This window comes from Pseudomonas sp. Root71, from assembly GCF_001429045.1.
Taxonomy (GTDB): Bacteria; Pseudomonadota; Gammaproteobacteria; order Pseudomonadales; family Pseudomonadaceae; genus Aquipseudomonas; species Aquipseudomonas monachiensis.
Window position 1 is genome coordinate 460977 of sequence record NZ_LMHY01000012.1, and the last position, 219338, is coordinate 680314.

Genomic DNA, 219338 nt, shown 5'->3' on the forward strand with positions numbered 1-219338 from the left:
CCGATGCTGTGCATCTGCTCGCGGCCGAAGACTTTCGGGATCATGTGGTACAGCGCGCCGATGGAGATCATCGCCACCCAGCCCAAGGCACCCGCGTGTACGTGGCCGATGGTCCAGTCGGTGTAGTGGGAGAGGGCGTTGACCGTCTTGATCGCCATCATCGGCCCTTCGAAGGTCGACATGCCGTAGAACGCCAGCGACACCACGAGGAAGCGCAGGACCGGGTCGCTGCGCAACTTATGCCAGGCGCCCGACAGGGTCATCATGCCGTTGATCATCCCGCCCCAGCTCGGCGCCAGCAGGATCAGCGACATCACCATGCCCAGCGACTGCGCCCAGTCCGGCAGCGCGGTGTAGTGCAAGTGGTGGGGGCCTGCCCAGATGTACAGGGTAATCAGCGCCCAGAAGTGCACGATCGACAGGCGATAGGAGTACACCGGACGCTCGGCCTGTTTCGGCACGAAGTAGTACATCATCCCGAGGAAACCGGCGGTGAGGAAAAAGCCTACGGCGTTGTGCCCGTACCACCATTGCACCATCGCGTCGGTGGCACCGGAGTACAGCGAGTAGGACTTGGTGAAGCTGACCGGCAATTCCATGTTGTTGACGATGTGCAGGATCGCCACGGTGATGATGAACGCACCGAAGAACCAGTTACCGACATAGATGTGCTTGGTCTTGCGCTGCATGATCGTGCCGAAGAACACGATGGCGTAGGCGACCCAGACAATGGTGATCAGGATGTCGATCGGCCATTCCAGTTCGGCGTATTCCTTGGAACTGGTGTAGCCCAGCGGCAGGCTGATGGCCGCCAACAGAATCACCAACTGCCAGCCCCAGAAACAGAACGCGGCGATTTTCGGTGCGAACAGCCGGGTCTGGCAGGTACGTTGTACTGAATAAAACGAACTGGCGAACAGTGCGCAGCCGCCGAAGGCGAAGATCACCGCGTTGGTGTGCAGCGGGCGCAAGCGGCCGAAGCTGGTCCACGGCAAATTGAAGTTGAGTTCGGGCCAGACCAACTGGGCAGCGAGAAAAACCCCGAGCCCCATGCCGACGATGCCCCACACCACCGTCATAATGGCGAATTGGCGGACCACCTTGTAGTTGTAGGCGGTACTGATAGAAGTGTTCATGGTTCCCCATCCACGGTTCAGCCGAAGTGAGCGCACTCGCGCAAGGCAGCGCACCCTTCGGCCGGAGTTATAGGCAGACTAAAAGCGAGGCAAGCATGGACAAAGGGCACAATGCCGGTATTGACGGGGATCAATGGGCGCAGTGCGTGCGGGATCATGGATGGTTGTGGAACGCCGCCGCTGGCAAGGCTGCCGCGACGCTGATCCTCGCCCATGGCGCCGGCGCACCGATGGACAGCGACTGGATGAGCGACATGGCTGCACGCCTCGCCGCGCAAGGCCTCAACGTGTTGCGCTTCGAGTTTCCCTATATGGCGCAGCGGCGCCTCGATGGCGGCAAACGCCCGCCGAACCCGGCGCCGAAACTGCTGGAGTGCTGGCGCGGGGTGTATGCCCAGGTGCGACGTCATGTCACTGAGCCGCTGGCCATCGGCGGCAAGTCCATGGGCGGTCGCATGGCCAGTTTGCTGGCTGATGAGTTGGGCGCGGATGCGCTGGTGTGCCTGGGGTATCCGTTTTATGCCGTGGGTAAACCGGAGAAGCCGCGGGTTGAGCATTTGGCCGGACTGAAGACGCGAACCTTGATCGTGCAAGGTGAACGCGATGCGCTGGGCAATCGGGAGGCGGTCGAGGGGTACGCGCTATCACCGGGTATCGAGGTGTTCTGGCTGGTGGCGGGGGATCATGACTTGAAGCCGTTGAAGGCTTCGGGGTTTAGCCATGAGCAGCATTTGGCGGCTGCGGCGGGGAAGGTGGTTTCATTCCTTCAGTGAAAGATGTGGTGTTGCAAATGGCCTCTTCGCGAGCAAGCCCGCTCCCACAGGGTTTTGCACTGTACATAAATTCAAGCCACACCAAATATCACTGTGGGAGCGGGCTTGCTCGCGAAGAGGCCTGTCCAGGCGATATACATTTCAGACTGGCAATAAAAAACCCGGAAGTGTTCACTGTCCGGGTTTTTATCATTCCAGCAGCAATCAGCGGTTAAACCGCTCCACCAACGAATACTGTGTATTGGCAGTCTTGGTCAGCTCTTCACTCAACAACGCCGAGTTCTGTGCCTGTTCCGAGGTCTGGTCTGCCAGTTGCGAAATGTTGCTGATGTTGCGGCTGATCTCTTCGGCCACGGCGCTTTGCTCTTCGGTCGCGGCGGCGATCTGGGTGGTCATGTCGGTGATGTTGGCCACCGCTTCACTGATCCCCACCAGTGCCTGGTCCGCTTCCAGTACCCGCGCCACGCCTTCTTCAGCTTGACGGTGCCCGGCCTCCATGGTTTGCACGGCCGTGCTGGCGGTTTGCTGGAGCTTGGCGATCAGCGCATGAATCTGCCCGGTGGACTCGCTGGTGCGTTGCGCCAGTTGACGGACTTCGTCGGCCACCACCGCAAAACCACGACCCATCTCGCCGGCACGGGCCGCTTCGATGGCGGCGTTCAGCGCCAGCAGGTTGGTCTGGTCGGCGATGCCTTTGATCACATCGACCACGCCGCCGATTTCGTTGCTGTCCTTGGCCAGTTGGGTCACGGTCACGCCGGTTTCACCGACCACCACCGACAGGCGCTGGATGGCTTCGCGGGTTTCCCCGGCGATGTCACGACCGCGACCGGTCAGGCGATTGGCTTCCTGGGTGGCGTCGGCGGTGCGTTGCACGTGGCTGGCGACTTCCTGGGTGGTGGCGGCCATCTGGTTGACCGCGGTGGCCACCTGTTCGGTTTCGACCCGTTGACGTTCCAGGCCGCTGGAGCTGTTGTGCGCCAGGGCGTCGGACTGTCTGGCCTGATCGGTCAGGTGTTCGGCCGTGTCCTGCAGACGCGTCAGGCAGGTTTTCAGGCGTGCTTCCTGGCTCAGGATGGACATTTCCAGGCGCGCCTGGGCGCCGCGACTGTCGGTGTACATCTGTGCGATCAACGGATCGGAGGTGGTTTGCTCGGCCAGGCGCAGCAAACGCTTGAGGCCTCGCTGTTGCCACTGGAGGCCCATCAGACCCAGCGGCACCGAAAGACCGGCAGCCAGGGCAAACCCCCAATGGGAGTTCAGCGATGCACCGATCATGAAGCTCAATTGGCTGACCAGGATGAACGGCAGCCAGTCCTGCAGGATCGGCAGCCATTTATCCGAGGAGGGAATGGCCGACTTGCCCTGGTTGATGCGTTGGTAGAGCGCTTCGGCGCGGCGGATCTGTTCGGCGGTGGGCTTGACCCGTACCGACTCGTAACCGATCACCTGTTTGCCTTCGAAAACCGGTGTCACATAGGCGTTCACCCAGTAATGATCACCGGTCTTGCAGCGATTCTTGACAATGCCCATCCATGGCAAGCCTTGTTTCAGCGTGTCCCACATGTGGGCGAACACCGCGGCCGGGACGTCGGGGTGACGGACCAGATTGTGCGGTGCACGGATCAGTTCCTCTCGGGAAAACCCGCTGATCTCGACGAAAGCGTCGTTACAGTAGGTGATCATGCCCTTGGCATCGGTGGTGGAAATCAACCGTTGCTGAGCCGGGAAGGTCCGCTCGCGTTGTGTAATTGGCTGGTTGTTACGCATGGCTTTTTTAATCCGCAAGGCTTTCAAGTGCTGTATCGGCGAAGCCGGCGGATTGTTGAGCTTATTTTTCGATAATCAGCGATGCGTCGCAAAATGACCCTTGCGTCAGCCGGCGAGCATCGGATAGGTGAACAGGCCGAAATGCAGCAGGTTCAAGCCAAAGTGACTGGCAATGGCGGCGCCCAGCCCGCCGAACCGGTAGGCCAGGCCATAGCCGACCCCGGCCAGCGTTGCCAGCAATACCCACTGCCATCCTGCGCCGATATGGGCCAGGCCGAAGACCAATGACGCCAGCAGCAGGGCGAGAAGTTCACCGTAGGGCCGGTCTTTGAGGTGTCGGCTCAGGCCGCCCTGAATGTAGCCACGGAACAGCGCTTCTTCGACCAGCGTCACTAGCAGCAGATTGTTCACCAACCACAGCCAGGCTTGATCCGGCCATTTCGGCGACCAGGCGATGACCCCCAACAAGAGCGCACCGCCCAATGCCAGCATGGCGCTCAAGGTCAGGGCCAGGGCGGTGGCATACAGCGACAACCGAAGTGAACGGCGACCGACAATCCACGGACAAACCAGTAACAGCCAGAAGCCGATCAGCGGTTTGTCCAGGTTCAGGTGCATGGCGAATGACACGGCATCGTCGGTAAAACGCTGGGGATCGATAACGCGACCGTTATAGAAGCCGGGTAGCCAATGCGTCGCCAATGCCAGGGTCAGGACGATGAACAGGCCGTGGCCGAGGTAGCGGGCAAAAGGGATGTCGCGTTGGCGGACGGCGACACCTGCGACCAGCAACAGGAACACCGAAATTGCCGAGAGCCAGCCGAGATGGCCGTAGGTCAGCGCCAGGCCGTAGCCGAAGGAAAGCAGGGCCAGAAACGTCCATGGCAGGGCAATCATTTGAAGTCCTTAGAGATGAATAGCTTTTGTGGCGAGGGAGCTTGCTCCCGCTGGGCTGCGAAGCGGCCCCAATAACAATCAACCCGGTGTGCAAGATGAAATGCATCTGCAGGGCTGGCGACTGCTTCGCAGTCGAGCGGGAGCAAGCTCCCTCGCCACAGATGGGGGGTGTCCTGAGGGCTGCGATTATAAGCGCAGCCCAAATACAAACACCGCCCGAAGGCGGTGTTTGTGTCGGTCGTCCGTTACGAAGCAATCAACTGCCGCAACACATAATGCAAAATCCCCCCCGACTTGAAGTACTCCACCTCATTGAGCGTATCGATGCGGCACAACACCTCGATCTTCTCGCTGCTGCCGTCTTCGCGGGTGATGACCAGCGTCAGGTTCATCCGTGGTGTCAGCTCGACGCCGGTCAAGCCGAGGATGTCCAGGGTCTCGCTGCCACCCAGGTTCAGGCTCTTGCGGTTCTGATCCAGCTTGAACTGCAACGGCAGCACGCCCATGCCCACCAGGTTGGAGCGGTGAATTCGTTCGAAGCTTTCGGCGACGACCGCTTTCACCCCTAGCAGGTTGGTGCCCTTGGCGGCCCAGTCGCGACTCGAGCCGGTGCCGTATTCCTGGCCGGCGATCACCACCAGTGGTGTACCTGAAGCCTGATAGCGCATGGCGGCGTCGTAGATCGACATTTTTTCGCCGGTGGGAATGTAGCGGGTGTTGCCGCCTTCCTCGCCGCCGAGCATTTCGTTGCGTATGCGGATATTGGCGAAGGTGCCGCGCATCATCACTTCATGGTTGCCACGCCGCGAGCCATAGGAGTTGAAGTCTCGCGGTTCCACGCCTTTGTCGCGCAGGTATTGCCCTGCCGGGCTGTCGACCTTGATGTTGCCAGCCGGGGAGATGTGGTCGGTGGTCACCGAGTCGCCCAGCAGTGCGAGGATCCTGGCGCCGCTGACATCCTTGACCACGGGCGGCGGGCCGCCGATGTCGTCGAAGAACGGCGGATGCTGGATGTAGGTCGAGTCGTCCTGCCAGACATAGGTCGCCGCCTGCGGAACCTTGATCGCCTGCCATTGCGCGTCACCGGCAAACACTTCGGCGTATTCCTTGTGGAACATGGCGGTGTTCACCTGATTCACGGCGTCGGCAATTTCCTTGCTGCTTGGCCAGATGTCCCGCAGGTAAACCGGGTTGCCATCCTTGTCATCGCCTAGCGGCTCGCGGGTGAGGTCGGTGCGCACCGTGCCGGCCAGCGCGTAGGCGACCACCAGCGGCGGGGAGGCCAGCCAGTTGGTTTTCACCAGCGGATGCACCCGGCCTTCGAAGTTGCGATTGCCCGAGAGTACGGAGGCCACGGTGAGGTCGGCTTGCTGGATGGCTTTCTCGATGGGCTCCGACAGCGGCCCGGAGTTGCCGATGCAGGTGGTGCAGCCATAGCCGACCAGGGCAAAGCCCAATTCATCGAGGTATTGGGTCAGGCCGGCCGCCTTATAGTAGTCGGTCACCACTTTCGAGCCGGGGGCCAGCGAGCTCTTCACCCAGGGTTTGCGTTTCAGGCCTTTTTCCACAGCCTTCTTCGCCACCAGCCCGGCCGCCATCATCACGCTGGGGTTGGAGGTGTTGGTGCAGGAGGTGATCGCGGCGATGACTACGGCGCCGTTTTTCAGGCGATAGGTCTGGCCTTCGTAGTCGTAATCCGCTTCGCCGGCCATATCGGCATTGCCGACGGCAACACCGCCACCGCCTTCGCTTTCCAGGCGGCCTTCTTCCTTGCTGGTGGGCTTGAATTGCAGGTCGGTGAAGTCGCTGAATGCTTGCGCGACGTTGGGCAGCGACACCCGGTCCTGTGGACGTTTTGGTCCGGCGAGGCTGGCTTCAACGCTGGCCATGTCCAGCGCCAGGCTGTCGGTGAAGGCGGGTTCCTGGCCGGGCAGGCGCCACAGGCCCTGGGCCTTGCTGTAGGCCTCCACCAGTTGCACCGATTCCAGGGGCCGGCCGGACAGGCGAAGGTATTCCAGCGTAATGTCGTCCACCGGGAAGAAACCGCAGGTGGCGCCGTATTCCGGGGCCATGTTGGCGATGGTCGCGCGGTCGGCCAGGGGCAGGTCGGCAAGGCCATCGCCGTAGAATTCGACGAATTTGCCCACCACGCCTTTCTTGCGCAGCATCTGGGTCACAGTCAGCACCAGGTCGGTGGCGGTGATGCCTTCCTTGAGTCTGCCGGTGAGTTTGAAACCGATGACTTCGGGAATCAGCATCGATACGGGTTGCCCGAGCATCGCCGCTTCCGCCTCGATACCGCCGACGCCCCAGCCAAGCACGCCGAGGCCGTTGATCATGGTGGTGTGGGAATCGGTGCCCACCAGGGTGTCGGGGAAGGCATAGGTGCGGCCGTCCTCGTCCTTGGTCCAGACGGTGCGGGCGAGGTATTCAAGATTCACCTGGTGGCAGATCCCGGTGCCCGGCGGCACTACGCTGAAATTGTCGAAGGCACTCTGGCCCCAGCGCAGGAACGCATAACGTTCGCCATTGCGTTGCATTTCAATGTCGACGTTCTGCTCGAAGGCGCTGCTGCTGGCGAACTTGTCGACCATCACCGAGTGGTCGATCACCAGGTCCACCGGCGACAGCGGGTTGATCCGCTGCGGATTGCCGCCGGCCTTGGCCATCGCCGCACGCATGGCGGCCAGGTCGACCACCGCCGGTACACCGGTGAAGTCCTGCATCAGCACCCGCGCCGGGCGGTACTGGATTTCGCGGTCGGAGCGACGCTCCTTGAGCCACGCGGCCAGTGCCTTGAGGTCGGCGCCGGTGACGGTTTTTTCGTCCTCCCAGCGCAGCAGGTTTTCCAGCAGGACTTTCAACGACATCGGCAGCTTGTCCAGGTCGCCCAGGCTTTTGGCGGCATCGGGCAGGCTGAAGTAGTGGTAGGTCTTGTTGCCGACTTGCAGGGTCTTGAGCGTATTCAGGCTATCGAGGGACGGCATTGCGATCACTCCTTTGAGTCCGCACGGCTACGGACAGAGGGGACGGGCAGAGGACTAAACCTAGTCCTCTTTGCTGCTTAAGGCTAATAACTGGACTCTATCGCTGAGTCCGGGGTTCCGAAGTCGGCTATCATGCGCGGGTTTTCGTGACAGGCTTTGCTTCAACGCAAGCCTGGGCATCGCGCAGTGGCCGAAATTCCTCGCCATTGCCCAGGAGTAAGAATGAACACCCTCTTTATGCATTGCCGGCCGGGCTTCGAAGGCGAAGTCTGTTCCGAGATTTCCGACCTCGCCGCGCGCTTGAACGTGGCCGGATATGCCAAGGCCAAGGCGGCAACTGCCTGCGCCGAGTTTGTCTGCACCGAAGAAGACGGCGCCGAGCGCCTGATGCGCGGGCAGCGTTTCGCCGAGCTGATCTTTCCGCGCCAGTGGGCTCGGGGGATCTTCATCGATCTGCCGGAAACCGACCGCATCAGTGTGATCCTTGCGCATATGGCGGACTTTCCTCTGTGCGGCAGCCTGTGGCTGGAAATGGTCGACACCAACGACGGCAAGGAACTGTCGAACTTCTGCAAGAAATTCGAAGTGCATCTGCGCAAGGCACTGATGGCGGCCGGCAAGCTGGTGGAAGATGCCCACAAACCGCGTTTGCTGTTGACGTTCAAGAGCGGCCGCGAAGTGTTCATGGGCCTGGCGGAGTCGAACAACTCGGCGATGTGGCCGATGGGCATTCCCCGTTTGAAGTTCCCCCGCGAGGCCCCGAGCCGCTCGACGCTGAAGCTGGAAGAGGCCTGGCACCACTTCATCCCGCGTGACCAGTGGGACGAACGCCTGCATGGCGACATGACCGGCGTTGACCTGGGTGCCGCCCCCGGTGGCTGGACCTGGCAACTGGTCAACCGCGGCATGCTGGTGACCGCCATCGACAACGGCCCGATGGCCGAAAGCCTGATGGACACCGGTCTGGTGCAGCACTTGATGGCTGACGGTTTCACCTTCAAGCCCAAGCAACCGGTGGACTGGATGGTCTGCGACATCGTCGAGAAGCCGGCGCGCAACGCTGCGATGCTGGAAGAGTGGATCGGCGACGGCCACTGCCGCGAGGCGGTGGTCAACCTCAAGCTGCCGATGAAACAGCGCTATGCCGAAGTGAAGCGCTTGCTCGAGCGCATTGCCGATGGCTTCAAGGCCCGGGGCATCAAGGTGGAGATCGGCTGCAAGCAGCTGTACCACGACCGCGAGGAAGTGACCTGCCATTTGCGCCGGCTGGATGTGAAGAAGCCGAAAACCCGCTGATCACGCAAGTCCCTGTGGGAGCGAGCTTGCTCGCGATAGCGGTGGGTCAGTTGAAATCAATGTTGACTGACCTGACGCCATCGCGAGCAAGCTCGCTCCCACAGGGTACGGCGTTATGCCATAGATGACGTTACACCCGGCAATGCGCGACAATGCCGGCCAGTTTCAGGAGTGAATCATGAGTGAAATGCTTGATACGCCGGTAGACGGCACCCTCGACGCCACCGGCCTCAACTGCCCCGAGCCGGTGATGATGCTGCACCAGCACATCCGTGACCTGGTGCCCGGCGGCCTGCTCAAAGTAATCGCCACTGACCCCTCGACCCGTCGCGACATTCCCAAGTTCTGCGTGTTTCTCGACCATGAACTGGTGGCGCAGCACGAAGATGAGGGCACCTACCTCTACTGGATTCGCAAGAAGTCTGTTTAACGGTAGCCAAAAAAAGACCTGCAAAAGCAGGTCTTTTTGTTTGTGCAATCAACCCGCCGAGCGGCTGTTACGAATCCGTCGGCGCGCACTGAGCGTCAGGCGGATCGACAGCATCAGCGCCGCACAGCTCAAACCGGCAATCAAGCCTTCCCACAGCCCGCTCGGGCCGCTGGCCGGACCGAACAAGTCGGTCAGTCCCAGCACGTAGCCGACCGGCAGGCCGATGCCCCAATAGGCGAACAAGGTCAGGATCATCGTCACCCGGGTGTCCTGGTATCCACGCAGCGCACCCGCGCAGATCACCTGGATGGCATCGGAAAACTGGTACAGCGCGGCGTACACAATCAACATCGACGCAATCTGGATCACGGCCTTGTCAGGCGTGTAGATCGACGCGATAGGTTCGCGCAGGAGCAGGATCAGGGCCGCCGAGAACGCCGCGAACACCAGTGCCGCGCCGAGCCCGACCTTCGCCGCGAAGCGCGCCTGCCAGGGATTACCGGCTCCCAGTGCCTGGCCGACGCGCACGGTCACCGCCATGCCCAGCGAATAAGGAATCATGAACAGCAACGAGCTGATATTCAGGGCGATTTGATGCCCGGCCACCACGGTGGAGCCAAGGCTGCCGATCAACAGGGCAATGACCGCGAAGATGCTGGACTCGGCGAACACGGCGATACCGATCGGCAGGCCAATGCTGACCAGACGCTTGATCACGGCCCATTTCGGGCGGTCGAAGCGTACCAGCACACGGGTGCGGGCATAGAAGGGGGCCCAGAAGGTCCAGCCGGCCATGCTCAACGCCATGAACCACATCACAATGCCGCTGGCCCAGCCGCACCCGACGCCGCCCAGGGCCGGTGCGCCGAAATGGCCATAGATCAACGTGTAGTTCAACGGGATGTTCAGCAGTAGCCCGCACAAGCCGATGACCATGCTCGGGCGGGTACGGCCCATGCCATCGCTGTAGCAGCGCAGCACGTAATAAAACGCCATGCCCGGCAAGCCGAAGGCGATCCCGTGCAGGTACCCCATGCTCGGCTCGATCAATTGCGGATCGACTTTCATCCAGTGCAGGATTGGCTCGGCGCCGAGCAGCAGGCCACTGCCGATCAACCCGACACACAGTGCCAGCCACAGCGCCTGGCGTACCAGCGGGCCGATTTCGTCAAGTTGCCCGGCGCCAAAGCGTTGCGCGACCTTGGGGGTGGTGGCCAGCAGGACGCCGGACATCAACAGGTAGACCGGAATCCAGATCGAATTGCCCAAGGCCACCGAGGCCAGGTCCCGTGGGCTGACGCGGCCGGCCATCACCGCATCGACGAAGCCCATGGCCGTGGTTGCCAGTTGCGCGATCATGATCGGCAGGGCCAGGCTGAGCAGGCCTTTTAGCTCCAGGCGAACGGGGGTCGTCCGCGCCGGAGCAATGGCGGCGGTATTCTCAATTACAGGATTCAATGGCGAAACGTCCAAAAGGTATTGATGCACAGGCGCGCATTCTACGCGTTGACGCGGCAGTCAGGAAAAGACCCGTGTTACCGATTTGTAATCAAAACCTGTGGGAGCGGGTTTGCTCGCGAAGGGGGAGTGTCAGTCACCATTAATGTTGCCTGGCACACTGCTTTCGCGAGCAAGCCCGCTCCCACAAAGTAACTTGCGCTTCAGACACAAGTGAACAATGCCCGCTGGCCCACCACCCGCATCTACGCCTAAACTGCCGATCCGCCAAAGGAGCCTGCCATGCTGATTGTTGCCGACGAAAATATCCCCCTGCTCGATGCCTTCTTCGAGGGTTTCGGCGAAATCCGCCGGGTACCGGGTCGTGCCATCGACCGCGCCACGGTCGAGCAGGCCGATGTTCTGTTGGTGCGTTCGGTGACCAACGTCAATCGCGCTCTGCTCGAGGGCAGCAAGGTGCGCTTTGTCGGTACGTGCACCATCGGCACCGATCATCTGGACCTGAATTACTTCAAACAGGCCGGCATCACCTGGTCCAGCGCACCGGGCTGCAATGCCCGTGGCGTGGTCGACTATGTGCTCGGCAGCCTGCTGACCCTGGCCGAAATCGAAGGCGTCGACCTGACCCGGCGTACTTACGGGGTGGTTGGTGCTGGCGAAGTGGGTGGGCGGCTGGTCAAGGTCCTGCAAGGCCTGGGCTGGAAAGTGCTGGTGTGCGATCCACCTCGGCAAGCGGCGCAAGGAGGGGATTACGTCAACCTCGAGCAGATCATCGATGAGTGCGACGTCATCAGCCTGCACACGCCATTGACTAAGCAGGGCCAGCAATCGACCTGGCACTTGTTCGATGAACAACGTCTGAATCAGCTCCGGTCCGGCACCTGGCTGATCAACGCCAGTCGCGGGCCGGTGGTCAACAACGCGGCACTGCGCGATGTGCTGCTGGAGCGCGAAGACCTGCAAGCAGTGCTCGATGTCTGGGAAGGCGAGCCTGAGGTCGACGTGGCGCTGGCCGAGCTCTGCGTGCTGGCAACGCCACACATTGCCGGTTACAGCCTCGACGGCAAGCAGCGGGGCACCGCGCAGATTTATCAGGCGTATTGCGATTTCCTCGGGCAACCGGCCCGCGTCAGCCTGGGCGATTTGCTACCGGCACCGTGGCTTTCGCACGTGACCCTCAATGCCCAAAGCGACCCGGCCTGGGCGTTGGCGATGCTGTGCCGTGGCGTGTATGACCCGCGTCGTGACGATGCCGATTTCCGTCGCAGTCTTGTCGGCAGTGTCAGCGAGCAGCGTGCGGCATTCGATGTGTTGCGCAAGCAATACCCGTCGCGCCGCGAGATCGACGGGTTGCAGGTGCGGATCGAGGGGGATGCGCCGCAGTTGCAGCGTATTGTGGCGGCGTTGGGGGCGACACTGGTTTAAAGACCGCATTGGCCTTATCGCGGGCAAGCCCGCTCCCACAGGAGCCGCGTTGGATACAAATGTTGTGTACGACCCGGATCCCCTGTGGGAGCGGGCTTGCTCGCGAAGGGCGCGCCACAGTCCCGGATTGGATAAGCAGGCATAAAAAACCCGGCCAACAATGGGCCGGGTCAAGAAGACGGTGGCTATATCACTTTTGTTCGGCAGGTTTGACCAATCGCTTTTCCAGTTCGCTGCAAGCTTTCTGGATCATTTCTTCAGTGATCGGTACTTCGCGACCCTGCTCGTCAATAATCGAGCAACCCAGAGACTGGTCTGGTTGCGTGCGGATCACTTGAATCTTGTCATCGCTGCTGTGTTGCAAGGACATGGCCTGTCTCCTCATCAGGTTGTTAGCTCACTGTAGAACCGCCAGGTGACCGGGCTATGACAACTCCCTGCGATCTTTCCGGGGGGACAGAACCAGTCCAGCAGAAATGCCTTCGCCTGGCTACCCGAACTTTAGACCAATAGCGTCTAGCCTCTAGTGTTGGTGGACATAATCAACCGGACTCATTGTGATTTGCAGCGAGCCACCCCATTGAGCGGTATAGGCTGACCCTAATGACTGCCTTGTCCAGGATAATTACGATGCTCTCTGCCCGTCACCGCCGTGCCATTCGCCTGGCCAGCCGTTTCATTGCGCCGTATCGCTGGCAGGCCATTGGCGCCTTGCTGGCGTTGATCGCCACCGCCGGCATCACCTTGTCCATGGGGCAGGGCATCCGCCTGCTGGTGGACAAGGGGTTCATGACCCAGTCACCGCACCTGCTCAATCAGTCCATCGGTCTGTTCATGGTACTGGTGGCGGGGTTGGCGATCGGAACCTTTGCACGGTTTTACCTGGTGTCGTGGATCGGCGAGCGCTGCGTCGCCGACATCCGCCGCAACGTGTTCAATCACCTGATTTACCTGCATCCGGGGTTTTACGAAGACAATCGCAGCTCGGAAATCCAGTCCCGCCTGACCGCCGACACCACGCTGCTGCAATCGGTCATCGGCTCTTCGCTGTCGTTGTTCCTGCGCAATCTGTTGATGGTGATCGGCGGGATCATCCTGTTGTTCATCACCAACCCCAAGCTCACCAGCATCGTGGTGGTTGCCTTGCCCCTGGTGATCGCGCCGATCCTGATCTTCGGGCGCCGGGTGCGTAACCTCTCACGCCTGAGCCAGGACCGGATTGCCGATATCGGCAGCTATGTGTCCGAAACCCTGGGCCAGATCAAGACCGTGCAGGCCTACAACCATCAGGCCCAGGACGAGCGCCGGTTTGCCGTGACCGTGGAAGAGGCGTTCAACACCGCACGCAAGCGCATCTTCCAGCGGGCATGGCTGATTACCCTGGTGATCGTGCTGGTATTGGGCGCGGTCGGGGTGATGCTCTGGGTCGGCGGCATGGACGTCATCGCCGGGCGGATTTCCGCCGGCGAGCTGGCGGCGTTCGTGTTCTACAGCCTGATCGTCGGCAGCGCGTTCGGTACCTTGAGCGAAGTGATTGGCGAGTTGCAGCGGGCAGCCGGCGCGGCCGAGCGGATTGCCGAGTTGCTGCGCTCAGAAAACATCATCCTGGCGCCAGTGGCGGGCGCGGTGAAACTGCCCGAGCGTGTCGAAGGCCAGTTGCAACTGCACAATGTGCGTTTTTCCTACCCGTCGCGGCCGCAAAGCTATGCTGTCGACGGCTTGAGCCTGACCGTCAATGCTGGTGAGACGCTGGCGCTGGTCGGGCCATCAGGGGCCGGTAAATCCACGGTGTATGACTTGCTGCTGCGATTTTACGACCCGGCCGAAGGGCGCATCCTGCTCGATGGCGTGCCATTGACTCAACTCGACCCGCTGGACCTGCGCCGCTGTTTCGCCCTGGTGTCGCAAACCCCGGCGCTGTTTTTCGGCAGCATTGAAGAAAACATTCGCTACGGCAATCCACAGGCGACCTTGGCCGAGGTGCAGGAGGCGGCAAAAATCGCTTACGCCCATGACTTTATCGAAGCCATGCCCAACGGTTACCAGACTCATCTGGGGGACGGCGGTCTCGGCTTGTCCGGTGGCCAGCGCCAACGCCTGGCCATCGCCCGCGCGTTGCTGGTGGACGCGCCGATCCTGCTCCTGGACGAAGCCACCAGCGCCCTCGATGCCCAGAGCGAACACCTGATCCAGCAGGCGCTGCCAAGCCTGATGAAAAACCGCACCACCCTGGTGATAGCCCATCGCCTGGCCACGGTGAAAAACGCCGATCGCATCGCAGTGATGGATCAGGGGAAGCTGGTAGCGGTGGGCACGCATCAGGAGCTTATCGCCAGTAATGCGTTGTATGCGCGGTTGGCGGCGTTGCAGTTTAGTGATGGACATGAAGCGGCATGAATGACTACTGATGAATGACGCCCGGTTCGGGCATTATGTCGTCCTCTGTTATGAGCCCGGATGAGGATATGAGCCGTTATCAACCACCGCTGACCTTGACGACGAAAATGTTGTCGCTGATCGCCGATATCAGCGAACAGATCGGTCAGCTTACGGCTATGGACGAACGCCTGCAGACACCTCAGTTACGTCGTGGCAATCGGATTCGAACGATTCAGGCTTCTTTGGCCATCGAAAACAATTCGCTGAGCATCGAGCAGGTGACTGCCGTTCTGGCAGGGCAGCGTGTGCTGGGGTTGCCTCGGGAAATCCAGGAAGTACGAAATGCGTTTGCTGCTTACGAAGCCATGCCTGATTGGCAGCCAAGTAGCCGGACCGATTTACTGCGTGCCCATGAATTACTGATGGGCGGATTGATTGATGAATACGGGCAGTTTCGTCGAACCGGCGTGGGTATCTATCGTGGCGATAAGTTGATCCATATGGCGCCGCCGCCGAGTCGCGTTGTGCACTTGATTGATGACTTGTTGGCGTGGCTTGGTGCCTCGGACTGGCATCCGCTGATTACCAGCTGCGTCTTTCATTATGAATTTGAGTTCATCCATCCCTTCGCTGACGGTAACGGACGTATGGGACGCCTTTGGCAAACCCTGATACTCAGTCAGTGGCGCCCGGTATTATCTTATTTGCCGGTTGAGGCCGTGATTCGGGATCAGCAGGAGGCGTACTACGCGGCATTGTCGGCGGCCGATCTTTTGGCCGAATCAACGCCTTTCGTAGAGTTCATGTTGCGAGCCATGAGCCTTGCACTATCGGAGGCGGTACAGGGTGAGCCAGAAATCGACCCAGTAACCGACCCAGTAAGCGACCCAGTAGAGAAGTTGCTTTCTGCGCTGCATCTTAACGGTCCGCGAAAGATCAGCGAATTGATGGCTGACATCGGATTGGTGCACAAGGCGACCTTTCGGACTAACTATCTCAGGCCTGCATTAGCGGTCGAATGGATAGAGATGACCCATCCTGAGTCGCCAAGTAGTCCAGCACAAAAGTATCGCCTGACCCAGCTTGGAAAACAGGTCTTCGCACGGCTCAAGTCGGCAAAGAAATTCTGAGCAACAAAAAAGCCCGCATCTGTGATGCGGGCTTTTTTTGCGGGTCGATTTGAATCATTGATCGTCGAAATACCGCTCATGCCAGTCCACGATCGGCTGTGGTGAATTGAGCTTCTCGCCATAGATCACCGAATACGACAGCACGTTTTGCACATACTGGCGGGTTTCGTCGAACGGAATGCTTTCCACCCACACGTCGAAACTCAAGTGATCGGCGCCGCGCAGCCATTGGCGCACTCGGCCGGGGCCGGCGTTGTAGGCGGCGGAGGCGAGGACGCGGTTGCCGTTGAACTGGCTGTGCACCTGGCTCAGATACGCGGCGCCGAGCTGGATGTTCTTGTCCGGATCCAGCAGTTGCTGTGGCGAGCTGTAGGGAATGCTGAACTTGCGCGCGGTTTCCTTGGCGGTGGCGGGCATCAGTTGCATCAGGCCCGAGGCGCCGACCCCGGAGCGGGCGTCGTCCATGAACGCACTTTCCTGGCGGGTGATGGCGAACGCCCAGCTCGGATGCAGGCCGCGGTTCTTCGCTTCACGCACCAGCGTATTGCGGTGGGCCATCGGGAAACGGATATCCAGGTCATCCCAATACTGGGCCTGACTGATGGTGCGGATCGCCGGGAAATACCATTTCAGGTCGTAGGCCAGTTTGGCCTGGGCGACCATTTCGTCGCGGCTGAAGTGGCGGCTGACGTGGTACCACTCGCGGCGACCGTCGACAATTTGCCCGCGAGCGTGCAGTTCAAGGGCGCGACGCACGCCGGGAGTGTTGCGCACCTTGTTGATGGTGGCCTGGCTGAGTACCAGCGGTTTGTTGAGCAGCGAGTAGGGCGACTGTGAGCGATCGGCGGCGAGGAAGCCATAGAAGTCGCGTTCGCGGGCCAGGTTTTTATAGAGTGTCTGCGCTTCCGGATTCTGCGGTTGCGCCAGTTCCAGGCTGCGGGCCTGCCAGTAACGCCAGCGGTTGGTGGTGGCCAGGTCCTGGGGCAGGCGGCGGGTCAACTGGTAGGCATCGTCCCAGCGCGCCAGGCGCAGGAGCAGGCGCAGGCGCCATTCGGAAACCGTGTTGTCGCGCAGTTCCGGATCGTATTTGGTCATGACGTCCAGGGCACGACCGTCGAAACGTTTGGCGAGGCTCAGCCCGATTTCCCGGGCGATCGCGACTTTTTCATCCCGGGAGAAATGCATGCTGCTGGCGTAACCGTCGAGCAGGTTCATGGCCCTGTCCGGATCCTGGCGAGCCAGGCGGCGCAGGCCGAGGCTGACCACGTCGGACATGGCTTCATCGGCCGGGGCGAAGCGTGACGGCTGGTTGAGCAGTTCCGGTTTCTGCGCCACGTCCACCAGCAAGCGACCGCGAGGTGCGAGGGTGGTCATGCCATTGACCAGGCTGTTGGCCAGCGGATAGTTGCGCGCCTGGGCGGCGAGTTTCGCGCGTTCCCAGCGTTTTTGCTCGGTCAACTGGCCATCGGCGGCCCACATGCCGAACAGGGCATCGCAGGCTTCGGGCTGGGATTTGCCGGTCAGCCAGAGCTTTTCAGTGTTGGCATAACCTTCGGCCTTGAGGTTGTGGCTGATCTGGTACTGCGCATTCAGGCAGTCCAGTTCGGTGAAGTTCATTTTCGGGTCGTAATACTTGACGAAGGTCGCCCAGTCTCCCCGGTCCGCCAGCCAGCGCAACCAGCGCAGCTTCATCCAGTTGGCCTGGGGCAGGTCGCCGTGTTCGGCGAGGAATTTCTCGATTTCGGCGTTGCTCGCGGTTTTCAGGCGCGCGGTCAGCTCGTCGTACGCCAGGTAGGGTTCCAGCGGATAATCGGCGAGGGCCTGGCTGTAACGGAAATACGGGCCGCTATCGCCCTTGGCCAGGGCGCGCTTGGCTTCATCGTAATACTGGCGTTGGGTGGACAGGTCCACCGCCTGGGCGGATTGAACGGCAGCGGCAGACAGTAAAAAAGCAGATAAAAGATTGAAAAGGCGACTGCGCATGAGACGTCCGGGCAGAGAAAAATCATGACAAGCGCGGGCCAGGCCCGCGCTGAATTGTCTGTAGCTTAGCCTTTTGCCAGCAGCCGGTGAAAGCTTTGCGGGTCTTACCGCATCAGTTCGCAACATTTGTCCTTCAGAGTGCTGCGAGAGTGAAATTGCCGGCCTTCTGAAGCCTCAAGTCAGGTAGAATGCGCGCCCGGTTTTTGGAGAAGCTCATGACCCTGCTCAAATTCAGCGATGTGTCCCTTGCTTTCGGCGCTATGCCGTTGTTGGACAAGGTGTCCTGGCAGATCGCCCGTGGTGAGCGGGTGTGCATCATCGGCCGCAACGGCACTGGCAAGTCCAGCATGATGAAGCTCGTCAAGGGCGACCAGAAGCCCGATGACGGCTCCGTTTGGCGCGCACCCGGGCTCAAGATCGGCGAATTGCCGCAAGAATTGCCGGTGGCCGACGAGCGGACAGTGTTCGACGTAGTGGCCGAAGGCCTGGATGGTGTTGGCGCCTTGCTCGCCGAATATCACCACCTGAGCCAGAATATCGTCACCGACGCCGATCTGGACAAACTGATGCACGTCCAGCACGACCTCGAAGCCCGCGATGGCTGGCGTTTGCAGACCCTCGTCGACAGCACCTTGAGCCGCCTGCAACTGCCGGCCGACAAGACCCTCGCCGAGTTATCCGGCGGCTGGCGTCGTCGCGTCCTGCTGGCCCAGGCCCTGGTGTCCGAGCCGGACCTGCTGCTGCTCGACGAACCGACCAACCACCTGGACATCGGTGCCATCGCCTGGCTTGAAGAAGCGCTGAAGGATTTCCAGGGCGCCGTGCTGTTCATCACGCACGACCGTTCTTTCCTGCAGAACCTGGCAACCCGCATCCTGGAACTGGATCGCGGTGGCCTGATCGACTGGAACGGCGACTACGCCAGCTTCCTGGTGCACAAGGAAGCTGAACTCGCTGCCGAAGCCACTGCCAACGCGCTGTTCGACAAGCGCCTGGCCCAGGAAGAAGTGTGGATTCGCCAGGGCATCAAGGCCCGTCGCACCCGTAACGAAGGTCGTGTCCGTGCACTGAAAGCCTTGCGCGTCGAGCGTAGCGAGCGTCGTGAGCGTACCGGCAAGGCCAACATTCAGCTCGATACCGCCGACAAGTCCGGCAAGCAGGTCATGGTGCTCGAGAATGTGAGCTTCGCTCACCCGGGCGGGCCGTTCCTGATCAAGGACTTCTCCATGGTGCTGCAGCGTGGCGACCGTATCGGCCTGCTTGGCGCCAACGGTACCGGCAAGACCACGTTGCTGAAGTTGATGCTCAGCGGTCTGCAACCGACCAGCGGCAAAGTGGAAGAGGGCACCCGGATCGATGTCGCCTACTTCGACCAGTTGCGCCATCAGCTGGACCTGGAAAAGACCGTGATCGACAACGTGGCCGAAGGTCGCGACTTCATCGATATCGATGGCCAGAGCCGCCACGTGCTGAGCTACCTCGGCGACTTCCTGTTCAGCCCGCAGCGTGCCCGCACGCCGGTCAAGGCGCTGTCCGGTGGTGAGCGTGCCCGTCTGTTGCTGGCCAAGCTGTTCAGCAAGCCGGCGAACCTGCTGGTACTCGACGAACCGACCAACGACCTCGACGTCGAAACCCTCGAATTGCTCGAAGAGGTCTTGCTGACCTTCAACGGCACCGTACTGATGGTCAGCCACGACCGGGCATTCCTCGACAACGTGGTTACCAGCACTCTGGTCTTCGAAGGTGAAGGCAAGGTTCGCGAGTACGTCGGTGGCTATCAGGACTGGCTGCGTCAGGGCGGCTCGCCGCGCCTGTTGGGCGTGACCGAGAGCAAGTCCGGCAAGGCCGACCTGAACTCCGCGGTGGTGAAGGCCGAGCCTGCGCCGGTTGCGGCAGCGGTCGAAGCGCCAGTGGCAAAGAAAAAGCTCAGCTACAAGTTGCAGCGCGAGCTGGAAGCGTTGCCGGGGCAGATCGAAGCCATGGAGCAGCAGATTGCCGCCGTTGAAGCGCAGATGGCGGATGCCGGTTTCTACCAGCGTCCTGCGGCCGAAACGGCAGCGGTGATTGCTCAGTTGGAGCAATTGCAGGCTGAGCTCGACATCATGGTCGAGCGTTGGGCCGAGCTGGATGCCTGATTGATCCTGCAATAAAAAAGCCCGGCGCTCAGTGATGAACGCCGGGCTTTTCATATGCAATGCGATCTGCGGGCTGCCGTAGATCCAATGTGGGAGCAAGCCCGCTCCCACAATGATTTGTGTTGTCAGCTTTTGGTTTGCAGGCGTACAGCAAGCACATCGCAAGGCGCGCCGTGCAGCACGTCATTGGCGGTGGAGCCCAGCAGCAGTGCCAGGCCGTGCCGGCCATGGCTGCCCACCACGATCAGGTCGCAGGTTTGCTCCTTGGCCAGGTGGTGGATCTCCTGGCGTGGCTGGCCGTAGGTCAGGTGGCTGTATTCCCTGGAGAGCTCCGGATATTTCAGGATCAGGCGGTCAAGACGCTCCTTGGCCTGATCGAACTGCTGTTGTTGCAGTTGTGACAGGTCCATCGGCACGTCGCCGCCGAAGGCCATCGCCATCGGCTCGACAATGTGCACCAGCGACAATTTCGCACCGTTGCTCACCGACAGTTCGCGAGCGCGGTGAATCACAGGGTCGCACTCTTCGGTCAGATCTACAGCGACCAGAATATGGTTGTAGGGCATGAGGTGCTCCTCCTGAGGGATGCAATATTGGTAAGTATGGCTGGTTTCAAGCGCATTGGTTCCAAAGTGACACAATGGGCTCATTCAAATTCGGGAGTACAGATATGACGGTCTGGATAGTGGTGTCAATCCTGTTGGTGGTGCTGAGCCCACTGGCATGGTTGCGGCCGTCGCGAGTTCAGAGCGGGCGCATAGCCTTGCGGATGGAGGCCCGGCGCATCGGACTGGCCATGCAATTGGCACCTCAGGAGTGGCCACACTGGCTCAGCCAGGAGCCGCCGAGCCCTTGCGCCCAGTACCATCGTCCGCGGCGCGGCCGTCAGCCGGCGTGCTGGAGTTACTGGCAAAAATCACCGGGTGTCTGGGTCAATCAGTGGCAGGAAATCTGTGAAGATCGTTCGTTGCTCGATCATTTCGAAAAATTGCCAGGCAATGTCTTCAAGGTCGAGGCCGACAAGCAAATAATCGCCTTGTATTGGGGCGAGAAGGGCGAGGCCGAGGTTTTGCAACGGATCGATGCCACCCTCAAGGCGCTGGCCTGACACCGCAGCCAGTAAAAATCATCAGGCAATAAAAAGCCCGACAAAATCATCGGGCGGGTTGGCCAGGCAGGCCGGTAATCGGTGTTGGCTGATCTTACGCTGGGCATTCGCCAAAAGCGTTCACAATTTTCCTCCAGGTTTCGCCAGCGTAGCTTGTTAAACACGGGCTGCAGCGAATTAGGGCGAATTTTCTAACAATTGATTCTATGAATGACCTTGCATGTTTCGGCGTGTTTAAGGTCTTCGCAGTACGGATATGACCGGAAAGTCGCGTTTCAACCCGTGTTTTGGGCGATTGACAATTGTCGGAAATTCCGTGAAGGTGACGTACCCAAATCAAACGGGCGTATGAATTGAGCGTTTGTATTTCAGACCGCTCCTACAGAATCCCGACTATCGCGTTGGCGGGTGTGCCGGGGGAATGGGCGTAGCATTGACGATCAACGTCCCTGCCAAGCCGTTCGCCTGCGTCCGACGTGTACTGTTCAGCTTCCATATCGTGGAGATCAGTTGATGATTTACGAAGGTAAAGCCATCACGGTTAAGGCTCTTGAAAGTGGCATCGTCGAACTGAAGTTCGACCTCAAGGGTGAGTCCGTCAACAAGTTCAACCGTCTAACCCTGAACGAACTGCGTCAGGCCGTAGACACCATCAAGGCAGATGCTTCGATCAAGGGCGTGATCGTCAGCAGTGGCAAGGACGTGTTCATCGTCGGCGCCGACATCACCGAATTTGTCGACAACTTCAAGCTGCCGGATGCAGAACTTGTTGCTGGCAACCTCGAAGCCAACAAGATTTTCAGCGATTTCGAAGACCTCAACGTCCCGACTGTTGTTGCCATCAACGGCATCGCGTTGGGTGGCGGTCTGGAAATGTGCCTGGCGGCGGACTACCGCGTCATGTCCACCAAGGCCAAGATCGGTCTGCCGGAAGTCAAGCTGGGCATCTACCCAGGCTTCGGCGGTACTGTGCGCCTGCCGCGCCTGATCGGTGCCGACAACGCCATCGAGTGGATTGCCGCCGGCAAGGAAAACCGTCCTGAGGACGCGCTGAAAGTCGGCGCCGTCGACGCAGTGGTAGCTCCTGAGCAGCTGCAGAACGCCGCGCTGGAACTGATCAAGCGCGCCATCTCCGGCGAGTTCGACTACAAGGCCAAGCGCCAGCCGAAGCTGGAAAAACTCAAGCTGAACGCCATCGAACAAATGATGGCTTTCGAAACCGCCAAGGGTTTCGTGGCCGGTCAGGCTGGCCCGAACTACCCGGCGCCGGTTGAAGCGATCAAGACCATCCAGAAAGCCGCGAACTTCGGTCGCGACAAGGCGCTGGAAATCGAGGCTGCCGGTTTCGTCAAGCTGGCCAAGACCTCTGCCGCGCAGAGCTTGATCGGCTTGTTCCTGAACGATCAGGAACTGAAGAAAAAGGCCAAGGCCTACGACGAAATCGCCAAGGACGTGAAGCAGGCCGCCGTACTGGGCGCCGGCATCATGGGCGGCGGTATCGCCTATCAGTCGGCTTCCAAAGGCACGCCGATCCTGATGAAGGACATCAACGAGCACGGTATCGAGCAGGGTCTGGCCGAAGCCGCCAAACTGCTGGTTGGCCGCGTTGATAAAGGTCGCATGACCGCCGCGAAAATGGCTGAAGTGCTCAACGGCATTCGTCCTACCCTGTCCTACGGTGATTTCGGTCACGTGGACCTGGTGGTGGAAGCGGTCGTCGAGAACCCCAAGGTCAAGCAAGCGGTACTGGCTGAAGTCGAAGACAAGGTCAAGGAGGACACCATTCTGGCGTCCAACACCTCGACCATTTCCATCACCTTGCTGGCCAAGGCCCTCAAGCGTCCGGAAAACTTCGTCGGCATGCACTTCTTCAACCCGGTGCACATGATGCCGCTGGTGGAAGTGATCCGTGGCGAGAAGTCCAGCGAGTTGGCGGTTGCCACCACCGTTGCCTACGCCAAGAAAATGGGCAAGAACCCGATCGTCGTCAACGACTGCCCGGGCTTCCTGGTCAACCGTGTCCTGTTCCCGTACTTCGGCGGTTTCGCCAAGCTGGTCAGCGCCGGTGTGGACTTCGTCCGTATCGACAAGGTCATGGAAAAATTCGGCTGGCCTATGGGCCCGGCCTACCTGATGGACGTGGTCGGCATCGACACCGGTCACCACGGTCGTGACGTGATGGCTGAAGGCTTCCCGGACCGCATGAAGGACGACCGTCGCTCGGCCGTCGACGTGCTCTACGAAGCCAAGCGCCTGGGCCAGAAGAACGGCAAGGGCTTCTACGCCTACGAGACCGACAAGAAAGGCAAGCAGAAGAAAGTCGCCGATCCCTCGGTACTGGAAGTGCTCAAGCCGATCGTTTACGAACAGCGCGAAGTCACCGACGAAGACATCATCAACTGGATGATGATCCCGCTGTGCCTGGAAACCGTGCGTTGCCTGGAAGACGGCATCGTCGAAACCGCTGCCGAAGCCGACATGGGTCTGGTCTACGGTATCGGTTTCCCTCCATTCCGTGGCGGTGCGCTGCGCTACATCGACTCGATCGGTGTGGCAGAGTTCGTTGCCCTGGCTGACCAGTACGCTGACTTGGGCGCGCTGTACCACCCGACCGCGAAGCTGCGCGAAATGGCCAAGAACGGCCAGAGCTTCTTCGGTTAAGCGCCCCCAACTAGAGTGAGAGTGAACTTATGAGCTTGAATCCTAGAGACGTCGTGATTGTCGACTTCGGTCGTACTCCGATGGGCCGCTCCAAGGGCGGCATGCACCGCAACACCCGCGCCGAAGACATGTCGGCGCACCTGATCAGCAAACTGCTGGAACGTAACGTCAAGGTCGACCCGAACGAAGTGGAAGACGTGATCTGGGGCTGTGTGAACCAGACCCTGGAGCAGGGCTGGAACATCGCGCGCATGGCGTCGCTGATGACCCAGATCCCGCACACCTCGGCCGGCCAGACCGTCAGCCGCCTGTGTGGCTCGTCCATGAGCGCACTGCACACTGCCGCGCAAGCGATCATGACCGGCAACGGTGACGTTTTCGTGGTGGGCGGCGTCGAGCATATGGGTCACGTGAGCATGATGCACGGTGTCGATCCGAACCCGCACATGTCGCTGTACGCGGCGAAAGCCTCGGGCATGATGGGCCTGACCGCGGAAATGCTGGGCAAGATGCACGGCATCACTCGCGAGCAGCAGGATGCTTTCGGCGTGCGCTCCCACCAACTCGCCCACAAGGCGACCGTGGAAGGCAAGTTCAAGGACGAAATCATCCCGATGCAGGGCTACGACGAGAACGGTTTCCTGAAAACCTTCGACTACGACGAAACCATTCGTCCGGAAACCACCCTGGAAAGCCTGGCGGCTCTGAAGCCGGCGTTCAATCCGAAGGGCGGCACCGTGACAGCCGGTACCTCGTCGCAGATCACCGATGGTGCCTCGTGCATGATCGTGATGTCGGCGCAGCGCGCACAGGACCTGGGCATCCAGCCTCTGGCGGTGATTCGTTCGATGGCGGTGGCAGGTGTGGATCCGGCAATCATGGGCTATGGTCCAGTACCGGCCACACAAAAAGCATTGAAGCGCGCGGGTCTGGGTATCTCCGACATCGACTTCTTCGAGCTCAACGAAGCTTTCGCCGCACAGGCCTTGCCAGTGCTGAAAGATCTGAAAGTGCTCGACAAGATGAACGAGAAGGTTAACCTGCACGGCGGCGCGATCGCCCTGGGCCACCCGTTCGGTTGCTCCGGTGCGCGTATCTCCGGCACTTTGCTCAATGTGATGAAGCAGAATGGCGGTACCTTCGGGGTAGCCACCATGTGCATTGGTCTCGGCCAAGGCATCTCCACCGTCTTCGAACGCGTTTAAGCGTCTCGTTGATGGAAGCCGGGGCCAAGTGCCCCGGTTTTTGTTTTTCCGGATTTATTTTTGTTTTTATTTTGAAAAAATTCAGTGAGGGCCAAAGCATGCCGATACAACCTGGGCTCTACCAACATTACAAAGGTCCGCAGTACCGCGTATTCAGTGTTGCGCGGCATTCGGAAACCGAAGAAGAAGTGGTCTTCTATCAAGCCCTGTATGGCGATTACGGCTTTTGGGTGCGTCCCTTGAGCATGTTCCTGGAGTCCGTCGAAGTTGACGGCGAACAGGTGCCACGCTTTGCTTTGGTGCAGGCCGAAGAAAGCCTTTTCAACAAGCCATAAGCTGGGTGCGCGCAAAACCCTGCGCTTGACCTCACCTTGTTGCCACTATATATAGCGGTGCCGCGTCAGGCGCCAACCGCCTTTCACTTCTCGAATTCAGGAATTTTCTGATCCATGGGCAAATCGCTGGTCATTGTGGAATCCCCGGCTAAGGCCAAGACCATCAACAAGTATTTGGGCAACGAATACGTGGTGAAGTCGAGTATCGGCCATATCCGAGACCTGCCCACCAGCGGTTCGGCTAGCGCCAGCAAAGAGCCAGCCGCCAAGCGCGGCAAGGCTGCCGCGGGTGAAGTGCCGGCACTGTCGCCGAAAGAAAAAGCGCGCAAGCAGCTGGTCGCTCGCATGGGGGTCGATCCGGACCATGGCTGGAAAGCCAAGTACGAGATCCTCCCGGGCAAGGAAAAGGTCATCGAAGAGCTGCGCCGGCTCGCCAAGGATGCTGACACCATCTATCTCGCAACCGACTTGGACCGCGAGGGGGAAGCCATTGCCTGGCACCTGCGCGAAGCCATCGGTGGTGACGACACCCGCTACAAGCGCGTGGTGTTCAACGAAATTACCAAGAAGGCGATCCAGGAAGCCTTCTCGAAGCCAGGCGAACTGGATATCGACCGCGTTAACGCCCAGCAGGCGCGTCGTTTCCTCGACCGCGTCGTGGGCTACATGGTTTCGCCGCTGCTGTGGGCCAAGATCGCTCGCGGTCTGTCTGCCGGTCGCGTGCAATCGGTTGCCGTGAAGCTGGTGGTCGAGCGCGAACGTGAAATCCGTGCGTTCATCCCGGAAGAGTACTGGGAAGTCCACGCCGACCTCGGCACCGCCAAAGGCGCGACCGTGCGTTTCGACGTGGCTCGCGAAAAGGGCGAAGCCTTCAAGCCGCTCAACGAAACCCAGGCCATGGCTGCACTGGAGAAGCTCAAGGCTTCCAGCTACAGCATCGTCAAGCGCGAAGACAAACCGACCAGCAGCAAGCCGTCGGCGCCGTTCATCACCTCCACCCTGCAACAGGCCGCGAGTAACCGCCTGGGCTTCGGTGTGAAGAAAACCATGATGATGGCCCAACGTTTGTACGAAGCCGGCTACATCACTTATATGCGTACCGACTCCACCAACCTTTCGGTTGATGCCGTGGCAATGGCGCGTACTTATATTGAAGGCGAGTTCGGCAAGAAGTACCTGCCGGAAACCCCGAACGTCTACAGCAGCAAGGAAGGCGCACAAGAGGCTCACGAAGCGATTCGTCCGTCCGACGCCAATACCGAGCCAAGCAAGCTGTCGGGCATGGAGCGTGACGCTGAGCGCCTCTACGAGCTGATCTGGCGCCAGTTCCTCGCTTGCCAGATGCTGCCGGCGCAATACCTGTCGACCACGGTCACTGTGGGTGCCGGCGACTTCGAGCTGCGCGCCAAGGGCCGCATCCTGAAGTTCGACGGTTACACCCGCGTCATGCCGCAAATCGCCAAGCCAGGCGATGACGACGTACTGCCGGACATGGCCCAGGGCGACGCGATGAAGCTGATCAAGCTTGATCCGACCCAGCACTTCACCAAGCCGCCGGCGCGTTACTCGGAAGCCAGCCTGGTAAAAGAAATGGAAAAACGCGGCATCGGTCGTCCTTCGACCTACGCGGCGATCATTTCGACCATCCAGGACCGCGGCTACGTGGCGCTGCACAACCGTCGTTTCTACTCGGAAAAGATGGGTGACATCGTCACCGAGCGTCTGGCGGAGAGCTTCTCCAACCTGATGGACTACGGTTTCACCGCCGGCATGGAAGAGCATCTCGATGACGTGGCCCAGGGCGAACGCGACTGGAAAAACGTGCTCGACGAGTTCTACGGCGACTTCAAGAAGAAACTCGAAGTAGCCGAAAGCCCGGAACACGGCATGCGCGCCAACCAGCCCGTCATGACTGACATTCCGTGCACCACCTGCGGCCGGCCGATGCAGATCCGTACCGCGTCGACCGGTGTGTTCCTCGGTTGCTCGGGCTACAGCCTGCCGCCGAAAGAGCGCTGCAAGGCCACCGTCAACCTGGTGCCGGGCGACGAAATCGCCGCGGACGACGAGGGTGAGTCGGAGTCGCTGGTGTTGCGTGGCAAGCATCGCTGCCCGATCTGCAGCACGGCGATGGATGCCTACCTGCTCGATGAAAAGCGCAAGCTGCACATCTGCGGTAACAACCCGGATTGCGATGGCTACGAAATCGAAGAGGGCACTTATCGCATCAAGGGCTATGAAGGTCCGAGCCTGGAGTGCGACAAGTGCGGTAGCGAGATGCAGCTCAAGACCGGCCGTTTCGGCAAGTTCTTCGGTTGCACCAATGCTACTTGCAAGAACACCCGCAAGCTGCTGAAGAGCGGTGATGCGGCGCCGCCGAAGATGGATCCGGTGAAGATGCCTGAGCTGAAATGCGAAAAGGTCAACGACACCTACATCCTGCGCGACGGTGCATCCGGTCTGTTCCTGGCCGCCAGCCAGTTCCCGAAAAACCGCGAGACCCGTGCTCCGCTGGTGATGGAAATCATCCCGCACAAGGACGAGATCGATCCGAAGTATCACTTCCTCTGCGAAGCACCGAAGAAAGATCCGGATGGCCTCCCGACTGTGATTCGTTACAGTCGCAAGACCAAGGAGCAGTACGTGCAGACCGAAGTCGACGGTAAGCCGACTGGCTGGAAAGCGTTCTACGACGGCGGCAAGTGGACGGTCGAAGACAAGCGTCCGGCTGCGAAGGCGTAAAGCGTCGCGGCACTGAAAAGGCCGCATGAGAACCCTCGGGTTTTCATGCGGCCTTTTTTGGTGCTCCTGCAAAGAAGGGGGGGCTTGCGGTTGGATCGGCTGATCCTCGACACTGTCCAACCTGCATGAAGCAATTATTTCGTTGTGGAGGCTGCCGTCATGGCCCACGAACTGTATACCCGCACCAATCAGAAGATTTATTTCGCCGGCTTGTCGCTCGAAGCGCTGGCTCGCACTGAAGAGGGGCGGGCGATGAATTCGCTGGCGCTGATCCAGGCCGGACGCGAATCCACGCTGTTTCACCTGTACGGTGCGCTGTTGGGCCTGTGTCACGAAATCGCCGGTTTCTATCGCTTGCCTCAGGCCAATGCTCCCCGTGCAGAGATGTTGCTGACTCGCGAGGTGCTGGACACCATCGCCATTCCGGAAATGGCTGAGCTGGTCGAACTGGCCAATAATCCGGAAACCTGGCTGGCCAAGCTGTTGGCCGCCCATGCTGCATTGTTTCAGCCGCCACGCGCGCCTCACAAGCCGAAAGGGGACGTGACCCAACCTCTGATCCAGGCTGTCAATCTGGATGAAGAGGAGGCACCGCAAGAGCTGAGTCGGGAAGAGCTGGAGAGCTGGCGTCAGAATCTGAAAGGATTGGCGATCCGCTTTCGCGAAGGCCTGAACGAGTGCTGACAGAAACAGTTTTGGGATGGCATCTGGTCAAGATCCCGAGCGAAGCCTGGCCGATGCCTATATAATCCCCGCCTTTCGTGGAGAACAGTCCTTTATGCCAACGTCCTTTCTAGAAATTGTCGAGTTACCAGACGGCCGTATCGAGCTGCGCAGGGCCGAGGACGAGGGTTCTCTGGTTACTTTGGATTTCTCCGAGGACGCCAAGGCATTCCTGCAAGGGCAGCACGTGGAAGTCGCCAAGGCGATGTTGAGCGTGGGTGTTCAGATGGCCGGTCGCCTGGTTGAAGGCGAATTCGACAAGGAAGAGGGGTCGCGGGTTCTTCATTGACCCCCCGTCTGTCGCTTTTCTTGATGTCGTTACTCATCGGCTTCTCTGTCCCTGGAGAAGCCTTGCGCGGTGAAGCGCGCGTCTTGTCTGCCGGTTAACCCAGTCGAATATTCAGGCTCTGAGCGTCCCCGGTGCGGGCGGCGCTGATCAGTTGTTGCCGCGATTGGGAGCTCAACGGGTTGATCCAGCTGACCACCGTGTGGCTGCGACCCAGGCGCAGGGCTTCGCAGGTCAGTTGCTGGGCGCTCTGGGTGCCCCGTGGTTGCAGCAACAGAATGCGCTCGCGGTTGAGGCCGGCATCTCGCAGCCAGGCTTGAGTCAGGCTGGCGGGCGGTGCGATCAGTGTCAGCCAGCGTGCGTCCTGGTCCTGGCTCAATTCCCTGAGGATCGGTGCCAGGAGGCTCAGGCAGTTCCCGGCTGCACCACGCAGTGACAGCTCGCTGAAAACGTCAGGTTCGGCGCTCCAGGGGGACTCGACTACGTCTTTCAGGATCGGCGCCAATGGCTGTGCCATGAACGCTTCGAACAACGGCAGTTGGGTTTGCTGTGGTGATGTCTGTGGGAACTGCATGGTGCCTCCTTTAGCGGCGAATGACGCCGACACTCAAGCCTTCGATCACCAGTTCCTGGTCTTGAAGGTTCACTTCAATAGGGGCGAACTCGGGGTTCTCGGCGATCAGCCAGACTTTGCTGCCGTCACGCTTGAAGCGCTTGACGGTCACTTCGTCGCCGATTCGCGCAACCACGATCTGGCCGTTGCGGGCTTCGCGGGTGGTGTGGACCGCCAGCAGGTCGCCGTCGAAAATGCCGATATCCTTCATGCTCATCCCGTGGACGCGCAGCAGGTAGTCGGCGCGCGGATGGAAGAAGGCGGGATTGATGTTGCAGGATTCTTCGATGTGTTGCTGCGCAAGAATCGGAGCGCCGGCCGCGACCCGGCCAATGATCGGCAGGGTGGAGTCGTCGGCCTTGGCTTCGAAACCGGGGATGCGAATGCCACGGGAGGCGCCAGGCGTCATTTCGATTGCACCCTTGCGAGCCAGTGCCTTGAGGTGTTCTTCCGCCGCATTGGGCGACTTGAAGCCCAGTTCCTGAGCGATTTCCGCACGGGTGGGTGGATACCCGTTGTCTTCCAGGCAGCGCTTGATGAAGGCCAGAATCTCTGCTTGTCGTGGCGTCAGCTTTAGCATATCGATCGCTCTGTTTTTTTATACAGTGACTGGGATTATATACAGTGAGGCGATCTTGGCAATGCTCCTTTTTTCAGTCGCCGCCGGACGGTCAAACAGTCAGTGGATTGAAGCTTCGCCGTTGTGTGGTTAAATGTCTGACCGACCATTCCCGAAACGAACTGCCAGACTTGACAATGCACAGGCTGAAACGTATGTTTCAAACAAGTGTTTGTCAGGCGGAGTAGCCATGGCCCAGTCGGAAACCGTTGAACGCATTCTTGATGCAGCCGAGCAGTTGTTCGCGGAAAAAGGTTTCGCCGAAACCTCGTTGCGTCTGATCACCAGCAAGGCGGGTGTCAACCTGGCGGCGGTGAACTATCACTTCGGTTCGAAGAAGGCGTTGATCCAGGCGGTTTTCTCGCGGTTCCTCGGTCCGTTCTGCATCAGCCTCGATAAAGAGCTGGAGCGGCGTCAGGCCAAGCCTGAAATCAAGCCGACCCTCGAAGAGTTGCTGGAAATCCTCGTCGAGCAGGCGCTGGTGGTGCAGCCGCGCAGCGGCAACGACCTGTCCATCTTCATGCGTTTGCTGGGGCTGGCGTTCAGTCAGAGCCAGGGGCACTTGCGGCGTTATCTGGAAGACATGTACGGCAAGGTGTTCCGCCGCTACATGATGCTGGTCAACGATGCGGCGCCGCGTATCCCACCTATCGAACTGTTCTGGCGTGTGCACTTCATGCTGGGTGCGGCGGCGTTCAGCATGTCCGGTATCAAGGCCTTGCGCGCGATTGCCGAAACCGACTTCGGCGTGAACACCTCGATCGAGCAGGTCATGCGCCTGATGGTGCCGTTCCTGGCTGCCGGCATGCGCGCCGAATCCGGCGTTACCGACGCGGCCATGGCCACTGCCCAGCTGCGTCCGCGTAGCAAATCGACACCGGTTGCCGCCAAGGTTTAACCGCGCACGGGTGGGCGCGGCAGCTGACATCCGCTAAGCTAGCCGCCCATGCCGACTCTCGTTTTGAACCCGTTTCCCATTGATATCGCCGACCTGCCGGGCACAGCGTCTGGCGGCGAATTCGTGTGGGCCGGGTTTTCTGTTATCAAGGAATTTCTATGACTGCTGGCTTGCAAGGCTCGTTGATGGTGGACGTCGCCGGTACCTGGCTGACCGCTGAAGATCGCCAATTGTTGCGCCAGCCCGAAGTGGGTGGCCTGATCATCTTTGCCCGTAACATCGAGCATCCGCGTCAAGTGCGCGAGCTGAGTGCGGCCATTCGCGCCATTCGTCCCGATCTGCTGCTGGCGGTGGATCAAGAGGGCGGCCGCGTGCAGCGCCTGCGCCAGGGTTTCGTGCGCTTGCCCGCCATGCGCGCCATTGCCGACAACCCGAACGCCGAATACCTGGCCGAGCAGTGCGGCTGGATCATGGCGACCGAAGTGTTGGCCGTTGGTCTGGACCTGAGCTTCGCCCCGGTGCTCGACCTGGATTACCAGCGCAGCGCCGTTGTCGGCACTCGCTCGTTCGAAGGTGATCCCGAGCGCGCGGCCTTGCTCGCGGGTGCATTCATCCGCGGTATGAACAGCGCAGGCATGGCGGCTACCGGCAAGCACTTCCCCGGCCACGGCTGGGCTGAAGCGGATTCCCACGTCGCGATCCCCAACGACGAACGTAGCCTCGACGAGATTCGCGCCAATGACCTGGTGCCGTTTGCCAAACTGAGCAAGCAACTGGCCGCGGTCATGCCGGCCCACGTTATTTATCCACAGGTCGATTCCCAGCCCGCCGGTTTCTCCCGACGCTGGTTGCAGGACATCCTGCGTGGCGAACTGCAGTTCGATGGCGTGATTTTCAGTGATGACCTGTCCATGGCGGGCGCTCACGTGGTCGGCGATGCCGCCAGCCGTATCGAAGCGGCGCTGACTGCCGGTTGCGACATGGGCCTGGTGTGCAACGACCGTGCGGCCGCCGAACTGGCCTTGAGCGCTGCGCAACGCCTGAAGGTCAAGCCTTCCGAGCGCATTGCACGGATGCGCGGCCAGTCGTTCGCCAGCACCGAATACCGTCAGGACCCGCGCTGGCTGGCCGCTGTCGGCGCGCTCAAAGAAGCTCAATTGATTGATTAAGGACTGTTCGTTATGACGGTTTACGCGATTATCGGTGGCACTGGCCTGACTCAACTCGAAGGCCTGAGCATTCGCCAGTCACTGGCAGTGGACACGCCTTATGGCGCACCTTCGGCCGAGGTTCAGATCGGCGAGTATGCCGGCAAGGAAGTACTGTTCCTCGCGCGTCACGGCCATCCCCATCGTTTTCCGCCGCATCAGGTCAACTACCGCGCCAACCTCTGGGCGCTGAAGCAGGCCGGTGCCGAAGCCATTCTGGCGGTCAATGCCGTGGGTGGCATCCATGCCGCCATGGGCACCGGGCATTTTTGCGTGCCACATCAGTTGATCGACTACACCAGCGGTCGTGAGCACACCTACTTTGCCGATGACCTGGAGCACGTCACCCATATCGACTTCAGCTATCCCTATAGCGAACCGTTGCGCCAGCAACTGATTGCGGCATTGGCGGTGGAAGGCGTGGGTTACAGCAGTCATGGCGTGTATGCCTGCACTCAAGGGCCGCGACTGGAGACAGTGGCTGAAATCGCCCGACTGGAGCGCGACGGCTGCGACATCGTCGGCATGACAGGTATGCCGGAAGCGGCCCTGGCCCGCGAGCTGGAACTGGATTACGCCTGTCTGGCGCTAGTGGTGAACCCGGCGGCGGGCAAGTCGACGGCGGTGATTACCATGGCCGAGATCGAGCAGGCGTTGCATGACGGCATGGGCAAGGTGAAATCGACGTTGGCGCGGGTGCTCAAGGGCTGAGCCCCACTTGATACCGCGTTGACCCCATCGCGAGCAAGCTCGCTCCCACAGTGTCCGCGTCGAACACAACTTTTGCGGACATCACTGAACCTGTGGGAGCGAGCTTGCTCGCGATGGCGGTCTAAAAAACGCCGAAAGTCTCAACGTTTTTCGAGGTTTTCCGGCAGCGGCGCAAACAGCGCCTCGATATCATCGTTTTGCAGCTTCCAGTCCCCGGCCTTGCGCCCATCCAGCACACCGGCCGCGAGGTCGGATTTTTCCTTTTGCAGGTGCTGAATCTTTTCTTCCACCGTGCCGCGCGCGATCATTTTGTAAACGAACACCGGCTTCTCCTGGCCGATGCGATACGCGCGGTCGGTCGCCTGGTTTTCCGTCGCCGGGTTCCACCACGGGTCGTAATGAATCACCGTGTCCGCCTCGGTCAGGTTCAGGCCAACGCCACCGGCCTTCAGGCTGATCAGAAAAATCTGACGCTTGCCGCTCTGGAATTCCTTCACTGGAGTACGGCGGTCGCGGGTCTGGCCGGTTAGCAGGGCGTAGGCCACGCCGCGTTTGTTCAGTTCGTCTTCGATCAGCGACAGCATTGAAGTGAACTGCGAGAACAGCAGGATTCGTCGACCTTCCTCGAACAATTCCTCGAGCATTTCCATCAGGCTGTCGAGTTTGCCCGACGTGCTGCCACGGCTTGGCGGGGTCGCCTCGTTGACCAGGCGCAAATCGCAACACACCTGACGCAGCTTGAGCAGGGCTTCGAGAATAATGATCTGGCTGCGGGCCACGCCTTTGCGGGTGATCTCGTCGCGGACTTTCTTGTCCATGGCCAGGCGCATGGTTTCGTACACATCACGCTGGGCCTCATTGAGTTCGACCCAGTGAATGATCTCGGTTTTCGGCGGCAACTCGGTCGCCACCTGTTCCTTGGTGCGGCGCAGCAGGAAAGGTTTGATCCGACCGTTGAGGTGCGCAAGCCTGACTTCGCTGGTGCGTTTTTCAATCGGCACGCGGTAATCGCGGTTGAAGCTTTTGACGTCGCCCAGCCAGCCGGGCAGGAGGAAGTGAAACAGTGACCAGAGTTCACCGAGGTGGTTTTCCAGCGGCGTACCGCTCAGGCACAGGCGCTGTCGGGCATTGAGCTCGCGGGCAGCCTGGGCGGCCTTGCTGGTCGGGTTCTTGATGTATTGCGCTTCATCCAGCACCAATATGTGCAAGGGCTGCGCCGCCAGGCGTTCGACATCCTTGGGCAGCAGCGCATAGGTGGTCAGGATCAGATCGTAGTCAACCAGCTTGTCGAAGTGCTTTTTGCGGCCGGCACCGTACAGCGCCAGTACCTTGAGCTGCGGCGTAAAGTGCGCCGCTTCGTCGAGCCAGTTGGGGATCAGGCTGGTCGGCATCACCACCATGCACGGCCGATCCAGGCGGCCGGCGTTTTTCTCGCTCAGCACGTGGGCCAGTGTCTGTAGGGTTTTGCCCAGGCCCATGTCGTCCGCGAGAATTCCACCCACCTCCAACTGCCGCAGTGATTGCATCCAGCTCAAGCCTTCGAGCTGATACGGACGCAGCGTCGCATTCAGGCCTTCCGGGGCGATGGCTGTGTGGTCCTTGATGTCGCGCAGGCGCTGGGCAAAGGTGCGGATCTGTTCGCCACCCTCCCACAGTAGCGGCATGTCTTCCAGCGGGTTCAGGCGCGTGGCATCGGCCTTGCTCAGGCGCAGCGTGGTGTCGCCGGGCTCCTGCAGGTAGAACTCGCCAAGGGTGGCCAGCACCGGTTTCAAGCGGCCGAAGGGCAGGGCGACTTGTAATGGGCCGTGCTCGGAATTCGGGCGATTGGGGATATTCACCAGGATCAGCTCGTCGTCGCGGCGTCGGGCGAGGCGTTCCGGGTTGAGGATTTCGGTGTGGGAGCGCATCAGGTTGAGCAGGATCGGCAACAGGCTCAGGCGTTCGCCGTTGACGATGATCCCCAGTTCCAGGTCGAACCAGTCGCGCTCCGGCGCTTGTTCGACGGTGGCGTACCAATCGTCTACCGCTGTCAGGTCGAACCCGAAGTCCTCGTCGATCTGCAACTCCCAGCCCTGGGCGCGCAACTTCGGCAGTTCATTGAGGGTAAAGGTCAGCCAGGCGCTGTCATTGACCATCTCGAACAGCTCGCCGGCGCTTTCCGGCAAGGCCTTGCTTTGCCGGGTGGCGACTTTGAAGCCGAGGATTCGCAGCTGTTCCCGGTAGGACTGTTCCACGTCCGGGTGGCGTTTTATCCGAAGCGTCTGGGTTTCCTGGCGAATCAGGATGTCGGTGTTTTTCTGCCCGCTGACGTACTCGTCCAGGTAACTGAAAGACAGCGCCGCGCGATGCTGGATGTAACGCTGCATTCGACCGTTGCGCGGTTCGAAGGCGCTAAACTCGATGCTCGCCAGCCATAGGCGCGGTACCGGTTGCACATTGTCCACCAGCACTTGCGGCGGGGCTTTCGGGCTGCGGTTTTCCAGGACGGCCTGGAGCTTTTCCAGGAGTTCGGCGTCTTTGGCGGCAGCGGGGTAGTCGAGGGTTTCCTGCACTTGCAGGAGCACCGCCGCGCAATGTTTGCAGTTGCTGTGGACCGGGCAGGAGCAGGTGGCGTCGACCATCAGCAGCGTGCCTTTGGCTGACTCGCGCAGGCGAATGGTCTGACGGTAAACGTTACCGCCAGAGCCTTCACACGCGGCGGCGATGGTTGCGTCGCCGGCCTCGACGATCCTGACGCGATTCTCCAGCGCGTAACGGCGACCACGCTCCAGGCTCTGTTCCTTGAATCGGCTGACCCAGGACGGTGCGAGGGGTTTGCTCAGGGTCGCGGACATAGGGAATCAGTCCGGAATTTCTTCGGGAGCTGCTCGGGGTGCGGGGGCGGTCAGCGAGGTGATCTTGATCAACAGGCCGAGGTGGCCGTTATCGAGAAAATTCAACTGGCCGTTCTTGGTGTGGCTTTCCTGTTTCAGGCGCTCGCTGGCGGTCACCATGCCATTGGCATCGATCTGGTTGACCCAGAAATCGGCGTCGACGTCGGTAAAACGTCCCAGTTTCATGTTCAGTGTGCCCTCGATCGGGAACTGACCATATTGTTCCTTACCGTCGCTGACCGCCACTTTGCTGGCCGTTTCACCGAGGGGTTGTTGCCAGGCCTTGTGCAGCAACACCGTGTAGTCGGCGCTGCTGGTGAGTTTTTCCACCTCGCCATTGAGGCTTGGCGTGCGCAGGCTGTCGGGGCTGACCGGTTGGGCGCCCGCCGCCCAGTCTTCCGGCGCGGCGCGGCTGACAATCGCCGGCACGGCGTTTTGACGGACCAGAATCATTTCGACCTGATACAGGTCATCGGCAAATGCCGTGGGTGCGACCAGCGTTGGCATCAACAGGGTCAGCAGGGTCAGTGAGCGAAACAGGCGCATGCGGCGTCCTTCAAGCAGTTTTCGGAACGAGGCGCTCGAACAGCGCCTCTACAGTATTAAAGCGCTCTTCCGGGCGCTCCATCGGAACCATGAACTTGAACATCGTGGCGCCTTCGAATTTGTAGCGTTTTGGCTGGCTCTGGATCAGTTTGATCAGGGTCAGCGGGTCGACCGGCGTCTGTGCGGCGAACTCGACGCGACCGCCCTGGGGGCCGCCATCGACTTTCTTGATGCCCAGTTGCTCGGCCTGCAATTTCAATGCAGTGATACGGATCAGGTTCTTGGTCGGTTCCGGCAACAGGCCGAAACGGTCGATCATCTCCACCTGCAAATCCTTGAGGCCGTCCTCGTCGGTGGCCGAGGCAATGCGCTTGTAGAGAATCAGGCGGGCGTGGACATCCGGCAGGTAGTCTTCCGGAATCAACGCCGGTACCCGCAAGTTGACTTCCGGACCGCCGCCGAGCGGTTGATCGAGGTTCGGTTGCTCGCCCTTGCGGATCGACTTCACCGCGCGCTCGAGCATTTCCATGTACAGCGTGAAGCCGACAGCCTGGATCTGCCCGCTCTGGCCGTCGCCGAGCAGTTCGCCGGCGCCACGGATTTCCAGGTCGTTGGTGGCGAGCACGAAGCCCGCGCCGAGGTCCTGGGTGTTGGCAATCGCTTCCAGGCGCTTTTCCGCGTCCGGGGTGATTTGCTGGCGTGGCGGTGTCAACAGGTAGGCATAGGCCTGGTGGTGGCTGCGTCCGACCCGGCCGCGCAACTGGTGCAACTGTGCCAGGCCGAACTTGTCGGCACGCTCGATGATGATGGTGTTGGCGCTTGGTACGTCGATGCCGGTCTCGATGATGGTCGAGGCGATCAGCACGTTGAAGCGCTTGTGGTAGAAGTCGCTCATCACCTGTTCGAGTTCGCGTTCGCGCATCTGCCCGTGGCCGATGCCGATCCGTGCTTCCGGCACCAGTTCGGCGAGGTCGGCGGCGCATTTCTCGATGGTCTTCACGTCGTTGTGCAGGTAGTAGACCTGGCCGCCACGCAGCAACTCACGCAGCAAGGCCTCTTTGACCGTGCTCTTGTTCTGTTCCATGACGAAGGTGCGGACCGACAGGCGGCGGGCCGGCGGCGTGGCGATGATTGACAGGTCGCGCATGCCTGACACCGCCATGTTCAGCGTGCGCGGGATCGGCGTGGCGGTCAGGGTCAGGATGTCGACTTCGCTGCGCAGGGCCTTGAGCTGTTCTTTCTGGCGCACGCCGAAACGGTGTTCCTCGTCGATGATCACCAGGCCAAGGTTTTTGATCTTCACGTCGTCCTGCAGCAGCTTGTGCGTGCCGATGACGATGTCGATCTTGCCTTCGGCCAGGTCCGCGACTGCCGCATTCACTTCCTTGGCCGACTTGAAGCGGCTCATCACTTCCACGGTTACCGGCCAGTCGGCAAAGCGGTCGCGGAAGCTGTTGTAGTGCTGCTGGGCGAGCAGGGTGGTCGGCACCAGGATCGCCACCTGGCGACCGCCGTGCACGGCGATGAACGCGGCGCGCATCGCCACTTCGGTCTTGCCGAAGCCGACGTCGCCACATACCAGGCGATCCATCGGCCTGGGCGCAAGCATGTCTTCGCGCACCGCGTCGATGGTGGTTTGCTGGTCCGGGGTTTCTTCGAACGGGAAGCCGGCGCTGAAGGTGGCGTAGTCGGCCTTCGGGTCGGCGAAAGCGTAGCCTTCGCGGGCGGCGCGGCGGGCATAGATGTCGAGCAACTCGGCGGCGACGTCGCGCACCTGTTCGGCGGCTTTGCGCTTGGCTTTCTGCCAGGTCTCGGAACCGAGGCGGTGCAGTGGGGCCAGGGCATCGTCGCTGCCGGTGTAGCGAGCGATCAGGTGCAGGTTGGCCACCGGTACATAAAGCTTGGCGCCTTCGGCGTATTCCAGGGCGAGGAATTCAGCGGCCTGGCTGTCGATTTCCAGGGTCGCCAGGCCCAGGTAGCGGCCGACGCCGTGGTCGATGTGCACCACCGGCGCACCTTCGCGCAGCTCGGTGAGGTTCTTGATGACGGCATCGTTGTTGGCATCGGCGCGCTTTTCGCGGCGACGGCGCTGCATCACGCGCTGGCCGAACAACGGGCTTTCCGCGACAAGGGCCAGGGCCGGGTCATCGAGCAGCAAGCCTTCGTCGAGCGGGGCGATGGTGATCGCCAGGCGTTCCTTGCCGGCGACAAAGTCCGGCCAGCTGTCGACGGTTTTCGGTCGCAGCTTCAAGCGTTCCAGCAGTTCCAGCAACACTTCGCGGCGACCTGCCGATTCGGCGGTGAACAGCACGCGACCGGGGAACTGGTCGAGGAACTCCGCCAGTGCCGCCAGCGGTTGGGTGGCCTTGGCTTCGATGGCCAGGTTCGGCAGCTCGCGAGCGGGGAAGCGCTCGCGACCGCCACCGCTTTCCACATCCTGTTGACTGGCCACCACGCGCGGCCAGTTCTTCAGGCGCGCGAAGCAGTCTTCCACCGGCAGGAACAGTTCGGCGGGCGGTAATAAAGGACGGGACGGGTCGACGCGGCGTTCTTCATAGCGATTGCGTACGTCGTTCCAGAAGTTTTCCGCGGCCTGTTCGATGCCGGGCAGCGAGAACACTTGGGTGTCCTGGGGCAGGTAATCGAACAGCGTCGAGGTTTCTTCGAAGAACAGCGGCAGGTAGTACTCGATGCCGGCCGGGGTAATCCCGCTGCTCAAATCCTGGAAAATCGGGCAGCGGCGGAAATCGACATCGAAGCGCTCGCGAAAGCGCGCCTTGAAGCGAGTGACCGCTTCTTTTTGCAGCGGGAATTCCTTGGCCGGCAACAGCTTGACCGAATCAACCTTGTCGATCGAGCGCTGGTTCTCCGGGTCGAAGGTGCGCAGGGTTTCGATTTCGTCGTCGAACAGGTCGATGCGATACGGCAGTTTGCTGCCCATCGGGAACAGATCGATCAGCGAGCCGCGAACGGTGAACTCGCCGTGCTCATACACCGTATCGACGTAGCGATAGCCCGTGGCTTCAAGCCGGGTGCGCATTTGCTCGACGTCGAGCTTCTGGCCGATGTCCAGCACCAGGCTGCTGCCGAGCAGGAATTTGGTCGGCGCGAGGCGATGCAGGGCGGTCGTGATCGGCACCACCAGCACGCCATGGCTCAGTTCCGGCAGCCGGTACAGGCTGGCGATGCGCTGGGAAATGATGTCCTGGTGCGGCGAGAACAGGTCGTAGGGCAGGGTTTCCCAGTCCGGAAAGTGCAATACGGGCAAATCCGGGGCGAAGAAACCCAGCTCCTGTTCCAGCCGTTCGGCACTTTGGCTGTCGGCGGTCAGCAGCAGGGTAAAGCGCTTGGCAGCGCTGGCGGCCTCGGCGATGGCCAGGCTCAGGGCGGCACCGGGCAGGTTGCCCCAGTGCTGTTTACCTGCCGCGGCAGGGAGAAGCGGTAGACGCAGAACGGGCACGGAAGGTTGAGCTCCAAGCGTTGCGACAAAGTCGGCAATTGTAGCGGTCAACGATGCCGCCTGTCAGTTGCTGACTGTGTCTAAAGCACGGGTTTGGTGAAATGTAGTGGTAAAGACAAAATCCGGCGCTTTTTTGCCATGAATTATTGAATATGTAGTGGCAAAAACAACGAGTGTTACGGAGGGTTACGGATAACGACGCGCGGCCTCCAAAAAATTGACTGCGCTGAAAGCCCCGGTTTTATTGGGTTTGCGCGGGGCGTAATTTTTTTGAACGACGAATTGTTACGTAAAGCACGACGGGCGCGCATTGCTACCGCTGTCACTCGGCGGCATAATGTAGCCCCTTTTTTCTGCCCCTACATGTGGAAGGTTCCCGTGACTCAGAAGCCCGACCAGTGTCTTGGTGAATGGATCGACCGTGAAGCACTCGCAGAAGCGATGATTCCGCTTATCGGTCAGCTCTACCGCAATAACAACGTGGTGAGCTCGATCTATGGCCGCAGCCTGATCAATCGTTCAGTCATTGCGATTCTCAAAGCTCACCGCTTTGCTCGTCACCGTCAGTCCGACGAAAGCGAGCTGTCCGTCCACGAAACATTCCCGCTGATCAAGGCGATGAGCGAACTCAAGCTCGGCGCCGCTTCGGTGGACCTGGGCAAGCTGGCGGCCAAGTTCAAGGCCGAAGGCAATGGCCGTACTGCCGAGCAGTTCGTCCGTGAAGAACTGGCTGACGTGGTTGGCCAGCAAAACGCATCGGCCCGCAAAGGCACCGACGTTGTCCTCTACGGCTTCGGTCGTATCGGCCGTCTGCTGGCGCGCATCCTGATCGAGAAAACCGGTGGCGGCGACGGCCTGCGCCTGCGCGCCATCGTTGTCCGCAAGGGCGCCGAGAACGACCTGGTCAAGCGTGCCAGCCTGCTGCGCCGCGACTCGGTCCATGGTCCGTTCGATGGCACCATCACCATCGATGAAGCCAACAACACCATCACCGCCAACGGCAACCTGATCCAGGTTATCTACGCCAAGAGCCCGGCCGAAGTCGACTACACCCAGTACGGCATCGAAAACGCCCTGATCGTCGACAACACCGGTGTATGGCGTGACGCTGACGGCCTGGGCCAGCACCTGGCCTGCCCGGGCGCTGCCCGCGTGATCCTCACCGCACCTGGCAAGGGCGCGCTGAAGAATATCGTGCATGGCATCAACCATGGCGAAATCACCCCTGACGACAAGATCATCTCGGCGGCTTCCTGCACCACCAACGCCATCGTGCCGGTGCTAAAGGCAGTCAACGACAAGTACGGCATCGTCAACGGCCACGTCGAAACCGTTCACTCGTTCACCAACGACCAGAACCTGATCGACAACTTCCACAAGGGCAGCCGTCGTGGCCGCGCCGCGCCGCTGAACATGGTTATCACCGAGACCGGTGCCGCCACCGCAGCCGCCAAGGCGCTGCCAGTGCTCAAGGGCAAGCTGACCGGCAACGCGATTCGCGTTCCTACGCCGAACGTGTCGATGGCCATCCTGAACCTGAACCTGGAAAAGGCCACCACTCGCGAAGAGATCAACGAGTACCTGCGCCAGATGGCCATGCACTCGGACCTGCACAAGCAGATCGACTACGTGAGCTCCCAGGAAGTGGTTTCCACCGACTTCGTTGGCTCGCGCCACGCAGGCGTAGTGGACGCTGAAGCGACCATCACCCAGGATAACCGCGTTGTTCTGTACGTCTGGTACGACAACGAGTTCGGTTACAGCTGCCAGGTGGTTCGCGTGATGGAAGACATGGCCGGTGTAAACCCGCCAGCATTCCCGCGCTAAGCCTTTAGCTGCACATGAAACGCCCCGGCCTTGGTCGGGGCGTTTTTGTTTGTGCTGCTTTTGTCTGGTGAGGATGTGTTGTTCGGGCTGGCCTCTTCGTCGGATCGCCGCCCGGACCAAGCCCGCTCCCACAGTTCTATCGCATAATGGCTGGCCCTGGCGGCGTGTCAGGGGATGTTTCGGGGAGCTCGGGAATTGTTGATCAGGTGGCAGGGGGTGGCATTTTTGCTGCTCGGCGCACTATCAGGCTGTGGTAACGGCGACGCCCTCGAAAGCTTTGGCGGCCCGACCATGGGCAGCACTTATTCGATCAAGTATGTACGCCATGCCGGTCTTCCGGCGCCGGACGTGGTCCGCGTCCAGGTTGAGCAGATCCTCGCTGACATTGACCGGCAAATGTCCACGTACCGCAGTGACTCGGACATTGAGCGCTTCAATGCATTGCCGGCCAACCGCTGTCAGGCGATGCCGGCATCGATCCTCGAATTGGTCCGCGTGGGCGAGCAGCTGTCAGTGCAAAGCGACGGTTCCTACGATCTGACGGTGGAGCCGTTGCTCAATCTCTGGGGATTTGGTCCGCAGGCCCGTGGGGAGAAAGTCCCGACCACCGAAGCCCTCGCCGAAGCCCGCAAGCGCGTCGGCCATGAACACTTGCGTATCGAGGGCGACCGGTTGTGCAAGGACGCTGCCGTCGAGGTCGACTTCAACAGCATCGCCGCCGGTTATGCGGTGGACACGATTGCCGCAAGACTCGAGACGATGGGCATCCACGACTACCTCGCCGAGGCTACGGGCGAGCTCAAGGCCTCCGGTAAGAAAGCTGACGGTTCGCCATGGCGCATTGCCCTGGAAGAGCCGCGGGATGACCGGCAGGTGGCCGATCGGGTCATTGTCGTCGACGGCTATGGCCTGTCCACTTCCGGCGACTACCGCAATTATTTCGAGCAGGACGGCCAGCGTTTTTCCCACACCTTCGATGCCCGCACTGGTGCGCCGGTCTCACACACCCTGGCATCGGTCACGGTAATTCATCCTTCCGCGTTGATGGCCGATGGCTTATCGACGCTGTTGCTGATTCTCGGCCCGGAGCGCGGTTGGGACTACGCAGAAAAACACGATATCGGCGCATTTTTTGTGATTCGTGCCGATACAGGTTTCGTCACACGCAGCAGTCACGCTTTTGAGCGCCTCAGTGGCAAAAAAACCGAATGATTTCGGCGATTTGAGCATTGAAAACTGGCGTTGTAGCGCAGGCAAAAGTAGCCTACGACGCGACCAAGGGTTAATGTGCGCGGCGTTGACGCTTCTATAGACTGTGTCCGGGTTCTGCACTGGCCCCAAATTGTTCCTTCATGCCACGCATTGGCGTGATTTAGCCGCAGGTGCCGAGGGTGCCGCGGCCTGTTCTGAGGAGTACGCATGGCTGTCTACAACTACGACGTGGTGGTGTTGGGTTCCGGCCCGGCAGGGGAAGGCGCGGCAATGAACGCCGCCAAGGCAGGGCGCAAGGTGGCGATGGTCGATAGCCGTCGCCAGGTCGGCGGCAACTGCACTCACTTGGGCACCATCCCGTCCAAGGCACTGCGTCACTCGGTGCGGCAGATCATGCAATTCAACACCAACCCGATGTTCCGGGCCATTGGTGAGCCGCGCTGGTTCTCGTTTCCGGACGTGTTGAAAAGCGCCGAGAAAGTCATCTCCAAACAAGTCGCTTCGCGTACCGGCTACTACGCCCGTAACCGCGTCGACGTGTTCTTCGGCACCGGCAGCTTCGCCGACGAGCAAACCATCGAAGTGGTCTGCGCCAACGGCGTGGTCGAGAAGCTGGTGGCCAAGCACATCATCATCGCCACCGGTTCGCGTCCTTATCGCCCGGCGGACATCGATTTCCACCACCCGCGTATCTACGATAGCGACACCATCCTCAGCCTCGGCCACACCCCGCGTAAACTCATCGTTTACGGCGCTGGCGTGATCGGTTGCGAATACGCCTCGATCTTCAGCGGCCTGGGTGTATTGGTCGAACTGGTGGACAACCGTGGCCAGTTGCTGAGCTTCCTCGACTCGGAAATCTCCCAGGCGTTGAGCTATCACTTCAGCAACAACAACATCACGGTTCGCCACAACGAAGACTACGACCGCGTCGAAGGCGTGGACAATGGCGTGATCCTGCATCTGAAGTCCGGCAAGAAGATCAAGGCCGACGCCTTGCTCTGGTGCAACGGCCGTACCGGCAACACCGATCAGCTCGGTCTGGAGAACATCGGCGTCAAGGTCAACAGCCGTGGCCAGATCGAAGTCGACGAGGCGTACCGCACCTGCGTGCCGAACATCTACGGCGCCGGTGATGTGATTGGCTGGCCGAGCCTGGCCAGTGCCGCCCATGACCAGGGTCGTTCGGCCGCCGGCAGCATCGTTGATAACGGTAGCTGGCGCTTTGTGAATGACGTGCCGACCGGCATCTACACCATTCCGGAGATCAGCTCGATCGGCAAGAACGAGCAGGAGCTGACCCAGGCCAAGGTGCCGTACGAAGTGGGCAAGGCGTTCTTCAAGAGCATGGCGCGGGCGCAGATCGCCGGCGAGCCGCAAGGCATGCTGAAGATCCTGTTCCACCGTGAAACCCTGGAAGTGCTGGGCGTTCACTGCTTCGGTTATCAGGCGTCGGAGATCGTGCACATCGGTCAGGCGATCATGAACCAGCCGGGTGAACTGAATACGCTGAAGTACTTCGTCAACACCACGTTCAACTACCCGACCATGGCCGAAGCCTATCGGGTAGCTGCGTACGACGGCCTCAACCGGCTTTTTTGACGGGCTCCGGCCGGTGGCCTGAGCCGGCCGGGGAGACCGATTTCAGCAATTCTCGAGCGTGGCAGTGGCCAAACCGGGAAAGTCTGTAATCAGGCTGTCAACGCCGAAGTCGGCGAGTCTGCGCATCAGCGCGGGCTCGTTGACGGTCCATACCGACACATGCAGCCCCTGACGCTGCGCCTTTTGCAGGCGTTCCGGCGTGCACAGGGTCCAGTTCAGCGCCAGAATCTCACAGCCATAGCTGGCCGCGACCTTCAGCGGGTCGAGCCAGGCATACTCGGCCACCAGCCCGCGGGACACGTCCGGCACCAGTTCCAGCGCAGCCTTGAGCACTTCACGGGAACTCGAAGTGATGGTCACCTTGTCCATCAGGCCATGACGCTGCGCCATTTCACGGATTGCCAGCACGGTGGTCGCGGCACGCATCCTCGATGCGCTTTTGACTTCCAGCTGCCAGTGATCGAAGTCGCATTTCTCGAACAGTTGTTCCAGCGTCGGAATCGGGCACGGCTTGATCCAGCCCGGGCCACCCTTGCGTGCGTCATACGTCACCAGCTCGGCCGCCGTGTGTTCGACGACCTTGCCGCGACGGTCAGTGGTGCGCTTGAGGGTCGGGTCGTGGATGACCATCAGCTCGCCGTCCATGGACAGGTGCAGGTCCAGTTCGCAGCGACGCACGCCGTGCTTGAGACATTCCTGAAAGCTGGTCAGGGTGTTTTCCGGTGCTTCGCCCTTGGCGCCGCGATGGCCGTAGATGAGGGTCACGGTTCTTCCTTAAATTAATTGCCTGATTCTAGTTGGTCGCGGGCCAGGCGTCGTTCCTGGGCCTGCTTCTGCAAGATGTGGCGGGCCAGCAGTTGGCGTTGGGCGTCGGTCAGGTCTTCGAACTCGGTACCGACGTCATAGCCGTCGTCCTTGCGGTCGCAATGGGTGACGCGGGCGCGCAGCAGCAGGCCCAGGGCTTGCGGCATCAGCACCAGTTTGACCGACAGGCGTGCGCCGGCGGCAAGGGGCGATGGATGCTGAAAGTCGATGCCGCCTTCGGAGATGATCACCGGCTGCGGTTCGCCGATCTGCCCGAGCACGGTGATGGCGATCACCTGGCTCAGCAGGTCGATGCGTTTGTTCTGGGATTTGAGGAACGCCGCGAGGTTGCGGTCGCGTTCGCTGATCTGGCGCAACAGGTGTTGCGACTCGAATTCGCTCAGGTGCAGTTCGCTGAGCAAGTTGAAGAGAGGGGAAGCATCCTGCAACACTTCCTGGCCTGTGGCTTCAGAAGCGGACAGGGGCCGAATTTCCAGTGCGATCGTATCCTCGATACGGTAGTATTCGCGGCGATCTTCTTCATCTAATGTCGACATGGCGAACCCATGGTAGCGGCGGTGGTCTGAGTGTAAAGCTGGTTATCGACCCCCGCCACAAGGACGTTCCTTTTCCCTCCGAACAAGCCCCGACATGTTCAGACCTCTCTTCGTATTTATCGGCACGCGTTACACCCGTGCAAAGCGTCGCAATCATTTTGTGTCATTCATTTCCCTGACTTCGATGATCGGGCTCGCCCTTGGCGTGGTCGTGATGATCGTGGTGTTGTCGGTGATGAACGGCTTCGATCATGAAATGCGCACCCGCGTGCTGGGCATGGTGCCCCACGCGACCATCGAGTCCGGCGAGGCCATCAGCGATTGGCAAAGCCTGGCCGCGAAGGTCAAGCAGAACCCGCAGGTGACGGCCGTGGCGCCGTTTACGCAAATGCAGGGTTTGCTGACCAACAACGGCAAGGTCTCGAAGGTCCTGCTCAATGCCATTGACCCGGTGCAAGAGCGCCAAGTGTCGATCATCGATCAATTCATGACCCAGGGAAAACTCGACGACCTGGTGCCGGGTGAGTTCGGCATCGTCATCGGTGACAAGGCCGCGGCCAAGCTCGGGGCCGCGATTGGCGACAAGCTGACCTTCGTCGCGCCGGAAGTCACCGTGACCCCGGCCGGGATGTTCCCGCGCATGAAGCGCTTTACCGTGGTCGGCATCTTCCATGTCGGCGCTGGTGAACTCGATGGCTATCTTGGCGTCACCAACCTGCAGGATCTGGCCCGGCTGCACCGCTGGAAACCGGATCAGGTCCAGGGCCTGCGCCTGAAGTTCGACGACCTGTTCCAGGCACCGCGCACCGCGTGGAGCATCGCCCGCGATCTCGGCGAAGACCGCTTCTACGCCCGCGACTGGACCCGCACCCACGGTAACCTGTACCAGGCAATCCGCATGGAAAAAGCCATGATCGGCCTGTTGCTGCTGCTGATCGTTGCCGTCGCCGCCTTCAACATCATTTCCACGCTGGTGATGGTGGTGAACGACAAGAAGGGCGACATCGCGATCCTGCGCACACTGGGCGCCACGCCGGGCACGATCATGCGCACGTTCATGGTGCAAGGCACCGTCATTGGCGTGGTCGGCACCGCAATCGGCGCCGTGGTCGGGATCTTCGCCGCGCTGAACGTCAGCGCCGCGATCTCGGCCCTAGAAGGCCTGATCGGGCACAAGTTCCTCAACGCCGACGTGTACTTCATCGATTACCTGCCGTCGCAGGTGCAGAGCCAGGATGTGGTGATGGTCTGCTCCGCGGCGTTGGTCCTGAGTTTCCTCGCCACCCTGTATCCAGCCTGGCGTGCCGCGCGCACCCAGCCTGCGGAGGCGCTACGTTATGAGTGAGTCGGGCATGAGTGATAAAGCAATCTTGAGCTGCCGCAGCCTGGGCAAGTCCTACGAGGAAGGCCCGGAATCGGTGGAAGTGTTGGCCGGCCTGCAACTGGAGTTGCACCCGGGAGAGCGTGTGGCGATTGTCGGCAAGTCAGGCTCGGGCAAAAGTACCTTGCTCAACCTGCTGGGCGGCCTCGATACCCCGACCAAGGGCAGCGTCTGGCTCGACGGTGAAGAACTGTCGGCGCTGAGCGAGAAGAAACGCGGCCTGCTGCGCAATCGCGCCCTCGGCTTCGTGTACCAGTTCCACCACCTGCTGCCGGAATTCACCGCCCTGGAGAACGTCTGCATGCCGCTGCTGATCGGCAAGACCGCGATCCCCGAAGCGCGCCAGCGTGCCACGGCATTGCTGGAGCGGGTAGGGCTGGGCCATCGCCTGGAGCACAAACCGGCCGAACTGTCCGGTGGTGAGCGCCAGCGCGTGGCCATCGCTCGCGCCCTGGTGAACAATCCCGGCCTGGTGATGCTCGACGAGCCGACCGGCAACCTCGATTCCCACACCGCCCAGGGGATCCAGGACTTGATGCTGGAGCTCAGCACCTCGATGCGCACAGCGTTCCTGGTGGTGACCCACGACATGAACCTGGCCCGCCAGATGGATCGCGTCCTGCACCTGCAGGAAGGTTGCCTGACTCCCATCTGATTGGCTTAAACCCGATGCCTGAAAAGGCGTCGGGTCATTTATTTCCATACGGTGCCCCAGCGAATGTTCAGACCGTTATCGATCTTTATCGGCACGCGCTATACCCGCGCCAAGCGCCGCAATCGCTTTGTTTCCTTCATCTCGATGACCTCGATGATCGGTCTCGCCCTCGGCGTGCTGGCGATGATCGTGGTGCTGTCGGTGATGAACGGCTTCCAGCGCGAAATGAGCTCGCGCATCCTCGGCATGGTGCCCCACGCCACCATCGTCGGCGTCAATCCGATTGATGACTGGAAGCCCGTGGCGGTGGCCGCGATGAAAAACCCGCAAGTGACGGCGGCGGTGCCGTTCACCGAGATGGAGGGCATGCTGTCCTACAAGGGCACGATGCAGCCGATCCAGGTCAGCGGTGTCGACCCGGCGCTGGAAGGCCAGGTGTCGATCGTTGCCAAGCACATCGTTCAGGGCAGCCTCGAAGCCCTGAAGCCGGGCGAGTTCGGCGTGGTGATCGGTGAGATCACGGCGCGCCGTTTCCGCTTGAATGTCGGTGACAAGATCACCCTGATCGTGCCGGAAGTCAGCAATGCGCCGGGCGGCATCACCCCGCGCATGCAACGGCTGAACGTGGTCGGCGTGTTCAAGGTGGGCGCCGAACTGGACGGCACCATGGCGCTGATCCACATGGCCGATGCCGCGCAGATGCAACACTGGGAGCCGAATCAGGTGCAGAGCGTGCGCCTGGCGGTGAAGGACCTGTATGCCGCGCCGCAAGTCTCGAACGACATCGCCACGGGGCTGGGCGCCGCCTACAAGGCTGACGACTGGACCCACACCCAGGGCAGCCTGTTCAGCGCGATGAAGATGGAAAAAACCATGATCGGCCTGCTGTTGCTGATGATCGTCGCGGTGGCGGCGTTCAACATCATCGCGACCCTGATCATGGTGGTGAACGACAAGGGCGCGGACATCGCGATCCTGCGCACCATCGGCGCCACGCCCCGGCAGATCATGGCGATCTTCGTGGTGCAGGGCACGGTGATCGGCATCGTCGGCACCCTGATTGGCGGTGTGTTGGGCGTGATTGCAGCGCTGAACGTCAGCCAGATCGTGGGCTGGATCGAGCGGGTCAGCGGGCAGCACATCTTCAGTTCCGACGTGTATTTCGTCAGCAACCTGCCGTCGGAGCTGCAAGGCGCGGATGTGGCGTTGATTTGCTCTGCCGGGTTTATCCTGAGCTTTTTGGCGACTGTGTACCCGGCATGGCGGGCGGCGAAGATCGAGCCGGCTCACGCTCTTCGGTATTCGTAATCAGTTACACCGCTTTCGCGGGCAAGCCCGCTCCCACAGTGTCCGATGTCGTTCACGAAATCGTGGTTCAACTCGATTACTGTGGGAGCGGGCTTGCTCCGGGCGGCGTTCCGACGAAGAGGCCGGTACTGCCAGCCTCAATCCCCCCTTGGCAACTCGATCACAAACCGCGTCCACCCATTCTCCGATTCACAACGAATCTGCCCGCCATGGGCGCGGATGATCGACTGGGTAATCGCCAGTCCCAGTCCCGCATGTTCACTGCTGCCTTCGCGGCGCGCAGGATCGGCCCGGTAAAACCGGTCAAACAGGCGCGGCAATAAATCTTTGGAAATCTGTTGGCCCGTGTTTTCAACGGTCAGGCGCAACTGTTTTGGCTGATCGACGATTCGCACCCGAACCTCACCATCGGCCGGCGTAAAGCGCAGTGCGTTGTCCAGCAGGTTCGACAGCGCCCGCCGCAACATGCTGCGGTCACCTTCGATGCGGGCATTGCCGTCACGACTCAGTTTTACCTGCGCGTCTTCGGCCAATGGCGCAAAGAACTCCAGCAACAGATCCGCTTCCTCCGCCAGTTCCAGTGGCTCGCATTTGGGCATTAACAACCCGTGATCGGCTTTCGCCAGGTAGAGCATGTCGTTGACCAACTGCGCCATCCATTGCAGCTCTTCGAGGTTGCTGTGCAGGGCTTCGCGGTAATCCTCGATGGGGCGAGGGCGGGTGAGGGTGACCTGGGTATGGGTCAGCAGGTTCGACAGTGGCGTGCGCAGTTCATGGGCAATGTCGGCGGAAAAGGCCGACAGCCGCTGAAACGAGTCGTCCAGGCGTCCGAGCATGGCGTTGAAGTTGTGGGACATTTCCGCCAGTTCCGGCGGCATGTTTTCCTCAGGCAACCGCGCGTTCAGCGATTGCGCGGAAACACCGCTGGCCACCGCGCTGATCCGACGCAACGGGCGCAAGCCGCTGCGTGCCGCCCAGGCGCCCAGCAGTGCGGTGGCCAGGGCTGACAGGCCGACGGTCAGCCAGATCAGATGCTGCATGCGTTGCAGGAAGTGCTGGTGGTGGGTGATGTCCAGCAGCAACGTCAGTTGCGGTGAGTCGGGTTTGTCGGCGAAAAGCGGCGCATTCAGGACGCGGTAATCCATGCCCTCATGGCTCACCGTCGATAACCCGGGCTGGCGCGGCAGTGCCTGGGGAATGTTGGCCGAGCTGTCATACCAATGCTGGCCGTCGCTGCCGGTGATTCGCAGGGACAGGTCCGCCTGCCGGCTCAGTTCTTCGGCCAGTTTCACCTCGCTGTCACTCGACTGAAGGTCGTGCAGGGCCCGACGCAAGCCAATCAGCTTGCCGTCCAGCAGTTGCTGGTCGAGCTCAACGAAGTGCGCCTCGCTGGCGCGACTGAACAGCACGCCGGCGAACAACGACACCACGGCGGTGCACGCGGCAAACAGCAGCGCCAGGCGGCTGCTCAAGGAGAGGCGGCGCATCAGGCCGGGCGCTCTTCAAGGACATAGCCCATGCCGCGCACGGTATGAATCAGCTTGTTGGGGAATTCATCGTCGATCTTCAGGCGCAGGCGACGGATCGCCACTTCGATGACATTGGTGTCGCTGTCGAAATTCATGTCCCACACCTGGGACGCAATCAGCGACTTGGGCAGGACTTCGCCCTGGCGGCGCAGGAGCATTTCCAGCAGGGCGAACTCCTTGGCGGTCAGGTCGATGCGCTGGCCGCTGCGTTCGACCCGGCGCCGGATCAGGTCCAGGCGCAAGTCGGCCAGTTGCAGGCTGGTTTCCTGCGGCGTGGCGCTGCCGCGGCGCAACAGGCTGCGAACCCTGGCCAGCAGTTCGGAGAAGGCAAACGGCTTGACCAGATAGTCATCGGCGCCCAGTTCGAGGCCGTGAACCCTGTCTTCCACGGCGTCCCGGGCGGTCAGGAAAAGTACCGGCGTGTCCAGGCCGGCGCTGCGCACCGCTTGCAGGATCTGCCAGCCATCACGACCTGGCAGCATCACATCGAGAATCAGCAGGGCATATTCGCCGCTGAGGGCCAATTGCTGGCCAGTGTTGCCGTCGGCCACCAGTTCGGTGTTGAACCCGGCCTCGGCCAGGCCCTGGCGCAGGTAATGGCCGGTTTTCGGTTGGTCTTCGACGATCAGCAGTTTCATGGGCGACTCTTGGCAAGTGGAACGAACGCTTTATACCGTGGGCAGCATTGGCACAGGGCAACCTGACAAAGTTGTAATCTGGCTGTCAGGTTACGGGCAGTGGCAGCAGTTTAGAGTTTTGCCCATGCTGAGCCTTATCTTGTTGGAGTATGACGATGTTTTTACACAAAACCGTGGCGCAAATCCTGTGTTTGCTGGCGCTGAGTTCGCCGGTGTGGGCGGACGCCGGGCATACCTTCGATTTCGGTCAGCCGGCCCCGGCGGCCAAGGCGACCCGCAGCATCGAGGTGGTGATGGAGGACATGTCCTTCACGCCGCGGGCCATCGACATCAAGGCCGGGGAAACCGTGCGCTTCGTGCTGGTCAATAAAGGCCAGTTGTTGCATGAGCTCAACCTGGGGGATGCGGCGATGCACGCCAAACACCAGCAGGAAATGCTGCAGATGCAACAGAGCGGCATGCTGACGCCCACCGGCATGAAAGCAATGGACCACGGCAACATGGCCGGCATGGATCACGGCAAAATGGACCACGGCATGAAGCATGACGACCCCAACAGCGTGCTGGTGGAGCCAGGCAAGACCGCCGAGCTGACCTGGACCTTCAGCAAGGCCACCAGTCTTGAATTTGCCTGCAACATTCCCGGTCATTATCAAGCCGGCATGGTCGGCAAATTGACTGTCAGTCAGTAAGCACTCAAAGGCGGGAGCAAAGGCTGATAGAATCCGCTGATTCTTCAGTCAGGTTTCCGTCATGCATCCCGCAGCCGAACATTCGCCGCTGGGCAAGTCCAGCGAATACATCGCCACCTACACGCCGTCCTTGCTGTTCCCGATCCCGCGCACCGCGAAATGGGCGGAACTGGGCCTGACGGCGCAAACCCTGCCGTACAAAGGCGTGGACTTCTGGAACTGCTTCGAGCTGTCCTGGCTGCTGCCTTCGGGCAAGCCGGTGGTGGCGATCGGCGAATTCAGCATCCCGGCGGATTCGCCGAACATCATCGAGTCGAAGTCGTTCAAGCTGTACCTCAACTCCCTGAACCAGACGCCGTTCGCCGATACCGCGAGCCTTGAGGCGACGCTGGCCAAGGATTTGTCGGCGGCTGCCGGCAAGCCGGTGGGCGTGCGTATTCGCAGCCTCAAGGATGTCGAGAACGAAGGCGTCGTGGCCTTGCCGGGCGTGTGCATCGATGAGCTGGATATCAGCGTCAGCAACTACGAGCATCCACGGCCGGAACTGCTGCGTTGCGATGATTCGCGCATTGTCGAGGAGAGCGTGCACAGCCATTTGCTCAAGTCCAACTGCCCGGTGACCAGCCAGCCGGACTGGGGCAGCGTGGCGGTGGAGTACCGTGGCTCGGCGCTGGATCACGCGAGCCTGCTGGAATACATCGTCAGCTTCCGCCAGCACTCGGACTTCCACGAGCAGTGTGTGGAGCGGATATTCCTCGACCTGCAGCGGTTGCTCAAGCCGGAGAAACTGACGGTGTATGCGCGTTATGTGCGCCGTGGCGGGCTGGATATCAACCCGTATCGCAGCACTGAAGAGGTGCAACTGCCGAACCATCGTCTGGTCCGTCAGTAAAGATCTAATGTGGGAGCGGGCTTGCTCGCGAAAGCGGTGGGTCAGTCAACATCATCGTTGAGTGTGAAGCCGCCTTCGTCGGAGCGCCGCCCGGAGCAAGCCCGCTCCCACAGGGGATTTGTATTGCCAGGCGCAGAAACGAAAAAGCCCTGCTGGCGATAGCAGGGCTTTTTTTATCAGCAGGGTTCAGATCCCCATGTTGGCCAAGGCCTGCCCGATGTTGCGCAAGGTGCCAGCAAGGGTAGGGTGTTCGAGTTCGAAGCGTTCCACGGCCAGGTTGACGCCATCGGCGAGGCTGGAATCCTGGGTTTTGGTTTCGAGCTCAAGCTTCAACTCGATCTGTTGCATCAGTTCGTGTAGCTCGGCGCGTTCGGCTTCAGACAATGGAGGATTCTGTTCCAATTGCTCGCGCAGGGCATTGAGCTGTTCTTGCAGTTCGCGGGCAGGCATGGCGTTCTTCCTTCTTTAATCGATAGGCACTGGCATAGACCATGGCAGCAGGCCAAAGGTCGATGGCTGACCTTTAGATTAATCCACTCGCGCCCAACGTGCATGATCTCGATCAGGGCTTTTCGCCCTTGAGCCGACGCAAGCTGATATCCGCCAGGCAGGTGTCGAGTTCACCGAGATGATCGATCACCGAATGCACGCCCAGGCCGAACAGTTGCATCGTCGCCTTGGCGCGTTTGATGTCGCGTTCCTGCGGGGATAAGGCTTGCCATTGCTCGGGCGCCAGGCCGCACAGCGAGCCGCAAGAGGCCAGGCCGATGGTCCACAACCCGGCATTGAGCCCCGCTTGCAGCAAGCGGGGTTCGCCGCTCACCAGTACGCAGCCGTCGAGTCGCTCGACGTTCAGGGTCATCAAGGCTTGCCAGCAGGCATTCGGGGCGGGCCATGGGTTGTTTGTTGCTGGATGTTGCGAAGGTTTGATCCATTCCGGCAGCGCAGCGGCCAGGGATTGGCTGAGGGCAGGGGGCAGTTCATCGAGCCAGGCGCAGGGGATCTGCTGGCGCTGCAAGCTGCGCAGGCTATCCAGTGCGCCGGGAGTGGCCTCGGCGTGTTCGGCCGAGTGGCTGCCGTGCCTATGCGTGTGCGCGCCGAAATCCACCAGGCAGCCACTGAGGCCGAACAGTACGGCGGTCAGGCTGGGTGCGGTTTGGGGCAAGGCTTCGGCGAGCGGCATGTGGACGTCCCTGAAATAGCCTGAAGGCTAGTGGGCGACGGTGACAGTTCAATGACAAGGATGTGAATCGCTCACACTTGGCACGATTGTGTTTGTGTGGATCTCGTGCAAAGTGCGTTAAACGGCGTTTACGTCTTATACTTGGCAACTTATTGCCTGGGCCAAGTGCCCGAGCCGGTACAAACCAAGGAGTTTTTTTCTATGCGCTGGAGCAATCATCTAGCCAGGATTTGTGTATGCGCCAGTGTGATGCTGGTTCCGTTCGTTGCCCAGGCAGCCACGGAGGATGATCCTTGGGAAAGCGTCAACCGCCCGATTTACAAATTCAACGACGTGATCGACACCTACGCGCTCAAGCCCCTGGCCCAGGGCTACCAGTACGTGGCGCCGCAGTTTGTCGAAGACGGCGTTCACAACTTCTTCCAGAACATCGGTGATGTGCGTAACCTGGCCAACGATATCCTGCAGGCCAAGCCTCGCGCCGCAGGCGTTGATACCGCACGAATCATTTTCAACACCACTTTCGGTTTGCTGGGCGTCATTGATGTCGGCACCAAGATGGGTTTGCAGCGCAATGACGAAGACTTCGGTCAGACGCTGGGTTACTGGGGTGTCGGCAGCGGTCCTTACTTGATGCTGCCGCTGCTGGGGCCAAGCACCCTGCGTGATGCGCCGTCCAAGTACGTCGACAGCTATACCGGTGCTTATCGTTACGTAAACGACGTTCCGGTGCGTAACTCGTTCTACGCGCTGGACATCGTCGATACCCGTGCCAACCTGCTGTCGAGCGAGAAGCTGATCACCGGCGACAAGTACACCTTCATCCGTAATGCGTACTTGCAGAACCGTGAATTCAAGGTCAAGGACGGTCAGGTCGAAGACGATTTCTAATCTCGACCGATAAACTGAAAAAGGCGGCCATCAGGCCGCCTTTTTTGTCTGCGAAGACCGGCATGGGGATGTCATCGCGCTTTTTGCTGTAGTCACGAGGGGTTTGACTCATGGGTTCGAACCTTCCATTGGGTTACGGATTTGCCTGTTCTTATAACTCTCGGTGATTTGACAAATAAAGACGTCAAGCGACCATCGGCGTGAGCTTGAAACGCCCCGCGGATGGGAGTACCGTCTGCGCCTTAGAAGGGCACCTCTGGTGAACATGTGTGTAGGGCAAATGCCCGAAAGCGGTGCGACAGAGAGGCTAGAAAGCGAATCCAGTAGTCAGTGCCGGGCCAAAGTCCCCGCCTGCTACGCCAACCTAATTCTGGCGCCGTTTGCCCACATGCCAAAAACCAGTGCCACGCTGCTGATAATCGATGATGACGAGGTAGTGCGCGCGAGCCTCGCCGCCTATTTGGAAGACAGTGGTTTCAGCGTCTTGCAGGCCAGCAATGGTCAGCAGGGTCTTCAGGTATTCGAGCAAGACAAGCCCGACTTGGTCATCTGCGATCTGCGCATGCCGCAGATGGGCGGACTCGAACTCATTCGCCAGGTGACCGAACGCTCACCGCAAACCCCGGTGATCGTGGTGTCGGGTGCCGGCGTGATGAACGACGCGGTCGAAGCCCTGCGCCTGGGCGCGGCGGACTACCTGATCAAGCCTCTCGAAGATCTGGCTGTGCTCGAGCACTCTGTGCGCCGGGCCTTGGATCGTGCGCGCCTGCTGCTGGAGAACCAGCGCTACCGCGAGAAGCTGGAGAAGGCCAACCGCGAACTCGAAGCCAGCCTGAACCTGCTCCAGGAGGACCAGAACGCCGGTCGCCAGGTGCAGATGAACATGCTGCCGGTCAGCCCCTGGACCATCGACGAGTTCAAGTTTGCTCACCAGATCATCCCGTCGCTGTACCTGTCGGGTGATTTCGTCGATTACTTCCGGGTCGACGAGCGCCGGGTCGCCTTTTACCTGGCGGACGTTTCCGGTCATGGCGCCTCTTCAGCCTTCGTCACCGTGCTGTTGAAGTTCATGACCACGCGCTTGCTGTTCGAGTCCAAGCGCAGCGGCACCTTGCCGGAATTCAAGCCTTCAGAGGTTCTTGGTCATATCAACCGGGGCCTGATCAGTTGTAAGCTGGGTAAACACGTCACAATGGTCGGTGGAGTCATCGACGAGGAGACCGGTTTGTTGACCTATAGCATCGGCGGTCATCTGCCGTTGCCAGTGTTGTACACGCCAGACAGTGTTCGTTATCTGGAAGGGCGTGGCCTGCCGGTGGGCCTCTTCAACGAAGCCACCTACGAAGACCACGTGCTGGAACTGCCACCGACGTTCAGCCTCACGCTGATGTCTGATGGCATTCTGGACCTTTTGCCAGAACCCACACTCAAAGAAAAAGAGGCGGCGTTGCCCCAACGGGTCAAGGCTGCGGGCGGCACCCTGGATGGGTTGCGGCAGGTTTTTGGATTGGCCACGCTAGGGGAGATGCCGGATGATATCGCCCTGTTGGTGTTGAGCAGGAATCTTTGATGAGTACCGGTAGAATCCAGTTCGCCGAGCAGGATGGCACCTTCGTCCTGAAGTTCGTCGGTGAAGTTCGCCTGACCCTGTGTTCGGCGTTGGATGCGACTATTGAGCGGATCTTCAGCGCGTTGAATTTCAACACGATCGTGATCGATCTGACCGAAACCCGCAGCATTGACAGCACCACCCTTGGCCTGCTGGCCAAGCTGTCGATCCTGTCGCGGCAGAAGGTCGGCCTGCTGCCGACCGTCGTCACCACCCACGAAGACATCACGCGTTTGTTGCAGTCCATGGGCTTCGAGCAGGTGTTCAACATCGTTGACAAGCCGGTGCCGTGCCCGGAATGCCTGGACGACCTGCCAGACCAGGATCAGTCCGAAGAAGTGGTGCGGATCAAGGTGCTTGAAGCGCACAAGATCCTCATGGGGCTGAACGACACCAATCGTGAAGCCTTCCATGATCTGGTGAATGCGCTAGAGCGTCACTGATTTCCTGAAGTGATGTGGGTCAGCCTGGCCCACAAAACTCCAATTCCAACTTCAATCTCCTGTGGGAGCGGGCTTGCTCGCGAAAGCGTCAGTCCGTTCACCGCGATGTTGAATGCGAGGCCGCCTTCGCGAGCAAGCCCGCTCCCACATTGGTTTTGCACTGAACGCACGAATCGATTTCAACCCATAATCCCTGTGAGTGCGAGATTGCTCACAAAAAAGGGCGAACCTGTGAAGGTTCGCCCTTTTTGCATTACACCCGCTCAGATCACAGCTTGGCTTGCAACAACGCCTCGAGCTTCTCCTGGTCCCGCGCAAACTGACGAATGCCTTCAGCCAGTTTCTCGGTCGCCATCGCATCTTCGTTGGACAGCCAGCGGAACTGCGATTCGTTGAGGCTCAGGCGCGCTTCACCGGCATGGCCCGGCACCAGTTTGCGCTCCAGCTTGCCGGTATCCGCGGCCAGCTTGTCGATCAGGTCCGGGCTGATGGTCAGGCGGTCGCAGCCGGCCAGTTGCTCGATCTGACCCAGGTTGCGGAAGCTCGCGCCCATGACCACGGTCTTGTAGTCATTGGCCTTGTAGTAGTTGTAGATGCGGGTCACCGACTGCACGCCGGGATCATCGGCGCCGGTGTAGTCGTTGCCGTTGGCTTTCTTGTACCAGTCGTAGATACGGCCCACGAACGGCGAAATCAGGAACACCCCGGCGTCGGCGCAGGCGGCTGCCTGGGCAAAGGAGAACAGCAGGGTCAGGTTGGTCTGGATGCCTTCCTTTTCCAGGATCTCGGCAGCGCGGATGCCTTCCCAGGTGGAGGCGATCTTGATCAGCACGCGGTCGCGGCCAATGCCGGCCTTGTCGTACAGCTCGATCAGGCGATGCGCCCGCTTGAGCATGGCATCGGTGTCGAACGACAGGCGCGCATCCACTTCGGTGGAAATGCGGCCCGGGATCACTTTCAGGATTTCTTGCCCCACGGCCACGCCAAAACGGTCGCTGGCCAGTCCCACATCGCCCTTGCAGTCATGGACGCAGGCGTTCAGCAGCTCGGCATACGCAGGAATGGCCGCGGCCTTGAGCAGCAGGGAAGGGTTAGTGGTGGCATCCACGGGTTTAACGCGAGCGATAGCTTCGAAGTCGCCGGTATCGGCAACCACGGTAGTCATTTGTTTGAGTTGTTCCAGCTTGGAAGTCATGGGCGTGCTCTGTCCTATGGGTCTGATGACATTACCCGAGCGCTGACAGCCACTCAAGGGCGTGTACGTGTATCGACGGCCCCTGCGGCAACAACCGGAATACAGTTGTTTGAAAGGCGGGCCCGGTATTGATCAATACGATGCCGAAACGCGGCACAGGTTCCAGGCAACTGACCGTCAGCACCCCGTGGACGTACCTCCTACTGCGGATTCAGCTGGGTAGAGGCTGCCATTTTTGCTGGTTTCGCTTGACCGTCGGAGGTCAGGAAACCGAAATTTCGCTCTCGGTCATTGCTGCCCGTTTCACTGTTTTTCCACTCGTAAATCGATGTCAGCGGGATGTCGAGCTTCTTGACGTCGGCGATGAAGGTGCTGATTTTGCTGGCCTGCGCTTCGATCCCGCCGTTGGAACTGAGCGAAGGAACGCCCCATTCACTGATGACCCCCGGTAGATGGAAGTTTTGCTGAATAAACGCCTGGGTCTTGCTGATCTGTGCGCCCGACATGCCGTAGGGGTGATAAGAGATCGCACTCAGGCACTGGGGGTATTCACTGACGATTTTTTTCAGCGCCAATGCTGACGTCGTGCCGGCACTCGGTGCCCGGGCGAAGCCAAAGCCGATCAGCGGCGTCGATTGTGGTTGTTCCTGCAGCGACTTGCACAGGGCGCTCATGAACGGAACAAAGGTCGTGTCGAGATTTCGGGTTGGCCAGTACTTCGCCAGGTCCGGTTCGTTCCATATTTCAATCGCGACGAGCTGTGCGCCGTATGACTGCTCCAGCCCTTTCACCGAACTGGCGAACGATTCGCCGGCAGCGACGAGTTCGCTGGTGTTGTCGGGCGCGGAGGTCAGCGCCTTGGTCGAGCGTACGGTCATCAGTACCGGCAGGTCGGCGGACTTGGCCGCGGCGAAGGCATCGCTGATCTGCTTTTGATACGCAGCGCCGCCCAGGCTGTTGGTCCACACGCCAAAGCGCACGAATCCGAAGCCAGCGGCCTTGATTTGCTCGGCGTCGGTGGGGGAGAAGGTCTGGATCTTCACCTGGACACCGATGGTTTTGTTGGCGGCAAGCAGGGGGAACAAGTCGCTGGCGTCAACCTGGCTGGCTGCACCCAGCATTAACAGGGTTGAAGCGGTGAGCCGTTTGAGACGTGCTGATTTCATGCCTGCACTCCTGGCGGGTAATGACATTTTCCAATGATTGATTCGTTACTTTCATTTGGATGCTCGCGAGGGTGCCAAGTGCGCGAATGTTATTTTTTGTCAGGTAGTTAGTTCCGGAAAATCACAGTTATTTTTGGTCCGGTAATTCTGGTTGGGTGGCTTTTGGGGGCTGTGGTACTTAATGCACTTGTATTAACAGGGCGAATCTATTTCTCAGTGCCGCAAGGTCTTTTGGGTTCACTAAGCCCACTCGAAATGTTGGCATATTGATATTACACGGGAAAGTAACCTTGTTCAGAAAGATTCTTGTCGTCTGCGTGGGCAATATCTGCCGAAGTCCGACAGCAGAAACTTTGCTGCGTAACGCGCTGGCCCCTTCAGCGATCTCGGTCACCTCGGCGGGCCTTGCCGCACGGGTTGGCGAGGCCATGGAACCGTCGGCCCTCCAGGTTCTGGAAGACCACGGGCACAACGCCCAAGGGTTTAAGGCGCGGCAAATTACACCGGACATCGTCAATGAATCAGACCTGATTCTGGTCATGGAAAAAGAGCATGTAAAACAAGTACTGAAGATTGCCTCTCATGCCAGGGGCAAAGTGTTTCTGCTCGGCAAGTGGCAGAGCGAGCGAGAAATACAGGATCCGTATCGTCAAGGAAAGGCCGCTTTTATTCATGCCCATGCATTGATTGAAGATGCTGTTAGCTCATGGGCGCAGCGCCTCGGACATTGATGAATATTCTTCAGATCAGTGAATGGTAAGAACAGACTTATGCAGTTACCGTCAGTAATCGGCACCCGTGACAACGATCAAGACAGCATTGATCTTCTCGGCATATTTGGCAGTTTGGTCGACCAGAAATGGTTGATCGGCGCGCTCACCGGTGCCTTCATGGCGACCGGCGTTGCCTATGCGGTTTTGGCGACTCCCGTGTACCTGGCGAACGCGCTGGTGCAGGTCGAGCCGAAGAAGAACGACATGCTCGGGTTCTCCGATCTCAACAGCATGCTCGGCGGGCAATCGCCGTCGGTGACCGAAATCGGCATCATCAAGTCCCGCGCGGTGATCGGCAAAACGGTCGATGATCTTCGCCTTGATATCGACGTCACCCCCAACACCTTCCCGGTCATTGGCGGCTTCCTCGCCCGACGTTATCGCGGCGAGACCGAGTTCAGTGTCGCGGCGCCGCGCTTGGGCCTGAACAGCTACGCCTGGGGCGGTGAGCGTCTGGAGATCAACCGGCTCAATCTGCCGAAAGAACTGCTGGGCAAGAAGCTCACGCTGGTCGCTGGCGAGCAGCATCGATTCCAGTTGTTCAATGAAAACGACAACTTGCTGGCCGAAGGCGTCGCAGGCGAAGCGTTCAAACAGGACGATGTAGAGGGGTTGATCGCTCAACTCTCGGCAAACCCTGGCACCCGTTTCGAAGTGGTGCGCAATCCACGGATCGTGACCATCCAGAGTTACCAGGATGCGCTGGATATTTCCGAGCAAGGCAAGGAGTCGGGGATCATCCGTTTGGCCCTGGCCAGCAGCGACGCGGCCGAGGCGGTGAAAATCCTCAATAAAATCGCTTCGTTGTATGTGCAGCAGAACGTGCAACGCACGTCGGCGGAAGCGGCGCAGAGCCTGGAGTTCCTGCAAGGCCAACTGCCGCAGGTCAAACGCGACCTGGCCAAGGCCAGCGATGCACTCAATGGTTATCAAACCCGTGGCAAGACGGTCAACATTTCCCTCGAAACCCAATCGGTGCTGGAACAGGTCGTCAGTCTGGACACCCGTATCTCCGAACTGAAAATGCAACAGGCGGAGATGGATCGCAAGTTCACCAAACAGCATCCGGCGTACCGCGCGCTGATGACCCAGATCGGCGAATTGACCCAGCAGCAGAAGGCGCTGGAGGGCAAGGCCCAGGACCTGCCTGCCACGCAACAGGAACTGCTGAACCTGACCCGCGACGTGGAAGTGGCGTCGCAGATCTACACGCAACTGCTGAATAAATCCCAGGAGCTGGACATCGTCCGGGCGGGGGCCGTGGGCAACGTGCGATTGGTCGACCCCGCAGATGTCGACCTGACCAGCCCGGTCAAACCGAAAAAAGCCTTGATCGTGCTGATTGCAACCTTCCTCGGCGCCTTTTTCGGCGTTGCGCTGGTGTTGCTGCGCAAGTCCCTGAGCCGGGGCCTGGAAGGTCCGGAGGCCATCGAGCAACTCGGTTTGCCGGTGTACGCGTCGATTCCCTATAGCGCCTTGCAACAGGAAGAGGACAGCAAAAAAGGTCGCGCCCGGGACGGCGCGGACAAGCCGGCGTACCTGTTGGCCCTGCGTAACCCGACGGACCTGTCCATCGAGTCGATCCGCAGTCTGCGCACCTGTCTGCACTTTGCCGGGCTGGATTCGACCAACAACCGGATCATGATTTCCGGCCCGAGCCCGCAGGTCGGCAAAACCTTCGTTTCTTCCAACCTCGCGGCAGTCATGGCGCAGAGCGGACAGCGGGTGGTGCTGATCGATGCCGACATGCGCAAAGGCCATCTGCACAAGACGCTGAACACACCGATCACCAATGGCTTGTCGGACCTGTTGGTCAAGCGCTGCAGCATCGAGCAGGCGATCAATAAAGTCGAAGTCGACAACCTGCATTTCATCAGTCGTGGGCAGGTCCCGCCCAATCCTTCAGAACTGCTGATGCACGTCAATTTTCGTGAGCTGCTGGCGCAACTCAGTGAGCTGTATGACGTGGTGATCATCGACACGCCACCGCTGCTGGCGGTGACGGATGCGGCGATTGTCGGTCGTGACGCGGGGATCAGCCTGATTGTCACGCGCTTCGGGGTGAACCCGGCCAAAGAGATCGAACTGACGATTCGTCGATTCGCCCAGAACGGCATCGAGTTGAAGGGCGCGGTGTTCAACGGCGTCGAGAAGCGTGCGGCCAGTTACTACGGTAACGGTAGCTACGGCTATTACAACTACGAATACGCGTCCGACAAATCCTGAGTGTCAGCGATTGTCCTTTCATGTTTGAAGTGGGTGAGTTGTGAAAAAAATACTGCACGTGGCAGAGACGATCAAAGGTGGCGTCGCGACGGTGATCCGCACGATTTCGGCTTCGCCCGAAGGCGACGCGGCAAGCTATGAGCTGGTCTATCTGGTCCCGCAGGATCAGGAAAAGGAACTGCACGGGATTGCCGGGCAACAGATCCGCACCTTCGCCCGGACCGGACGCAATGTGCCGTCGTTGCTGCGCTTCGCCTGGCGACTGACCCAGGTGATGCTCAAGGAAAAACCCGATGTCGTGCATTTGCATAGCACCTTCTCCGGCGTCATCGGGCGTTGTGTGTGCGTGCTGTTGCGACCTTGGCGCAAGCCGAAGATCGTCTATTGCCCCCATGCCTTTTCGTTCCTGATGGAAAGCTCGCCGACCAAGCAGAAAGCCTACGCGTGGATCGAGCGGGTATTGCAGAAGGTCACCGACGTGATCATCTGCGTCAGCCAGTACGAGCTCGACAAGGCCGCGCGGTTCGGCATTGAGCGCAAGCGCATGAAGCTGATCTACAACGGCATTCATCACAAGGATGAAGCGCCGAAAGCCAGCAACCCCGAGCCGATTCATCTGCTCTTTGTCGGCCGCCTCGATTATCAGAAAGGCTTCGACGTGTTGCTCAAGGCTTTCGCCAAAGTCCAGCGCAGTGATCTGAAACTGACGGTGGTTGGCAGCGCCGTGAACGAGGATTCGGTCGAGTGTCCGCCGATGGAAGGGGTTGAATACCTGCCGTGGGTGACACCGAGCGAAGTCCAGGCGCTGTACCGCAAAGCCGATGCGCTGATCGTCCCGAGCCGCTGGGAAGGCTTTGCCATGGTGCCGCTCGAAGGCATGGCCATGGGCTTGCCGGTGATTGCCAGCAACTGTACGTCACTGCCCGAACTGGTCACCAACGAGGTGTCCGGCTACGTCTTCCCCAGCGGCGACCACCAGGCGCTGGCCGATGTACTGAAGAAAATCCAGAAGCCGCGGTTGCTCGACCTTGGCAGCGAAGGGCGCAGCATCGTCCGCGAGCGCTTCAGCGCCGCGTTGATGATCCGCCAGACCTATGACCTGTATCGCGCCCCCACTTTTTAAGTAGAACTCAAGCTTATGAACGTAACGATTTTGCATGGCTACAGTGCGTCCAACTCCGGTGACGGTCTGCTCGTGGATCTGGCCATTGCCCTGGTGCAGCGAAACTTTGGTGACGACACTTCGATCAGTGTCGTGGCCTCCGATCCAGAGTCCTTCAGCTACTTGCCGCACCCGCGTTTTGACGCGCCGGTGATGGCGGCCAAGGGGTTGGGGCGGGTCAAGCAGGCGGTGTTCCTCAACCAGTCCTACGCCGGTCTCGCTGACCTGTTGAAGAAAACCGATTTGATCGTCGGCGTCGGTGGCGGCTACATGCGTTCCAAAAGTGCCTTTGAGCACATCAAGTTGAAACTGGGCCACGCCAAGCAACTGGAAACGGCGATCCTCAGCAAAGTGCCGTCGGTGTACCTGCCGCAAAGCATCGGGCCGTTCCACGGCGAGAGCAGCAAGATCGTCGAGCACTACGCCAGCGCCGATGCGGTGTTCGTGCGTGACAACAGGTCGTCGGCGATTTTCGATGCCTGTGAAAATGTCTACCGCGCACCGGATCTGGCGGTCCAGTCATTGGCCAGCAAGATCCTCATGCAGCCCAAGTTCACCCGTTGCGCGTCATCGCCGGCAACGGTGTGCGTGGTGCTGCGCAAGCCGCCGGAGTGGAGCAAGGAAAAGAAGGTCGCCTACGTGGCCAACTTGAAGTTGCTGCTGCAACGCTTGAAGAACAAAAGCAAAGTGGTTTGCGCGGTCCAGAGCGCCGTTCGCGGCAACGATGACGGTGCGTTCTATCGCGAGTTGGGCATTACCGAAGACCTGCTGCCTTTGAAGGCCACGCTGGCCAAGTATCAGCCGGACCTGGTGATTTCCGTGCGCCTGCACGGCGCCATCGAGTCGCTGCTGTCCGGCGTCCCGGCGTACCACATCAGCTATGAGCGCAAAGGCTTCGGCGCCTATCAGGACATGGGCGTGGAAGACTGGGTGATCAACGGCGGCGACATCAATGTCGACACCATCATCGATACGGTCTACGCGCCGAACGCACTGTCCGGTTTCGGCAAGCGCCTGACCGACACCTGCCGCGAGATCGAGGCAAAAACCGTGGCCATGGACGACATCATCAAAGGTATCGTTCGATGATATTTCGGCTACTGCTTCGCGGCGGGGCATTGGGCGCGAAGTTTTTGCTGGTGCTGGCGATCACCCATTTCCTCGGTTATGAGGCGCTGGGCTTTTACGGCGTGGTGGTCGCCGCCTCGTTGATTGCGTCGAAGTTCTACAGTGTCGGCTTCAGTTCGGAAATCAATCGGCTGATCAGCGTCGGTGGCAGTTCGCGACGGGTCGTCGACAAGGTCCTGCTGCTGTACCTGGCCGTGGGGCTGTTGTTGTCGGTGGTGACGGTGTTGGTGTATTCGCTGTTCCAGGCAGTCGAGGCAACGACCGCGCTGATCCTCTGCGTGACCCTGGTTCTGCTCACTGAACACCTGTCGTTCGAAATCAACTCCTTCGTGTTTTCCGCGCAGAAAGCCACGGCCGGTGCGCTGCTGTTTTTCATCAAGACCGGCCTCTGGGCGCTGTTGGCGGTGGGCGGGATGATGCTCGGCTGGGTGTCCGGGATCGCCAGTGTGCTGTGGCTGTGGGTTGTGGCCAACGTGCTGGTGATCGTCGCCGGTTACCTGATTGTGGTGAACGTGCACAAGGGCCGGGTGAGCGGGACGCTGGCCACGGCAACCGTGTGGAAGGCCGGGTTGCCGTTCTATCTCGGCACAGGCTTGATCGCGTTGAGTCAGTACGCCGAGCGCTTTCTGATTATCGACATCGAACCCTACGCCAGCCTCGGTAAATACGTGTACGCCTGGTCGGCGGCCAATACCTTGCAGGCGCTGTCCTATGCGGTGGTGGCGGTGGTCGGCATTCCGGTGCTCGCCAAGCGCTTTCAGGCTGATCAACAGCCGTTCACTGTCCGGCAATTGTTCGTCAACAAATGGGTCATGCGCTCGCTGGTGGTATCCGCCGCGGTGGCGGTGCTGATTTATCTGTTCTTCAACGTTGTGCTTGATTACGTCGCCACGAGTGTTCCTCGTCCGGACAACGCAATCCTCGGCGTGTTGATTTTTTCCTTCGCCCTGCGTGCGATTGGCGACATCGTCTGGGGTGGTTTGATTGCCTCGAAGAACAGTCGCGTGTCGCTGGCCAGCGCGGCGATTTGCCTGTTGGTTTCGGTGCCGGTCAGCTACCTGCTGATCAAGCACTATTCGATTTATGGCGCTGCCTGGGGCAACGTCTTTGCGATCATCGTGCAACTCGGCGTGATTGCCGTGTTGACCCGTGTGACTCGGCCGAAAGGGGCTCTGGCATGGGGTTGAAGCTGCCGTGCATCGAGTTTCGCGGCAAGAAACTCGATTCCTCTATTTCGTTCCTGATCCTGTTCACCGGGTTGTTTCTGTCGGTGGCCATGCCGCTGCTGATTCCTCGCGATCCTGGCCCGGATGCCATGACCTTGTGGTCGTCCTACGCGCGGGCCGACAACTGCAATTTCTGGAACCCGTTCTCGCCGGATCGCTCTTCCTATGAGTGTTCGGCGTTTCTGCTGCGGCCCACGGGGATCAATCTGACCAATGCCTGGGCCTATGGCATGTTCTGCAATTTTTTCCTCACGGCGATCCCGGTGGTGGTCTTCCGGCGCATGCCGCTGGCGATCTTCGGCACGCTGTGTCTGTGGGGCATCGTTCGTTCGTTCTTCCTTGAGAACCTGACCAAGGAAATCATTGTGTCGGTGGCGGTGTTGAGCATTTTGCTCAGCTCCTTGACGCGCAAATATCGCGGCGGATTTTTCTTCTCGGCAGTGATCTACGGCGTGTTGATCCGCCCCTACTGGATTCTGTTTTCACTGTCCTGGGTCGGCGTCTGCGTGATGAAGAAGTATGTCTCGCGCTTCACTTTCTTCCTGATGCTGTTCCTGTTCTACCTGGCGGTCGCCATGGCGATCCAGGTGGCGCTTGGGTTTCCGGTGTCGTCGATTCGCGCCAGTAACAACGAACTGCGCACCGCGGGTGAGGAGGGGTCCAAGTCGTTGATCGTCTCGTGGCTCAGCGGCAGCGACTTTGTCTCGCAGGCACTGGACTCGATGATCATCTTCTTCCGGCTGTCGTTCCCGGTGGAGCTGATTCTGCTGTCCGGGCCGGGCCAGGTGATCTTCGTGGCGTTGATGATCATGACCGCGTTGCTGCTGTTCAAAGTCATCACCTCGACCGATTACAAAGGTGCGCCGATCCAGACCAAACCCAAGGAACTGATCGCGATTCCGCTGGCATTTTTGCTGGTTCAAGGCCTGTTCGAACCGGACTTCGGCTCCTTCGCCCGGCACTTCTCGATGGTGGTGCCGGTGTTGTTCGTCGGCCTGGGATTGATGTTGCGGGCGAACAAGCCGGTGCAAGTTGAATCAAGAATTCTGAATTGAGGCAGGTGCTTTATGTCGAGCAAGAAAAAGTCCCTGGAGATCGAAACCCTGCGCGGCCTGGCGTGCCTGCTGCTGGTGCTCTATCACGTCATCGGCCCGTTGGGTGGCGGCTTGAAGATAGACCTGGGCTCGCCGTTCCGGGTGATCGCCGACTCGATGGTGTATGTGCGCATGCCGCTGTTCACCTTCATTTCCGGCTATATCTACTCCATCTACAAAATCCGCGGCAATGACTTTTCCGCGTTCTTCAGCGGCAAGGTGCGACGCTTGATCGTGCCGCTGTTCTGCGTGGGTGTGCCGTTCTCGGTGTTGCAGGCGGTGGGGCCGGGTGTGAACAAGGACGTCGGTGTGATCGACGCGTTGTTGTCGTTCTGGGTGCCCGTCAACCACTTCTGGTTCCTGCAGGCGGTGTTCATCATTTTCATGTTCGTCGGCCTGCTGGAGTGGCGTGGTTTGCTGCGTTCGGCAACGCGCTTGTATCTGCTGTTTGCCTTTGCGGCGGTGTTGTTTGTGCTGCCGCCGTTCAAGCTCGATGCGTTTGGCATTAATGGCGCGATCTACCTGCTACCGTTTTTCGTGGCGGGGATGATTGGCCAGGAAAACGTCGATGCGTTGAAGCAACGGTTCAAGGTGATCGGGCCGTTGGTGTTTGTGTTGATCTCGCTGACACTGCTGTACGTGGCGGCGGTGGATCGCGAGTTGATCGTCGACCGCCGCAGCCTGATCGGTTTGACCGTGGGTTGTGTTTCCTGCATTGCGTTGCTGTCCAGTGACATGCGCTCGAAGTGGCTGACCTGGCTCGGCGGGTATTCCTACGCGATCTTCCTGTTCCATGTGTTGTTTGCCGCCACTTCGCGGTTTGTCCTGGGGCGTTTGGGCGTGAAGGACGAAAGCCTTCTGGTGCTCGGTGGCCTGGCGTGTGGCTTGCTGGGGCCGGTGGTTCTATCGATGGTTTTCAGTCGATTCAACGTCACCTCCGTGCTGTTCCTGGGTGAGCGCGCGGCGGCTAAAAAACCGCCGGCAAACGCCACCCCGGTGCCCCAGACTTGAGGTTTGTCCGAGTGAAGGAAGCGATGCATGTTGGCAGTTGATGAGGTCCAGCCTGTTGCGGCGTCAGTGGTCGAAGTCGGCGACGCTCGCGAACGGTTTGGCCAGTGGCGCGAAGGCAAGGGCGGGAAAGTCCTGTCCATCTCGGTGATCGGCGACAGCTACAGCGCCGGGCAGGATTTCTATCTGAACAAACTGGTGCAGCGGCTGGCCGGGGAGGCGGGTTTCGCGGGCCCCGGCTATGTCGGTTTCAACCACGGCGCGGCACTTGGCGGCACGCACTTCAAATACAGCCGCAGCAGCGAAAAATACTTCGGCGGTGACTGGCAGGTGTCCGCCCTTGGCCAGGCCAGCCCCGACAGTCGTACCCTTGCCGGAGGGCCTGGCGCCTGGCTGGAGATCGATGCCAGCCCGACACCGGCCATCAACACGGCTGTCACCCAAGCGAAATTGCTTTACCTCGGCAATGGCGAACCCAATGAGGTTCGCTACCGCTGGGCACCGTCGCAATCCTGGCAGCCCTTGACGCTCGCAGGCTCAGGGGTACAGGAAGTGCCACTGCCAGGCATGTCGGCAGCGAAAGACTGGTCGTTCCGGCTGGAAGTGGTGAAAGGCGCGCCAACGCTCTTCGGCCTGTGGATGAGCAACGACCAGGGCGGCGTGCGGGTATCCAAACTGGCGGCGTCCGGCGCGGCGTCCGCTGACTTCTACCACGGCGATGGCCGTTGGCAGGCGCAGTGGAAGACGGTGGTGTCGAAGATTCCCGCCGACCTCTACCTGATTATGCTGGGTGGTAACGACCAGGGTTTTGGCGTGAAGCCCGAGCAGTACCTGAAGAACGTTCAGGGTTTGGTGGGGATGGTTCGCGAGATTCAACCGGCGGCGAGCATCAACCTGATCCTGCGTCAGGACACGACGCGTTCCAGTGCCTACCCGATGTCGGCCTATGCGCAAGTCCTGGAACCCTGGGCGCGCAAGGAACATCTTGGTTACGCCAATCTGCAGTGCGCATTCGGCACTGACTTCAAGCGCTATGCCGCCACCATGATCGGCCCGGACAAGATTCATCCGGTTCCGGCCACGGGCGGGCGAGTGATTGCTGATTATTTCTATCGTCTGATCGTCGGTGACAATACCGGGAGATCAGCACAGGACACCTGCGACGCGGCACTGTAGGAGCGAGCTTGCTCGCGATGGCGTTGTGTCAGGCGATGTGGATGCTGGATGTGCCGGCCTCATCGCGAGCARGCTCGCTCCCACAGGTTTAATGGCTATRCGCAAAATCTGCGAACTACCCGAATCATTGTGGGAGCGAGCTTGCTCGCGATGGYGGTGTGTCAGGCGATGTGGATGCTGGATGTGCCGGCCTCATCGCGAGCAAGCTCGCTCCCACAGGTTYAATGGCTATACGCAAAATCTGCGAACTACCCAAATCACTGTGGGAGCGAGCTTGCTCGCGATGGTGGKGTGTCAGGCGAAGTAGATGCTGGATGTGCCGGCCTCATCGCGAGCAAGCTCGCTCCCACAGGTTCAATGGCTATACGCAAAATCTGCGAACTACCCGAATCATCGTGGGAGCGAGCTTGCTCGCGATGGCGKTGTGTCAGGCGATGTGGATGCTGGATGTGCYGGCCTCTTCGCGAGCAAGCTCGCTCTTACAGGACAGCCGATTCGAAGTGCTCCAGATGACTGAGCAGCTCTGCGGTTTTTAGCGGCATCAGCTGCGTAGCGCACCGGGTCTCCACGTTGATGATGATGGCTGGGTCGTTGCAGCAAATGCGCACCCGGAATCGCCAGTCGCTGAAAATCACTTTCAGCCCATCGCGGTCATCGATTTCCAGCGCCTGCCCGCGGTAAAGCCTTTTCAGGTGAGCGAGCAGGGGATAGGGGTCGCGCATTGGCCGGCGGATGTCTCCGGAAGAGGGAAACATACCGATCCGTTCCACCAGCAGAGTGGGGCCGAGCCAGGACTGGTTGGCGCTCGGCAACCGCTGATGTCGCGATAACGAGGACATCACTCCGAGGTTGCCCACCTCCATTTCAATGTATGCCGAGAGCTTTTTAATGTTCATGGTTGGCCTGCCTGAATGAAGAGTGGGCGTCGGGTGCTGGAGCCGTCTTAGCGGCCCTTGAGATACAGGTTTTCGTAGCAGAAGTTGGTCGCCTGCAGGTAACCCTCGGCGTCGCCGCAATCGAAGCGCAAACCCTTGAACTTGTAGGCCAGCACGCAGCCGTTCTGCGCCTGTTTCATCAGCGCGTCGGTGATCTGGATCTCGCCGCCCTTACCCGGTTCGGTGTCGGCGATCAGGTCGAAGATATCCGGCGTCAGAATGTAGCGGCCGATGATCGCCAGGTTCGACGGGGCGTCCTGCGGGGCCGGTTTTTCCACCATGTTGTTGACCCGGTAGATCCCGTCGGAGATCGGCTCGCCGGCTATCACGCCGTACTTGTGGGTCTGGTCGCGGGGGACTTCCTGGATGGCCACGATCGAGCAGCGGAATTTCTTGTAGAGCTCGATCATTTGCGTGAGGACGCCATCACCTTCCAGGTTCAGGCACAGGTCATCGGCCAGTACCACGGCGAAGGGTTCGTCGCCGATCAACGGACGGCCGCTGAGAATCGCGTGGCCCAGGCCCTTCATTTCCACCTGGCGGGTGTAGGAGAAGGTACAGGTGTCGATGAGCTCGCGGGTTCCGGCCAGGAACTTCTCTTTCTCGGTGCCGCGAATCTGGTGCTCCAACTCGTAGCTGATGTCGAAGTGGTCTTCCAGCGCGCGCTTGCCCCGCCCGGTGACGATCGCCATGTGTTGCAGGCCGGCGTCCCGTGCCTCTTCGACGGCGTACTCGATCAACGGCTTGTTGACGATCGGCAGCATTTCCTTGGGCATGGCCTTGGTCGCGGGCAAGAAACGAGTGCCATAGCCGGCAGCGGGGAACAAACATTTACGAATCATAAAAGTATCCTGGACAGTCATGGAACACAGCCAACGGGTGCGCGCAACAACGAGTGATTGCAAGTTTCAATGTTTATTGAAGGCTTACTTTAATACCTGAGTCTGGCCACTAGTGGCAAATAGCAATGTGCGGATAACACGACAATGTTATGAGATGTCGGGTTGATAGTTGTTGGTTATTTTTAGTCGGTATCTGTTGATAGTGGTGCGTGCGTCGGAATGCTAATAAGTATTCCGCAATACAGTTTGGCCTGAAAAAATATTTATTGCCAGTCGTTGAACTAATTTTGTTTTGGGTTGTTGTCGCTCTTATTTGTGTGGTTCAGCACACAGCTTTAACAAGAGGGGCTTGACACGCAACTTCGCACTTTTCCCACTATGGACCGCGCTATGAAAATTCTGGTAACGGGTGGAGCTGGATATATCGGTTCGCACACCACGCTCGCACTGCTTGAGGCAGGCTATGAAGTTGTTGTGCTGGATAATCTTTGCAACAGCAGCGACGCGGCATTGCACGCGGTGGAAGCCATTTGCGGCAAGAGTGCGCTGATGATTCAGGGTGATGTGTGCGATCGGGCCTTGCTGGACCGGATTTTCCAGCAGCATGCCATCGATGCCGTCCTGCACTTTGCCGGTCTCAAGGCCGTGGGCGAGAGCGTGCGCAAGCCCCTTGAGTATTACGAGACCAACGTCAGCGGCAGCATCACGCTGTGTCAGGCGATGGCGGCTGCCGGGGTGTTTCGCCTGGTGTTCAGTTCGTCGGCCACGGTATACGGCGAGCCGGAGCAGATGCCGATCCGCGAGGATTTCCCCACGGGCATCCCGACCAATCCCTACGGTCAATCCAAGCTGATCGTCGAGAATGTGCTGCGCGACCTGGCCTTGGCCGAGCCGCGCTGGAGCATCGCGCTGTTGCGTTACTTCAACCCGATCGGGGCGCATGACAGCGGCCATCTGGGCGAAGACCCGAGTGGCATTCCGAATAACCTGGTGCCCTACATCAGCCAGGTGGCGGTTGGCAGCCTGCGGGAGTTATCGATCTTCGGCAACGATTACCCCACGGTCGACGGTACCGGGGTGCGGGACTACATCCACGTCGTGGACCTGGCGGACGGCCATCTAAAGGCCTTGCAGTCCATCGCCGGGCGTACCGGCATTCATACCTGGAACCTCGGCACGGGCGATGGCTACAGCGTGTTGCAAGTGCTGCGGGCGTTCGAGCAGGCGTGCGGTCAGCCGGTGCCCTATCGAATGATGCCGCGTCGCTCGGGTGATATCGCCGAGAGCTGGGCCGACCCTTCCAAGGCGGAGAAAGAGCTGGGCTGGAAGGCCACGCGCAACTTGCAGGACATGGTCACGGATACCTGGCGCTGGCAATCGAATCATCCCAAAGGCTATCTGGGATGATGGCGTTTTAGCCAAATGTTATTTCCGGTCAGGTTGTTAGATATCGTCGGGAAAATACACTGGTCATGCCTTTTGCAAGTCCGTAGATATAAACCTGCCGTTCGACTTTTATCAGTTGGGTAAGACTGTGAAAGAACAACGGATCTTGTCCGCATTTTTCGCGGACTTGAACTCTACCACCTCTAACGCACTACCCGATTTCGATCGGGTTGAATGTTAGAAAGGAGTTGATATGAAGAAAGTGATGGCAATTGCCCTGTTGACGATGTTGAGCAACTGGGCGTCCGCGGTAGAAGCGCCGCTTACAACTGCGACCAATGTATTGGGTAACGTGGCGGCGACTCAAGCCACTGCAGCCAGTACAGCAATGGTCGCCAGTGCTGTAGCGGCGTCCAACAGTGGTGGAAGTGCAAACGGCGGTACGACGGGTACGACAGGTACCACGGGTACAACCGGCACGCACAACTAACTGAAACATCTGTTGGTGCAGTACAAGGTCGCCCGATGCAAATCGGGTGACTTTGTTTTTAGATTCGCCCTTGAATAGCGTAGTGCCATTATGACTCGTAGTTTTTCTCTTTTAATGTTGGCAAGCATCGCTTTACAAGGTTGCATGTTTTCCCCCGGCCAATACCTGAGCACCAGTGATATCACGCGCCAGGGCGCCAGCGAGAGCAGCCGGGTCGAGCTCATTCCGATCACGCCCAAGCTCATCGCCATGAACAGGGCCACGCAAAAGCGTGAGTCCGTGCCGACGGAACTGTTGGCGGCCCCGGCCGAGTACCGCATCGGCAGTAACGATGTCCTGTACATCACGGTCTGGGATCATCCGGAGCTGACCGCACCCTCCGGCGCGCAACAGCAGATCGATGCCAACGGTCGCCTGGTGCGTGCCGATGGCACGCTCTACTACCCGTTTATCAAAGAAGTCCAGGCGGCCGGCAAAACCGTCCAGCAACTGCGATCGGACATCGAAGCCAGGCTGTCGGCCTTCATCGCCGAACCGCAAGTGGATGTCGCCGTGTTGCGCTTTTCCAGTCAGAAAGTCGTGGTGACGGGCGCCGTTTCGAAAGCCGGTCCACAAGCGATTTCCACCAATCCGCTGAGTGTGGTCGAGGCCCTCGGTTCTGCCGGTATCGATACGACGAGTGCCGACTTGTCCGGCCTGTTGCTGACGCGAAACGGGCGGGTCTACACGCTCAATCTCGACACGCTCAACCAGCCGGACTCCGAGTTGCAGAACGTTTACCTCAAGGGTGGCGATCAGTTGTATCTGCCGTACAACGACAAAAAGCGCATCTACGTCATGGGCGAGGTCAACCAGCCCCGCGCACTGAGCTTCAAGACCGCCACCATGAACCTGTCCGATGTGCTGGGCTCGGTCGGCGGATTGAGTCAGACCACCTCCAACGGTAACGCCGTGTACGTGATCAGAGGTGTTGAAAACCTCGATGTGGAGCCGGCGAAGGTCTACCAGTTGCAAGCCCAATCACCGACCGCCATGGCGCTGGCCACGCACTTTGAAGTACGTCCCCAGGACGTTGTCTACGTAGGTCCTGCCAACGTGACTCGCTGGAATCGCTTCGTCAGCCAATTGGTGCCGTCGGCAGCGATTGTCGGTACGGGCGCATCCGCGGCGAAGAACATGAGTGAAGTCAGCAGCAACAGCAATTAAGGCCGGGTCCGATCGTGAGAACGTTGAATGTTGGCGTCTGCTTGATAGCGGCCTTGATGTTGTGTGGCTGTAACCCGCTGATGGTCGCTTCGGTGACCAACCTCAAGTCGGCGGTGTCGGGGCCGGATGAGCTGGACGTGACGGCGGCCCAGGTGGCGGATGTGCGCTATCCCCAGCTCAAGCTGACCACGCCGTCCGGTTCCGGCGTGCTGGCGCTGGTGCGTGAGCGCGACGACCTGCAATTCTGGGTCGCGTCCGGCAAACAGGTTCTGCTCATGCGCGATGGCCTGGCGGTGCGCAGCATCGGCCTGGGCCTGGACGGCGATCTGGACGGGACGCGCCTGGCTGACGTCTCGCCCTTCAAGCAAGGCCTCCATCAAGTACCCGATGGCTACACCAGCCAGCGCTGGATCGATCTCTACCAGGGCCAGGAAGTCGGGGTGACCTTGAACAGTCGCTTCTCCCGCAAATCCATGGAAACCCTGGAAATCCTCAACAAGGAATACGCCGTGCTACGTGTCGATGAGCAGATTGACGCGCCGGCCATCGGCCTGCGTGCGACCAATCGTTACTGGGTCGATCCCGTTGACGGTTTCATTGTGCAGAGTGAGCAGCAACTGACCTCGCAGTTGCGGGTCAAGATCGTGCAACTGACCCCAGACCGCAGGCATGCCCGGTGAAGCGGGTCAGGGCTCTATCGGCGTGCCTGCTGTTGATCACCGGCATCAGCCATGCAGCGGTCACCGTCACCGGTGACGTTGCCAACCCGGGGGCGGTCGAGCTGCCGGCGGGCGGGAGATTGCTGGACGTGATCAGCATGGCACAACCCAATGTCGAGAGTTACTGGTTGGCGGCCGTACTGCTGCGTAAATCCCTGGTCGAGCAACAGACCCGACTCAAGGTCGGGGTGCTGTTCGATCTGGACGTGTTGCAGCGCATGGCCATGCTTTTCGACAGGCCGAGCCGGGCTGCCCTGGCGGTGCGGTTGGCCGAGCAAGTCAGGCGCATGCCGGTCACCGGACGCCAGGTGGCTGTCCTGGACCCGGTCGCCGTGGAAGTCGGGTTTGCCCGCAACATTCGCCTGGACGACGGCGACCGCCTCATCTACCCGTTGCGGGTCGACGAAGTCGAGGTGCTCGGCGCTGTCGCCGAGTCGTGTCGGTTGCCCTATCAAGCGCTGCAAGAGGCCCGCGATTACCTGCGGGGTTGCACGCCGCTGGTCGATGCGGACGCCGATTACCTGTGGTTGATCCAGCCCAATGGCGTCACCCGGCGCGTCGGCATTGCCCACTGGAATCGCGAGAGCGGGCAGATACCGGCCGCCGGCAGCAAGATTCTGGTCCCGGTCAAAAACGATGACCTTGATCCGCCTATCCCTGAACTGAATCAGCAGTTGGCCGAATTTATTGCCACGCAGCTGGCTGAGGTGGTTCGTTGAATTTACGTTTTGCAGCCGTATTGTTATTGCCGTGTGGTCTGGCTCATGCAGAACCACGCATTACCCAGAATGATTTCGGTGGCGCGGGCTTGTTGCAAACGCCGACGGCGCGCATGGCGCCGGCCGGTGAGTTGAGCCTGAATGCCAACCGCACCGACCCCTACAGCCGTTACAGCGTTTCACTTCAGCCACTTGAGTGGCTGGAAGGCTCGTTTCGCTACACCGCGATCACTAACCGCCCTTACGGCCCCGAATCGTTGAGCGGCAACCAGAGCTATAAGGACAAGGCGGTCGACCTCAAGGCCCGCCTGTGGGAAGAAACCCATTGGGCGCCCGAAGTGGCCTTGGGCTTCCGGGACATCGGTGGTACAGGCCTGTTCTCCAGTGAATTCGTGGTGGCCAACAAGCGCTACGACAATTTTGATTTCAGCGCCGGCATTGCCTGGGGTTACCTGGGCAACCGTGGCGACTTCGAAAACCCGCTGGGCTACGTCAGTGATCGCTTCAAGACCCGGCCCGACAGCGAGGGCACCGGTGATGTCAACGCCGGGGCCTATTTTCGCGGCAGCCCATCCTTTTTCGGCGGCGTGAGCTACCAGACACCCTGGGATCGGCTCAGTCTTAAACTCGAATACGAAGGCAACGATTACAAGCACGAGCCGAAGGACAACCAGATCAAGCAGGACTCGCCGATCAACCTCGGCGCGGTGTTCAAAGTAACTGACTCGATCGACCTCAGCGCAGCCTGGGAACGCGGCAATACGGCTATGTTCGGCGTCACCTTTCACACCAACTTCGCCAGCCGCAAGGCGCCGGCGAAGACGTTCGATCCGCCGGCTGAACCCTTGCCAGCGAAGGCGCCGAGCACCGGGATGGATCAGGTCAACTGGGCCGATGTGTCCCGGCGCCTGCAGCAAAATGCCGGGTACAAGGTCGAGCGTATCAGCCAGCGCGATTCCGAGTTGATCGTGTATGGCGAGCAGCAGCGTTACTTCCATTCGGCCAAGGCCGTCGGCCGCGCGAGCCGGATCCTGGACAACAGCGTCAACGACGATATCGACTGGTTCACCGTGGTGAACAAGCGCTACGACCTGGCGCTTGAAGAAACCAGCGTGCCTCGGCAAACCTTCCGCGAAGTGATCAACAACGAAGAGCCGTTGCAAGCCCTGCATCGCACCACCGAAATCAATCCGGCGATGCCGCACAACGAGAAAACCCTCTACACCGAAGCGATGCAGCCATTCGCTTATGGCGTCGGGCTGGGCTTCAAGCAGAATGTCGGCGGCCCCGATGGCTTGCTCTATCAGTTCAGCGCCGACGCGGACGCCGAGTACCGCTTCAACCGCAACACCTGGTGGAGTGGTTTGCTCAGTGCCAACCTGATCAACAACTTCGACAAGTTCACCTATGACGCACCCAGCGGCTTGCCCCGCGTGCGCACGGACTTGCGCCAGTACATGACCACGTCGGATGTCACCATGCCGTTGTTCCAGGTCAGCCATGCCGAGCAGTTGGACAAAGACCTGTATGGCATGGTGTACGGTGGCTACCTGGAGTCGATGTTTGCCGGCGTCGGGGGCGAGGTGCTGTTCCGTCCGACCGGCGAGCGCTGGTCGGTGGGCGCGGACCTGAACTACGTGCGCCAGCGCGAGTTCGACCAGGGTTTTGGCTTGCGTGATTACTCGGTGTTGACCGGCCACATCACCGGCTACACCGACTTGCCCTACGATACGCTGGCAGCCGTCAGCGTCGGGCGTTACCTGGCTGGCGACTGGGGCGGCACGCTGGATATCTCGCGAGAGTTTTCCAACGGCGTACGCTTTGGTGCCTGGGCAACCATCACCACCGCAACCGGTGCTGAATATGGCGAAGGTAGTTTCGACAAAGGCATCTACCTGTCCATTCCGTTCGACGAACTGATGAGCATGTCGACCATGCGCCGTGCCAACCTCGTCTGGTCGCCACTGACCCGGGACGGCGGTGCACGGCTCAATCGCAGCTACCAGTTGCACTCCATGACCGACAGCCGCGACGACGACATGTTCTACCGCAACTTCGAGAAGATCACTGAGTAACCTGTAGGAGCGAGCAGGCTCGCGATGGCGTCGGTACGTTCAGCATTGATGTTGACTGATCCGGCGCCATCGCGGGCAAGCCACGCTCCCACAGTGGTCATTTGGCGAGCCGAAGACCCAGACAACCCCCAATCCCCTGTGGGAGCGGGCTTGCTCGCGAAGRCGTCRGCACAYTCAGCATKGATGTTGACTGATGCCCCGCCATCGCGGGCAAGCCACGCTCCCACAGTGGTCATTTGGCGAGCCGAAGACCCAGACAGCCCCCAATCCCCTGTGGGAGCGAGCTTGCTCGCGATGGTGTCAGTACATTCAGCATTGATGTTGACTGACCCGACGCTTTCGCGGGCTTGCTCGCGAAGGCGTCAGTACATCCAGCATTGATGTTGACTGATACCCCGCTATCGCGAGCAGGCTTGCTCCTACACTGGTCTTTTGGTGATCCATAAATCCGGGCAGTCCAAAATCACAGCCACAAAAAAGGGGACTTGCGTCCCCTTGCGGTGTTGCCTTGTGCAGCCCTAAACCTTCAGTAGATGTCCTTCGACAACAAGGTGAACGGCGTTTTCACCAGAATCTTCAGGTCCAGCCACAACGACCAGTTGTTGATGTACTTGAGGTCGATCTCGACACGCTTCTGCATCTTGTCGATGGTGTCGGTCTCGCCGCGGCAACCGTTGATCTGCGCCAGGCCGGTGATGCCCGGTTTGATTCGATGGCGCGCCATGTAGGCGAGAATCTTCCCGGAGTAGTAGTTGTTGTGCGCGACGGCGTGAGGGCGCGGGCCGACCAGCGCCATTTGCCCTTGCAGCACGTTGAACAGTTGCGGCAATTCGTCCAGCGAAGTGCGACGGATGAAGCGTCCGACGGCGGTGATACGCGAGTCGTTGCGGCTGGCCTGTTTGACCTCATGGTCATCGTGCACACGCATGGAGCGGAACTTCCAGACCTGAATCACTTTGCCGTTCCAGCCATGGCGGTCCTGCTTGAAGAATACCGGGCCAGGGGAGTTGAGCTTCACGGCCAGGGCGATGACCAGCAACACCGGGCTCAGCAGGATAATGGCCAACAGGGCCACGCTTTTCTCCACCAGGCTTTTACTCAGCGCGGCGGTGGGCCGGCTGGTCAGCGGACTTTCGTTCAAGTAGATCGCCGGCAGGCCGTCCACGACTTTCACCGAGTGATTGAGCAGCGTCAGGCTGTTCAAGTCCGGCACCCAGACCACGTCAACGTTGGCATCCAGCAAATCGACGTACATGGCTTCGATTTTTGCCGCTTCCGACAGGGGCAGGGTGATGTACAAACGACGGATGTCATGGGTCTTGATCAGTTCCAGCAGGTCTTCCTGGGCGCCGACGATGCTGGGTGCGCCCGGCTCCAGTGAGGGAGGGGCGCCGTTGCTGACCAGGCCCACCAACGGCAGGTTTTCGAGGTCGCTCAGCTTGTTCGCCAATCCCAGCGCCAGTTCACCGGTGCCGACGATCAGGGTTTTATGCTCGCTTTTGCGTGACCGCTGGTAGAACTTCGAGAACGCATGCAGCGGCGCGTACAGCAACGCCTGGCCGAGGAAACCGTACACCGCCCAACCCAGGATGACTTGTCGGGAAAATAGCTCATCGGCCTTGCAGATAAACGCGATGCACGCCAGCGCGGCCATCGTCATGGACCAGCCCATGAACAGGCGTCCCAGCCCTGACAGATAATTGTCTCTTTTGCGGTACACACCGCTGAACGTATAAGCCGGAACCGAGGCCAGTACGGCGAGCGTTGCGCACATCCGGTAATAGAACTCGACCGTTCCAGTGTGCCGCTCGGCAAGTATGAACAACAGGGAAACTACAAAGCCCTGTGCCAGCGCCCATTGCCCCCAAAAGGTAAGTCCCTTGAGGCCGGTGTTTCGATTGATACTAAGAGTAAGATCCATACAATATCCCCAAAAGACGTCCATTCAGGTTTCGACAGTTGAAATCCGAGTTGTTAAACAGACTTGTTATTGTTGTTATAGCGAGTGTCCTGAGGTAACAACGTCGATATGCCGAACTGTCGTCAGTCAATAGACTAAGTTATTGGCGGAGATGCTGTCTGACGAGTTCTAACAAGGTGGCAAAGTGCCAACTATCAGGGTTTTAGAAAAAGCCGAGCGTTAGAAAAGGTCGAATGGAAGAGGGTGAATAATTAGAGTGGTCTTTGGTATTGTAGGAGGGGAGGGGATGAGGGCGGTCTGACTAGCGCGGAGGTTGAAACCAAACAGAGTGCTTTTTTATTATTGTAGTCGCACTGTTTCTGTTTGTTTTATTCGCTAAGGGTGGAGGTGTTTACGCCACGACTTCCTGGATCAGGCAATAGCCACGATTTCTTACTGCGCGAAACAGTCGTTCACCGTTACTGGCCATTTTGAATTTGTCTTGCAGCCGACTCAGGCACATTTCCAGGCCACGATATTGTTCTGGCTCCCTGCCGATGCTGAGGATCAGTTCGTCTCGACTGACGACACGCTCTTCATGGTGCAGCATTTTCTTTACCAGCGCGGCTTCCAATCCGGTCAGGCTGATCTCGACGCCCTCTTTTACCAAGGCGCTTTGATCCTTGTCGAGTTGCCAGGCTTCGCTGTAAGGAGTGTCGCCCTCAATGGTTTGCGCAATATCGTTGGCTGCCCCGGTCGTTGCCGGCATGCTGTGGAATGGATTCGTCGATTGCGCTGCCAGCCATTCGGATTCCAGGGTCGCCAGTAGTCGCTGTGTATCATGTTCGATACTGCGCGCTACGTTTTTCCTTGAAACGCTTGGGTAGCTGAACTCCATCAGCACAGGTGCGGAAGAGGGTGAAGCAACGCCTTCAATAAACATTTGTGCCTGGGAGGTGCCAAACGAGTTGAAGCGCTCACTGGACAGGATGGTCTCAAGTTCACGCTGCGACGTTGTGCTGTGGGTCACGACGACAAAGTATTTCCTTGGGAGGGTTGTACTAGTTTCCATGTCTCTCTCCTGAAGTACACACCAAATTTGGCTAAAAGATGATCGGCAGGGGAGCAATGACTCCCTGGGAAGTAGTCGAAAGGCAGGGTCTGGGCCCAAATTTGGCCCTCGATGGGTTCCACTCGATCTGCTGCTATAGAATAAACTTTTATTGTTATGGTTAGATGTTGCCACGGTCATGGAATCGATAAGTGCCTTTGGTATGAAATACAAGAAACGCTGAAGCCGAGGTCTTTGTATGGTTGATAAAGTTGATGCTAAAGCGCCATCTTTTCGGTGTGTCAGAGAGTTGAAATCAGTCCCCTCATCAACCGGTACCCATGCCCGCGGATGCTCTGGATAGCGTTTGTGCCATAGGTGTCCTTGATTTTTCCACGAAGGCGACTGATCGATTTTTCCAGCGCCCTGGGGTCATAAAAGTTGCTGTTGAGCCCCATGATGTTGGCAATTTCATCGTGACTTAGTATGTGGTTACTGGTTTGCGCAAAGGCTTCCAGGATCTTCATTTCCGCAAAGGAGATGTCCAGCTTCTTGCTGGTGCCCAGTAGGCAAATACGGGTAGGGTCCAATATCAAATTGATATCTCTTTGCCATTCTTCACTGCTGAAGAACTCGGCGAGCAACTCAGAGCTTTCATCGGAAAGGGTATTGAACTTGATGCAGTAGTCGGCCCCCGCAAGATAGTACTTGATCTTGTTGTAGGTGCCTCGGCCCGTGATGACCGCGCAAATGATGGGTTTCAAGTTGCCGTTGCGCAGGTTTTCCACTAGCGCGAGGCTTTCCTCGAGGGCCTGGGGGCTGTCGATGATGATGAAGATGGCGCGATACGAACCAGAGCGTTCATTCTTCTTGAATGAACTAGTGTAGGAATTGGCCTCTAGTGCCATATCGGTCCGCACATGCCTTGCGACTAGCGCTCTAAAATGTTCAGCCACGCCACGGGTACGACCCAGAGTGAGAACTCCGGGTTCATCGTTTGTCTGGCGCTGGCTTCTAGTCGCTAAGTTCCCTGTAAGCATCATGCATTGACTCGAATAGGTGCTGACATCGGGATGTTAAAGCACCGGTTCTCATCTGTGACTGACAATTGGTAACATTTACGCGAATTTTAGACGTGGCTCCCGAGTTTTTTAACAATACTTAAGCTTTTCAAGCTTTTAGTTGATTTTCTCGGCGAACTGAACTAGTGGAGTATCGTCGTTAGATGGTGGCAATATGGAATTGTGCCACTATTTTGAAACGATGGCGATTAATTTTTTATGTCCTTTTGCCACTGTTTGGCCCACTACGTGCCACCATTCATGCCAAGGTGCTGAATCCACTAAGAAACACAAATAGTGTGAGAGCGATCACACTTTATTGAGTGGCGAGACTTTTTTCCACTAAATACCTAAATATATTTCCAGGGTGTTCGTACTCGGACGATTATTAACATGGCTTGAGTGTGCCTTTTAATAAGACATATTCTCCCTCGCTACATCAGATAATGGGTGTGGATGTGTCGAATGTTTTGCTTGAGCTACTCAATATCTGAGTGCAGTTGACGGATCGTTCCCAAAGAACGGTCTGACGGAGGATTGATGGATTTCTGGACCCTTTTCAAAGTGTTGATCCTGGGCGCGGTAGAGGGCCTGACTGAGTTTTTGCCGATCTCCAGTACGGGCCACCAGATTATTGTTGCGGACTTGCTGGAATTTGGCGGTGAACGCGCCATGGCGTTCAATATCATTATTCAGCTGGGCGCAATCCTTGCCGTTGTCTGGGAGTTTCGCCGCAAGATTACAGAGATCGTCAAAGGACTGCCGACCCAACGCAATGCACAACGATTCACTCTGAACTTGCTGATCGGTTTTCTTCCGGCCGTGGTTCTGGGTGTCCTGTTCGCCGACCAGATTCATCATTACCTGTTCAACCCGATCACCGTGGCAGTCGCCTTGGTTGTGGGCGGCATTGTCATGTTGTGGGCGGAGCAGAGAGACCACGTGGTGCACATCGACCATGTCGACGATATGCGCTGGTCGGATGCGCTGAAGGTAGGCTTCGCGCAATGCCTGGCGATGATCCCGGGCACTTCCCGCTCCGGATCGACCATTATCGGCGGCTTGCTGTTTGGCCTGTCGCGCAAGGCCGCCACCGAGTACTCGTTCTTCCTGGCAATGCCCACCATGGTCGGTGCGGCAGTGTATTCAGGCTACAAGTACCGGGAGTTGTTCCAGGCCGGCGACCTGCCGGTTTTCGCCCTGGGCTTCGTCACAGCGTTCTTCTTCGCCATGATCGCCGTACGCGGCCTGCTCAAGTTCATTGCGAACCACAGCTATGCCGCCTTCGCGTGGTACCGGATCGTTTTCGGACTGTTGATCCTGGCAACCTGGGCATTCGGTTGGGTGAACTGGACGGCAGCGGCCGCCAACTGACAGGCGAGCCAGGCGGATCAAACCGCCTGGCTGAAATGGCGAGAACAACCGGGCATTAACGCCCTTCAAGCAACCCGGCAGCTTGATCCAGCAGGGCCAGGGGCTCCTTGGCCTTGTGGATATCCACCGACAACAACTGCCGAAACTTGCGCGCCCCCGGGAACCCGGTCCCCAGCCCCAGCACATGGCGAGTGATGTGGTGCATCGAACCGCCGGCGTCGATGTGTGCAGCGATATACGGCCGCAACTGCGCCAGTGCTTCGGCACGGGTGATCACCGGCGCCGTGCTGCCGAACAGCTGCTGGTCCACCTCGGCCATCACATAAGGGTTGTGATACGCCTCGCGGCCCAACATCACACCGTCGAACGTCTGCAGATGCTCGTGGCAGGCCTCCAGCGTCTTGATCCCGCCGTTGAGGATAATCTCCAGCTCGGGAAAATCCGCCTTCAACCGCGCCGCCACGTCATAACGCAGGGGCGGAATGTCACGGTTCTCCTTCGGCGACAACCCCTCCAGAATCGCAATCCGCGCGTGCACGGTAAAACTGGTGCACCCGGCATCCCGCACCGTGCCAACGAAATCACACAGCTGCTCGTAACTGTCCCGGCCGTTGATCCCGATACGGTGCTTGACCGTCACCGGAATCGACACCGCATCCCGCATCGCCTTCACACAATCGGCCACCAGTTGCGGATGCCCCATCAGGCACGCGCCGATCATATTGTTCTGCACCCGATCACTCGGGCAGCCGACATTCAGGTTCACCTCATCGTAACCATGCTCCTGCGCCATGCGCGCACACGCGGCCAGGTCCAGGGGAACACTGCCACCGAGCTGCAGGGCCAGCGGGTGCTCGGCTTCGTTGTGCCGCAGGAAACGCTCGTGATCGCCATTGAGCAGGGCACCGGTGGTGACCATTTCGGTGTAGAGCAGGGCGTTTTTCGACAGCAGGCGCAGGAAGAAGCGGCAGTGGCGGTCGGTCCAGTCCATCATAGGCGCGACGGAGAAACGGCGGGAGAGTGGGGCGGGTGTGGCGGTGGCTGCGGACATGGGGGATCTGGAATCGGTGAGGCTGGGAGGTGGGGAGTTTATCAGGAATGGGCTGATGGGGCTTGGGCATGCCTCAGGACGATTGAGCAGGTGCTGGGTATTGCGTTGAAAACATCACGAAAAAGTAGGAGATTTCCCTCAAGCCGCGTCCCCATTGCCCATATTGCCCTCCCTCTGATCGCCCAGTTAACCTCCCTCCGTCGCTGCAAATTCAGCGATAAGGGTGTGGAAGCCCTTCACAAGATCTAGGCGCACAGGCGCCACCTGAATTTAGGCAGGCGCTTTTTTCATGTCTGCTGTTAAATTATGGCGGCTGTGCGCGGGGCACTTTCGGGTGCGCCGGGTTCCTAGATCCCCGGTCTTCCACACCTGCGCACAGCTGCCACCCCATCATGTGGAAGTGATGCCGGCAGTTCCCTTATTCAATTCTAGGAACGACAGCAATGAAAAAAATCACGCCTGATCTGCGTATACTCGCAGAAGTTGACAGTAATAGTATATTTCCGTTTGTGGGGAAATCAGAAGGGAAGTCACTTCACGCCAACTCCTTGTCTCGCGCGATCACTCAGCTTTAAGAGCGTAATACAAATAAATTTGAAGGGCCGTTTACTTTGCGAGATTTGCGGCAAGCTTGAAAAATTTTAATGGGGGTTGCCGGACTAAGCAAAGAGCTAAGGGATAGAGTTCAGGGGCATGCTTTTAGTGATGTGTCATCAAAACATTATGAGCGTTATGATTACTTCAAGGAAGAAAGGTTGGGGTTGTTTCGGTGGTAAGTTTGGTTGGATAAACATGTAACTTTGCTTGCGTTGTGAAGGGGCGGCAGGAAGGCGATAACTAATTATACCCCTCCTGCCATTGTTTGAAGAACTAGCTTTGTTGAACTGATGTATCTAGTTAAATTGCATACGCTGTGGTGTCTCTTAGAGATTAAAAAGACACCGGGTGATATGTTTTTGTTGAAGCCGTAGAGTACTCTTAATACGTCTTTGAACTCAGCTCTAGCAGAGGGGCTATTATGTGCAAGCGCATTTCTTACCTTTCGCATCTCATCTATTATCTGTCCGTGGGCTTGGGCGTTGATAATAAAGGACTCGTTAGCGGGAATCACGTTGTCAACGCTCTCGCGGATGAATTTTGCTTTAGTCCACTTGAGGTTATCTTTGAATCTAGCTCGGTTGTGAGTTAGGAATAAGTTTCTTGAATCTTGAGTTCTCCCGGCGCGGATAGTTAAATTTGCGCCAGCACCATTTAAATAGAGCCCTCCCGCCGCAATTTTATATGCGATTTCGGCTACGGTATCTTCAAAAATTGAAAATAGCCGTAGCATTATCATTTCGCCAATAAAGTGCTGATATTTGGCCTCGAGCTTCTCGCAGTCGATCTGGTGCGCAAGCAATTTATCTATCTGTTGCGCTGAATTCTGAATAGTAATACTCAGATTCGGCAATGCCATTTAAAAGAAGCTCTTTATATAGTCGTGACGAATTCGTCGTTGCGTAATCCGCTGTGTTGTTGATGAACAGGCTTCTTTGAAAATATCATCCGCAGGTGATCTGTTTTCCTCCGAATGGAACCTCTCATCAATATCATCAATAATAGTTGAAAGTCTCTTTTGGGAAATTCTCGGAATTTCGTGAAGCACCAAGACGAGAGAGAAAAATATAGGTTGTCTATTAAATATAGTGTCGGTGATTTTTTCGGGGTTCAAGGCGCCAATTAAATCAAAAACTCGATCGAGTTTGGTTGCTATTTCATCCCTGTCGTCAAATTCCTCGTCATATTCTGTATACATATTGTTGAGCGATGTAGGGCTGTAGTCTGAAAGTCCATTCATGAGATTGTAAACTAGATCAGAAATGAACAAAACTTCTGACATGCGAGAAATATCAGTAGCTGAAAATATCTCGTATTGCCTCCAGAACGGTGTTCTTGATGATGCCTGAGCCAAACAGAACTGTTTCATTTCTCCGCTATAAGCAGCATTTCTTTTTTCTTGAGGGTTAAGCGTTTTGCTGATTGAATTAATTCGGCCAAAAATATCAATTACATCCGCGTCGGTGGCTCCTAGTAAATAGCCAACCGGAATAGATGTAAGTAAAAGTGTTTGTTGTTCCTCTCGCTTTAATTGAGAGTAAAGAAGCTTTCTGTTGTAGTTGGGGTGTCGGGCGGTGAACTCGTTTTTGCAATAACTTAAAATGGCTCGTGTTCTCTGCTGGCCATCAACTATTTCTTTAATGCTTTTCGAGTTTTCGAGATCTAGATAGTGTCTGACATATATAGCAGGAATTGGCTTCTGCTCGAGAAGTGTGTTGACCAAATATGACTTTTGCGGAGTGCTCCAAACAGAGCGTCTTTGGTACCAAGGAGTCAAATTTAACTCCCCTCGGCTCTCGAGGTTGATGATGTCCTGAATAATTAGGGCTTGGTAGTCAACTCTATCCATTTCGAATTACTCAACGTTCAATGTTTTAATTGTCGCATTTATGCCGGCTTAGACATCCATTAGTCAAGCACATAGGGATCTGGTAACCATTTTGGCCGTCATGCAGCACTGCAGTCCCCACGAAAAATAGAAGCCGGTCCTACCCCCTCTGCAAAGATGAAACACGCCTGGACCATCACGCCCCCGGGCGCGCCAGTTTCACAATCACCCCCAGCGAACCCGTACATGGTTTGGTGACTTTCGACATTGGCTACAACGACAGCCCACTCCAGCGGCATTTTCTGGGCTATGTGGAGCGTTGCACTGCCGCCAACAGCCAACAGCAAGTCCTGCTCTGCCGAGAGTTGTCCGCCGCACTGGAAATCCCCATGCCGCTGAACCTGCGTCATGTGGACTTGCACGCCGTCCTGGCCGCGATCAGTGAGCGCAATGGCCTGCGTTTTCGGGTGCCTGATCAAGCCTACGCACACACCAAAACCGCGTTTTTCTTCAACCTGGCCAACGGCGTGCAAGCGATCGATAGCCTGGGCAAAGTGTTTTCGATTCCTGATTTTATGTGGCAGCAGCAGGGTGACGGCGAAATCTACGTGGGCAGTTGGACCGACAGCTTTTGGGGACAGCGCCAGCCGCTGCAACTGCTTCGCGAGCTCTTTGACAGCTACAACAGCAACCAGAGCGCCGTGATTGCCGCACTGCCTAGGATTCGTCCTGGTGCGCCGATTAACTAGGGCGAACGCATTACCGCCGTGACCCTCACAGAAAGCCAGATGAGCATCAAATGGAAGACGTAATTCGCCGTGTGGTTGACCGCCAGTATCCCGAACTGACCGGTGGCTATCACCTGCCGCGCTTTGCCCGGGTGGTGGCCATCCCCGACCCACCCACAAACGCGGGGCTGTGTGACGACTTCCGCCCACGTTTCGCCGCAGACCTTGAGGTTCTGGGGCCGGACGGCGAGCCCGATACGGCATTGCCACTGCTCCAGGGCGTGCCGCTGCCGTTGCCGATGGGTGGCGAGTCCATGGGGATCTACGGTCTTCCCGATGAAGGCACGATGGTCGTGGTGTCGTCTGCCTGCGGCCTAACGCACAAACCCTTTGTCCTAGCCATCCTGCCCTAGGGCTTGAGTCTGCCCAACCTGCCCAAAGGCGATCAGGTCTGGCAGCACAGCGAAGCGGTACAGCAGCGCATCGACGCGGATGGTAACTGGCTGCGCCAGACCGCTGGCCAGATCCATGATCAGGCCAGCGAGCGCCGTGTGGAGGCGCTGGAGAACACTGAGCACCACCAGCACCACCAGCACCACCAGCGCCACAGCGTGACTGTGGATGACCACAGCCTCGAGTCAGTGGGTGGCATCAAAAAGATCGAGGCCCTGGGCTCGCTCAAGCTGCTCTCAGGCGGCTCCGCCAGCCTGGCGGCCGTGGACGACCTGCATCAGGCCACCGGGCGCGACTTGAATCTGGTGATCGGGCAGAAGCTCAATGCTTCGGTGGGACGTGATATGGAAGAGCGCATCACCGGCTTACGACGCAGTGTCGCGGAAAAGGCCTGGATGGGGTCGGAGGGGATGAACGCGTTGCAGATTCTGTGCGACTTGCTCGACTTGGTGACGGCGATGACATGCAACTGGCCGGCCATACTCATGTCCCCGGACCGGCGCCGAGTCCGAGCGACGCGGGGGCCTTCACCGATAATGCGGCACAGGCCAGCGCGCTGGTCGGTCAGTTAAAACCCATCACTTTGTAGGAGGGAAGTTGCAAGACCTTCTGTCTGAGCGCTTGACGAGTGATCCAGCCCTCAAAGAGATTTGATGGGCTTTTTGTTTTTTCGTTTCGTATCTGAATTTTCATCGAATGCGACCAAGTTATCATTTGATAGCGATATCCAAGCCGTGATCTAACATTAACTGCGCTACTGCTTCTCGTCCACCTTCCATTGATTCCAGTTGTCGCACTACACTACTTATCTCGTTGCTGTACTTTATCTGATCATTGTGCGAAGCAGCCCTAATTAATTCGTTAGCTTGCTTGTAAGTGGGTTTGATATCTTGCATGGCGCGCCTCAGAGTGCGGCCATATAAGTTGGCGTCAGCAAAATTTTTCGAAGTTGAATATATGGTTATAAATCGATTAATGACTGCCGGAGGACTGGCATACCAATCAGCCTTATCTAACTCCTCAAATGTAGCAAGCATGATTCTTTTTTCTGCTGCCGAAAGTAGCTCGGCAGGGAGTGGCTCTATTAAATAAAACCAATCTAAGTCGGCGAATAATTTTGCTGGTGCGTTTTTTATAAATGTCAAAATTCGCAACTGTTCCGCTTTTGGCAGCACACTCCATAAGTTCAGCTTTTCGAGGCGTACCACGCTTACAACAGCGCCACACATTTCCTCCTCTGTGCGCATTCGCTCGATGATCTGCTTTACGGTATCTGGAAAAAATTTCTCCCATAAATTAGGTTGGATGATTTTAATTGCCGACATTGCAAGCACGCACTTATTGAATTTTGCCGCAGCTTCATCAGTTCCAAAAGCTGCTTTTATCAAGACCTTCAATAGATTGTTGTAAAGCGACTCTCGAGACCGTTTTAATGGGCCGGCCTCGAATAATGTGACGACGTCTTCGAGATTGTTTGGGAAGAATTTAGAGTCTAAATCATTTAAAACTCGCGCCAATGCCACCTTACCTTGAGATGCAGGCTTGGACAGTATCGAACTTACGGCGTTAAATATATGTAGCCTTGCTAACTCCGCGGAGGCAGAAAATACTTGATTGTCTGAAACCTGGGAAGGATGAGCGCACCTGTTGCGATCCTCTACCAAACGCACAATATCCATATATTCAATATGAGAAATGAACTCAAATTTATCCTTTGCCATTAAAGGAAGCTCTTTCTCAAAGGTCAAAGCCCCCGGAAGATTGTGGGTCTTTTGGATGGTCTCAAATCTTGTAATTTCAACTTGGGCTTCTTTATCCCCCGCAGCAGCCAGCTCTCTTATTTTGTCCACTAAATCGAAGGCAACTGCAATCCAGCAGGCTACAACTGACGAGCGGTATGCTCCTGCTTTGTAGCACAGTACGGCTTCTTCGATATATTGGCGGGATCGAGGGTCATCGCAGCTTAAAATTAATTCATCTAGGTCGTTAAGCATTTTATTCCTTATTGATCTTACTTGATTGGATTGTTATTTTTCACATTCTTCTTTGCGCCATCCAAATGGGGTGGTTTAGCGGAGCGCAATTTGACAGTCGGTGCGTTTCATTTGGAAGTGTGATCGGCAAAGCGCAGTCCATTACTGTTTGTTGCGATAGACAGCAATCAGCTAGGAGCGGACGCAGGGTACTCGAGCTTATTACACCAAATGGCGTATTCGGATCCCGACATCCGTATAGTGACTGGCAGCTATCAACGGGGTGTGAATCTTTCCTCAAGCTGTTGGGTAGATTGGCGCATAACGGCTTCGTCTGAGTTTCGTAAAACTTTATAGAAGAAATCTGGGATTAACCAGTCTGATTTACGTTTAACGAATAATTGATCTTGAATAGACTCTACCGAACGACGCAAAGAATCCTCACTTGGATTTGTTTCTGTATTAGCGATTGACTGCTCGATACAGTCTAATAATCGCTGAGCCTGCTCAATAGAGGCTTTGTTTTCCTTTAGAGTGTTATAGCCATAGTCTAGCATTGGTCCAAGCAGTGCTGTCAGGTTGGTAAGTATCGCCGATATTGAAAGATCGAAGTACAGACATAGGGTTAGCGCACCTGTCAGAATAGCTATGCCCCCAATTATGATCACATAGTTAATTTTTTCTCTGAGGTTAGCGTCCCAATACAGCGAGGAGTTCTGACATATTAGAACTTGAAGATAATGCGGGATGAGGTCGGATTTTATGGCATACCAATCAAGAAGTTTAGCATTCGTGTGTTTTTGTAAGTACCATTCGCCGTGTCTGACAATGTCTTCAATCCGAGGGGCGGGGCCAGTCAGCGTAGTATTCCAGTCTAGTCTGAATAAACCTCTATCAAAAAGCTCCTGGATTTTTGCTGCTTTTTCCCTATTGGCGTCAATTCTGTTTCCTATTATGAGTTTGTCGATAGTAAGAACAACTATTGACACAATCGCTAACCAGTTAGAATGGTCTACTTGCGTGAAGCTGAATTGCTTGGCGAGCGCTTCACTGTTTAGTCCGATGGATAAAAATGTCAGTGTCGTCATCATGACGACATTCAGCATTATATATCCATTATTGTATTTTTTAGCTATTGAGTATAGGCGTCGGAACGAGGCAAGTTTTTGAATGTAGATGTGCTCATTTTGCTCTGTTCTAATGCTCATCGTTTCACCCATACGCCGGGAATTCTAAGCCGAATATTTCGCGCCAATTGTTGATTGAAGACTTACAATCTTTGTTTGTTTCGAATTGGCGTGCTTCCAGTGATTTCAAATAGTCTTGATTGGCTCTCGCACTTATGCTTGTCTTTTGCTCAAACGTTAACGTATTTAAATCACCTTGGAGTCCCTTGGGATCAGGAACTACTTGGTAAACAGCTGAAGAAATATGGCTGAAAAGATTTGGTAGGGAAAGATCTACAAAGCGAGAGCAGTCTGTGCGGTATTTGTAGTAGTTGAGAATAATGTTCTCTAATAGGTAGGAGCCCATTGTGTGCATGGTTGCACGATTATTCCAGTATTTAATAATCCTAATGATATTTAGTACGTTTCCGCTATTTTGCTGATTGATAGCGGCCGTTCTGTCTTTATCAATCCGTGGGTCAGCTTTCTTCCAGTCTCCTGTTCCATTCGGAATCAGATAGAAGCTTTTGCCGAAATATTCTACGGTTCTAAAGCACGGTGCAATATCAAAGGACCAATCTTTATTTATAAGATTTAAGAGGATAACCTCTTGCCTTCTATTGACCTCTGCGTTTCGGTACTGATATATGTTTTCTAGGCTCTTCTTAAACTTATTAAGTATTTTTATCGAGCTTATCGTTTCATTATCATCTTTCGTGTAGTGATAGAGATTGCTATCTGTATTCTCAAGCGTCAACGTAATGTTGTTGGGGTCGTAATCATTGTAGGTCGCACCCTGAGCCATCAAGCAAAAAAACATATCCACGTCATCTAGTGGTCTTTTTTTCGTGCGTCGGGAAAACGACCCGTAGTTTATGTCGGCTTCGGTGTAGAGCGCTGGGAAATAGTCGACTGACGTTTGGAGCCCTTGAATGCGTGTACGTAGGTTGTCCCTGTCCTGACGTGCTGCCTTAGTATCCTCTGGATCTAGATTAACCGTTTCCTTCAGGAATTCATCGAAAGCAGAGATTACAGTGGTAGCCATATCACTTCCCTAATTGAGCGAGACCCTTACCCGGATTGGATCATAGATCCCGTTTTCTGGCCATCACTGTGCCAGTCGTTGACAGGATTTCAGGCTCGTGGTCGGTCAGGCCGAATGCCAACGGGTGGCTAGTCCGTGCAATTACCTCGGAAATCAAAGAAACCGACAGCCCCTTAGAACTCTCAAACACAACCGCCAGAGCACGGAACCGTAGGGGAAAAAATTGTTCGCAGTCGCTGAGGGCCCACTACAACCTCCTGAGAATGGGTCAGAAGGTGTAAACCTTATTCAGGACGGGACAGGGTCAACATAAAGGGGGGAGGGCGGTGCTGGCCAGAAGCGTGACATGCAAATTCTTGGTAACTGTCACGAAACCGTCACCAGTCTCGCCTGACGCTACCTCGATACCGCTGGAGGCCTTGAAAATAGTGGAGCGGGTGAAGGGAGTCGAACCCTCATTATCAGCTTAGGAAACTGGTAACGGGGTGATTCAATTGAGGGGGCGGATTTCTGTTGGGCGTTCACCCTGTTTCTTTTCGAACCTACAATTCGCCGATCATGCTCTTGAACCTTGCACGATGTTCTTTGCGTGAGGCCAGTTCACTCACAAGGAACGCCAAGCATTCACTCGTTGCCTTGGCTTTCTTCAAGCATTCCTCTTCCGGAAGGTTATGCACTCCTTCGCTCAAAACCTGGTAAAGCTTGCCCAACGGATTGAGTCCATCCGGCTTGAGATGCCCTGGAAGCGCAAGGTTGGCGATTTTGATCTTTTCGCTCATAGGCGACTCTTCCCGCAGAGACTGAATTGCAATGAAGTTTTCGTCATCTCCCCCGGAAGATTTCAAGTCTTCCAGCAGCAGATCCAGTAAGCGGTAGATGTTATTTTCCACTATCCGCCTAAAGTATGCGAAGGCAGCGATACCGTACTCATGACTTAGGCAGATTACTGCTTTCTCATAGTTGTCGCGGTCACCCTTCAAGAATCTTTGCAGCGTTTTGTCTCGGGGTATATCCCCTCTGGGTAGTTGACCGTACTTCTGAATCGTTATCGTGCGATCGTCGACAATCTGCTCAACCATATAGATTCTGATCGATTTTCTGCATGAGACGCAGCTGAAAGAAAAACTGTGCTTCCCAGTACTCAAATACTGAGGGATCAGCATTGCTGCCGCCGCTTTATCAGCACCAGTGTCGCGTAGAGCATTATTATGGAATGGACGTGTCTGATCGCAAACTTCACAAAATGAGTCGATCTCTTCGATGCGTAGATTTTTGCGCGGTGTCAGCGGCAGCTTGAAGCGCCTTTGGGAATAAAGCGGAGCCGTCTCAAGGAAGGATTTGATACCGGCATCTGTGAGGTTGGGGAGTCCATCTGTACTCATTGAATCATCCACGCAAGGTTGGGAGGAGAGATAACTCTGGCTAGATGACCCTGATGGTCATGGCACCGGATCATAGCAGCGTCAGTGCCCGTAATCGGAGCACAATTTAGCCGCTTAAGATTCGGCACGTCGAAGGAAGGTATGTTTGGATCGGGGGGAGAAAGGAGAGATGTGATTGGTACGTAAATGGTACAAGGCGTTGAGCACGATCCTACGAGCCTTTGTTTACCAGAGCTTCATGGGTGGTAGCTCCAATATCGGCGCGACGCTGAAACGGCGGGAGAGCGAGGCAGGTGTGACGGTGGTTACGGACATGGGGGATCTGGAATCGGTGAGGTGGGGAGGTGGGGAGGTGGGGAGGCTGGGAGGTGGGGAGTTTATCAGGAATGGGCTTGTGGGGCGCGAACGGGTCCCAGGACGATTTAACGGGCGTTGCGTTGCCGACATTTCGACTGTTCCTGAACCGGAGCTGTCGCAGCGCTAAGTTTCATCATGCCTGGCCATTAACCTGCATAGGATCCAGGCCAAAGCACTTCAATCTGCTTCCACACCCACAGGAACCTGCAAAATGATCGCAAACCTGATCAAAGTCTCGCTGATCGCGGGCGTCGTGCTGTTGAGCGCCTGTTCGAGTGTGAGTACCGACGACCGTTTTCCGGATGACTCGCAGTCGTCTAACGGTTTCGGTCCAGGGCCGACCCACAACCCCAACCAACTGAATTTACATGGCAGTGCGCTCGGCAACAGCTTCGGCGAGTACAGTTCGGGGTTGTTGCGCGACGATTGACCGGTGGCGCAACGGTGGAGTGATTTCCACCGTTGCGCTTCGGGTGAGACTCAGACGAACCTCAAGCCTTCAAAAGGATTCCAGCCTTGCGAACCTTTTACCTGTTTCAGGTAGTAGGCGTAGTTGGCGCTCAATCCGTACATAAGTGCAAAGGCGACGTTCATGCCGGTGTCAAGGGCCTTGGGCGCTTCTTCATAACCCAGCAGGGTGAAAATCAATGCCAGGGCAAAGGAAAGGGCAACGATGATCGCGATGATTGCCAGGTTCTTTTTCCACAGCCCAAGTACGAAGAAATAGATCGGCCCGAAAAAAAACGCGATGAAGTTCAGGTTGATCAGGATGCGCTTGCGCGCTGGCAACTGTTTGAAAGCCGTTTTGAATTCGGGGCTTTTGGGGCTGCCGTGTTGATCAAAAAAAGCGAAACGTTCTTGCCATTTCGGGCTGGCGTTGTAGGTTTGCAATTCATCCGTGCTGCTCATTGTCTGTCCTTTTTTGAGGGGGCTGCTCGGTCGAGGCATCGACCGAGTTTTCGTTCGGTGCGTGTCAACGCGTCTTGCATATGACCGGCTTGCTACCGGTGCGATAGTAGTTTTAATCATGTAACGATATTTAACAAGCCATGAGGTAGAGCCTTGGCGGGCTGTTGGCGCGTCACGGCTTGCGGGACAGTCGATCAGGCGGCGGTCTCCATTTCAGTGGCGGGCACGCCGTTATTTACCCCCAGGCACCGCCAGCCACTGGCGCAGGATCTTCTGGTAGTTGCCTGTTGCCTTGGCCAGGTGCAGCCACTGATCGACGTACAGCTTCCAGGTGATGTCGTCGCGGGGCAGCAGGTAGGCTTTTTCGCCGTATTGCATGTAGTGCGTGGGGTTGACCGCGCACAGGCCCGGCTTGAGCTTCTGCTGGTACAGCGCCTCCGAGGCGTCGGTGATCATCACGTCGGCTTTTTTATCCAGCAATTCCTGAAAGATGCTCACGTTGTCGCGCAGTTGCAATTGCGCCTTGGGCAGGTAGGCGTGGACGAAGGCTTCGTTGGTGCCGCCGGCGGGTTCGACCAGGCGAACCGAGGGTTGGTTGATCTGTTCGACGGTCTGGTACAGCGCCTGGTCTTCGCAGCGCACCAGGGGGATTTTGCCGTCGACGTCGAGGATGCTGCTGAAGAAGGCTTTTTTCTGCCGTTCCAGGGTGACCGAGATGCCGCCCATGGCGATGTCGCACTTGCCGGCGAGCATGTCGGGCATCAGGGTTTTCCAGGTGGTGGGCACCCACTCGACCTTGACGCCAAGGCTGTCGGCCAGGGCGCGGGCCATGGCGATGTCGATGCCGGAATATTCGCCGTCCTCGGCTTTGAGGGTGTAGGGCTTGTAGTCGCCGGTGGTGCAGACGCGCAGTTGTCCCTGTTGCATGACGCTGTCCAGGTGCGAAGGTTCTGCCAGGGCGCCAAGGGAGAGTGCGAGCAAGCCGCCGAGCATCATTGCTCTTTTGATGTTTTTCATTGTTATCGGGCTTTTGTGCTGGAGTGGTATTGAAGCGGGGAGTGTAGTGAAGTTTTCATGGGTGTGAAAAATCCGGTTCGGGAAGATGTCGTTTTTTAGTTAACCCATCGGACTACGCTCGCACGCGAAAAAACCACACACACAGCGGGCCTCCACTGCGCAAAAAAAATACTTCTTGTAACTACCGTTGTAGGAAATGGGTTGTTGGTTATTGCGAAAATTCCTATTCGTTCATTTGGCTATGCCAGTGTATTGCTTTCAGCACGCACTCCACCGTCTTATTCGTCGTCGTCCAATCTTCTCTTTGCTCAGCACTTCTGCCGAGAGGGAAGGCAACTCAAACCGATGACGATAAGGAAGTGGCAAATGAATGCACCTGTGCACCCCTTGTATACCAACGAAGTTTCTCCTGAATTTCTCCGCAGTCTTGACGCCCCAAATTTCACTGAAGAGCGACTTGCGCACTTTTGCGACGAAGCTTTGGCAGTTGTTCGCCAGGGGCAGGCATACATGGAAGCTCATCCCGCTCAGGCCATTTACCGAATCGCGACTGAGGGCAGTCAAACCCGCGATGGCGGGGTGATCAAGCAGGGAGTTGCTCACCTGGAGTTCACATTAGAGAGCGGCCAGAAAGTACGGGCGGCACAGAAAGGCGACTACGTCGTGTACGCCGATGGGCGTACGGCGCAGATCGTCACGGGCGCGGGACAAGGAAATAGCGATGTGGCGCTGGTCGGCAGTCGTCTTTGCAATGGAGACGAGATCATCAACACCTTGCAAGGCGGTTGTTTGTTGGTGGGACGTGAAGGTGTAGCGATGGCCGAGGATTTTCTGCCCTCCATCAAGCAGGAAGAACATCAATGAACGAGGGACATTTCATTGGTCTGGATGACAAGACTACCTGTGGTGGCAAAGTCCTGGATGGTCATACCGGCGTCATGATGTTCGGTATCGCCCATGCCCGCGAAGGTGATCGAGTCAGCTGTGGCAAGGATGGCAAGACTTACAAGATCGTGGGTGGCATTTCGTACATGATCAGTCATGGCAAAGCCTTGGCGGGCACGCTGGACAGTCATAGCGATTGCCCCTGCAAAGCCCGGCTGATCCCTTCGATGGTCACGGCGACCTATCGCAGCGCCAATTCTGCACCGCGAACGGGCAGGAGCGTTGTGCAACCCGTTTCCAGTGCGGCAACCAGTCAACCGGCCGCGCCACGCCAGCCTGGTTTCGCCCCTTCGAACCCTCCAGCGCCTGCGATATTCGCCCGCGCGGAACCTCAAGAACCGGGCTTCTATGTGGTGCCCAAAAGCATGACCCGCGAGGCCATGGAGGCCACACTGTTCGCCACACCCGATGCCGTCGTGATGCGCAAGTTTCGAGCGCTCAATCCTGAGCGAGGCGATATCAAGGCCGGTTCGCTGATCGTGCTCGGCGACCCGAACAACCACTCCTGCACCTATCAGGAAGCGCAACTGATGCAGGCCGCGCAGCAGGTCAAGTTGGCCCTCGATCCCCTGACGCCGGACGAAGCCGAATTCATGTTCCGCCACGGTGCTGAAATCGCCAGTTTTACCGGCCGTACCTCGACCTGGCTTGGCGTCAGCGCGGTGGTGATGGAAAAACACCTGACCCGATTGCGCGACACCCTGCAAGCCATGGAGCGCCTGCATCAGGACAGCTATCGTCAGCATGGCCACCTGCGGTCGCCGCAGTTCTTCGCCGAGCGCCAGCGGCTGCTCGCCCAACTCGATGCTCATCTGCTGAACTCCACTCGCCTGCGTGGCCAGACTACCTTGGGCGATCACCCGAAGCTGAAGACGGCGCTCGGCATTTCCAGTCGCAGCCTGGTGCACCATTGGGACAAGGCCGGGGCGCCGGGGCAGATACCAGGGTATTCCACTCATGTGAATGCAATCAGTCGGGCTGCCAAGTACATGAGCACCGGTGGTTACATCGGGATTGGCATTGGCGGAGTTTCGTCGTTGCTGGCTATTCAGGAGGTTTGTGTTGGTGACTCTGGAACTGCGTGCGAGAAGGTCAGGTTTACGGAGGGAGGAAAGTTTGTTGGGTCCACCTTTGGTGGCGTTGCGGGTGCAGAGATAGGTAAATATGTCAGTGGACCTATCTGTCTGGCACTTGGAGTATCTACCGGAGTTGGAGGAGTTGTCTGCGTCGCGACCTTGATAGGTGCTGGAGCATGGGTGGGTACGACTTATATGGGGGATGGAGGTGAGTTAATGGGTGAAATTTTATACGAGAAAACCCATCCATGATGGGAAAGGGTTTTTGGATGTCTTGGCTAGCTTTTTGGCTTCTAGCCGGTCCGATCTTGCTGGCCATTGCGAGCACTGCATACAGTCTGTACCTCAGATGGCGTTACCTTGATGCCATGCTGGAGGCCTTAAAAAATAGTCGTTATGTCCACACCTGGGGGCCAGGTTTGCGGCAGCAGGGGTGGTTTGGGGGCCTCTTGCTAATAGCAAAAATCGCCGGGATGGTGACTATGCCAAGGGTTTCAATCCGCATTGGCGAGCTGGACCCCGAGGATATTAAAAACTTTCCCCCACATCTAAAGCGTCTTTTGAAAATCAAAGCGGTAATGCTGGTAGGCATTGCTGTTTGGGGATTCATTGCGTATGGGCTGATGAAGTTGGAGTGATATTTGGGGCTATCACCTCAAGCTTAAAACAGCCCTCGGCATTTCCCGTCATAGCCAAATGGACCTCTGTGACAAGGCCGGGACACTGGGCAAGATAAGTTAAAGCAGGACTGCGAAATTCGAACGGCACCGGAAGGTGCCGTTTTTTCACCGCTATGAAAAATCAACGCCCCCTAAAGATGGCTCACTCCATTTCCGGACTCAACGTCCCCAACCACGCCACCAACCCCACAATCAAAAACGCCGCGGCCATTTCCACTACCACACTGCGCCGAAGCGCATGGGCTGCCACGCGATACTGGCCCTCCCGCAACGACCGCTCCAGCAAGGGGCCAAGATGAAAGCGGTTTAGCGCCGCCAACGCCAGCATCCCGGCAAACAACAGCACTTTGATCGCCAGCAGAACTCCGTACTGGCTGAGTAAAACCTCATCGAGTTTCGGCCCGACGATGAACAGGTAGTTCACCACGCCCGTGACGGTGATGATCAGAACGACCAGCGCGCCGACAAGCTCAAATCGCCTGACTGCGCGAGCCAACAAGCGTATGTGTGCTTCGGTTTGCAGGGCCCGGGGTTGCGCCATCAACGCAAACGCCAGCAGCGCACCGAGCCAGGCGCCGGCGGCCAACAGGTGCAGGATGTCCGTTGTAAAGTGCCAGAAACGGCGGCTGCCTTCGTCCATGGCACCATGCCCGCTCCAGGCCAGGCTGGCGAGGGCGATGCCGCCGGCCGTGGCAGCGATCACCAGGCTGATGCCGGGGGCGCGAGGGTTGAGCATCAACGCCAAACCCGCGACTGCTAACGCAATCATCCGCACGGCCCAGGCCAACCCCATGTCTGTCTCGGACAGCATCATTTCGAGGTGAGGGCGCAACTCGGTGACGTCTGATTCGCCGCTCATGGCGCGGACCATCAGCACCATGCCGGCGACGGACAGCAGTGCGCCGAGCCCGACTGTTGCCGTCGACAATCGGTGGAAGGGAAGCACTGTCCCGGATAGCCGTTCCTGTCCCTTGAGGCTGTAGAGCCCGAACAGCGCCACGCCAAACAACAGCATCAAATCCACATACAACACAAACCGCAGCACGACGTTGGCCGAGTCGCTCATCGATCATTTCACTTTGAAGGTGACGTTGCCGGTGATCGGGTGGGTGTCCGACGACACCGCACGCCATTCGACCTTGTAGGTGCCGGCAGCCAGGGGGGCTGTCGGGGTGATGAACATGGTTTTTGGATCGCTGCCGCCGCTGACCTTGGCCTTGACCGGCATCGGGGCGTGGGCCATGCCGGCCATTTCGGTCATCAGCAGTTTGGCGCCGGAAAACTGGGTGACGAGGTTTTCCGAAAAGTGCAGTTCGATCTTCTCGGGTGGCGCACCTTCCGCGCCATCCGCTGGGGTGGAGGCGAGCAGTTTGGGGTGTGCCTGAGCGAGGGTGCTCATGAGCAGGCCGCTGAGCAACGCGATAACGACGGCGGTGGGTTTGATGATGCGCATGCAAGGTCCTTTACCGCTTGAAGCGGTTGTTGTTGATTTTAGGTGAGTCTGTTCAGAACCACATCCGAATACCGAGCACCAGGCGGGTTTCGCTGCGGTCCTCGTCTTCGTCGTTGGCGTAGTCGGCGGTGTTGCCGTAGGTGCGGTTCCAGGTCACGCCGAGGTAGGGCGCGAATTCCCGGCGGATTTCGTAGCGCAGGCGCAAACCCGCCTCGGTGTTGGACAGCCCCGAGCCGATGCCCCGTTGTGGATCGTTTTTGCCGTAGGCGTTGAGTTCGACGGTCGGCTGCAGGATCAGCCGATTGGTCAGCAGGATGTCGTAGTCGCCTTCCAGCCGCACGGCGCTCTGGCCGCCTTCGCCGATGAAGGCCGTGGCTTCGGCCTCGAAGTTGTACAGCGCCATGCCCTGCACGCCGAACGCGGCCCAGGTTTGCGGGGCGCCGGGTTTGAAGTCCTGGCGCACGCCGCTGACGACGTCCCACCACGGGGAAATGGCGTGGCCCCACAGGGCCTGGATTTCCGCGTCCTCGGTCACGCCGTTGGTGCGTTCGCCTTCGGAGCGCAGCCACAGGCGATCAATGTCGCCGCCGACCCAACCGGACAAATCCCAGGCCAGGGTGCTGCCGTCATCGGCGTCCTGCCATTCCAGTTTGTCGGCGAGGAAGAATGAATTGAGCGTGCTGTCATGTACGTGGTGGCCGGCGGGATCGGCATACACCGCCGCGCGATCGGCGTCGGTCAGCACCGGGATTGGCGTACGGCTTTCGCTGGGGGCGGCGGGCTGCATCTGGCCCTCGTCCATGGTTTGCATCTGATTGTCGTCCATGCCCTGCATCTGGCTGTGGTTCATCAGGCTGTGATCCATGCCTTGCATGTCATCGCTGGCGGCCATCGCCGTCGAGGTCGCGAGGGCCAAAAAAAACGGGGTGAATCGAATCATGGGGTGCACCTCATTCTTCCACGCGAACTTCACGGAACATGCCCATTTCCATGTGGTACAGGAGATGGCAGTGGTAGGCCCAGCGGCCGAGCGCATCGGCAGTGACCCGATAGGTGCGCCGGGAGCCCGGTGGCATGTCGATGGTGTGTTTGCGCACCATGAACTGGCCGTTCTCGTCTTCGAGGTCGCTCCACATGCCGTGCAGGTGGATGGGGTGCATCATCATTGTGTCGTTGACCAGCACGATCCGCAGCCGCTCGCCGTATTTGAGGCGCAGGGGCTCTGCATCGGAGAACTTCACACCGTTGAACGACCAGGCGAATTTTTCCATGTGGCCGGTCAGGTGCAGCTCTATGGTGCGGCCGGGCTCGCGGCCGTCCGGGTCTTCGAAGGTGCTGCGCAGGTCGGAGTAGGTGAGCACGCGGCGCCCGTTGTTGCGCAGGCCCATGCCGGGATCGTCGAGTTTCGGTGAGGTGGACATGGCTTGCATGTCCACCAGCGGGTTGTCGGTTTCCGAGGCCGGGTGGGACTGCATGCCGGGCATGTTGCTGTGATCCATGCCTGCCATGCTGCCGTGGTCCATGCCGCCCATGCCCATGTCCTCCATGGTCACCAGGGGGCGCGGATCCAGTGGCGGCAGTGGCGCAACCTGTCCCGCTTTCAGCGCCAGGGTGCCCCGTGCGTAGCCGGTGCGATCCATTGCCTGGGCGAACAGGGTGTAGGCCGCTTCGGTCGGCTCGACGATAACGTCGAAGGTTTCCGCCACGGCAATGCGAAACTCGTCGACGCTCACCGGTTTGACGTGCAGGCCATCGGCGGCGACCACGGTCATTTTCAGGCCGGGGATGCGCACGTCGAAGTAGCTCATGGCCGAGCCGTTGATGAAGCGCAGCCGCAGCTTTTCCCCCGGGCGGAACACCCCGGTCCAGTTCGAATCCGGCGCCTGGCCGTTCAACAGGTAGGTGTAAGTGGCGCCGCCGACGTCCGCCAGGTCGGTGGGGTTCATCTTCATCTCGGCCCACATCTTGCGGTCGGCGACGGTCGGCCCCCAGCCTTTTTCGCTGACGTCGTGGATGAAGTCGCCCACGGTGCGTTTGTTGAAGTTGTAGTAATCGGACTGTTTTTTCAGGGTCTTCATCAGGCCGACCGGGTCTTCATCGGTCCAGTCGCTGAGCATTACCACGTAGTCGCGGTCGTACTGGAACGGCTCCGGGTCCTTGGCGTCGATCACCAGCGGGCCGTAGACCCCGGATTGTTCCTGAACCCCCGAATGGCTGTGATACCAGTAGGTGCCGTTCTGGCGCACGGTGAACTGGTAGACGTACATGCCGCCCGGCTCGATGCCCTTGAAGCTCAGCCCCGGCACGCCGTCCATGTTCGCCGGCAGCAAGATGCCGTGCCAGTGAATGGAGGTGTTGTCCTTGAGTCTGTTGCGCACCCGCAGCGTCACCGTATCGCCTTCACGCCAGCGCAACAGCGGGCCGGGGATGCCGCCGTTGATGGTCATCGCGGTGCGCGGGCTGCCGGTGAAGTTGACCGGGGATTCACCGATGAACAGCTCGAAATCATTACCGGCCAGCACCTGGGGTTCGCCGGGGCTGCTGATCGCCCAGACCGGCGTGCGCCATAACCCGAGGCCGCCGAAGAGCCCGCCGATGGCCAGGCCTTTGACGAAGGTGCGTCTTGAAGTGTGGGAGTGCATGCCGTGTGTTCCGCCCGTCAGCCTGTTGAACTTGTCGACTAGTCTAGCGGGCGGTGCTTTCAGCAGGCTGAGGCGAAGATTACAGTTTTGACAGGTTGGGCGTCGTTTTCTGGCTTGAAGTGGACTTTTCCCTCGAGGCCACGGTGTCGCCGCCGCAGTTGATGTAGGACGACGACTTCAGCCAGCGTTGGTCCGGGTAGTAGGAAAACAGCAACTGCCCGTCCTTCATCGAATCAATCAGCCGGTGGGCAATCGCCGGTCTGACGGCGGGGCAACCCAGGCTGCGGCCGATACGGCCATTGGCGCGGGCCAGCACCGGGCTGACATAGGGCGCGCCGTGAATGACGATGGCCCGGTCAAAGGCGTTGTCGTTGAAGCCGGGCTCCAGGCCTTCCATGCGCAACGAGTAACCGTTCTGGCCGAGGTAGCTTTGCTGGGTGCGGAACAGGCCGAGGCTGGTGGCGTGGCTTTCGTTGCGGTTGGAAAACAGCGTGGCCATGTTTTCACCGCTGTTGCGACCATGGGCGACGAGTTCGTGAAACAGCAACTTGCGCCGCTTAAGATCGAAGACCCACAGGCGTTGTTCGGTCGAGGGCAGGGAGTAATCGATCACCGCCAGTCGTTGGGCGGGGGCGACACCCTGGGCGCGGCTGCATTGGGTGGCGCGAACGGCCAGGGCAATCACTTTGGCGTCGGCGCCGGGTGCTGCTTTGACCAGCGCGTTTTCAAGCGAATCGGCGTAGGCTGACGTTACTGAAAGGCACGTCAGTAAAATGGCAAATAAAAGGCCAAAGCGGTTTAGCGCCATAGTCGGGTCTCATCATGATAATTTCGAGTCTAGCAGCGAGTGGAAAGCTAGCCGTTTGAAACGGAGGATTAAGGATTATCCATGGTGCAATTAACAAGGTCATTCGTCATAAGCCGCATATTTTTTATGGGCTTTCTGATCAGCGGTGCGGCGTTTGGGCAAACTTCGCCGATTGAGCCGGTATCTGCGCCGAGCAGCACAATCGATGCCGCGGCGCCCGACGACGCGGTCGGCCAAGCGATTCAGGCGACGCTCGAACCGCTGCGCTCGGCCTTTCCGCCGTTGCTCACCTCCAGGCGCCATCAGCGTGTGGATGTCAGCCGGGTGGTGCTGGATTTCTATATGCATCGCAACTATCGCGCCGCGTGGACGGACGATCGTGACGTGGCGCAATTGCTCAAGAGCCTCGAAGACACCCGGATCGACGGCCTGAACCCATCGGATTTCCGCATAGCCGAACTGGCCCAGGCCCATGAATCGCTGGTGGCGGCCATGCCATCCACGGCGCAACGGGCGATGTTCGACATGGCGGCGACCCGCACCTTCATCACCGCGCTGCTGCAGCTGCGACGGGGCAAGGTCGATCCGTCGCGGCTGGACATTCACTGGAATTTCGAACCTGCCGGCGGCGATGCCCACGAAGACATGAACAATCTGTTTGCCGCCCTCGATGCCCACGACGTGGCGCGTGCATTCGCCGATGCACCGCCTCAGGAAGAGATTTACCGCAATTTGCGTGAAGGCCTGGCCCGGTTGCGTCAGGTCCAGGATGCGGGCGGCTGGCCGAAAGTCACCGAAGGTCAATCGCTCAAGCCCGGTATGGACGGGGTGGCGGTCTCACAACTGCGCGCGCGCCTGGTGGCGGGCGGTTACCTGGACCCGCACCTGTCGAAAAAAGCCGGCTACGACGATAAGGTCATTGCCGCGGTGAAGAAATATCAGGCCGAGCAATACCTGGGGGCCGATGGCGTGGCGGGGGCGGCGACGCTGGCGGCACTGAACGTGCCGGTCGCGGCGCGGATCGATCAGGTGCGGGTCAACATGGAGCGCGCCCGGTGGCTGTTGTACAAGCTTCAGGGCACCTTCGTGATCGTCGATATCGCCGGCTACAAGGTGGCGATGTACCGCGACGGTCTGCCGATCTGGCGTTCGCGGGTGCAAGTCGGTAAACCGGTGCGCAGTACGCCGGTATTCCAGGCCGAAATCACCTACATCACGTTCAACCCGACCTGGACCGTGCCGCCGACCATTCTCAAGCAGGACGTGATTCCAAAAGTCCAGAACGATCCGGGCTATCTGGCGGCCAACCGGATTCGCGTGCTTGATCGCGAAGGCAATGTGCTCGATCCGTCGAGTGTCGACTGGAGCAACCCGCGGGGCATCCACCTGCGTCAGGATGCTGGCCCCGACAGTTCGCTGGGGCAGGTGGTCATCCGTTTCCCCAACGACTATGCGATTTACCTGCATGACACGCCGCACCGCGAACTGTTTGCCAAAACGGTCCGGGCCACCAGTTCAGGCTGCATCCGCGTGGAAAACCCGCTGCAACTGGTCGAGTTGTTGTTCAACGACCCGGTGCGCTGGAACAGCGCCGGCATCCAGAAGCAATTGGCCAATGGCCGGACCGAGAACGTCCTGCTGCCGGTGAAAGTGCCAGTGTTGTTGGCTTACTGGACCGTGGACTTGAGCAATGACGGGCGGGTGACGTTCAAGCCCGACATTTATGATTACGATGCCAGGGTGCTGCAGGGCCTGAGTCAGCCTACGAAGTTGCCGGCCCTGGACTTGCGTCGTGCAGAGATACCGCTGGTGGTGACGGGGCAGAACCAACAGTAACGAATAACACCGGGCATTGTGGGAGCGGGCTTGCTCGCGAAAGCGGTGTGTCAGCGCGCCCTGAGGCGATTGACACGACGCCTTCGCGAGCAAGCCCGCTCCCACAGGATTTGCGGTGGGTGCCCTTTTTACAGCGCCAACCCTTGTTGCACCACCACAAGCAGATCGGTTTCAGTCAGCGCCACCGCATCTGCCTGCGCGGTGGCTTGCTCGATCGTTTGTAGCCACCAGTGTGTTTCACCGTGTTCATCCACGGTGCGCAACAGGGCGAGTTCATTGCCTGCGGTGTGGATTTCGACCCGCCCCTCGCCATCGGTGGTGAAGCGTGCAACCGGGTCAAAGGTAATGCTGTGCTCGTTGCCGGTGATCACCAACTGGTCGATGGCGTAGTCGTAAGCGTCGCCACCGGGGTGACTCTCGAACACGTGGGTGGGGTTGCGCCGCAGGACCAGGCCCGCTTCGGTCAAGGGCAGCAGCCAGGTTTCTATCCGCTGATACAGTTCGTAGACCAGGCCCGGCCAGCCATCGATCGCCTGATCCGCGCTGGTCAGCCGTGTCTGTTTCAATTTTGCAGCGAGCTCGTCTGCTTTGTTCATGTCGATTCCCTGTATTGAGGTCTGTCTAATCGTAGCTCGTTGATGCGCAGGCAGTGTTTGCCCTGGGTCATGTTCGCAGCTCAGGCAGGGCAGGCGTGATACCGCTGGGCAAGTGGCCACCCATTTGTCCTGGATAACCCCGTAAACTACGCCCCACGAAGACTGAGGGCTTCGGGTTGTTGCCCACGCCTTGCCCCCGACAGGATGAATTTTTGCCCACGCGCTTTAACGACCTGGACCACACCCCTGGCATCGCATTGAAACGCATACCGCTGCGCAAGGCCGCGGTATTGTTCATTGCGACGGTGTGCCTGTGCCTGTGCGGTTTGCTCTACCTGCAACTGGAACAGTCCCGTCGCCACGACCTGAGCCTTGCGCAAGTGGCGTCTTCGAACCTGACGCGGGCCATGGCGCAGCAAGCCGAAGATACCTTCATGAAGGCCGACCTGGTGCTGACCAGCCTGGTGGACTGGATTCAGGTCGATGGTTTCGGCCCGGACCAGCGGCCACGCTTGCAGCAGACCTTCGCCCGGCGGGTGCTGGCGCTGGATCAATTGCACGGCATCCTGCTGTTCGACCAGAAGGGCCAGTGGGTGGTGACCTCGTTTGAAAACCTGCCCCGGGGGCCCGGCGTCGCCGATCGCGAGTACTTCAAGTATCACCAGCAGAACGTATCGTCGGTGGCGCATATCGGCCCGGCCATCCGCAGTCGGGAAAACGGCGAGTGGATCATTCCGGTTTCCAGGCGGGTCAACGACAGGAACGGGCACTTCCAGGGTGTATTGCTGGCCGGCATCAAGATGTCGTACTTCGACCAGTTCTTCAAAAGCTTCAGCCTCGACGACAACGGCTCGATGTTTCTCGGCCTGACCGATGGCACGTTGTTGGCGCGCCGGCCTTTTGTAGAGGCGCAGATCGGCGTTTCGCTGGCCCAGAGCGAGATCTTCCAGAAGTTCCTGCCGCTGGCTACCTCCGGCAATGCGATGTTCGCGTCCACCATTGATGGTGTGACGCGCATGTACGGTTACCGACAGCTGGAGGGCTATCCGCTGGTGGTCGCTGCTGCGTCGTCCACGGAGTCTATTCTCGCGGGCTGGTACGACACGGCGTTTCGCTCCAGTCTCATCGTTGCCGTGGTGCTGCTGGGTGTGGGGCTGTTCGGGTGGGTGTTCCTGCATCAGGTGCGTGTTGGCGAGCGGGTCGAGTCGGATTTGCGCAGGGCCCAGCAAGCGCTGGAACTGATCGCCACCCACGACAGCCTGACCGGGCTGGCCAACCGCCGACTGTTCGAGCGGGCACTGGACGTCGAGTTTGGGCGCGGTGCCCGGCAGGCCAGCCCGTTGAGCCTGATCATGCTCGATATCGATTACTTCAAGCGTTACAACGACACCTACGGCCACGTGGTGGGGGATCACTGCCTGGCCGAAGTGGCGCGCGCGCTGAAAAGTTGCTGCCAGCGCAAGGCCGATCTGGCGGTGCGTTACGGCGGCGAAGAGTTTGCGGTGCTGCTGCCGGACACCGACATCCATGGCGCCATGACGATTGCCGAGCATATTCGCCGCAGCGTCATCGACAGGCACATCAGTCACACCGGCTCGCCCAACGGCTACGTGACGGTCAGCCTCGGTTGCTATTCGTTTGTGCCGTCGGGGCGTGACAGCATGGATGTGTTTGTCGAGCGGGCGGATGCGGCGCTGTATCAGGCCAAGCATTCGGGGCGAAACCGCGTGGCAACCTTGTCGATGGCCGGTGGTGTCGAGGCGTTGATGCGCTCCGACCGCTGAAGTGCCGTTGCTGCCGATGGTCTGTCTCCCGGGCCAGGCTCGATTGATCGTATAGAGTTCGGTTAGCGCTGCCGAACCCGCCGGCGGTCAAGCCGATGCAAGCCTCGGGCGACCAAGACCCTCAACGACTGCAGGTCATTGGCGGCTTTGGCCTGTCCAGCTACCCGTTCCGCCGCCAGCTCCGCCGGTTCCGCCACCGGGCGCACCGGTGCCACCGCCCGCGCCACTGCCCGGACCATTGACGCCGGTAGTGCCGCTTGAGGAGCTGGGGCCACGACTGCTGCTGTTGCCCGAGGGGGCACTGGGGCGGTTGTTGTCTGGCAGCAGGGTTGAATTGCGGGTTGCGCCGGGTGCCGTACCGGGCGTGCCAGGGCTATCGCCGGACGCCGCAAAGGTGGCCAGGGACGTTGCCGACAAGCATCCGGCCAAGAGCAACGAAGTCATTCTGATGTTCATCATGGTCGTCTCCCGGAGTGAGTCGTTACCTGATGTTGGTGTGACGGGGCACGCGGTTGGTGCTGACCGGATGACGAGCGGCTGTCTCAGCGCCGGCCATCATCTTCCAGCTTACGCTCAAGGGTCTACGCCCCCGAGATTGGTGACGCAACCTCCGAAACGTGCTGCTGTCACACGTCAGGCATCTCGCCCTCAGGAGTGTCCATTCATGAAGAAACTGCGGATTGCCACGTTCAACGTCAATGGCCTGCGCGCACGGTTGCCGAATCTGCTGGCCTGGCTTGAGCGGGAAAAACCGGACATCGCCTGCCTGCAGGAGTTGAAGGCGGTGGACAGCGCATTCCCGGCGGCTGAACTTGAGGCGGCCGGCTACGGCGCCATCTGGCAGGGGCAGGCGTCCTGGAACGGCGTGGCGATCCTGGCGCGGGATGCGCAGCCGCTGGAAAGCCGACGCGGATTGCCCGGCGATGACAGCGACAACCACAGTCGTTATCTGGAAGCCGCTGTCCACGGGGTTCTGGTGGGTTGCCTGTATCTGCCCAACGGCAACCCGCAACCGGGGCCGAAATTCGAGTACAAGCTGGCGTGGTTCGAACGGCTTATCCGTCATGCGCAGACACTTCAAGGCAGCGAACATCCGGTGGTGCTGGCGGGCGACTACAACGTGGTGCCCACCGACCTGGACATCTACAACCCGCGCTCCTGGCTCAAGGACGCCTTGCTGCAACCGGAAAGTCGCGAGTGCTACCAGCGGTTGCTGGACCAGGGCTGGACCGATTCGTTGCGGCACTTGCATCCGCAGGACCGGCTCTACACGTTCTGGGATTATTTTCGCCAGCATTGGCAGAAAAACTCGGGGCTGCGCATTGATCATCTGCTGCTCAACCCGGCCCTGAGTCCGTATCTGCAAGACGCCGGGGTGGATGCGTGGGTGCGCAACGAGCCCCATGCCAGCGACCACGCGCCGACCTGGATTCAATTGGGCTCGCACAAGCGGCGTTGAGTTTTTTCATGCCGGGTGATTGGCTAAATCAATTGTCGGCGACAGTGCTTGATCCCGTATACATAGCGGCCACTGGCGGAACAATCCGCCGCTTGCGTGCAAAAGGATTGAACGATGAGCGAGCCACGCCTGACCGACCTTGTCTTGTATCTGCGACGCCTGGGCTTCGATGCACCTCCGGCACCGACCCTGGAAACCTTGCGCCAACTGCAATTGCGCCATACCGGCGTTTTCCCGTTTGAAAACCTCACCACGTTATCCGGCGAACCGGTGCTGATCGACTTGCCGTCCATCGAGCAGAAGGTCTTGCACGATGGTCGTGGCGGGTACTGCTACGAACTCAACAACCTGTTCCTGGCCTTGCTTCAGGATTTGGGTTTCGACGCCCGTGCCATCAGCGGCCGGGTGGTGATGGGCCAGCCGGAGGGTGCCTGGACGGCCCGGACCCATCGCCTGAGCCTGGTCATCATCAATGACGTGCGCTACATCACCGACGTCGGCTTCGGCGGCATGGTGCCGACCGCGCCCCTGCTGCTTGATACTCGCGCCGAACAACCCACCCCACACGAGTCGTATCGCATCGACCTGCACGTCGATGGTTTTACCCTGCGCGCCAACGTCGCGGGCGAATGGCGAGCGATGTACATCTTCGACCTGCAACGCCAGGAAGACATCGATTTCGCTGTGGGCAACTGGTACGTCTCGACCCACCCCGAGTCGACTTTCGTCAAGCAGTTGATGGTGGCGCGCACCGGGGAGGGATGGCGGCGCACGCTCAACAACGGCAGCTTCGCGATTCACCGGATTGGCCATGACAGCGAGCGGCGGGAGGTGACGGATGTTCAGGAACTGATTGGCCTGCTGGGCAGCGAGTTCGGCATTCGCGTACCGGAACAGGCGCAATTGGCGCGGACGCTGGAACGATTGATCACTGCACCCCGGTAGCTGGCTGATCCTGGATATCACCAAGGGCTGATCCGATTGATCGGCCCTTGGTGTTTCAGGGCCGGACTCCCGGCTCCATCACCCGCTGGATTTCGCGCAAGGCCTCTGCCAGTTTCTGCTCCAGGCCCTTGAGTTCGGCAGGGGTCAGGGGTTGCTTCAGGTGCGCGCGCTTGCCTTCGTTGAGCAAGGCTCGGCGCAAGGTATTGTTAATCGCCGTCTGGTAGCCGTACCCCTCGTTTTCCGCCAGAGCCCGGGCGGCTTCGATGACAGCGTCATCGAGCATGATGGTTATGCGGGTCTTGCCTTTGGCGGGCACCACGGCCCCGCGCCTGGCGTTGCTGAAATCGTATTCGTCTTTCATCGGTCATGCCTCCAGGTACTGGCGGCGCTCGCTTTTGGTGGCGACGCGCGCGGAAATGATTCGAACGAAATCCGGATCGCGGTGGGTATACACGACAACCAGCAAACGGCCTTTGGCATCCAGCCCCAGGGTGATCCAGCGTTGTTCATCATGGTGGTTGTCCTCGATGGTCAGCGCTCGTTCGTCATGGAATACCGGTTCAGTCTCTGCGAGGCTGATGCCTTGGTGCTTGAGTTTGTTGGCTGCGTTCTTTGCCTTGTGGAACTGAATTTCGAATGGCTTCATTATGCATACTTTATATGTATATAGAAGGGGCAGACCTTACCGATGGTCGCCAGGAATTCAAAAGACTAGTCAGCACCCGGTGGTGGGCGGCGAGGGATGTATTTCGAGGTTTTTGGCGGGGCCGGGAAGGTGGGGATCGGGCGGAAATGGACAAGTATCCATTTTGTGACCGACAAGTTGTATACAACTCTATAGACATTTGTCCTATGTCTTGCATACAGTGTGCGCATAACAAAAACCAGGGAACCCCCTACCATGAAAACGCCCCATGTTTCACACCAACGGCCCGAGGACGAAAACCTAGGGATCGGCGCGAATATGGCTTATGGCCTGCAACATGTTCTGACCATGTATGGCGGTATCGTCGCTGTGCCATTGATCATCGGCCAGGCGGCCGGGCTCTCGCCAGCGGACATCGGTTTGTTGATTGCTGCTTCATTGTTTGCGGGGGGGTTGGCAACGCTGCTGCAAACCCTGGGTCTACCGTTTTTTGGTTGTCAATTGCCGCTGGTGCAGGGCGTATCTTTCTCTGGCGTCGCGACCATGGTGGCGATTGTCAGCAGTGGTGGGGAGGGCGGGTTTCAATCGGTGCTGGGGGCGGTGATAGCGGCGTCCCTGATCGGGTTACTGATAACCCCGGTGTTCTCGCGTATCACCAAGTTCTTCCCGCCGCTGGTGACCGGCATCGTGATTACCACCATCGGCCTGACGCTGATGCCGGTAGCCGCGCGCTGGGCAATGGGCGGCAACAGCCATGCGCCGGACTTCGGCAGCATGGCGAACATCGGTCTGGCGGCGGTAACGCTGGTGCTGGTGCTGTTGCTGAGCAAAATCGGTAGCGCGACCATCTCCCGCCTGTCGATTCTGCTGGCCATGGTCGTCGGCACGGTGATCGCGGTGTTCCTCGGTATGGCGGATTTCTCCTCCGTGACCCAGGGCCCGATGTTCGGCTTCCCGACGCCGTTCCACTTCGGCATGCCGACCTTCCACTTCGCTGCGATCCTGTCGATGTGCATCGTGGTGATGGTGACGCTGGTGGAGACCTCGGCGGACATTCTTGCCGTCGGCGAAATCATCGGCACCAAGGTTGACTCCAAGCGCCTGGGCAACGGCCTGCGCGCCGACATGCTGTCGAGCATGTTCGCGCCGATCTTCGGTTCCTTCACCCAGAGCGCCTTCGCCCAGAACGTCGGCCTGGTGGCGGTCACCGGCATCAAGAGCCGCTACGTGGTGGCCACTGGCGGTCTGTTCCTGGTGCTCCTCGGCCTGCTGCCGTTCATGGGCCGGGTCATCGCCGCCGTACCGACCTCCGTACTGGGTGGCGCCGGCATCGTGCTGTTCGGCACCGTCGCGGCCAGCGGCATTCGCACCTTGTCCAAGGTCGACTACCGCAACAACGTCAACCTGATCATCGTTGCCACCTCGATCGGCTTCGGCATGATCCCGATCGCGGCACCGAGCTTCTACGATCAATTCCCGAGCTGGTTCGCAACCATTTTCCATTCGGGCATCAGTTCGTCGGCGATCATGGCCATCGTGCTGAACCTGACCTTCAACCACCTCACCGCCGGTAACTCCGACCAGCAATCGGTGTTTGCGGCCGGTACCGAGCGAGTGCTGCGTTATCAGGATCTGGCGGCGTTGCGTGAAGGGGACTACTTCAGCGACGGTAAACTGCACGATTGCGACGGCAAGGAGATTCCGGTGGTTGAGGTGGACCACGAGCATGGCGAGCCACGGGCGGCGCACGTGAAAAGCAGTGAGCATGTCTGACGCTCACTGCGACTGAAAAGGGCCGATCTGTCGAATAGACAGATCGGCTTTTTGCTGTCGGTTTGTGACTATAAAACTAATCGGTCACAAGTTGTCAGTCTTTGATAGGGTGAGTAAGCTGTACTCATGAATCAGCCATCAAAATCTTCCTCTTCGCCTAGCCTCCGTGGCCCGGCCGATCACGACATTCGAGACCAGATTGTCGCAGCGGCCAATGAACATTTCAGTCAGTACGGCTACGGCAAAACCACGGTTTCCGACCTGGCTAAGGCCATCGGGTTTTCAAAGGCCTACATCTACAAATTTTTTGATTCCAAGCAGGCGATCGGTGAAGCCATCTGCGCAAATTGTCTGGCAGAAATCGTCGCGGCTGTGGAGCAGGCAATCAATGTAGAAGACCTGTCGCCGACGGAGCGCTTTCGACGCTTGGTCAAGACGGTGATCGCCACAGGTGTGAATCTGTTCTTCAACGACCGAAAACTGTATGACATTGCAGCGTTCGCGGCGTCGGAAAGCTGGCCCAGTACGCAGGCTTATGACGCACAGATCAAACGCTTCGTGGCGCAAATCGTGCGAGAGGGGCGAGAGATTGGCGAATTTGAACGCAAGACTCCGCTGGATGAGACAGTAGAAGCGATACATCTCGCGCTGCGACCATTCGTCAACCCTTTACTGCTGCAGTACAACCTCGATTTCGTCGAGGAGGCGCCCACGCTCACCTCCAATCTCATCTTGCGTAGCCTCATGCCTTGACCTTCGGCTAAAGGTTTGCGGCATACCCGGGTAAGCACCAGATCATCAAAACGGCTTTTAACTTTGCCCTTCTTCCCATCCATCGAAGGGCATTTTATTTATCTTTTTTGTGATTATTTATTGAGTTGGTCACTTCGCTCCTATCAGGTCATCGTGTCGCAACAGGCTGGGCTTCAGGAGGTTGCCAGCCACCACCTAGCGACTTGAATGCCGCAACCGCCGCTCGTGCCGATTCCGTTCGTGCTTGAGCTCGGGCATCAGAAGCCTGCAGCAACGTCTCGTCAGCGTGCAGAACATCGATCAGGCTGGCCGTGCCTTTCTCATAGGCAATGAACGACGATTGGCGAGCCTGTGTCAGAGACGCCTCTCCAACAGTGAGGGTGGTTGCTTGAGCTTCCCGATTCACCAGTGAGGAGAGCGCGTTCTCGACATCCTCGGTGGCACGCAGTACGGACTGACGGTAAGCGGCCAGGGTTTCGGTCTCCTGTCCCTTGGCTTGGTCGATTTGGGCGTTTATGCGACCGAAGTCGAAGAGTCTCCAGCGCAGTCCCAATACGCCCGCCGACTGGCTGGCGCCGCCGGTAAAAAGGTTGCCTGCGGAGACAGCCGTGGCACTACCCAGCAATGCGCCAAGGGAGAATTTCGGGTAGTACTCAGCAATCGCCTCTCCGATGCGTGCGTTTGAGGCTGCAAGATGGCGCTCAGCCACAATGAGATCTGGCCTGCGGCGCAGCAAATCGGCCGGCGTTCCCATTGCCTTTATCTGCGGCGCTACCGGAATGCTCCCCGCACTTGCCAATTGCGTGCGGTGAGTGCCTGGCGGCGTGCCGAGCATGACATCCAGCGCATTCATCGCAGCATCCAGTCCGGTCTGCAGGGCCGGCACTGTTGCTTGGACCTGCGATAGCGCCCCCTCGGTCTGGCGAACCTGATAGTTGGCGGCGAGCCCCTTGCTGTAGAGCAATTGGACTTTCTCTAACAAATCCTGCTGCGTTTTGACTTGCCTATTCGCAATGTCCAGCCGGGTCTGCAGTCCGCGGATAGTGATGTAGATATCAGCGGTCTGCGCGGCGATGGCCAATCTTGTGGCAGCGACGCCCGCCTGGGAAGCCTGGTACTCGGCAAGAGCAGCCTCGTGTCCGCGGCGCAATCCGCCAAAGACATCTGCCTCCCAGCTGGCATCGAGGTTGGCCTCGTAGGAACTTGCGTACCGATCATTGCCAGGTGTTGAGTTCAACACCTGGCCGAGCGGCGTCTCGATTGACTGGTAGGAACGCGCGGCCTGTGCGCTGATGTTCCCTGAGGGGAGTAAAGCGGCATTTGCAGCACCTAGTCCGGCCCGCGCCTGTGTGACTCGCGCCGATGCCTGCGCCAGGTCCAGATTCTGCTCAAGCGCCTTGGAGATGAAGTCGGTGAGCACTGGATCACCAAAGCCTTCCCACCAGGCTACAAGGCTGGCCGGCGTCGCTCCACGCCGCTGCTCGACAGAAGACTGACCCAAGTAACGATCCGAAAGCGGAGCGTCTGGACGATGGTAGTCCGGACCGACCGCGCAACCTGCCAATAAGCCGGCGCTGACCAAAAGAGCGATGGGGCGGAGGGGGGGCATTGAGATTCCTTCAATAGAGGATATTTGTGACCATAGTACGCAATAGTCACAACCTGTCAATTGAGGTGATTTGAGCGAATTTTGGGTTTTCTCGTTGGTAGCGCCGTTTATGTGTTGAGCTTGAGACGCTGAATGTTTCATGGTTTGTGACCATTGACACTTATGGTCACTAGACTGAGAATGGGGCACTCGTCCTATTTTCAAGTAAGGGAACCTATGCGCCGGCTTCGACCTTTCCCTATTGCCGCTTGCTTGTTGCCTCTCGTCCTGACGGCATGCGGCGACTCATCCACCGTTGAAGATCCACGCACGCATGCTCCTCTGGTCAGGTCCGCAGCGGTTCAGGGTTCCTCCGGCGCCTCACGTTCTTTCACGGGGGTCGTGGCTGCCCGCGTCCAGGGCGATCTGGGTTTTCGGGTATCAGGCAAGGTGCTTGAGCGTCTGGTTGACACCGGTCAGACCGTTAAACGTGGTCAGCCACTCATGCGCCTTGACCCAATCGACCTGGGATTGCAGGCGCGAGCACAGCAAGAGTCAGTCATGGCTGCTCGGGCCCGAGCCAAACAGACAGCAGATGACGAGGCGCGATACCGCAGTCTGGTTGCCGCAGGCGCTATTTCTGCATCGGCCTACGACCAGATCAAAGCCGCGGCGGATACCGCAAAGGCGCAGCTTAGCGCCGCCCAAGCGCAGGCTGATGTAGCCCGTAATGCTTCTGGTTATGCGGTGCTGTTTGCGGATTCCGACGGCGTTGTGGTGGAGACGCTCGCCGAGCCCGGACAAGTTGTCGGCCCGGGGCAGCCCGTGGTTCGATTGGCGCGGGCAGGGCAGCGCGAAGCGATCGTGCACCTGCCCGAGACGTTGCGCCCCGCAGCAGGATCCACCGCGCAGGCGACGCTTTATGGCAATGCCACGGATGCTGTTACAGCGAAGCTGAGATTGCTTTCTGATTCGGCCGACCGAATGACACGTACCTTCGAGGCGCGGTATGTGCTTGAGGGCGCGCTGGCCAATGCACCGATAGGTTCGACCGTCACGCTTCGGATCGCTGAAGGCGCCACGCAAGGGCAGGGGCTGCAAGTACCGATCGCTGCTGTCTATGACCCAGGCCAAGGCACTGGCGTGTGGGTCATCGCCGGTACACCGGCGAAGGTGGCCTGGCGACCTGTACAAATCCTGGGTTTGAGCGACGATACCGTGCGAGTCGCGGGCGACCTTAAAGTCGGCGAGCAGATCGTAGCGTTAGGTGCACATCTGTTGCGCGAAGGTGAAGAGGTGAGATTGCCTCAACAGGATGACGAAAAAGTTGCCGGGGGTCGTCCATGAGCGAGGGGCGCTTCAATCTTTCCGCGATCGCCGTTCGTGAGCGCTCTGTCACGGTGTTTCTGATCTTCCTGATTGCCGTTGCGGGCATCCTGGCGTTCTTTCAACTGGGGCGTGCGGAAGATCCTCCGTTTACGGTCAAGCAGTTGACGGTCATTACCGCGTGGCCGGGCGCCACGGCGCAGGAGATGCAGGATCAGGTAGCAGAGCCACTTGAAAAACGCCTGCAAGAACTGAAATGGTACGACCGCACGGAAACCTACACCCGTCCTGGCCTGGCCTTCACGATGGTGTCACTGCTCGATAGTACGCCGCCCTCGCAAGTGCAGGAGGAGTTCTATCAGGCGCGTAAAAAACTCGACGACGAGGCCAGAAAGCTGCCGGCGGGTGTCATCGGGCCAATGGTCAACGACGAGTTTTCGGACGTGACATTTGCGCTTTTCGCCCTGAAAGCCAAAGGCGAGCCGCAGCGACTGTTGGTGCGAGATGCAGAGTCGTTGCGCCAACAACTGTTGCATGTGCCCGGCGTGAAGAAGGTCAACATTATTGGGGAGCAGCCCGAACGTATCTTTGTTTCCTTTTCGCATGATCGGTTGGCCACCTTGGGTGTCTCTCCTCAGGACATCTTTGCCGCGCTGAATAATCAAAACGTGCTCACGCCCGCCGGTTCGATCGAAACCAATGGGCCGCAGGTCTTCCTCCGGCTGGATGGCGCCTTCGATAAGGTGCAAAAGATTCGTGACACGCCCATTGCGGTTCAGGGGCGCACGCTCAAGCTCGCCGACGTGGCGACGATCGAGCGTGGGTATGAAGATCCGGCAACCTTTCTCGTACGCAATAATGGTGAAGAAGCCTTGTTGCTGGGGATCGTGATGCGTGAGGGCTGGAACGGCCTTGACCTCGGCAGGGCGTTGGACGCGGAGACGGTCAAGATAAATGAAGGCATGCCGCTGGGCATGACGCTCTCCAAGGTCACCGATCAATCTGTAAATATCGATTCGGCCGTCGGCGAGTTCATGGTCAAGTTTTTCGTCGCGCTGCTTGTGGTGATGCTTGTCTGCTTTCTCAGTATGGGCTGGCGTGTAGGCGTTGTGGTCGCCGCGGCTGTGCCGTTGACGTTGGCCGTGGTGTTTGTGGTGATGGCGGCCACGGGAAAGAACTTTGATCGAATTACCCTCGGTTCGTTGATTCTGGCGCTCGGACTGCTGGTGGACGACGCCATTATCGCTATCGAAATGATGGTGGTGAAAATGGAAGAGGGCTACGACCGCATCAAAGCTTCCGCGTACGCCTGGAGTCATACGGCCGCGCCGATGCTTTCCGGTACGCTAGTGACGGCTATCGGCTTTATGCCCAACGGCTTCGCGCAATCGACAGCCGGCGAGTACACCAGCAACATGTTCTGGATCGTGGGCATTGCCCTGATTGCCTCCTGGGTGGTTGCGGTCGCTTTTACCCCATACCTGGGGGTGAAGATGTTGCCGAACATCAAGAAAGTCGAGGGTGGTCACGCGGCCATCTACAACACCCCTAACTACAACCGCTTCCGCCGTGTTTTGACGCGAGTCATCGCTCGCAAATGGCTGGTGGCCGGCACTGTCATCGCTTCGTTTGTCGTGGCGATCCTCGGCATGAGCCTGGTCAAGAAGCAGTTCTTCCCGACCTCGGACCGTCCCGAGGTATTGATTGAAGTGCAAATGCCTTATGGAGCCTCCATTGAGCAGACCAGCGCGACCACGGCCAAGATAGAGACCTGGCTACAAAAGCAGGATGAGGCAAAGATCGTCACGGCCTATATCGGGCAAGGCGCGCCGCGCTTCTATCTGGCGATGGCGCCGGAACTCCCTGATCCGTCGTTCGCCAAGATCGTGGTGCTGACGGACAGCCAGGAGGAGCGCGAGACCCTCAAGTTCCGAATCCGCGAAGCGGCGGCTGAGGGACTTGTCCCAGAAGCGCGTGTCAGGGTGACTCAGCTTGTTTTCGGGCCGTACTCGCCATTCCCTGTTGCCTACCGGGTGATGGGACCTGATCCATCAAAGTTGCGCGAGATTGCGGGCCAGGTACAGGACGTGTTGCAGTCGAGCCCGATGATGAGAACCGTCAACACCGATTGGGGACCGCTGGCGCCGACGCTGCATTTTGCTCTGGATCAGGATCGCCTGGAGGCGGTGGGGTTGACGTCAAATTCAGTCGCGCAGCAATTGCAGTTCCTGCTGGCCGGAGTACCGATCACCGCGGTTCGTGAGGACATTCGTTCGGTGCAGGTGGTTGGTCGCGCAGCGGGTGATATCCGGCTCGATCCCGCCAGGATAGAAGGCTTTACGCTGGTGGGTGCGGCGGGGCAGCGGATTCCGTTGTCTCAGGTGGGAGCGGTCGATGTGCGTATGGAAGATCCGATCCTGCGGCGTCGTGACCGCACGCCGACCATCACTGTGCGTGGCGACATTGCCGAAGGCTTGCAGCCGCCAGACGTCTCGGGCGTGATCATGAAGGAGCTGCAGCCGGTCATCGACAAGCTGCCTGGCGGATATCGGATTGAACAGGCGGGTGCAATCGAGGAGTCGGGCAAGGCCGGTAAAGCGATGTTGCCGTTATTCCCGATCATGATTGCCATGACGCTGCTGATCATCATTGTCCAGGTGCGTTCGATCTCGGCGATGATCATGGTGTTCCTCACCTCGCCACTGGGATTGATTGGCGTGGTGCCGACACTGCTGATCTTCCAGCAACCGTTTGGGATCAACGCTCTGGTCGGCCTGATCGCCCTTTCGGGCATTTTGATGCGCAATACGCTGATTCTGATTGGGCAAATCCATCACAACGCGCAAGAAGGGCTGGACCCGTTTCACGCAGTGGTCGAAGCCACGGTACAGCGTGCCCGCCCGGTACTGCTGACAGCGCTGGCGGCCATCCTGGCATTCATTCCGCTGACACACTCCGTCTTCTGGGGGACGCTGGCCTACACGCTGATCGGAGGTACGTTCGTCGGAACCATCATGACACTGGTGTTCCTGCCAGCGATGTACGCCATCTGGTTCAAGATCCGTCCAGACAATACGGGTCAAACGGAGGCAGCGAATAAGCAGGCAAGCCTGGTGGACAGGACGCCACCCCGTCCTCTCGCCACTCACCTGAGCACCAAGCTCTACCCTTAAAACGGGTGGTACCCACCGGGATCCCACAGAACGCCAAAACGAAAAAACCCGCCTGAGAAGGCGGGTTTTTCGGTGGTTTCAGAAATTTTGGAAGCTTTCTCTGGAACCTTGTCTGGCTCCACGACCTGGACTCGAATAGATAAGTAAGTATTTGTTTTATAATAAAATTATTCTTGTTTCTAAAGTATATATCCCTACGATTATCCTAATCTAGCCCGTATTTTATTGGCATTCTTTCGATACCCCATTAGCACACGGCAGCAGTAAGTCTAGAGGTGGCGTACGCAGGCAATTCTGTGCTGGATCAGGAAAACACATCCAAGTGACTGCTTTTGACCGATTGTGTTGAAAAAGTCGACCCGGCCCGGCTATCCATGCATTAAGAGGTGAAAGCGCCTTTTTTCACGCAGCTACGTCAAATCTGAGTCCTGAACGTTCTGTATAAAACACAAATTTCAATCTCAGACGCATACTTTACTGCTGTGGAAACAGAAGCCAACTTTTTCAACACAATCGGCCGATAGCTGTCTTTCGCCAATGGCCACAACCCAGAGTGTATAAAAATATCAGATTGGGTTTTCAATATCGACGCTAGGAGACCGTGCTAACGTTTCGTATTAAATGCGTAACGATACATTAGCATTAATACGCTGGATGAAAGGCCCGAGAATGACGAAGACACACGTTCCCCACCGGGATAAAAATTTCGTGAAACTTGGCTGAGCTGTAAACATGAAGCCACGGTTGACAACGAAATATACGAGAGGTGCTGAAATGGGAGTGCGTCGAAGTCCGTCATTATTTTCCTCTCAAGACAATTTAGATAGAGAATCGAAAGTGCTTTTCTGTTGGTGATGAAACAATAGTTGTCTCTTCTTGAAGTGGGTGGATTAAATGCATGCGGCTTTAGTTATTAGTTACTCTGTGAGTAGAGCCTGGTTGTTGATTTTTGAATTTCTAGAGCGATGTAGTGCGTAATAAATACCGCCAGCGACACTGAAGCCGGCAAGCCATGAGAGATCTATACCACTCATTGCCATAGCGATCGGCCCTTGCATTGACTCGATAGTTCCAACTTGGAAAAGCCAAGCCGCAACGACGCCAAATGCCAACGAAATAATTCCCCGCCAGTTGACATCCCCATAATGACTTGTGGAGTGATGACAATAGAGAGAGTTGACATCAATATCTCCACGGCGAAGCATGAAAAAATCGACAAGTGTTATTCCTGCCCATGGGCTAATCCACACAACGAAGAAAATCATCATGTTTTCAAACGCATGGACAAGCTCTCCGGACTGAACGAACAGGTAGAGAATGAACAAGGCCACGATGCCAGAGATAATTGAGACAATCCAACGTGGCACACGCATATCGAGAGAAAGCGTTGCTAGCGCTGCGGAGTAAATGACAACGATGTTGGTAGCGATTGGGCCGTGAAGCAGAACCAGCAGAACTGGAAGAGCCATCACGCCAAACACTGCGATGATCAGTTGGGCGGGGTCAGAACCACCACCAGCAGAGGCAATTGCAGCCCCTAGGAATGCCAGCCATACCGTTGGCACGAACATGCCCAGAAAAGTTGAGCGGAAGACCTGACGGTCAGTGAGCTTGGTCTGCGTAAAACGAGTGTAGTCCGATGCATACACCAACCACGAGATACCCCATCCAATCCCGATAGCCGTCATGAGGCTGCTCATCGCTGAGAGTTTGCTGATTCCTTGGATTGTCGACTGTTGCCAGCGTACGTCTACGTGCGTAAAGGCTAATGCGGTCATCACCACCATGATTAGCAGGATGAAAGGCATCGAGTAGCGCTCGAAGTATTTGATGGCGTTGAACCCCCAAGCCGCGATTCCTACTTGGATGAACATGACTACTAGAGCAATACCAAATTTCAACTCCATTCCACCTCTGATATCCATGCGTTCAAGAGCAGCAACCGCCAGATCCAATACAATCCAAGTATTCATCGCAACCCAGCCCATCGGCATGAGCACTTGCATGACCGTCGGGAGATATGCTCCTCGACGACCAAATGCGAGACGAGAAAGAACCATCTGTGGCACACCAGTACGATGCCCCATTATGCACATTGCTCCAAACAGCGCACTTCCCAAAAGATTGCCAAGTAAAATCACAACTAAAGTTTCAACTAGACTAAGACCTGACTGAATCCCAATAGCACCCAGAATCCAGTTAATGGGTGCAACGTTCGCTCCAGCCCATATCCAGAATTGATCCAGTTGACTCGAAGTTCGATATTTGTCAGGAACTTTCTCAATTCCCGAGGCGTCATAATGCGACTTAGCAGTTGTACTAAACTCAGTGGCACGATTTGCTGACATTTTTATTTTCCTCGCTGGTCGGCAATAACGAATCGCTCAGGGGCTATTTTAAGTGAGAAGCGGAAGGTAGCGGTATTGAGTAGTTCTCAAGATTGGTTGAGAAAAAATAGACCATATAAAAATAGTCAATGGCCTGAATTGTTTTAAATACGGTAGATTGAAGCGTGCTGGACATGACTGATGTCGCAATGCCATTCACGAGTCGAAGTCGTGAGCCTCATATCACTGATGATTTTCTGTGTGAAAATCGGATGCCGAAATAAAGCTGCAGGTTCAGTGAAGGCAGGCAGAAAAAATTGATGGCCAGTTTTAACCAAGGAATCACAACCAGGCTTCGGTCAATAACAGCTACTTCTATTTCGGAATTACGCTATTGCGCCGCGGGACGATGGTCCAAGATGTTAAACCTTGAACTGGTTTACCAAACTAAATTGATGACTTGCCAACGCATCAAGTTGGCTGCTGACATTGGCAGACTCCAATGCTTGCTCGGCTAGACTTTCCGTAACGCCCCGGATTGCGGAAACATTGCGACTAACCTCTTCCGCGACTGCACTCTGCTCTTCAGCTGCGCTAGCAATCTGCAAGTTCATATCGCTAATTATGGTGACTGCATCGTTGATGCTGCCTAGCGCTGACAATGCCAGTTGAATTTGCTTAGCACTGTCGAGAGCTTTGGTCTGGCTTGAGTGCATCGTTGTCACTACTCCTTGCGTCGCGTTCTGGATACGCTCAATGACGCTACCGATTTCTCCCACAGAATCTTGAGTTCGCTTGGCCAAGCTTCTGACTTCATCGGCAACCACTGCAAATCCACGTCCACTTTCCCCGGCTCTTGCGGCCTCGATAGCTGCGTTCAATGCAAGTAAATTGGTTTGTTCGGCAACGCTACGGATGACCTCCAACACCGAACCGATTTCTTCGCTGTTCTTCGCGAGTTCCTCAACCTCTCGAACGGCCTTGCTTACCTCTTGAACGAGGCTATCGATTTCATGCGTACTTCGCTCAAATATCGCAACACCCTCCTTGACTGATTGGCCTGCCCCCCGCATTGCACTAGCTGCGTTTGACGCGCTAAAAGCGACTTCGTGCGCTGTCGCGCTCATTTCATTTGCAGCGGTAGCGACCTGATCAATCTCCCGAAATTGTGCCTGCATACCACCACTGGTGAGCTGAGATATTTCAGAGGACTTAGTCACCGTAAATCGGGCATCAACAACGCTCCGCTTGATCTGCGAGATGGTGGGTTGCAGTTTGTCTAGAAAGCGATTGAACCAGTCGGCTAACTCGCCAAGTTCATCTCGCTTTGAGTACTTCAGACGCTGCGTAAGATCGCCGTCGCCGCTCGCGATGTCCTTCAGCATTGCCGCCACAACACTAATCGGCCGAGAGACGCCAGACGCCACCACCCACATCATGAGTAGACCCATACCTGCGACCAGCAAAGCAACGGATACGGATTGGCGTGTACTGGCGCTTAAGGAGTCGTCGAGCGTCTTTTGCAGTTTTAGCGCGTCGGCCAGGACGACTTTCTTGGGCAGGCTAATAATGATTCTCCACGCCGGCGTACCTTCGACAGGAGCGAATGTATGCAAAGCGGATATCTGATCGCCTGTATCGGCCACTTCGGGTGTCACCGCTTTCATAAGTTCTGCAATCATGGTTGCTTCAAGGCCTGTTGCCTCTTTGATGTTTTTACCGACCATTGTTGGGTTGGTTCCAACCCCGGCAAGAACTCCACTGCCAGAGACAATCAGAACATTGCCGGCACCATCAAACAAATCACGTTGGGATGCTTGCGCTTCGCTTTGAATGGAGTCCAGGGTGATGTCGATGCCAACAGTGCCGATGACTTTCTGATCCACGACCAGTGGATAGGTGATGGTGGTTAGGAGCAACAAACGACCGCCTACCGTGTCCGAGTAAGGCTGTAACAAACACTCTTTCCCGCTGCTCCTAGAACAGAGGTACCAGTTGTTGTACGGAGTTCCGTCGGCACCTACAGAGGCATCGCTAAAATAACTTTCAGGAAATGCTGTATTCTGGCCCTTCCCATCGGGGCGACTCCAATAACTCGATACCCTTCCGGCCTCGTTCGAACCGTGTGCCATATCGTCTCTGAACTTTGAGTCGGTGGGGTCTAATGCGTTAGGATCAAATGCCATCCAGACGCCAAGGACGTCTGTGTTGCGGTCAAATACTTTCTTAAGTGCTTCATTGAGGTCCTCTCTCAAGGCTGCGGGCTGTAAACCGCGACGCAGTCCCTGAGCGCGGATATTTAGTAGCTGATCCGCCAGTGCACTGACAACAGCACGACTCGCATAAAACTTGTTCTGTAACTTGGCCGCCTTCTCGCTTGCGTTACTTTTAAGAATGTCTTTGACTTTTTTGGCAATCATCTGCTCGCTCTCGGTACTCACTTGTCTAGTGCTGGAGTTGGCTTGATAAATATTCACACTCACAACAAGCGCAACAACTACAAACAGACAAAATCCTGTCATAGAAACTACTTTGAGTCGAAAAGATACGTTGTTAAACATGTTAGTCGCCCATGACAAATTATAGTTGTCCGCACTGGGAATTAATAAAACCCAATAACTATCCGAAAGCACATCTGGGTATGCCAAAAAGCGTCAAAAAGGATGTTCGATGTCGTTTATTTTATTCAGAGCCTTTAATTACTTGACTACAGAAAGTGCTGGCATACCTCGACACAGATCCGCCTCTTGTCTCAACCAATCGATAAATACCGCGAGACTTTGCTTGCGACCAGGAGAGGAAACCTCAACCAATCGGTATGCAAAGCCAGGCATGCGCGGACCTTCAATCTGACGCATACGCCCGGATCGGATCTCGTCCTCAATGAGCACGTCACTGCATAACAATGGGCCTAGGCCACGCTCAGCGGCGTGGAGCGCGAGAGTCTCCTCGCTGTACCAGGAAATGCGGAAATCCGTACCCTGACGATAATTAACTCGCGCCAGCCATGCAGACCAGGCAGGCGCTTCCAAATCCTGGTTCTTCCACTTATAGGCAAGCAGTGGGCGGTTTCTAAAATCATCAATGGTTGGACATCTGTCCGCAGGACAAAGACTTTGATCCGCGACTGCAATGTAAAAGTCCTCCAATATTACCGAACCCCGATCACAGTCTTCGACTGGGCCGTATCGAATAGCAAGGTCGATACTTTCACAGCGCAAGTCGACTGCTTTTTCTGAGCCATGGATGTGCACGACGATGTTTGGATAGAGCTGATTGAATCGAGCCAAACGAGGCATCAGCCAGCGCTCGGCAAATGCGCGGGTGGTGGAGAGCTGAATAGCATCGCCGTCTTTCGGAGCGCTGATTATCGAGAAGGCATGCGCGATCTGATCAAAGCCATCACGCAGGAACGGGTAAATCGTCCTCCCTACCGGAGTAAGCTCCACGTTCCGCCCCGTCCTTTCAAACAGCTTGTGCCCGATGCACGATTCGAGCTGACGAACCTGATGGCTCACAGCGGTAACGGTTACACAAAGCTCAGCTGCCGCAGCAGTGAAGCTTTGGTGCCGGGCCGCGGATTCAAATGCTCGTACCGAATTGAGGGGGGGTAATTTACGCATGGCTAGACTCCCGACGATCGAACGTCAATCAAACTGTCGATAGCCTAAACCTCTGGCGCTTGCCTGGCCTGTATTTCTATTGCTCATGTGAACGACAGACGACCGCGTAATGCACGTCAGCGGGCATCATCCCGTTGACTGCGGTGATGTCCTGAGGGCACGCAGATAACACAATGATCAAATCCATTTCAGCTCGCAGTGCCACGTATTGCCCCGGTTTACTCACAGGCTCAGCAAACTTAATTTGGCCATTGGCAGATAAGGGAACGTTCATGAAAAGGTTCAGTGGGCTAGGGGGGGCCTCTGCGACCAGACCGAGAGCATCCAGTGCGAGGAACAGATTCTCGTTGCAACTATCGTGATGGCCAACAACTCCGAGCTGCTGGTAGCGAGCGTGATCGCAGGCTGCAATCAAGGTGTCATGCACTCCAGGAGTGGTGTCTTCAACGATGGTGAGAATGGGACGACGATTGTTGGTGATCAGGGTGTCGCCAACTTGAGGGTTGACCTTCAGCCACGAAGCGCGGCAATGCTCCATCGACATCGCCTCGTGAAGGTCATTAGGGTTGAAAGCCCAAGTGTCGACGACCTGCTTACCGTGTGTATTGATCACCTTAATTATTTGCCCCTTTTCGAGCTTGATCGCTGTACCACGACGAGCAGGAAGGCACACGAGTTCATCGTGCTGGACTGCCGAGATTGCGTTCATTCTGATTCTCCTAATTCGTCAATGTGCCAACGATCCTGCACTGAGAAGCCTAGGAAATCACAGCGCAACACCTAAATACAATAATAAAACTTAGCCTCTGTATAAGAGGATTTTATAGGTGTAAGTAGGCGAGCTCGATAGCTTGCCTGTCCGCGTAAGTTCACTGATAACCATAAAACATCAGAGAAGTAGGGGGGTGTGAAGTCAAAGGAGGGGCGTATGGCCTCACTCTATAAATTAAATTTATAACTAACCTAAATTATATTATTGGATTTTAGTGTTGCCCCATGATCACCTGTACGTAAGCAATTCCAACTCGAGTGCGCGACGAAACGCTCGCGCTACATGCTGCAGTGCGCGGATTGGGATTGCTGTTGTGTAGGAAATTTTTGTTTGCTGAGGAATAGCGCATCGACCGCATGTGCAGAATCGAGGGACCGTACTTGCGAGGTTTACTCGTGAAAATCGAGCGCCTCGCTCCCACCCAAAAGCGTGGTGTCTAGCGCTTCATCGACTGGCTCAAACATGAGGTACTTGAGCAAAATCGTCACGCCCTTTGACGCCCGATTCAAAAATAACAATCACCGAGCCTGACTCGACGATTTGATTTCTTCTACGGAGCTGTTCTCGGCATTCGTACCGTACTGCTGAGCTGGACCATAAAAAACTGTGCGTCGACGGCTTTGTCGTAGGCGTAACACTCCCTCTTTGCACAGAATCAGAGTCTCGAAAAATGAATCTTTCACAATTGATTGGTTACGACCGTAATGGCACGGTCCGCGAACTGGACACCAACCTCGACAAGGGTACCCTGACGACTCGTGATGTAACATTCTCGGCGCTGGGCTTCAACGCTCCGGGCTGGATCGCGGCGTCCTCCATGTCGATTCTGTACTCGATCTCCGGTCACCACGCACCGCTGGCGATCCTTATTGCGTATTTCTTCCCAATGTTGGTCATGGCACTGTGCATGGTTGCGCTCACTCGGCAGGCGCCGTCGGCGGGCGGAATTTTCACGTTCGCCAGCCGATTTTTGCACCCCCACATAGGCAGTGTATTGGGCTGGGCGTACGCCGTGGCCTGCATGGCAGTGACACCGATGTGCGCGATCATCGGCACTGAATATATCCAGGCGCTATTCCCTTCGCTCACAGGCGCGCTGGCGGCTAAATGCATCGGCACAGCACTGGTGGTGGTGTTCTTGGGAATCTCCTGCAAAGGCGTCGGCCTGACTGCCAAAGTCGCGAGTGTGCTTTTGGTATTCGAGATTGCTGTCGTCGCCGGGCTGGGCGTGCTCGGGCTGGTGAATCCACAAGTGCCAGACCTTTCAGTGTTGTCGATGTATTCGCTGGAAGACGCGGGTGGTTGGTCGGTGATCGGTCCCGGCGTGTTGTTCGGGGTGTGGATGCTGGCCAACTTCGACTCGGCTATTAACTACATCGAAGAAGCGCGGATTCCTGTGCGCACGGTTCAGCGTTCACTGTTGCTGGTGCTGACAGCGGCTTTCGTGATCTACAGCCTAGCCGCGATTGGCTGGCAGTTCGCGGTGCCGGTAGAGAAGTTGGCAGCTATCGTCGAGGACGGCAATGGCGGCCCTATCGCTGCCGTAGCAAATGTTTATCTTCCGCCGTCTATGGCCTGGATTGCATTGTTCGTGGTTATTACGTCGGCGTGTGCCGGACTGCAGATATCCTCCAGTGCTGCCGCGCGGACGTTGTACCGCATGAGCGAGGAGGGTCGTTTACCTACCGCGTTGAGCTCGGTGAATGTGGCGAAGTCTCCATGGCTGGCCAACGTGATCGTCTCGCTGGTTGCCATCGGTTTATTGTGGTGGAAGCCACTGGACAAAATCGTCTGGTATTACGACGTGGTCACAATCACTTTGGTGATGTCTTACATGGCCGCGATTGCGGCGTTCATTGCGATGACCTGGAAACGGCAAGGCGGCTGGGTGTCGTTCTTTCTTAGTGTGCCGGCGGTGCTGGCGATACTGATGCTCGGTTACATCGGCTATACCGCTGGCGCCAACCCGGTTTCACCCGAGGATCAATACACCGCTTGGTATCTTGGAGCGCTGACGTTGGCCTCTGGGGTGTTTTTGATCCTGATTCAGGCGCGTCCTTTCCAGCGGCGATTCCCGGTCAAATCCTGAGTGCTGGAACCGGCTCGGCATCGTGGTTGTGATGCCGAGCCGGGGTGATCAGAGCGCGCGTTCGATGGCGCAGCAGATGTCTAGCAAGCGATCGTCTTTCCCGGTAATGCTGGAGAACAGGATGGAGGTCGGCAGGTCTGATTCATTGACGCCCGAAGGCATCGCGACGCCAGGCATGTCCAGCAGACTGCCGACCATGGTGATTGCCAGCGTGTCCAGATTGAGTTGAGCGAACAACGCGTCGTCAGCTTCCAGCGGTGCCAAGGCAGGCGCCACATGGAGTACCGTAGGCAGTACCAGAATGGAATCACCCAGTTCCTCGGCCATGTCTGCGATCAACTGCTGACGAACAACGCGTAGCTGAACTTCTTTTTCGACGGTTAGGTCCCGTGCCTTCAACAGGCGGGTTCTGATCTGGCGATCCATGCGCTCTGCATCAGGCCCTTCAACCACGGCAATTAATAGCTTCCAGGCCTCGATCGCCCCGAGCCAGCCCACCGACGAAATCAGCTCCCGAGCACGCTCGACGGCGCGCACCGGGCGCCTTTCTATTTGAGCTCCGCATTGGTGCAGGATGTCCATGACGCGCTCGAGATTGCGTGCTACTGCAGGTTGGAGTCGAGGGTCCTGCAAGACTTTGGTGTCGACGATGAAGCGAACTTCGCTCAGGTCGACAGCGCTGGCGGGAGAGTCTGAGAGGCCACGCATTGCATTGTCCAGCAACCTGCAATCTTCCACTGTTTGGGCGATGGGGCCGAGGCTGTCGAGAGTCACGGCCAGCGGATGGACACCGCTCATGTCATGGCGACTGGTGGATGTCTTAAAACCGACTAGCCCATTGAACGCGGCCGGCACACGAATTGACCCGGCTGTGTCCGTGGCCAGGGCCGCAGTCACAATCCCTCGCTGGACCGCGATGGCCGATCCCGATGATGAACCACCTGGCGCTCGAGGATCACAGTTCGCGAACAGTGCTGTGGGCGTACCATAGTACGGATTTAGCCCGAGTCCAGAGTAGGCAAATTCGCTGAGGTTAGTCTTGCCAATGAACACCACGCCAAGGGCTCGAAGTTTTTCTATTACAGCAGCGTCCCGTGTGGCTGGCGCGATTGCGCTTCGGGTGGTGGAACCTGCGGTGGTCACGGTGCCTTCGATGTCGAACAGATCCTTGATTGCCAGCGGCAACCCGTCGAGCGGACTCAAGGGTTGCCCATGCTGGCGTCGAACATCGGAGTCATGGGCCATTGCCAATGCCGATTCTTCGAGCAGCGAGATGAATACTGAGTCGGCCTCCCGCGCTTGGATAAAGGCGGCTTGCACCAACTGAGTCGCGCTGATGCTTCCGTCGTGCAGTTTTTTCAGGGTCTCTACGACCGTATCCATCCTGTTCTCAGAATTATTCATGGCAATGCACCAACTCACCCACCAGTTGTTGAATTGCCTCGAACGCTTCGGCAATCGAGACTTCGTGACGCGCGTCGTTAAACTCCTGAAAGTCGATGGTGATGACGTGGGTCTGTTCGACGCCAAGATAATGAGCGCATGTTTGAATATGCGTTTCCAGATGATTCATTTTTTCGCGGATGCCGCCCGCGCCGAAGCCGAATTCACCCCGTGAACTCAAAATTACCAAGGTTTTGCCGCTCATGATCGGCTCCAGCGGGAAGTCGCCGCGCGCCAGGTCGAATGTGAACGTCTTGCCGATTCGGATCACTTGATCGAACCAGGCTTTCAATGCGGCAGGCATTCCATAGTTGTACATGGGGCTACCAATGACAATCACATCGGCACGATCAATCTCATCGATCAACTCGTCGGACAGATGGATCCGTTCACGTTGCACGACGGTGAGATCTTCTTCTGGAGTGAAAACAGCGCCGATCCAGTCTTCGGTCATGAAGGGCGGAGGGTTGGCTCCGATATCGCGCACAATCACTTGGGCGTTCGGATCGGCCTCAATCCACGCATGGATAAATGCTCTGGATAGCTTTCGGCTTAGGGATCGTTCGCCCCGGGCGCTGGCATCGATGTGTAGAAGATGGGTCATGGCACATTCCTCAATGGACGGCAGGTACTTTCCCTACCGTAGAAGCGAAGTGGGCCATGACCCCGGGAGGTATCACATTCGATTTTTTTTTTGCATGAGTGCAATTTATCTCAAGTCACGGATCTGCTTATTAGGTCGCCCTGAAGAAAAAGATTTTCTCAACCCTGCTTGAGAATTACTCGATTTCGCTTAGTTTGCCCAGCCGCTTAAATACCTCTGTTCCCATCCGACATTGAGGTAACCCATGTCCACCCTACTACAGAACAACGTGCTCAACGCACTGACCGACGGCGCTGAGGTCGACCCGTTTCTGGGCAACGTCGTGGAGATAGCAATCGTCACGGCTGACCATAAACGTACCATGGACGGACTCCTTAAACTCGGTATCGGGCCTTGGCGCGTTTATACCTTCAGCCCTAAAAACACCGAGAATCAGACCTATCACGGACAGCCTGCGGAGTTTGTTCTTACGGTCTGTTTTGCCCAAAGCGGCAACATGGTGTGGGAATTGATGGAGCCGGTCTCGGGCCCAACCATCTTCGCCGACTTCCTGGAAAAGCATGGAGAGGGCATTCAGCACGTTGCCTATGACTGCAACAACATCCCGTTCGAGGATCGAATCGCTGAACTGGAGCGTCGTGGCTTCAAATGCGTGCAGTCTGGTTCCTGGTTGGGTCGTAACCACTTTGCTTTCTTTGGCACTGAAGCGGACACAACCACCGTTTTCGAAACCTATGCCTTCCCCGATGACTGGGTATACCCAGAGCCGGACGAGTGGTACCCCGCGCGCGGCTGATATCCATTTCCGGTGTGCCTGGCAGGCGCACCGGAATTGCCTCTGATGCTTCTGGAGATTTCACCATGAACAACGTGCGCATGGACAACATGAGCTGGATTGAATACGAAAGTCGGGTCAAGGCTGGTGCGGTTGTCTTTCTGCCCTGCGGCGCTACCGAGCAACATGGTCCGCATCTGCCACTTGGCACGGATGCTTTGCTGGCCAGCGCGATCAGTGAGGACGTTGCCCTTGCTATAAATGGCATCGTCGCTCCCGCGCTGTCCTACGGTTATAAATCGCAGCCCAAGTGTGGCGGCGGGCAGCATTTCTGCGGTACCACTAGTGTCGACGGGGCGACGCTGACGGCTATAGTTCGCGATGCCGTCAAAGAGTTTCATCGCCATGGCGTCAAACGATTGGTCTTGGTGATCGGCCATTACGAGAACCAGTGGTTCGTCACCGAAGGCATTGAGCTGGCGCTGCGCGACATTGGGTCCGACACCGGATTGGAAGTCATGCGCCTGGAGCACTGGGAGTTCGTCAACGCATCGACTCTGGCAACGATATTCCCCAATGGCTTCCCAGGTATTGCCCTTGAACATGCCGCCGTCATCGAAACCTCGATGATGCTGCACTATCACCCGGATATGGTGGCGCTGCATAAAATCCCGGAACACGGACCTGCAGAATTCCCCGTCTACGATATTTACCCGACGCGGATTGAGTGGGTTCCAGAAAGTGGTGTTCTGTCATCGGCTAAGGGCTCGACGGCTCAGAAGGGGAAGCTACTTGTAGATGATGTGGTGGAAGGGATTTCGAGAGCGGTTCGGTATGAGTTCTTACTGCCGGAGGCATCTTGAGAAATCGTTGTCCTCCGCGGCCAATGCGCGAGACATTAGCAAGAGGTTGAGATGCGTATACGTCAGCTTGAGTGCTTCAGAACTCTGATGATTCACGGCACAATGACCCGAGCGGCAGAGCTGCTCAGAGTATCTCAGCCGGCTATAAGCACCACTATCGCGACCCTGGAACACGAAACGGGTTTGTCATTATTTGTCCGAAAAGGGGGGCGACTGCACCCGACACCGGAAGCTCGCCTGTTTTTTGTCGAAACTGAGAGAGCATTGGAGGCGGTAGAAAGAACAACGCGCATCGCAAAGGAAATTCGGACGGGCAAACGAGGACATTTGGCTATCGCCGCTTATGCCAGTGTCTCCATTAACGTACTGCCGCGCTTGATCGCCAACTTCGCAAAAGAGCGTCCTGGCCTTCAGATAAAAATCATCACGCGCAATTCCCAGACGATACGCGAACTTATGTCCACGCAGCAATTTGATCTCGCCATTGCCGAACTGCCACTCGACTATCCGTCATCAAACATGGAGGTGATTTCATACGAATGCCAATGCATGATGCCGATGGATCATCCACTGTCCAAACTGGACGTCATTACACCCACCGACCTTGACGGTGTACCCTTTATATCGCTTTTTAAAGGTGACCCGATTTATCAGCAAATGGCCACTGCCTTTTCCGACTATGAGGCAGCTTGGAATGTAGTAGCTGAAACCGAGTTTTTCTCAACGGCCTGTGAGCTGGTGTGCTGCGGGATGGGGGTGGGCATCATCGACCCTGTCGTGAGCCTCCCGTTCACAAAGAATTTGGTGACGAAACCTTTCTTTCCGGCCATCAAGTACCAAATTGCGTTATTACTTCCAATCCAGGAAGAACCATCCCAGGTCGCTCTGGAGTTCATTACGGTGCTCAAGGAGATGCTCCGCGCGCCGTAACTTCCTTACCTTGAATGCTTACGAGTTTTCCATCGGATAGTGCTTGTAGGAATGCGTGCCTACAGCATTCACAAGTGCAGGATGACAGTTGCGTATGGACAATACCTTGGGGCAGATTGGAGCGATTAGTAACAGTGACCGAACGGCAGCTTTTGGCCAAAAGTGTGTAAAAAGCTTCACCAAATTGAAGTGTGCGAGTCTATGTTAAATCTGAAATTCATCGGTACGTCAGCACATGTGGGTTTCGAGTAGATGCGCGATTTCCAGTCCGTTTTTGAGTACCTGTCGCGCTCAAAAACGTTTTTACACAACCTCGGCCGGTTGTTGACCTTCGCCTGACGGTTGAACTGCCAGGCCTTTCCTAGACGATGAGCAAGTAAGTGCACGGTCAGCAGATAGTAGTAGCGCGTCGATTCAGCGTGCTGGTACACATGGTGATTTAGGAACCATGTGAGATGCTTTTTCTGCCAAGTCCATGGATTGTCGCGTTGCCAGCGTTCAGCGATTGCTGTTTGGATAGCCTTCGCCTGACGAAGATGGCGTTGGCGTGTGGCATGCGCTCCGGTCAGGAAGCCCGCTAGGAAAAGCTCCATATCGAATGCCCTGCTCATGCTCGACCACCAATGTAAGCCGACACTACGTCGATACGGCCGTGTCCGAGTTCATAGCTGATTTGCACTCGGGCCTCTTGATCGAGGCGTCGGTCGAGTTGCTGGCAATGGCCGCCATTGATAGGCGCGGGATGCTGGGTGATTTGCTCATAGCGTTCGCATGCAAAGGCCGCCCGTAATTCATGAAAGCCTTTGAGGTTGTGCATATGGAGGAGGTCTCGAATGGGACGGACGCTGCCCTGTATGAAATCCAGGTAGCTTTCGTGCGGGGCTAACAGGTTGTGGCTACCGTCAGGCGAGACCTTTTCGGCAAACCTCAGTGCGTCACGAATATGATCATTTACCGTAATCCAACGAGGTGCTGACGCGCCTGAACGGCCACCTTTGGTGCCATCCTGGATGTTGATCTTCCCGTATTGTTCGGACTCACGCTTCAGGCGCGGAAGGTCGGCCAAAATCGCCTCGCGTAAGCGCATACCGGTGGCTCGCGCTAACTGAGCGATGGCCGCGGCGCGTGCCTGCTGGTTTTCGCAAAGCACCTCTACGACCCGCTTCACCTGTTCGCGGTCTTGGCCTTGCGGCACAGAACGACGAACACTGGTGCGCCGCACTCCCAGCGCCTTGCTCGGACTCACGACTTTTACATACTGATCACCGCGAAGCGCGGCCAGGGTCCGGTTCACGCTGGACAATCGGTTTTGCGCAGTGGAGATGGCGAGTTCACCTTGTTCAACTTGCTGACGCAGATGTCCGGCGTAGTCCAGCAAGGTCTGCCAATTAATCTGCCGCGCATCGTTAAACCCCGGCCCTTCCTCCGACCGGCACCAGCGTACAAACGCCTGCCAGCGATCACTGTGCGCCTTGACCGTGCCGAAATGCCCGCTGCCAAATAGATCTTTCAGCGCTTGCGGCCCGGCATAACTCAATTGCCGACCATAGCCAAAATTGCGCCCGTCACGTTTACCTACCAGTGCCATGATCGAACTCCTCTCGAAGCCAAAACTATTGAAACCGTCCCCACGTCATCCCGCCAAGAATGTTCAGTGTTATCAGGGATCAAGGCCCCTGCGACCTGTGAGGGTTGTCCTCTAACGCAGGACTGGCGGCTCCTTACGACCGGGAGCTTGGGCATCTCATGATCTGGCCTCCTGAACACTTCCGAGGAAGTGGGCGGGTGGAGGCTGCACTGGCTGACGAGACCTGCGCCGCGAGATCCTGAGTCGGGTGAAGGCAGTGAAGCGATGACCGGGGCATACCTGACTGTCAGTCAGGTGCAGTCCATTCCGTGGGCTGCGGCACCATCATCTGCATCGCTGTTGCGGGTAACTTCGGTGTTTGTCACGCCAATTGTCACGAGGGGAAATGCCGCAAAGCCTTGTACGAGTTGGGCTGCAGCAGTGGTAGGAGCGCCCGTCTCTTTCCGGAAGAAAGAGACGGGCGCAGGTTGGCGCAAGGAAATGGCCAAGCGGATAGGTTGCTGCAGAGCAGCTATGAAAGGGAATGAATTGCCGCAGTGGGTACGCTGGTAAAAGTAGGCATCCATCACATCGCTGTGACTGTGCGAGCCGCCGGACGCTAATCGCACTTTGGGAGAACCACCACGGTGTGGCGTAGCCTTAAAGGTTCTGGCTACCTGGGTTGCTGTCAACGACAGCGCTTTGCCCGAACTTTTCTACGCCTGTGAAGAGTTCGGGTCAATGCTCGAATTTTTGGGAGTTCTGCGGCTGTGGATGAAATTATCCACTAATGGAAAACCGTGGTTTTCCACAGATAGTTGCGTTGGCTTTAGATTTTTTAAGTGAGGTCCATGCAAGCAGGGCGGCTTTGCAGCCCTGCTTGCATGGACCCGCGTGGACAAGCGGATCACTGAGATATGAGGACCGAGCGCTTACTCAGTGCGCCACGTTTTGCTTTTAGGCGAGTGACATTCGCACCCGTCTGATTGGCGAATTCGCGTGGGCTGACATGCTTCTGCTGATTAGCCTCAAGGTAGCGACTCCACCAGTTCATGATCAGCCTGCGCTCCTCGATGAACTCGGCCTTGTGGATGTAAGCGGCGCGGACGCTGTTGCGTTCCTTGTGGCTCATCTGCCGCTCGATGGCTGTATCCATCCACAAGCCTGACTCGATTAGTGCGCTGCAGGCCATGGAACGAAACCCATGCCCACAGATCTCGGATTTGGTGTCGTACCCCATCTTCCGAAGCGCGCTGTTCACCGTGTTTTCGGACATTGGTTTCCAAGATTTGGTATCGCCTGCGAACACCAAATCAAATTTGCCTGTGATTGCGTGGATCTGCTCGAGTAGGGCGATCGCTTGCGGCGATAAGGGTACAAGATGGATATCGCCTGCGATCTTCGTACCCCTTGTGGAAAAGGGTACGCCTTCCAACGCTGGTCGCGTGTCGGGTATTTCCCAGACGCAACGTTTGAGGTCGAACTCGCTCCAGCGCGCGAAGCGCAGCTCGCTGGAGCGTACAAACACGTGCAGCGACAGCAAGACCGTCAGCCGGGTAAGTGCGCGGCCTTTATAGGTGTCGATCCGTTCCTGCAATTCAGGCAAGCGCGATAAGGATAAGGCGGGGCGGTGGACGACCCGCGAGGCTTTGATCGAGCCTACGAGGTCGTAAGCAGGGTTTACGGTGATAAGCCGGAGGCGCTTTGCCTCGCGCATGATGCTCTGCAGGTAGTTTTGTACCCTTAAAGCAACGTCTATCGTTCCGCGCTTCTTGATCACGTCCAAGGGCCGCATAAGGTCGTGGGTGTCGAGGTCGACAATGGCGCGAGCGCCGATCAGCGGGAAGAGGTGAGTTTTGAGGCGACTCATCACTGTCTTGGAATAGTCCGGTGCCCACTTGGCTGACATTTCCGTGTGCCAGCCGAGGGCAACGCTTTCAAAGGTGCGGCCTTTGATCAGAGCGTCCGTCTTGGCTTGGTTCTTGGCTCCTATAGGGTCAATGCCATCCGCCAGCATTCGCTTGACCTCCAAGCGCTTGCGGCGCGCATCCGCGAGGCCAACGATGGGATAGTTGCCGAATGAGGTCAGTCCTTCCCGGCCATCAGGTTTGACGTATCTGAGACGCCAGCCTTTTCGGCCATTGAGTTGGACTAGAAGGTAAAGGCCGTCGCCGTCGAAAAGCTTGTAGGCGCGGTCTGTGGGCTTGGCCGAACGGCAAGCGGCGTCGGAGAGTGGAGCAGTAGTACGCGACATAAGGGTACTCCCTTTTATCGAACTGACCTTTATCCCAAACTCTACCCTTAAAATGGCTGGTATCCACCGGAATCCGACAGAACGCCAAAACGAAAAAACCCGCCAGAAGGCGGGTTTTTCGGGGGTTTCAGAGATTTTAAAAGCCTTCTCTGGAACCTTGTCTGGCTCCACGACCTGGACTCGAACCAGGGACCCAGTGATTAACAGTCACTTGCTCTACCAACTGAGCTATCGCGGAATGGCGCGTATCTTACTGATTCAAAAAGAGAAGTCAAGCATCGAATAACAATTGGCGCGAATCAGCGGGATGGGCGGTGGTTTGGTGGCGATTGACGGTTACCAGGATGGCCCCAGAGGTCTACCATGGCCACCCGGAAGTGGTGACACGCGCTGCCGGCCATTCGCCGAAAAGGTACGCGCCATGAATCATTTGACCCTCACACCTCGATACCACGGGGTGCGCCGATGAGCATCTCTCAGATCAGCCTGCCCAAAGGTGTCGGCCCCCACGCCGAAAAGTTGTTCGACGCCATCATCCAGGCCGGCACCGCTGAAGCATTGAACCGCGCTGGCGGCAAGGCCGAAGGCTTTGTCCTGGGCCTGGAAAGCACCAAAGCGATCAAGAGCCAGGTTGCGGAATCGCTGTATGTCGCCTACGACGACGCTGCCACCCAGCGTGCGACCGAGCTGGCTTAACCGCCGAAAGTAATCGTGGCAAGCATCAGCTTGGCGTAGAGCGCCGTGGCCCCCAATTGCACCAGCCACAGGGCCAGGCCGCCGAGAAACACACCGGCGGCCACTTGCATCACCAGGTTGTTGCCGCGTTTGGTCGGGACGCGGGGGGTGAAGTGATCCAGGTCATCCAGATCATCGCGGTCGGCGCGCAGGTCATCGTTTTTCATTTGAGTTCTCGGGAATGCTTCGTACACAAATCCTGTGGGAGCGGGCTTGCTCGCGAAAGCGGTGGGTCAGGTTGTACAAGTATTGAATGTACTGCCGTCTTCGCGAGCAAGCCCGCTCCCACATTTTGACTTGTGTGGAGTTTAGAGGGCTGCGTCGTTGCGTTGAGAATTATCTGAAGCAAATAAAAAAACGGGAAGCCACATGGCTTCCCGTTTTTCATTTCAAGGCGTAATCAGATGACCTGGACGATAGCGTCCGTCACAACCTTGATGTTGCTCTGGTTCAGCGCGGCCACGCAAATGCGGCCGGTGTCCAGGGCGTAGATGCCGAACTCGTTGCGCAGGCGGTGAACTTGCTCAACCGTCAGGCCGGAGTAGGAGAACATGCCGCACTGGCGACCGACGAAGCTGAAATCACGCTGAGGCGCTTTTTGTGCCAGCAGGTCGACCATCTGGGTGCGCATGCCACGAATGCGCAGGCGCATCTCGGCCAGCTCGGCTTCCCACTGGGCGCGCAGTTCCGGGCTGTTCAGTACTGCAGCGACAACGCTGGCACCGTGGGTCGGCGGGTTGGAGTAGTTGGTGCGGATCACACGTTTGACTTGCGACAACACGCGCGCGCTTTCTTCTTTCGATTCGCTGACGATCGACAGGGCCCCAACGCGCTCGCCGTACAGCGAGAACGACTTGGAGAACGAGCTGGAAGCGAAGAAAGTCAGGCCCGATTCAGCAAACAGGCGCACGGCGGCGGCGTCTTCGTCGATGCCATCGCCAAAGCCCTGGTAGGCCATGTCGAGGAACGGCACGTGGCCTTTGGCTTTAACGACTTCCAGGACGTTCTTCCAGTCCGCCGGGCTCAGGTCCACGCCGGTCGGGTTGTGGCAGCAGGCGTGCAGCACAATGATCGAGCCGTTTGGCAGCGCGTTCAGGTCTTCCAGCATGCCGGTACGGTTCACGTCGTGGGTCGCGGCGTCGTAGTAACGGTAGTTCTGCACCGGGAAACCGGCGGTTTCGAACAGGGCGCGGTGGTTTTCCCAGCTCGGGTCGCTGATCGCCACGACGGCGTTCGGCAACAGTTGCTTGAGGAAGTCGGCGCCGATTTTCAGTGCGCCAGTACCACCAACGGCCTGGGTGGTGATGACGCGGCCAGCGGCGATCAGCGGCGAGTCATTGCCGAACAGCAATTTCTGCACAGCCTGGTCGTAGGCAGCGATGCCGTCGATTGGCAGGTAGCCACGGGAAACGTGTTGAGCGGCGCGAATGGTTTCGGCTTCGACAACGGCGCGCAGGAGTGGAATTCGCCCCTCCTCGTTGCAGTAAACACCGACTCCCAGGTTGACTTTGTTGGTCCGGGTATCGGCGTTGAATGCTTCGTTGAGGCCCAGGATTGGATCGCGTGGTGCCATTTCGACAGCGGAGAACAGGCTCATTATTGCGGCGGCTCTGAATGGAGTGTGGAGGGACGTGTCGCGCTCCAGCCGAATGCACTAGAGCGGTGCACAAACGGGGAGCTAGTATAGAGGCCATCGGCGATGGCTGGCGACAGGCGAATCAACATTTCGGGTAAGTTTTTCCTATTATTTCTCGACCGGTAGTCGAATGGCGTCGGCAAAGGTTTTGCGCGATGTAGGACGTTTGCCTTGAAAGCGCTGGCAATCGGCTCCACATTGAGCACAATCCAGTTTTTTTCGGGCGACATCGGTCGTTTGCGGTCTTTCTCGTTCGTGCCGGTTTTACCGGCAAGAGTGATCCAGAGGTATTTCATGTCTGAATTCCAGCTAGTCACCCGTTTCGAGCCCGCCGGCGATCAGCCGGAAGCCATCCGACTGATGGTCGAGGGCATCGAGGCCGGGTTGGCGCACCAGACGCTGCTCGGTGTGACCGGCTCGGGCAAGACCTTCAGCATCGCCAACGTGATCGCCCAGGTGCAGCGTCCGACCCTGGTGCTGGCGCCGAACAAGACCCTGGCGGCGCAGTTATACGGGGAGTTCAAGGCGTTCTTCCCGAACAACGCGGTGGAATATTTCGTTTCCTACTACGACTACTACCAGCCGGAAGCCTACGTGCCGTCCTCGGACACCTTCATCGAGAAGGATGCGTCGATCAACGACCACATCGAGCAGATGCGTCTGTCGGCGACCAAGGCGTTGCTTGAGCGCAAGGACGCGATCATCGTCACCACGGTGTCCTGCATCTACGGTCTGGGCAGTCCGGAAACCTATTTGAAGATGGTGTTGCACGTGGATCGCGGTGACCGGCTCGATCAGCGCGAACTGCTGCGACGCCTGGCCGACCTGCAGTACACCCGCAACGACATGGATTTTGCCCGTGCGACCTTCCGTGTGCGCGGCGATGTGATCGATATCCACCCGGCGGAATCCGATTTCGAAGCGATCCGCATCGAATTGTTTGACGATGAAGTGGAAAGCCTGTCGGCGTTCGACCCGCTGACCGGCGAAGTGATTCGCAAACTGCCGCGCTTCACCTTCTACCCGAAGAGCCACTACGTAACGCCCCGGGAAACCCTGATGGGCGCGGTCGAAGGCATCAAGGTCGAGTTGCAGGAGCGTCTGGAATACCTGCGCTCCAACAACAAACTGGTGGAAGCCCAGCGTCTGGAGCAGCGCACCCGTTTCGACCTGGAGATGATCCTCGAACTGGGTTACTGCAACGGCATCGAAAACTACTCGCGCTATCTGTCCGGCCGCGAAGCCGGCGCGGCGCCACCGACGCTTTACGATTACCTGCCGGCCGATGCCTTGCTGGTGATCGACGAGTCCCACGTCAGCGTGCCGCAGGTCGGTGCGATGTACAAAGGCGACCGTTCGCGTAAAGAGACCCTGGTGGAATACGGTTTCCGCCTGCCGTCGGCGCTGGACAACCGGCCGATGCGTTTCGATGAGTGGGAACGCATCAGCCCACAGACGATTTTCGTCTCGGCGACCCCGGGCAACTACGAAGCCGAACACGCTGGCCGCGTCATTGACATGGTGGTGCGCCCGACCGGGCTGGTGGACCCACAAATCGAGATTCGCCCGGCACTGACCCAGGTCGACGACTTGCTGTCGGAAATCAGCAAGCGCGTCGCTCTGGAAGAGCGGGTGCTCGTCACCACGCTGACCAAGCGCATGGCCGAGGATTTGACCGATTACCTGGCCGACCACGGCGTGCGCGTGCGTTACCTGCACTCGGACATCGACACCGTGGAACGGGTCGAGATCATCCGCGATTTGCGCCTTGGCACCTTCGATGTGCTGGTGGGCATCAACCTGCTGCGCGAAGGCCTGGACATGCCGGAAGTCTCGCTGGTGGCGATCCTCGATGCCGACAAGGAAGGCTTCCTGCGTTCCGAGCGCTCGCTGATCCAGACCATCGGCCGGGCGGCGCGTAACCTCAACGGTCGGGCGATTCTGTATGCCGACCGGATCACCGGCTCCATGGAGCGCGCGATCGGCGAAACCGAGCGCCGTCGCGACAAGCAGATCGCCTTCAACCTGGCCAATGGCATCACCCCCAAAGGCGTGTTCAAGGACGTCGCCGACATCATGGAAGGCGCCACCGTACCCGGTTCACGTAGCAAGAAGCGCAAGGGCATGGCCAAGGCTGCCGAGGAAAACGCCCGGTACGAGGCCGAATTGCGCTCGCCGGGCGAGATCGCCAAGCGTATCAAGGCCCTGGAAGAGAAGATGTACCAACTCGCCCGCGACCTGGAATTCGAAGCGGCGGCGCAGATGCGCGACGAGATTGCCAAGTTGCGCGAAAGACTTCTGACGGTCTGACACAAATTCTGTAGGAGCTGCCGAAGGCTGCGATCTTTTGATCTTGTTTTGAAAGGAGCAATCTAAAGATCGCAGCCTTCGGCAGCTCCTACGGTAATTTGCGGTGAGTCAATGAGCCTCACCCGCCTTCAACCCTTCCGGCAATTTCCTGGTCAGCAACACCGCCACCATGCTGATCCCCAACGCAATCCCGACAAAGTGAAACGCATCGTTATAGGCCATGATCGACGCCTGTTGGTGGGCGATCTCGCTGAGTTTGCCCAGGGCTGCCGTTTCGTTACCCAGCCGGTCAGCCAGCGAGGCAATCCGTTCAGCCACCTGCGGATTGCCCGGCACGATGGATTCACGCAGGTAGTCAAAGTAAACCTTGGTCCGCGCATCCAGCAGGGTGGCGAGCAGGGCGATGCCGATGGCGCCGCCGAGGTTGCGCAGGATGTTGAACAGGCTCGAGGCCGACCCCGCGTCTTGCGGAAGAATGTACGCCGTGGCGATCAACGAAATGGTGACCATGATCAGCGGCTGCCCCAGGGCACGGATGATCTGGATCTGATTGAACTGCGGCCCGGCAAAGTCCGGGTTCAGCACGCCCGAAGAGAAGCTCGCCAGACCGAATAGCCCGAAGCCCAGGGTGCACAGCCATTTCGGCGAGACGTATTTCATCAACTTGGGCACCAGCGGGATCAGGAACAGCTGCGGCACGCCCATCCACATGATCACTTCACCGATCTGCAGGGCGTTGTAGTTCTGGATCTGCGCCAGATAAAGCGGCAACAGGTAGATCGAGCCGTACAGCCCGACCCCCATCCCGACACTGGAAATGCTCGATAAGCCAAAGTTGCGATTGCGCAGGATGCCGAGGTTGATCAGCGGATTGGGTTTGGAGGTCTGCACGATCACAAAACTGATCAGGCTGACCAGTGCGATGCTGCCCAGGGTTACGATCAGGCTCGATTCCAGCCAGTCCTTGCGATGGCCTTCTTCCAGGAACACCTGCAAGCAACCGAGCCCGACGCCGAGGGTGAGAATGCCGGCGTAGTCGGTGCTTTTGAGCAATTCCCAGTGGGCTTCTTTTTTCTCCAGGCCGTACATCAGGCCGGCGATCATGATCAGGCCGGGCGGGATGTTGATGTAGAAGATGTATTCCCAGCCCCAGTTTTCCGTCAGCCAGCCGCCGAGGGTCGGGCCGATGGAGGGCGCGAATGTGGCGGTCATGGCGAACATGGCCATGCCTTTGGCGCGGTGGTGTTCCGGGAGCTTGATCAGGGTCAGGGTGAACGCCAGCGGAATCAGCGCGCCACCGGTAAAGCCTTGCAGGGCGCGGAACACGATCATGCTTTCCAGGCTCCACGCCATGGAGCAGAGCAGGGATGCGACCAGGAACCCGAGGGACACCCACACCGCCAGGCGTCGCGCCGACAGCAACTGCACGAGCCAGGCGGTGAGCGGGATCATGATGATTTCCGCCACCAGGTACGAGGTGGAAATCCACGAACCTTCTTCCAGGGTCGCCGACAGTGCACCCTGGATGTCCTTGAGCGAGGAATTGGTGATCTGGATGTCCAGCACCGCCATGAACGCACCGAGCATCACGCTCATCACTGCAATCCAGTCCCGCCGGGTCGGTTCGCCGACCGGGCGGATCAGTTGATCACCGGCCATCGTCAGGGGCGTCTTTGTGGCTCACTTTGGGGGTGACTTCTTCAGGGGTGTCCTTGATGTTCACCTTGGCGGTGACCGACATGCCTGGGCGGATCTTGCCGCGCAGCGGATTGTCCGCGGCGAAGGTCAGTTTTACCGGAATCCGTTGGACGACTTTGGTGAAGTTGCCCGTGGCATTGTCCGGTGGCAACAGGCTGAACTGCGCACCCGAGGCGGCGAACAGGCTGTCGACCCGGGCTTTGATCGGGGTGTCGCTGTAGGCGTCGAAGGTCAGTTCGGCTTCCTGGCCGGGTTGCATGTGGCCAATCTGGGTTTCCTTGAAGTTGGCCTGAATCCAGATGTCTTCGTCCGGCACGATCGACAACAGGTAAGCGCCGGCCTGCACGTATTGGCCTTCGCGGGCTGCACGCTGGCCGATCAGGCCGCTGATGGGCGCGTGGATTTCGCTGCGGGTCAGGTTCAGTTCGGCCTGGGCCAGGTCGGTTCTGGCGTTGGCGATCTGCGCGTCGAGGCGTTTGATTTCCGCATTCAGGGCATTGACCTGCTGGCGCTGGCCTTGCGCGTCGGCCTGGGCCTTGGCCACTTGCGAGCGGGCGATGTGGTTGTCGGCGGAGAGGGTGGTCACCCGTTCTTCCGAAATAAAGCCTGGTTTGCGCAAGGTCTCGGCGCGGGTCAGGTCGATTTGCGAGCGACCCAGGCTGGCCTGGCTGGATGCGACTTGCGCTTCGCTGGCGGCAATCAGGCTGGCCTGCTGGGTCAGTTTACTCTGGGCTTGCAGGCGCTCGGCCTCGCGGGTGGCCAGGGCGGCATTGGCGCGGTCGACCGCGAGGCGGAAGTCGTCGCCTTCGAGTTTGACCAGCAACTGGCCTTTCTCGACATGCTGGTTGTCCTGCACCAGCACCTTATCGATACGCGCGCCCAATTGGCTCGACACGCGGGTGATCTCGCCCTGGACATAAGCGTTGTCGGTGCTTTCATAAAAGCGCCCCTTGAACAGCCAATGGGCAAACAGGCCCCCGGCAATCAACAGGACAATCAGCAGGAACGAGAAGAGGCGACGCTTGAGTTGGGCAGGCATGGGGCAAACTGTAGTCGAGAAATTGTAAGAGAAGTTATCAGCAGGCAAATCTGGCATACAGCCGATAAGCGGTAAATGCCATCGGCTGATATTCGGCCATTCACCTCCCTATACGGGCGTTACAGACGCAACCTTGGCTTAAATGCCCTGTTCACTGGAGCCGGGCGGGTGTCGCCTGTTACCATTCGCGCCTTGTTTGAACTTCGCTTTTATTCTTTTCGAGACATGCCATGACCACCGTCCGCACTCGCATCGCGCCATCGCCTACCGGGGATCCCCACGTAGGTACCGCCTACATCGCCTTGTTCAACTATTGCTTTGCCAAGCAACACGGCGGTGAGTTCATCCTGCGGATCGAAGACACTGACCAGTTGCGTTCGACCCGCGAGTCCGAACAGCAGATTTTCGACGCCTTGCGCTGGCTGGGCATCGACTGGAGCGAAGGCCCGGATGTCGGCGGCCCGCACGGTCCGTACCGTCAAAGCGAGCGCGGCGACATTTACCAGAAGTATTGCCAGCAGCTTGTAGAGCTCGGTCATGCTTTCCCGTGCTTCTGCACCGCCGAAGAGCTGGACCAGATGCGCGCCGAGCAGATGGCTCGCGGTGAAACCCCGCGTTACGACGGCCGCGCGCTGCTGCTGTCCAAGGAAGAAGTCGACCGTCGCCTGGCCGCTGGCGAGCCCCACGTTATCCGCATGAAAGTACCGAGCGAAGGCGTCTGCGTGGTGCCGGACATGCTGCGTGGCGACGTTGAAATCCCGTGGGACCGCATGGACATGCAAGTCCTGATGAAGACCGACGGCTTGCCGACGTACTTCCTGGCCAACGTGGTCGACGACCACCTGATGGGCATCACCCACGTATTGCGTGGCGAAGAGTGGCTGCCATCGGCACCGAAGCTGATCCTGCTGTACGAGTACTTCGGCTGGGAACAACCGGAGCTGTGCTACATGCCGCTGCTGCGTAACCCGGACAAGAGCAAGCTGTCCAAGCGCAAGAACCCGACCTCGGTGACCTTCTACGAGCGCATGGGCTTCATGCCTGAAGCGATGCTCAACTACCTGGGCCGCATGGGTTGGTCGATGCCGGACGAGCGCGAGAAGTTCTCGTTGCAGGAAATGGTCGACAACTTCGACCTCAAGCGTGTGTCCCTCGGCGGGCCGATCTTCGATATCGAGAAACTGTCGTGGCTCAACGGCCAGTGGCTGCGTGACCTGCCGGTGGAAGAGTTCGCCGCGCGCGTGCAGAAGTGGGCGTTCAATTCCGAATACATGATGAAGATCGCACCGCACGTGCAGGGCCGGGTCGAAACCTTCAGCCAGGTGGCACCGCTGGCCGGGTTCTTCTTTGCCGGTGGCGTGAACCCCGATGCCAAGCTGTTCGAATCCAAGAAACTGTCGGGCGATCAGGTTCGTCAGTTGATGCAGTTGATCCTGTGGAAGCTCGAAAGCCTGCGTCAGTGGGAGAAGGACAGCATCACCGCGACCATTCAGGCGGTGGTCGAGTCCCTGGAGCTGAAGCTGCGTGATGCCATGCCGCTGATGTTCGCTGCGATCACCGGCCAGGCCAGCTCTGTGTCGGTGCTCGATGCGATGGAAATCCTCGGGCCGGACCTGACCCGTTTCCGTCTGCGCCAGGCCATTGACCTGCTGGGCGGCGTGTCGAAGAAAGAAAACAAGGAATGGGAAAAGCTGCTGGGCGCCATCGCCTAAGCGCATTTGACCTTGTGCAGGAGCTGCCGAAGGCTGTGATCTTTTGATCTTGCTTTCTGGTTGCTCCGAAAAGATCGCAGGCTTCGCCAGCTCCTACGGGCCTGCGCTCTTTCCCCAAACCCCGGATTTCCGGGGGGAGGGCGGTAAGTGGTTGTTATGTCGGCAAAAAATTTTAAATTTTTTGAAAAATAAGTTTGACAGGCTTTCGATACGCCCTTAAGATTCGCCCCGTCCTCAGCGATGACATCAACGATGAGGGGCTATAGCTCAGCTGGGAGAGCGCTTGCATGGCATGCAAGAGGTCGACGGTTCGATCCCGTCTAGCTCCACCAATTTACACTTCGAGGCCTGGCCACACCGGCCTTGAAGCGATCAACACTCAGCGTTGATCAGTTGTATAGAAGGGTTTGCGTCCCCTTCGTCTAGTGGCCTAGGACACCGCCCTTTCACGGCGGTAACAGGGGTTCGAGTCCCCTAGGGGACGCCAGTTTTACAGAAGCGATGTTGCAAGATGTCGCTCCGCCGCGAGGCGAAAAATCCGGGGCTATAGCTCAGCTGGGAGAGCGCCTGCATGGCATGCAGGAGGTCAGCGGTTCGATCCCGCTTAGCTCCACCAATTTTACAGTTCAAGGTCTGGCCACACCGGCCTTGAATCGATCAGCACTCAGCACTGATCAGTTGTATAGAAGGGTTTGTGTCCCCTTCGTCTAGTGGCCTAGGACACCGCCCTTTCACGGCGGTAACAGGGGTTCGAGTCCCCTAGGGGACGCCACGATTACCCGCTCTGCGGGATTTTATAAGGGTCATTCAATTATTGAATGGCCCTTTTGTTTGTCTGGCGTTTGGCCAAATTCCTCCTTTTCCCAAAAAAACTGTTCTTCAGACCAGCGGTCACACCCATGACTTGCTAAAATTTATTATGAGAATAATATTTCAATCGTAATATTCGGAGGCAACGATGAACGATAAAAAAGCTCAAACCCGCGAGCGCATCCTCAAGGCTGCCAGCGCAGCGCTGATTCAGCGCGGCCCGGCCGAGCCAAGCGTGGGCGAAGTGATGGGCGCGGCGGGCCTGACGGTCGGCGGCTTCTACGCCCACTTCGAAAGCAAGGACGCGATGATGCTCGAGGCGTTCAGGCAATTGCTCGGTCACCGCCGTGACCTGATTGCCGACATGGACTCGGAGTTGACGGGTGAAGAGCGCCGGGCGCTGGTGGCGGCGTTTTATTTGTCGCGCAAGCACCGTGATTCCTCCGAATCGGCCTGTCCGATCCCGGCATCGGTCGGCGAACTGGGGCGGTTGCCGGAAGCGTTTCGTGTTGCGCTCAATGAGCATGTGGAGCTGATGGTCGCGCAGTTGGCGGCCAGCCCCGAAGAAACCGAAAAAGCCCTGGCCGACATGGCCTTGATGGTGGGTGGGCTGGCTCTGGCGCGAGCGCTGGGGCCGGGAGAGTTGTCCGATCGATTACTGCGCGCCGCCAAATCGGCAGTGCGCTGACCTGAAGGCTGCGGCCTGAGGAGAATGCGATGAGCGCGTTAAAGTGGGTTCGTGGCGTTAATGGCACCTTGGGCTGGTTTGCCCCGAAACTGGTCGCAAGCAAAATGCGACAGGCGTTCATGACGCCACGGGATCTGCCGCTGCGTGACTGGGAGCTGCCACTGTTGGCCAGGTCCGAGCGAATCACCCTGCGTTTCGGTCTCTCGGCCTTGCGCTGGGGCCAGGGCCCGGCAGTCTTGCTGATGCATGGTTGGGAAGGGCGGCCCACGCAGTTTGCCAGCCTCATCACCGCGCTGGTCGATGCCGGTTACTCGGTCGTGGCTCTCGATGGTCCGGCCCACGGTCGCTCGCCGGGCAGCGAAGCGAATGTGGTGCTGTTCGCCCGCGCCATGCTTGAAGCGGCCGCCGAACTGCCCCCCCTGCAAGCGGTCATCGGCCACTCCATGGGCGGCGCCAGTGCGATGCTCGCGGTCCAGTTGGGCTTGCGCACCGAAACCCTGGTCACCATTGCCGCTCCGGCGCGGATTCTCGGCGTGTTGCGTGGCTTTGCCCGCTATGTCGGGCTGCCACCGAAGGCCCGCTCGGCGTTCATTCGCCAGGTCGAGCAAGACGTTGGCATGCGAGCCGCGATGCTGGATGTCGCGCACTATCAACTCGACATGCCTGGCCTGATTGTCCACGCCGAAGACGACAACTTCGTCCTGGTGAAGGAATCCCAGCTGATTCACGAAGCCTGGTTCGACAGTCGCTTGTTGCGTTTGAAGGACGGTGGTCATCAGCGAGTGTTGGCTGACCCGCAGGTGATTGATGGCGTGTTATCACTGCTGGCCGGGCGCAGTCTGCAATCGCGCCAATCCGCCTGAGCTTCCGTTACACTGCCCCGGTCGAAATTATCTGACCAGGGAGTCGGGCATGGGCTGGGATCGGGAAACGCCGTTCATCATTGATCTGCAAGTGAGCGCCGAGGACATTGACGGGTTGGGGCATGCGAACAACGCGGTCTACGTGACCTGGCTCGAGCGCTGTGCCTGGCGCCACTCCCAGCGCCTTGGCCTGGACCTGGTCGAATACCGGCGGCTGGACCGGGCCATGGCGGTGGTGCGACACGAGATCGATTACCTGGCGGCAGCCTATGAGGACGATGAGTTGCAATTGGCGACCTGGATCGTCGATTGGGATCAGCGCCTGAAAATGACCCGGCACTTCCAGTTGATCCGCCCCAGCGACAACACCACGTTATTGCGCGCGCAGACCACGTTTGTCTGCATCGAACTGTCCACCGGCAAGCCCAAGCGCATGCCGACTGAATTCATCGAGGGCTATGGCCCGGCGATCCGGGCGCAGGAGTTGGTACAACCCTGACTTTCTGTGGGAGCGGCGGTGCGGCGGTCCGACTTGCTCGCTCCCACAATGGATCTGCGATGTTCTGCAGATTTTCTCTGAACCCAGTAAACTGCCGCACGTTTTTCCTCGAGTGTGTTTTTCATGCAAATTGCTTTGGCGCCCATGGAGGGGTTGGTCGACGACATCCTGCGCGATGTGCTGACCCGCGTGGGTGGTATTGACTGGTGCGTGACCGAGTTCATTCGGGTCAACGACCAGTTGCTCACACCTGCCTATTTCCACAAGTTCGGCCCGGAGTTGCTCAACGGTGCCCGGACGGCCTCCGGTGTGCCGCTGCGTGTGCAACTGCTCGGTTCCGACCCCGTGTGCCTGGCGGAAAATGCCGCGCTGGCCTGCGAGCTGGGTTCCGAAGTGATCGACCTGAACTTCGGTTGCCCGGCCAAGACCGTCAACAAATCCCGTGGTGGCGCGGTATTGCTCAAGGAGCCCGAGCTGCTCAACAAGATCGTCGAGCACGTCCGTCGTGCCGTCCCCGCGCACATTCCAGTCACCGCCAAGATGCGCCTGGGCTTCGACAGCCCGGACGGTTCGCTGGTATGTGCCACGGCCCTGGCCGAAGGCGGCGCCGAACACATCGTGGTGCATGCGCGGACCAAGGTCGACGGCTACAAGCCGCCAGCACACTGGGAATGGATTCCGCGGGTGCAGGACGTGGTCAAGGTGCCGGTGTTCGCCAACGGTGACATCTGGAGCGTCGAAGACTGGCGGCGCTGCCGCGAGATCAGCGGCGTGGAAGACATCATGCTCGGTCGCGGCCTGGTTTCGCGTCCGGATCTCGCCCGGCAGATCGCCGCGGCGCGGGCCGGTGAGGAGGTGGTCGAGATGACCTGGGCCGAGCTGCTGCCGCTGATCCAGGACTTCTGGCTGCAAGCCAAGGCGCAGATGACGCCACGCCAGTCGCCGGGTCGCCTGAAGCAATGGCTGGCGATGCTGACCCGCAATTATCCCGAGGCGGTGGAACTGTTCACCGTGCTGCGTCGTGAGACCGAGCTGGATAACGTCTCGCGTTTGCTGGGGCTGCCAGTGGCAGAGGCGGCCTGAAACTTTTTACAAAAAAAGCAGAAAATAATCTCTTGAAATGCAATCGGCGATCCCTATCTAAGGATTACGCGATGCCGAATTCGGGTCGCGGAGACAAAAAACCTTGCTGATTGTTTTCAGGAGATTTGCATCATGGCTACTACATTATCCCTGGCCCCACTGTTCCGTTCCTCGGTAGGTTTCGACCGTTTCAACGACCTGTTCGAGACCGCCCTGCGCAACGAACCAGGCAGCAGCTATCCACCCTATAACGTGGAGAAACATGGCGACGATCAATACCGCATCGTCATTGCCGCAGCCGGTTTCCAGGAAGAAGATCTGGAACTCGAAGTCGAGAAGGGTGTGCTGACCATCAGTGGCGGTAAACGCGACGCGAATGAAGACGTCACTTATCTGTATCAGGGCATTGCGCAACGTGCCTTCAAACTGTCATTCCGTCTGGCGGACCACATCGAGATCAAGGCTGCCGGCCTGAGCAACGGTCTGTTGAGCATCGACCTGCTGCGGGTGATTCCGGAAGAGGCGAAAGCCAAGCGCATCCCGATCAACGGCACGCAGAAGAAGGCTCTGCAACACTGAGTCAGAGCAAGAAGAAGGGCGCCATTGGCGCCCTTTTTTGTGCACGTCACTTCAGCAGTTTTTGAAACTCCTCCACCGGCAACGGCTGGCTGTGCAAGTACCCCTGATAGAAATGGCACTCCAGCCCCTGCAGGAACTCAAGCTGCTCCGCTGTTTCCACCCCTTCGGCAATTACCTTCAAATCCAGGCTGCGGGCCATGGCGACGATGGCGCGGATGATCTCGGCGTCGTTCGGGTCGCTGGTGGCGTCGCGGATAAACGACTTGTCGATTTTAAGGGTATCGACCGGCAAGCGCTTGAGGTAGGTCAGTGAGGAGTAGCCGGTGCCGAAGTCGTCCATGGCGAAGCTCACGCCGAGTTTTTTCAGGCGACGCATTTTGTTGATGGTGTCTTCCAGGTTCTGGATCACGATGCCTTCGGTGATTTCCAGCTTCAACAGGGAGCAGGGCAGGCCGTAGCTGGCCAGGCTTTGTTCAATTCGTTCAACGAAGTCGTTCTGGCGGAACTGGCGCGGGCTGATGTTCACGCACAGGCTGAATTTGTACGGATTCACCAGACCGTTGTCGATCAATTGCTTGAAGGCCTGGCAGGCTTCGTCGAGGATCCAGTTGCCGACTTCCAGAATCAGCCCGCTGTCTTCCAGCACCTTGATGAACTCGTTGGGTGACTGCGCGCCGAGCTCTGGATGACTCCAGCGCACCAGCGCCTCGGCACCGACGATGCGGTCGCCCCGGGCGTCGACCTGGGGTTGGTAATGCACGCGAAACTCGCCCCGGGAAAGCGCCAGGCGCAGGTCGGTTTCCATGCGCAGGCGTTCGCTCGCGGCCTTCTGCATGGTGTTGTGGTACATCTGCGCGGTATTGCGCCCCGAGTCCTTGGCGCGATAGAGCGCGATGTCGGCGCGCTTGAGCAGGTCGGTCGGAGTCGAGCCGTGATCGGGGATCAGGGCAATGCCGATGCTGGGCGTCACTTGCAGGCGCTGGCCGTCGAGGAACATCGGCTCGGACAGCAGCTCGCGGATGGTGTCGGCCACTTCGCGAACCTGATCGCTGACCTCGCTGCGCGAGCCTTCGAGGCCGCTGAGCAGGACCACGAATTCGTCACCGCCCAGGCGCGCAACGGTGTCCTCCATGCGCACGCTGGCCTCCAGGCGCGCGGTGATGATTTTCAGCACCGTATCGCCCACCGGGTGCCCGAGGGAGTCGTTGATGTGCTTGAAATGGTCGAGGTCGAGGAACATCAGTGCGCCGCGCAGGTTATGGCGTTTGAGCAGGGCGATCTGCTGGCTCAGGCGGTCCATCAGCAAGGCGCGGTTGGGCAGGTTGGTCAGTGGGTCGTGGTAGGCCAGGTGGCGGATCTGCGCTTCGGCGTTTTTCAACAGGCTGACGTCACGCGCGGTCAGCAGCAGGCAGGCGGTTTCGTTGAGGGTGATCGGTTCCACCGAGACTTCGACGGTGAGCAGTTCGCCGCGCTTGTTGCGCCCGAGCATTTCCTGGTGATGAACCCGGCCCTTGATCTGCAATTCGGCCAGTAGCGCCGAGCGTTGTTTTTCTTCGGCCCAGATCCCGACCTGATACACCGTGCGGCCCACCACTTCCTCGGCGCGGTAGCCGGTCAGGCGGCAGAAGCCGTCGTTGACCTCCAGATAGCGCCCGGTGTCGCGCTCGGTGATGGTGATGGCGTCGGGGCTGGAGTGGAAGGCCTTGGCGAATTTCTCTTCACTGGCCTTGAGCGCCGCTTCCGAGCGCTGTTGCTGGGTGATGTCGCGCAGCGTGGTGACGATGCAGGGCTGGTCGCCGACGCTGATCTGGCGGCTGGAAATCACGCAAGTCAGGGCCTGTCCGTCCTTGTGCTGGACCAGAATGGCCACGTTGTTCAGGCCTTGTTCGCGGATCACTTGTTCGATCCGTCGCAGGCTTTTCGCCGAAGCGTCCCACAGGCCGATTTCGTCGGCGCTGCGGCCGATCACATCGGCGGTGCTCCAGCCGAAGGTCTGGGTGAAGCTGGAGTTGATCTCAATGAACTGGCCGGAGTCCTGGCGGGTGACGCAGATCGGATCGGGGCTGACCTGGAACAGCGTGGCGAATTTTTCTTCGGAGGCCACCAGCCGTTGTTCACGCTCCACTTGGTCGGTGATGTCGAGCAATGTGCCGGCCATGCGCACCGGCACGCCGCTGTCATCACGGTAGAGGCGGGCACGGCTTTCCAGGTAGCGCGAACTGCCGTCGGGCAATTGCACGCGGTAGGTCAATTGATAGTTGCCGGCCGGGCCTTCACGCAGGCTACGGTAAGCGTCGCGCATGGTGTCGCGTTCTTCGCCGGGCACGCCTTCGAAGAACTCGTCGAAGGACTCGTGGAAAGGTTTGGCGTCCAGACCGTGCAGTTGGGCGGCCCGTGCCGATCCGTAGAGCATGCCGCTGGGAATGTGCCAGTCCCAGGTGCCCAGTTGCGCCGAGTCCAGGGCCAGGTCGAGGCGTTCCTGGCTGTCCTTGAGGGCTTGTTCGGCGACTTTGCGTTCGGTGGTGTCAAGGAAAGTGCTCAGTAGATAGGGCTGGCCTTCGAGCTCGACCTTTTGCGCACTGAGGATGCCGTCGTGGATCTGGCCATTGCTGGCGCGAAACTGCACTTCCATGCTGACCAGGTCGCCTTTGGCTTTGGTGGCCTTGACCAGTTCGTCCCGTTGCTCGGGGTGTACCCACAGGCCCAGCTCCAGGGTGGTGCGGCCGATTGCATTCTGTACCGGCCAGCCGAACAGGCTTTCGAAATACTGGTTGGCTTCGGTGATCAGGCCGTCTTCCTGGCGGGTCAGCAGGACCATGTTCGGGCACAGGTGGAACAGGGTGGCGAAGCGTTTTTCCGAGCTGCTCAACGCCTGTTCGCGCTGGCGCTGGTGGGTAATCTCGCGGATCACACCGATCATCCGTGGCCGGCCGTGCTTGTCGGGCAAGAGGCTGCCGCTGATTTCCAGCCAGTGCAGGCTGCCATCGGGCCAGCGGATGCGGTGGTGCATCATTTGCTCCAGCGGCGCGCCAGCGATGACCGCGTGGAACGCGCGAACGGTTTTCGCGCGATCTTCCGGGGGCAGCAGGTCGAGGTATTCCAGATCCGCTGGCAACGGTTTGCGGGGGTCGAAGCCAAACAACGCCTGCGTACCCCGGGACCAGCTGATCTGCCCGCGCTCGATATCCCAATACCAGGCACCCAGGCGCGCGCCGTTGAGCGCGGCCAACAGTTGCGAGGCACTTTCCCAGCTCTGTTCGGAGTTTTTCGGGTCAAGTGCCTGTATACGCGGCATAGGCGGAATACGATCAACAGATTTGGGCATTGGCAAGCCTTAGGCTGAATGGGCGTTTGGCACGGGAATTCGCGGCTCTATAGGAGTAGCACAACTTAGCCTTGAGTCCCTGGCGGATCGAGTTGAGCATCCAGCAGCGCCATGAAGGCCCGCGCGGCGTTCGACAGTGTCCTTTCCGTGTGCAGGATATAGCCTAGCTGGCGAGTGAGTTGTATGCCCGGCAAAGGTATGCGCGCCACCTGCTCATCGAGCATGGTGCGCGGCAAAACGCTCCAGGCCAGGCCGATCGAGACCATCATCTTGATGGTTTCCAGGTAATTGGTACTCATGGCGATGTTGGGCGTCAGGCCCTGGGCTTCAAACAGCCGCTGCACAATGTGGTGGGTGAAGGTGTTGCCGCCGGGGAAGACCGCCGGGTGTCGGGCGATGTCCGCCAGGCTGACCTTGCCGTTATTGAGCAACGAATGCTCCGGGGCAACCACGAAATCCAGCGGGTCGTCCCACACCGGGGTGGCCTGGACCAGTGCATGGGGTTCCGGTGCCAGGGTAATGACCGCCAGTTCGGCGCGGCCATGGAGAATTTCCTCGTAGGCCACTTCCGAATCGAGGAACTGAATATCCAGCGCCACCTGTGGGTAGCGTCGGGTGAACTCCCTTAATAAGGGCGGCAAACGGTGCAGGCCGATGTGGTGACTGGTGGCCAGGGTCAGACGGCCGGTCACTTCGCCCGTGAGGTTGGTCAGGGCACGGCGCGTATCATCGAGAACATTGAGAATCTGGTAGGCCCGCGGCAGCAGGGCGCGCCCGGCCTCGGTCAGGCTCACTTCACGCCCCAAACGATCGAACAGGCGCACCTTCAATTGCTGCTCCAGCCCGGCGATGCGTTTGCTGATCGCAGGCTGGGTCAGGTGCAGTCGTTCGCCGGCGCCGGAGAAGCTTCCGGTCTCGGCGATGGCAATAAAAGCATTGAGGTTGGCCAGGTCCATGGTTGTATTCCACTTGGTTATCCAAAGCATAAAAAATATGAATTTGAGTTATTTAATGTAACCCCATAGGATCAGCCTCACAAGCCAAAGGGTTATTGAGCACTTCAAGACCCGGGGCATAGAAACAAGCTGATGAGGAACCGTCTGATGGCCGGCAAAACGCTCTACGACAAGCTCTGGGATTCGCATTTGGTCAAGCAGCGCGACGATGGCTCCGCGCTGATCTACATCGATCGTCACATCATCCACGAAGTGACCTCGCCGCAAGCCTTCGAAGGCCTGCGTCTGGCCGGGCGCAAGCCATGGCGCATCGATGCCAACATCGCGACCCCGGACCACAACGTACCGACCACGCCGGAGCGCAAGGGCGGCATCGACGCCATCGTTGACCAGGTCTCGCGCCTGCAAGTCCAGACCCTCGACGACAACTGCGATGAATACGGCATCGTCGAGTTCAAGATGAACGACGTTCGCCAGGGCATCGTCCACGTCATCGGCCCGGAGCAGGGCGCGACCTTGCCGGGCATGACCGTGGTCTGCGGCGACTCCCACACCTCGACCCACGGCGCGTTCGGCGCCCTGGCTCACGGTATCGGCACCTCCGAGGTCGAGCATGTGCTCGCCACCCAGTGCCTGGTCGCCAAGAAAATGAAGAACATGCGGGTAGTGGTCGAAGGCCAATTGCCGTTCGGCGTGACCGCCAAGGACATCGTGCTCGCCGTGATCGGCAAGATCGGCACCGCCGGCGGTAACGGCCACGCCATCGAATTCGCCGGCAGCGCGATTCGCGACCTGTCCGTTGAAGGCCGCATGACCATCTGCAACATGTCCATCGAAGCCGGCGCTCGCGTAGGCCTGGTGGCTGCGGACGAAAAGACCGTGGCTTACGTCAAGGGCCGTCCATTTGCTCCGAAAGGCGCGGAATGGGAACTGGCCGTTGAAGCCTGGAAAGACTTGGTGTCCGATGCCGATGCGGTGTTCGACACCGTCGTTGAGCTCGATGCGACCCAGATCAAGCCGCAAGTCAGCTGGGGCACTTCGCCTGAGATGGTGTTGGCGGTGGACCAGAACGTGCCGGATCCTGCGAAGGAAATGGACCTGGTCAAGCGCGGTTCCATCGAGCGCGCCTTGAAGTACATGGGTTTGACCGCCAACCAGGCGATCACCGACATTCAGCTCGACCGCGTGTTCATCGGTTCGTGCACCAACTCGCGGATCGAAGACCTGCGTGCCGCGGCGGTGATCGCCAAGGGCCGCAAAGTGGCCTCGACCATCAAGCAGGCCATCGTCGTGCCGGGCTCGGGTCTGGTCAAAGCCCAGGCGGAGTCGGAAGGCCTGGACAAGATTTTCCTCGAAGCCGGTTTCGAATGGCGCGAGCCGGGTTGCTCGATGTGCCTGGCGATGAACCCGGACCGTTTGGAGTCCGGCGAGCATTGCGCCTCGACCTCCAACCGTAACTTCGAAGGCCGTCAGGGCGCCGGTGGTCGTACCCACCTCGTCAGCCCGGCCATGGCCGCGGCCGCCGCTGTGAACGGTCGTTTCATCGACGTCCGTGAATTGATCTAAAGGAGCGCAGCATGAAAGCTTTTACCCAGCACACTGGTCTTGTCGCGCCTTTGGATCGTGCCAACGTCGACACCGACCAGATCATCCCGAAGCAGTTCTTGAAGTCGATCAAGCGCACGGGCTTCGGCCCGAACCTGTTCGATGAATGGCGCTACCTGGATGTGGGCCAGCCTTACCAGGACAACTCCAAGCGTCCGCTGAACAAGGACTTCGTCCTCAACGCCGAACGTTACCAGGGCGCCAGCGTGTTGCTGGCCCGTGAGAACTTCGGTTGCGGCTCCAGCCGCGAGCACGCGCCGTGGGCGCTGGAAGAGTACGGTTTCCGCAGCATCATCGCGCCGAGCTATGCCGACATCTTCTTCAACAACAGCTTCAAGAACGGCTTGCTGCCGATCATCTTGAGCGATGCCGAAGTCGATGAACTGTTCCAGCAGGTCGAGGCCAATCCGGGCTACCAGTTGCAGGTCGACCTGCAAGCCCAGACCGTGACCCGCCCTGACGGCAAGGTGTTGAGCTTCGAAATCGATGCGTTCCGCAAACACTGCCTGCTCAACGGCCTGGACGATATCGGCCTGACCTTGCAGGACGGCGATGCGATTGCGACGTTTGAAGCCAGGCATCGTGCGAGCCAGCCTTGGTTGTTTCGCGACGCTTGATTTTGCGTAAGGCGTAATGACGCCATCGCGAGCAAGCTCGCTCCCACACTGGATTGCGGCGTTCACAAAACCTGTGGGAGCGGGCTTGCTCGCGAAGACGGTAGCTCAGACGACATAAGGCTAAACCCCAAAAAGGAAGTCCCCATGACCAGCACCGCCCAGCACAGCCAGGTAGTCCAGAAGCAATTCGGTGAACAGGCTTCGGCCTACCTGAGCAGCGCCGTACACGCTCAAGGCACCGAGTTCGCGCTGCTACAGGCCGAACTGGCGGGGCGGGGCGATGCCCGGGTCCTGGACCTTGGGTGTGGTGCCGGTCACGTGAGTTTTCACGTAGCCTCATTGGTGAAAGAAGTGGTGGCCTACGACCTGTCCCGGCAGATGCTCGACGTGGTGACCGCTGCCGCTGTCGACCGTGGCTTGAGCAACGTGACCACGGTCAATGGTGCCGCTGAGCGCCTGCCGTTTGCCGATGGCGAATTCGATTTCGTCTTCAGCCGCTATTCGGCGCACCATTGGAGTGATCTGGGCGTGGCCCTGCGTGAGGTGCGTCGAGTCCTGAAGTCGGGCGGCGTGGCGGCGTTCGTCGACGTGTTGTCACCGGGTAGCCCACTGTTCGACACTTACCTGCAAAGCGTCGAAGTGCTGCGCGACACCAGTCATGTGCGCGATTATTCCGCCGGCGAGTGGTTGCGTCAGGTCAGCGAGGCGGGGCTGCACACCCGCAGTACCACTCGTCAGCGCCTGCGCCTGGAGTACAACAGCTGGGTCGAGCGCATGCGCACGCCTGAAGTGATGCGCGCGGCGATCCGCGAGTTGCAGCAGTCGATGGGCAATGAAGTGCGCGAATATTTCGAGATTGAGGCCGATGGTTCGTTCAGTACCGATGTACTGGTGCTGATGGCTGAACGATAGAATTTTTCCGGGTGCGTCCATGGGCGCACCGACTGATGACATGAGGAAAGCATGAGCAAGCAGATTCTGATTCTCCCAGGTGACGGTATTGGCCCGGAAATCATGGCCGAAGCGGTCAAGGTGCTGGAATTGGCCAGCGACAAGTTCGCCCTGGGTTTCGAGCTCAGTCATGACGTGATCGGCGGCGCAGCCATCGACAAGCATGGCGTGCCCTTGGCCGACGAAACCCTGGAACGTGCCCGCGCGGCTGACGCCGTATTGCTGGGCGCCGTTGGCGGTCCGAAATGGGATGCGATCGAGCGTGACATCCGCCCTGAGCGCGGCCTGCTGAAGATCCGTGCGCAACTGGGCCTGTTCGGCAACCTGCGTCCGGCGATCCTGTACCCGCAACTGGCCGAGGCTTCCAGCCTGAAGCCGGAAATCGTTTCCGGGCTGGACATCCTGATCGTTCGCGAATTGACCGGCGGCATCTACTTCGGTGCGCCACGCGGTACCCGTACCCTGGAAAACGGCGAGCGTCAGTCCTATGACACCCTGCCGTACAGCGAAAGCGAAATCCGCCGCATCGCCCGTGTCGGTTTCGACATGGCCATGGTCCGTGGCAAGAAGCTGTGCTCGGTGGACAAGGCCAACGTACTGGCCTCCAGCCAACTGTGGCGTGAAGTGGTCGAACAAGTGGCCAAGGATTATCCTGAAGTCGAACTGAGCCACATGTACGTCGACAACGCCGCGATGCAGCTGGTGCGCGCACCGAAGCAGTTCGACGTGATCGTCACCGACAACATGTTTGGCGACATCCTGTCCGACCAGGCCTCGATGCTCACCGGTTCCATCGGCATGCTGCCGTCGGCGTCCCTGGACACCAACAACAAGGGCATGTACGAGCCGTGCCACGGTTCGGCGCCGGACATCGCGGGCAAGGGCATTGCCAACCCGTTGGCGACCATTTTGTCGGTGTCGATGATGTTGCGTTACAGCTTCAACCAGCAGGCCGCGGCCGATGCCATCGAGAAAGCCGTCAGCCTGGTGCTGGATCAGGGCTTGCGCACCGGTGACATCTGGTCGGCCGGTTGCACTAAAGTCGGTACGCAGGAAATGGGTGACGCAGTAGTCGCCGCGCTGCGGAATCTGTAATCTCTCGGGCCCGCTGCCAAATTCAAGACAAGGTAGCGGTCCACATTTCAAGAAGGTGTAGTTGCGATGAAACGTGTAGGTCTGATCGGTTGGCGCGGCATGGTCGGTTCCGTGCTCATGCAGCGGATGCTGGAAGAGCAGGATTTCGATCTTATCGAGCCGGTGTTTTTCACCACTTCCAATGTCGGTGGCCAAGGCCCGTCCGTGGGCAAGGACATTGCTCCGCTCAAGGACGCTTACAGCATTGAAGAGCTGAAAACCCTCGACGTGATTCTGACCTGCCAGGGTGGCGACTACACCAGCGAAGTCTTCCCCAAGCTGCGTGAAGCCGGCTGGCAGGGTTACTGGATCGATGCCGCTTCCAGCCTGCGCATGCAGGATGACGCGGTGATCGTTCTGGATCCGGTGAACCGCAAGGTCATCGACCAGCAGCTGGATGCGGGCACCAAGAACTACATCGGCGGCAACTGCACCGTCAGCCTGATGCTGATGGGCCTTGGTGGCCTGTTCGAGGCTGGCCTGGTGGAGTGGATGAGCGCCATGACCTATCAGGCGGCATCCGGTGCCGGCGCGCAGAACATGCGTGAACTGATCAAGCAAATGGGCGCGACCCACGCCGCTGTTGCCGATCAACTGGCCGATCCGGCCAGCGCGATCCTCGACATCGACCGTCGTGTGGCTGAAGCCATGCGCAGTGACGCGTACCCGACTGAAAACTTCGGTGTACCGCTGGCCGGCAGCCTGATCCCATGGATCGACAAGGAACTGCCGAACGGTCAGAGCCGCGAAGAGTGGAAGGCCCAGGCCGAGACCAACAAGATCCTCGGTCGCTTCAAGAGCCCGATCCCGGTCGATGGCATCTGCGTGCGCATCGGCGCCATGCGCTGCCACAGCCAGGCGCTGACCATCAAGTTGAACAAAGACGTACCGATCGCTGATATCGAAGGACTGATCAGCCAGCACAACCCTTGGGTCAAGCTGGTGCCGAACAGCCGCGAAACCAGCATTCAGGAGCTGAGCCCGAACAAGGTCACCGGCACCCTGAACATCCCGGTTGGCCGTCTGCGCAAGCTGAACATGGGTTCGCAATTTGTCGGCGCGTTCACCGTCGGCGACCAGTTGCTGTGGGGCGCGGCCGAACCGCTGCGCCGCATGCTGCGGATCCTGCTCGAGCGTTGATCGTTTGATGCAATGAAAGAACCCGCGCCTTGAAAGAGGTGCGGGTTTTTTTATTGGCCGTTAAAAGATCGCAGCCTTCGGCAGCTCCTACAGGTGCTCGCATTCCTTTGTAGGAGCTGCCGAAGGCTGCGATCTTTTGTTCTAAATTGCCGAACCGCCAACCACCCGGTAAAGTGCCGCTCCCCCCGTTTCGCCAGAGGTAAAACCCATGAGCCAGACCATTGATATTGCCGTGATCGGCGCCACCGGTACTGTCGGCGAAACACTCGTGCAGATTCTCGAAGAGCGCGATTTCCCGATCGGCACCCTGCACCTGTTGGCCAGCAGCGAATCGGCCGGCAGTTCGGTACCGTTTCGCGGCAAGAACGTGCGGGTACGGGAAGTCGATGAGTTCGACTTCAGCAAGGTGCAATTAGCATTCTTTGCCGCCGGCCCGGCGGTTTCGTTGAGTTTCGCTTCCCGCGCCAGCGATGCCGGTTGCTCGGTGATCGATCTCTCCGGTGCCTTGCCGGCCGAAAAGGCGCCGCAGGTCGTGCCAGAGGCCAACGCCCAGGTGTTGGCCGGTTTGAAAAAGCCCTTTCAGGTCAGCAGCCCAAGCCCGTCGGCCACCACGCTGGCAGTGGTGCTCGCGCCACTGATGGATTTGCTCGATTTGCAGCGCATCAGCCTGACCGCGAGCCTTGCGGTATCGGCCCAGGGCCGTGAAGCCGTGAGCGAGCTCGCCCGGCAGACCGCTGAACTGCTGAATGTGCGGCCGCTGGAGCCGAAATTCTTTGATCGGCAGATGGCCTTCAACCTGTTGGCCCAGGTCGGCAAGCCGGATGAGCAAGGTCATACGTTGCTGGAAAAACGCCTGGTACGTGAGCTGCGTCAGGTCATGGCGCGGCCTTCATTGAAGATTTCCGTCACTTGCATTCAAGCCCCGGTGTTTTTTGGCGATAGCTATAGCGTGACCCTGCAGTCCGCGAGTGAAATCGACCTGGGGAAAGTCAATGCGGCCCTGGAAGATGCGCCCGGCATCGAGCTGGTGGAAGCCGGTGATTACCCGACCCCGGTGGGCGATGCAGTAGGGCAGGATGTGGTCTACGTTGGTCGGGTTCGTCATGGTATTGACGACACGTCGGAACTTAATCTGTGGCTGACGTCAGATAACGTACGCAAAGGCGCGGCGCTCAACGCTGTGCAACTGGCCGAGTTGTTGATTAAAGACCTGCTGTAAAAGATACTTTGCAACAATTTGTCGAATGATTCCTCGCGAGCCTATGCTTGCCGGAGTACTGAAGGCAGAGCCACTCTGCGGGGCTTTGCCGGGCATCAATGAAATGATCGCGCGCGACGACCCTCGCCGTTGCGCGCAATGCCTTACGGCAGCGACTATCAATACCTTCTCGCTGGCCGAGGAATGTTCAAACTAAGGATGAGCTAATGGTTCAAGTTCGCAAACTGGTGTTAGCAATAGCGGCCGCCTCGGCGCTGTCCTCCGGTATGGCGCATGCCCTCGGGCTCGGGGAGTTGACCCTGAAATCGACGCTCAACCAGCCGTTGGTGGCAGAAATCGAGCTGCTCGATGTCAAGGATCTCACCGCTGCCGAAGTGGTGCCGAGCCTGGCTTCACCAGAGGATTTCGCCAAGGCCGGTGTCGACCGCCAGGCATTTCTCAACGACTTGACCTTCACCCCGGTGCTCAACGCCAGCGGCAAAAGCATCCTGCGCGTGACCTCCAGCAAGCCTCTGTCCGAACCCATGGTGAAGTTCCTGGTTCAGGTCATGTGGCCGAACGGCCGTTTGCTGCGCGACTACAGTGTGCTGCTCGATCCGTCCAAGTTCTCGCCGCAAACCGCTGAAGCGGCTGCGCAGCCGACGTCAACGGTTGCTGCGCCCGTCACCGGTGCGACCAAGCCGTCGCAATACACCACCACGCCGCGCGATACCCTGTGGGAAATCGCCGCGAAGGCGCGTAATGGCGGTTCGATCCAGCAAACCATGCTGGCCATCCAGGCGTTGAACCCGGATGCCTTTATCGACGGCAACATCAACCGCCTGAAAACCGGCCAGGTGCTGCGCATGCCGGACCAGGCACAGAGCACGGGCCTGCCGCAAGCCAAGGCCATTGCTGAAGTGGCCGCGCAGAACAAGGCCTGGCGCCAGGGCCGCCGCTATGTGGCGAAACCCGGGGCAGGGCAGCAACAGCTCGACGCTACCAATCGCGCTCGCACCGAGGGTGCTCCCGCGCAGTCGGCCACCGACAAGCTGAGCCTGGTGTCTGCAGAATCCGGCAAGAACCCTGGTAAAGGGGCGGCGGGAGATGCCAAGGCCCTCAGCAACAAGCTGGCGGTGACCCAGGAAAGCCTCGACACCAGTCGTCGTGATAACGCCGAACTGAAAAGCCGCATGGCCGACCTGCAAAGCCAGGTGGACAAGCTGCAACGCTTGATCGAGCTGAAGAACAATCAATTGGCCAAGTTGCAAACCGAGGGTGCTGCGACTGCACCAGCGGCTGCGACCGCGCCGGCAATGTCGGCCGAGCTGGCTGCCAACCCGGCCACGGCACCTGCTCCGGCTGAAACTGCACCGGTTGCGCCTGCGCCCGAGGCAACTCCGGCGCCGACCGAGAAGCCTGTCGAGGCGGCACCGGCGGCATCCGACGATCAGAAATTCAATGAATTGCTGACCAATCCGGTGCTGCTGGGCCTGGTCGGTGGCGGTGCGGTGATTCTGCTACTCCTGCTGCTGTTGCTGGCGCGTCGCCGCAAAGCCCAGCAAGAAGCTGAAAAACATCTGCGCATGGCCCGTGCCCTGGCCGAAGAACAGCCGTTCTCGGCCGATCTCGACTTGCCGGAAAGTAGCTTCGATGGCCTGGAAGTTCCACCGCCGAGCGTGAAGCTGGCGACTGCTCCGACGCCAGCTCCCACGCCCGCGCCGGTGGTTGCACCGGTGGTGATGACCACGCCGATCGCCGCGCCACTGGTGGCGCCGGCTGCCGAACGTTCCAGCGACGTGCTGGGCCAGGCTCAGTCGCACATCAATGCCGGTCGCCTGAACCAGGCTGCCGCGTTGCTGGAGGACGGTGTCAAGCAAGAGCCCAAGCGCAGCGACTTGCGCCTGAAGCTGATGGAAGTCTATGGCCAGCAAGGCGACCGCGATGCGTTCGTCGGCCAGGAGCGTCAGTTGGTGGCCAATGGCGACAACTTCGCCCAGGTTGAAAAGCTCAAAAACCGCTTCCCGGCCATGGTGCTGGTGGCTGCCGGTGGCATCGCTGCAGCCGCCGTTGCTGCGGAGCTGGACGCGCAATACGTCAAGGACCTGTTGCTTGATGAGCCGCAAGCACCGGCGTCAGAGCCAGAGCCAACACCGTTCGAAGATGACCTCGACAGCGCCTTCGACCTGAGCCTGGATGATCTGGACGCGATTACACCTGTGACGCCTGTGCCTGCACCGGAGCCTGAGGTGGCAGCACCAGCGGACCTGGACGAGTTCCCGCTGGACGACGATCTGAGTTTTGAGTCGGTGTTGCAGCAGCAGACTGAAATCAAGGAAAACCTCGACGATCTGTCGGACTTCGACCTCGACCTGGATCTCGGTGCGCAACCGTCGCCGGCGATGCTGGCAGAAGACGATTTCCTGCTGGATCTGGATGAGGGTGTGAAGGATTTTCCGGTTGCCGAAACCCCGGCTGTTCCTGAGGTCGCGCTGGATGACCTGGAATTGCCGGCCGATTTCGATCTGTCGCTGGCCGACGAACTGGACGAACTGGGCACGCCGGATGCGTTCGCGGCAGAGCTGGATGTTGTCAACGCCGAGCTTGAGAGCCTGTCCAGCAGCATCGGCGAGCCGACCTTTACCGAAGCGGATGCCGCACTGGATAGCGATGATGACTTCGACTTCCTCTCGGGCACTGACGAAGCCGCTACCAAGCTCGATCTGGCTCAGGCCTATATCGACATGGGCGACAGTGACGGTGCTCGCGACATCCTCAATGAGGTAGTAAGCGAAGGCAGTGCCGAGCAGAAGAGTGAAGCCGAGGAAATGCTTTCGCGCCTGGCTTGAGTGATCGGCAGGTTGTAAAAAAAGCGGCAGCCCATTGAGGCTGCCGTTTTTGTTTGACCGATGAGTTGATGTCGTTTGCTGTGGCGCCTTCGCGGGCAAGCCCCACAGGTTTTGTGAACGCCACAGAACCCTGTGGGAGCGGGCTTGCCCGCGAAGGCGCCGGAACAGTCAATGGAGATCCCTCTGGCATCCCCGCCCGGCGGCCTTATAATGCCCACCTTTGGTACATCATCAGGCTGTCCCTCCTTGGCAAATATAGATAACCCGGCCGCCGAAATGGCAGCCGACGGCTTTTTCCGGATCGCGCTGGGCGTCGAATACAAAGGCTCGCGCTACCGCGGCTGGCAACGCCAGGCGTCCGGGGTGCTTACCGTGCAGGAAACCCTCGAAAACGCCTTGTCCAAAGTCGCCGACTCACCCGTTTCGCTGATGTGCGCCGGGCGTACCGACGCCGGGGTGCATGCCTGCGGGCAGGTGGTGCATTTTGACACCCGGGTCGAGCGTTCGATGAAGGCCTGGACCATGGGCGCCAACATCAACCTGCCCCACGATGTCAGTGTCAGTTGGGCCAAGGTCATGCCGGCGCACTTCCATGCGCGGTTCAAGGCCATTGCCCGGCGTTATCGCTACGTGATCTACAACGATCAGATTCGCCCGGCGCACCTGAACGAAGAAGTGACCTGGAACCACCGTCCGCTGGACGTCGAACGCATGGCGGAGGCCGCCCAGTACCTGCTCGGCACCCATGATTTCAGTGCTTTTCGCGCCGGTCAGTGCCAGGCCAAGTCGCCGATCAAGGAGTTGCATCACCTGCGCGTCACCCGTCACGGCAAGATGATCGTGCTGGATATTCGCGCCAGCGCGTTCCTGCATCACATGGTGCGCAACATTGCCGGCGTGCTGATGACCATTGGCGCTGGAGAACGCCCCGTGGAGTGGATGAAAGAGGTGCTGGAGAGCCGGATTCGACGGACCGGTGGCGTGACCGCGCATCCATTCGGTTTGTATCTGGTGCAGGTCGAGTACCGTGACGAGTTCGAGTTGCCCGAGCGTTACATTGGTCCACACTTTCTGACCGGCTTCTCGGAACTTGGCGGCTGACGCCCTCGAATGCTTTTGTTACCATCCGGGACTTTCCCGGATTTGTCTTGGAGTTGTGTCGACATGTCAGCCGTTCGCAGCAAGATCTGTGGGATTACCCGCATAGAGGATGCGCTGGCAGCCGTCGAGGCCGGGGCGGACGCCATCGGATTCGTGTTCTACGCCAAAAGCCCCCGTGCGGTGACGTTCCAGCAGGCGCGCTCGATCATCAAGGCGCTACCGCCGTTCGTGACCACCGTGGGCTTGTTCGTCAATGCAAGCCGGTGCGAATTGGGCGAGCTGCTCGATGCGGTGCCCCTGGACCTGCTGCAATTTCACGGCGATGAAAGCGTGGCCGAGTGCGAAGGCTGGCACCGCCCGTACATCAAGGCGCTGCGGGTCAAGGCGGGTGATGACATCGCCGCGGCCTGCGATGCTTATGCCAGTGCCAGCGGAATTCTGCTCGACACCTATGTCGAAGGCGTTCCCGGAGGAACCGGCGAGGCATTTGACTGGTCATTGATACCGCAAGGCTTGAGCAAGCCGATCATTCTGGCGGGTGGTCTGACGCCGGATAACGTCGCCGAAGCGATTGCGCGCGTGCGGCCTTATGCCGTGGATGTCAGCGGCGGGGTAGAGGCGAGCAAGGGCATCAAGGATCACGCAAAGATCCAGGCATTTATCAAAGCGGTACGCGGTAGCACCTGTTGATGTGACGGCTGGCAGACTGCCGCCGTCCACTGCACTGTACAAAGCGGATGCACTGCACACAGCAGGCAGATCCGAGGGTTTTTGGTTGCACGCAGGTCATGTTTCGCGCTGACCGTGGCAGTCCATCGACCCTCTTCGCACACATGAATTTAGCGCTAGGGCATACACGGGGCCGCGAACCAGAGCGTTCGGGCCGCCGGTACTGGAGAAAGAAAGCATGAGCAACTGGTTAGTAGACAAACTGATCCCTTCGATCATGCGTTCCGAGGTCAAGAAGAGCTCGGTGCCTGAAGGTCTTTGGCACAAATGCCCGTCTTGCGAGGCTGTGCTGTATCGTCCGGAGCTGGAAAAGACCCTGGACGTTTGCCCCAAGTGCAACCATCACATGCGTATCGGCGCCCGTGCCCGTATCGACATCTTCCTCGATGTTGAAGGCCGTGCCGAGCTGGGTGCGGACCTTGAGCCGGTTGACCGTCTGAAATTCCGCGACGGCAAGAAATACAAGGACCGCCTGACCGCTGCACAAAAGCAGACCGGCGAAAAAGATGCGCTGGTTTCCATGAGCGGTACTTTGCTGGGCATGCCGGTGGTGGTTTCGGCGTTCGAGTTTTCCTTCATGGGCGGTTCGATGGGCGCCATCGTCGGCGAGCGTTTCGTGCGCGCCGCCAACTACGCCCTGGAAAAACGTTGCCCGATGATCTGCTTCGCCGCTTCCGGCGGTGCGCGGATGCAGGAAGCGCTGATTTCCCTGATGCAGATGGCCAAGACCTCCGCGGTGCTGGCTCGTCTTCGCGAAGAAGGCATCCCGTTCATCTCCGTGTTGACCGATCCGGTCTACGGCGGCGTTTCCGCCAGTCTGGCGATGCTGGGCGACGTGATTGTCGGCGAGCCGAAGGCATTGATCGGTTTTGCCGGTCCGCGCGTGATCGAGCAGACCGTGCGTGAAAAACTGCCGGAAGGCTTCCAGCGCAGCGAGTTCCTGCTGGAGCACGGCGCCATCGACATGATCATCGACCGTCAGGAACTGCGTCCGCGCCTGGGCAACCTGCTGGCGCAAATGATGGGCCTGCCGACGCCGAAGTTCGTGGCTACACCCATCGAGCCGATCGTGGTTCCACCGGTACCTGCCAACCTATGACCCAACGTACCCTTGGCGAATGGCTCGCCTACCTTGAACAGTTGCACCCTTCGGCCATCGACATGGGCCTGGAGCGGTCGCAGCAGGTAGCGTCCCGCATGGGATTGGGCAAGCCGGCGCCTCGGGTGATCACGGTCACCGGGACCAACGGCAAGGGTTCCACCTGTGCGTTCGTGGCGTCCTTGCTGCGGGCCCAGGGCTTGAAAGTGGGGGTCTACAACTCCCCGCACCTGCTGCGGTACAACGAGCGGGTAACGGTCAATGGCATCGAAGCCACGGACACCGAGCTGTGCGAAGCCTTTGCCGCGGTAGAGGCCGGGCGCGGCGACACTTCCCTGACCTACTTCGAAATGGGCACCCTGGCGGCATTCTGGCTATTCCAACGCTCCGGGCTCGATGCAGTGGTGCTGGAAGTCGGACTGGGCGGTCGTCTGGACACGGTCAACGTGGTGGATGCCGACATGGCGCTGGTCACCAGTATCGGCGTCGATCATGCGGATTACCTGGGTGATACCCGGGAGTCCGTGGCCTTCGAGAAGGCCGGTATTTTCCGTCAGGGCGCGCCTGCGCTCTGCGGCGATCTGAATCCTCCACAACCTCTGCTGGACAAGGCGCGCGAGCTCAATTGCCCGTTTTTCCTGCGGGGGCGCGATTTTGACCTCGGTGTGACCGATCACAACTGGCAGTGGCGCGGTGTCGATGGGCAAGGGCGCGCGGTTGAACTGCGCGACCTGCCACTGCTCGATCTGCCGATGGAAAACGCTGCGCTGGCGTTGCAGGCGTTCCTGCTGCTCGGCTTGCCTTGGGTGGATGCGCAGATTATCGAGGCGCTGCGGGCAACGAAGGTGGTCGGTCGTCTGGATCGCCGTGAGTTCGAGTGGCAAGGCAAGCGCTTGAATCTATTGCTGGATGTGGGGCATAACCCCCATGCGGCGGAGTATCTGGCTCGTCGCCTGGCCAGTCGCCCGCCGGTCGGCAAGCGTCTGGCGGTGTTCGGGCTGCTGGCGGACAAAGACCTGGGTGGTGTTGTCGGCGAATTGAGTGCTAGTGTCCAGCACTGGGCCGTTGCACCGCTGGATTCGCCTCGGGCGCGTCCGGTTGCGGATCTGCACGCCGCGCTGCAAGGTCTTGGTGCGTCGGTCACGTCATACGGCAGCGTCGCGGCCGCCCTGGAAGGGCAGTGCGCGCAGGCCACGAACGACGACGAAATCCTGTTGTTCGGATCATTTTATTGTGTCGCCGAGGCCCTTGAATGGCTGGCCCGGCGCTCCACGGAGGAAGCGGCAAATGGCATTGCTGGATAAGGCATACAAACAGCGCATGGTTGGCGCCCTGGTGTTGGTCGCGCTGGCGGTGATTTTTCTGCCGATGCTGTTTTCCCGCCAGGACGAACAACGCCAGGTGACGGTCGAAGCGCCTGCGGCTCCGCAGGCGCCGGCGATGCCCCAGGTGCAGGTCGAGCCCGTGGTGGTGCCTGAGCCGCAATCTTTACCTCAGGAGCCCGTGCCGAGCGATGACGAAATCGCCCAGCAGGAATCGGCGGTGCCAGCTGTTCCGGTCGCTCCAGCGCCAGCAGCGCCAGCAGCGCCAGCAGCGCCAGCAGCGCCAGCAGCCAAGCCGGCTGTGCCCGCGCCGGTCCCGGCATTGGCGGCCAAGCCTGCAACAGCGCCGGCCCAGCCGATCACCGCGGCACCGGGCAAGCCGGACACCACGCAAAGCCGTATCGATGCCAATGGCTTGTCCGTCAGTTGGTCGGTGCAACTGGCCAGCCTGTCGAACCGTGAAAGCGCAGAGAAACTTCAGAAAACCCTGCGCAGCCAGGGCTACAACGCCTACATCCGTACCGCCGACGGCAAAAACCGGGTGTTTGTCGGGCCGTTGATCGAACGCGCTGAAGCCGATCGGCTGCGTGACTTGCTGAACCGCCAGCAGAACCTCAAGGGGTTTGTGGTGCGCTTTCAGCCGGAACGTGGCTAAAACTATCGCCTCGATATGAAATGCACTGACAATCGCAGCTTACCGATAAGCATGGGCTCTGCTAAAATGCGCCGCCTTATCCGTCTGTAGGCTGCACTGTGCCATTTACCTGGGTTGACTGGGCGATCGTAGCAATCGTCGCCATCTCCGCATTGATCAGTCTGAGCCGCGGCTTCGTCAAAGAAGCTCTGTCGCTGCTGACCTGGATCATCGCAGGAGTCGTAGCCTGGATGTTCGGTGGCTCACTGTCCGAGTACCTCGGCGGGTACATTCAAACGCCATCGGCACGTATAATCACGGGCTGTGCCATCATGTTTGTCGCCACTTTAATCGTAGGCGCAATGATCAATTATCTTATCGGCGAACTGGTTCGCGTCACCGGGCTCTCCGGGACCGACCGATTCCTCGGCATGGCCTTCGGCGCCGCGCGTGGCGGGTTGCTGGTGGTCATCGCCGTCGGGCTGTTGAGCCTGGGGCCGGTACAGCAGGACGGGTGGTGGAAAGAGTCACAGCTCGTGCCAAAATTTCTATTGGTTGCAGACTGGTCCAAAAACCTGATCCTCGGGTGGAGCAGTCAGTGGCTTGCCAGCGGAATCAGCGTACCCGCTGATATTCCGTTCAAGGAGCAACTCTTGCCGACGGCCAAAACGCCTCAGTGAGTAGTGCTCAGTTCAGATCCATTAAGTAGGGGTTGCGTCGCATGTGTGGCATCGTCGGTATCGTCGGTAAGTCGAACGTCAATCAGGCGCTGTATGACGCGCTAACCGTCCTCCAGCACCGCGGCCAGGACGCTGCCGGTATCGTGACCAGCCATGATGGCCGGTTATTCCTGCGCAAGGACAACGGCCTGGTGCGTGACGTGTTCCAGCAACGTCACATGCAGCGCCTGGTCGGTCACATGGGCATTGGCCATGTGCGTTATCCAACCGCGGGCAGCTCGACTTCGGCTGAAGCTCAACCGTTTTACGTCAACTCGCCTTACGGCATCACCCTGGCGCACAACGGTAACCTGACCAACGTTGAACAACTGGCCAAGGAGATTTACGAATCTGACCTGCGCCACGTCAACACCAGTTCCGATTCGGAAGTGCTGCTCAACGTGTTCGCGCACGAACTGGCCCAGCGCGGCAAGTTGCAGCCGACCGAAGAGGACGTATTCGCCGCCGTCACCGACGTGCACAACCGTTGCGTCGGTGGTTATGCCGTTGTAGCGATGATCACCGGCTACGGCATCGTCGGCTTCCGCGACCCGCACGGCATCCGCCCGATCGTGTTCGGCCAGCGTCACACCGACGAAGGCGTCGAGTACATGATCGCCTCGGAAAGCGTTTCCCTGGACGTGCTGGGCTTCACCCTGATTCGCGACCTGGCACCGGGCGAAGCGGTCTACATCACTGAAGAGGGCAAGCTGTACACCCGTCAGTGCGCGACCAACCCGTCCCTGACGCCGTGCATCTTCGAGCACGTCTACCTGGCACGTCCGGACTCGATCATCGACGGCGTATCGGTCTACAAGGCCCGCCTGCGCATGGGTGAGAAACTGGCCGAGAAGATCCAGCGCGAGCGTCCGGATCACGACATCGACGTGGTCATCCCGATTCCGGACACCAGCCGCACCGCCGCGCTGGAGCTGGCGAACCACCTGGGCGTGAAGTTCCGCGAAGGCTTTGTGAAGAACCGCTACATCGGCCGGACCTTCATCATGCCGGGCCAGGCCGCACGGAAAAAATCCGTACGCCAGAAGCTCAACGCCATCGAGCTGGAATTCCGCGGCAAGAACGTGATGCTGGTGGATGACTCCATCGTTCGCGGCACCACGTGCAAGCAGATCATCCAGATGGCCCGCGAAGCTGGCGCCAAGAACGTCTACTTCTGCTCCGCGGCACCAGCGGTTCGCTACCCGAACGTCTACGGCATCGACATGCCGAGCGCTCACGAGCTGATCGCCCACAACCGTACGACCCAGGACGTGGCTGACCTGATTGGCGCTGATTGGCTGATCTATCAGGACCTGCCTGACTTGATCGAAGCGGTCGGTGGCGGCAAGATCAAGATCGACAAGTTCGATTGCGCGGTGTTCGACGGCCAGTACGTCACCGGCGACGTCGACGAGGCTTACCTGAACAAGATCGAGCAGGCACGCAACGATGCCTCCAAGGTCAAGACGCAGGCAGTCAGTGCGATCATCGATCTGTACAACAACTGAGTTTCTACCGGCCCTGAGGGGCCGGTTTTGTATCTGGCAAAAAATACTTTCATCTATCAAGAGCAGGGCAAGGAGTGACAGCATGAGTCAGGAATGGGATGCCGGTCGGCTGGACAGCGACCTCGAAGGTGTAGCGTTCGATACCCTGGCCGTACGCGCCGGTCAGCACCGCACGCCGGAAGGCGAACACGGTGATCCGATGTTCTTCACTTCCAGCTACGTGTTCCGTACCGCTGCCGACGCCGCTGCGCGTTTCGCTGGCGAAGTGCCGGGCAACGTTTATTCGCGTTATACCAACCCGACCGTACGCGCCTTCGAAGAGCGCATTGCCGCGCTGGAAAGCGCCGAGCAGGCCGTGGCCACCGCCACCGGTATGGCCGCGATCATGGCCGTGGTGATGAGCCTGTGCAGCGCTGGTGATCATGTACTGGTGTCGCGCAGCGTATTCGGCTCGACCATCAGCCTGTTCGAGAAGTACTTCAAGCGTTTCGGTATCGAAGTCGATTACGTGGCCCTGGCGGACTTGTCCGGTTGGGATGCGGCGATCAAGGCCAATACCAAATTGCTGTTCGTCGAGTCGCCGTCCAATCCGCTGGCCGAATTGGTCGACATCGCCGAGCTGTCGAAAATCGCCCACGCCAAAGGCGCGATGCTGGTAGTCGACAATTGCTTCTGCACTCCGGCGTTGCAGCAGCCGCTGAAAATGGGCGCGGACATCGTCGTGCACTCGGCCACCAAGTTCATCGATGGCCAAGGCCGTTGCATGGGGGGCGTGGTTGCCGGTCGCAGCGATCAGATGAAAGAAGTGGTGGGCTTCCTGCGTACCGCCGGGCCGACCCTGAGCCCGTTCAACGCCTGGATCTTCCTCAAGGGCCTGGAAACCCTGAACCTGCGGATGAAGGCGCATTGCGCCAACGCCCAGCAACTGGCCGAGTGGCTGGAGCAGCAGGACGGCATCGAGAAAGTCCATTACGCCGGCCTCAAAAGCCATCCGCAGCACGAACTGGCGCTGCGCCAGCAGAAGGGTTTCGGTGCGGTCGTCAGTTTTGAAGTGAAGGGCGGCAAAGAGGGCGCCTGGCGCTTTATCGATGCCACGCGCCTGATTTCGATCACCGCCAACCTGGGTGACAGCAAAACCACCATCACCCATCCGAGCACCACTTCCCATGGTCGCCTGGCGCCTCAGGAGCGTGAAGCGGCGGGCATTCGTGACAGCCTGATCCGCGTTGCGGTCGGCCTGGAAGACGTGGCGGACCTGCAAGCCGATCTGGCGCGCGGCCTGGCTGCGTTGTGATCGAGTTGTCTACACCGACCACTGGCTCAAATGGCCGCGTAGCGCTGGTGACCGGAGCTGCGCGGGGTATTGGCCTGGGGATCTCGGCCTGGCTGATCAGCGAAGGCTGGCAAGTCGTGCTGACGGACCTGGACCGCGAGCGCGGTTCGAAAGTGGCGAAAGTGCTGGGCGACAACGCCTGGTTCATCGCCATGGATGTCTCGAATGAAGGGCAAGTCGCGCTGGGCGTGGCCGAGGTGCTCGGCCAGTTCGGGCGACTGGATGCGCTGGTATGCAACGCGGCGGTTGCCGATCCGCACAACATCACCCTGGAAAGCCTCGATCTGTCTCACTGGAATCGGGTGTTGGCGGTGAACCTCAGTGGGCCGATGTTGCTGGCCAAGCACTGTGCGCCGTACCTGCGCGCTCACAGCGGCGCCATCGTCAATCTGGCTTCGACCCGCGCCGGACAGTCGGAACCCGACACAGAGGCCTATGCGGCGAGCAAGGGCGGTCTGTTGGCCCTGACGCATGCGTTGGCCATCAGCCTTGGTCCGGAGATCCGGGTCAATGCGGTCAGCCCTGGCTGGATCGACGCGCGCGATCCTTCGGTACGGCGTGCCGAACCGTTGAGCGAAGCCGATCATGCCCAGCATCCGGCGGGCAGGGTGGGCACGGTTGAGGATGTGGCGGCGATGGTGGCCTGGTTGTTGTCGAGAAACGCCGGGTTTGTCACCGGCCAGGAATTCGTGGTCGATGGCGGCATGACCAAGAAGATGATTTACAGCGAGTGATACTGGCGTTGATGTATCGCCCTCATCGCGAGCAGGCTCCGGGCGGCGTTCCGACGATAGCGGACTGATGGTTGCCGACATTGGCCGGAATGAAATGATTTTGTCTTTTTCAGAAAAACTTCAATCCTGCTATTGACTTAGGTTCGCTACCTGCGTAAATTTCGCGGCCTCGGAGATGCAAACGGGTGATTAGCTCAGCTGGGAGAGCGTCTGCCTTACAAGCAGAATGTCGGCGGTTCGATCCCGTCATCACCCACCACTTCCGAGATACTTGCGAAAGCAAGAGGTAGGCTGAAATGCCTCCACCGACGCGCAGCGGTAGTTCAGTCGGTTAGAATACCGGCCTGTCACGCCGGGGGTCGCGGGTTCGAGTCCCGTCCGCTGCGCCATATTTTCCGAGTCAGGCATGTTCTGATTCGAGATTGAAAAGCTACTGAGTTTTCAATCAGACCGAGTTACTTGGGCGCAAGTCCAAAGCGATACGCAGCGGTAGTTCAGTCGGTTAGAATACCGGCCTGTCACGCCGGGGGTCGCGGGTTCGAGTCCCGTCCGCTGCGCCATATCTGCCCCGAGGCCCACTGAACGCCTTGGAGCTACGAAGAAACCATTGGTTACTTCGAGTCGATAGCAAAGACCCTGGTCGAAAGACCGGGGTTTTTTGTTTCTGCGATTTGGCTTTTTCTCCTTCCTCATGACCCTCACGGTTTCGCATCCGCCGACCACGCGCGGATGGCCAGTGAATTCCGTTGTCTCTTGAAAACTCCCCTCAATAATCCACAGCCTCGATAAACCGGCGCCGCGCGGCCGATATCTCGGCCTGTCATCAAATTATTCAAGTATTTACCGGGTGCGATTTGCACAAAGGACTTGGTTTGAGTTATCAACACTAATTAGAATGAGTCGCATTTATAATATTTCTTCGCGCAGGGTTCCTTTAGATGAGTGATGCAGCGTTGCCGCCGGAGCAAACCTTCCACGACCTGTACCGCGATCACCGGAGCTGGCTCGAAGGATGGTTGAGACGACGCATGGGCAACGGCAGCGACGCTGCGGATCTGAGCCAGGACACCTTCGTTCGTTTGCTCGCCAGCTCTCAGCGCATCGCCGACCTGCAAGAGCCTCGCGCCTACCTGGCGACAGTCGGCAAGCGGCTGCTGGCCAACTTCTACAAGCGCCGCAGCCTGGAGCAAGCCTATCTCGATGCATTGGCGTTGCTGCCCGAGGACTGCGTGCCGTCCCCCGAGCAACGCTGGATCCTGCTGGAAACCCTGCAGGCCCTGGACGAATTGCTCGATGGATTGCCGGGCCCGGTACGCCGAGCGTTTCTCTTGAGTCAGCTGGAAGGCCTGGGCTATCAAGAGATTGCCGAGCGCCTGCAAGTATCGGAACGCACGATCAAGCGCTACATGGCTCAAGCCTACGAACATTGCCTGCTGGTGGACATGTGAACGGTTCGGCACCTTCGGCCCAGGCCCGGCAAGTCGTGCGGGCCGCCGCGCAGTGGCTGGCCCTCATGGAATCCGGCTGCGCCAATGAGCAGGATCGGGCGCAGTTGCAGAGCTGGCGCGATAGCCATTCCAGTCACGAGCAGGCCTGGCAGAAAGCGCAACTCTTGCGCCAACGCTTTGCCGACCTGCCACCGGCCCTTGCCATGGCCAGTCTGGGCCGGCCACAAGCCAGTCGACGTACGGTGCTCAAGCGCGCTGTCGGGGCGGTGGCTTTGCTGCCGACTGCCTGGCTGATCAGTCGACAGTTGCCTCTGGATGCCTGGAGTGCCGACCTGCGGACCGCCACCGGGGAAAGCAAAAAGGTCCGGTTGGCCGACGGCAGCTCTGTGCAACTGAACACTGCCAGTGCCGTCGATATCGACCTCAAGCACAGGCGCCTGACCCTCGTGGAAGGTGAAATGGCACTGAATGTGCCCGGGATCTCGCCGCTGACGATTCTCACGCACTTCGGGCAAGTGGTCGTCAGTCAGGGCGAGGTGTGTGTTCGTCAGGGGCAGACGGGCTGCAAGGTGCAAGTGCTCAAAGGCACGGTGCAGTTGCAGCCTCTGCACGGACCGGTCTTTTCGTTGCGCGGTGGCCAGCAAGTCAGCCTTCAAGCGGCGGGTGTCGGTGCCGTGGAGCCATTTGACGTGCTGGCCCCGGGCTGGCGTGAGGGTGTGCTGATGGCGCAGAACCAGCCCTTGGGGGATTTTCTGCGCGAACTCGGCACCTATCGTCTGGGCGTGTTGCGTTGGGAGCCCGAGCTGGAATCGCTGCGCATCACCGGCAGTTTTCGCCTTGAAGACACCGATCGCATTCTGGCTCTGCTCGCGGCCAGCCTGCCGCTGGAAGTGCATTCGCGTACGCGTTACTGGGTAACGCTGGTGCAGCGCAAAAATAGTGTTTAAAGCGTGTCCCCTTTTTTCGCCTCGCTTGTCATTCAAGGTAAGCGAAACGAAATCAGAGAGATTCACAATGCCCGCAGTGATGTCTTGCAGTATGCGTCCGGCGCCATCCAGGTTGCGCCCGTTGTTGCACTTGAGTCTGTTGTTGAGCCTGAGTGCCTGTCCGTTGTTCATCTCTGCCGGTTGGGCCGAAGACGCGCCGCGCCGCAGCTATCAGGTGCCAGCCGGTAGTCTCGACGCTGCGCTGACCCGTTTCGCCGGGCTGGCCGGGGTCAATCTGTCAGTGGACCCGGCACTGGTGAGCGGGCGAACCAGCCCCGGTCTTTCCGGTGACTTCGCGGTGGAGGAGGGCTTCGCCCAACTGCTGCAGGGTTCCGGTCTGCAACTGCTTCCAGTGGGCGAACAGGCGTACATGCTGACCCCGGTGCCAACAGGAAGCAGCCTGCAATTGGGCGCTACTTCTATTTACGCGACGGCAGACACGGCGCACGGTGATCCATATGCCGGCGGGCAGGTCGCACGCCGTGGGTCGCAAGGCTTGCTGGGCTCGAAAGATTTCATGGAGACGCCGTTCAGCGAGACCACCTACACCAGTGAGTTGGTGAAAAACCTTCAGGCGCGTACCTTGGGCGACCTCGTGGCCAGCGATCCCTCGGTTCGCGCCACCAACCCGGCGGGTGGGCGGTATGAGCAGTTCACCATTCGTGGAATGAGCCTGTTCAACAGTGATGTCTCCTACAACGGTCTCTACGGCATCCTGCCGACTTACTCCATTGACATGGAGATGGCTGACCGCGTCGACATCCTCAAAGGCCCGAGCCAGCTGATCAATGGCATCTCGCCACGGGGCAGCGTGGGTGGCGGGATCAACGTGGTGCCCAAGCGCGCAACCGACGTGCCCATTACGTCGTTTACCGGCAACTATGCTTCCGACAGCCAGGTCGGCGGGGCCGTGGACATCGGTCGGCGCTTTGGTGAGGGAGACATGTTCGGTGTTCGTTTCAACGGCGTGAAGCAGTCCGGCGACACCGAATGGGATCACCAGAGCGTTGACCGCGAGATGGCTGTGCTGGGCCTGGATTTTCGCGGTGAACGCCTGCGGCTCTCGACGGACATCGGACATAACGAGCGGGACACCGATGCCCCGCAGGAACGCGTGCAGGTGGGCGCCAACGCACAGGTTCCGCACGCCAGCGATGTTCGCCACAACTATGCGCAGCCGTGGAGCAAGGCGCGGACCAAGGACACCTTCGGTACGGTGACCGGCGAGTACGATGTCAGCGATTCTGTCATGGTGTACGCCGGCGCGGGCGCGCGTAAAAGTAATCATGACTTCCTCCGGCACGCCGTAGCGGTCACCAACGACGCGGGTAATTTCAGCGTTCTGCCACGTGACTTCACCCGTGACGAAAATGTCCGGACGGCCAACGCCGGGGTGCGCAACTGGTTCCATACCGGTCCGGTGAGCCATGAAATCAACCTGGCTTCCAGCTATTTCTACATGGACTTCGAAAACGGCGGCGCCCGTTATGCCGCTGCCCCGAGCAACATCTACAACCCGGTGCAAACACCGACGCCTGTCACTCCCACGCGCCTTGATTCCGAGGTGTATACCGAGAACCGTTCCAGCAGCGTGGCGTTGTCCGACACATTGGGTTTCTTCGATGACCGAGTGCTGCTGACCATCGGCGCCCGCTGGCAGCGAGTGCAGGTTGACGACTGGGCGGATAATGTCAAAGGCGATACGGGCTACGATGAAGAAAAGGTTTCGCCCTCGGGCGGCATCCTGTTCAAGGCCACCGACAAGCTCTCGTTGTATGCCAACTACATGGAAGGCCTCAGCCAGGGCAAGATCGCGCCGTCAACCTCGGTGAACGAGGACGAGATCTTCCCGCCGTTCATCAGTCGGCAGGTCGAGGTCGGTGCCAAATATGATGCGGGTGCGTTCGCCATTACCACCGCAGTATTCCGGATCAAGCAGCCAGCTTATGAAACCAACGCCACGACGCGGGTTTTCGGCCCGAACGGCAAACGCGAAAACACCGGTGTGGAAGTCAGTGTGTTCGGTGAGCCGCTCAACGGTTTCCGCCTGCTCGGCGGCGTGATGTACATCGACAGCGAGTTGACCAACACCACCAATGGTACCTTTGACGGCAACCGCGCTCCTGCCACGCCGGAGTACAACGTCAACCTGGGGGCCGAGTGGGACGTGCCAAGTGTACAAGGCCTGACCCTGATCAGCCGCGGCATGTATTCCAGCTCTCAGTATCTGGACCAGTCCAATAACAAGGAAATCGACGCCTGGACGCGTTTCGACGTGGGCGCTCGCTACGCCTTCAAGGTCGAGGAAAAGAACATCACCCTGCGGGCCAATGTCGAGAACGTGGCTGACAAGCGCTACTGGAGTTCCGCCGGGGCCTCGGATGACAGCGAGCCAGGATTGACGCTCGCGACGCCACGAACCTACCTCCTTTCGGCAACCGTCGACTTCTGAATCGATTCAACCGTGCGTTGCGCCACAGGGAAGGGCGCCGCCGAGTTGTGTCATGCATCGATTGCAGAGGACCAGAGCATGCCCAGTCTCACTAACCCACTCAAGAACGAACAGGTCAAAACGCCCTCCAGGCGCACGCTGCTGCGCCTGTCCCTGGGCGTGCTTGCACTGAGGTTTACCCCATCGGCGTGGGCTCTGGCCGACGCCGCGCCGCTGCGGGTGATCACCCTGTTTCAGGGCGCCACCGACAGCGCCGTGGCGTTGGGCATCACACCCTGCGGCATCGTCGATTCCTGGAGTGAAAAGCCCACCTATCGCTATCTGCGCTCGGCGCTGGAGCCGGTGCCCCATGTCGGCCTGGAAACCCAGCCGAGCCTTGAGGACATCGCGCTGCTCAAGCCGGACGTGATCATCGCCTCGCGCTTTCGCCATGAGCGCATCGCACCCTTGCTCAAGCAGATCGCCCCGGTGGTGATGCTGGAGGAGGTGTTCGAATTCAAGAAGACCCTGGCACTGATGGGCCTGGCCTTGCATCGCCAGCAGCGGGCCGACGAAGTGTTGGCCCGCTGGCAGCTGCGCACGGCACAACTGCGCCAGCAACTGCAGCACAAGTTTGCCGGGCGCTGGCCGCCGACGGTGTCGATTCTGGATGTCCGCGAAGACCATATCCGCAGTTATTTGCCGGCCAGTTTTCCAGGTTCGGTAGTCACTGAGCTGGGGTTGGGGTGGAGTCAGGCCAGTCGGGCGGCGAGCGGGGTATCGATCAAACTCACCAGCAAGGAAAGTCTGGCGGTGGTCAATGCCGACATTTTCTTTGTCTTCTTGCGCGCGGAGAAACCGGCAGTGCAGCGAAACTATGACAGCCTGGTGCAGCATCCGCTGTGGCAGCAAATGCGTGCGCCGCAGCAGGGGCAGGTGTGGCGGGTCGACGGCGTGGCCTGGAGCCTGTCGGGCGGAATGCTCGGGGCGAACCTGATGCTCGATGATGTGGCGCGGCTGGTCACGGCGGATGCGGCCTGATGAGCAATGGTTTGAAACTGTGCTGTGCCGGGGTCGTGTTGCTCCTCAGCAGTGTGCTGAGCCTGGCAGTCGGAGCGACCTGGATTCCGCTTTCGCAAATTGCCGCTGCCTTCGTGCATCCCGACCCGCTCAGCGTCAGCCATGTACTGGTGACCACCACACGCCTGTCGCGCACCTTGATGGCGATGGCCGTGGGCGCGAGCCTGGCAGTGGCGGGGGCCTTGATGCAGGCGCTGACGCGCAATCCGCTGGCGTCCCCCGGCTTGTTCGGGATCAATGCCGGCGCGACTTTTTTTATCATCCTGTGTTCCTCGCTGTTTTCCCTGTCATCCCCGGATGCCTGGCTGTGGTGCGCGTTCATCGGCGCGGCCGTGGCCGGCAGCCTGGTGTGGCTGATCGGCAACATGGGGCAGGGCAGTCTCAGTCCGTTGCGCATCGTGCTGGCGGGGGCGGCGATGGCCGCGTTGTTCTCCGCATTCAGCCAGGCGTTGCTGGTGGCCAATCAGGATGGCCTGGACACGGTGCTGTTCTGGCTGGCGGGCTCGTTGACCGAGCGTAGCCTGTCGGTCGCCGCGCCAATGCTGATCTGTGGCGTACTCGGGCTGTTCGGCGCGATGTTGTTGGCGGGGCAGGTTAACGTACTTAACGCAGGCGAGGAGATCGCCACCGGCCTGGGTCAGCGAACCGGATTGATCCGGCTGCTGATGAGCGTGCTGGTGATCTGTCTGGCGGGCAGTGCCGTGGCATTGGCCGGCAGCATCGGGTTTATCGGCTTGCTGGTGCCGCACATGGTGCGCAAGGGCTTGTCCATCGATCATCGCTGGTCGCTGCCGGGGTGCGCGCTGCTTGGGGCGATAGTCCTGCTACTGGCGGATACCTTGTCGCGGGTGTTGATCCTGCCGCAGGAGGTGCCGGTGGGCGTGATGACGGCGTTGTTCGGCGCACCGTTTTTCATTCTGCTGGCCCGGCGTGGAGGCCGTTATGGATAAGGTCCTGACCTGGCGCCGTAGCGGGTTTTCCCGGCGGATCAATGTCGCCACGTTGTGGCGGTTGCTGGCGGCGTTGATGGTCACGGCGCTGATCATGCTCGGCTCACTGTCATTGGGCAAAGTCATGCTGTCGCCGTTGGAGGTTCTGCGGATTCTGCTGTCGAGCCAGGACCCCAGCCTGACGTTCATCGTCGAGCAACTGCGCTTTCCGCGCGTGCTGCTGGCGGCGTTGGTAGGGGCGGCGTTGTCGGTGTCGGGGCTGATTCTGCAAAGCATCATCCGCAACCCGCTGGCGTCGCCCGACCTGCTGGGTATCACCAGTGGTGCCAGTGCGGCGGCGGTGTTGTATCTGTCGTTTTTCTCCGTCGCACTGGGCCAACAGTATCTGCCGCTGGCGGCGATGTCCGGCGCGGGGCTGGCGGCATTGGCGATCTATCTGCTGGCCTGGAAACAGGGGGCTTCACCGCTGCGCCTGGTGTTGATCGGGGTCGGTATCAGCGCGATGTTGACCGCCGCGACCACCTTCATTCTGGTCTTCAGTCCGCTGACTACGACCCTGTCGGCTTATGTCTGGCTGACCGGCAGCGTGTACGGCGCCAGTTGGCCGGAACCGCTGGCGCTGGGTCGCTGGTTGTTGGGTATTTGCCCGCTGCTGGTGCTGCTGGCCCGGCAGGTGATGGTGCAACAACTGGATGACCAACTGGCCCAAGGCATTGGCGTTCGCGTGCAGTGGTTGCGCGCCGGTTTGTTGCTGGTGAGCGTGGCATTGGCCGGTGCGGCGATTGCCTGGGGCGGGGCAATAGCCTTTGTCGGGCTGATTGCACCGCACATTGCCAAGCGTCTGGTGGCCCCGGGGTTCGGCGGTCAGGCGGTGATGGCTGCGCTGGTCGGGGCGAACCTCGTGGTGCTGGCCGACCTCGCCGGGCGTGTGCTGTTTTTGCCGCTGGATCTGCCGGCCGGGATTTTTGTCGCCGTGCTGGGTACACCCTTTTTTCTCTATTTGTTGATCAAACAGCGTCATTGAGGAATTCAACGTATGACGTCGATTGCAAGTCGCGGCCTGACCCTGAGTTATCAGCGCCAGGTGATTATTGACGCGCTGGACATGCAACTGCCCCAGGGCAGGATTTCGGTACTGATTGGCAGCAACGGCTGCGGCAAAAGCACCTTGCTCAAATCCTTCGCCCGACTGCTCAAGCCGCAGCAGGGCTCGGTGATTCTCAACGGTGTGGATATCCAGCAAAAGTCCACGGCCGCCGTGGCCCGGGAGCTGGCCATTTTGCCTCAGACCCCCAGCGCGCCGGAGGGCATCACCGTTCGGCAGTTGGTGGCGCTGGGACGTTATCCATATCAGAGCTGGATGCAACAGTGGTCGGCGCAAGACGAAGCCATGGTCAACCGCGCGCTGGCGCAAACCAGTCTGCAGGCCCTGGCGGACCGACCGGTGGACGCGTTATCCGGCGGCCAGCGTCAGCGTGCATGGATCGCCATGACCCTGGCCCAGGACACTGGCATCGTGCTGCTTGATGAACCCACCACCTTTCTCGACCTGGCGCATCAGATCGAAGTGCTGGACCTGTTGCGCGACCTTAACCGGCTCGAAAACAAAACCATCATCATGGTGCTGCACGACCTCAACCTGGCCTGTCGTTACGCCGACCACATGGTTGCGGTGCACAACCGGACAGCCTTTGCCCAGGGGCGGCCCGACGAGGTGTTGACCGAGACCCTGGTCAAGACCGTGTTCGACCTCAATTGCCGGATCATTCCCGATCCGTTCTTCGGGACACCGTTGTGCATTCCGTTTGGCCGGGAGTTGCCGCAATGAATCTGGCCTGTCATTTCACTGCGTCGGAGTGGGCGCTGTTGTCCGGTGGCTTGCGGCTCAAGGACCGCGACGAGCGCGACCCGTTGCGTTCGCTGATGGCCCGGGACTTGTTGCAGGAAGACGTGTGCGAGCAACTGCTGGATGCGCTGGGCCCGGTGATCGGCTCGCCAACCCGGGCGATCACGGCCTCGCTGCTGGGCAAGCGCTTGTCGTTTCTGGCGACTGGCGCCTGTTTGTATGCGATGTCGGTGTATGACAAAGGCCTTTTACTGACACCTGACAACACGGTGATCGAATACGGTCACGATGAGGGGCTGTGGACGTCTTCAATGCCGGTGCATCACGGTCAGCCGCTGACCTATGGCCTCAATGAGCGCGAGGCCTGGCGGGAAGCCTTGGTGCGGGGACTGTTCGCCGGACTGCTGAAACCGCTGTGGCAAACCTTCAATCGTGTCACCGGTGTTTCCCGGCGCATCCTCTGGGAAAACACCGCCGTGCGAGTTTATTCGCTGTATGAAAAACGCATGGTGAAAATCGAGGCCCCGTCAATTCGCGAGCGCTGTGAAGCGGATTTCAATTGGCTGCTGACACAAGCCGAGCCTGCGTTGTTCGGTCTGGATTACAACCCGCTGAGCCATTTCCGCCGACCGCCGACGCTGGTGGACGACGGGCAGCGCAGCATTCGCTTTCGCCGAACCTGTTGCTTTTATTACCTGGCCACCGACCCCGCAGACTACTGTTCGACCTGCCCGTTGCTACGTCCGGGGAAATGCCGATGAGTGACCGGATCGACCCTCGCCAGCAAAGAAATAGCCGCTGTTCAACGACCGACGCGATCATGATGCTGTCGGAAACTGCATTGCGCGACTATCTTGAAATGGGCTTGGTGATGGCGCTGGATGTCTAGATGAAGCCCTTCGGGTTGTTGTTGCGCAGGGGCGAGCACATCAGCCGGGAGTTGGGGTTGTTCATCGATCTGCTGCGTCGAAAAGTCGCGGTTTTTTGATTCCTTGGTCAGTTTTTGGTTTTCCGCGAAGGCATAAGCCTATAAACTTAACCTTTCGGTCAGCTTTGCACTGTCAACAACAGCCCTTTGCATCGTCGAAAAGGGCTTCTGTAAGACTCGAGATTTCCAGAACATAACCAGAAGGGTGGACCCCATAACCGCCCAGAGGATGATCCATGTCCAACCGTGATATATCCCGGCGCTCGTTCCTTCAGGGCGGGCTGGTAGCGGGTGTGAGCGTGACGCTCACGCCGTTGAGCAGCCAGGCGCTGGCCGCCTTGATGGAGAACAGCGTGACCGTGCCGTCCGAGCAGTGGCTTGGCAACAACGGCAAGGCGCGCGCCCGTAACGATGCCTTGTCCAAGGTCTGCGGCAGCAAAGTCTTTGCCCGCGACATCCGCGCCAAGGACATGCCGGGTTGGCCGCAGCAGCAAGGCCACGCCATGCTGCTCAAAACCATCAAGGCCGACTACATCTTTGCAGGCATCGACCTGTCGTGGCTCGGTGCCGATTTGCAACCGGACCGCATCGTCACCGCCGAAGACCTGGTCAAGGACGGAATCGTGTTCCCTGAGGAGCACGCCCCGGATCCGCTGTTGCCGGCCGGCAAGGTGCCGATGTTTATCGGGCACCCGGTGGCGATCCTGATCTGGAACGATTTCGAGCGCTTCCGTCAGGCCAAGAACCAACTCAAATTCAATGACAAGGCAATCCGCTACGGCGAGAAAGCGCCGTTCTACGAAGGCGATCCTTACGGCAGCTTCCGCTACGTGCGCGTCGGCGGTGCGACCTCGGCGGACGAAGACGAGTTCGCCAGCCTCAAGGATTCGATCCTGTTCCCGATGCTGAAAAACCGTCGTCCGGTGTGGAACTCCCAGCCGAACCTGCACGGCAACCTGACCGAGCGCGGGTTGTTCTACGCCGACCGCATGAAGCAGCAGATCGATACGCCGCCGGACAACTGGCTGGTATTCGACGAGCGCTACAAGACCCCGTCGATCGAACCGGCCGCCCTGGAGCCGGACAACGGCAACGGCTGGTACGACCCGGCGACCAAGACCCTGCATTTCGTGGTGGCGACACAGTGCCCGCTGGAAACCGCGACCGAGACCGCGAAGATGATCGCGCCGTCGCGTTTCGGCCTGGCCAACCTGAACATGCACCCGGGTTACACCGTCGGTTATGGCTCCAAAGACCACAACATTTTCGTCTACTACGCAGCGCTGGCGGCGTTGTACGGCGCCGGTGTGCCGGTACGCCTGGCCAACGACCGCTACGAGCAGTTCCAGAGCGGCATCAAGCGTCACCCGTTCGACATCCGCTACCAATTGGCGGTGGACAAGAACGACCACAGCTTCAAGATTTTTCGCTCCGAGATGAGCGTCGACGGTGGCGGGCGGATCAACTACAGCCCATCGGTGGCGGCGGTGGGCGCCACGGCGGCACAGTCGATCTACTACATGCCGCAGAACGATCTGCAGGTCACGGCCTATCACTCCCGCGCCGTTGAAGCCGGGTCGATGCGTGGCTACGGCACCCTGCAGAGCATGGCGGCGACCGAGATGATGGTCGACGAAATCGCCGGTCGCCTCGGTGTCGATGCCATCGAGTTGCGCCGCAAGAACGCACTGCGCTCGGGTATGAAGAACACCCAGGGCGCGATCCCGGCCGGTGCCTTGCGCCTGCACGAGATTCTCGACAAGGCGGCGGTCCACGACACCTGGAAAAACCGCGACGCGATCAAGAAGCAACGCGAAGCCGCCGATCCGGACAACTGGTACGGGGTGGGTTTCGCCATCTGCCAGAAGGACTTCGGTACCGGTTCCGAAGCGCCGATGGCCAGCATTGAATTCACTGCCGAAGGTCGCATCAGCCTGCGCCACATCGGTATCGAAATCGGTACTGGCATGTCCACCTCCCAGGCCATGGTCGTGGCCGATTTCCTCGGTATTGCGGCGCACGAAGTGAAGACCGGCGAAACCGAATGGAAAGAGTTGCAGCTGGTCAGTGGCGGCAACCCGTACATCATGAGCCAGGCCGAGCAGGACAATTTCCTGCGCAACCCACGTTGGGTCGGCAAGGTGGCTTCGGCTTCGTCGGCGACCAACTCGGCGTACTACTTCAGTCACGCCACCCGTGAAGCGGCGCGCGTGCTGTTCAACCACGGTTTGTGGCCAGCGGCGATGGAGATCTGGCGCCAAGGCCCTTACGGCGGCCAGGCCAACCCTTACGTGGTGCGCCGCGAAGACGCCCATTGGGTCGACGGCAAGCTCACGGCCAACGGCATGGAGCCACTGCCATTCGCCATGCTCGCCAAGCGCGTTCACGAACGCGGCCTGGTGAGCGGCGCCACCGTGCACGGTTTCAACCGCTGGAGCTGGGCCGAGGCCGAGTTCAGCATCGACGGCGTGCGTGAGCGCTTGCCGCTCGACGGCCTGGCCGTGAAGTACGGCGACGGTGCACCGAAGGCGAAGAAGGCGCAGATGAGCAGCGCCGGTTTCCATCTGCTGGATCGGCAGGGTATCGCCTACCCGGCAACCCAGTTGAACAACGCGGCGGTGACTTACTACAGCCCGGTCGCGACGTTGGTGGAAGTGAAGGTCAACAAGGGTTCGAACGAAGTGTCGGTACTCAACCATCACTCGTGGGTCGAGTGCGGTCGGGTGTTGGTCGAAGAACTGGTCAGGGGCCAGCTCGAAGGCGGGATCGCCATGGGCATCGGCCACGCGCTGATGGAAGAGATGCCGTTGTACGAAGGCGGGCCGGGGGAGGGGGACTGGAACTTCAACCGTTACCGCCTGCCAATGGCGCGTCACGTTGCGGTGTGGAAACAGACGGCGGACATCCTGCCGCCGCTGTCGCCGAGCGACCCGTCCAAGGGCATCGCCGAGGTGGTGATGATCCCGGTGGTCGGCGCCATCGGTAACGCCGTGGCCCATGCCATCGGTAAACGTGTCCGCGACCTGCCTATCACTTCTGCACGCATCAAGGAGGCCCTCAATGGCTAACCGTCCGCTTCAACTGACCCTCAACGGTCAATCCGTCGGCCCGGTGGACATCCCTGATGACCTGCCGATGATCGACTACCTGCACGAATACAAGAACCTCACCGGTTCGCGCCTGGGCTGCGGCCAGGGCATCTGCCACGCCTGCGTGGTGATCGTCGACAACCCGGACGGCACCAGTGAAGAAGTGCGCACCTGCATCACCGGCGCACACTATTTCGAAGGCAAGAAAGTGCGGACCATCGAAGGCCATGCGACCCGCGACGAGCAGGGCAAGGTCACCGAGCTGAACCCGATCCAGCAGCGCTTCGTCGATGAATTCGCCTTCCAGTGCAGCTACTGCGCGCCGGGCTTCGTCAATGCCGCGACCGTGCTGGTGGAGAAGCTGCAGCGTCAGCCCATCGTCAAAAGCCAACTGGAAAAAGTCATCGAGGACAGCCTCGGTCATCACATCTGCCGTTGCACCGGGTACGTGCGCTACTACAGCGCCACCCGCAACGTGCTGACCGATCTCGGCCTGGTCAAGGAGGGTTAAGCATGAAGCTTCTACTTAGCCGCCTGGCGTTGGCGGTTGGTCTGGCTGCGCCTGTGGTGGCAGCTCACGCGGATGATGCGCAGGTCAAGCAAGGCGAGTACCTCGCCCGCGCCGCCGACTGCATGGCGTGCCACACCGCACCGGGTGGTGCGCCCTATGCGGGCGGCCTGCCGATCGTGTCGCCGTTCGGCACGATCTACGGCACCAACATCACCCCGAGCAAAGAGCACGGCATTGGCTTGTACAGCGATGACGAGTTCTTCGCCGCGCTGACCGAAGGCAAGCGCCGCGATGGCGCGAACCTGTATCCGGCGATGCCCTACACCTCGTATCACCTGATGCCCCGTGCAGATTCCGACGCGATTCATGCCTACCTGAAAACCGTCGAGCCGATCGAGCGTGCCGCGCCAGTCACCAGCCTGAGCTTCCCGTTCAACGTGCGCCCGGGCCTGATGGGCTGGAACATGATGTACGGCAAGGACGTGAAGCTGGAGCCTGCCGAAGGCAAGAGCGAAGCCTGGAAGCGCGGCCAGTACATGGTCGACGTGCTGGGTCACTGTGGCGAGTGCCATACCCCACGCGGCCTGCCCGGTGCGATGCAGATGGACAAACGCATGACCGGCGGCATTCTCAATGGTTATCTGGCGCCGAGCCTGCTGGCCACTGACCTGGCGGCCCGTGGCTGGAATCATCAGGACCTGAGCTCGTTCCTCAAGCACGGCATGAGCGCCCAGGGCACGATGTTCAACGAGATGTTCCCGGTGTTCCACAACAGCACCCAGGGTCTCAGCGATCCGGACCTGGCGGCGATGGCGACCTTCCTGCTCGGCGATCAGCCACCGGCGGCGAAGGTGCTCACCGAAGTGCCGTTGGACAAGCTGAGCCCGAGTGCCCAGCGTGGCCGTCAGGAATATTTGAATGTCTGCGCCGGTTGCCATGCGCCGGGCGGTGAGGGCAAGCCGCACATCGCCGTGGCCATGCGCGGCAACACCACGCTGCGCCTGGAAGATCCGCGTAATCTGGTACGGGTGATCGACGACGGTATTGGTGAGCAAAAGTTCTCCGGTTTCGAACACATGCAACCGATGCCGGGGTTCGCCGCGAAATTGAGCGACGAACAGCTCACGGACCTGCTGAACTACCTGCGACAAGGCTGGGGCGGTCAGCCGAATGATCTGGCTGTAAACGACGTGCAGAAGTTGCGGGCCGATGCGCCGCCGCTCGAGCACAAGGCCCACTGATATGCAGCATCTGGATCTGCAAGTGGTGCGCCGGGCGCTGGAGTGGTCGGCGGCCGGTCAGCGCATCTGGCTGTGTACGGTGCTGGCCACTTACGGCTCGGCACCGCGCGCACCGGGTTCGCTGCTGGCGGTAAACACGCAGGGGCACTGGATTGGCTCGCTGTCCGGTGGCTGTGTCGAGGAAGACTTTCTCGAGCGAGTCGCCGAGGGCGCGTTTCTGGAGCCGGTCAGCGTTGTTCGTTATGGCGAAGGCGACGACCCACGCTCGCGCGTCAGCCTGCCCTGTGGCGGGGTGCTGGATGTGCTGGTCGAGAAGCTTGAGGCCGATTGCGAGGTGCAAGCGCATCTGCGGGAGCTGGAGTCGGCGCTGTTGGGCCGGCGTCGGTTGATCCGCGAAGTCGATCTGCAAAGCGGTGCGCGCAGTCTGTTCGATGATCGTGAACAGGGTGTGCGTATCGAGCGTGAAATCGACCGGGTGCGCGTGCGCGTCGGCGCAGCCCAGCGCTTGCTGCTGGCGGGGTATTCCAGTGTCGCCCAGGCCTGTGCGGAGTTTGCCGTGGGGCTTGGGTTCGAGGTGATTCTATGTGACCCGCGGGACGAAGTGCTTGAAGGCGTCGTGCTGGAAAACGTGGAGATTCGTCGCCAACTGCCTTCGATGTTCATTGCCGACGGCGGGTGCCACAGCGACACGGCGGTGGTGGCGTTGACCCACGATCCACGTATCGATGACCTGGCGATGATGGAGGCCGTTCGCACCGAGGCGTTTTACATCGGTGTGATGGGCTCCATGCAGACTTCGCAAAAGCGCTTCGAGCGGTTGCGGCGTATTGGTGGGCTGGGGGATGCCGAGTTGGGGCGGATTCATGCGCCAATCGGCTTGAACCTGGGCAGCAAGACCCCAGCGGAGATTGCCTTGGCGGTGCTGGCTGACATCCTGCGGATTCGCAGCGGTATCCCACGGGATCGGCTTTAAGATCAGAAGATCGCAGCCTGCGGCAGCTCCTACGCAGAACGCATTCCCATGTAGGAGCTGCCGCAGGCTGCGATCTTTCGATGTTGATCTAAACAAAAGGCCCGCATCGCAGCGGGCCTTTTGTTTTAGCAGTCAGTACCCGAATCTATCCCGCAATCCGTAATACCACGCACCCAATGCCGCAAACGGTGTGCGCAGCAACTGGCCGCCCGGGAACGGGTAATGGGGCAGGTCGGCAAACGCATCAAAACGTTCTGCCTGGCCGCGTAATGCTTCGGCCAGCACTTTGCCCGCCAAATGCGTGTAGGTCACGCCATGACCGCTGCAACCCTGGGAATAGTAAATGTTGTCGCCCAGCCGTCCGACCTGAGGCAGGCGCGACAACGTCAGCAGGAAATTGCCCGTCCACGCGTAATCGATCTTCACGTCCTTGAGTTGCGGGAAGGCCTTGAGCATCTTCGGCCGGATGATCGCTTCGATGTTCGCCGGATCCCGTGCGCCATACACCACGCCACCACCGAAAATCAGACGCTTGTCGCCACTGAGGCGGTAGTAGTCGAGCAAGTAATTGCAATCTTCGACACAGTAATCCTGAGGCAGCAGGGTCTTCGCCAGTTCTTCACCCAGGGGCTCGGTGGTAATCACCTGCGTGCCGCAAGGCATCGACTTGGCGGCCAGTTCCGGCACCAGGTTGCCCAGATAAGCGTTACCGGCGACGATGATGAATTTCGCCCGGACCTTACCCTGCGGCGTGTGCACTACCGGATTCACGCCGCGCTCGATGCGCACCGCCGGCGACTGCTCGTAAATCGTCCCGCCCAGGGACTCGACCGCGGCCGCTTCACCCAGCGCCAGGTTAAGCGGATGGATGTGGCCGCCACTCATGTCGAGCATCCCGCCGACGTACTGATCACAGGCGACCACCTCGCGGATGCGACGTTGATCCATCAACTCGAGCTGGGTGTGCCCGAAACGCTCCCACAGGCGCTTCTGGGATTCGAGATGACCCATTTGCTTGGAGGTCATCGCGGCGAACACGCCACCGTCCTTCAAGTCGCACTGAATGTCGTACCTGGCGACCCGTTCACGAATGATTCGCCCACCCTCGAACGCCATCTGGCCCAGCAACTGGGCCTGCTTGGGACCGACCGTGCGTTCGATGACATCGATATCGCGGCTATAGCTGTTAACGATCTGGCCGCCATTACGCCCGGACGCCCCGAAACCTACCCTGGCGGCTTCGAGCACCGTGACCTTGAAACCGTTCTCCAGCAGAAACAAGGCAGAGGATAGCCCTGTGTAACCGGCGCCAATCACACAGACATCGGTCTCCACGTCATCCTGCAACGCCGGGCGCGGCGGAACCGCATTGGCCGATGCGGCGTAGTAGGACTCGGGGTAGGGAGTGTTAGCCATCCGGCAGCCTCTGTTTAATATATTTTACGAGTGCGTTGATCCTACCCGAGTTGAAAATCCCCCGCCAGCCACCCGGAAAATCTTCTTTGTAGCGGCAAAATTAAATATTTTGCATATTCATAGGGTTAGCGCGAAAAAAGGTGTTGACACCCCTCCGGAATTCCGTAGAATGCCGCCTCACAGCAGGCACGTAGCTCAGTTGGTTAGAGCACCACCTTGACATGGTGGGGGTCGTTGGTTCGAGTCCAATCGCGCCTACCAAACAAAATCCGCTCTGCTGGGCGGTCTGGAAGGGCTCACCGAAAGGTGGGCCCTTTTTTGTTGTCCAAAGAATCGTTACCGATCTTTGGGGAAGCGGACTGTGGAGTTATGTCTAGTTCATGGATTTTCAATCCACAAGTCATTGCGTGTTTTTGCTGAACATTGCATTCGGCTGGCAATCACTTCGCGGTATTTGAAAGATGAGATGCCCGGATCAGAAAAGTAGTGCCGGGCCATCAAGGCGCGACGATTGCTGAGCGGATGCCGGATGATTGCCGGGTAAACCGTTCAGATCGTCGCCAGCCTCAGTAGGTGTCAGAGGGCAAAGGTAGCTGCAAGGCCATGGTGGCCTTCCTGGGCTCCCGCGATCAGGTGCAGTGGGATGTTCTGTTGTACTTCAATGGACGGTACTTCGAAGCTCCCTACGATCTGGAGGTGGCGCTCGCTCAGTTCGGTCGACTTTCCTGCTTGTTCCTTGGCCATTCTCGCGTGGTTCATTGCGATTTCGTTGAGCGTTGACACGTTACATCTCCCGGTGACTGACCAAGCGTATCGCTGGCGTCCTTAAGCATTGATTGAATGGCTGCGGCGTCAGAATCCTGTCATTGCGGCGCTGCTACGGGCGATCTTAGCAAGCCTCAAGCCATGGATAGGGGCGAATTCCTCGTTGTGTTCTGGCAGGCGACGAATGGCAGGTGACTGTGAATGATGGTCCGGATTTTTTGTCATTCAGGCGTAAACTGGCAATGCGACCTTATCAAAAGGAGCCGCCTATGAACGCCGATCAAATGAGCAAGCAGGCACCTGTGGACACGGCTGTCTGGGATCGATATTTCTGCGCTGCATTGATTGCCGAAAGCAATCTGACTGCCCCGATTGTGGGCGAGGCTACTCATGAGGACAGGCAGAACCTGTTGATCGAGAGGGCCAGGGTCCTCGCGGATAAAATGATGCAAAACCGAAGATAATCAGAGCCCAGCCGTCGCGCTGGGCTCTTTGCATGCGGGCTTATGCACCGATGCTGACGCTGTGCGCGTTGCGGTTCAGGCGATCAACTCTACCTTGCCGCTCGCCAGGCGATAGATGCCGCCCACGATCTTCAGCGCGCCTTTGCTCTGCGCATCAGTCAGCAATGGCGAGGCCTGTTTCAGGCTGTTGACCGAATTCTTGACGTTTTGCGCGGTGGCGTTTTCCATCAGGTTCCCGGGCTGCTTGAGTACTGCCTCGACTGCTGACTTGAGTGCGTCAGTCAGTTTCGGGATATGGCCGGGGAAAATCGTCTGGTCCTTGACCGCCTTGATACCGGCCTCGATGGCGCCGCAGCTCTCATGCCCGAGTACGAGAATCAGCGGGGCGCCCAGTACGGCAACGCCGTATTCAAGACTGGCCAGGCCTTCCGGCGTAACGAAGTTGCCCGCGACGCGGATGGAGAAAAGATCGCCGCGCGCAGTGTCGAACGCATATTCCGGGGCGATCCTCGAGTCGGAGCAGCTCAGCACGGCCACGAATGGATTCTGGCCGGACACCAGGGCCTCTCGCTCTGCCTTGAAGTCGTGGGTTGTGGAAGTGCCGCCTACATATCGTGCATTGCCCTCCATCAGTCTTTTCAACGCCATGTCGGGACTGATTACGTTTTGTGGTTTGGGTGGGGCTGTCGCTTTTTCGGCTGCCAGGATGATCTTGCCGGGCAGTGTGCCGGTCAGCAGCAGGGCGCCTGCGCTCAATCCGGCAAATTGAAGAAAACGACGACGGCCTGTTGTGTTTGAAGCAGAGCTTGAATCACATGATTCACACATGATTTTGTTTACTCAGTTCAACGCGGTGGGAGTGAGTTGCTGTTGGGGCGGGTACCGTCGCGGACGCTCAATACCAGCGCAGTGGAGTCTAGTTGGTCTGTCGTATTGTGCTCCGGGCATTGTCCCTGGATGCCGTGCACGCAGCCATTTCATGGGCTACTACTGACAGGCTCATACAACTTCGACCTGGCAGGGGTTTCTCTATGCTGACTCACTGGTTTCTGGCGGCGGTTCATCTTCTGGCATTTGCCTTGGGATTCTGGGCGGTGCTGGTTCGAGGCACGGCTTTTCGGCGCTTGGCCGATGGGGCTGCGGAGGTGCGCAGTGTTCTGATGGCGGACAATATCTGGGGTATTTCAGCTGTCGTTTTATTGATCAGTGGCGGGATGCGAGCGTTTGGCGGGTACGAGAAGGGCACGGACTATTACCTGCATCAGCCGTTGTTTCATCTGAAGATGTCGCTGTTCGTCCTGATCTTGCTACTGGAAATCGCGCCTATGGTGACACTGATCAAGTGGCGGATAGCGCTTGCCCGTAAAGTGTCGATCGATACCGGCCGTGCGAAGCTGTTTGCACGGATCAGTCATATAGAGGCGCTGCTGGTGCTGCTGATGGTGGTAGCGGCGACGGGCATGGCGCGAGGCGTGATGCTTGGTTGACCGCGCAGTGAACGCATCCTTCCCTGGGGCAAACCAGAAAAGTCTGACAGCAATAGAGTAAAACTTGCCGCTAGTATCGACCCCTGGGGTTTGAGTGGGGCGAATGAGCAGGGCGATGGGGTGCTGAATCTTTAGCCAGCCGTGATTCCGGACTGAACGGGCTGGCTACTGACTGCAACAGGATTCAGGATTGCGGCTTTTCCGGGGCGGTCAGGCCGGCCTGAATGCGCTGGTAAATTTCTTCACGATGCACTGCAACGTCCTTCGGAGCGTTGATGCCGATCCTGACTTGCTGGCCGCTTACGCCGAGGATGGTGATCGTAATGTCATCACCTATGTTTATGCTTTCACCGACTTTGCGGGTGAGTATCAGCATGGTCTTCTCCTTGATTGCTTTGTGGGGCACCTGATTCGGACAGTGCAGAGGTCGGTGTTATGTATAGATTAGTGCGAAGTCTCGCGGTTTGGGTGCCTCTTTCTGACGCGCAGATGCGGCATTAATTCCCAAGGCGTAACTATACAGAGGCCGCAACCATCATTCTCGTTGTTTTAAGCCCATTTTGCGGCACTCGCGAAGTATTCATGGGTGTTAAAATCGCCGCTTTATGCATTTGGAGGGAAGCGTCGTGCGCAAAATGGTTTTGGTCATCGCGATATTGGCATTGGCGGGATGTGGCGAGGGCAGCACTGTGGATGCGCCGAAGCCCAAGCCAGCCATGGCGGCCGTACCCGCGCCGGTATCCGGCCCCCAATGGGATCTTGAGGTGCGAGGTGAAACCCCTCAGGCGGTCAGCGATTTGAGTGGCTGGCTGATCGAGCACAGTTTCATGTCCAGCGTCGTCAAGGAGAATGGCAATACCCGAGTCCTGATGGGGCCGTTCAATTCGAAAGCCGAGGCTGAAGCCAAGCAGGATGAAGTCCGCGCGGCGCTTACTCGCGCGAAGAAGCAGAACATCGAATTGCTGGTGCTTGAGCGTCCGGTCGCTCAATAACGTTCTGTACCGCAGGCGTTGAAGAAACAAAAAAGGCCTCGGGTGTTTAACCTCGAGGCCTTTGTCGTTTCAGGTGTCCCGTTCCGGATTCAACCGCAGGCCTTCATGTCTACCGGGCCGACGAACTCGTTGCCGCGCCCCATGACGCACCCCACGCTCTGGTTGCGTTGGCGTTCCCAGGCCTGTACCGGATAGGTCTTGTCCCAGGCTTCGTACAGTTGCCGATCCTGTTTCGACAGGCGCAAGCCGTACTGCTTGCTCATGTAGAAGTAGGTCCGGGCGATCATGCCGCGAATGGAAGGGCGGGGCATGACTTTCTTGGCCTTGAAGTCGACCTGGGTCAGGCATGAACCATATTGCCCCGACTGCTCGGGCAGCCAGCCAAAGCTGAAGTTGCTGCGATCGCCATTGACCTCGCCAATGCTGGGCACCAGGTTGTGCAAGTCAGCCTCGGCCTTCTGGTAAACCGGGTCGTAGCGGGTGCAGTTCTTGCGACCGCCCGCTTGCCAGCACTGGCGTTGATGACCGATTTGCCAGGCCGGAACAATATGCTCCCACTCGATGCGGGATGCGCGTTTGGCATTTTTACGCGGCACGTAACCGCAGGCGGCAAGGTTCACCCGGTTACCGGTGTACTTGCAGCCACAGTAAAACTCGGTGGACTTGGGCGCGTAGAGCTTCCAGGCGACCTTTTTCGCTTCGGTGAAGGTGCGCGGCGCGTCGGCTTGCGCACCCATGACAACAAACAGAAACAGCAAGGCAAACCAGCGGACACTCATCGACTCAATCTTCCTTCGGCACAACCCAGAAGATCTGCACGCCGCCATCGTCGCGATAGGCGAGGGTGACGTTGTCGTTCTCGTCGATTTCTTCCAGCAAGCGTTCCCATTCATCCACCGGTTCGTCAGGCAGGCGGAAGATCAATGCTGCCCTGGCCTTTTGTGCGGTGGGAGAGTTGATGATTTTCTGAACGCGCAGGCCCATGCGTACATAGGCGTCAGGAGAGGTAGAGGTGGTGTCCACGGAATTATCCTTATTAAGCTGTACGTACATACAGTATTTAACTGTAGGCCATTTCGCAACTGCTTAAAAACCAAGAAAATCCTCTGACAGCGATTTGTTCCGTTTGGCGTAAGGCGAAGGGAGTTTTTTTGTAAGATCCAGCGGCAGCCACTCGCCAAAACTGGCGAATGGCGCACGGGGTGCCCGACCGGATCCGGTCGGGCGAGGGCAAATCAGTATTCCCAGAACATCCGTTGCAGTTCTTTGCTGTCGTTGGTCTTGGTCAGTGCGACCATCGCCAGGATCCGGGCCTTCTGCGGGTTCAGGTCGTGGGCAACGACCCAGTCGTATTTATCGTCAGGCTGTTCGGCGTTGCGCAATACAAAGCCACCGGCGTTGACATGGGAGGAACGAATGATCTGCACGCCGTCCTTGCGCAGGGCTTGCAGGGTAGGGACTACCCGCGAGGATACCGAGCCATTGCCGGTGCCAGCGTGGATGATGGCTTTGGCGCCCGATTGAGCCAGGGCCTTGTAGGCGGTATCGCTGACGTTGCCGTAGGAATAGGCGATCTCGACGTCAGGCAGGCTCTTGATGTTCTTGATGTCGAACTCGGAATCCATGGTGTGGCGCTTGGCTGGCAAGCGGAACCAGTAGGATTTGCCTTCGACCACCATGCCCAGCGGACCCCAGGCGCTTTTAAACGCTTCGGTCTTGATGTTGATCATTTTGCTGACGTCGCGACCCGACTGGATTTCATCGTTCATGGTCACCAGCACGCCTTTGCCCCGCGCGTCTTTGCTGCTGGCCACGGCCACCGCGTTGTACAGGTTCAGCATGCCATCGGCGGACATCGCGGTACCTGGGCGCATGGAGCCCACGACGATGATCGGCTTCTCGGTTTTTTCCACCAGGTTCAGGAAGTACGCCGTTTCTTCAAGGGTGTCGGTGCCGTGGGTGATCACGATGCCATCGACGTCTTTGCTGTCGGCCAGTTCGGCTACGCGACGACCCAGTTGCAGCAGGTTTTCGTTGGTGATGCTTTCGGAGGCGATTTGCATGACCTGTTCGCCGCGAACGTTAGCCAGTTGGCTCAGTTCTGGGACGCCGGCGATCAACTGTTCAATGCCGACTTTCGCCGCTTGATAGGTCGCGCTGTTGGCGGCGCTGGCGCCCGCACCGGCAATGGTGCCGCCCGTGGCCAGGATTACCACGTTGGCCAGTTTCTGTTGGGTTTCGGCTTCTTTGGCCTGAAGGGCAGTGGGCAGAAGCAGCAGGAGGGCCAAGGCGCCCGGAACAAAGGTCTTAAGTGCAGATGTCATTATTTTTCTCTTCTAGTTGTGAGACGGTGCAGATGCAAGTTCATCTAGATACGCCCCAGACGAACCTGAACGCTGGGGGTGTGAGGGAAAAGCAGGATCTGTACCAGTAATACTCAGAATCGAAAAAACACGCTTAAGTTAATGATTTGTAATGGTATTGCTGTTTGTGTCAGGTGTGGTTTTGAGTCTGGATGTTCGGATTGCCGAACATATGCAGATTTTGCGTTCGGCTCTCCGAAACGGATTGCAGTTCTGTTTAAGATTTCAACGCGTCAAATCATCAGTGACCATTAAAGAAACAGCCGCGTCGGTCGATGCTCCTTCAAGGGATCTTTTTCTTCAGGAGTTCACATGTCGTTATCTGTTGGCATTCCCAATGCCGCCGGCATCACCATCGGTGGCAAATCGGCCACTACCCTTCGTGCCTTGAGCGACGCGACAGCTGATGCGGCTGCTCAAGCGCTGGGTGCAAAAAAAAGCGACGGCAATCAGGTCAAGACGGGCCCGGTTGGTCTGGGGGAGAGTGCCGGCGCACAGGCCGAATCGCAAACCAGCGATAACACCAGCGTGGCGGTGAAGGTCTTGCTCAAACGCCTCAAGGAATTGCAGCAGCAATTGCGTGAGCAACAACAGCAGCTGGCGCAAGCCCAGGCGGCGTCCTATCCGAGTCCGGAAGCCAAGACCACCGCGGTAGCGGCCATTCAGGGGCAGGTTGCCGACACCAACGGCGCCATCCTGCAAGTGAGTGCGAGCCTGATCAAGGAGCTGGCCAAGGGTTCCGGCACGGGATCGGTGGTCAACACCACGGCATGAGTTGAATGCCGTTTTTTCGCCACGCATCTCTGAAAGCATTTTTCAGGTCGTTGACAAAATCCGGCAGGGTTCGCATAGTTTGGTTCACGCAAACGTTTGCGCGGCTCCAATGATGGCTTTTCATCGCGGTGGGCCGTGAAGCTTACGCCAGCGCAAGCGTTGCTCACAATAATCATAAGATCGGAGTGAACCCATGAAGCTGCCATTCGCTGGACGTCTTCTCGCTGTCGCTATGCTGGCTGCCGCATCCGCTGCATTGCCTGTCTCTTCGGCTTTTGCTGAAACCGCTGAAAAGCCGAAAGTCGCACTGGTCATGAAATCCCTGGCCAACGAATTCTTCCTGACAATGGAAGATGGCGCCAAGGCGTACCAGAAAGATCACTCCGGCGAATTCGAGCTCATCTCCAACGGCATCAAGGATGAAACCGACACCGCAGGCCAGACGCGCATCGTCGAGCAGATGATCCTGGCCAGGGTCAATGCACTGGTGATTGCACCGGCAGACTCCAAGGCCATGGTCCCGGTGATCAAGAAAGCCATCGATGCCGGTATCACCGTGATCAACATCGACAACCAACTGGACCCCGCCGTCGTCAAAAGCAAAAACATCAATGTTCCGTTCGTAGGCCCGGACAACCGCAAGGGCGCACGGCTGGTGGGGGATTACCTGGCCAAACAGCTCAAGGCCGGTGACGAAGTCGGCATCATCGAGGGTGTGTCCACGACCACCAATGCCCAGCAGCGGACCGCGGGTTTCAAAGATGCGATGGAGGCGGCGCAGATCAAGGTCGTGTCCCTGCAATCCGGTGACTGGGAAATCGACAAGGGCAACAAGGTCGCCGCGTCGATTCTCAGCGAATACCCGCAAACCAAGGCCCTGTTGGCCGGCAACGACAGCATGGCGGTCGGCGCGGTATCCGCCGTGCGCGCCGCGGGCAAGGCCGGCAAGGTGCAAGTGGTCGGCTACGACAACATCAATGCCATCCAGCCAATGCTCAAGGACGGTCGCGTGCTGGCCACCGCGGACCAGTTCGCGGCCAGACAGGCGGTGTTCGGCATCGAGACTGCATTGAAGATTCTCAAGGGCGAGAAGGTCGAAGGCGGCGCCAATGGCGTGATCGAAACGCCGGTAGAGCTGGTCACCAAGTAACCTTCTGGCGACGCAACGGCGCTCGTCCAGCCGGACGGGCGCATGGAGAGTTTTTATGTCAGTTTGCGCTCCGGACGCTGTCCTCTCGGTCAGCGGTATCGGCAAGACCTACGCCCAGCCGGTTCTTACCGGCATCGACCTGACGCTCATGCGCGGGGAAGTGCTGGCGTTGACCGGCGAGAACGGTGCAGGCAAAAGCACGCTTTCGAAGATTATTGGCGGGCTGGTCACGCCGACCACCGGCCAGATGCGGTTTCAGGGGCAGGACTATCGTCCGGGTAGCCGGGCTCAGGCTGAAGCGCTGGGTATCCGCATGGTCATGCAGGAACTCAATCTGCTGCCGACCTTGTCGGTGGCGGAAAACCTGTTTCTCGACAACCTGCCCAGCAAAGGCGGCTGGATCAGTCGCAAGCAGTTGCGCAAGGCGGCCATCGAGGCCATGGCTCATGTCGGGCTCGACGCCATTGACCCGGACACCCTGGTCGGCGAACTGGGCATCGGCCATCAGCAAATGGTCGAGATCGCCCGCAACCTGATTGGCGATTGTCATGTGCTGATTCTCGATGAGCCGACGGCAATGCTCACTGCCCGCGAAGTCGAAATGCTGTTCGAGCAGATCACCCGCCTGCAGGCGCGCGGCGTATCGATCATCTATATCTCCCATCGCCTTGAAGAGCTGGCGCGGGTCGCGCAGCGCATTGCCGTGCTGCGCGACGGCAACCTGGTCTGTGTCGAGCCGATGGCCAACTACAACAGCGAGCAACTGGTTACCTTGATGGTTGGTCGCGAGCTCGGCGAACACATCGATATGGGGGCGCGCAAGATCGGCGCTCCGATGTTGACGGTCAAGGGCCTGAGCCGTGCCGACAAGGTTCGCGGCGTGTCGTTCGAAGTCCGTGCCGGAGAGATTTTCGGGATATCCGGTTTGATTGGCGCAGGGCGCACCGAGTTGCTGCGTCTGATCTTTGGTGCTGATATCGCCGACAGCGGCACGGTTGCCCTGGGGGCGCCGGCGCAGGTCATCAATGTGCGTTCGCCAGTGGATGCGGTCGGGCATGGCATCGCGTTGATCACCGAAGATCGCAAGGGCGAAGGCCTTTTGTTGACGCAATCGATCGGCGCCAATATCGCCTTGGGCAACATGCCCGGCATCTCCTGCGCGGGCGTTGTCGACAACGATGGCGAGAACGCCCTGGCCCAGCGTCAGATCGACGCCATGCGCATTCGCAGTTCCGGTCCGGCACAGTTGGTGTCCGAGTTGTCCGGCGGCAATCAGCAGAAGGTCGTCATCGGCCGTTGGCTGGAGCGCGATTGCTCGGTGCTGCTGTTCGACGAGCCGACCCGCGGCATCGACGTCGGCGCCAAGTTCGATATCTATAACCTGCTCGGCGAGTTGACTCGCCAAGGCAAGGCGCTGGTGGTGGTCTCCAGCGACTTGCGCGAGCTGATGCTGATCTGCGACCGGATCGGCGTGCTGTCGGCCGGGCGCCTGATCGATACCTTCGATCGCGACAGCTGGACCCAGGATGAATTGCTCGCCGCTGCTTTCGCCGGCTACCAAAAACGTGATGCGCAGCTCGTTGAAGCCGCGCCTAGGGATCTTCCATGAATACCGTTTCTTCCGCCGGCAAACGCAGTGGCAACTTCTACGGCCTGGGCACCTATCTGGGCCTGGCGGGTGCCTTGTTGGCGATGATCGTGCTGTTCTCGGTGCTGAGCAGTCATTTTCTGTCCTACGATACTTTCAGCACCCTGGCCAACCAGATTCCGGACCTGATGGTGCTGGCGGTCGGCATGACCTTTGTGTTGATCATCGGTGGCATCGACCTGTCGGTTGGCTCGGTGCTGGCGCTGGCGGCCTCGACCGTGAGCGTGGCGATTCTCGGCTGGGGCTGGGGCGTGCTGCCGGCGGCGCTGCTGGGCATGGCCGTCGCGGCGCTCGCCGGTACCGTCACCGGCTCGATCACGGTGGCGTGGCGGATTCCGTCGTTCATCGTGTCCCTGGGCGTGCTGGAAATGGCTCGCGGGGTGGCGTACCAGATGACCGGTTCGCGTACGGCCTACATCGGCGATGCGTTCGCCTGGTTGTCCAATCCGATCGCCTTCGGCATTTCGCCGTCGTTCATCATTGCGTTGCTGATCATTTTCGTCGCCCAGGCCGTATTGACCCGCACGGTGTTCGGTCGTTACCTGATCGGGATCGGTACCAACGAAGAGGCCGTACGGCTGGCGGGGATCAACCCCAAGCCATACAAGATCCTGGTCTTCAGCCTGATGGGGTTGCTGGCCGGTATTGCCGCGTTGTTCCAGATTTCTCGCCTGGAAGCCGCCGACCCGAATGCCGGCTCCGGTCTTGAGTTGCAGGTGATCGCGGCCGTCGTGATCGGCGGGACCAGCCTGATGGGCGGGCGCGGTTCGGTGATCAGCACGTTTTTTGGCGTCCTGATCATTTCCGTGCTGGCCGCGGGGCTGGCGCAGATCGGGGCAACCGAGCCGACCAAGCGCATCATTACCGGTGCGGTGATCGTGGTGGCGGTGGTGCTGGATACTTATCGCAGTCAACGCGCAAGCCGGCGGACCTGAGTCATGGCGACTATCAAAGATGTGGCAGCCCTTGCCGGCATTTCCTACACCACGGTTTCCCATGTGGTGAACAAGACCCGCCCGGTCAGTGAAGAAGTCCGGATCAAGGTCGAGGCGGCAATCCAGACCCTCGACTACGTCCCCAGCGCCGTGGCCCGTTCGCTCAAGGCCAAGACCACGGCGACCATCGGCCTGTTGGTGCCCAACAGCCTGAACCCGTATTTCGCCGAACTGGCCCGGGGTATCGAGGATTACTGCGAGCGAAACGGTTACTGCGTCATCCTGTGCAACTCCGACGACAATCCGGACAAGCAGCGCAGCTACCTGCGCGTGCTGCTGGAAAAACGCATCGACGGCCTGATTGTCGCCTCGGCCGGTGGCGACAGTGGCCTGGTACAAGGCCTGAAAGGCGTCCGCACGCCCATGGTGATCGTCGACCGCGGACTGGACGGTGTCGATGCGGACCTGGTGCGTATCGATCATGAATACGGCGCCTATCTGGCGACCCGACATCTGCTGGAGTTGGGGCACCGGGATATCGCCACCATCAGCGGGCCGGAAAACACCAGCGTGGCGCAGATGCGACTGGCGGGTTATCGCCGGGCCTTGAAGGAGGCGGGCATCGAAGTCTCGTCCGGGCGCATGCTGGAAAGCGATTTCACCAGCACCGGCGGCTACAGCGCCGCCGCGATTCTGCTGGAAAGCAATCCGCCTAGCGCCATTTTTGCCGCCAACGACATGATCGGCATCGGCGTGCTGCGGGCCGCCGCCGAGCGCAATATTCGCGTGCCGAGCGAGTTGTCGGTGATCGGCTTCGACGATATCCAGATGAGTCGCTATGTCTACCCGTCGTTGACCACGGTCGGGCAATCGATCCTGCAGCTCGGCGAAATGGCTGCCGAAGTGCTTTTACGGCGGATCGCCACGCCGGGCCTGGCGACCGATCAGCGGATCGTGACGCCGAGTATCGTCATACGTGAATCGACGGCGCCGCTGGCTGGCGTGTTTGCCCAGTGCCGTTGAAAACAGAAAGTCGTTGAAACAAAAAGCCATTGAAAACAGAAAGCCGCTGAACCCACAGCGCCGCCGAAACAGAATCGATGAGTAGCAATGTATGCCAGCAAAAGTAGTGGTGATAGGCAGTTTGAACATGGACCTGGTGACCCGGGCGCCACGCTTGCCCAAGGGCGGTGAAACGCTGATTGGGCAGTCGTTTACCACCGTCTCCGGCGGCAAGGGCGCCAATCAGGCCGTGGCTGCGGCGCGGCTGGGGGGGCAGGTGTCGATGATCGGCTGCGTGGGCAATGACGCTTATGGTGAGGTGCTGCGCGGGGCGCTGTTGGCCGAGCAGATCGATTGCCAGGCGGTGAGCATCGTTGATGGTTCCAGTGGGGTGGCGTTGATAGTGGTCGACGACAGCAGTCAGAACACCATCGTGATCGTCCCCGGCGCCAACGGGGCATTGACCTCTGAAGCCATCGACCGTTTTGATTCGGTGATACAGGCGGCGGACGTGCTCATCTGTCAGCTGGAAGTGCCCGATGCTTCCGTTGGCCATGCGCTCAAGCGCGGTCGCGAACTGGGCAAGACAGTCATCCTCAACCCGGCACCGGTCAGCCGCCCGCTGCCGTCGGACTGGTACGCGTCCATCGATTACCTGATTCCAAACGAAAGCGAAGCGTCGGCACTGAGCGGTGTGTCGGTGGACTCCCTCGAAACTGCGCAAGCCGCGGCGACCCGCCTGATTGCCCTGGGCGCCGGCAAAGTGATCATCACCCTCGGTGCGCAAGGTTCGCTGTTTGCCGATGGCCATCGCTTCGAACATTTCCCCGCGCCCGTAGTAAAGGCTGTCGATACCACGGCGGCCGGCGACACGTTTGTCGGCGGTTTCGCTGCGGCACTGGCCGCGGGTCAAGATGAGGCGCAGGCGATCCGCTTCGGACAGGTGGCCGCGGCGCTGTCGGTCACCCGTGCTGGCGCGCAACCTTCGATTCCCGTCTTGAGCGATGTACAGGCGTTTAAAACCCCATGAAAAAGACACCTCTGCTCAACATTGCGCTATCGCGGCTGATCGCTTCATTGGGGCATGGCGACCTGGTCGTCATCGGTGATGCCGGGCTGCCGGTTCCACCGGGCGTTGAATTGATCGACCTGGCCCTGACCCATGGCATTCCGGATTTTGTCAGTACCTTGAAGGTGGTGCTCAGTGAGATGCAGGTCGAAAGCCATGTGCTGGCTGAGGAAATCCTGGATAAAAAGCCGTCGGCCCTGGTCGCGCTGCAAGAGCTGGACGGCGAAGGTGCGTTGGGGCGGCGCGAGTTGCTCACTCATGAACAATTCAAGGTACTGAGCCGACAAGCCAGGGCGATTGTTCGTACAGGCGAATGCCAGCCGTACTGCAACATTGTGCTGGTCGCCGGGGTTACGTTTTGACGGGCTGTACGCGTTTTGATGTCCCTGGCACAAGGCGTGCGCCCCGTATCGCTATGCTCAGAAACTGCACCCACTGCTCCGGAGCCTGCTGCTTTTGACCTTGAAGACCGCAACCAACGCCCACGCGGCCCCAAAGATCGACCTGATCATCGACACCGATCCGGGGGCTGACGACGTCGTTGCCCTGTTGTTCGCCCTGGCATCGCCGCAAGAGCTGAATGTCCGGGCATTGACCACCGTTGCCGGCAACGTTCGCCTGGACAAGACCTCGCGCAATGCTCGACTGGCCCGCGAGTGGGCGGGGCGCGAAGAGGTTCCGGTCTATGCGGGGGCGCCGAAACCCCTGGTGCGCACACCCATCTATGCCGAGGATATTCATGGCAAGGAAGGGTTGTCGGGCATTGCCGTGTATGAGCCCGGCAAAGGCCTGGCCAAGGGCAGTGCCATCCCTTATCTGATCGATACCCTTAAATCTGCCGAGCCTCACAGCATTACCATCGCCATGCTTGGCCCGCAGACCAACCTGGCCCTGGCGTTGATCCAGGAGCCGGGTATCGTTCAGGGCATCAAGGAAGTGGTGGTCATGGGCGGCGCGCATTTCAACGGCGGCAACATCACGCCGGTGGCCGAGTTCAACCTGTTCGCCGATCCGCAAGCGGCCGAAGTGGTGCTCAACAGTGGTGTGAAGCTGACCTACCTGCCGCTGGATGTGACCCACAAGATCCTTACCAGCGAAGCGCGCCTGAATCAGATTGCCGCGCTGAACAACAACGCCAGTCGTCTGGTGGGCAGTATTCTCAATGAGTACATCAAGGGCGACATGGAGCACTATGGCCTTCCGGGCGGCCCGGTGCATGACGCCACGGTTGTCGCTTACCTGCTCAAGCCGCAATTGTTCAGCGGTCGTTCGGTCAACGTGGTGATCGACAGCCGCGAAGGACCGACCTTTGGACAAACCATCGTCGACTGGTATGACGGCTTGAAAGCGCCAAAGAATGCCTTCTGGGTCGAAAGCGGCGATGCCCAGGGCTTCTTCGATCTGCTGACCGAGCGCCTGGCCCGCCTGAAGTAAGCATCATCTGCCGCAGGCGCTTGCCTGCGGGTTTCACTCCCTCGCGCTAACCGCTCAGGTCTTTTGGTCCGACAGGTGTTTCTCGAAAATCTGCTCGATGAACGATTGGGCGGCTTCGGTTCCAAGGTCCCTGACCAGAAGGTCGATACCGATAATGGCGAGCTCTTCCGTGCTGCTTGGGCTGTAGGAGCTGTGGCCGTCTTGCCACTTGGCCTTGATGTCAGCGTCGATGCTTACGGTGGTCATGATGGCGCTCGTGAAGTCGGGGAAGTCTGAGTGCCGAGTTAACCATTTTGCGGGGCTTTTGACACGCCGACTTAGGTATGAAAGGAGGGCTATGCGACACTTGGCCTTTGTCGAATATTCAAGGAGCACGCTGTGCAGATCGATTTGAACTCCCCGGATGGCCTGACCCTCGAGGCGGTGCGTCAGTTGCTGGCCGGCGCCAGTGACGATGAGCACACCCAGTTGCGGGTCACCAAGGGAGGCATCGCCTACATCTCCTCGGGTGTCGTGGGCGGTACCGATATCGACGGCTTGTTGTTCCGGCTCGAAACCTGGGCCAAGGGCTCAGGTTATGTCGGGCGGGTCGCGGCCAGCGATGAAGTCTGGGTCATGCAAATCTTCAATGCCTTGAAAGAGAACTGGCCCAATCCTCCTTACGACTACATCGACGTCTATTGAGCGTCGTTCATATTCAGTCACGATTCAGTGGTTAAGGGCAGGGCGACGCTCAGGCAGAATCGCGGCTCGTCCGGATCATGGGCAGGGTGCTCCCTGTGAAACCAAACGCCAGTCTGGTTGTCGCACGATCTCAGCTTAATCATTGAATAAGGAGGCTTCATGCCTTGGAAGCTCGCGTCATTGGGTACTTTGTTGGCCGTTGCCACACTGGCCGGTTGCAGCACTCCCTCTACGGAGTCGGCAACAACGGATGTTGCGACAACTGACACGGGTCACAGTCGCTGTGAGGCAAAGGCTGCCGAGTTCACTATCGGTAAACAGGCATCGCCGCAGTTGCTTGAGCAGGCGCGTACCCGCGCAGGGGCGCAAAGTGCACGGTTCCTGCTGCCAACCGATATGGTGACGCTGGAGTACCGCTCCGATCGCCTGAACCTGAACACCGATGCCAGCCGGGTAGTGACGCGCGTCAACTGCGGCTGATCGTTCGGCTTTTGTTTCAGCCATAAAAAACCCCGTCACATGGACGGGGTTTTTTTAGTGCGCCTGGAAATTACTCTGGGCGAACTTGAGCAGCTTGCATACCCTTTTGGCCTTTCTCAGCCACGAAGGAAACAGTCTGGCCTTCTTTCAGGCTTTTGAAACCGTCGCTTTCGATAGCTTTGAAGTGTACGAACAGGTCGTCACCGCCACCTTGAGGAGTGATGAAGCCGAAGCCTTTTTCATCGTTGAACCATTTAACGGTGCCGGTTTGGCGATTAGACATGGTGTATCTCCAAGAAACATATATTTTCAGTAGTACTGTGCTGCTCAGGCCAACTGGGCACACCCGGGTATCATAGTCGAAATGTTCGCTTTGGGAGCCCCCCGGGCGAGCTGTTTGCCTTGCTGTCGAGCGGTCTTTGGTGCTTCCTATCGCTGGAGGCCCCGTTTTAAAAGGCTTTCAGCCGAAAGAAAAGACGAAAAAAAAGCTGTAAAACCTTCAAAAAATCTCAGTCAAAGTGACATTCGGTCTGTTTTTTCGGTCAGTGCAGGTGAAAAAATCAATGCCAGACGCTTATTTCTTCGCCCCGGTATCGACCCTGCAAGTGGCGATTTTCTGCATCGCCTGATTTGCCAGTTCTTGACTTGCCTTGCCGTCCATCAATGCCTGAAGGTCTTTGGCAGGATAGGATTTGAGCTGGTCGGCGCCGCAACCACAGACGGCTTTTGCCTTCGCATCACCGATCTTTTGTGCCGCTGCAGGGACGCATTGCGCCATGTATTTCTCGCGCTCACCCTTTGGCCAATCGGCGTGGGCGGCCAATGGCAGCAGCAGAACGATGGGGGCAACTACGGCGAACAAACGGTTCAGACGCATGCTGGGATGCTCCTTGTGGGTCAATGACGTGTTATCTGAGGGGCGAAGCGGTGTTCAAGTTCAGCACTCTGGCATAAAAATGCCCGATTTGCCCCCGTACAAAGTCTGTGTGCATCGACGACCGTTCATCTGTGCTAGCATGCCTCGCTCGGGCGTTTGCAGGCTCCGGCGGACCTTCAGTCCCGGTAGCGGCAGATGCACGATTAACCCTGATTTGAATCCCAGTCACTCTGGTTCGGTTTTCCGGTTGGCCGCAAGGCTCCTGCCGCTGTAAGGCAGGCGTTCGTCATTGAATGGCCTGGACCGGATCTTGTACTGGCTCATCCCAACCCACGTGACCTTTGGTAGGGGTCACCACTAGGAGAGGAGGCGCCATGCCAACTATTACTCTTCCCGACGGCAGTCAACGTTCATTCGATCACCCGGTTTCCGTAGCCGAGGTCGCCGCATCCATTGGTGCAGGCCTGGCCAAGGCCACCGTTGCCGGCAAGGTCGATGGCAAGCTGGTCGACGCCAGCGACATCATCGACAGCGATGCGTCGCTGCAAATCATCACGCCAAAGGATGAAGAGGGGCTGGAGATCATTCGCCACTCTTGCGCCCACCTGGTTGGCCACGCGGTCAAGCAGTTGTACCCGAGCGCCAGGATGGTCATCGGTCCGGTCATCGATGAAGGTTTCTATTACGACATCGCCTTCGAGCGTCCTTTCACTCCGGACGACCTGGCGGCCATCGAACAGCGCATGCAGCAGCTGATCGAGAAAGATTACGACGTGATCAAGAAAGTCACTCCGCGCGCCGAAGTGATCGAAGTGTTCAAGGCCCGTGGCGAAGACTACAAGTTGCGCCTGGTCGAAGACATGCCGAACGAGCAGGCCATGGGCCTGTACTATCACGAAGAATACGTCGACATGTGCCGCGGTCCGCACGTGCCGAACACCCGCTTCCTTAAATCCTTCAAGCTGACCAAGCTGTCCGGCGCCTACTGGCGCGGCGATGCCAAGAACGAGCAATTGCAGCGCGTCTACGGCACCGCATGGGCGGACAAGAAGCAACTGGCGGCTTACATCCAGCGCATTGAAGAAGCCGAAAAGCGCGATCACCGCAAGATCGGCAAGCGCCTGGGCCTGTTCCACACCCAGGAAGAGTCGCCGGGCATGGTGTTCTGGCACCCGAACGGCTGGACTTTGTACCAGGTGCTAGAGCAGTACATGCGCAAGGTTCAGCGCGATAACGGCTACCTCGAAATCAAGACGCCGCAAGTCGTTGACCGCAGCCTGTGGGAGAAATCCGGGCACTGGGCCAACTACGCCGACAACATGTTCACCACCCAGTCGGAAAACCGCGACTACGCGATCAAGCCAATGAACTGCCCTTGCCACGTGCAGGTGTTCAACCAGGGCCTGAAGAGCTACCGCGAGTTGCCGATGCGCCTGGCCGAATTTGGTGCATGCCATCGCAACGAGCCGTCGGGTGCCTTGCACGGCATCATGCGCGTGCGCGCGTTCACTCAGGACGACGCCCACATCTTCTGCACCGAAGAGCAGATGCAGGCCGAGTCCGCTGCGTTTATCAAGCTGACCATGGACGTCTACGCCGATTTCGGCTTTAAAGATGTCGAAATGAAGCTGTCCACTCGTCCGGAAAAACGCGTCGGTTCCGACGAACTTTGGGATCGCGCCGAAGCTGCACTGGCCGCAGCCCTTGATAGCGCGGGCCTGCCGTACGATCTGCAGCCGGGCGAGGGTGCGTTCTACGGTCCGAAGATCGAGTTCTCGCTGAAAGATTGCCTCGGTCGCGTCTGGCAATGTGGTACCCTGCAGCTCGATTTTAACCTGCCTGTCCGTCTGGGAGCCGAATACGTCTCCGAAGACAACAGCCGCAAGCACCCGGTCATGTTGCACCGGGCGATCCTGGGGTCCTTCGAACGCTTCGTCGGAATCCTGATCGAGCACTACGAGGGTGCATTCCCTGCGTGGCTGGCGCCGACCCAGGCAGTGGTGATGAATATCACTGATAAACAGGCCGATTTTGCCGCTGAAGTTGAAAAAACCCTCAACGAAAGCGGATTTCGTGCCAAGTCTGACTTGAGAAATGAAAAGATCGGCTTTAAAATCCGCGAGCATACTTTGCTCAAGGTTCCTTATCTCTTGGTTATCGGAGATCGGGAAGTCGAGATGCAGACTGTCGCTGTGCGTACTCGTGAAGGTGCTGACCTGGGCTCGATGCCCGTCGCCCAGTTCGCTGAGTTTCTCGCGCAAGCGGTTTCCCGGCGTGGTCGCCCAGATTCGGAGTAATTATTATTAAGCGTGAAATGAGACAAGATAAACGAGCTGCACCGAAAGCCCCGATCAACGAGAATATCTCGGCACGCGAGGTTCGGTTAATTGGGGCTGAAGGTGAACAGCTTGGGATTGTGTCAATTGAAGACGCGCTTCTTAAGGCTGAAGAGGCCAAGCTGGATCTGGTGGAAATTTCCGCCGATGCAGTACCCCCTGTTTGCAAACTGATGGACTACGGCAAGTCGATCTTCGAAAAGAAGAAGCAGATTGCTGCGGCCAAGAAAAACCAGAAGCAGATTCAGGTTAAAGAAATCAAGTTTCGTCCAGGGACGGAGGAAGGGGATTACCAGGTAAAACTGCGCAACCTGGTACGTTTCCTGAGTGATGGGGACAGGGCCAAGGTATCCTTGCGATTCCGCGGCCGTGAGATGGCCCACCAGGAGCTGGGGATGGAACTCCTCAAGCGAGTTGAAGGTGACTTGCTCGAGTACGGTTCGGTCGAACAGCATCCTAAGATGGAAGGACGCCAGCTGATCATGGTCATCGCCCCGAAAAAGAAGAAGTAATCAACAGGGCACGGCAGGCCTTCTGATTATGTTTATCAACTGAATGCGGAGTATCCGAACATGCCAAAAATGAAGACCAAAAGTGGTGCTGCTAAGCGGTTTCTGAAAACTGCTAACGGTATCAAGCACAAGCACGCTTTCAAGAGCCACATCCTGACCAAAATGTCGACCAAGCGTAAGCGTCAACTGCGCGGTAGCAGCTTGCTGCATCCGTCTGACGTGGCAAAAGTCGAGCGCATGCTGCGCCTTCGTTAATTTTAGTCAAGAATAGAGGAAGTAACTCATGGCTCGTGTAAAGCGTGGCGTCATTGCCCGTAAGCGTCACAAAAAAATTCTGAAACTTGCTAAAGGCTACTACGGCGCACGCTCCCGCGTATTCCGTGTTGCCAAGCAAGCGGTAATCAAGGCAGGCCAATACGCCTACCGTGACCGTCGTCAGAAAAAACGTCAGTTCCGCGCTCTGTGGATCGCTCGTATCAACGCTGGTGCTCGTATCAACGGTCTGTCCTACAGCCGTTTCATTGCCGGCCTGAAAAAAGCGTCCATCGAGATCGACCGTAAGGTTCTGGCTGATCTGGCAGTGAACGAAAAAGCGGCGTTTGCTGCGATTGTCGAGAAAGCTAAAGCCACCTTGGCTTAAGTACCCCCGACAGTCACCCGGCCTCGCATCTGTGGGGCCAGGTGTTAAACGTCATAAATAGGGGAAGAGCCTTCAAGCTCTTCCCCTATTTTGTATCTGGAGTCTGTACATGGAAAACCTGGATGCGCTCGTCTCTCAAGCTCTAGAGGCTGTGCAAAGCGCTGAAGATATCAATGCCCTGGAGCAAATCCGGGTTCACTACCTTGGCAAGAAGGGTGAATTGACTCAGGTGATGAAGACCCTGGGGAATTTGCCGGCAGAAGAGCGTCCGCAGGTCGGTGCGCTGATCAACGTTGCCAAGGAGCGTGTCACAGAGGTCCTTAATGCGCGCAAGGCATTGTTTGAAGAAGCCGATCTGGCTGCCAAACTCTCTGCCGAGTCCATTGACGTGACCCTGCCTGGCCGTGGTCAGACCTCCGGTGGTCTGCATCCGGTTACCCGCACTCTGGAACGCGTCGAACAGTTCTTCACCCGTATTGGCTACGGCATCGCCGAAGGCCCTGAGGTCGAAGACGACTATCACAACTTCGAAGCGCTCAACATCCCAGGCCACCACCCGGCCCGGTCGATGCATGACACCTTCTATTTCAATGCGAACATGTTGTTGCGCACCCATACCTCGCCGGTACAGGTCCGCACCATGGAGTCGAAACAGCCGCCGATCCGCATCGTCTGCCCAGGCCGTGTATACCGCAGCGACTCCGATATCACCCACTCGCCGATGTTCCACCAGGTCGAAGGCCTGCTGATCGATCGTGACATCAATTTCGCCGACCTCAAAGGCACCATCGAAGAGTTCCTGCGGGTGTTCTTCGAAAAGGAACTGGCGGTACGTTTCCGTCCTTCGTACTTCCCGTTCACCGAGCCATCCGCTGAAGTCGACATGGAATGCGTGATGTGCAGCGGTAAAGGCTGTCGCGTCTGCAAGCAGACCGGTTGGTTGGAAGTGATGGGCTGCGGCATGGTTCACCCGAACGTGCTGCGCATGTCCGGGATCGACCCGGAAGAGTTCTCGGGCTTTGCCTTCGGCATGGGCGTTGAGCGTCTGGCCATGCTGCGTTACGGCGTGAACGACTTGCGTCTGTTCTTCGACAACGACTTGCGGTTCCTCGCGCAATTTCGCTAGTCGTAACGAATTCTTAGGAGAGCAGGATGAAATTCAGTGAACAATGGCTGCGTGGCTGGGTTAGCCCGCAGGTAAGTCGCGACGAGCTGGTTGCTCGTCTGTCGATGGCCGGTCTTGAGGTCGATAGCGTTACGCCGGCCGCCGGTGTTTTCAGTGGCGTGGTCGTTGGCGAGGTGCTGAGCACCGAGCAGCACCCGGACGCCGACAAGCTGCGTGTGTGCCAGGTCAGCAACGGTTCGGAAACCTTCCAGGTTGTTTGCGGTGCGCCAAATGTGCGCCCGGGCCTGAAGATTCCTTTCGCCATGATCGGCGCCGAGCTGCCGGGCGACTTCAAGATCAAGAAGGCCAAGCTGCGTGGCGTTGAGTCCAACGGCATGCTGTGCTCGCAATCCGAGCTGCAGGTCGGTGAAGGCAATGACGGCTTGATGGAGCTGCCGGCCGATGCGCCGGTGGGCGAGGATTTCCGCGTTTATCTGGACCTGGAAGACGCCAGCATCGAGGTCGATCTGACCCCGAACCGTGGCGACTGCCTGTCCCTGGCCGGTCTGGCCCGTGAAGTGGGTGCACTGTACGCCGCTCCTGTGGTCCGTCCGGTGGTGGCCTCGATTCCTGCCGCCCACGACGAAGTGCGTTCGGTAGAAGTGCTGGCGCCCGCCGCGTGCCCGCGCTACCTCGGTCGTGTGATTCGTAATGTCGACCTGTCCAGGCCTACGCCGCTGTGGATGGTTGAGCGCCTGCGTCGTGCAGATGTGCGCAGCATCGACGCTGCCGTCGACATCACCAACTACGTGATGCTGGAACTGGGTCAGCCGCTGCACGCTTTCGATCTCGCCGAAATCAACGGTGGCATCCGTGTGCGCATGGCCGAAGAGGGCGAGAAGCTGGTACTGCTCGACGGTCAGGAAGTCAGCCTGCGTAGCGATACGCTGGTGATTGCCGACCACTCCCGCGCACTGGCAATCGCCGGTGTCATGGGTGGCGAGCACAGCGGTGTCTCCGCGACCACCCGCGATGTGTTCCTGGAAAGCGCTTTCTTCGACCAGATCGCCGTAGCAGGCAAGGCCCGTTCCTATGGCCTGCACACTGACGCATCCCATCGCTATGAGCGCGGCGTTGACTGGCAGCTGGCCCGCGAAGCCATGGAGCGCGCGACCGGCTTGCTGCTCGATATCACCGGTGGTGAAGCGGGTCCGATCATCGAGACCGTCAGCGAACAGCACCTGCCGAAAATTGCTCCGATCACCCTGCGTGCCCAGCGCATTACCCAGATGCTGGGTATGGAAATGGACTCGGCTGAAGTGGAGCGTCTGCTCAATGCCTTGGGCCTGACCATTACTGCCGACGGGGCAGGGCAGTGGCGTGTAGAAGTGCCAAGCCATCGCTTCGATATCAGCCTGGAAGTCGACCTGATTGAAGAACTGGCACGCCTGTACGGCTACAACCGTTTGCCGGTTCGTTACCCGCAAGCGCGTCTGGCGCCGCAAGCCAAGGCAGAAGCCCGTAGCGACCTGCCTGAGCTGCGCCGACTGCTGGTTGCCCGTGGGTATCAGGAAGCAATTACCTACAGCTTCATCGATCCGAAACAGTTCGAACTGTTTAATCCGGGTGTGGAGCCGTTGCTGCTGGCGAACCCGATCTCCAATGACATGGCCGCCATGCGTTCGTCGCTGTGGCCGGGTCTGGTCAAGGCGCTTCAGCACAACCTGAACCGTCAGCAGGATCGCGTGCGTCTGTTCGAAAGCGGCCTGCGTTTCGTTGGTCAGCTTGAAGGTTTGAAGCAAGAGCCGATGTTGGCAGGCGTTGTTTGCGGTAGTCGTCTGCCGGAAGGCTGGGCGCAAGGTCGCGATACCGTCGACTTCTTCGACGTCAAGGCTGACGTGGAAGCGGTGCTGGGCTTCGCCGGTGCCCTGGATGCGTTCACTTTCGTACCGGGCAAGCACCCGGCGCTGCACCCGGGTCAAACCGCGCGCATCGAGCGTGACGGTCGTCTGGTCGGCTTCATTGGCGCGATCCACCCTGAATTGTCGAAAACCCTCGGTCTCGACCGTCCAGTCTTCGTCTTCGAGCTGGTTCTGGCGGAAGTGGCGTCGGGCAAAATGCCTAAATTCCACGAGTTATCGCGCTTTCCTGAAGTGCGTCGTGACCTTGCACTGATTGCGCACAAAGACGTTGCAGCCACGGCTGTACTGGACGTAATCCGTGAAAATGCAGGCGAATGGCTGACAGACCTCAGGCTATTTGACGTGTATCAGGGTAAAGGCATTGATCCTGATAGAAAAAGCCTTGCAGTCGGCTTGACCTGGCAGCATCCATCGCGCACTCTTAATGACGATGAGGTGAATACCGCAACGCAAAACATCCTCACCTCGCTCGAACAAAGGTTGAACGCCACGTTAAGGAAGTGACGTATGGGGGCTCTGACGAAAGCTGAGATGGCGGAACGTCTGTATGAAGAGCTGGGCCTGAACAAACGGGAGGCCAAGGAATTGGTCGAACTGTTTTTTGAAGAAATCAGGCACGCTCTCGAAGACAACGAACAAGTCAAATTGTCCGGTTTCGGCAATTTCGACCTTCGGGACAAACGCCAGCGGCCTGGCCGCAATCCGAAAACGGGGGAAGAAATCCCGATCACGGCTCGCCGTGTGGTCACCTTTCGTCCAGGGCAGAAGTTGAAGGCCCGAGTTGAGGCTTATGCTGGAACCAAGTCATAACGACGAGCTCCCCGTCATCCCGGGCAAACGCTACTTCACCATTGGTGAAGTCAGCGAGCTGTGTGCGGTCAAACCGCACGTGCTGCGCTACTGGGAGCAGGAGTTTCCTCAACTCAACCCTGTCAAACGCCGCGGAAACCGCCGGTATTATCAGCGCCAGGACGTGCTGATGATCCGGCAGATCCGCGCGCTTCTTTACGATCAGGGGTTCACCATCGGCGGAGCGCGCTTGCGTTTGTCCGGTGATGAAGCCAAAGACGACACCACCCAATACAAGCAAATGATCCGCCAGATGATCGCCGAGCTCGAAGATGTTCTGGTGGTGCTCAAGAAATAAATTCTCGCTTTTAAATACTTCCAGTTTTCAAAAGCTTGCGATATATTCTTGAGCGTTCCTCGAGGAGAGGGACGAGTTTCACGCCTAGTCGGGGCGTAGCGCAGTCCGGTAGCGCACTAGCATGGGGTGCTAGGGGTCGAGTGTTCGAATCACTCCGTCCCGACCATTTATTTTTAAAGAAATCCAGTCACTTAGCGGTGACTGGATTTTTTTATGATTTATTGTTTTTTCGCGGAGCTGATTTTTGCCCCACTTTTTGCCCCACTGAGGATTTCGATTATCCGCTGGTCGAGAGGGAGGGGAATAAACGTAGAGTGCTCCAACGCGGGGTGTTCAAGAGCATCGGGTTGCGAGGCGTGCACGATTGCATCGTTAATAGGGAGGAACGTTTTCCTCTTCGGGTATGAACCTCCACGTATCCGCCACATATCTCCAAGCAGAGCCCGTAAGAGACTGGCTCTAAATCTCTACCGCGGGTGGCAGTGAGCGCTCTTTCAGGTGGCTGAAGGCATAACGGGTACGCAGGGCAGGGTCATAGGCGGGGAACGGCACGATTGCCCCTGCGCTGATTTCCTGCTTAAAAGTACCTTCGCAGCGAGGATTTCTTGTGCCCGAGCTGGTTGCACGCCTCAGACCATCTTTCCACCAGACAATACGCTCGAATAGTCAAAGATTGGATGGCAGCCATTGGCCTTGATCCAACCATGTACGGTACTCACACGCTTCGGAGAACCAAGGCTTCTTTGATCTATCGCAGGGCAAAGAACCTGAGGTCCGTCCAACTCTTACTAGGTCATACGAAGCTTGAAAGCACTGTTAGGTACCTGGGAGTCGAGGTCGATGATGCCTTGGAAATGGCGGAGCAGACGGAAGTCTGACCATTCATTGTGACGGTCGTGCTAGACCGTTGCTACTCGTCCCACTATCGGTCAAATGTGCCTATAAAATCAGAGACCGATTCAGATCAGAGGGCAGCCTTAGACTGCACTGAGTGATCTAAGACTGGCGTATCCTCATAATGGAATCTGTGATGGCTTGAGCATTTGTGTCCAGCGTTTCCATGGCCGATATCGCATTAGCGGCAACACTGCCAACCCCATTTTCTAAAAGCCACTTGGTTATTTCTTCTATTGCTGCACCTAGAGCGTGTTGATTGTGGAGGAGCAATGTCAGAGCGTCAGCCGTCGCGATCTTGCAGTCTGAGCTATCTGGCATGACGGTCATCCTTGAGAAATGTTGCCGGAAGCCTAGCTCATCTCACGCTGGCTGAGACTGGTGGCTAATTACCTAGTTCTATCTAGCTGTTTGCATTCAACATTCACCTGAATTGCGCTTGCTCACGCTCCTGATTTTTGACCGGCAGAGGACGACCTAAAGCTGACTGTGGCGACAGGCAGAAACAGCCAAATGCGGTCGTTCTACGAACCAATCAAAGCAGCCAGTAATTTTCGACGTCTATCTCCATGTTAATGGGAATTCTACTCACCTAGTAATCCCATCCAACGGAACACCTGCTGTGTCCGCTCAAAATCTGGCGTCAGGCCCTTTTCATGAGAAGTGCCTGACTGAATTGCGTGATAGCAAACAGACAGTACTCTTCAGTAAGATCCATTAATAAGCAAGTCAACGGTGGGTTGCTTGAAAATGATGACGATGAATCAGAAGAGAAGAAATGAAGCTCATCACGACAGCCATAGACTTAGAAACAAACCTCCAACGGCTTATCAAGAGCTACTCAAATATCTCCATTGGGGTCGCGTGGGCTTCAGCCTCAACGAAGCCCTACGAGCTTCTCTTGAAGCATAAGGACAAGATTCGGGTTGGAGTGATCGGAACCCACTTCTACCAGACCCACCCTGACGTGCTGGACAACTTCCTCCAGTCCAACACCGTCAAGTTCGTACTGCAACCCAAGGGCGTATTTCATCCAAAGGTGTATCTCTTCTGGAGCAACCATCAGTGGGAAGCCATCATTGGTAGCGCCAACTTCACCGCCGGTGCCCTACATGAGAACACCGAGCTTTGCACTCTTCTTTCCCACGAGGATGGCAATCACCTCAAGGACCTGAAAGCCCTTATAGAAGGCTATTCCGAGCGAGCCAAATCCATCACATCAATCGAAGCTGCTAACTACCGGAGAATCTGGAAGGCCAAGCAACCTGAGCTTCGCAAGCTGATGGATCACTACGGCGATAGGCCACCGACCAAATCAGCTATCGAGTCCGAAGTGATGGGTATGGACTGGCCAACGTTCCTGGCTGAACTTAAGAAGGACAAGTTACATGGCTTCGATGACCGCTTGGATCTCTTGGACAAGATCCAAAAGGTTTTTGCAAGCGTGCCTCACTTCAAGGACGTTGATGCTCAAACTCGGCGTGCGATTGCAGGGATCCCAAACAAGGTAATGGAGCATGCTGCCTGGTTTGGCTCCATGAAGGGTGCGGGTGTATTCAAGAACGTAGTCATTGAAAGCCCTGAGTTTCTATCGACTGCTCTAGACCAGATACCTTCCGCTGGTACTGTCACCAAGGATCAGTACCAGCGCTTCATTGCCGAGTACTTGAAAGCCTTCCCAAATGGACGCGACGGCATAGGCACGGCAACCAGGTTGCTCAGCATGAGGCGACCAGACCAGTTCCTTTGTGTTGATAGTGCGAACCTCAGAAAGCTGGCCAAAGACGTTGGTATGACCAATTCCACACAGCTTGACTACGACCGCTACTGGGAAGAAGTCGTTGAGAGAATCATGAATGCACCGTGGTGGAAGTCAGCACCACCGAGGTCAGGCAAAGAGCTCAAAGCCTGGAAGGCAAGAGCAGCCATGCTGGACGCTATCTTTTACGAACCAAAGTAAATATTGAGGTCGACGACGCCTTCAAGATGATCAAGCGGACTGACTAGAGTAGCAACGGTTGCGTCCGCAGCCGTCGCTCTCTGCACCGTCCGCTATATCGGGTCGATTTCAGCCCCTAGCGACAGGCAGTAATCGGCCAGAAGCTTTAGCCGGATTCGCGCAAGCGTCCGGCGAACACACCTTAGGGCCGGGGAGATCTCTTCGTAGTGCCCTGTGACCGTTTTGAACGTCTGCCGAGCGCTGGAGCACAATTGCTCCTTCCCACGACGTTCCCTGGCAAGCTTCAGCTCTCTCTGAGCTTCCGTGCCTCACTTTCATTATTCTTGCTTCAACCATGTCAGTTCACCGTAAGCGGCCAGCGAACACACCTTGCACAGATCAGGCAGGCATCCACTGATGGGGCAGCAGTTGCTCGATCTCGCTCGCCCGCTGCGTCGGCAACCGCANTTCCCCATGTGAGAGTAGGTCATCGTCAAGATTAAATTCCGAAACCCCAATTGCGAAAGCAGTTGGGGTTTTGTTTTTGTCCGCAGGAAAGTTCGCACGCAGCTGTTCAGGGTCACCTGTGCGAAATATCGTAAGCGGCCAGCGAACACACCTTGCACAGATCAGGCAGGCATCCACTGATGGGGCAGCAGTTGCTCGATCTCGCTCGCCCGCTGCGTCGGCAACCGCAACAGCACATCCTTAAGATAGGCATACGGATCATGTCCATTGATGCGCGCCGACTGGATCAGGCTCATGATCGCCGCCGCCCGCTTGCCGCTGCGCAGCGACCCAGCAAACAACCAGTTCGACCGCCCAAGCGCCCACGGCCGGATCAAGTTCTCGATCTGGTTGTTGTCGATGGGTACAGCACCATCTTCCAGGTAGCGCGTCAGCGCTACCCAGCGTTTAAGGCTGTAATCCAGGGCCTTGGCTGTGGCCGAACCCTCGGGCACAAGTTCGCGTTGGGCCAACATCCACTCATGCAGTTTTTCAGCGATGGGCACCGCTGTTTCCTGGCGTAATCGCCAGCGGTCTTCGTCGCTCATTTCCCTGGCGTGTCGCTCGACTTCGTACAGCCCGCCAATCGAGTGAAGCGCCTGCTCCGCCAACTGACTTTTATTAGCCGCGTGCAGGTCGAAGAACTTGCGGCGCGCATGGGCCATGCAGCCGATTTCGGTGATGCCCAGCTCGAAGCTGGCCTTGTAGCCGGCGAAGTCATCGCAGATCAGCTTACCGTTCCACGCGCCCAGGAAGTTACGCGCATGTTCGCCGGCACGGCTGGGGCTGAAGTCATAGACCACGGCCTTGAGTGCCGAGAATGGCGTACTGCTGTAGGCCCAGACGTAAGCGCGGTGGGTTTTCTTTTCTCCTGGAGCCAGCATTTGTACCGGCGTTTCATCGGCGTGGACTACGCGCTGGGCCAGCACTGCTTCGCGTAGCGCATCGACCAGCGGCTGAAGCTGGACACCGGTTTGACCCACCCACTGCGCCAGTGTCGAGCGCGGGATGGCCAGGCCGGCACGGCCGAAGATCTTTTCCTGTCGATAGAGCGGTAGGTGATCGGCGAACTTGGCAACCATCACGTGCGCCAGCAGGCCGGCGGTGGGGATGCCCTTGTCGATCACCTGTGGTGGCACCGGCGCCTGGATCAGCGTTTCGCACTGCCGGCAGGCCCATTTCCCACGCACATGCTGTTCGACGGTGAACACGCCCGGCGTGTAGTCCAGCTTCTCGCTGACGTCTTCACCGATGCGCTGAAGCTGGCAGCCACAAGCGCACTGGGTGTTGTCCGGCTCGTGATGGATCACGGTGCGCGGGAACTGCGGCGGCAAAGGCGCACGCTTGGGTTGCTGGCGTGGTTCTGCCTGGGCGGGTGCTGGATGAAGGGCTTTTAACTCGGCCTCGATGGCTTCAAGGTCGGTATTGAGCAGGTCATCGAGCAAGCTGCCTTGCGCCGGGCTGATCTGCTCGCTGCGCTTGGCGAACTTGTGGCGTTTGAGGATGGCGATCTCGTGAGTGAGCTGCTCGATGATCGTTTCATCGCGATGGATCTTTCTGCTCTGGGCGTCGACCTTGGACATCAACTGCGCAGCCAGTGTGCGCAGTTGTTCGGGGGTCATTTGGTCGAGATCGGGCAAGGAAGTCATGCCGTGGATTTTACCAAAGCGGCCCTCCTGTCACAGCTAAAAGCCAGGTTTTATAGCAATGTAATTGCGCCACCTGCACCGACTCGTTGCCAGGGCAATCCAAGTACCAGCGCCTGAAGTTGTTCGGAGTCGAGTTGAACCTCCGCCCCACGATGGATGCCCGGCCAATGAAACTTGCCCTGGTTCAAGCGCCGCGCCGCCAGCCAAATACCGACGCCGTCATGCACCAGCACCTTCATGCGGTTGGCCCGGCGGTTGGCAAAGAGGTAGGCACAGTGCGGCTTCGCCGCACCGAACACGGCAACCACCCGGGCCAGTGCCGTGTCGGTGCCGGCGCGCATGTCCATGGGCTGGGTGGCGAGCCAGATGGAGTCGATGCGAATCATTGGGCCAGGCCACGAATAAAACACGCGCAGCCGTCCGGATCTGACGCTGGCCATTTTATGGTGATGGATTTATCGCCCAAAGGCAGCGAGATGATCACCGTCTCTTCGGTTGCGCGCTTGGGTGCGGCTTGTACCGGGACGAAGGCCGGCAGAGTTGCGGGTGATTTATCCCGGTAAATCGGTAGCCACTTGCGGATAACGTTGGCGTTGATGCCGTGATGGATGGCTACGCTGGAAATCGTTGCTCCAGGTTGCAGGCATTCCTGGACGACTTGGGCTTTGAACGGCTTGGGGTAAGAGCTTCGTTGGCGCATGAAAATCCTGGCGATAAGGGCGATCGCGTCCGCTTAAAAATACGCGGACACCATCGCCCTTAATGCTGGAGTTCGGTAGGTGACTTGGCCGGACGCTTACAAACCGTGGTCCGCCCCTTATTGGCGGGCGGTAATTTGCTACCTGCGCCCCCTGTATTCCGGAGGACGCGTTTCAGCCTATTGCGATTCGCCGCCAGAGG

At 58.6% G+C, this 219338-nt stretch carries 191 protein-coding genes, 10 tRNA genes and 6 pseudogenes (1 of these 207 only partly in view); 130 read left to right on the forward strand and 77 right to left on the reverse strand.

The window, feature by feature from the left end; all coding sequences use genetic code 11:
- Window positions 1-1136: the 5' portion of a cytochrome-c oxidase, cbb3-type subunit I gene (gene ccoN, locus ASD95_RS12150; RefSeq protein WP_056721973.1), read on the reverse strand. The gene continues 289 nt to the left of window position 1, outside the view; only the first 1136 of its 1425 coding nucleotides appear in the window; the start codon lies at window positions 1134-1136; the stop codon falls past the left edge of the window.
- A gap of 95 nt (window positions 1137-1231) precedes the next feature.
- On the opposite strand from ccoN, the gene ASD95_RS12155 reads away from it, so the two are divergent.
- Window positions 1232-1909 (forward strand): alpha/beta family hydrolase, encoded by a 678-nt coding sequence (locus ASD95_RS12155; RefSeq protein WP_056721975.1) that lies wholly within the window; start codon window positions 1232-1234, stop codon window positions 1907-1909.
- Between the two features lie 204 nt (window positions 1910-2113).
- Here ASD95_RS12155 and ASD95_RS12160 read toward each other — a convergent pair whose 3' ends face one another.
- From ASD95_RS12160 to acnA, 3 genes are all read right to left on the reverse strand, one after another.
- On the reverse strand, window positions 2114-3679 hold the full coding sequence (locus tag ASD95_RS12160; protein ID WP_056721976.1) for a methyl-accepting chemotaxis protein: 1566 nt from the start codon (window positions 3677-3679) through the stop codon (window positions 2114-2116).
- Between the two features lie 105 nt (window positions 3680-3784).
- The gene (locus ASD95_RS12165; protein ID WP_056721979.1) at window positions 3785-4576 is read right to left on the reverse strand and encodes a CPBP family intramembrane glutamic endopeptidase; all 792 of its coding nucleotides are present in this window, start codon (window positions 4574-4576) and stop codon (window positions 3785-3787) included.
- A 245-nt stretch (window positions 4577-4821) separates the two neighbouring features.
- On the reverse strand, window positions 4822-7563 hold the full coding sequence (gene acnA, locus ASD95_RS12170) for an aconitate hydratase AcnA (RefSeq protein ID WP_056721981.1): 2742 nt from the start codon (window positions 7561-7563) through the stop codon (window positions 4822-4824).
- 222 nt (window positions 7564-7785) lie between these two features.
- Between acnA and rlmM the strand changes: the two genes are divergently transcribed.
- Window positions 7786-8859, forward strand: a complete 1074-nt coding sequence (gene rlmM / locus ASD95_RS12175; RefSeq protein WP_056721982.1) for a 23S rRNA (cytidine(2498)-2'-O)-methyltransferase RlmM — start codon at window positions 7786-7788, stop codon at window positions 8857-8859.
- 178 nt (window positions 8860-9037) lie between these two features.
- Window positions 9038-9289: a sulfurtransferase TusA gene (gene tusA, locus ASD95_RS12180; RefSeq protein ID WP_056721984.1), complete on the forward strand. Its 252-nt coding sequence runs from the start codon at window positions 9038-9040 to the stop codon at window positions 9287-9289.
- 48 nt (window positions 9290-9337) lie between these two features.
- On the opposite strand, the gene ASD95_RS12185 is transcribed toward tusA, so the two are convergent.
- Window positions 9338-10747, reverse strand: coding sequence for an MATE family efflux transporter (locus ASD95_RS12185; protein WP_056722306.1), 1410 nt, complete (start codon window positions 10745-10747; stop codon window positions 9338-9340).
- Between the two features lie 282 nt (window positions 10748-11029).
- Between ASD95_RS12185 and pdxB the strand changes: the two genes are divergently transcribed.
- On the forward strand, window positions 11030-12172 hold the full coding sequence (gene pdxB / locus ASD95_RS12190; RefSeq protein WP_056721986.1) for a 4-phosphoerythronate dehydrogenase PdxB: 1143 nt from the start codon (window positions 11030-11032) through the stop codon (window positions 12170-12172).
- 190 nt (window positions 12173-12362) lie between these two features.
- On the opposite strand, the gene ASD95_RS12195 is transcribed toward pdxB, so the two are convergent.
- Window positions 12363-12542 carry a PA1571 family protein gene (locus ASD95_RS12195; RefSeq protein ID WP_046041374.1) on the reverse strand — a complete coding sequence of 60 codons (180 nt, stop codon included), beginning with the start codon at window positions 12540-12542 and terminating at the stop codon, window positions 12363-12365.
- 260 nt (window positions 12543-12802) lie between these two features.
- On the opposite strand from ASD95_RS12195, the gene ASD95_RS12200 reads away from it, so the two are divergent.
- Both ASD95_RS12200 and ASD95_RS12205 read left to right on the forward strand, forming a co-directional pair.
- Window positions 12803-14569: an ABC transporter transmembrane domain-containing protein gene (locus ASD95_RS12200; protein ID WP_056721988.1), complete on the forward strand. Its 1767-nt coding sequence runs from the start codon at window positions 12803-12805 to the stop codon at window positions 14567-14569.
- Window positions 14570-14637: 68 nt separating this feature from the next.
- Window positions 14638-15681, forward strand: coding sequence for a Fic family protein (locus ASD95_RS12205; RefSeq protein ID WP_056722307.1), 1044 nt, complete (start codon window positions 14638-14640; stop codon window positions 15679-15681).
- Window positions 15682-15735: 54 nt separating this feature from the next.
- Here the strand turns inward: ASD95_RS12205 and ASD95_RS12210 are convergent, their stop codons facing one another.
- Complete coding sequence (locus ASD95_RS12210; protein WP_056721990.1) at window positions 15736-17664, reverse strand: transglycosylase SLT domain-containing protein; 1929 nt, start codon at window positions 17662-17664, stop codon at window positions 15736-15738.
- Window positions 17665-17879: 215 nt separating this feature from the next.
- On the opposite strand from ASD95_RS12210, the gene ASD95_RS12215 reads away from it, so the two are divergent.
- Entirely contained in the window at window positions 17880-19799 is a 1920-nt protein-coding gene (locus ASD95_RS12215; RefSeq protein ID WP_056721991.1) for an ATP-binding cassette domain-containing protein, read from the forward strand.
- A 125-nt stretch (window positions 19800-19924) separates the two neighbouring features.
- Here ASD95_RS12215 and ASD95_RS12220 read toward each other — a convergent pair whose 3' ends face one another.
- The gene (locus ASD95_RS12220) at window positions 19925-20365 is read right to left on the reverse strand and encodes a universal stress protein (RefSeq protein WP_007974054.1); all 441 of its coding nucleotides are present in this window, start codon (window positions 20363-20365) and stop codon (window positions 19925-19927) included.
- 104 nt (window positions 20366-20469) lie between these two features.
- Between ASD95_RS12220 and ASD95_RS12225 the strand changes: the two genes are divergently transcribed.
- The 7 genes from ASD95_RS12225 to ASD95_RS12255 all read left to right on the forward strand — a co-directional run bounded on the left by ASD95_RS12225 (window position 20470) and on the right by ASD95_RS12255 (window position 28862).
- Window positions 20470-20907, forward strand: a complete 438-nt coding sequence (locus tag ASD95_RS12225) for a hypothetical protein (RefSeq protein ID WP_056721993.1) — start codon at window positions 20470-20472, stop codon at window positions 20905-20907.
- Window positions 20908-21420: 513 nt separating this feature from the next.
- Entirely contained in the window at window positions 21421-23568 is a 2148-nt protein-coding gene (gene fadB, locus ASD95_RS12230; protein WP_056721995.1) for a fatty acid oxidation complex subunit alpha FadB, read from the forward strand.
- A gap of 29 nt (window positions 23569-23597) precedes the next feature.
- Window positions 23598-24773, forward strand: coding sequence for an acetyl-CoA C-acyltransferase FadA (gene fadA, locus ASD95_RS12235; RefSeq protein WP_008023006.1), 1176 nt, complete (start codon window positions 23598-23600; stop codon window positions 24771-24773).
- Between the two features lie 98 nt (window positions 24774-24871).
- Window positions 24872-25108 (forward strand): DUF1653 domain-containing protein, encoded by a 237-nt coding sequence (locus ASD95_RS12240; RefSeq protein ID WP_008050054.1) that lies wholly within the window; start codon window positions 24872-24874, stop codon window positions 25106-25108.
- 114 nt (window positions 25109-25222) lie between these two features.
- A complete protein-coding gene (topA, locus tag ASD95_RS12245; RefSeq protein WP_046041393.1) occupies window positions 25223-27850 on the forward strand; it encodes a type I DNA topoisomerase in 2628 nt (875 codons plus the stop codon).
- Window positions 27851-28009: 159 nt separating this feature from the next.
- Window positions 28010-28534 carry a DUF6586 family protein gene (locus tag ASD95_RS12250; protein WP_056721996.1) on the forward strand — a complete coding sequence of 175 codons (525 nt, stop codon included), beginning with the start codon at window positions 28010-28012 and terminating at the stop codon, window positions 28532-28534.
- A 94-nt stretch (window positions 28535-28628) separates the two neighbouring features.
- Entirely contained in the window at window positions 28629-28862 is a 234-nt protein-coding gene (locus tag ASD95_RS12255; protein WP_046041430.1) for a hypothetical protein, read from the forward strand.
- Between the two features lie 94 nt (window positions 28863-28956).
- On the opposite strand, the gene sulA is transcribed toward ASD95_RS12255, so the two are convergent.
- Together sulA and lexA are read right to left on the reverse strand one after the other, a co-directional pair.
- On the reverse strand, window positions 28957-29433 hold the full coding sequence (gene sulA / locus ASD95_RS12260) for an SOS-induced cell division inhibitor SulA (RefSeq protein ID WP_056721998.1): 477 nt from the start codon (window positions 29431-29433) through the stop codon (window positions 28957-28959).
- Window positions 29434-29443: 10 nt separating this feature from the next.
- Window positions 29444-30052, reverse strand: a complete 609-nt coding sequence (gene lexA, locus ASD95_RS12265; RefSeq protein ID WP_007995278.1) for a transcriptional repressor LexA — start codon at window positions 30050-30052, stop codon at window positions 29444-29446.
- Between the two features lie 229 nt (window positions 30053-30281).
- On the opposite strand from lexA, the gene ASD95_RS12270 reads away from it, so the two are divergent.
- The 3 genes from ASD95_RS12270 (at window position 30282) to ASD95_RS12280 (ending at window position 32908) form a co-directional block, all read left to right on the forward strand.
- On the forward strand, window positions 30282-30989 hold the full coding sequence (locus ASD95_RS12270; RefSeq protein ID WP_056722000.1) for a TetR/AcrR family transcriptional regulator: 708 nt from the start codon (window positions 30282-30284) through the stop codon (window positions 30987-30989).
- 158 nt (window positions 30990-31147) lie between these two features.
- Window positions 31148-32158 (forward strand): beta-N-acetylhexosaminidase, encoded by a 1011-nt coding sequence (nagZ, locus tag ASD95_RS12275; protein WP_056722002.1) that lies wholly within the window; start codon window positions 31148-31150, stop codon window positions 32156-32158.
- A gap of 12 nt (window positions 32159-32170) precedes the next feature.
- The gene (locus ASD95_RS12280) at window positions 32171-32908 is read left to right on the forward strand and encodes an S-methyl-5'-thioinosine phosphorylase (RefSeq protein WP_056722004.1); all 738 of its coding nucleotides are present in this window, start codon (window positions 32171-32173) and stop codon (window positions 32906-32908) included.
- A gap of 140 nt (window positions 32909-33048) precedes the next feature.
- Here the strand turns inward: ASD95_RS12280 and ASD95_RS12285 are convergent, their stop codons facing one another.
- From ASD95_RS12285 to mfd, 3 genes are read right to left on the reverse strand one after another with little or no spacing between them, the layout of a single operon-like run.
- Entirely contained in the window at window positions 33049-35742 is a 2694-nt protein-coding gene (locus ASD95_RS12285; protein ID WP_056722006.1) for a DEAD/DEAH box helicase, read from the reverse strand.
- A 6-nt stretch (window positions 35743-35748) separates the two neighbouring features.
- Window positions 35749-36327: a CsiV family protein gene (locus ASD95_RS12290; protein ID WP_056722008.1), complete on the reverse strand. Its 579-nt coding sequence runs from the start codon at window positions 36325-36327 to the stop codon at window positions 35749-35751.
- Between the two features lie 10 nt (window positions 36328-36337).
- Window positions 36338-39787: a transcription-repair coupling factor gene (mfd, locus tag ASD95_RS12295; RefSeq protein WP_056722009.1), complete on the reverse strand. Its 3450-nt coding sequence runs from the start codon at window positions 39785-39787 to the stop codon at window positions 36338-36340.
- A 363-nt stretch (window positions 39788-40150) separates the two neighbouring features.
- Between mfd and ASD95_RS12300 the strand changes: the two genes are divergently transcribed.
- From ASD95_RS12300 to sthA, 3 genes are all read left to right on the forward strand, one after another.
- A complete protein-coding gene (locus ASD95_RS12300; RefSeq protein ID WP_056722011.1) occupies window positions 40151-41614 on the forward strand; it encodes a glyceraldehyde-3-phosphate dehydrogenase in 1464 nt (487 codons plus the stop codon).
- A 174-nt stretch (window positions 41615-41788) separates the two neighbouring features.
- Window positions 41789-42826 carry an FAD:protein FMN transferase gene (locus tag ASD95_RS12305; protein WP_056722013.1) on the forward strand — a complete coding sequence of 346 codons (1038 nt, stop codon included), beginning with the start codon at window positions 41789-41791 and terminating at the stop codon, window positions 42824-42826.
- A 207-nt stretch (window positions 42827-43033) separates the two neighbouring features.
- Entirely contained in the window at window positions 43034-44428 is a 1395-nt protein-coding gene (gene sthA / locus ASD95_RS12310; protein WP_007984277.1) for a Si-specific NAD(P)(+) transhydrogenase, read from the forward strand.
- Between the two features lie 42 nt (window positions 44429-44470).
- On the opposite strand, the gene ASD95_RS12315 is transcribed toward sthA, so the two are convergent.
- The gene (locus ASD95_RS12315) at window positions 44471-45193 is read right to left on the reverse strand and encodes a glycerophosphodiester phosphodiesterase (RefSeq protein WP_056722015.1); all 723 of its coding nucleotides are present in this window, start codon (window positions 45191-45193) and stop codon (window positions 44471-44473) included.
- A 14-nt stretch (window positions 45194-45207) separates the two neighbouring features.
- Entirely contained in the window at window positions 45208-45789 is a 582-nt protein-coding gene (locus tag ASD95_RS12320; protein WP_056722018.1) for a PilZ domain-containing protein, read from the reverse strand.
- A 94-nt stretch (window positions 45790-45883) separates the two neighbouring features.
- Between ASD95_RS12320 and ASD95_RS12325 the strand changes: the two genes are divergently transcribed.
- The 3 genes from ASD95_RS12325 to ASD95_RS12335 all read left to right on the forward strand — a co-directional run bounded on the left by ASD95_RS12325 (window position 45884) and on the right by ASD95_RS12335 (window position 49133).
- A complete protein-coding gene (locus ASD95_RS12325; RefSeq protein ID WP_056722020.1) occupies window positions 45884-47134 on the forward strand; it encodes a lipoprotein-releasing ABC transporter permease subunit in 1251 nt (416 codons plus the stop codon).
- A 7-nt stretch (window positions 47135-47141) separates the two neighbouring features.
- Window positions 47142-47825 carry a lipoprotein-releasing ABC transporter ATP-binding protein LolD gene (gene lolD, locus ASD95_RS12330; RefSeq protein ID WP_173677889.1) on the forward strand — a complete coding sequence of 228 codons (684 nt, stop codon included), beginning with the start codon at window positions 47142-47144 and terminating at the stop codon, window positions 47823-47825.
- Between the two features lie 63 nt (window positions 47826-47888).
- The gene (locus tag ASD95_RS12335; RefSeq protein WP_056722021.1) at window positions 47889-49133 is read left to right on the forward strand and encodes a lipoprotein-releasing ABC transporter permease subunit; all 1245 of its coding nucleotides are present in this window, start codon (window positions 47889-47891) and stop codon (window positions 49131-49133) included.
- A 137-nt stretch (window positions 49134-49270) separates the two neighbouring features.
- Here ASD95_RS12335 and ASD95_RS12340 read toward each other — a convergent pair whose 3' ends face one another.
- A complete protein-coding gene (locus tag ASD95_RS12340; RefSeq protein ID WP_056722023.1) occupies window positions 49271-50620 on the reverse strand; it encodes a heavy metal sensor histidine kinase in 1350 nt (449 codons plus the stop codon).
- The gene (locus ASD95_RS12345; protein WP_007995297.1) at window positions 50620-51300 is read right to left on the reverse strand and encodes a heavy metal response regulator transcription factor; all 681 of its coding nucleotides are present in this window, start codon (window positions 51298-51300) and stop codon (window positions 50620-50622) included. The genes ASD95_RS12340 and ASD95_RS12345 overlap by 1 nt, the downstream gene beginning before the upstream one ends.
- A 155-nt stretch (window positions 51301-51455) precedes the next feature.
- Here ASD95_RS12345 and copI point away from each other — a divergent pair, with 155 nt between their 5' ends.
- Both copI and queF read left to right on the forward strand, forming a co-directional pair.
- Window positions 51456-51992, forward strand: coding sequence for a copper-resistant cuproprotein CopI (gene copI / locus ASD95_RS12350; protein ID WP_056722025.1), 537 nt, complete (start codon window positions 51456-51458; stop codon window positions 51990-51992).
- A gap of 61 nt (window positions 51993-52053) precedes the next feature.
- Window positions 52054-52884, forward strand: a complete 831-nt coding sequence (queF, locus tag ASD95_RS12355; RefSeq protein WP_056722027.1) for an NADPH-dependent 7-cyano-7-deazaguanine reductase QueF — start codon at window positions 52054-52056, stop codon at window positions 52882-52884.
- A gap of 186 nt (window positions 52885-53070) precedes the next feature.
- On the opposite strand, the gene ASD95_RS12360 is transcribed toward queF, so the two are convergent.
- Together ASD95_RS12360 and ASD95_RS12365 are read right to left on the reverse strand one after the other, a co-directional pair.
- Entirely contained in the window at window positions 53071-53334 is a 264-nt protein-coding gene (locus ASD95_RS12360; protein ID WP_008053327.1) for a DUF4404 family protein, read from the reverse strand.
- A 112-nt stretch (window positions 53335-53446) separates the two neighbouring features.
- On the reverse strand, window positions 53447-54067 hold the full coding sequence (locus ASD95_RS12365; protein ID WP_056722029.1) for a hypothetical protein: 621 nt from the start codon (window positions 54065-54067) through the stop codon (window positions 53447-53449).
- Between the two features lie 201 nt (window positions 54068-54268).
- Here ASD95_RS12365 and ASD95_RS12370 point away from each other — a divergent pair, with 201 nt between their 5' ends.
- The 3 genes from ASD95_RS12370 to rssC all read left to right on the forward strand — a co-directional run bounded on the left by ASD95_RS12370 (window position 54269) and on the right by rssC (window position 57010).
- Entirely contained in the window at window positions 54269-54958 is a 690-nt protein-coding gene (locus ASD95_RS12370) for an MlaA family lipoprotein (RefSeq protein WP_056722030.1), read from the forward strand.
- 388 nt (window positions 54959-55346) lie between these two features.
- Window positions 55347-56528 (forward strand): two-component system response regulator RssB, encoded by a 1182-nt coding sequence (gene rssB / locus ASD95_RS12375; protein ID WP_056722032.1) that lies wholly within the window; start codon window positions 55347-55349, stop codon window positions 56526-56528.
- On the forward strand, window positions 56528-57010 hold the full coding sequence (gene rssC / locus ASD95_RS12380) for an anti-sigma factor antagonist RssC (protein WP_046038063.1): 483 nt from the start codon (window positions 56528-56530) through the stop codon (window positions 57008-57010). The genes rssB and rssC overlap by 1 nt, the downstream gene beginning before the upstream one ends.
- 268 nt (window positions 57011-57278) lie before the next feature.
- Here the strand turns inward: rssC and tal are convergent, their stop codons facing one another.
- Window positions 57279-58205: a transaldolase gene (gene tal / locus ASD95_RS12385; protein WP_056722034.1), complete on the reverse strand. Its 927-nt coding sequence runs from the start codon at window positions 58203-58205 to the stop codon at window positions 57279-57281.
- 200 nt (window positions 58206-58405) lie between these two features.
- Complete coding sequence (locus ASD95_RS12390) at window positions 58406-59371, reverse strand: hypothetical protein (protein ID WP_056722035.1); 966 nt, start codon at window positions 59369-59371, stop codon at window positions 58406-58408.
- Between the two features lie 290 nt (window positions 59372-59661).
- Here ASD95_RS12390 and ASD95_RS12395 point away from each other — a divergent pair, with 290 nt between their 5' ends.
- From ASD95_RS12395 to ASD95_RS12430, 8 genes are read left to right on the forward strand one after another with little or no spacing between them, the layout of a single operon-like run.
- Window positions 59662-60102 carry a low molecular weight protein-tyrosine-phosphatase gene (locus ASD95_RS12395; protein ID WP_056722037.1) on the forward strand — a complete coding sequence of 147 codons (441 nt, stop codon included), beginning with the start codon at window positions 59662-59664 and terminating at the stop codon, window positions 60100-60102.
- A gap of 39 nt (window positions 60103-60141) precedes the next feature.
- A complete protein-coding gene (locus tag ASD95_RS12400) occupies window positions 60142-62370 on the forward strand; it encodes a polysaccharide biosynthesis tyrosine autokinase (RefSeq protein ID WP_056722039.1) in 2229 nt (742 codons plus the stop codon).
- Between the two features lie 40 nt (window positions 62371-62410).
- Window positions 62411-63493 carry a glycosyltransferase gene (locus ASD95_RS12405; protein WP_056722040.1) on the forward strand — a complete coding sequence of 361 codons (1083 nt, stop codon included), beginning with the start codon at window positions 62411-62413 and terminating at the stop codon, window positions 63491-63493.
- A 15-nt stretch (window positions 63494-63508) separates the two neighbouring features.
- Window positions 63509-64621 (forward strand): polysaccharide pyruvyl transferase family protein, encoded by a 1113-nt coding sequence (locus ASD95_RS12410; RefSeq protein ID WP_008053317.1) that lies wholly within the window; start codon window positions 63509-63511, stop codon window positions 64619-64621.
- Window positions 64618-65847, forward strand: a complete 1230-nt coding sequence (locus ASD95_RS12415) for a polysaccharide biosynthesis C-terminal domain-containing protein (protein WP_056722042.1) — start codon at window positions 64618-64620, stop codon at window positions 65845-65847. The genes ASD95_RS12410 and ASD95_RS12415 overlap by 4 nt, the downstream gene beginning before the upstream one ends.
- Complete coding sequence (locus tag ASD95_RS12420) at window positions 65838-66941, forward strand: hypothetical protein (protein WP_056722044.1); 1104 nt, start codon at window positions 65838-65840, stop codon at window positions 66939-66941. The genes ASD95_RS12415 and ASD95_RS12420 overlap by 10 nt, the downstream gene beginning before the upstream one ends.
- A gap of 12 nt (window positions 66942-66953) precedes the next feature.
- Complete coding sequence (locus ASD95_RS12425; RefSeq protein WP_056722046.1) at window positions 66954-67991, forward strand: acyltransferase family protein; 1038 nt, start codon at window positions 66954-66956, stop codon at window positions 67989-67991.
- A 27-nt stretch (window positions 67992-68018) separates the two neighbouring features.
- Complete coding sequence (locus ASD95_RS12430) at window positions 68019-69164, forward strand: SGNH/GDSL hydrolase family protein (RefSeq protein WP_056722048.1); 1146 nt, start codon at window positions 68019-68021, stop codon at window positions 69162-69164.
- Window positions 69165-69643: 479 nt separating this feature from the next.
- Here ASD95_RS12430 and ASD95_RS12435 read toward each other — a convergent pair whose 3' ends face one another.
- Both ASD95_RS12435 and galU read right to left on the reverse strand, forming a co-directional pair.
- On the reverse strand, window positions 69644-70060 hold the full coding sequence (locus ASD95_RS12435; RefSeq protein ID WP_056722050.1) for a hypothetical protein: 417 nt from the start codon (window positions 70058-70060) through the stop codon (window positions 69644-69646).
- Window positions 70061-70107: 47 nt separating this feature from the next.
- Window positions 70108-70941, reverse strand: a complete 834-nt coding sequence (gene galU, locus ASD95_RS12440) for a UTP--glucose-1-phosphate uridylyltransferase GalU (protein ID WP_008053311.1) — start codon at window positions 70939-70941, stop codon at window positions 70108-70110.
- 390 nt (window positions 70942-71331) lie between these two features.
- On the opposite strand from galU, the gene galE reads away from it, so the two are divergent.
- The 6 genes from galE (at window position 71332) to ASD95_RS12470 (ending at window position 77536) form a co-directional block, all read left to right on the forward strand.
- On the forward strand, window positions 71332-72348 hold the full coding sequence (gene galE / locus ASD95_RS12445) for a UDP-glucose 4-epimerase GalE (RefSeq protein WP_056722052.1): 1017 nt from the start codon (window positions 71332-71334) through the stop codon (window positions 72346-72348).
- A gap of 232 nt (window positions 72349-72580) precedes the next feature.
- Window positions 72581-72817 carry a hypothetical protein gene (locus ASD95_RS12450; RefSeq protein ID WP_046038091.1) on the forward strand — a complete coding sequence of 79 codons (237 nt, stop codon included), beginning with the start codon at window positions 72581-72583 and terminating at the stop codon, window positions 72815-72817.
- Window positions 72818-72961: 144 nt separating this feature from the next.
- Window positions 72962-74023 (forward strand): polysaccharide biosynthesis/export family protein, encoded by a 1062-nt coding sequence (locus ASD95_RS12455; RefSeq protein ID WP_056722054.1) that lies wholly within the window; start codon window positions 72962-72964, stop codon window positions 74021-74023.
- A 14-nt stretch (window positions 74024-74037) separates the two neighbouring features.
- The gene (locus ASD95_RS12460) at window positions 74038-74703 is read left to right on the forward strand and encodes a YjbF family lipoprotein (RefSeq protein ID WP_082562893.1); all 666 of its coding nucleotides are present in this window, start codon (window positions 74038-74040) and stop codon (window positions 74701-74703) included.
- Window positions 74700-75461, forward strand: coding sequence for a capsule biosynthesis GfcC family protein (locus ASD95_RS12465; protein WP_056722057.1), 762 nt, complete (start codon window positions 74700-74702; stop codon window positions 75459-75461). The genes ASD95_RS12460 and ASD95_RS12465 overlap by 4 nt, the downstream gene beginning before the upstream one ends.
- Window positions 75458-77536, forward strand: coding sequence for a YjbH domain-containing protein (locus ASD95_RS12470; protein WP_056722059.1), 2079 nt, complete (start codon window positions 75458-75460; stop codon window positions 77534-77536). The genes ASD95_RS12465 and ASD95_RS12470 overlap by 4 nt, the downstream gene beginning before the upstream one ends.
- Window positions 77537-78062: 526 nt before the next feature.
- Here the strand turns inward: ASD95_RS12470 and ASD95_RS12475 are convergent.
- From ASD95_RS12475 to ASD95_RS12485, 3 genes are all read right to left on the reverse strand, one after another.
- A complete protein-coding gene (locus ASD95_RS12475) occupies window positions 78063-79457 on the reverse strand; it encodes an undecaprenyl-phosphate glucose phosphotransferase (RefSeq protein WP_056722061.1) in 1395 nt (464 codons plus the stop codon).
- A 391-nt stretch (window positions 79458-79848) separates the two neighbouring features.
- Window positions 79849-80508 (reverse strand): winged helix-turn-helix domain-containing protein, encoded by a 660-nt coding sequence (locus ASD95_RS12480; RefSeq protein ID WP_056722063.1) that lies wholly within the window; start codon window positions 80506-80508, stop codon window positions 79849-79851.
- 281 nt (window positions 80509-80789) lie between these two features.
- Entirely contained in the window at window positions 80790-81530 is a 741-nt protein-coding gene (locus tag ASD95_RS12485) for a winged helix-turn-helix domain-containing protein (protein ID WP_056722065.1), read from the reverse strand.
- A gap of 558 nt (window positions 81531-82088) precedes the next feature.
- Here ASD95_RS12485 and ASD95_RS12490 point away from each other — a divergent pair.
- On the forward strand, window positions 82089-82922 hold the full coding sequence (locus ASD95_RS12490; protein WP_056722067.1) for an undecaprenyl-diphosphate phosphatase: 834 nt from the start codon (window positions 82089-82091) through the stop codon (window positions 82920-82922).
- 55 nt (window positions 82923-82977) lie between these two features.
- Here the strand turns inward: ASD95_RS12490 and dusA are convergent, their stop codons facing one another.
- The 3 genes from dusA to ASD95_RS12505 form a co-directional block, all read right to left on the reverse strand.
- The gene (gene dusA / locus ASD95_RS12495; protein ID WP_082562894.1) at window positions 82978-83973 is read right to left on the reverse strand and encodes a tRNA dihydrouridine(20/20a) synthase DusA; all 996 of its coding nucleotides are present in this window, start codon (window positions 83971-83973) and stop codon (window positions 82978-82980) included.
- 841 nt (window positions 83974-84814) lie between these two features.
- Window positions 84815-85429: a hypothetical protein gene (locus ASD95_RS12500; protein WP_056722073.1), complete on the reverse strand. Its 615-nt coding sequence runs from the start codon at window positions 85427-85429 to the stop codon at window positions 84815-84817.
- The gene (locus tag ASD95_RS12505; protein ID WP_056722075.1) at window positions 85430-86419 is read right to left on the reverse strand and encodes a DUF262 domain-containing protein; all 990 of its coding nucleotides are present in this window, start codon (window positions 86417-86419) and stop codon (window positions 85430-85432) included. It abuts the gene before it with no gap.
- A 143-nt stretch (window positions 86420-86562) separates the two neighbouring features.
- Between ASD95_RS12505 and ASD95_RS12510 the strand changes: the two are divergent.
- Together ASD95_RS12510 and ASD95_RS12515 are read left to right on the forward strand one after the other, a co-directional pair.
- Window positions 86563-87210, forward strand: a pseudogene (locus ASD95_RS12510) (hypothetical protein); the annotation flags it as partial.
- Window positions 87198-88168, forward strand: a pseudogene (locus tag ASD95_RS12515) (hypothetical protein). The pseudogenes ASD95_RS12510 and ASD95_RS12515, both read left to right, overlap by 13 nt.
- Before the next feature lie 121 nt (window positions 88169-88289).
- Here ASD95_RS12515 and ASD95_RS12520 read toward each other — a convergent pair.
- The 4 genes from ASD95_RS12520 to ASD95_RS12535 form a co-directional block, all read right to left on the reverse strand.
- Window positions 88290-89573: a hypothetical protein gene (locus ASD95_RS12520; protein WP_056722077.1), complete on the reverse strand. Its 1284-nt coding sequence runs from the start codon at window positions 89571-89573 to the stop codon at window positions 88290-88292.
- 254 nt (window positions 89574-89827) lie between these two features.
- The gene (locus ASD95_RS12525; protein ID WP_056722079.1) at window positions 89828-90772 is read right to left on the reverse strand and encodes an S-4TM family putative pore-forming effector; all 945 of its coding nucleotides are present in this window, start codon (window positions 90770-90772) and stop codon (window positions 89828-89830) included.
- A complete protein-coding gene (locus ASD95_RS12530; protein ID WP_056722081.1) occupies window positions 90765-91763 on the reverse strand; it encodes an SMODS domain-containing nucleotidyltransferase in 999 nt (332 codons plus the stop codon). Before ASD95_RS12530 ends, ASD95_RS12525 begins: the two co-directional genes overlap by 8 nt.
- A 542-nt stretch (window positions 91764-92305) precedes the next feature.
- Window positions 92306-93145: a hypothetical protein gene (locus tag ASD95_RS12535; RefSeq protein WP_056722083.1), complete on the reverse strand. Its 840-nt coding sequence runs from the start codon at window positions 93143-93145 to the stop codon at window positions 92306-92308.
- Between the two features lie 568 nt (window positions 93146-93713).
- Here ASD95_RS12535 and ASD95_RS12545 point away from each other — a divergent pair.
- A complete protein-coding gene (locus ASD95_RS12545) occupies window positions 93714-93932 on the forward strand; it encodes a hypothetical protein (RefSeq protein ID WP_056722087.1) in 219 nt (72 codons plus the stop codon).
- 50 nt (window positions 93933-93982) lie between these two features.
- Here the strand turns inward: ASD95_RS12545 and ASD95_RS12550 are convergent, their stop codons facing one another.
- Together ASD95_RS12550 and ASD95_RS12555 are read right to left on the reverse strand one after the other, a co-directional pair.
- Window positions 93983-94411 (reverse strand): DUF2628 domain-containing protein, encoded by a 429-nt coding sequence (locus tag ASD95_RS12550; protein WP_056722089.1) that lies wholly within the window; start codon window positions 94409-94411, stop codon window positions 93983-93985.
- Between the two features lie 231 nt (window positions 94412-94642).
- A complete protein-coding gene (locus tag ASD95_RS12555) occupies window positions 94643-95404 on the reverse strand; it encodes a transporter substrate-binding domain-containing protein (protein ID WP_409079159.1) in 762 nt (253 codons plus the stop codon).
- A 390-nt stretch (window positions 95405-95794) separates the two neighbouring features.
- On the opposite strand from ASD95_RS12555, the gene ASD95_RS12560 reads away from it, so the two are divergent.
- The 3 genes from ASD95_RS12560 to ASD95_RS12570 are packed head-to-tail and all read left to right on the forward strand — an operon-like array spanning window position 95795 to window position 98087.
- Complete coding sequence (locus ASD95_RS12560) at window positions 95795-96292, forward strand: hypothetical protein (protein WP_056722093.1); 498 nt, start codon at window positions 95795-95797, stop codon at window positions 96290-96292.
- Window positions 96289-97701 carry a PAAR domain-containing protein gene (locus ASD95_RS12565; protein ID WP_056722095.1) on the forward strand — a complete coding sequence of 471 codons (1413 nt, stop codon included), beginning with the start codon at window positions 96289-96291 and terminating at the stop codon, window positions 97699-97701. The genes ASD95_RS12560 and ASD95_RS12565 overlap by 4 nt, the downstream gene beginning before the upstream one ends.
- A 17-nt stretch (window positions 97702-97718) precedes the next feature.
- Window positions 97719-98087 (forward strand): hypothetical protein, encoded by a 369-nt coding sequence (locus ASD95_RS12570; RefSeq protein WP_223542390.1) that lies wholly within the window; start codon window positions 97719-97721, stop codon window positions 98085-98087.
- Window positions 98088-98271: 184 nt separating this feature from the next.
- On the opposite strand, the gene copD is transcribed toward ASD95_RS12570, so the two are convergent.
- The 5 genes from copD to ASD95_RS12595 all read right to left on the reverse strand — a co-directional run bounded on the left by copD (window position 98272) and on the right by ASD95_RS12595 (window position 103032).
- Window positions 98272-99195 carry a copper homeostasis membrane protein CopD gene (copD, locus tag ASD95_RS12575; protein WP_056722099.1) on the reverse strand — a complete coding sequence of 308 codons (924 nt, stop codon included), beginning with the start codon at window positions 99193-99195 and terminating at the stop codon, window positions 98272-98274.
- Window positions 99196-99198: 3 nt separating this feature from the next.
- Window positions 99199-99582, reverse strand: a complete 384-nt coding sequence (copC, locus tag ASD95_RS12580; protein WP_056722101.1) for a copper homeostasis periplasmic binding protein CopC — start codon at window positions 99580-99582, stop codon at window positions 99199-99201.
- A 52-nt stretch (window positions 99583-99634) separates the two neighbouring features.
- Complete coding sequence (locus ASD95_RS12585; RefSeq protein ID WP_056722103.1) at window positions 99635-100522, reverse strand: copper resistance protein B; 888 nt, start codon at window positions 100520-100522, stop codon at window positions 99635-99637.
- Between the two features lie 10 nt (window positions 100523-100532).
- Entirely contained in the window at window positions 100533-102224 is a 1692-nt protein-coding gene (locus tag ASD95_RS12590) for a copper resistance system multicopper oxidase (protein WP_056722104.1), read from the reverse strand.
- A 79-nt stretch (window positions 102225-102303) separates the two neighbouring features.
- Complete coding sequence (locus ASD95_RS12595; protein WP_056722106.1) at window positions 102304-103032, reverse strand: murein L,D-transpeptidase catalytic domain family protein; 729 nt, start codon at window positions 103030-103032, stop codon at window positions 102304-102306.
- Between the two features lie 81 nt (window positions 103033-103113).
- Between ASD95_RS12595 and ASD95_RS12600 the strand changes: the two genes are divergently transcribed.
- Window positions 103114-104868: a L,D-transpeptidase family protein gene (locus ASD95_RS12600; protein WP_056722108.1), complete on the forward strand. Its 1755-nt coding sequence runs from the start codon at window positions 103114-103116 to the stop codon at window positions 104866-104868.
- Between the two features lie 128 nt (window positions 104869-104996).
- Here the strand turns inward: ASD95_RS12600 and ASD95_RS12605 are convergent, their stop codons facing one another.
- Window positions 104997-105464: a hypothetical protein gene (locus ASD95_RS12605; protein ID WP_056722110.1), complete on the reverse strand. Its 468-nt coding sequence runs from the start codon at window positions 105462-105464 to the stop codon at window positions 104997-104999.
- Between the two features lie 212 nt (window positions 105465-105676).
- Between ASD95_RS12605 and ASD95_RS12610 the strand changes: the two genes are divergently transcribed.
- Window positions 105677-107248 carry a diguanylate cyclase gene (locus ASD95_RS12610; protein WP_056722112.1) on the forward strand — a complete coding sequence of 524 codons (1572 nt, stop codon included), beginning with the start codon at window positions 105677-105679 and terminating at the stop codon, window positions 107246-107248.
- Window positions 107249-107383: 135 nt separating this feature from the next.
- On the opposite strand, the gene ASD95_RS28615 is transcribed toward ASD95_RS12610, so the two are convergent.
- Window positions 107384-107707: a hypothetical protein gene (locus ASD95_RS28615; protein WP_082562895.1), complete on the reverse strand. Its 324-nt coding sequence runs from the start codon at window positions 107705-107707 to the stop codon at window positions 107384-107386.
- A 205-nt stretch (window positions 107708-107912) separates the two neighbouring features.
- Here ASD95_RS28615 and ASD95_RS12615 point away from each other — a divergent pair, with 205 nt between their 5' ends.
- Together ASD95_RS12615 and ASD95_RS12620 are read left to right on the forward strand one after the other, a co-directional pair.
- Window positions 107913-108707 carry an exodeoxyribonuclease III gene (locus ASD95_RS12615; RefSeq protein ID WP_056722114.1) on the forward strand — a complete coding sequence of 265 codons (795 nt, stop codon included), beginning with the start codon at window positions 107913-107915 and terminating at the stop codon, window positions 108705-108707.
- Between the two features lie 114 nt (window positions 108708-108821).
- A complete protein-coding gene (locus tag ASD95_RS12620) occupies window positions 108822-109652 on the forward strand; it encodes an arylamine N-acetyltransferase family protein (protein ID WP_056722116.1) in 831 nt (276 codons plus the stop codon).
- Between the two features lie 55 nt (window positions 109653-109707).
- On the opposite strand, the gene ASD95_RS12625 is transcribed toward ASD95_RS12620, so the two are convergent.
- Both ASD95_RS12625 and ASD95_RS12630 read right to left on the reverse strand, forming a co-directional pair.
- A complete protein-coding gene (locus ASD95_RS12625) occupies window positions 109708-110013 on the reverse strand; it encodes a BrnA antitoxin family protein (RefSeq protein WP_056722118.1) in 306 nt (101 codons plus the stop codon).
- Between the two features lie 3 nt (window positions 110014-110016).
- Entirely contained in the window at window positions 110017-110298 is a 282-nt protein-coding gene (locus ASD95_RS12630; protein ID WP_056722121.1) for a BrnT family toxin, read from the reverse strand.
- A gap of 255 nt (window positions 110299-110553) precedes the next feature.
- Between ASD95_RS12630 and ASD95_RS12635 the strand changes: the two genes are divergently transcribed.
- Both ASD95_RS12635 and ASD95_RS12640 read left to right on the forward strand, forming a co-directional pair.
- Window positions 110554-112071, forward strand: a complete 1518-nt coding sequence (locus ASD95_RS12635) for a nucleobase:cation symporter-2 family protein (protein ID WP_056722123.1) — start codon at window positions 110554-110556, stop codon at window positions 112069-112071.
- A 126-nt stretch (window positions 112072-112197) separates the two neighbouring features.
- A complete protein-coding gene (locus ASD95_RS12640; RefSeq protein WP_056722125.1) occupies window positions 112198-112824 on the forward strand; it encodes a TetR/AcrR family transcriptional regulator in 627 nt (208 codons plus the stop codon).
- Window positions 112825-112972: 148 nt separating this feature from the next.
- On the opposite strand, the gene ASD95_RS12645 is transcribed toward ASD95_RS12640, so the two are convergent.
- Window positions 112973-114433: an efflux transporter outer membrane subunit gene (locus tag ASD95_RS12645; RefSeq protein ID WP_056722128.1), complete on the reverse strand. Its 1461-nt coding sequence runs from the start codon at window positions 114431-114433 to the stop codon at window positions 112973-112975.
- Window positions 114434-114649: 216 nt separating this feature from the next.
- Here ASD95_RS12645 and ASD95_RS12650 point away from each other — a divergent pair, with 216 nt between their 5' ends.
- Together ASD95_RS12650 and ASD95_RS12655 are read left to right on the forward strand one after the other, a co-directional pair.
- The gene (locus tag ASD95_RS12650) at window positions 114650-115759 is read left to right on the forward strand and encodes an efflux RND transporter periplasmic adaptor subunit (protein WP_056722130.1); all 1110 of its coding nucleotides are present in this window, start codon (window positions 114650-114652) and stop codon (window positions 115757-115759) included.
- Window positions 115756-118911, forward strand: a complete 3156-nt coding sequence (locus ASD95_RS12655; protein ID WP_056722131.1) for an efflux RND transporter permease subunit — start codon at window positions 115756-115758, stop codon at window positions 118909-118911. The genes ASD95_RS12650 and ASD95_RS12655 overlap by 4 nt, the downstream gene beginning before the upstream one ends.
- A 917-nt stretch (window positions 118912-119828) precedes the next feature.
- Here ASD95_RS12655 and ASD95_RS12660 read toward each other — a convergent pair.
- The 5 genes and pseudogenes from ASD95_RS12660 to ASD95_RS12675 form a co-directional block, all read right to left on the reverse strand.
- Window positions 119829-121259 (reverse strand): purine-cytosine permease family protein, encoded by a 1431-nt coding sequence (locus ASD95_RS12660; RefSeq protein ID WP_046026921.1) that lies wholly within the window; start codon window positions 121257-121259, stop codon window positions 119829-119831.
- 401 nt (window positions 121260-121660) lie between these two features.
- Complete coding sequence (locus ASD95_RS30285) at window positions 121661-122416, reverse strand: methyl-accepting chemotaxis protein (RefSeq protein WP_442965733.1); 756 nt, start codon at window positions 122414-122416, stop codon at window positions 121661-121663.
- A 150-nt stretch (window positions 122417-122566) separates the two neighbouring features.
- Window positions 122567-123799 (reverse strand): annotated as a pseudogene (locus tag ASD95_RS30290) (PDC sensor domain-containing protein); the annotation flags it as partial.
- A gap of 138 nt (window positions 123800-123937) precedes the next feature.
- Window positions 123938-124861: a LysR substrate-binding domain-containing protein gene (locus ASD95_RS12670; protein ID WP_046026919.1), complete on the reverse strand. Its 924-nt coding sequence runs from the start codon at window positions 124859-124861 to the stop codon at window positions 123938-123940.
- Between the two features lie 76 nt (window positions 124862-124937).
- Window positions 124938-125570 carry a DUF1989 domain-containing protein gene (locus tag ASD95_RS12675; protein ID WP_056722135.1) on the reverse strand — a complete coding sequence of 211 codons (633 nt, stop codon included), beginning with the start codon at window positions 125568-125570 and terminating at the stop codon, window positions 124938-124940.
- Between the two features lie 733 nt (window positions 125571-126303).
- Between ASD95_RS12675 and ASD95_RS12680 the strand changes: the two genes are divergently transcribed.
- Window positions 126304-127722, forward strand: coding sequence for an APC family permease (locus tag ASD95_RS12680; RefSeq protein ID WP_046026917.1), 1419 nt, complete (start codon window positions 126304-126306; stop codon window positions 127720-127722).
- A gap of 48 nt (window positions 127723-127770) precedes the next feature.
- Here ASD95_RS12680 and ASD95_RS12685 read toward each other — a convergent pair whose 3' ends face one another.
- Both ASD95_RS12685 and ASD95_RS12690 read right to left on the reverse strand, forming a co-directional pair.
- Window positions 127771-129126, reverse strand: coding sequence for an amidase family protein (locus tag ASD95_RS12685; protein WP_236709735.1), 1356 nt, complete (start codon window positions 129124-129126; stop codon window positions 127771-127773).
- Complete coding sequence (locus tag ASD95_RS12690; protein ID WP_046026915.1) at window positions 129119-129769, reverse strand: FMN-dependent NADH-azoreductase; 651 nt, start codon at window positions 129767-129769, stop codon at window positions 129119-129121. The genes ASD95_RS12685 and ASD95_RS12690 overlap by 8 nt, the downstream gene beginning before the upstream one ends.
- 244 nt (window positions 129770-130013) lie before the next feature.
- Between ASD95_RS12690 and ASD95_RS12695 the strand changes: the two genes are divergently transcribed.
- The 3 genes from ASD95_RS12695 (at window position 130014) to ASD95_RS12705 (ending at window position 132337) form a co-directional block, all read left to right on the forward strand.
- Window positions 130014-130565, forward strand: coding sequence for a VOC family protein (locus ASD95_RS12695; protein WP_052961850.1), 552 nt, complete (start codon window positions 130014-130016; stop codon window positions 130563-130565).
- Between the two features lie 65 nt (window positions 130566-130630).
- Entirely contained in the window at window positions 130631-131407 is a 777-nt protein-coding gene (locus ASD95_RS12700; protein WP_046026914.1) for a creatininase, read from the forward strand.
- 51 nt (window positions 131408-131458) lie between these two features.
- Window positions 131459-132337: a LysR substrate-binding domain-containing protein gene (locus ASD95_RS12705; RefSeq protein ID WP_046026913.1), complete on the forward strand. Its 879-nt coding sequence runs from the start codon at window positions 131459-131461 to the stop codon at window positions 132335-132337.
- 338 nt (window positions 132338-132675) lie between these two features.
- Here ASD95_RS12705 and ASD95_RS12710 read toward each other — a convergent pair.
- From ASD95_RS12710 to ASD95_RS12725, 4 genes and pseudogenes are all read right to left on the reverse strand, one after another.
- Window positions 132676-132948 (reverse strand): annotated as a pseudogene (locus tag ASD95_RS12710) (hypothetical protein); the annotation flags it as partial.
- Window positions 132945-133925, reverse strand: coding sequence for an integrase domain-containing protein (locus ASD95_RS12715; protein WP_046047752.1), 981 nt, complete (start codon window positions 133923-133925; stop codon window positions 132945-132947). The gene ASD95_RS12715 and the pseudogene ASD95_RS12710, both read right to left, overlap by 4 nt.
- A gap of 886 nt (window positions 133926-134811) precedes the next feature.
- Window positions 134812-136158, reverse strand: a complete 1347-nt coding sequence (locus ASD95_RS12720) for a tyrosine-type recombinase/integrase (RefSeq protein WP_046026911.1) — start codon at window positions 136156-136158, stop codon at window positions 134812-134814.
- A 162-nt stretch (window positions 136159-136320) separates the two neighbouring features.
- A tRNA-Asn gene (locus ASD95_RS12725) sits at window positions 136321-136396 on the reverse strand.
- 227 nt (window positions 136397-136623) lie between these two features.
- Here ASD95_RS12725 and ASD95_RS12730 point away from each other — a divergent pair.
- On the forward strand, window positions 136624-136854 hold the full coding sequence (locus ASD95_RS12730) for a hypothetical protein (protein WP_056722139.1): 231 nt from the start codon (window positions 136624-136626) through the stop codon (window positions 136852-136854).
- Here the strand turns inward: ASD95_RS12730 and ASD95_RS12735 are convergent.
- From ASD95_RS12735 to ASD95_RS12745, 3 genes are all read right to left on the reverse strand, one after another.
- Complete coding sequence (locus tag ASD95_RS12735) at window positions 136851-137060, reverse strand: hypothetical protein (protein ID WP_056722141.1); 210 nt, start codon at window positions 137058-137060, stop codon at window positions 136851-136853. The genes ASD95_RS12730 and ASD95_RS12735 overlap by 4 nt on opposite strands.
- Before the next feature lie 233 nt (window positions 137061-137293).
- On the reverse strand, window positions 137294-138490 hold the full coding sequence (locus ASD95_RS12740; protein WP_008050829.1) for an amino acid aminotransferase: 1197 nt from the start codon (window positions 138488-138490) through the stop codon (window positions 137294-137296).
- Window positions 138490-138825, reverse strand: a complete 336-nt coding sequence (locus ASD95_RS12745) for a hypothetical protein (protein ID WP_056722143.1) — start codon at window positions 138823-138825, stop codon at window positions 138490-138492. The genes ASD95_RS12740 and ASD95_RS12745 overlap by 1 nt, the downstream gene beginning before the upstream one ends.
- Between ASD95_RS12745 and uvrB the strand changes: the two genes are divergently transcribed.
- Complete coding sequence (gene uvrB / locus ASD95_RS12750) at window positions 138824-140839, forward strand: excinuclease ABC subunit UvrB (RefSeq protein ID WP_056722145.1); 2016 nt, start codon at window positions 138824-138826, stop codon at window positions 140837-140839. The two genes, ASD95_RS12745 and uvrB, sit on opposite strands and share 2 nt — an antisense overlap.
- Before the next feature lie 108 nt (window positions 140840-140947).
- Here the strand turns inward: uvrB and ASD95_RS12755 are convergent, their stop codons facing one another.
- Window positions 140948-142438 (reverse strand): MDR family MFS transporter, encoded by a 1491-nt coding sequence (locus tag ASD95_RS12755; RefSeq protein ID WP_177336457.1) that lies wholly within the window; start codon window positions 142436-142438, stop codon window positions 140948-140950.
- A 49-nt stretch (window positions 142439-142487) separates the two neighbouring features.
- Window positions 142488-143576, reverse strand: a complete 1089-nt coding sequence (locus tag ASD95_RS12760; protein ID WP_056722149.1) for an HlyD family secretion protein — start codon at window positions 143574-143576, stop codon at window positions 142488-142490.
- Between the two features lie 230 nt (window positions 143577-143806).
- On the opposite strand from ASD95_RS12760, the gene gltX reads away from it, so the two are divergent.
- From gltX to ASD95_RS12810, 10 genes are all read left to right on the forward strand, one after another.
- The gene (gene gltX / locus ASD95_RS12765; protein ID WP_056722150.1) at window positions 143807-145288 is read left to right on the forward strand and encodes a glutamate--tRNA ligase; all 1482 of its coding nucleotides are present in this window, start codon (window positions 143807-143809) and stop codon (window positions 145286-145288) included.
- 256 nt (window positions 145289-145544) lie between these two features.
- Window positions 145545-145620: transfer RNA gene (locus tag ASD95_RS12770), tRNA-Ala, on the forward strand.
- A gap of 79 nt (window positions 145621-145699) precedes the next feature.
- A tRNA-Glu gene (locus ASD95_RS12775) sits at window positions 145700-145775 on the forward strand.
- A 53-nt stretch (window positions 145776-145828) separates the two neighbouring features.
- Window positions 145829-145904 (forward strand) — tRNA-Ala (locus tag ASD95_RS12780).
- A gap of 80 nt (window positions 145905-145984) precedes the next feature.
- A tRNA-Glu gene (locus ASD95_RS12785) sits at window positions 145985-146060 on the forward strand.
- A 186-nt stretch (window positions 146061-146246) separates the two neighbouring features.
- Window positions 146247-146786 carry a TetR/AcrR family transcriptional regulator gene (locus ASD95_RS12790; RefSeq protein WP_056722152.1) on the forward strand — a complete coding sequence of 180 codons (540 nt, stop codon included), beginning with the start codon at window positions 146247-146249 and terminating at the stop codon, window positions 146784-146786.
- A gap of 29 nt (window positions 146787-146815) precedes the next feature.
- The gene (locus tag ASD95_RS12795) at window positions 146816-147649 is read left to right on the forward strand and encodes an alpha/beta fold hydrolase (protein WP_056722154.1); all 834 of its coding nucleotides are present in this window, start codon (window positions 146816-146818) and stop codon (window positions 147647-147649) included.
- 49 nt (window positions 147650-147698) lie between these two features.
- Entirely contained in the window at window positions 147699-148148 is a 450-nt protein-coding gene (locus ASD95_RS12800; protein WP_056722156.1) for an acyl-CoA thioesterase, read from the forward strand.
- Between the two features lie 123 nt (window positions 148149-148271).
- Complete coding sequence (locus ASD95_RS12805; protein WP_056722158.1) at window positions 148272-149231, forward strand: tRNA dihydrouridine synthase; 960 nt, start codon at window positions 148272-148274, stop codon at window positions 149229-149231.
- A 132-nt stretch (window positions 149232-149363) separates the two neighbouring features.
- Entirely contained in the window at window positions 149364-149810 is a 447-nt protein-coding gene (locus ASD95_RS12810; protein ID WP_056722160.1) for an Hsp20 family protein, read from the forward strand.
- 46 nt (window positions 149811-149856) lie between these two features.
- On the opposite strand, the gene ASD95_RS12815 is transcribed toward ASD95_RS12810, so the two are convergent.
- Entirely contained in the window at window positions 149857-153135 is a 3279-nt protein-coding gene (locus ASD95_RS12815; protein WP_056722163.1) for a PAS domain S-box protein, read from the reverse strand.
- A gap of 65 nt (window positions 153136-153200) precedes the next feature.
- A complete protein-coding gene (locus ASD95_RS12820) occupies window positions 153201-154091 on the reverse strand; it encodes a LysR family transcriptional regulator (protein WP_056722165.1) in 891 nt (296 codons plus the stop codon).
- A gap of 147 nt (window positions 154092-154238) precedes the next feature.
- Between ASD95_RS12820 and leuC the strand changes: the two genes are divergently transcribed.
- From leuC to ASD95_RS12975, 32 genes and pseudogenes are all read left to right on the forward strand, one after another.
- Complete coding sequence (gene leuC / locus ASD95_RS12825) at window positions 154239-155657, forward strand: 3-isopropylmalate dehydratase large subunit (protein WP_056722167.1); 1419 nt, start codon at window positions 154239-154241, stop codon at window positions 155655-155657.
- Between the two features lie 11 nt (window positions 155658-155668).
- Entirely contained in the window at window positions 155669-156313 is a 645-nt protein-coding gene (gene leuD, locus ASD95_RS12830; RefSeq protein WP_056722170.1) for a 3-isopropylmalate dehydratase small subunit, read from the forward strand.
- 144 nt (window positions 156314-156457) lie between these two features.
- Window positions 156458-157225, forward strand: a complete 768-nt coding sequence (locus tag ASD95_RS12835; protein ID WP_056722172.1) for a class I SAM-dependent methyltransferase — start codon at window positions 156458-156460, stop codon at window positions 157223-157225.
- Window positions 157226-157276: 51 nt separating this feature from the next.
- Entirely contained in the window at window positions 157277-158359 is a 1083-nt protein-coding gene (gene leuB, locus ASD95_RS12840) for a 3-isopropylmalate dehydrogenase (protein ID WP_056722174.1), read from the forward strand.
- 66 nt (window positions 158360-158425) lie between these two features.
- Window positions 158426-159538 (forward strand): aspartate-semialdehyde dehydrogenase, encoded by a 1113-nt coding sequence (asd, locus tag ASD95_RS12845; RefSeq protein WP_007975660.1) that lies wholly within the window; start codon window positions 158426-158428, stop codon window positions 159536-159538.
- Window positions 159539-159746: 208 nt separating this feature from the next.
- A complete protein-coding gene (locus ASD95_RS12850; protein WP_056722177.1) occupies window positions 159747-160757 on the forward strand; it encodes an aspartate-semialdehyde dehydrogenase in 1011 nt (336 codons plus the stop codon).
- 206 nt (window positions 160758-160963) lie between these two features.
- Window positions 160964-163585, forward strand: a complete 2622-nt coding sequence (locus ASD95_RS12855) for a FimV/HubP family polar landmark protein (RefSeq protein WP_056722179.1) — start codon at window positions 160964-160966, stop codon at window positions 163583-163585.
- 276 nt (window positions 163586-163861) lie between these two features.
- Window positions 163862-164686, forward strand: coding sequence for a tRNA pseudouridine(38-40) synthase TruA (gene truA / locus ASD95_RS12860; RefSeq protein ID WP_056722181.1), 825 nt, complete (start codon window positions 163862-163864; stop codon window positions 164684-164686).
- Between the two features lie 63 nt (window positions 164687-164749).
- Window positions 164750-165376, forward strand: coding sequence for a phosphoribosylanthranilate isomerase (locus tag ASD95_RS12865; RefSeq protein ID WP_056722182.1), 627 nt, complete (start codon window positions 164750-164752; stop codon window positions 165374-165376).
- 217 nt (window positions 165377-165593) lie between these two features.
- Window positions 165594-166514 carry an acetyl-CoA carboxylase, carboxyltransferase subunit beta gene (gene accD / locus ASD95_RS12870; RefSeq protein ID WP_056722184.1) on the forward strand — a complete coding sequence of 307 codons (921 nt, stop codon included), beginning with the start codon at window positions 165594-165596 and terminating at the stop codon, window positions 166512-166514.
- Window positions 166511-167818 (forward strand): bifunctional tetrahydrofolate synthase/dihydrofolate synthase, encoded by a 1308-nt coding sequence (folC, locus tag ASD95_RS12875; RefSeq protein WP_056722185.1) that lies wholly within the window; start codon window positions 166511-166513, stop codon window positions 167816-167818. Before accD ends, folC begins: the two co-directional genes overlap by 4 nt.
- On the forward strand, window positions 167802-168491 hold the full coding sequence (locus ASD95_RS12880) for an SPOR domain-containing protein (protein ID WP_056722187.1): 690 nt from the start codon (window positions 167802-167804) through the stop codon (window positions 168489-168491). The genes folC and ASD95_RS12880 overlap by 17 nt, the downstream gene beginning before the upstream one ends.
- A 98-nt stretch (window positions 168492-168589) precedes the next feature.
- Complete coding sequence (locus tag ASD95_RS12885) at window positions 168590-169150, forward strand: CvpA family protein (RefSeq protein WP_056722189.1); 561 nt, start codon at window positions 168590-168592, stop codon at window positions 169148-169150.
- Between the two features lie 41 nt (window positions 169151-169191).
- The gene (gene purF, locus ASD95_RS12890; protein WP_056722191.1) at window positions 169192-170697 is read left to right on the forward strand and encodes an amidophosphoribosyltransferase; all 1506 of its coding nucleotides are present in this window, start codon (window positions 169192-169194) and stop codon (window positions 170695-170697) included.
- A gap of 82 nt (window positions 170698-170779) precedes the next feature.
- Window positions 170780-171991 carry an O-succinylhomoserine sulfhydrylase gene (locus ASD95_RS12895; RefSeq protein ID WP_056722193.1) on the forward strand — a complete coding sequence of 404 codons (1212 nt, stop codon included), beginning with the start codon at window positions 170780-170782 and terminating at the stop codon, window positions 171989-171991.
- Window positions 171988-172764 (forward strand): SDR family oxidoreductase, encoded by a 777-nt coding sequence (locus ASD95_RS12900; RefSeq protein ID WP_056722195.1) that lies wholly within the window; start codon window positions 171988-171990, stop codon window positions 172762-172764. Before ASD95_RS12895 ends, ASD95_RS12900 begins: the two co-directional genes overlap by 4 nt.
- Window positions 172765-172947: 183 nt before the next feature.
- Window positions 172948-173023 (forward strand) — tRNA-Val (locus tag ASD95_RS12905).
- Between the two features lie 53 nt (window positions 173024-173076).
- Window positions 173077-173153 (forward strand) — tRNA-Asp (locus tag ASD95_RS12910).
- 94 nt (window positions 173154-173247) lie between these two features.
- Window positions 173248-173324 (forward strand) — tRNA-Asp (locus ASD95_RS12915).
- A 378-nt stretch (window positions 173325-173702) separates the two neighbouring features.
- The gene (locus tag ASD95_RS12920) at window positions 173703-174212 is read left to right on the forward strand and encodes a sigma-70 family RNA polymerase sigma factor (RefSeq protein WP_056722197.1); all 510 of its coding nucleotides are present in this window, start codon (window positions 173703-173705) and stop codon (window positions 174210-174212) included.
- On the forward strand, window positions 174209-175159 hold the full coding sequence (locus tag ASD95_RS12925) for a FecR domain-containing protein (protein ID WP_056722199.1): 951 nt from the start codon (window positions 174209-174211) through the stop codon (window positions 175157-175159). Before ASD95_RS12920 ends, ASD95_RS12925 begins: the two co-directional genes overlap by 4 nt.
- Window positions 175160-175226: 67 nt before the next feature.
- Window positions 175227-177650: a TonB-dependent receptor gene (locus tag ASD95_RS12930; RefSeq protein WP_056722201.1), complete on the forward strand. Its 2424-nt coding sequence runs from the start codon at window positions 175227-175229 to the stop codon at window positions 177648-177650.
- Between the two features lie 78 nt (window positions 177651-177728).
- Window positions 177729-178670 (forward strand): ABC transporter substrate-binding protein, encoded by a 942-nt coding sequence (locus tag ASD95_RS12935; protein ID WP_056722202.1) that lies wholly within the window; start codon window positions 177729-177731, stop codon window positions 178668-178670.
- Window positions 178670-179659 (forward strand): FecCD family ABC transporter permease, encoded by a 990-nt coding sequence (locus tag ASD95_RS12940; protein ID WP_056722204.1) that lies wholly within the window; start codon window positions 178670-178672, stop codon window positions 179657-179659. The genes ASD95_RS12935 and ASD95_RS12940 overlap by 1 nt, the downstream gene beginning before the upstream one ends.
- Window positions 179652-180683 carry a FecCD family ABC transporter permease gene (locus ASD95_RS12945; RefSeq protein WP_056722206.1) on the forward strand — a complete coding sequence of 344 codons (1032 nt, stop codon included), beginning with the start codon at window positions 179652-179654 and terminating at the stop codon, window positions 180681-180683. Before ASD95_RS12940 ends, ASD95_RS12945 begins: the two co-directional genes overlap by 8 nt.
- Before the next feature lie 12 nt (window positions 180684-180695).
- On the forward strand, window positions 180696-181487 hold the full coding sequence (locus ASD95_RS12950) for an ABC transporter ATP-binding protein (protein WP_056722207.1): 792 nt from the start codon (window positions 180696-180698) through the stop codon (window positions 181485-181487).
- Window positions 181484-182266: an IucA/IucC family C-terminal-domain containing protein gene (locus tag ASD95_RS12955; protein WP_056722209.1), complete on the forward strand. Its 783-nt coding sequence runs from the start codon at window positions 181484-181486 to the stop codon at window positions 182264-182266. The genes ASD95_RS12950 and ASD95_RS12955 overlap by 4 nt, the downstream gene beginning before the upstream one ends.
- Window positions 182267-182313: 47 nt before the next feature.
- A pseudogene (locus ASD95_RS28625) lies at window positions 182314-182493 on the forward strand (LysR family transcriptional regulator); the annotation flags it as partial.
- A gap of 176 nt (window positions 182494-182669) precedes the next feature.
- A complete protein-coding gene (locus ASD95_RS12960) occupies window positions 182670-185501 on the forward strand; it encodes a xanthine dehydrogenase family protein molybdopterin-binding subunit (RefSeq protein WP_056722212.1) in 2832 nt (943 codons plus the stop codon).
- The gene (locus ASD95_RS12965; RefSeq protein ID WP_007982256.1) at window positions 185494-186033 is read left to right on the forward strand and encodes a (2Fe-2S)-binding protein; all 540 of its coding nucleotides are present in this window, start codon (window positions 185494-185496) and stop codon (window positions 186031-186033) included. The genes ASD95_RS12960 and ASD95_RS12965 overlap by 8 nt, the downstream gene beginning before the upstream one ends.
- Window positions 186034-186035: 2 nt before the next feature.
- Window positions 186036-187274, forward strand: coding sequence for a cytochrome c (locus ASD95_RS12970; RefSeq protein WP_056722214.1), 1239 nt, complete (start codon window positions 186036-186038; stop codon window positions 187272-187274).
- A gap of 1 nt (window position 187275) precedes the next feature.
- Window positions 187276-188247 carry an XdhC family protein gene (locus ASD95_RS12975; RefSeq protein WP_056722216.1) on the forward strand — a complete coding sequence of 324 codons (972 nt, stop codon included), beginning with the start codon at window positions 187276-187278 and terminating at the stop codon, window positions 188245-188247.
- Window positions 188248-188379: 132 nt separating this feature from the next.
- Here ASD95_RS12975 and ASD95_RS12980 read toward each other — a convergent pair whose 3' ends face one another.
- On the reverse strand, window positions 188380-189663 hold the full coding sequence (locus tag ASD95_RS12980; protein ID WP_056722218.1) for an NAD(P)/FAD-dependent oxidoreductase: 1284 nt from the start codon (window positions 189661-189663) through the stop codon (window positions 188380-188382).
- Window positions 189664-189847: 184 nt separating this feature from the next.
- Between ASD95_RS12980 and ASD95_RS12985 the strand changes: the two genes are divergently transcribed.
- Window positions 189848-189924: transfer RNA gene (locus ASD95_RS12985), tRNA-Val, on the forward strand.
- A 315-nt stretch (window positions 189925-190239) separates the two neighbouring features.
- Here ASD95_RS12985 and ASD95_RS12990 read toward each other — a convergent pair.
- Window positions 190240-190446, reverse strand: a complete 207-nt coding sequence (locus ASD95_RS12990; RefSeq protein ID WP_056722220.1) for a hypothetical protein — start codon at window positions 190444-190446, stop codon at window positions 190240-190242.
- A gap of 251 nt (window positions 190447-190697) precedes the next feature.
- On the opposite strand from ASD95_RS12990, the gene ASD95_RS12995 reads away from it, so the two are divergent.
- Window positions 190698-190892 carry a hypothetical protein gene (locus tag ASD95_RS12995; RefSeq protein WP_056722222.1) on the forward strand — a complete coding sequence of 65 codons (195 nt, stop codon included), beginning with the start codon at window positions 190698-190700 and terminating at the stop codon, window positions 190890-190892.
- A gap of 75 nt (window positions 190893-190967) precedes the next feature.
- On the opposite strand, the gene ASD95_RS13000 is transcribed toward ASD95_RS12995, so the two are convergent.
- The gene (locus tag ASD95_RS13000) at window positions 190968-191720 is read right to left on the reverse strand and encodes a carbonic anhydrase (protein ID WP_056722224.1); all 753 of its coding nucleotides are present in this window, start codon (window positions 191718-191720) and stop codon (window positions 190968-190970) included.
- A gap of 203 nt (window positions 191721-191923) precedes the next feature.
- Here ASD95_RS13000 and ASD95_RS13005 point away from each other — a divergent pair, with 203 nt between their 5' ends.
- Window positions 191924-192379: a DUF2214 family protein gene (locus ASD95_RS13005; RefSeq protein ID WP_056722226.1), complete on the forward strand. Its 456-nt coding sequence runs from the start codon at window positions 191924-191926 to the stop codon at window positions 192377-192379.
- Window positions 192380-192563: 184 nt separating this feature from the next.
- Here the strand turns inward: ASD95_RS13005 and csrA are convergent, their stop codons facing one another.
- Window positions 192564-192755, reverse strand: coding sequence for a carbon storage regulator CsrA (csrA, locus tag ASD95_RS13010; RefSeq protein WP_007975691.1), 192 nt, complete (start codon window positions 192753-192755; stop codon window positions 192564-192566).
- A 250-nt stretch (window positions 192756-193005) separates the two neighbouring features.
- On the opposite strand from csrA, the gene ASD95_RS13015 reads away from it, so the two are divergent.
- Window positions 193006-193371, forward strand: coding sequence for an SPOR domain-containing protein (locus ASD95_RS13015; protein WP_056722228.1), 366 nt, complete (start codon window positions 193006-193008; stop codon window positions 193369-193371).
- Between the two features lie 89 nt (window positions 193372-193460).
- Here the strand turns inward: ASD95_RS13015 and ASD95_RS13020 are convergent, their stop codons facing one another.
- The 3 genes from ASD95_RS13020 to ASD95_RS13030 form a co-directional block, all read right to left on the reverse strand.
- A complete protein-coding gene (locus ASD95_RS13020; RefSeq protein ID WP_056722229.1) occupies window positions 193461-194150 on the reverse strand; it encodes an endonuclease in 690 nt (229 codons plus the stop codon).
- A 4-nt stretch (window positions 194151-194154) separates the two neighbouring features.
- Window positions 194155-194424: a DUF1654 domain-containing protein gene (locus ASD95_RS13025; RefSeq protein ID WP_056722231.1), complete on the reverse strand. Its 270-nt coding sequence runs from the start codon at window positions 194422-194424 to the stop codon at window positions 194155-194157.
- A 182-nt stretch (window positions 194425-194606) separates the two neighbouring features.
- Window positions 194607-195695 (reverse strand): asparaginase, encoded by a 1089-nt coding sequence (locus ASD95_RS13030; protein ID WP_056722233.1) that lies wholly within the window; start codon window positions 195693-195695, stop codon window positions 194607-194609.
- Between the two features lie 351 nt (window positions 195696-196046).
- Here ASD95_RS13030 and ASD95_RS13035 point away from each other — a divergent pair, with 351 nt between their 5' ends.
- The 8 genes from ASD95_RS13035 (at window position 196047) to ASD95_RS13070 (ending at window position 203746) form a co-directional block, all read left to right on the forward strand.
- Window positions 196047-196508, forward strand: coding sequence for a hypothetical protein (locus ASD95_RS13035; protein ID WP_056722235.1), 462 nt, complete (start codon window positions 196047-196049; stop codon window positions 196506-196508).
- A gap of 193 nt (window positions 196509-196701) precedes the next feature.
- Window positions 196702-197658 carry a sugar ABC transporter substrate-binding protein gene (locus tag ASD95_RS13040; RefSeq protein WP_056722237.1) on the forward strand — a complete coding sequence of 319 codons (957 nt, stop codon included), beginning with the start codon at window positions 196702-196704 and terminating at the stop codon, window positions 197656-197658.
- A gap of 55 nt (window positions 197659-197713) precedes the next feature.
- Window positions 197714-199267, forward strand: a complete 1554-nt coding sequence (locus ASD95_RS13045; RefSeq protein ID WP_056722239.1) for a sugar ABC transporter ATP-binding protein — start codon at window positions 197714-197716, stop codon at window positions 199265-199267.
- A complete protein-coding gene (locus ASD95_RS13050) occupies window positions 199264-200241 on the forward strand; it encodes an ABC transporter permease (RefSeq protein WP_056722241.1) in 978 nt (325 codons plus the stop codon). The genes ASD95_RS13045 and ASD95_RS13050 overlap by 4 nt, the downstream gene beginning before the upstream one ends.
- A gap of 3 nt (window positions 200242-200244) precedes the next feature.
- A complete protein-coding gene (locus tag ASD95_RS13055) occupies window positions 200245-201264 on the forward strand; it encodes a LacI family DNA-binding transcriptional regulator (RefSeq protein WP_056722243.1) in 1020 nt (339 codons plus the stop codon).
- A gap of 91 nt (window positions 201265-201355) precedes the next feature.
- On the forward strand, window positions 201356-202273 hold the full coding sequence (gene rbsK / locus ASD95_RS13060; protein ID WP_056722245.1) for a ribokinase: 918 nt from the start codon (window positions 201356-201358) through the stop codon (window positions 202271-202273).
- Window positions 202270-202674: a D-ribose pyranase gene (gene rbsD, locus ASD95_RS13065; protein WP_056722246.1), complete on the forward strand. Its 405-nt coding sequence runs from the start codon at window positions 202270-202272 to the stop codon at window positions 202672-202674. Before rbsK ends, rbsD begins: the two co-directional genes overlap by 4 nt.
- Window positions 202675-202768: 94 nt before the next feature.
- Window positions 202769-203746, forward strand: coding sequence for a nucleoside hydrolase (locus tag ASD95_RS13070; RefSeq protein ID WP_236709736.1), 978 nt, complete (start codon window positions 202769-202771; stop codon window positions 203744-203746).
- 54 nt (window positions 203747-203800) lie between these two features.
- On the opposite strand, the gene ASD95_RS13075 is transcribed toward ASD95_RS13070, so the two are convergent.
- Window positions 203801-203992, reverse strand: coding sequence for a hypothetical protein (locus ASD95_RS13075; protein WP_046041585.1), 192 nt, complete (start codon window positions 203990-203992; stop codon window positions 203801-203803).
- Window positions 203993-204124: 132 nt separating this feature from the next.
- Here ASD95_RS13075 and ASD95_RS13080 point away from each other — a divergent pair, with 132 nt between their 5' ends.
- Window positions 204125-204430 carry a hypothetical protein gene (locus tag ASD95_RS13080; RefSeq protein ID WP_007975706.1) on the forward strand — a complete coding sequence of 102 codons (306 nt, stop codon included), beginning with the start codon at window positions 204125-204127 and terminating at the stop codon, window positions 204428-204430.
- A 159-nt stretch (window positions 204431-204589) separates the two neighbouring features.
- Entirely contained in the window at window positions 204590-204910 is a 321-nt protein-coding gene (locus ASD95_RS13085; RefSeq protein ID WP_008047240.1) for an I78 family peptidase inhibitor, read from the forward strand.
- 70 nt (window positions 204911-204980) lie between these two features.
- Here ASD95_RS13085 and ASD95_RS13090 read toward each other — a convergent pair whose 3' ends face one another.
- Together ASD95_RS13090 and ASD95_RS13095 are read right to left on the reverse strand one after the other, a co-directional pair.
- Entirely contained in the window at window positions 204981-205193 is a 213-nt protein-coding gene (locus tag ASD95_RS13090) for a cold-shock protein (protein ID WP_003179963.1), read from the reverse strand.
- A gap of 291 nt (window positions 205194-205484) precedes the next feature.
- Complete coding sequence (locus ASD95_RS13095; RefSeq protein WP_056722250.1) at window positions 205485-205787, reverse strand: hypothetical protein; 303 nt, start codon at window positions 205785-205787, stop codon at window positions 205485-205487.
- A gap of 374 nt (window positions 205788-206161) precedes the next feature.
- Between ASD95_RS13095 and thrS the strand changes: the two genes are divergently transcribed.
- From thrS to ASD95_RS13145, 10 genes and pseudogenes are all read left to right on the forward strand, one after another.
- On the forward strand, window positions 206162-208084 hold the full coding sequence (thrS, locus tag ASD95_RS13100; protein WP_056722251.1) for a threonine--tRNA ligase: 1923 nt from the start codon (window positions 206162-206164) through the stop codon (window positions 208082-208084).
- Window positions 208084-208635: a translation initiation factor IF-3 gene (gene infC / locus ASD95_RS13105; RefSeq protein ID WP_172435341.1), complete on the forward strand. Its 552-nt coding sequence runs from the start codon at window positions 208084-208086 to the stop codon at window positions 208633-208635. The genes thrS and infC overlap by 1 nt, the downstream gene beginning before the upstream one ends.
- 60 nt (window positions 208636-208695) lie before the next feature.
- Window positions 208696-208890, forward strand: a complete 195-nt coding sequence (rpmI, locus tag ASD95_RS13110) for a 50S ribosomal protein L35 (protein WP_002553160.1) — start codon at window positions 208696-208698, stop codon at window positions 208888-208890.
- Window positions 208891-208918: 28 nt separating this feature from the next.
- Entirely contained in the window at window positions 208919-209275 is a 357-nt protein-coding gene (gene rplT, locus ASD95_RS13115) for a 50S ribosomal protein L20 (RefSeq protein WP_007905879.1), read from the forward strand.
- A gap of 109 nt (window positions 209276-209384) precedes the next feature.
- Window positions 209385-210401 (forward strand): phenylalanine--tRNA ligase subunit alpha, encoded by a 1017-nt coding sequence (gene pheS, locus ASD95_RS13120; RefSeq protein WP_007975711.1) that lies wholly within the window; start codon window positions 209385-209387, stop codon window positions 210399-210401.
- 26 nt (window positions 210402-210427) lie between these two features.
- Window positions 210428-212806 carry a phenylalanine--tRNA ligase subunit beta gene (pheT, locus tag ASD95_RS13125; RefSeq protein WP_056722253.1) on the forward strand — a complete coding sequence of 793 codons (2379 nt, stop codon included), beginning with the start codon at window positions 210428-210430 and terminating at the stop codon, window positions 212804-212806.
- 3 nt (window positions 212807-212809) lie between these two features.
- Window positions 212810-213112 carry an integration host factor subunit alpha gene (gene ihfA / locus ASD95_RS13130; protein ID WP_002553164.1) on the forward strand — a complete coding sequence of 101 codons (303 nt, stop codon included), beginning with the start codon at window positions 212810-212812 and terminating at the stop codon, window positions 213110-213112.
- Window positions 213093-213449 (forward strand): MerR family transcriptional regulator, encoded by a 357-nt coding sequence (locus ASD95_RS13135; RefSeq protein ID WP_003179985.1) that lies wholly within the window; start codon window positions 213093-213095, stop codon window positions 213447-213449. The genes ihfA and ASD95_RS13135 overlap by 20 nt, the downstream gene beginning before the upstream one ends.
- 89 nt (window positions 213450-213538) lie before the next feature.
- Window positions 213539-213615 (forward strand) — tRNA-Pro (locus tag ASD95_RS13140).
- A 421-nt stretch (window positions 213616-214036) separates the two neighbouring features.
- A pseudogene (locus ASD95_RS13145) lies at window positions 214037-214327 on the forward strand (tyrosine-type recombinase/integrase); the annotation flags it as partial.
- Window positions 214328-214445: 118 nt separating this feature from the next.
- Here the strand turns inward: ASD95_RS13145 and ASD95_RS29795 are convergent.
- Window positions 214446-214664, reverse strand: a complete 219-nt coding sequence (locus tag ASD95_RS29795) for a hypothetical protein (RefSeq protein ID WP_056722256.1) — start codon at window positions 214662-214664, stop codon at window positions 214446-214448.
- A 457-nt stretch (window positions 214665-215121) separates the two neighbouring features.
- On the opposite strand from ASD95_RS29795, the gene ASD95_RS13155 reads away from it, so the two are divergent.
- Window positions 215122-216303, forward strand: a complete 1182-nt coding sequence (locus tag ASD95_RS13155) for a phospholipase D family protein (protein WP_056722258.1) — start codon at window positions 215122-215124, stop codon at window positions 216301-216303.
- 608 nt (window positions 216304-216911) lie between these two features.
- Here ASD95_RS13155 and tnpC read toward each other — a convergent pair.
- From tnpC to tnpA, 3 genes are read right to left on the reverse strand one after another with little or no spacing between them, the layout of a single operon-like run.
- On the reverse strand, window positions 216912-218438 hold the full coding sequence (gene tnpC / locus ASD95_RS13160; RefSeq protein ID WP_056721290.1) for an IS66 family transposase: 1527 nt from the start codon (window positions 218436-218438) through the stop codon (window positions 216912-216914).
- Between the two features lie 50 nt (window positions 218439-218488).
- Window positions 218489-218824 (reverse strand): IS66 family insertion sequence element accessory protein TnpB, encoded by a 336-nt coding sequence (gene tnpB, locus ASD95_RS29800; protein ID WP_056721292.1) that lies wholly within the window; start codon window positions 218822-218824, stop codon window positions 218489-218491.
- Window positions 218821-219138: an IS66-like element accessory protein TnpA gene (tnpA, locus tag ASD95_RS13170; RefSeq protein WP_056721294.1), complete on the reverse strand. Its 318-nt coding sequence runs from the start codon at window positions 219136-219138 to the stop codon at window positions 218821-218823. Before tnpA ends, tnpB begins: the two co-directional genes overlap by 4 nt.
- Window positions 219139-219338 lie beyond the last annotated feature (200 nt).

Excerpts from the sequence above, each read along its gene's own strand:
- ASD95_RS12945 (WP_056722206.1), top strand. The coding sequence starts at position 179,652 with ATGGATAAGGTCCTGACCTGGCGCCGTAGCGGGTTTTCCCGGCGGATC.
- sthA (WP_007984277.1), top strand. The coding sequence starts at position 43,034 with ATGGCTGTCTACAACTACGACGTGGTGGTGTTGGGTTCCGGCCCGGCA.
- ASD95_RS12365 (WP_056722029.1), bottom strand. The coding sequence starts at position 54,067 with ATGCCGCTCGCCGAAGCCTTGCCCCAAACCGCACCCAGCCTGACCGCC.
- tal (WP_056722034.1), bottom strand. The coding sequence starts at position 58,205 with ATGACTTCCAAGCTGGAACAACTCAAACAAATGACTACCGTGGTTGCC.
- ASD95_RS12490 (WP_056722067.1), top strand. The coding sequence starts at position 82,089 with ATGGATTTCTGGACCCTTTTCAAAGTGTTGATCCTGGGCGCGGTAGAG.
- ASD95_RS13075 (WP_046041585.1), bottom strand. The coding sequence starts at position 203,992 with ATGACCACCGTAAGCATCGACGCTGACATCAAGGCCAAGTGGCAAGAC.
- ASD95_RS12500 (WP_056722073.1), bottom strand. The coding sequence starts at position 85,429 with ATGGCATTGCCGAATCTGAGTATTACTATTCAGAATTCAGCGCAACAG.
- ASD95_RS13055 (WP_056722243.1), top strand. The coding sequence starts at position 200,245 with ATGGCGACTATCAAAGATGTGGCAGCCCTTGCCGGCATTTCCTACACC.
- ASD95_RS12745 (WP_056722143.1), bottom strand. The coding sequence starts at position 138,825 with ATGAAATACCTCTGGATCACTCTTGCCGGTAAAACCGGCACGAACGAG.
- ASD95_RS12705 (WP_046026913.1), top strand. The coding sequence starts at position 131,459 with ATGCGTATACGTCAGCTTGAGTGCTTCAGAACTCTGATGATTCACGGC.
- ASD95_RS29795 (WP_056722256.1), bottom strand. The coding sequence starts at position 214,664 with ATGCCAGATAGCTCAGACTGCAAGATCGCGACGGCTGACGCTCTGACA.
- ASD95_RS12730 (WP_056722139.1), top strand. The coding sequence starts at position 136,624 with ATGAGCATCTCTCAGATCAGCCTGCCCAAAGGTGTCGGCCCCCACGCC.
- ASD95_RS12685 (WP_236709735.1), bottom strand. The coding sequence starts at position 129,126 with ATGAATAATTCTGAGAACAGGATGGATACGGTCGTAGAGACCCTGAAA.
- ASD95_RS12810 (WP_056722160.1), top strand. The coding sequence starts at position 149,364 with ATGGCTACTACATTATCCCTGGCCCCACTGTTCCGTTCCTCGGTAGGT.
- topA (WP_046041393.1), top strand. The coding sequence starts at position 25,223 with ATGGGCAAATCGCTGGTCATTGTGGAATCCCCGGCTAAGGCCAAGACC.
- ASD95_RS12410 (WP_008053317.1), top strand. The coding sequence starts at position 63,509 with ATGAACGTAACGATTTTGCATGGCTACAGTGCGTCCAACTCCGGTGAC.
- ASD95_RS12290 (WP_056722008.1), bottom strand. The coding sequence starts at position 36,327 with ATGCGCCTGTTTCGCTCACTGACCCTGCTGACCCTGTTGATGCCAACG.
- rssB (WP_056722032.1), top strand. The coding sequence starts at position 55,347 with ATGCCAAAAACCAGTGCCACGCTGCTGATAATCGATGATGACGAGGTA.
- ASD95_RS12545 (WP_056722087.1), top strand. The coding sequence starts at position 93,714 with ATGATCGCAAACCTGATCAAAGTCTCGCTGATCGCGGGCGTCGTGCTG.
- ASD95_RS13135 (WP_003179985.1), top strand. The coding sequence starts at position 213,093 with ATGCTGGAACCAAGTCATAACGACGAGCTCCCCGTCATCCCGGGCAAA.
- asd (WP_007975660.1), top strand. The coding sequence starts at position 158,426 with ATGAAACGTGTAGGTCTGATCGGTTGGCGCGGCATGGTCGGTTCCGTG.
- ASD95_RS12635 (WP_056722123.1), top strand. The coding sequence starts at position 110,554 with ATGAAAACGCCCCATGTTTCACACCAACGGCCCGAGGACGAAAACCTA.
- ASD95_RS12855 (WP_056722179.1), top strand. The coding sequence starts at position 160,964 with ATGGTTCAAGTTCGCAAACTGGTGTTAGCAATAGCGGCCGCCTCGGCG.
- ASD95_RS12700 (WP_046026914.1), top strand. The coding sequence starts at position 130,631 with ATGAACAACGTGCGCATGGACAACATGAGCTGGATTGAATACGAAAGT.
- folC (WP_056722185.1), top strand. The coding sequence starts at position 166,511 with ATGACCCAACGTACCCTTGGCGAATGGCTCGCCTACCTTGAACAGTTG.
- ASD95_RS12660 (WP_046026921.1), bottom strand. The coding sequence starts at position 121,259 with ATGTCAGCAAATCGTGCCACTGAGTTTAGTACAACTGCTAAGTCGCAT.
- ASD95_RS12525 (WP_056722079.1), bottom strand. The coding sequence starts at position 90,772 with ATGGGTGAAACGATGAGCATTAGAACAGAGCAAAATGAGCACATCTAC.
- ASD95_RS13090 (WP_003179963.1), bottom strand. The coding sequence starts at position 205,193 with ATGTCTAATCGCCAAACCGGCACCGTTAAATGGTTCAACGATGAAAAA.
- ASD95_RS12505 (WP_056722075.1), bottom strand. The coding sequence starts at position 86,419 with ATGGATAGAGTTGACTACCAAGCCCTAATTATTCAGGACATCATCAAC.
- ASD95_RS12935 (WP_056722202.1), top strand. The coding sequence starts at position 177,729 with ATGCCCAGTCTCACTAACCCACTCAAGAACGAACAGGTCAAAACGCCC.
- ASD95_RS12620 (WP_056722116.1), top strand. The coding sequence starts at position 108,822 with ATGAGCGAGCCACGCCTGACCGACCTTGTCTTGTATCTGCGACGCCTG.
- ASD95_RS12430 (WP_056722048.1), top strand. The coding sequence starts at position 68,019 with ATGTTGGCAGTTGATGAGGTCCAGCCTGTTGCGGCGTCAGTGGTCGAA.
- ASD95_RS12320 (WP_056722018.1), bottom strand. The coding sequence starts at position 45,789 with ATGTCGACATTAGATGAAGAAGATCGCCGCGAATACTACCGTATCGAG.
- ASD95_RS12415 (WP_056722042.1), top strand. The coding sequence starts at position 64,618 with ATGATATTTCGGCTACTGCTTCGCGGCGGGGCATTGGGCGCGAAGTTT.
- ASD95_RS12590 (WP_056722104.1), bottom strand. The coding sequence starts at position 102,224 with ATGCACTCCCACACTTCAAGACGCACCTTCGTCAAAGGCCTGGCCATC.
- gltX (WP_056722150.1), top strand. The coding sequence starts at position 143,807 with ATGACCACCGTCCGCACTCGCATCGCGCCATCGCCTACCGGGGATCCC.
- ASD95_RS12550 (WP_056722089.1), bottom strand. The coding sequence starts at position 94,411 with ATGAGCAGCACGGATGAATTGCAAACCTACAACGCCAGCCCGAAATGG.
- ASD95_RS12305 (WP_056722013.1), top strand. The coding sequence starts at position 41,789 with ATGTTTCGGGGAGCTCGGGAATTGTTGATCAGGTGGCAGGGGGTGGCA.
- ASD95_RS12585 (WP_056722103.1), bottom strand. The coding sequence starts at position 100,522 with ATGATTCGATTCACCCCGTTTTTTTTGGCCCTCGCGACCTCGACGGCG.
- ASD95_RS12600 (WP_056722108.1), top strand. The coding sequence starts at position 103,114 with ATGGTGCAATTAACAAGGTCATTCGTCATAAGCCGCATATTTTTTATG.
- ASD95_RS12425 (WP_056722046.1), top strand. The coding sequence starts at position 66,954 with ATGTCGAGCAAGAAAAAGTCCCTGGAGATCGAAACCCTGCGCGGCCTG.
- ASD95_RS13085 (WP_008047240.1), top strand. The coding sequence starts at position 204,590 with ATGCCTTGGAAGCTCGCGTCATTGGGTACTTTGTTGGCCGTTGCCACA.
- ASD95_RS12615 (WP_056722114.1), top strand. The coding sequence starts at position 107,913 with ATGAAGAAACTGCGGATTGCCACGTTCAACGTCAATGGCCTGCGCGCA.
- tnpC (WP_056721290.1), bottom strand. The coding sequence starts at position 218,438 with ATGACTTCCTTGCCCGATCTCGACCAAATGACCCCCGAACAACTGCGC.
- ASD95_RS12595 (WP_056722106.1), bottom strand. The coding sequence starts at position 103,032 with ATGGCGCTAAACCGCTTTGGCCTTTTATTTGCCATTTTACTGACGTGC.
- ASD95_RS12155 (WP_056721975.1), top strand. The coding sequence starts at position 1,232 with ATGGACAAAGGGCACAATGCCGGTATTGACGGGGATCAATGGGCGCAG.
- ASD95_RS12930 (WP_056722201.1), top strand. The coding sequence starts at position 175,227 with ATGCCCGCAGTGATGTCTTGCAGTATGCGTCCGGCGCCATCCAGGTTG.
- ASD95_RS12955 (WP_056722209.1), top strand. The coding sequence starts at position 181,484 with ATGAATCTGGCCTGTCATTTCACTGCGTCGGAGTGGGCGCTGTTGTCC.
- ASD95_RS13035 (WP_056722235.1), top strand. The coding sequence starts at position 196,047 with ATGTCGTTATCTGTTGGCATTCCCAATGCCGCCGGCATCACCATCGGT.
- ASD95_RS13005 (WP_056722226.1), top strand. The coding sequence starts at position 191,924 with ATGCTGACTCACTGGTTTCTGGCGGCGGTTCATCTTCTGGCATTTGCC.
- ASD95_RS12965 (WP_007982256.1), top strand. The coding sequence starts at position 185,494 with ATGGCTAACCGTCCGCTTCAACTGACCCTCAACGGTCAATCCGTCGGC.
- ASD95_RS12655 (WP_056722131.1), top strand. The coding sequence starts at position 115,756 with ATGAGCGAGGGGCGCTTCAATCTTTCCGCGATCGCCGTTCGTGAGCGC.
- ASD95_RS12270 (WP_056722000.1), top strand. The coding sequence starts at position 30,282 with ATGGCCCAGTCGGAAACCGTTGAACGCATTCTTGATGCAGCCGAGCAG.
- ASD95_RS12435 (WP_056722050.1), bottom strand. The coding sequence starts at position 70,060 with ATGAACATTAAAAAGCTCTCGGCATACATTGAAATGGAGGTGGGCAAC.
- rlmM (WP_056721982.1), top strand. The coding sequence starts at position 7,786 with ATGAACACCCTCTTTATGCATTGCCGGCCGGGCTTCGAAGGCGAAGTC.
- copI (WP_056722025.1), top strand. The coding sequence starts at position 51,456 with ATGTTTTTACACAAAACCGTGGCGCAAATCCTGTGTTTGCTGGCGCTG.
- ASD95_RS12340 (WP_056722023.1), bottom strand. The coding sequence starts at position 50,620 with ATGCGCCGCCTCTCCTTGAGCAGCCGCCTGGCGCTGCTGTTTGCCGCG.
- ASD95_RS12485 (WP_056722065.1), bottom strand. The coding sequence starts at position 81,530 with ATGATGCTTACAGGGAACTTAGCGACTAGAAGCCAGCGCCAGACAAAC.
- thrS (WP_056722251.1), top strand. The coding sequence starts at position 206,162 with ATGCCAACTATTACTCTTCCCGACGGCAGTCAACGTTCATTCGATCAC.
- ASD95_RS12300 (WP_056722011.1), top strand. The coding sequence starts at position 40,151 with ATGTGGAAGGTTCCCGTGACTCAGAAGCCCGACCAGTGTCTTGGTGAA.
- ASD95_RS12970 (WP_056722214.1), top strand. The coding sequence starts at position 186,036 with ATGAAGCTTCTACTTAGCCGCCTGGCGTTGGCGGTTGGTCTGGCTGCG.
- ASD95_RS12210 (WP_056721990.1), bottom strand. The coding sequence starts at position 17,664 with ATGCGCAGTCGCCTTTTCAATCTTTTATCTGCTTTTTTACTGTCTGCC.
- ASD95_RS13020 (WP_056722229.1), bottom strand. The coding sequence starts at position 194,150 with ATGAGTGTCCGCTGGTTTGCCTTGCTGTTTCTGTTTGTTGTCATGGGT.
- ASD95_RS12650 (WP_056722130.1), top strand. The coding sequence starts at position 114,650 with ATGCGCCGGCTTCGACCTTTCCCTATTGCCGCTTGCTTGTTGCCTCTC.
- ASD95_RS12560 (WP_056722093.1), top strand. The coding sequence starts at position 95,795 with ATGAATGCACCTGTGCACCCCTTGTATACCAACGAAGTTTCTCCTGAA.
- leuB (WP_056722174.1), top strand. The coding sequence starts at position 157,277 with ATGAGCAAGCAGATTCTGATTCTCCCAGGTGACGGTATTGGCCCGGAA.
- ASD95_RS12815 (WP_056722163.1), bottom strand. The coding sequence starts at position 153,135 with ATGCCCAAATCTGTTGATCGTATTCCGCCTATGCCGCGTATACAGGCA.
- rbsK (WP_056722245.1), top strand. The coding sequence starts at position 201,356 with ATGCCAGCAAAAGTAGTGGTGATAGGCAGTTTGAACATGGACCTGGTG.
- leuD (WP_056722170.1), top strand. The coding sequence starts at position 155,669 with ATGAAAGCTTTTACCCAGCACACTGGTCTTGTCGCGCCTTTGGATCGT.
- ihfA (WP_002553164.1), top strand. The coding sequence starts at position 212,810 with ATGGGGGCTCTGACGAAAGCTGAGATGGCGGAACGTCTGTATGAAGAG.
- ASD95_RS12325 (WP_056722020.1), top strand. The coding sequence starts at position 45,884 with ATGTTCAGACCTCTCTTCGTATTTATCGGCACGCGTTACACCCGTGCA.
- lexA (WP_007995278.1), bottom strand. The coding sequence starts at position 30,052 with ATGCTAAAGCTGACGCCACGACAAGCAGAGATTCTGGCCTTCATCAAG.
- ASD95_RS12995 (WP_056722222.1), top strand. The coding sequence starts at position 190,698 with ATGAACGCCGATCAAATGAGCAAGCAGGCACCTGTGGACACGGCTGTC.
- ASD95_RS12450 (WP_046038091.1), top strand. The coding sequence starts at position 72,581 with ATGAAGAAAGTGATGGCAATTGCCCTGTTGACGATGTTGAGCAACTGG.
- pheS (WP_007975711.1), top strand. The coding sequence starts at position 209,385 with ATGGAAAACCTGGATGCGCTCGTCTCTCAAGCTCTAGAGGCTGTGCAA.
- tnpB (WP_056721292.1), bottom strand. The coding sequence starts at position 218,824 with ATGATTCGCATCGACTCCATCTGGCTCGCCACCCAGCCCATGGACATG.
- truA (WP_056722181.1), top strand. The coding sequence starts at position 163,862 with ATGGCAGCCGACGGCTTTTTCCGGATCGCGCTGGGCGTCGAATACAAA.
- ASD95_RS12195 (WP_046041374.1), bottom strand. The coding sequence starts at position 12,542 with ATGTCCTTGCAACACAGCAGCGATGACAAGATTCAAGTGATCCGCACG.
- ASD95_RS12400 (WP_056722039.1), top strand. The coding sequence starts at position 60,142 with ATGCAGTTACCGTCAGTAATCGGCACCCGTGACAACGATCAAGACAGC.
- lolD (WP_173677889.1), top strand. The coding sequence starts at position 47,142 with ATGAGTGATAAAGCAATCTTGAGCTGCCGCAGCCTGGGCAAGTCCTAC.
- ASD95_RS12950 (WP_056722207.1), top strand. The coding sequence starts at position 180,696 with ATGACGTCGATTGCAAGTCGCGGCCTGACCCTGAGTTATCAGCGCCAG.
- pdxB (WP_056721986.1), top strand. The coding sequence starts at position 11,030 with ATGCTGATTGTTGCCGACGAAAATATCCCCCTGCTCGATGCCTTCTTC.
- sulA (WP_056721998.1), bottom strand. The coding sequence starts at position 29,433 with ATGCAGTTCCCACAGACATCACCACAGCAAACCCAACTGCCGTTGTTC.
- ASD95_RS12455 (WP_056722054.1), top strand. The coding sequence starts at position 72,962 with ATGTTTTCCCCCGGCCAATACCTGAGCACCAGTGATATCACGCGCCAG.
- ASD95_RS12360 (WP_008053327.1), bottom strand. The coding sequence starts at position 53,334 with ATGCCTGCCCGCGAACTGCAAGAACAGCTCAATGCCCTGCGCGAGCAA.
- queF (WP_056722027.1), top strand. The coding sequence starts at position 52,054 with ATGCATCCCGCAGCCGAACATTCGCCGCTGGGCAAGTCCAGCGAATAC.
- ASD95_RS12960 (WP_056722212.1), top strand. The coding sequence starts at position 182,670 with ATGTCCAACCGTGATATATCCCGGCGCTCGTTCCTTCAGGGCGGGCTG.
- ASD95_RS12625 (WP_056722118.1), bottom strand. The coding sequence starts at position 110,013 with ATGAAAGACGAATACGATTTCAGCAACGCCAGGCGCGGGGCCGTGGTG.
- tnpA (WP_056721294.1), bottom strand. The coding sequence starts at position 219,138 with ATGCGCCAACGAAGCTCTTACCCCAAGCCGTTCAAAGCCCAAGTCGTC.
- ASD95_RS12795 (WP_056722154.1), top strand. The coding sequence starts at position 146,816 with ATGAGCGCGTTAAAGTGGGTTCGTGGCGTTAATGGCACCTTGGGCTGG.
- ASD95_RS12800 (WP_056722156.1), top strand. The coding sequence starts at position 147,699 with ATGGGCTGGGATCGGGAAACGCCGTTCATCATTGATCTGCAAGTGAGC.
- acnA (WP_056721981.1), bottom strand. The coding sequence starts at position 7,563 with ATGCCGTCCCTCGATAGCCTGAATACGCTCAAGACCCTGCAAGTCGGC.
- rssC (WP_046038063.1), top strand. The coding sequence starts at position 56,528 with ATGAGTACCGGTAGAATCCAGTTCGCCGAGCAGGATGGCACCTTCGTC.
- ASD95_RS12865 (WP_056722182.1), top strand. The coding sequence starts at position 164,750 with ATGTCAGCCGTTCGCAGCAAGATCTGTGGGATTACCCGCATAGAGGAT.
- ASD95_RS12390 (WP_056722035.1), bottom strand. The coding sequence starts at position 59,371 with ATGAAATCAGCACGTCTCAAACGGCTCACCGCTTCAACCCTGTTAATG.
- ASD95_RS12740 (WP_008050829.1), bottom strand. The coding sequence starts at position 138,490 with ATGAGCCTGTTCTCCGCTGTCGAAATGGCACCACGCGATCCAATCCTG.
- ASD95_RS30285 (WP_442965733.1), bottom strand. The coding sequence starts at position 122,416 with ATGCAGGCACAATTTCGGGAGATTGATCAGGTCGCTACCGCTGCAAAT.
- ASD95_RS12835 (WP_056722172.1), top strand. The coding sequence starts at position 156,458 with ATGACCAGCACCGCCCAGCACAGCCAGGTAGTCCAGAAGCAATTCGGT.
- ASD95_RS12605 (WP_056722110.1), bottom strand. The coding sequence starts at position 105,464 with ATGAACAAAGCAGACGAGCTCGCTGCAAAATTGAAACAGACACGGCTG.
- ASD95_RS12760 (WP_056722149.1), bottom strand. The coding sequence starts at position 143,576 with ATGCCTGCCCAACTCAAGCGTCGCCTCTTCTCGTTCCTGCTGATTGTC.
- ASD95_RS12200 (WP_056721988.1), top strand. The coding sequence starts at position 12,803 with ATGCTCTCTGCCCGTCACCGCCGTGCCATTCGCCTGGCCAGCCGTTTC.
- fadA (WP_008023006.1), top strand. The coding sequence starts at position 23,598 with ATGAGCTTGAATCCTAGAGACGTCGTGATTGTCGACTTCGGTCGTACT.
- ASD95_RS12225 (WP_056721993.1), top strand. The coding sequence starts at position 20,470 with ATGACGGTCTGGATAGTGGTGTCAATCCTGTTGGTGGTGCTGAGCCCA.
- ASD95_RS13050 (WP_056722241.1), top strand. The coding sequence starts at position 199,264 with ATGAATACCGTTTCTTCCGCCGGCAAACGCAGTGGCAACTTCTACGGC.
- ASD95_RS12335 (WP_056722021.1), top strand. The coding sequence starts at position 47,889 with ATGTTCAGACCGTTATCGATCTTTATCGGCACGCGCTATACCCGCGCC.
- ASD95_RS12975 (WP_056722216.1), top strand. The coding sequence starts at position 187,276 with ATGCAGCATCTGGATCTGCAAGTGGTGCGCCGGGCGCTGGAGTGGTCG.
- purF (WP_056722191.1), top strand. The coding sequence starts at position 169,192 with ATGTGTGGCATCGTCGGTATCGTCGGTAAGTCGAACGTCAATCAGGCG.
- nagZ (WP_056722002.1), top strand. The coding sequence starts at position 31,148 with ATGACTGCTGGCTTGCAAGGCTCGTTGATGGTGGACGTCGCCGGTACC.
- ASD95_RS12690 (WP_046026915.1), bottom strand. The coding sequence starts at position 129,769 with ATGACCCATCTTCTACACATCGATGCCAGCGCCCGGGGCGAACGATCC.
- ASD95_RS12850 (WP_056722177.1), top strand. The coding sequence starts at position 159,747 with ATGAGCCAGACCATTGATATTGCCGTGATCGGCGCCACCGGTACTGTC.
- ASD95_RS12370 (WP_056722030.1), top strand. The coding sequence starts at position 54,269 with ATGCGCTGGAGCAATCATCTAGCCAGGATTTGTGTATGCGCCAGTGTG.
- ASD95_RS12695 (WP_052961850.1), top strand. The coding sequence starts at position 130,014 with ATGTCCACCCTACTACAGAACAACGTGCTCAACGCACTGACCGACGGC.
- ASD95_RS13025 (WP_056722231.1), bottom strand. The coding sequence starts at position 194,424 with ATGTACGTACAGCTTAATAAGGATAATTCCGTGGACACCACCTCTACC.
- galE (WP_056722052.1), top strand. The coding sequence starts at position 71,332 with ATGAAAATTCTGGTAACGGGTGGAGCTGGATATATCGGTTCGCACACC.
- ASD95_RS12715 (WP_046047752.1), bottom strand. The coding sequence starts at position 133,925 with ATGGCACTGGTAGGTAAACGTGACGGGCGCAATTTTGGCTATGGTCGG.
- ASD95_RS12345 (WP_007995297.1), bottom strand. The coding sequence starts at position 51,300 with ATGAAACTGCTGATCGTCGAAGACCAACCGAAAACCGGCCATTACCTG.
- ASD95_RS13155 (WP_056722258.1), top strand. The coding sequence starts at position 215,122 with ATGAAGCTCATCACGACAGCCATAGACTTAGAAACAAACCTCCAACGG.
- ASD95_RS12215 (WP_056721991.1), top strand. The coding sequence starts at position 17,880 with ATGACCCTGCTCAAATTCAGCGATGTGTCCCTTGCTTTCGGCGCTATG.
- ASD95_RS12530 (WP_056722081.1), bottom strand. The coding sequence starts at position 91,763 with ATGGCTACCACTGTAATCTCTGCTTTCGATGAATTCCTGAAGGAAACG.
- rbsD (WP_056722246.1), top strand. The coding sequence starts at position 202,270 with ATGAAAAAGACACCTCTGCTCAACATTGCGCTATCGCGGCTGATCGCT.
- rpmI (WP_002553160.1), top strand. The coding sequence starts at position 208,696 with ATGCCAAAAATGAAGACCAAAAGTGGTGCTGCTAAGCGGTTTCTGAAA.
- ASD95_RS13040 (WP_056722237.1), top strand. The coding sequence starts at position 196,702 with ATGAAGCTGCCATTCGCTGGACGTCTTCTCGCTGTCGCTATGCTGGCT.
- ASD95_RS12895 (WP_056722193.1), top strand. The coding sequence starts at position 170,780 with ATGAGTCAGGAATGGGATGCCGGTCGGCTGGACAGCGACCTCGAAGGT.
- ASD95_RS12820 (WP_056722165.1), bottom strand. The coding sequence starts at position 154,091 with ATGGACCTGGCCAACCTCAATGCTTTTATTGCCATCGCCGAGACCGGA.
- ASD95_RS12880 (WP_056722187.1), top strand. The coding sequence starts at position 167,802 with ATGGCATTGCTGGATAAGGCATACAAACAGCGCATGGTTGGCGCCCTG.
- copC (WP_056722101.1), bottom strand. The coding sequence starts at position 99,582 with ATGCGCATCATCAAACCCACCGCCGTCGTTATCGCGTTGCTCAGCGGC.
- ASD95_RS12720 (WP_046026911.1), bottom strand. The coding sequence starts at position 136,158 with ATGTCGCGTACTACTGCTCCACTCTCCGACGCCGCTTGCCGTTCGGCC.
- ASD95_RS12480 (WP_056722063.1), bottom strand. The coding sequence starts at position 80,508 with ATGGAAACTAGTACAACCCTCCCAAGGAAATACTTTGTCGTCGTGACC.
- ASD95_RS12640 (WP_056722125.1), top strand. The coding sequence starts at position 112,198 with ATGAATCAGCCATCAAAATCTTCCTCTTCGCCTAGCCTCCGTGGCCCG.
- uvrB (WP_056722145.1), top strand. The coding sequence starts at position 138,824 with ATGTCTGAATTCCAGCTAGTCACCCGTTTCGAGCCCGCCGGCGATCAG.
- ASD95_RS12520 (WP_056722077.1), bottom strand. The coding sequence starts at position 89,573 with ATGCTTAACGACCTAGATGAATTAATTTTAAGCTGCGATGACCCTCGA.
- ASD95_RS12555 (WP_409079159.1), bottom strand. The coding sequence starts at position 95,404 with ATGCTCGGCGGCTTGCTCGCACTCTCCCTTGGCGCCCTGGCAGAACCT.
- tusA (WP_056721984.1), top strand. The coding sequence starts at position 9,038 with ATGAGTGAAATGCTTGATACGCCGGTAGACGGCACCCTCGACGCCACC.
- ASD95_RS12670 (WP_046026919.1), bottom strand. The coding sequence starts at position 124,861 with ATGCGTAAATTACCCCCCCTCAATTCGGTACGAGCATTTGAATCCGCG.
- ASD95_RS12565 (WP_056722095.1), top strand. The coding sequence starts at position 96,289 with ATGAACGAGGGACATTTCATTGGTCTGGATGACAAGACTACCTGTGGT.
- csrA (WP_007975691.1), bottom strand. The coding sequence starts at position 192,755 with ATGCTGATACTCACCCGCAAAGTCGGTGAAAGCATAAACATAGGTGAT.
- ASD95_RS12220 (WP_007974054.1), bottom strand. The coding sequence starts at position 20,365 with ATGCCCTACAACCATATTCTGGTCGCTGTAGATCTGACCGAAGAGTGC.
- accD (WP_056722184.1), top strand. The coding sequence starts at position 165,594 with ATGAGCAACTGGTTAGTAGACAAACTGATCCCTTCGATCATGCGTTCC.
- copD (WP_056722099.1), bottom strand. The coding sequence starts at position 99,195 with ATGAGCGACTCGGCCAACGTCGTGCTGCGGTTTGTGTTGTATGTGGAT.
- ASD95_RS13000 (WP_056722224.1), bottom strand. The coding sequence starts at position 191,720 with ATGTGTGAATCATGTGATTCAAGCTCTGCTTCAAACACAACAGGCCGT.
- ASD95_RS12805 (WP_056722158.1), top strand. The coding sequence starts at position 148,272 with ATGCAAATTGCTTTGGCGCCCATGGAGGGGTTGGTCGACGACATCCTG.
- ASD95_RS12940 (WP_056722204.1), top strand. The coding sequence starts at position 178,670 with ATGAGCAATGGTTTGAAACTGTGCTGTGCCGGGGTCGTGTTGCTCCTC.
- ASD95_RS12285 (WP_056722006.1), bottom strand. The coding sequence starts at position 35,742 with ATGTCCGCGACCCTGAGCAAACCCCTCGCACCGTCCTGGGTCAGCCGA.
- ASD95_RS12250 (WP_056721996.1), top strand. The coding sequence starts at position 28,010 with ATGGCCCACGAACTGTATACCCGCACCAATCAGAAGATTTATTTCGCC.
- ASD95_RS28615 (WP_082562895.1), bottom strand. The coding sequence starts at position 107,707 with ATGATGAACATCAGAATGACTTCGTTGCTCTTGGCCGGATGCTTGTCG.
- dusA (WP_082562894.1), bottom strand. The coding sequence starts at position 83,973 with ATGTCCGCAGCCACCGCCACACCCGCCCCACTCTCCCGCCGTTTCTCC.
- ASD95_RS12280 (WP_056722004.1), top strand. The coding sequence starts at position 32,171 with ATGACGGTTTACGCGATTATCGGTGGCACTGGCCTGACTCAACTCGAA.
- ASD95_RS12645 (WP_056722128.1), bottom strand. The coding sequence starts at position 114,433 with ATGCCCCCCCTCCGCCCCATCGCTCTTTTGGTCAGCGCCGGCTTATTG.
- ASD95_RS13045 (WP_056722239.1), top strand. The coding sequence starts at position 197,714 with ATGTCAGTTTGCGCTCCGGACGCTGTCCTCTCGGTCAGCGGTATCGGC.
- ASD95_RS12675 (WP_056722135.1), bottom strand. The coding sequence starts at position 125,570 with ATGAACGCAATCTCGGCAGTCCAGCACGATGAACTCGTGTGCCTTCCT.
- ASD95_RS12680 (WP_046026917.1), top strand. The coding sequence starts at position 126,304 with ATGAATCTTTCACAATTGATTGGTTACGACCGTAATGGCACGGTCCGC.
- ASD95_RS12240 (WP_008050054.1), top strand. The coding sequence starts at position 24,872 with ATGCCGATACAACCTGGGCTCTACCAACATTACAAAGGTCCGCAGTAC.
- ASD95_RS12920 (WP_056722197.1), top strand. The coding sequence starts at position 173,703 with ATGAGTGATGCAGCGTTGCCGCCGGAGCAAACCTTCCACGACCTGTAC.
- ASD95_RS12160 (WP_056721976.1), bottom strand. The coding sequence starts at position 3,679 with ATGCGTAACAACCAGCCAATTACACAACGCGAGCGGACCTTCCCGGCT.
- ASD95_RS12535 (WP_056722083.1), bottom strand. The coding sequence starts at position 93,145 with ATGAGTACAGATGGACTCCCCAACCTCACAGATGCCGGTATCAAATCC.
- leuC (WP_056722167.1), top strand. The coding sequence starts at position 154,239 with ATGGCCGGCAAAACGCTCTACGACAAGCTCTGGGATTCGCATTTGGTC.
- fadB (WP_056721995.1), top strand. The coding sequence starts at position 21,421 with ATGATTTACGAAGGTAAAGCCATCACGGTTAAGGCTCTTGAAAGTGGC.
- galU (WP_008053311.1), bottom strand. The coding sequence starts at position 70,941 with ATGATTCGTAAATGTTTGTTCCCCGCTGCCGGCTATGGCACTCGTTTC.
- ASD95_RS12735 (WP_056722141.1), bottom strand. The coding sequence starts at position 137,060 with ATGAAAAACGATGACCTGCGCGCCGACCGCGATGATCTGGATGACCTG.
- ASD95_RS13095 (WP_056722250.1), bottom strand. The coding sequence starts at position 205,787 with ATGCGTCTGAACCGTTTGTTCGCCGTAGTTGCCCCCATCGTTCTGCTG.
- ASD95_RS13030 (WP_056722233.1), bottom strand. The coding sequence starts at position 195,695 with ATGACATCTGCACTTAAGACCTTTGTTCCGGGCGCCTTGGCCCTCCTG.
- ASD95_RS12790 (WP_056722152.1), top strand. The coding sequence starts at position 146,247 with ATGAACGATAAAAAAGCTCAAACCCGCGAGCGCATCCTCAAGGCTGCC.
- pheT (WP_056722253.1), top strand. The coding sequence starts at position 210,428 with ATGAAATTCAGTGAACAATGGCTGCGTGGCTGGGTTAGCCCGCAGGTA.
- rplT (WP_007905879.1), top strand. The coding sequence starts at position 208,919 with ATGGCTCGTGTAAAGCGTGGCGTCATTGCCCGTAAGCGTCACAAAAAA.
- ASD95_RS12475 (WP_056722061.1), bottom strand. The coding sequence starts at position 79,457 with ATGGATCTTACTCTTAGTATCAATCGAAACACCGGCCTCAAGGGACTT.
- ASD95_RS12165 (WP_056721979.1), bottom strand. The coding sequence starts at position 4,576 with ATGATTGCCCTGCCATGGACGTTTCTGGCCCTGCTTTCCTTCGGCTAC.
- ASD95_RS12980 (WP_056722218.1), bottom strand. The coding sequence starts at position 189,663 with ATGGCTAACACTCCCTACCCCGAGTCCTACTACGCCGCATCGGCCAAT.
- ASD95_RS12420 (WP_056722044.1), top strand. The coding sequence starts at position 65,838 with ATGGGGTTGAAGCTGCCGTGCATCGAGTTTCGCGGCAAGAAACTCGAT.
- ASD95_RS12205 (WP_056722307.1), top strand. The coding sequence starts at position 14,638 with ATGAGCCGTTATCAACCACCGCTGACCTTGACGACGAAAATGTTGTCG.
- ASD95_RS12570 (WP_223542390.1), top strand. The coding sequence starts at position 97,719 with ATGTCTTGGCTAGCTTTTTGGCTTCTAGCCGGTCCGATCTTGCTGGCC.
- ASD95_RS12630 (WP_056722121.1), bottom strand. The coding sequence starts at position 110,298 with ATGAAGCCATTCGAAATTCAGTTCCACAAGGCAAAGAACGCAGCCAAC.
- ASD95_RS12255 (WP_046041430.1), top strand. The coding sequence starts at position 28,629 with ATGCCAACGTCCTTTCTAGAAATTGTCGAGTTACCAGACGGCCGTATC.